Raw genomic sequence first — 230,686 nt, 5'->3', positions numbered from 1 at the left:
GCGTACTTTTTCCGCAGCCAGACGGCCCGACCAGCACCAGAAACTCGCCGTCAGCGATATCCAGCGACAGCGACGCCAGCGCCTGCATGTGCTCGAAGCGTTTACTGATATTGCGTAACTGAATCACGGCCATTAGGCATCCACCGGACAGCTGATACGCGGATCGTAGAGGTAAGACCTGGGGTACGACGCGATCGACTGGCTGTAGCTCACCAGCCCGGTTACCGGCACATAGCGGTGCATGACTACGCTGGCAGGTTCCAGGTTGTAGTACGAGGTGTCGTCATAGTAGAAATACGGCACCTGATGGACGGTACCCGGCACCGTGGCAATAATCGCCTGCCGATGCTGCGTCATAATCAGGCGGTGCGTATGGCCGCAGAAGATCCGCGTAAGCTGCGGGAAACGTTCGATCAGCGTCAGCAGTTCGTGCCCGTTTTCGCAGGCGATCCGATCCATGTGCGCCGATCCCAGCGGGAGCGGTGGGTGGTGCATGAAGATCGCCGTTTCGCGCGTTGAGTGATCCTGCAATTGCTGTTCCAGCCAACCCAGCGTGGACGGCGTCAGCCAACCTTTCGCCTGTCCAGCCAGACTGGTGTCGATAAACAGCAGACGCATCGGGAAGTCATCCACCGCATAGCGGATATTCTCTGGATCATCGCCCAATTGCGGGCAAAGCGGGCGCATCGCGTTGAGAAAATGCTGCTTGTCATCATGATTGCCCGGAATCACATACATCGGGTAATCCAGCATCTGCAACACGCGCTGTGCCACCTGATACTCCTGCGGGCTTCCGCAGTTGACGATGTCGCCACTAATCACCACCGCGTCCGGCCGCTCGCTCAGCGCGTTTAGCTGGTTAACGACCTTGGCGTTTTCTCCGTTAATATCAATAAATTCATAGAGCTTGCGACCCTCGCTGCGAAAATGCAGATCGGAAATCTGTGCCAGCAACATAATAACCACCTCTATCGTTATTTCGCCCGTTGGCGAACGCCGATCGTTTAAGGATCGAGATATACGGAGCGTGTCGCTCCTAATAAATAGAATTAAGTCACCCGCATGGCCTAATGCCGATCGCTTAAGCATCGAGATACACGGGGCGACCACAGGGGTGAGGCATCCCTGCGGGAACCTCCCCCTGTGTTTCCCCTAACAACGGGCTCAAGTAACCGGTATTGCCCGCATTAACCCATCAGCGATTTACTTAATGCCCGAGAAGCCGAAGCTGCTCAGGAACTGCTTCTGGAACACCACAAAGGCCACCATCAGCGGCAGGCACACCAGTAGCGTACCCGCGCAGATCAATCCCCATTGCCCGCCGGACTCCGCGCCCATGGCAAACGACACCAGCCCGATGGTCAGCACCTGTTTGTCCGGGTCGTTGAGCACCATCAGCGGCCAGAGATATTCGTTCCAGTGGTAGGTAATGCTGACCGTGGCAAAGGCCAGAATCGACGGCCAGGTCATCGGAATCAGGACGTGAAACACCACCTGCCACCAGCGGCAGCCTTCCATCAAGGCGGCTTCTTCGATCTCTTTGGCGATATTGAGAAACGCCTGACGCATCAGAAACACGCCAAACGCCGAGGCGAAATACGGCATCATCACGCCGGTCAGCGTATTGAGCAGGCCAAGCTGTTTGAGCGTCATCATGTTCGGCACCATCATGACGACGGGCATGATCATCATTTGAATCAGCAGCAGGTAGAACAGCAGCGTTTTGCCACGGAACTCGTGATAGGCAAAGATGTAGCCCGCTGTGGTGATCGTCACCAGCTGTACCAGAAACGTGCCGACCGCAAAGATCAGCGTATTGGTGTAAAGCCGTAGCCAGTCGGCGCTGTCCCACGCATCGCGGAAGTTATCGAATGTCAGCGGGAGACGCGGCAGCAGCGAGGCCATGTCTACGCCAAAGCTGCTGGTGCTGACGGAAGCAGACAGCATCCAGATAAACGGGCTGACCCACAGTAATGCGGCGCAAATCAGCAACAGCGGCAGCGTGAATCGCGTCGTGATACGCAGCGGATGGCGATTGGCAACGCGGCGGTTTGCAACATGCCGAACGTCAACGTTTAAGTTCTCAACATTCGGGTGATCAACGCTCGGATTTTCAACGTTCATAATGCGCCCCTTTCTCCAGCACTTTCAGATTCATAATGGAAAAGGCGAGCAGCATCGCCAGCGTCAGGAAGGTGGCCGCAGAGGCCTTGCCCAGATCGTGCGTGTCATTCGCCAGATCCTGGATGTAATAGAGCAGCACGGTCGTCGCGTTATTCGGCCCGCCGCGCGTCATCACGGCAACGTGGTCGATCTGGGTAATCGCATAGATAAAAGCGATGGTGACCACAAAGGCGATAGTTGGCCGCAGCAGCGGCAGCGTGACGTAGAAAAACACCTGACGCCGCGAAGCCCCTTCCATCAGCGCCGCCTCGCGTGCGGAGGCAGAAACGGCTTGCAGACCGGCGAGAAAAAACAGCATGTAATAACCAGCAAATTTCCAGATACCAATGACGCTCACCGCCACCAGCGCGCTGTCACTCATGCCGAGATAGTTGTTGTTCATCGGGCCGAACACTTTCGCCAGATAGTAATCCAGCAGCCCCAGCCCCGGCATAAAGATGAACAACCACAGCGTCGCGGCGCTCACCAGCGGAATAATCATCGGAAAGAAGAAAGCAGTACGCAGCCAGCGGTTAACACGCGTGTTTTCCCACAGCAGCACCGCCAACAACAGCGCCAGCAGGACGCCGGGCACCACCGTCATCAGGATATACAGCACGTTATTCAGCAGGGCTTGCCAGAACACCGCGTCCTGAACCAGGCGCAAAAAATTATCCATACCGACGAACAGCGGCGTATCAGCATTCAGCCGAGTGTCATACAGGCTGTCGATGACCGAACGCAGTAGGGGGAAATAAGTGAAGGCAAGCAAAAAAACCAGCGTCGGTAACAGCACAAAATAGGGAAAGCATTTTGCACGCATAACTCAAAGGTCACTCAGTGTGAAACACAGAGGCCTTACCCTAGAACGCGAGCGTGTCAGTGGGGCGTCAGTTTAATGACATTTTGTTTTCGCACTGGGAAAATATGCCTGCGAATGATTTCGCAGGCCCAGAATGAATGCCGCCAGCGCTGTTAAGAGCAGTATGGCGGTGCCGATCGTTCGTCATCAGGAGCGGCAGAGATTTTATATTAATAATTTGAAAAACAATGAGTTTATCTACAGATTGGCAACACCACCGTCGACCAACAATTCCGTTCCAACCACAAAACGGGACTCGTCAGAGGCAAGAAAAACCGCCGCTTTCGCCAGTTCCCAAGGGGTTCCCATACGGCCAATCGGCACCAGTTGTCGAATTTGTTCCTGCATGGCGGACTGCTGTTCAGGAGAGAGACCTAGCTTATCAAGCGCAGGCGTTTCAGTCGGGCCCGGACTCAAGCCGTTAACCCGAATGCCGCGCGTCACCAACTCCGCCGACAGCGTGCGCGCCAGCGAGAGTAATCCCGCTTTACTCGCGGCGTAAGCACTGCTTTGCGGTAGGCCAATATGGGCACTGGTCGATCCACACAGAATCACCGATGCCGGGTTGTTCAGCAGCGGCAGTAGTGCCTGAACCAGAAAGAATGGCCCTTTAAGGTTAGTCGCCATAAGCCGATCCCAGGCCGACTCGTCCCAGTCTTCTAAAAGACGATGGGTGACATCGCCTGCATTGGCATACAACACGTCCAGACGCGGCCATTGCTGTGTCAGCGTCTGAGCCAGCTCATGCTGGGCACGGATATCTCCAGCATCGCAACGGATCGCCAGCGTGGAATGGCCTAACTCAGCCTGCGCACGTGCCAGCGCTTTCTCATCGCGCCCAGTGATGGCGACCGTCGCTCCTTCTGCCAGAAACTGACGTGCGGTTTCTATCCCAATACCGCTGGTGCCCCCAGTGATCAAAGCAAACTTATCTTGCAGCCGTTTCATCATGATGTGTCCTGTCATGTTGCTTGAAAAACGGCAGTATTTCATCAATAGTATACTTTTGTAAGTAGGCACCAATTGGATACTAAAGAGGGTATTGGAACCTTATGCCTGTTCACGGCCCAGTAGAAAATACGTCCCCTTCCTCACCATCTGACATTGCGGAACCGTGCCCAATGGTGAATTTCGTCAACCTCATCGCGGGCAAATGGGCGATTCCCATACTGTACCGCCTGATCGTGATCGGCGACCCCGTACGTTTTAGCGCATTACAACGCGCTATCGCCCCCATCACTCAGAAGGAACTGACACGACAGCTGCGCCTGTTCGAACAGCGAAAACTGGTGAAGCGTAAGGTGTATGCCGAAGTGCCACCGCGCGTGGAGTACCAAATCACCCCACTGGGTAAATCGCTCCAGCCAACGCTGGATTCACTGGCAGATTGGATGAGAACACATGGTAAAACATTGGCTGATGATGACTAAATTCGATGTGCCTCAGCGCAGCAGGTTCTTAGAGACGAGTAATGAAAAAGCAAGAATAAAATCAGTAAATTAAGCCTCCCCTGAGTAGGAGAGGCTGGAAAAAATAATGAACCACCAAGCCGCTGATTCAACGGCCAGCGCGATTAACTACGCATAGTCGCTCATCGGCACACACGAGCAGAACAGGTTACGGTCGCCGTAAACGTCGTCCAGACGCTTCACGCTCGGCCAGTATTTATGTTCGCTGCCAGCAGGGAATACCGCCAGCTCGCGGCTGTACGGATGTGCCCAGTCGGCCACCAGCTCTGCCTGCGTGTGTGGCGCGTTAACCAACGGGTTGTCATCCAGCGGCCATTCGCCCTGCGCGACGCGGTTGATTTCGTTACGGATCGCCAGCATCGCGTCAATAAAGCGATCGATCTCTACCTGACTCTCCGATTCCGTTGGCTCCACCATCAGCGTACCCGCTACCGGGAACGACATGGTCGGTGCATGGAAACCGTAGTCAATCAGACGCTTGGCGATATCCATTTCGCTAATGCCTGTGCTCTCTTTAAGCGGACGAATATCCAGAATGCACTCATGCGCCACGCGACCGTCACGACCGGTGTAAAGCACCGGATAGGCATGCTGCAAGCGCGTCGCGATGTAGTTGGCGTTCAGAATCGCCATCTGGCTAGCCTGTTTCAGCCCTTCTGCCCCCATCATACGAATGTACATCCAGCTAATCGGCAGAATAGAAGCGCTGCCAAACGGTGCCGCAGAGACTGCGCGCTGCTCCGTCAGTACCCCCTCAATTTTTACCACCTGATGACCCGGCACGAACGGTGCCAGATGCGCTTTCACGCCAATCGGCCCCATGCCAGGCCCGCCGCCACCGTGCGGAATACAGAAGGTTTTATGCAGGTTCAAATGCGAGACGTCTGCGCCGATATAGCCCGGCGTGGTGATGCCAACCTGCGCGTTCATGTTCGCGCCATCCAGATACACCTGACCGCCGTATTGATGCACGATCTGGCACACTTCGCGGATCGTCTCTTCATAGACGCCGTGGGTGGATGGATAGGTCACCATAATGCAGGAAAGCTGTTCGCCCGCCGCCTGCGCTTTCTCACGCAGATCGTGCAGATCGATATTGCCCTGTTTGTCACAGGCGACCACCACCACGTCCATCCCCGCCATCTGCGCTGATGCTGGGTTAGTACCGTGGGCGGAGCTAGGAATCAGACAGAGATGACGGCCAGCCTCATTGCGGCTTTCATGATAGCGACGAATCGCCAGCAGCCCCGCGTATTCACCCTGCGCACCCGAATTGGGCTGCATGCAAATCGCGTCATAGCCCGTCAGTTGCACCAGCCAGCCTGAGAGCTGTTCGATCATCTGGCGATAGCCCAGCGCCTGTTCCGGCGGGCAGAATGGATGCAGTTCGGCAAATTCCGGCCAGGTAATCGGCAGCATTTCCGCCGCCGCGTTGAGCTTCATGGTGCAGGAACCGAGCGGGATCATCGCCTGATTCAGCGCCAGATCCTTACGTGCCAGACGGTGCAGGTAGCGCATCATCTCGGTTTCGCTGTGATAGCGGTTGAAAACCGGATGCGACAGGATCGCGTCGTGGCGCACCAGTCCGGCCGGGATCGTTGCAGATTTCTGACTAATGGCCGCATCAAGCGCGTCGATATCTAACCCGTGATCGTCACCTAGCAGAACCGAGAACAGCGCCAGCACGTCTTCACGCGTGGTTGCTTCATCCAGCGTAATACCTAGGGCACTCGCTAAATCGCTGCGCAGGTTGATGCCAAAACTTAATGCCCGGCTCAGTACCGCGTCTTTGTCGGCGACTTCAATGGTCAACGTGTCGAACCAGCTGCGATGACGCAGCAACAACCCGCCCTGCGTTAATCCTGCCGCCAGAATATCAGTCAGACGATGGATGCGCCCTGCAATACGTTTGAGCCCCTCCGGCCCGTGGAACACCGCATACATCCCCGCAATATTGGCCAGCAACACCTGCGAGGTACAAATATTGGAGTTCGCCTTCTCGCGGCGAATGTGCTGCTCGCGCGTCTGCATCGCCATACGCAGCGCAGTATTGCCCGCTGCATCGCGCGACACGCCGATGATACGGCCCGGCATGGCACGTTTATGTTCATCACGACAGGCGAAGAATGCCGCGTGTGGCCCACCGTAGCCCATCGGCACGCCAAAGCGCTGTGCAGAGCCGAAGACGATATCCGCGCCCTGCTTGCCCGGCGCGGTCAGCAGTACCAGCGCCATGATATCCGACGCGACGCAGGTGACGACCTTACGTGCTTTCAGTGCCGCCATCAGGTCACTGTAATCGTGCAGTTCACCCGTCGTCCCTGCCTGTTGCAGCAACACGCCAAACACCGCATCGTCTTTCAGCGCTTCTTCCGCTTTACCGACAACAATTTCAAAACCGAAAGTTTCCGCACGGGTACGCACCACGTCCAGCGTTTGCGGGTGCACGTCGTCAGCAACGAAGAAACGTTCAGCCTGTTTGAGTTTGCTGATGCGCTTCGCCATTGCCATTGCTTCCGCCGCGGCGGTTGCTTCATCCAGCAACGATGCAGAGGCCAAATCCAGACCGGTTAAATCCTGTGTGACCTGCTGGAAATTCAGCAGCGCCTCAAGACGCCCCTGAGAAACTTCCGGCTGATACGGCGTATAGGCGGTGTACCAGCCAGGGTTTTCCAGCACGTTACGTAAAATTACTGGCGGCATCAGCACCGCGCTGTAGCCCATGCCGATGTAGCTTTTGTAACGTTGATTGCGTCCTGCAATGGCCTTCAGCTCAGCTAACGCTTCATGTTCCGTCACCGCCTCTCCCACCGCTGGCGGGCTGGGCAATTGAATGTCCACTGGGACAATCTGGCGGATCAGCGCATCCAGCGACGTAGCCCCCACCACCGACAGCATGTGCTGCTGTTGGCTGACGGAAGGACCGATATGGCGCTCAATAAATGCGCCGTCATGTTCGAGTTGACTGAGTGTCTGAGTCATTACAGTAATTTCCTGCATTAATCGTGCTGGCTGCCGCGCTGAAATACGACGCGGGCGAACAAAATAAAACGCCCCTGATTTGACAAAATCGGGGGCGCGATAACTACTCGTCTTCTTCTAACAATCCCTGATAGCCTTCAGCATCAAGCAATTCGTCCAAATCAGACTCATCAGAAATTCTGATGCGGAACAGCCAGCCGTCGGTATAAGGTGCGCTGTTGACCAGCTCAGGGGAACCTTCCAGATCGTCGTTAACTTCTACGATCTCACCGCTGATGGGCGCATAAATATCCGACGCCGCTTTTACCGACTCCGCCACCGCGCAGTCATCACCTGCGTCGACAACCGTGCCCACTTCCGGTAAATCGATAAAGACCATGTCACCCAGAAGTTCCTGCGCGTGTTCGGTAATGCCCACGCTGTAGATACCGTCGCCCTCATGCAGCACCCATTCGTGCGACGTGGTGTATTTTAATTCTGTTGGTACGTTGCTCATTGCATCCCCTTTCCTAAAGTCGTTAATCCTGCGCGCTACCCGTCATAATTCAAGCTGCATGTGCGTTGGCAATACTCGGCTCATCGCAGAGCCTCGCCCTGACGGGCCGCCGCAAGCGGCGTTCAAATTGGCTAAGCCAATTTGTCCTCGCTCACCCCAGTCACTTACTCGTGTAAGCTCCTGGGGATTCACTGCGTCGCCGCCTTCCTGCAACCCGAATTATTTAGGGTATTACATAAGAAGTTATTCAATACTGAGCGATGGCTTTTCCAGCACGGACAAAGCCGGGTTTGGTCACGTGGACAGGCAGTTCGCGGTTACGAATCTGCACTATCGCTTGTTCACCAATCCCTACCGGAACACGCGCTAGCGCGATGCTCACGCCAAGCGTCGGCGAGAACGATCCACTAGTGATCACCCCTTCACGCACCACGCCATCACTATCAGTAAAGCGCACAGGTAAATCATTGCGCAATACGCCTTTTTCCGTCAGCACTAAACCAACCAGTTGATCGGTCCCTTTTTCACGCTGATGCGTTAATGCTTCACGCCCGATAAACTCGCGATCCTCCGGCTGCCAGGCGATTGTCCAGCCCATATTGGCCGCCAGCGGCGAAATGCCCTCACCCATATCCTGACCATACAGGTTCATCCCCGCTTCCAGCCGCAGCGTATCGCGTGCGCCCAGCCCGCATGGCTTCACACCAACCGCCAGCAGTTGTTGCCAGAAATCGACCACCTGCTCATTTGGCAGCGCGATTTCATAACCCGCTTCACCCGTATAACCCGTCGTGGCGACGAAGAAGTCGCCCGCCTGCTTGCCAAAAAACGGCTTCATGCTGGCAACCGCTGCCACGTCGGCATCACTCAGGCCTTTTGCCTTCAAGATTTCTTGAACTTTTTCCTGCGCCTGCGGACCTTGCACCGCAACCAGCGCCAGATCGTCGCGCTCGCGGATTTCAACCCCAAACGGTGCAGCGTGCTGCCCGATCCAGGCGAGATCTTTTTCACGGGTCGCGGAGTTCACGACCAGTCGGAAATTGTCTTCCGTGAGAAAATAAACGATCAGATCGTCGATGACGCCGCCGGAGGCATTCAGCATGCCGGTATACAGGGCTTTGCCCGGCTGTGTGAGTTTGGCGACATCATTCGCCAGCAGATAACGCAGGAATTCACGCGTTCTCGCGCCGTGCAAATCGACGATAGTCATGTGGGAGACATCAAAAATGCCGGCCTCCCGACGCACAATATGGTGTTCGTCCAGTTGGGAGCCGTAGTGCAGTGGCATCATCCAACCATGAAAATCCACCATTTTGGCACCATCGGCCAGATGTTGTTGGTACAACGGGGTCTGCTTTGCCATTCCTCATCCCTCTTCAGCGCATGGCGTTCAGGCGATAAAACACACTACGCAAACGATATCTTATGACTGAACTTACCACCGAAGCGCAGGCTAAACCACTCTCTCAGACATAAGATAAACTATATAGAAGACAAAGAAAGTCGAGCCGCCCACAAAAAACAAAGCAGCGTAATATGCTTATTAATTGACGAAATTAAGCACGTAAATTATTTAAATCAGCGTAAAACACAAATTAATGACATTAAAAATGGATAAATCAGGCAATGACACCCAGATAAGAAAAACATTCGAATTAGATAATCTAATGATAAAAACAGACCTAGATTAGATTTTTTCAATCAAAAACCAACAACGACTCGCATCCTGACTTCCTCCTCTACACTGTCATCATCACAGTTCTGTGAACCGCTCCTCAGGCGTCTTTCCTATGTGGCAGCACGCGCCAAAGGCTCAAATTCGTCTGAAACGAATTTGAGCAGCCAACGCACAGGCAACTTGAAGTATGACGAGGATTAAGGTGTAAAAAAGATCGTCACGCAGCATTACATTAATAATTACATGACAAATTAATATTAATTAAAATGACGCTCGTGATAATAGATCGGATTGTAAAATTAAACTGCTATTTATTATCAAACCAATAAAATACAGTTAATAAAATCTGACTGCTAATTGCATAAACTCAGATGCTCATCTAGATTTTAAATGTGTCCCCCCCTGTTAAAATCATATAGGATAAAAGCTATGCAAAAAAACATTAATACATTATTGCAACGTTCTATTGCTGCATCAGCATTTCTATTTTTGACGTTTACTGCCGACAATGCGTTCGCGGCGGATGTCAAAGGAACGCTGAAAAACTACCAAAATAGTGGGATTGATTTTACTTATGCAGAGCAAAAATATGGTACTAACCGTGGAATTCGTATCATGGCGGGTACACGTGATCAAACCTACAAATTCAGCCCCAACCCGCATGATGACCCCTGGTATAATAAAAACCAAGAAAAGTTTTACCGAACTGCGGCTGAAGCGTTAGCTGATAGTTATTTAGCCTCTCCACAGAAAATTTTTCCACGATATGGATTCCAATCGACAATTAACAAAATTGAGTACACTTACGGAGAAAGGTAGCACGTTATTTAATAACTATTGAATGAGCTTGTTTTCATAAAATACAGAAAAATGTTAGTCCTTAACATGAATACTTTCCTGGATGTTACACTTTACTGTCTGCCCAGATTCCTCTGGGCAGACAGTGTAAGTCTGCATTAATAAAAAACCAAATTCATTCCATACAGTTTGAAAAATTTATCGTTTTTTCCTTTTTAAGGATGTTGGTAAGCTCGCTCCATGTTGTACCCTCTATTTTTTGGAAAAAAGATAAAATAATGGTTTCAAACCGTTAGCTTACCTTGTCTGATTACAATATTAATAGATACCTGCATGCGGGCGCGATCCTGATATGTCAGATCAGCACGCTAATATTCAGATTCTCCATCAACCAATGGTTATCGGAATAATCAACGGGGATGGCAATTACCGCAGGGCCGTCGACGTCCATTGCCTGACGGAGTTTGCTGACCAGTTCATCCGCAGATTCAACGGCAAACCCTTTCGCGCCAAATGCTTCCGCATACGCTTTGAAGTCAATCGGCCCAAACGACACACCCGCCGGACGATGGTATTTGTGCAACTGCTGGATCTCCACCATGTTGTAGCCGTTATCCACCCAGATAATATGCAGAAGATTGCTTTTCAGACGCACCGCCGTTTCCAGCTCCATACTGGACTGCATAAACCCGCCGTCACCGGAAACGGACACCACTTTTTTGCCGGGCTGCACCAGCGATGCGGCGATTGCCCACGGGAGCGCCACGCCCATCGTCTGTTGTCCGTTGGTCATCAGAATCTGTCGAGCACGGAAGCTATACAAATAACGCGCCAGCCAGATATGGAAACTCCCCATATCCACACACAGTGTGACATCCTCATTCACGATATCCTGCATCGCCCGCACCAGCCGCAAAGGGTGGATCGCAAATCCCGTCATGTTGATGGCACGCGTACTAAGATCGCGGCGCTGACGTTGGCGATCCTGTAACACAGCCTGCGTGCCGGAAGACAAGATAAACGGTTCGCTGATGCACGCATTCAGCGTGTCCACTGTCATTGCGATATTACCGAGCAGCTCGATATCGGGACGATAAGCGCTGTCGATTTCCGCTCGCAGCACATCAATGTGGATCAGCGTCGCCTTGCCGCTGTTCCATAACACCGGATCGTACTCAATCGGACTGTAGCCCACGGTAACGATCACATCCGCCTGTTGCAGCAGCTTATCACCAGCCTGATTGTTGAATAATCCGACACGTCCAGCAAAGTGATCGAACTGCTGCTGATCGATCACACCAGCAGCCTGATATGTGCTGGTCACGGGCAGTTTGCTATGGTGAAGGAAACGACGCAATGCCTGCGCATTCTCCTGTTGGCTGGCCATTAACCCAAGCAGCAGTACCGGGTTTTTAGCCTGCCGCAGCCGTTTGGCCGCTTCAGCAATGTCGCTATGCGGCGCGCCGTTTAATAGCGGCAAGTTCGGACAGGCTAATACCGGGCTAATCACCGGCTCATTGACGATATCCTGCGGCAGGCTGACAAACGCCGCCCCGGGACGCCCACTTTCCGCCGCCCGGAAAGCATTCGCTAACACTTCCGATATGGCGGAGGAAGCCGTGACCTCCGCACTAAATTTACTGACCGGCTGAAACAGACTGACAGTGTCCAGACTCTGGTGCGTCAACTTAAGCTTATCGGCTCGTTTAACCGCCCCGCCTAACGCCACGACCGCATCTCCCTCTGAGGTTGCCGTCGCCAGCCCGGTAACCAGGTTGGAACAGCCGGGGCCGGATGTTACCAGCGTCACGCCGGCTTTCCCCGTGAGACGTCCTATCGCCGCCGCCATAAACGCCCCGTTTGCCTCATGGCGTACTGGGATCATTTGAATCGTCGAGTCTTCCAGCTCATCAAACACGCGATCGATTTTTGCGCCGGGAATACCAAAAATATGCTTCACGCCCTGCGCTTCCAGGTGTTTTACAATCAGCTCGGCTCCGCTACTCCAGCTTTGCTGTTCGGTGGACTTTTCCATGACATGACTCCGATGAAATGACTAGCTCTCTACTGACTGGATTACGCTATTGAGGTTTTCTGATGACAGATCGGCATTGAGAAATTCCCGATCCTGAGGCAGGTCGATAATCAATTTGGCAATCACACCAAATGTCAGCGTGCCATTTTCAACGTCATAATTCAGAATATGGCCGCCGCCTTGGCGATCGTCAGTAATGAAATGTTCGTGGTAACCCGCGACATTAATTCCCTGGGTATAAGCTGGGCTGCGAAACCCAATAACACTGCCGTTACAGTGTTCAAAATGAAACGTCGGCTGTCCTTCAACAGCTTCCTGCATCGGTTTATAAGGCCGACACTGTCGGGGGACGGTACGCGTTTCAACACAGCGAAAATTCCCATCAATCCGTAACGCACAGAACAAATTATCTGTTCCCACAATCTCATCGATCTGACGGTGCACTTCTTCACGCGAGGTCCAGCGATCAAAACGGATCGTTTCCGTCGGGCGAAAGAACGTCATTACCGCAAACGGCGTTTTTTGATCCGGCTTCGCCGCTCGTGCGCTACCGTCGGATAACAGTTGGAAAATCTGGCTATTCAGCGCAATCAGTTCCCCATCCAAACTATTAAAAGTTCCTAATCCAAAATCGCCATGCTCCAGCAATTCAGCCATCGTTCGACGGCCTTCATAGACGCCATTTATTAGCCCACTCATTAATGAGGTCTGATAAATAACGCTGTCTGCATGCTGTTTATGGAAATCATAAGCATACTTAACAAAGGCTTCTTCACAGGATTCCTCACCAATACTCGTTTTCATACATTCCTTCTTCCTGCGCCAATTACTTAAACGTTACTAATATTTAGATAAAGATTGACGCAGAAGAGAACAAAATTCCAATATGCAATAAAGGTCATTTCAAGATCGTAAACATATGGAGTCACGTAAATGGAACTACGTTATCTGCGCTATTTTGTCGCCGTTGCACAAGCTAAGCATTTCACGCGTGCGGCGGAAAATCTGGGGATGTCACAGCCACCTCTCAGCCAGCAGATCAAGAAATTCGAGCAGGAAATCGGCACACCGCTGTTCAAGCGACTGACGCGCGGTGTAGAAATGACAGACGCAGGACAAGCGCTGTATGAAGATGCACGTCAGATTTTGCAGCTTGCCGATTCGGCCATCGCGCGGACAAGGAGCATTGCGCGAGGTGAGAAAGGTAGCTTGAACGTAGGGTTTTCGCCGTCGGCCATGTTTCACCCGACCGTGCTTGCGCTACTGCATCGTTACTGTCAGCAGTATCCGCACGTTCAGCCGCTGCCAAAGGAGGAAAATCCGGCAGCGCTCATTACTGCACTGCAAGAACGCAATATCGACATCGCATTTCTACGCTTACCCTGCGATCTTAGCGATGATATTGACGGGGAAATTTTGGCTGAAGAGCCGATGAAATTGGTGTTACCCGCAGAGCATGCGCTGAGCCATAAAGCGCAGATCTCACTTAGCGAGCTGCGTCAGGAACCGCTGATTATTTTCCCGCGCGGGGTGTGTCCAGGGCTGCACGACATGATAATCCGCACTTGCTATCTGTCAGGCTATGGCCCCAAACCTAGCCCATTTGCCCCACAGCTACCCGCCACCATCGGGATGGTCGCCGCAGGCTTCGGCATCACCCTTGTACCGGAGTCGCTCGCCTGTATTAAGGTGGATAATGTGACCTATCATGATATCGGCATGCCCGAAGCCCATACAAAAATTGCGGCTATCTGGCGCAAACATGAACGATCGGCCACGATCGTGAATATGATCCATCTGATACGCCAGCATCTGAGCAGCCAACATCCCAATTAATGCCTTGATGAAGAAAATTCCACCAATCTGCTCGTCAAAAAACTAGTAATTGATATAAATTCTTATATGATATTAGTTATCATTATCATTTTTGACGGGTGAAAAAATGCTGACAGCAATGATCACAGCCTGTGGGCTATGGAGCGTGAGTTGGTGTATGGGGAAGCATTTGTCGAGCGCCTGGGGCGTGCTGTTGCCTTGTGCCATCATGCCGTTATTAGCACTGCTCGATCTGAACCTGACGCATCTGAAAGTCATTATCGCCATTGCGCTGCTGGCGACGCTTGTCATGCTGTTTCATCAACGTTTGCGCCACTATTTATTGCTGCCATCCTGCATTGCGCTGGCTGGCGGTTTGGCGGCGCTGTCCGTCACGTTTAATCTAACAACCCTGTAAAGGTACGTGGATGTATATAAGTAAACGAGAAAGAGTACACAACCCAGAATGGTAAATAATCGCGAAAAAGCGGCATAGCTAGAAACGGGATAAAAGAGAATAAACAGGAAAGAAAATCAGGAAGATACAGAGGGAATCTGTGGTGCGAAGAGAGGGACTTGAACCCTCACGTCCGTAAGGACACTAACACCTGAAGCTAGCGCGTCTACCAATTCCGCCACCTTCGCACTGAGAACGTTGTTTGTCTTATACAGTAAATTTATCACGACATGGTGCGAAGAGAGGGACTTGAACCCTCACGTCCGTAAGAACACTAACACCTGAAGCTAGCGCGTCTACCAATTCCGCCACCTTCGCAACTCTGTCATGCAATAACTATGTCATGTAACACTGATTTACTGCTTCGGTTCGACAAACGAGAACCGTGTAGTGATGTTGGTGCGAAGAGAGGGACTTGAACCCTCACGTCCGTAAGAACACTAACACCTGAAGCTAGCGCGTCTACCAATTCCGCCACCTTCGCAACACTGCTTTACGCAATATCACTACGGGGGCGAATTCTAGAGGTTTTCACGTTCACGTCAATGATTATTTCCTCTGGAATGCGGGGTTTGCTGCAAAAAACATCATCTCGCTGCGGCGTGACGCGTAAAGAGCTCATCGAGCCATTCAATGAACACACGAATCCGTGGCGCGAGAAAACGACCGGGCGCATACATCACATAAAGCGGCATCGCGGGCGGCGGCATTTCCGGCAAGATTTCCACCAGTTCTCCACTTTCAAGAAACGGGCGCAGACCACGACGCGGTGCCTGAATAATCCCCAATCCGGCACGCGCGCTGGCGATGTAGGCATCGGTGCCATTAACCTGCAACACACCGGGCAGCATACGCGTAATGCACTCATCTCCCGACATGAATTCCAGCGGATAACGGTGTTCGGTACGCAAAGAGAAATACCCGACCATCTGATGCCCCGACAGCTCATCAAGCGAACGCGGCACACCGTATCGCGCCAGATAGTCGGCCGACGCACAGGTCACCTGCGGCATTGACGGCAAATGGCGGGTGGCCAGCGTTTCGTCGTCCGTCTGCCAGGCGCGCAGCACACAGTCGACACCTTCACGCAGCACATTAATCGCCGCATCGTTGGCGCTCAGCATTAGCGTTACCTGCGGATAACGCGCGTAGAATTCGCCCAGCGCCGGAACGACGATTTCCCGCGCCAGCGAGTGCGGCATATCCACCCGCACTTTACCCACGGGTTGCTGCTTTTGCTGCGTGAACAGCGTGTCGATCTCTTCTATTTCCGCAAGCAATTGCAGACAGCGTTCATAGTAAACGCGCCCTTCATCGGTGATCTGCACCTGACGAGTCGTACGTTGCAGCAAACGAACTCCAAGCCGTGCTTCAAGCTGTTTGATGGTGTTGCTCACCGTCGCGCGTGGCAGCATCAGTCGCTCCGCCGCGCGGCTAAAGCTGCCCAGTTCGACAATACGCACAAAAACCCGCATCGCCTGAATGTGATCCATCGCCGCCACCATTGTTGGTTATTTTTGAATAGTGTTGCATAAAAAGCGGCATTTATCTTTGTTGGATAAACAACCAGACTACTTTCACTGCCAACGACATGAGGAAGATGACAATGCAACAGCGCAAATTAGGTGCGAACGGCCCGCAGGTTTCGGCTATTGGGCTAGGCTGCATGGGAATGAGTGATTTCTACTCCACCGCGCAGGATGAAAAAGAATCCATCGCCACGTTGCATCGCGCACTGGAACTGGGCGTTACGCTGCTGGATACCGCCGATATGTATGGCCCTCATACCAATGAGCTGCTGCTCGGCAAAGCCATAAAAGGCAAGCGTGAGCAGGTCTTTCTGGCGACCAAATTCGGTATCATGCGCGATCCAGCAAACCCCAACGCACGCGGCGTCTGCGGTAAACCGGACTACATCCGCCGTGCGGTGGAAGGCAGTCTGACGCGCCTCGGGACGGACGTTATCGATCTTTACTATCAGCACCGCATCGACCCAACCGTTCCCATTGAAGAGACAGTCGGCACGCTGGCAGAGCTGGTTCAGGAAGGTAAGATTCGCTACATCGGCCTGAGTGAAGCCTCCGCCACCACGCTAGAACGTGCGCACCGCGTGCACCCCATTACAGCGTTACAGAGCGAATACTCACTGTGGACGCGCGATATGGAAGCCGAGATTCTGCCCACTTGTGAGCGTCTGGGTATCGGGTTTGTGCCTTACAGCCCACTCGGCCGTGGTTTCCTGACTGGCGCGATTCGCAGCCCAGACGACCTGGCTGCCGACGATTTCCGTCGTACCAATCCACGCTTCTCGGGGGAAAATTTCGGCAAAAACCTGCAACTGGTAGAGAAAATTAACCAACTGGCGCAGGAAAAACAGGTGACGCCATCACAGCTGGCGCTGGCATGGGTACTGGCGCAGGGTGAACATATTGTGCCGATTCCGGGCACCAAACGCCGTCGTTATCTGGAAGAGAACGTTGCAGCGCTGGATGTCACGCTGACGAAAGAGGAACTGGCCGCCATTGATGCTATTTTCCCACCCGATGCCGCAGCAGGCGAACGCTACGGCAAGGAGAGTATGGCGGCACTGAATCAATAGAAGAAGTATCAGTAAAGGCAATATCAGTAATAAGGATTACCGACGACGACCTTTGCTTCCTGTGCGCGGCGGACGACCGACGGTGGCCTGATACACCTTGAAGCGTCCAGTCTGCGCCAGCACTTCATGGCTACCAAAGGCGGCATCTAACAGCGCCGGATAAGGCAGGAAGGCGTTAGCGACGATGCGTAACTGCCCGCCAATCGGCAGATGGGTCACTGCACCACGAATCAGCATTTCCGCGGCTTGCAGACTGGTCTGTAAGCCGTCATGGAACGGCGGATTAGACACGATCATATCGAAGCGACCGTCGATGTCGGAGTAAACATTACTCGCAATCACGCTGCCTTCTAACGCATTCGCCGCCAGCGTTGCCTTGCTGGATTCGACAGCGGCTGCACTGACATCGCTCAACGTCAGGCGAATTTTCGGCGACTGTTTCGCCAGTACCGATGCCAGTACGCCCGCACCGCAGGCGATATCCAGCACTTTGCCTTTCATGTGCGGCTCAAACGTAGACAGCAGCAGTCGGCTACCCGGATCCAGGTCATCACGACTGAAGACACCCGGAAGCGTTTTGACGGTCACGCCGTCCGTCACATATTCGTCCCACCACTCATCCAGCGTGAAGCTGGCCTGCTTGTCAATCCGACCGTGGTAAAGCCCGCAGCGACGTGCGCTGTCAATTTTTGCCAGCTCAACGAAGTCAGACAGCACAATTTCAGCACTACGCACGCCGCTGCGGTTTTCCCCAACAACGAAGATTTCCGTACCGACCGGCATCAGAGACAGCAGGTTACGCAGTTGGAATTCCGCTTCCTGTTTGCTCTTCGGCCAGTAATAAATCAGCGTGTCGCTATCCGCCACCAGCGCCGCATCCGCGACCAGACCATATTGAGCGTTATCCCCAAGTGGCTTTGCCATCTGTTGCCAGTGGTGGTATTGGTTGCAATGGACACGCACTGACGCCGCCTCAAATTGCGCGGGCAGGGTATCCTGCAAATCACCGGCAAACAGAACTCGGCGTGAAAGAAATTCGTCACTATGGCGCAGTATGACTTCACTGGCGGGGGTTAATGCGGACATCAGGGTACGGCTCCTTAATCATTGAGCGGGGGATTATATACGCTTCGTCCCCGAAGTTGCAGAGCGGAGAGGAAATAACCGCACCGACGTTGGCGCAGTCTGACGGGGTTTGTTAGCATAGGCACGGATCATTTTCTCGCACGCCAGACAGGATAACGCATGGAATCAAGACGTGACAGGCTGCTACAGCAACTGGGGATTACGCAGTGGACGCTGCGTCGCCCGACGGTGCTGCAAGGCGAAATCGCCGTCAGTCTGCCCGAACAGGTGCGTCTGGTGATTGTCTCCGCCGAGCCGCTGGCCGATGATGAACCGCTGCTGACCGACGTTCTGCACAGTCTGGCGCTCACTCCCGCGCAAGCCTATCGCCTGACGCCGCAGCAGATCGAGATGTTGCCCGCCGACGCGCACTGCCATAGCTGGCGGTTGGGCATCGCGGAACCCATTGCGCTACAGGGTGTTCAGCTTTCCAGCCCTCTGCTTTCCGAACTTTATCAAAATGCCGACGCCAAACGGGCGCTGTGGCAACAGATCTGTGAACATGAACACGATATCTTCTCTGACGCCAGCCGATCTGGCACAAGCCTTTAAAATTGAACAAGTCAGCCACGCCTTTCCCTGGTCGGAAAAGACGTTTGTCAGCAATCAAGGTGAGCGTTATTTCAACATCAAACTGGAGCATGACGGGCAGCTTGCCGCTTACGCCATTACACAGGTCGTGCTGGATGAAGCGACGTTGTTCAATATCGCGGTGCACCCCGACCACCAGCGTCAGGGGTTGGGTCGCCAACTATTGGAACATCTGATCGACGAAATGGAACGGCGCGGAATTCTGACGCTGTGGCTGGAAGTACGCGAGTCAAACGCGCGAGCCATCGCACTTTATGAAAGCCTGGGATTTAACGAAGTCTCCGTGCGCCGGGATTATTACCCTACGGCCCAGGGTCGGGAAGACGCCATTCTCATGGCGCTGCCGCTCGGCTAACCTCTTTATCTATACTCCAAATAATTCGAGTTTCAGGAAGGCGGCAAGAGAAGGCATCCCGATGAGCTTACTCAAGTAAGTGATTCGGGTGACTGAACGCTGCCAACGCACATGCAACTTGAAGTATTACGAGTATACGGCGGGTGCCGTAATGTGCGCCCCATCCCGCTCTGCCTTTTTTCCTGATAGAAAAATCCCCGCAACGTGATCGCTATAAATAAAACCTCGTTTCTTTTTTATCACAATGAGATTCCATTTCATGTTTCTGGTTTACAGGCATGTATGGTTTATCCGTTATCTACGAGGAATAATATGAAAAAATACACTCTGGCTACGACGCTCCTGTGCAGTTTATTCTCTCTTTCCGCTTACGCGGTACAAGTAACGGCGGTGACAGCTTCCGCTTATGATTCAGACAAGGGCCACAAACCTGCCAACATTGCCGATGGCGACGTAAAAACGCGCTGGGCGGCAAATGGTGAGAGTTGGGTTCAGGTAGAACTGGATAAGGAACAGTCGGTTGAAAACTTTGTTCTGGTTCCTTTCAAAGCGGACGAGCGCAAACTGAAGTTCTCCGTTTCCTACTCCACCGACGGTAAAACCTGGCAAAAACTGGCTGACAATCTGGTCACCTCCAACAACGCCAAAGACGGTGAAAAATTCACCTTCCCTGCCGTGAAAGCGAAATTCTTCAAGCTGGATACGTTCGGCACCGATGTGAACAAATGGAGTGCCATCAACGAGATCAGCTTTAACAGTGCCGCACAGGTTCCGGCTCAGGCCATCAAGTAACGTGTTGGAATCGTCTGGCGCTTAGGTCAGTCGATTCCGCTGTCGCTGAAGCACCACGCCCGATACGGCTATCGAGTGTGGTGCATTCCAACCTTTCGCCCCCTGCGTGCTTACCGCTCCCTCACCTCCCCCTCCGACACTGTTACCCACATTTTCCTTAGCATTGAAATAAAAATCATTCTCAATTAATATGCGCCTGAAATTTGACCTCCTATCGCTCCGTTTCAGGCACCAGACATGTCATCAGCCAATATTGATACCTCAGCAGATCTGCATCAGCTCTATTGTCAGCATCATGGCTGGTTACAGGGGCTATTGCGCAAACGGCTGGGGAATCTGTGCGATGCGGCCGATCTGGCGCAGGATGTATTTTTACGGCTCTTACTGAAACCGCGTCAGTTCGACAGCCACGCGGGGGCGCGGGCTTATATGAGCGTGATGGCGCAAGGCATGTGCGTCGATCTGTGGCGCAAACGGGAAATTGAACGCGCCTGGCTCACCTCGCTGGCCGAACAGCCAGAACCGGTTGCACTGTCGGCGGAAGACAGCAACATCATTCTCGAAACCCTGTATCAGGTCGATGCCATGCTGCGAGCGCTGCCAGAGAAGGTACGCGCGGCCTTTATCATGGCGCAGGTACAGGGATTACCCTATCGGGACATTGCCGAGACGCTGGGTGTTTCCGAACGCATGGTGAAAAAATACATGGCACAGGCCATGCTGCATTGTGTGCTGTTGGAAGCGGAGATAGACGCGGACGGTCAGGCCGTTGATTCATGAATAAGCCCAGCTTTATCGCCTTGCAGCAGGCATCGCAATGGTACGCCCAACTGTGCGATCGGGAACCTGACGATGAACACTACCACCACTGGCAGCGTTGGATGGACGAAAGCGAGGAACACCGTCAGGCCTGGGAATACGTGCAAACAGTCAGCCAGCGCTTCCAACCGCTGCGTGGCGACGGCCAGCAGCCCGCGCTGAATACGCTACTGCACCAGCCTGCACCGATGACACGCCGCCGTGCGCTCAAGCTCGCCGCGCTACTCAGCACCGGTTCACTGCTTTCCTGGCTGACGTACCGCCATACGCCGCTAAAAAACTCGCTGCTGGCGATGACGGCCGATCATCACAGCGCGGTTGGAGAAATCAAACCGCTCACCTTACCGGACAACACCCGACTGTGGCTGAACACTGCTAGCGCGATTGATATCCGCTACAGCGACCAGCGTCGGGAAATTACCCTGCTGGCGGGGGATATTCTGATTGAGACCGCCGCCGACGCTCGCCCCTTCTTCGTCACCACCGCGCAAGGGCGTATGCAGGCGCTGGGCACGCGCTTCAGCGTCGCGCAGGAACCGGACGCTACCACGCTCACCGTTTACCAACACGCGGTTGAGATCAGCGCCACATCCGCCTCCGCCACACGTCGGGTTAATGCGGGCTATCACCTGCGCTTTAACGCCGATGGTCAGGGTAACATCGTGCCCAACCAGCAGAATGATGCCGACTGGTCACACGGCGTGCTCCAGGCGGACAACATGCCGCTGGGAGAGGTCGTGGCACAGTTGTCCCGCTATCGCCACGGCTATCTGGCGTGCCAACCTGCCATTGCCAATTTACGCGTGATGGGCACCTTCCCCTTAACCGATACCGATATGGCACTGAACATGCTGGCGCAGGCCTTCCCGGTCCGCATCCAGCGGCGTTTTCCGTGGTGGGTGACCGTCGAGCCACGCTGATCTCGCCGTCTTTTTTGGATACCGCTTTTTGGGGATGCAGACAAAAAATTTTCTCTTTTGAGTTCCCCTTTCTCCGCTGTCGTTCGATTCACAGTAAAACCACCAATTTTTACTCTGGGTCAGAAGGCGAATTTTCATGGCATTGATTCCATTTTTCTCTACACAGCGCACTCCTTCCAAACTGGCAATTGCCGTTCACCTGCTGCTGTGCGGCGCACCGCTGCTCGCACATTCCACTGCAATCGCAGCAGAAACGACAGCCACAGCAGCCACCAAAACCTACGCGATTTCTGCCGGGCCACTTAACCAGCAACTGAACCAGTTTGCTGCCCAGTCGGGCGTTTATCTGGTCGGCGATGCACAGCTGACAACAGGCAAAGCAGGGAAATCCCTGCAAGGGAACTACAGCGTGGAGGACGGATTTGCGGCGCTGCTGGCAGGAAGCGGGCTTCAGGTGATTCCGCAGCCTAATAGCGTCTGGCGCTTACAGAGAATACCGCAGGGGGATGAGATGCTGGTCGTGGCGGGCATCAACCGCAACGGCGTGACCGAAGGCACTCAGTCCTACACCACGCGCAGCATGAATACCGCGACACAGCTGAATCTGTCACCGCGAGAAACACCGCAGTCGGTGAGCGTTATGACGCGCCAGCGCATGGACGATCAGAATATGACCTCGCTGGATGAGGCCATGAAACAAACCACCGGCATTAACGTGGTCAATCAGAATAGCTATCAGGTGAAATACGAATCGCGTGCTTTCGTGATGGATAATATCAAGGAAGACGGCGTTAACTTTTCCAGCCAGAACAGCGTGTCCAACATGGGGGCGGTTCAGTCCTCCAGCGAATCACCCGATCTGGCGATTTATGACCGCGTCGAAATCCTGCGCGGTGCGTCCGGCCTGTCACAAGGCAATGGAGAACCCGGCGGCACCGTTAATCTGGTGCGCAAGCAGCCTACTCACAATTTTCAGGCATCCGGCAGCGTTGGCACGGGCAGTTGGGATAACTACCGCAGCGAGCTCGATGTTTCTGGGCCGCTAAACGACGATGCCAGCTTACGCGGCCGTCTCGTTGGCGTTTATCAGGATAAGCAAAGCTTTAAAGATTACGAGCACAGTGAAAGAAAAGTGCTGTTCGGCACGCTGGCCTACGATCTGACGCCATCCACCACGGTCACTGGCGGCATCAACTGGCAAAAGACCCGGGGCGTGCCTGATGTGTATGGCATCCCGTTCGCCACCAATAAAAGCAGCCTGAACCTGCCGCGATCCACCTATCTGGGCGCCAGTTGGAACCGCATTGAGTTTGAAAAAATTAACCCGTTTGTCGAACTGGAACACCACTTCGACAACGACTGGACGCTGAAAACCGCGCTGAACTATATCCACTCCCGTGCAGCAAGCAGCTATATCGGTATCATGAACGGCACCAGCGGCGTCAATCCGGCAACGGGGACGTCATCGCTAAACAATAATCTGCGCTACGACAATAAGGCCGAACAGTGGGGTTACAACCTGAGCCTGAACGGTCCGTTCGAGCTATTGGGGCGTAATCATGAACTGGTGGTGGGAGGTGATTATCAGAAAGAGAATTTCGATAACAACCACATCCGCATCAACAACACCAGCAGCGTGAATATTTTCAACTGGCAGCCGAATTCGTTGGCAGAACCAGACTGGTCAAATACGAGTCTCTACAACAATCACTATAACGACCGCTTTAATCTGTATCAGCGCGGCGCGTTCGCCACGGCCAGATTCGAACTGGCGGATGACTGGAAGCTGATTCTGGGCGGCCGTTACAGCGCCTACAGCTATGACGAGTATTTCACTAACCATCTCCGCAATACGTCCTCACTCAGCAGCCTGCATGCCAGCAATGAGTTTGTGCCTTACGGCGGCCTGCTGTGGGACTTTGCTGACAACTACACCTGGTATCTGAGCTACGCCGAGATCTACAAGCCACAGAGCGAAAAAGATCGCAACGGTAAGCTGCTGCCCGCCATTACCGGCACCAACTATGAAACCGGTGTGAAGGGCGAGTTCTTTGATGGCGATCTGAATACCTCGCTGGCGCTGTTCCGCATCATTCAGGCGAACCGCGCGATGGCTGTCGCGGATAGTTCGGTTTGCCTGATCGGGACAAGCTGCTCGCAAGCTCAAGGCGAAGTACGCAGCCAGGGTGTGGAGTTGGATGTCACGGGCAAACTGGCCGAAGGCTGGCAGATTCAGGCAGGTTATACCCTGACCAACAGTAAATATCTTGAAGGTAGCGCGAGCGAAAGAGCGGCACAGTTCAGCCCGCGTACGCCGAAACATATGTTCAAACTCTACACCTCATACAATCTGCCGGGTGAGTTGAACCAATGGACGATTGGCGCAGGTATGACGGCACAGACCGAGACACAAACCTACCCTAATCGGGTTTATGGTCTGCACCAGGGCGGTTACACCCTGTTTAACGCCAATGTCCGCTATCAGTACAGCAAAAACCTGAGCTTCAATCTGGTGGGCAATAATCTGACGGATAAAACCTACTACTTAAACCTGAACAACCGCCATCTTAGCGGCAACAACTATTACGGCGACCCACGTAATTTCATGCTAACCGCGAAGTGGAATTTCTAAGCGAACACGCCTGCCAGCCTATGCTGGCAGGCCATCGCCCAACCCATTATGCAAACGCTTAAACGCTTTTATGCGCTGGTCGCGCCTTTCTGGCTGACCACGCGGGCCACTCTGCTGTGGTTATTGCTGCTGCTGATTATGAGCCTGACGCTCTCCGTCGTGTGGATCAGCGTGCAGTACAACAACTGGAGCCGGGATTTTTACGACGCGCTGGCCGACTACTTTCAGCACGCGTCAATCTACGACATGGCCGTGCGCTATCTAGCCTATACGCTGCTGTTCGTGCTGGTGATCATCTGTGGCAACTGGCTCAAGAAACAGCTGATTATCCGCTGGCGCGATATCATGACGCATCAATATGAGCAGGATTGGCTGCGTAATCACGCCCACTACCAGCTCAGCGCCAGGCTGGATAACCCCGATCAGCGCATCGCGGAAGATATCCGTCTGCTGATTGAACAGAGTCTCGAACTCCTGCTTTCGCTGCTGAAAAATACCGCCCGTTTTTTCTCTTTCATCGCCATTCTCTGGCAGCTTTCCGGCGTCCATACCTTCACGCTAGCCGGCTACACCATCACGGTACACGGCTATCTGGTGTGGATCGCACTGGTTTACGCCGCAGTAGCCAGCGTGGTGACGCACCTGCTGGGGCATCGTCTGCACAAGCTAAATATTGAACGTCAGCGGGCAGAAGCCGACTATCGCGCCACGCTGCTGCGAGTTCGAGATAACAGCGAGCAAATCGCGTTTTACCAAGGGAGCGAGGCCGAGCAGCAGCGGATGCGGCAACACTTCCTGCCTATTGTGCAAAATTGGCAGCGTTTAATGACGCGAGAATTCCGGCTGGAGAGCTTTACGACCAGCTATTTCCGTTTCAGCCTGATTATTCCGGTTTTCGCTACCCTGCCACTGTTTCTCGCCCGTCAGGTTAGCCTCGGGGCGATTATGCAGGCGCGATCCGCTTTCGGCTATGTGCTGGATGCCTTTGGCTGGTTTATCGATGCCTATCGCCAGTTGGTTCAGTGGTCTTCTACGATTGAACGGCTGTGGGAATTCCAGCACCGCTTACAGCAATTACCGATGCCAGAGGAACCTCGCCATGAAGGCTATGCTCTGCACATCAACGCGCTGTCCGTCTCGCGCCCGGAGGGTTCACCGTACTTTGCCCCGCTGACACTCACGCTTCAGGCTGGTGAATGGGCGGTGCTCAGCGCAGTCAGCGGCAGTGGAAAAACCACGCTGCTGCGGGCGCTGGCGGGGCTGTGGCCGGCCTCACAAGGAGAGAGGCATTTCCCTGCGGGTCGCGCGCTGTTTTTACCGCAAAAGGCCTATTTACCGCAGGACACGCTGCGTCAGGTACTGTGTTATCCGCAGGCGCAGTTAGCGGATACCGCACAGCTGACCGCAGTGCTAGAACAAACTGGGCTGGCCGCGCTGATTCCCCGTCTGGACGACAAAGCGAACTGGAGTCGAGAACTATCAGGCGGTGAACAACAGCGCCTGTCGCTCGCGCGTGCGTTACTGCTGCACCCGACGCTACTTTGTCTGGATGAAGCCACCAGCCAGCTCGACGACGCAGCGGCGCTTCAACTGCTAGAGCAAATCAGATTAACATTGCCGCAAACCATTGTGCTGGCCGTAAGCCATCAGCCTGCGGTGCTGGCATGCTTCAAACATCAGGTACGGTTAACGCCACTTGAACCAGAGAAGAAAGAGGAAACAGATAACTGCACGGTCGATCATTTGGTTACGCCGCCAGAAGCGGACATACCGCAGGTTGCTTACGGAAGGATTTGAAAGGCACCGTTTGAAGGAAACGATGTGAAGGAAACAGCAGGAAAATGGAGCCCGGAGCAGATGTCCGGGCTGTCGTGATGTTACTCGTTATCGCCCAGCAGAACGGATTCCAGCGCGATTTCGATCATCTCGTTGAACGTGTTTTGACGCTCTTCTGACGTGGTTTGTGCACCGGTACGAATGTGGTCAGAAACGGTACAGATGGCCAGCGCTTTCGCACCGAACTCTGCCGCGACGCCATAGATACCGGCCGCTTCCATTTCCACACCCAGAATGCCGTATTTTTCCATCACGTCGAACATCTGCGGATCTGGCGTGTAGAACAGATCGGCGGAGAAGATGTTACCAACGCGGACAGAAACATCGCGAGCTTTAGCAGCATCAACGGCATTACGCACCATATCGAAATCGGCAATCGCCGCGTAGTCGTGATCTTTGAAACGCAGTCGGTTCACTTTAGAATCCGTACAGGCACCCATGCCGATCACCACGTCGCGCAGCTTAACATCTTCACGTACCGCACCGCAGGAACCCACACGGATGATCTTCTTCACGCCGAATTCGGTGATCAGTTCTTTCGCATAAATTGAGCAGGATGGGATACCCATACCGTGACCCATGACCGAAATTTTACGGCCTTTGTAAGTCCCCGTGAACCCTAACATGCCACGCACGTTGTTCACTTCGCGGGCATCATCCAGAAAGGTTTCTGCAATGTACTTAGCGCGCAGCGGGTCGCCCGGCATCAGTACAACGTCCGCGAAATCACCCATTTCTGCATTAATATGTGGCGTAGCCATGCGTTTATTCCTTAATTAATCAAGTTTCACGTAAAAAACGGTGTGTTTTACAGTATCGATTTGCCGTAGTCCATAGGCGACAGGCCAAAGTAGGCCGCGACCGTCTGCCCGATATCGGCGAAGGTTTCACGGTGGCCATATGACCCTGGCTTCACGTTCGGGCCATAGATCAACACTGGGACGTTCTCACGAGTGTGATCGGTGCCATGCCAGCTAGGATCACAGCCGTGGTCAGCCGTCAGAATCAGGATGTCGTCACCCTTCACGCGGGACAGCATTTCTGGCAGGCGACGGTCAAACAGCTCCAGCGCGGCAGCGTAGCCCGGAATATCACGGCGGTGGCCGTAGGCAGAGTCGAAATCAACAAAGTTGGTAAACACGATAGTGTTGTCGCCCGCGCTATCCATTTCTTTCAGCGTGGCGTCAAACAGCGCATCGATGCCGGTGGCTTTCACTTTCTTGGTAATGCCGACCTGCGCGTAGATATCCGCAATTTTACCGACGGAAACCACTTCACCGCCTTTTTCATCCACCATTTTTTTCAGGATAGTTGGCGCAGGCGGTTCAACAGCCAGATCGTGACGGTTGCCAGTACGCTCGAAGTTCCCGGGTTTGTCGCCGATAAACGGACGTGCGATCACGCGCCCGATGTTGTAATTCCCTTCGGTCAGCTCCTCACGGGCGATTTCACACAGCTCGTACAGCTTATCCAGACCGAACGTTTCTTCATGGCAGGCAATCTGGAACACCGAATCCGCAGAGGTGTAGAAAATTGGCTTGCCAGTTTTCATGTGTTCTTCAGCCAGTTGATCCAGAATCACCGTACCGGAAGAGTGGCAGTTGCCCAGATAGCCGGGCAGATTGGCGCGCTTCACCAGTTTATCCAGCAGCTCCTGCGGAAAACTGTTTTTTTCATCTTTAAAATAGCCCCAGTCAAATAGGACAGGCACACCGGCAATTTCCCAGTGACCAGACGGGGTATCTTTACCCGAGGAGATTTCGCTGGCGTGCGCGTAAGCACCGATGATATCTGCGTTTTCATCCAGCCCTTGCGGGAACGTCCCCGTTGAGGCCTCAGCAGCTTTACCCAGCCCCAGACGGCTCAGGTTAGGCAAATGCAGCTTGCCGCTGCGCCCTTTATCCGCCGTCCCTGCTGCACACGCCTGAGCGATATGACCCAGCGTATCCGAACCGACATCGCCAAAACGTTCTGCATCAGCACTGCTGCCGATCCCAAACGAGTCGAGAACCATAATATATGCACGTTTCATTCTTTTTCTCCTGCGCAGCTATGCGCTAACGCCCTGCCGACAGGCAGGGGAAAATCAATTCAAGACGACCACTAACCGGCCCTGTGCGATCACGCTTCTGCGCTCACTCGACGATAGACCATCGGGGTCTTTTCTGGTGCCGTGTCGCCCAGTTGGATCGCGGCACGGACTTCATTCGCAGCCTGCTGCCACTGCGCTTCCGTATTGGCGTGGATCACTGCCAGCGGGCGCTGCGCATCAACGCGCTCACCCAGACTGATCATGCTATCCAGACCGACGCTGTAATCGATCGTATCCGTGGCCTGACGGCGTCCACCGCCCAGCGAGACGACGGCCATGCCCAGCGCGCGGGTATCCATCCCAGTCACGATGCCTTCACGCGTCGCAAAAACCGGCTTACTTAGTGTCGCCACCGGCAGGTAACGATCGTAGTGTTCGACAAAATCGCTCGGACCACGCTGTGCAGCGACCATGCGACCAAAGACTTCGGCAGCTTTGCCGTTATCCAATACGGCTTGCAGACGTGAATGCGCGTCGTCCGCCGAGCTTGCCAGCCCGCCCGCCAGCAGCATCTCACCACATAGCGCCATAGTAACATCATACAGGCGTGGATTGCGGCTCTCCCCCGTCAGGAAACGCACGGCTTCCCGCACTTCCAGCGCGTTACCTGCGCTAGAGGCCAGCACCTGATTCATGTCAGTCAGCAATGCGCTGGTGCGACATCCCGCGTTATTCGCTACGCCGACAATCGCCTGCGCCAGCTGTTCGGACAGTTCATAGGTCGGCATAAACGCCCCCGACCCCACTTTGACGTCCATCACCAGCGCATCCAACCCTTCCGCTAGCTTCTTCGCCAGAATCGACGCAGTGATCAGCGGGATTGAATCAACCGTAGCGGTAATGTCACGCGTGGCGTAAAAGCGTTTATCCGCCGGAGCCAGCGATGAGGTCTGCCCAATGATCGCGACACCAACCTGCTGGATGATGCGACGAAAATCTTCATCGTTCGGGAAAATATCCAGTCCCGGAATCGCTTCAAGCTTATCTAATGTGCCGCCAGTATGCCCTAAGCCGCGCCCGGAGATCATCGGGACGTAGCCCCCACAGGCGGCAACCATCGGCCCCAGCATCAGCGAGGTGACATCCCCGACGCCACCAGTAGAGTGTTTGTCCACCAGCGGGCCGTTCAGGTTCAGACTCCTCCAGTCCAATACCGTGCCAGAGTCACGCATCGCCAGCGTCAGCGCCACGCGCTCATCCATCGACATGTCGTGAAAATAAATGGTCATTGCCAGCGCCGCAATCTGGCCTTCCGAAACGGTATTGTCACGAATACCATTGATAAAGAAGCGGATTTCTTCTTCGCTCAGCGCTTTTCCATCACGTTTCTTACGAATAATTTCTTGAATCAGAAACAAGGTCTGTACTCCTGATGAATTCTGATGTGGCTCAGCAGCCTGTCGCTGCGAGCACATTTGCTGTGGTGAGCCAACGCCGCCATGAATACAAATGCTTTATAAACAACATGTTGTAAAGAATAGTGTTGTCACGAATAGCGTTGTCACAAATAAAATAGTGCGCCTGTGCGCGTGATTAGTAGCTACCTTTCGGAGCCGCTGTCACGTGGCCAAGCGTTGTCAGCAGGCTCGCCAGCAGACTGGATGCGCCAAAGCGAAAATGCTGCGCAATCGCCCATTCAGCGCCCATGATATCGTCCGCCAGTTGCAGGTAGATGGCGGCATCTTCCGCGTTACGCACGCCGCCAGCCGCTTTAAAGCCAACGCGCTCGCCCACGCCTTTATCGCGTATCGCCTTCAGCATGATCGCCGCACTTTCTGGCGTCGCGTTCACCGGCACTTTACCAGTCGAGGTTTTAATGAAATCGGCCCCCGCATCGATGGCAATCTCGCTCGCCTGACGGATCAGCGCTTCTTGCTTTAGCTCACCCGTTTCGATGATCACCTTCAGCAGCACATGGGCATCCTGACACACGGCTTTACATGCCTGCACCAGCTCAAAACCGATTTGAGCGTTGCCAGCTATCAGTGCGCGGTAAGGGAATACGACATCCACTTCATCAGCGCCGTAGGCTATCGCTGCCTTGGTTTCTGCAACAGCAATGCCCACATCATCATTGCCGTGAGGGAAGTTGGTCACCGTCGCGATGCAGATATCCGGCGTACCCTGCTCACGCAGGATTTTTTTCGCCAGAGGGATAAAACGTGGATAGATACAGATAGCAGCAGTTTTCCCTGCTGGGCTGTTGGCCTGACGGCAGAGTGCCGTCACTTTTTCATCCGTATCATCCCCATTCAGCGAGGTTAAATCCATCAGCGCCAGCGCGCGTTGCGCGGCCGTGGTCAGCTTGGTCATACAACACTCCAACTCGTCAGCCGGTCTAACCGGCCCTGAACATTAACTGGTGTCAACCAGCACGTTTGGCGAGCGGACTTGGTTCCTTGAAGATAGCGCTCAGGAGAAACAACCTGTAGCGGCACCGAGATCCTTCTCACCGCAGTCAGCCTTCCTCTACCCTTCATTCTGTGATGATTTCAACACCGAAAGAACGACATCGAAAGAAACTATTTATTCATCAAACAATTATTCATCAAACAAAAAATTATTCATCAGACAACAAACGATTCATCAGACATTTGAACACGCCATGCCGGACTATTTTGTGCATCCAATCACACTTGATGTAAGAGAAATGCAATAGATAGTGATTATATGTGATTTTTATCACACATACTTCTCCAGATAAGGTGCGTTCGATGAATTAACAGTGACAACCTTGTCGGCCAGATGATCCCTCTATATCAGGAAAAAGAGGGCGTCAACCACGGGCAACACGCGGGATAGAAACCGACGGCTGTGGGTTGATGTCATGTAATAAGCATAGCGGCTTCTCCCTAAACACAGGGAGAAACCGCTGGCAGAGCAGGAAATTATTTCCCTGCGAAAAGGTGGCAATCCGCAAAACAACAGCAACATGCTACTTCACGCAGCAGGACAAGCGCCCTAAACTAACCATCAACACGACTGTTTCCGAGAAGCCGCAGATAACGCAATGACTGAACACGCCGAAGACTCTCACTGGTATCTGTACATACTGCGCACGGTCGCTGGGGCGTTGTACACGGGTATCACGACGGATGTCAGCCGCCGCCTGAATCAGCATCAAACGGGAAAAGGGGCAAAAGCGCTGCGGGGAAAGGGAGAATTAACGCTGGTGTTTCACTGTCTGGTGGGCGATCGCTCAGACGCACTTAAACTGGAATATCGCATTAAGCAATTGAGCAAAAACCAAAAAGAAAGGCTGGTACAAGACCAGCCCAAGACACTTTGTATTTCAAACAATTTGTATTGATGCGCTATCGGCTAACGAATCACGCTAGAGAAAGCGGTTAAACGGTTCGGCGTATTCAACCAGCCCGCTCGCGCTTTCAAATCCGCTTTCGCCCTCAGGACGACCTTCATCAACAACATGGTTATCCGCCAGCGGATAGACCTGAAAAGCCGATTCACTGTCCGGCCAGCGGCAGTGCAACTGATGCTCTGTGGCCGGAACAAAGCCAAAACGAGAGTAGTACGTTGGCTCACCCAACACGACGACGGCGGTGTAGCTAAATTCATTCAGCGCATCCAGTCCTTCGTAGACCAGCTTCTCCCCCACGCCCTGTCGGCGCAGGCTTTCGTCTACCGCCAACGGCGCAAGCGCCACCCACTGGCGATCCTCACCGTCGATCAGCACTGGGCTGAATGCCGCGTAGCCCACCACGCCACCTTCATCGTCAGTCGCCACAACGCCGAGCGTCAATAAGCCATCTTCACGCAGTTGATGAACCAGATCCGCTTCCGCGCCCGTTGGAAAAGCACGGCGCAATAAGTTGTCGATCCCTGCGGCATCAACGGGAATTTCCACCCGAACTAGCATGATACTGGCGTGTGATTCGCTGGTTGCACTACGCCCTCCTGTAAGCCGGCTTCAACAAAGTTCGCCAGTTGCAGCAGGCCAATGCGCAGCGGCGCAGGCATAGATTCCAGCTCAATGGCGTCCATCAGGTTCTTCACATACAACCCTAACTCGGTATCGCCCTCAATGCGCAGACGACGCTGGAAAAAGAGCGTATCAGGATCTTCTTTACGCGCGGCGATCAAAATCAGATCGTTCGCATCTGCGCTGAAGCTGACATCCGGCGTCTCAGCATGGCTCACGACCAGACGCCCGTCGCGTAGCGTCATAAACCACTGCAAGCCAACGTCACGCACCTCAATTTTCAGCCAGCGGCTTTCGAGAAATGCCAGATCGCCCTCTTCCAGCGCCTGACGGAACTGCCAGCCCAACATCTGTTCCAAAACCTGACGCTGTAGCGCAAAGGGGGTGAACTTGAGTGGCTTACCGAATAAGCTCGGCCCCTGACGCACAATCTGCGCTCGTAGTTTTTCCAACACTGGCGTACTCCTCTTAAAGCAATCTGACTGTTCAGATAATCTGCAAACATTTTGCCACATCCACCGCACGCGGCAGAGGTCTATGTCAATAATTTAGTCGGTTATCCGATTATGCCCAACAGATTTTGTCCTTGCGCGACGATTAGCACCATAAACTGCCTTAAATCAAAGTCCTTACCGATTTGGTTAATTAAGATTCCCAATCGTTAACAACATTCACCGACTGATAAAAAATCGCTTACGGCGAGGTAGGCAGAGCGCCCGTCATAAACGTGAGTCAGTCTGAACATCATTGATCGTACCGAGCCGCTACGGCCCCGAAGGGATTAATGAAGGATTGTGTATGGAACTGCTTTGCCCCGCTGGCAACCTGCCGGCACTGAAAGCTGCCATCGATAATGGCGCAGATGCGGTCTATATCGGCCTGAAAGATGACACCAACGCACGTCATTTTGCTGGGCTGAATTTTACCGATAAGAAGCTACAGGAAGCGCGCGAGTATGTGCACCGCCACCGGCGTAAGCTGCACATCGCCATCAATACGTTTGCTCACCCGGACGGCTATCAGCGCTGGCAGCGCGCCGTGGACATGGCCGCACAGATCGGTGCCGACGTGCTGATCCTCGCCGATCTCGCGATGCTCGAATATGCCGCCGAGCGCTATCCCAACATCGAGCGTCACGTGTCGGTGCAGGCTTCCGCGACGAACACCGAAGCGATCCGTTTCTATCATCGCCATTTCGATGTCGCACGCATCGTACTGCCGCGCGTGCTGTCCATTCACCAAGTGAAGCAAATCGCTCGTACCAGCCCCGTGCCGCTCGAAGTGTTCGCCTTCGGCAGCCTGTGCATCATGGCGGAAGGCCGCTGCTATCTCTCTTCTTATCTGACCGGTGAATCACCGAATACCGTGGGTGCCTGCTCGCCAGCGCGATTTGTACGCTGGCAACAGACCGAAAACGGTATGGAATCACGCCTGAACAATATCCTGATCGATCGCTATCAGGACGATGAAAACGCTGGTTACCCCACGTTGTGTAAAGGCCGTTATGTAGTCGATGGGCAGCGCTACCATGCGCTGGAAGAGCCAACCAGCCTGAACACGCTGGAACTGCTGCCTGAATTGATGGCTGCCAATATTGCCTCAGTGAAAATAGAGGGCCGCCAGCGCAGCCCGGCCTACGTCAGCCAGATTACGCAGGTATGGCGACAGGCTATCGATCGCTGCCGTACCAATCCTGACACATTCATGCCAACACAGGCATGGATGGACGCATTAGGTGCCGTGGCAGAAGGTACGCAGACCACGCTTGGCGCTTATCACCGTAAATGGCAGTAGCGAGAGAACACATGAAATACGCATTGGGGAATATCCTCTACTATTGGCCAAAAGAAGATGTCGAGGCGTTTTATCAGGCCGCGATGAACAGCAGCGCCGATATCGTTTATCTCGGGGAAACAGTGTGCAGTAAGCGCCGTCTGATGAAGGTGGCGGACTGGTTCAACGTTGCCCGTGAGGTCGCCAGCAGCGGAAAACAGGTGGTGATTTCTACGCTGGCTCTGTTACAAGCGCCGTCGGAACTGACGGAACTCAGGCGCTATGTAGAGAACGGCGAATTTTTACTGGAAGCCAACGATCTGGGTGCGGTCAACATCGCCGCCGAACGTAACCTGCCGTTTGTCGCCGGGCACGCACTCAATTGCTACAACGCGTACACCCTACGAGTCCTGCACAAACAAGGTATGGTGCGCTGGTGTATGCCGGTCGAGCTGTCCAGAGACTGGCTGCAAAACCTGCTGAATCAGTGTGACGAGCTTGGTTTTCGCCATCAGTTTGAAGTGGAAGTGCTCAGCTATGGCCATTTGCCATTAGCCTATTCTGCCCGCTGCTTCACCGCCCGTTCAGAGGATCGGCCGAAAGATGAATGCGAAACCTGCTGCCTTAGCTACCCGCAAGGCAGAAAAATGCTGTCGCAGGAGAACCAGCAGGTGTTTATCCTCAACGGCATTCAGACGCAAAGCGGCTATTGCTACAACCTCAGCAACGAACTGGCATCAATGCAGGATCTGGTCGATATTGTCCGGCTATCCCCGAACGATATCAGCACCCCAGCGATGCTGGATAAATTCCGCGCTAACGAACAAGGCAATGCGCCATTAACGCTGGAAAATCAAGCAGATTGCAACGGCTACTGGCGTCGCGTCGCCGGCCTGGAGCTTGTTCAATAACTCAAATCCTGTCAGGGCGGCCAGCCGCCCTTTCCCCTATTCTAAATAATTCGAGTTTCAGGACAAAACGCTAGCGTTTTGAACAGCGCTTGCGCTGACCCCGAAGGGGTGAGGCCATAAGGCCGAATAACGCGGCAAGCGAAGGCATCCCGATGAGCTTACTTAAGTAAGTGATTCGGGTGACTAAACGTAGCCAACGCACATGCAACTTGAAGTATGACGAATATAAACGCACCTTTTGAATTACATAGCACTGCAACATTCCCGCATACTGCTCTGACTTTCATCATTGACTGACGGCGTTAGCATCCACCGAATGAGTGGAGTCAGTGAACAACAAAGTGAGCCATATTATGTCCACACCTTCTCAATCCACCGTGTTTTCCGTCCTCGATCTTGCGCCTATTCCGCAAGGTGCAACAGCGCGTGACGCCTTTCATCGCTCGCTGGATCTGGCACAACAGACAGAAAAATGGGGCTATCACCGCTATTGGCTGGCGGAACATCACAGTATGACGGGTATCGCCAGCGCGGCGACGTCGGTGCTGCTCGGCTATCTTGCCTCGGGTACACAACGCATCCGTCTCGGCTCCGGCGGCGTGATGCTACCGAACCACTCACCGCTCGTCATCGCCGAGCAGTTCGGTACGCTGGAATCGCTGTACCCCGGCCGTATCGATTTGGGATTAGGCCGTGCGCCCGGCACCGACCAACGCACCATGATGGCGCTGCGCCGTCACCTCAATGCCGATATCGAAGATTTCCCACGTGATGTGCAGGAATTACAACGCTATTTTGCCGATACACAGCCGGGTCAGGCAGTGCAGGCCGTCCCCGGACAAGGTCTACACGTTCCGATCTGGCTATTGGGATCGAGCCTGTACAGCGCACAGTTGGCCGCGAGACTGGGTTTACCCTTCGCCTTTGCCGCCCATTTCGCACCCGATATGTTACTGGAAGCCTTCCGCCTCTACCGCGAGAACTTTGTCCCTTCCGCTACCCACGCCAAACCCTACGCGATGGTTTGCGTCAATGTAGTGGCAGCCGATAGCGATCGGGATGCGCGCTTCCTCTTCACCTCAATGCAGCAACAGTTCATTAATCTGCGCCGTGGTACACCGGGCCCGCTGCCCGCGCCGGTAGAAAACATCGACACGGTCGGATCGCCTGCCGAGCAATTCGGTGCAGATCAAGCATTACGGCTGTCGATTGTTGGCGATAGCGTGAAAGTCCGTCATGGATTGCAGAGCCTTTTGCGTGAAACGCAGGCGGATGAAGTGATGATCAATGGTCAAATTTTTGACCATCAGGCGCGACTACGATCGTTTGAAATCGCGATGGATGTACGGCAGACGCTGTAATATCGAACGAGTGAGTTTGTTCTGACCAAAAAAAACGACCCGATCAGGGTCGTTTTGTATTGTAGTAAATTCTAAAGAAATCGTAGCTTACGCGTCAGCAGGGCGACGACGTGGAGCTCGTGGAGCGCCGTCACGGCTATCACGATTGAAAGAACGTTCGCGACGCTCACCGCCGTTACCGTTACCTTCACGGCGTTCACCACCGCCGAAAGAGCGACGTGGCGCAGCGCCATCACGACGTTCGCCACCAGGACGACCACCGCCACGACGTTCTGGCTGTGCAACTGCATCACCCATCAACTGCATATTCATTGGTTTGTTCAGAATACGCGTACGAGTGAAATGTGATAACAGGTCGCCCGGCATACCTTTCGGCAATTCAATCGTCGAGTGAGACGCGAACAGCTTGATGTTACCGATATAACGGCTGCTGATATCACCTTCGTTGGCGATGGCGCCAACAATGTGACGCACTTCAACGCCGTCATCACGACCCACTTCAATACGATACAGTTCCATCTCACCAGCATCACGACGTTCGCGACGCTGCGGACGATCGCCATCACGAGGTTCACGGGAATCGCGAGCATCGCGAGGCTCACGACGACGATCGCCACGTGAATCACTGCGAGACTCATCACGATCGCGGAATTCACGACGAGGACGGAATACCGGATCGGGTGGCAGAATCAGAGGACGTTCGCCCTGCGCCATTTTCAGCAGCGCAGCAGCCAGCGTTTCAACATCCAGCTCTTCCTGCGGCTGCAGTTTTGTCAGCAATGCACGGTACATGTCCAGATCGCTGCTTTCCAGCTGTTGCTGTACTTTAGCGGCAAACTTAGCCAGACGACGTTGACCCAGCAATTCTGCATTTGGCAATTCCACTTCAGGAATGGTCAGCTTCATTGTGCGCTCAACGTTGCGCAGCAGGCGACGCTCACGGTTTTCGACGAACAACAGAGCACGGCCCGCACGACCTGCACGACCGGTACGGCCAATACGGTGAACGTAAGACTCGGAATCCATAGGGATATCGTAGTTCACTACCAGGCTGATACGTTCAACGTCCAGACCACGCGCCGCAACGTCGGTTGCGATCAGGATATCCAGACGACCATCTTTCAGACGCTCCAGCGTTTGCTCACGCAGCGCCTGATTCATGTCACCGTTCAGCGCGGCGCTGTTGTAACCGCTACGCTCCAGGGCTTCGGCCACTTCCAACGTCGCATTCTTGGTACGAACGAAAATAATCGCCGCATCAAAATCTTCCGCTTCCAGGAAACGTACCAGCGCTTCATTTTTACGCATGCCCTGCACCGTCCAGTAGCTCTGGCTGATGTCTGGACGCGTAGTAATGCTTGATTGAATGCGAACTTCTTGCGGATCTTTCATGAAACGGCGCGTAATGCGGCGAATCGCTTCCGGCATGGTCGCAGAGAACAGCGCAGTCTGATGTTGAGCAGGGATCTGAGCCATGATGTTTTCAACATCTTCGATGAAGCCCATACGCAGCATTTCATCAGCTTCGTCCAGCACCAGGCCACTCAGGTTGGACAGATCCAGCGTACCGCGTTTCAGGTGATCCAGCAGACGGCCCGGCGTACCCACAACGATCTGTGCTCCGCCACGCAAAGCGCGCAGTTGCACGTCATAACGCTGGCCGCCGTACAGTGCAACGACGTTCACGCCGTGCATATGTTTGGAGAAATCATTGCAGGCCTCTGCTACCTGCACCGCCAGTTCGCGGGTCGGTGCCAGCACCAAAATTTGTGGTGCTTTAAGTTCAGGTTTCAGGTTGTTCAGTAATGGCAGAGAGAACGCTGCTGTTTTACCGCTACCGGTCTGTGCCATACCCAGCACATCGCGACCGTTCAGCAGGTGAGGAATACATTCCGCCTGAATCGGAGACGGTTTTTCATAGCCCAAATCAGTCAGGGCATTAAGGATAGAGGTGTTCAGCCCCAAATCGGCAAAAGAAGTTACTAAATCAGTCATGTACACGTGCCTCATTAAACATGGCGGCCAGTCTACATAACTCGTCGTGAAAATTTTCAGTCATTTTCATTGAAAAGTGTGAACCGGCTCAAATTGGATTAAAAAGCGAACAAAAAAGCCCTCACCCGTGAAGGTGATAACCGAAGTTTTTCAGGCTGATTAAGTGTTCGTCAGCTATTGCTGGTCCGATCCTGATAGGTCGTCTTGCTCTTGGCCTAATAGCGCCAATTCCAACAATGCATAGCGGTGCTCAACAAAGTTATGAACGTTGTTGGCAACCGTCAGCTTGAACAGCGCCAAAGCGGTGTTCTTGTCCCCCAGACTTAGGTAGTGCTTACCTAAATAGAAGTCAGTTTCACTGAGATGCTCAGCGAGCGAAGTGTTATCCGTAGCTTCTACCTGTAAACGCTGCATCAGTGTTTTTTCACTGATACTGCCCAGATAGAATTCGACAATATTCCATCCCCAAGGCCCTTTCTTGGCGTCGTCATAGCGTTTCTTCAACGCAATTTTGGCCGTCTCTGGATTAATTTCTCGCTCCACGAGATACAGCCACAACGAACGGAAAGGATCATTCGGATCGTCTCGATAAAACGCCAGCAGATCATCCTGCGCTAACAGATAGCGACCGCCATAATACAAAGCGATGCCTCGGTTTAAACGCGCATAATTGTAAGTTGGATCAAGCTCTAGTACAGAATCAAACGCTTCATAGGCAGCATCAAAATTGCCTGCCTGCGTTAAATAAATACCCAGATAGTTAAAAACTTCTGGAATATCAGGGCGGATAGTCAGCGCTTGTGAAAAATCATTCCGCGCCAATGCCCGTAACCCGAGACTATCATACAGCACTCCGCGCTCATATAATAGCTGTGCTCGCTCATCATCGGTTAATGCCCGGCTTGCAAGGATTTGTTCCATGCGTGCCAAGATCACTTCCTGCTGTAAAGTAGGCTGTAACGGAATCGCCAATACTGCGTCTTTACGCCAATCCGTGTTGCTGCATCCTGCCAGCATGAGTGCTGTTGCAACATAACACCAGCGCAAGAAAGGCTTCATTTCCCACTCCCGAAGACAAACATTGGATGAACATCCTGTCCCGGACCGCTCAACGCAAGGACATCCATTCCCTTACGATACACGCAGCACCTTGCCATGATAGTCAGGCAAGGTGCCATAAGACCGTTATCTAACAGTCGTTATTCCTCAGAAGACGGAGCTGCCGCTTCCTGAGTTTGCGCATTTGCTTCTTTGATGCTTAAGCGCACGCGGCCCTGGCGATCAACTTCCAGAACCTTGACCGGCACTTCCTGACCCATTTGCAGGTAGTCAGTCACTTTCTCTACGCGCTTGTCGGCGATCTGAGAAATATGCACCAAGCCTTCTTTGCCGCCGCCAATAGCGACGAAAGCACCAAAATCAACGATGCGGGTAACTTTACCCTGATACACGCGGCCGACTTCGATTTCGGCAGTAATCTCTTCAATACGACGAATCGCGTGTTTCGCTTTTTCGCCGTCGGTTGACGCGATCTTCACAGTACCATCGTCTTCGATTTCAATCGTCGTGCCTGTTTCTTCCGTCAGCGCACGAATCACAGAACCACCTTTACCGATTACGTCTTTGATCTTATCGGTACTGATTTTGATAGTGTGAATACGTGGTGCGAATTCAGAGATATCGCCACGTGGCGTGCTGATCGCCTGCTCCATCACGCCCAGAATGTGCAAACGTGCACCTTTGGCCTGATTCAAAGCAACCTGCATGATCTCACGGGTAATCCCTTCGATCTTGATATCCATCTGCAGCGCGGTGATACCTTCACGGCTACCGGCAACTTTAAAGTCCATATCGCCCAGATGGTCTTCGTCACCCAGAATGTCGGACAGAACAACGAAGTTGTCGCCTTCTTTCACCAGACCCATCGCGATACCCGCAACAGCTGACTTGATCGGCACACCCGCATCCATCAGTGCCAGAGAAGCACCGCAGACAGACGCCATGGAAGAAGAACCGTTGGATTCTGTGATTTCAGACACCACACGCACGGTGTACGGGAATTCGTTCGCCTTCGGCATAACTGCCAACACGCCACGCTTAGCCAGACGACCGTGACCGATTTCGCGACGCTTAGGTGAACCGACCATACCGGTTTCACCGACAGAGTACGGAGGGAAGTTGTAGTGCAGCAGGAAGCGATCGGTACGTTCACCGGTCAGTTCATCGATATTCTGCGCATCACGCTCAGTCCCCAACGTAGCGGTTACCAACGCCTGCGTTTCACCACGGGTGAACAGTGCAGAACCGTGGGTACGCGGCAGTACGCCAGTACGCACATCCAGACCACGAATCATGTCTTTTTCACGGCCATCGATACGCGGTTCGCCAGCCAGCACGCGGCTACGTACGACATTTTTCTCAACGTTACCCAGAATTTCCTGGATATCGCCCGCATTCAGCGTTTCGTCTTCGGCTTGCAGAGCGGCAACAACATCCGCTTTGATGACGTCAACTTGTGCATAACGTTCTTGTTTTTCAGTGATGCGGTAAGCGTCACCCAGACGTGCTTCAGACAAAGCCTGTACACGCTGCTCTAAAGAAACGTTAACTTCTGGTGCATGCCATTCCCACTTCGGTTTACCTGCTTCAGCAACCAGTGAGTTGATGTTCTGGATAACGATCTGCTGTTGCTCGTGACCAAACACCACAGCACCCAGCATCTGATCTTCGCTCAGCAGCTCAGCTTCGGATTCCACCATCAGAACCGCGCCTTCTGTACCTGCAACCACCAGATCCAGACGGCTTTCTTTCAGCTCATCCATCGTTGGGTTCAGGACATATTGATCGTTCAGGTAACCGACGCGTGCAACACCAATAGGGCCGTTGAACGGAATACCAGACAGGCTCAGCGCCGCAGAGGCACCGATCATGGCAACGATGTCAGGGCTAACCTGTGGGTTAACAGAAACGACGGTCGCAATCACCTGAACTTCATTCAGGAAACCTTCTGGGAACAGAGGGCGAATCGGGCGGTCAATCAGACGAGAGGTCAGCGTTTCACCTTCGCTTGGACGGCCTTCACGGCGGAAGAAACCACCAGGGAAACGTCCAGCAGCGTAAGTACGCTCCTGATAGTTAACCGTTAATGGGAAGAAACTTTGACCAGGTTTAGCACTTTTAGCGCCGACAACGGTAACGAATACCGCAGTGTCATCCATGCTTACCATCACAGCGGCGGTAGCCTGGCGTGCCATCATACCGGTCTCTAACGTGACGGTATGCTGACCATATTGGAACTTACGAACGATCGGATTCAGCAAAATAATATCCTTAGCTGGGGCGCGCTACACGTATTCAAGATAAACGCGCCAGTGAACTCCCGACCTTTGCACTACATTCTCACGACTAATGACAACCCTTATCTTGCTTATGCAGATAAAGCCTCTCATTAGCCGCGCGAACCTCTGTAATGAAAGATCATATTAACAACAATACACTACTCTGTTTTGCTAACGCTTCCTAGAAGAAAGGGGCCAAAAGAGGCCCCTTTCCACTGAAACTCAGAAGACTTAGCGACGCAGACCCAGACGCTCGATCAGACTGGTGTAACGTGCTACATCTTTACGCTTCAGGTAGTCCAGCAGCTTACGACGCTGAGAAACCATACGCAGCAGACCACGACGGCTGTGGTGATCTTTTTTATGCTCAGAAAAGTGGCCTTGCAGATGGTTGATCTGCGCGGTCAGCAAAGCAACCTGAACTTCAGTAGAACCACTATCGTTAGTGCCACGACCGAAGTCTGCTACGATTTTAGCTTTAGCTTCAACACTTAGAGACATTGTAATACTCCAAACATTATAGATAAAAAAAACAGGCGCCGATCTCTAATTCAGCCACCCAATAGTCAAGCCGCGCTATTCTACCCTCAGCGTTCTGCGATAGCAAGGCAGCAACAGGCGGGTTTACTCCGGAAACTCAACAACCAGACGACGTGGCGCAACGCGGCCATCGCTGTCGATTTCGCCCATTCCGATAAATTTGTGTTCGTCACCTTCGGTGATTCTCACCATGCCGTTCGAGGGCACATTCGCTGCCTGAACCGCTTGCCCCAGCTTCAAATAACCCGCGACAACCAGCGTCAAGTTCACCTCAGGAAAATCAATGACTGGGCTTTCCATCGGCATGAGCAGCGGATCGAGGCTCTGTGAAAGTGGGTGCTCTTGTGTTTGAGCCTGCTCGGCCAAAGCTGCTAGCTGCTCCAGCGTCACCATTCTTTCGGTAGGATACGTAGCAACCTGTAAACGACGCAGGTAAATCACATGCGCGCCACAGCCCAGCTTTTCGCCCAGATCGTCAATAATGGTTCGAATATACGTACCTTTCGAGCAGTGAATCTCCAGCTCCAGTTCATCCCCTTCCCAGCGAATGAACTGCAGTTCGTACACGGTGATTTCACGTGCTTCACGCGGAACCGTCAGCCCCTGACGCGCATACTCATACAGCTTACGCCCCTGATACTTCAGCGCCGAGTACATGGACGGCACTTGCTGCGTGGTCCCGCGAAAGCCCTCCAGCGCCTGCTCCAGATCGGTCGCAGAAAAGCCAATCGCACGTTCTTCAATCACGTTGCCGTCGGCATCAGAAGTGTCGGTCCGTTGCCCAAGGCGAGCAATAACACGGTAGCGTTTATCAGAATCGAGCAAATACTGGGAAAATTTCGTCGCTTCCCCAAGGCAAATCGGCAGCATGCCGGTGGCTAATGGATCCAACGCCCCCGTATGGCCCGCTCTGTTGGCGTTAAAAATCCGTTTTACCTTCTGCAAAACATCATTAGACGACACGCCCTGCGGCTTATCTAATAGCAATACGCCGTGTATATCACGGCCACGGCGACGAGGACGACTCATTAATCCTCCTGATCTTCGCCCGTAACAGAACGACGTTCCGTATCGTTTCTGACCACATTGGTCACCAGATTGGACATTCTCATCCCTTCAACCAACGAGTTGTCGTAGGAGAATGTCAGTGCTGGGACAACACGCAGGCGCATTGCTTTACCAACCAAGGTACGGATAAAACCAGACGCATCCTGCAGTGCTTTTATTGCCGTTTGAACTTGCTCTGGTTCGTTATCATTCAGGAAGGTCACAAATACTTTGGCATACGCCAAGTCACGAGACACTTCAACACCGGAGACGGTCGCCATACCGATGCGCGGATCTTTCACTTCACGTTGAATGATAATGGCGATTTCTTTTTGCATTTCCTGCGCAACGCGCTGGGTGCGGCTGAATTCTTTTGCCATGATAAATCCTCAAGTAAAAATCGGGGGGCACTAGGCCCCCCTTACGAATCACTTACGTCGTCGCTGAAAACGGATTACGCGATCGTACGTTTGATCTCAATCGTTTCAAAGACTTCGATCATATCGCCAGGACGAACGTCGTTGTAGTTCTTCACAGCGATACCACATTCCATGCCGTTACGGACTTCGCCAACGTCATCTTTGAAGCGGCGCAGAGATTCCAGCTCGCCTTCATAGATCACCACGTTGTCACGCAGTACACGGATCTTGTTGTGACGTTTAACGATACCTTCCGTCACCATACAACCCGCGACGGCACCAAATTTCGGTGATTTAAAGACGTCACGTACTTCAGCCAGACCGATGATCTCTTGCTTATATTCCGGCGCCAGCATACCGCTCATCGCCTGTTTCACTTCGTCGATCAAATCATAAATGACGGAGTAATAACGCAGATCCAAACTTTCCGCTTCGACTACGCGGCGAGCTGATGCATCTGCACGAACGTTAAAGCCAAGGATAATCGCATTCGATGCTGCTGCCAGCGTAGCGTCCGTTTCTGTGATACCGCCCACACCGGAGCCGACAATCTTCACTTTCACTTCATCAGTAGACAGTTTCTGCAGTGAATCGGAAATCGCTTCACAAGAACCCTGAACGTCAGATTTCAGCACGATGTTCAGTTCAGAAACTTCACCTTCCGTCATGTTGGCAAACATGTTTTCCAGTTTAGATTTCTGCTGACGAGCCAGTTTAACTTCACGGAATTTACCCTGACGATACAAGGCCACTTCGCGTGCTTTCTTCTCGTCACGAACAACCGTTGCTTCGTCACCTGCGGCAGGTACACCGGACATACCGAGAATTTCTACAGGAATAGAAGGACCTGCGGACGTGATTTCACGACCCAATTCATCACGCATCGCACGGACACGGCCATATTCAAAGCCGCACAGAACGATATCGCCTTTATTCAGCGTACCTTCACGTACCAGTACGGTTGCAACTGGGCCACGACCTTTATCCAGGAAGGACTCGATCACGACACCGTTCGCCATGCCGCTACGGACTGCTTTCAGTTCCAGAACTTCGGCCTGCAACAGAATCGCATCCAGCAATTCGTCGATACCGGTACCCGCTTTAGCAGATACGTGGACAAACTGAGATTCGCCGCCCCACTCTTCCGGCATAATGCCGTACTGAGACAGTTCAGTTTTCACACGGTCTGGATCAGAGTCAGGCTTATCGATTTTGTTTACTGCAACAACAACCGGAACCTGAGCCGCTTTCGCGTGCTGGATCGCTTCGATGGTCTGAGGCATCACGCCATCATCTGCCGCAACAACCAGTACCACGATATCCGTTGCCTGAGCACCACGAGCACGCATTGCGGTAAACGCGGCGTGTCCCGGTGTATCCAGGAACGTGATCATACCGTTGTCAGTTTCAACGTGGTAAGCACCGATGTGCTGGGTAATACCACCCGCTTCACCTGCTGCTACCTTGGTTGAACGAATATAGTCAAGCAGTGAGGTTTTACCGTGGTCAACGTGACCCATGATGGTCACAACTGGCGCGCGGGATTCCGCTGCAACACCCGTATCACGGTCGCTCATTACCGCTTCTTCCAGCTCGTTCTCACGACGCAGGATGACTTTATGGCCCATCTCTTCCGCTACGAGTTGCGCGGTTTCCTGGTCGATGACCTGGTTGATGGTTGCCATTGCGCCCAGTTTCATCATCGTTTTGATGACCTGAGAGCCTTTAACGGCCATTTTGTTAGCCAGTTCCGCAACAGTAACCGTTTCACCGATGATAACATCACGGTTAACGGCCTGAGCTGGCTTATTGAAGCTCTGCTGCAGTGTACTTGGCTTACGTTTACCTTTACCGCCACGGGTAACAGCACGCGCTTCTTCACGGTCAGCCTTGGACTCAGACTGGCGATTACCTTTCTTCTGCTTGGTTACTTTGGCAGCGCGAGTACGGGTACGGCGCTCACCTTCAACCTGACGGTCGTTTTCATCTTCCGCTTCGCGGGCATGATGAGACGTCGTCACATGATAATCGGCAGATTCTTCAGGTTTAGCGCTTTCCGCTTCCCAACGCCCGGCATTTTCTTCAGCCATACGGCGAGCTTCTTCAGCAATACGACGAGCTTCTTCTTCAACCTTAAGGCGTGCAGTTTCTTCTGCTTTACGCTTAAGTTCGGCAGCTTCCGCTTCACGTTTCGCTTTCTCAGACTGAGCCGGCTTGGTCATATTTTCGTTTTGTTGGTTCGTCACTTTTTCTTTTTCCGCTACATCACGCTTAGCTTTTTCAGCGGCCTCACGTTTGGCTTGCTCGTCGGCAGCACGCTTCGCTTTCTCAGCAGCTTCGCGCAGATCGGCCTCGCGTTTAGCCTGCTCTTCAGCGGCACGTTGTGCCTGTTCTTCCGCTTCACGCCGTGCCTGCTCTTCCTCTTCAGCCTGTTGGGCATCAATCGGATCGCGTTTTACATAAGTACGTGTCTTGCGGACTTCGATCTGCACCGACTTACTTTTTCCGCCGGTGCTAGGGACATTTAACGTGCTGCGCGTTTTGCGTTGCAGCGTCAATTTACTCGGCGCATTACCGCGATCGCGGTTCAAATGCGCCAATAATGTTTCTTTTTCATGCTGGGTCACAGAGTCCGATGCAGACTTGGTCATTCCCGCATCAGCAAACTGCTGTATCAGGCGGTCAACCGGCGTCTGAATCTCTGTGGCCAGCGATTTTACGGTTACATCTGTCATGCTGTTCCTTTCCTGCTACAGTTCGTTATTCGTTGTCGTCGCCAAACCAACAGATATTACGTGCGGCCATAATCAATTCGCCCGCTTGCTCATCATTGAGCTCTTCAATATCTGTCAGGTCGTCAACACCCTGTTCAGCAAGATCTTCCAGCGTACAAACACCGATCGCAGCAAGCTTGAACGCCAACTCACGCGACAGCCCAGGCAAGCCAAGCAAGTCTTCAGCAGGTTGACCGTCACCGAGGCTTTCTTCATGCGCCAGTGCCAACGTTGTTAATGCGGCTTTCGCACGCTCACGCAATGCTTCAACGGTTTCTTCATCAAGGCCTTCGATGGCCAACAGCTCCTTGATTGGCACGTAAGCCAGTTCTTCAAGTGAGGAGAAACCTTCTTCAACCAGCACGGTGGCAAACTCTTCATCAATATCAAGATGCTTGGTAAAGACGTCGATTGCAGCATGTGCTTCAGCCTGATGCTTGGCTTGAAGATCTTCCACTGTCATCACGTTCAGTTCCCAACGATCGTCTGAACGATGCTGTTTCAACAGTTGGGAAGCCAAACGTACGTTCTGCCCGTTTCGACCAATCGCCTGGGCCAGATTGCTCGACTCGACAGCGATATCCATCGTGCAGGTATCTTCATCCACCACGATCGATACCACATCGGCAGGTGCCATGGCATTGATGACAAACTGTGCAGGATTATCATCCCACAGAATGATATCAATACGCTCGCCGCCCAGCTCGCTGGAAACAGCCTGAACACGTGCACCGCGCATACCAACACAAGCACCGACAGGATCGATACGTTTGTCGTTCGTCTTCACTGCAATTTTCGCACGTGAACCCGGATCGCGGGCTGCAGCCTTAATCTCGATAACTTCTTCACCGATTTCTGGCACTTCAATGCGGAAGAGTTCAACCAGCATTTCCGGACGGGAACGGCTGACAAACAGTTGAGCACCGCGAGCTTCAGGGCGAACTGAGTACAGCACGCCACGAATACGGTCGCCAGGGCGGAAATTTTCACGAGGCAGCATGTCTTCGCGGCCAATTACCGCTTCTGCACTGGTGTTAGAGCCATCGATTGGTCTGACTTCAAGCGAAATATTATCACGGTTCACCTTTTTAACGACACCAGTGATAATCTCGCCTTCTTGCTCACGGAACTGATCAACAACCATCGCACGTTCTGCTTCACGAACTTTCTGTACGATAACCTGTTTTGCCGTTTGCGTCGTAATGCGGTCAAAAGTTACGGATTCGATTTGATCTTCAACGTAACCGCCGACATCAAGAGCAGGATCGTCGAACTGCGCCGCTTCAAGCGTAATTTCGCGGGTTGGCTGAGTGACTTCATTCACCACTAACCAACGACGGAAGGTATCAAAATCGCCCGTTTTGCGATCGATACTGACGCGGACATCAATTTCCTGCTCATATTTTTTCTTGGTCGCTGTCGCCAGTGCGGTTTCCAGCGCTTCAAAAATCTTCTCGCGCGGAAGGGCTTTCTCATTGGAAACTGCTTCAACAACAGCCAGAATCTCTTTGTTCATCCTAGTTGCCTCATCCAAACTTTAAAAGTGGGGTACAAGATTCGCTTTCTGAATGTTGCTCAGCGCGAATACTTCATCTTTGCCTTCCACTGTTATGGTGATCATTTCGCCGTCAACAGCTTTGATCACACCCAACCATTTACGGCGATTCTGGACTGCCATACGCAGCACCACTGTGACCTCTTCACCGACAAAATGCAGGTAATGTGCTGCCGTGAATAAGGGACGCTCAAGCCCTGGAGACGAAACCTCCAGGTTATAGGCGACAGTGATTGGATCTTCTACGTCCAATACCGCACTGACCTGGTGGCTGACATCAGCACAATCATCAACAGTGATCCCATCTTCACTATCAATATAGATACGCAGCGTCGATTGACGACTACGGATGAACTCAATCCCAACCAATTCGTAGCCTAGTGCGGCAACGGGTGCTGAAATCATCTCTGTTAATTTTTGCTCTAATGTGGACAAGTCCACCCCCAAGACATAAAAAAAGGGCCTAATAGCCCAGTTGTTTGTTGCCAAATAACAAAAAACCCCGAAAAATCGGGGCTTTATGCAACTGGACCCTAATACCGCGAACCAGCGCGGCATAACTTTCGGTGAAGGATTTTTTCAAAAATCACTGCAAAAAGAGATAGAAATTGAGTGAAGAACGTATTTGAAAAAACACTTTACTGGAAGTTAAGTGGTTGCGGGGGCCGGATTTGAACCGACGACCTTCGGGTTATGAGCCCGACGAGCTACCAAGCTGCTCCACCCCGCGTCCGAAATCGTGGCAAATACTACGCTGACAACTGCACAAATGCAAGTCATCCATAGGATTGGTTCGAAGGCAATTCTTATACGTGGAATACGTTCTTTTGTCAAGAATTATAGGGTGCATAGAGGTGACCATCGCGTGATGACATCCCTCCTGTTGGAGGCCGATCTTGTATCGTCACGCTAGCCACAAAGCGAATCAGCCGTTGCAAAAAGGCACGGACGCCAAAAATAGCTGGAAGAGGTGATGCTGTGGGGATTCCCTGATGCGTAAATAAAACAATAACTAAATAATATAATAGAACTTATTTTCGTTCTTCTTCTAATAGTACGATCGCAGCCTGTGTTCTGTTACGCACATTAAGCCGCCTGAAAATCGACTCCAGGTGTGACTTCACGGTTCCTGCACTGATGTTTAATGTTCGACTGATTTGTTTATTAGAAGCCCCTGACGCAATCAGTTGCAGAACCTCATGCTGCCTTTCACTGAGTTTGCCTTTTACACTGTTATCGACACTCCACCCCTCATAGATCACCCCATCATCCGGTAAACAGACCATACCCATCGACACCGTTTTTAATGCCTGAGCAATAGAATCAACCGGCGATGTTTTAAGAATGACTCCCATAACATGGTGTTTAAGATAGTTATTCAAAATGTGTCTCTCAATAGTATCAACCATAATAATCACACTGACGCCAATGTATTTCTCATGCAGCGTCTCAAGGAAAATACTGTATTCTCCACTTTCTTGATTACAATTTAGCAAAATAAAAACCTGACTCATTTCGTCAAGGCAAGACCACACTTCATCTATGTCATTCACGCCAATAACATTGACATCGTGCATAAAATCATTCAACCCAATGGATAACCCCTGAATGAATACAGGGGATTTATCAATAACAACAACATTCACAGTGCAATCTCCATTTACCTTTATTTCAAAATGTCATATTCGAAAGTATCCTCTAAGAATTTTTAGCCTATATTGAAAGATTCATGTCACGCCATTTGGCATATGCCGTTTACCTTATAGACATAGTGTGATTGATTCACACATACTGACATGATGCTTTAAGATAAGATTAAAAAAGAGGCATATGAGTAGTAATAAATAATTATCTCAGAAAAATCATCACGTGGAAATAATTTAACAAGCAAATATAAAAACCAACGCAATAACGTTTAAAATTAGAAAAAAATGGCCTATAACATATTAAAAAACCACCATAATGACTAACGCAGCATTACTTTATTAACCTTTAATATTTCATTGACTTATCAATTACCTTCCGTTTTTTTATTTTTGTCGACCTTAGAATAAGGTAAGGAAAAAACATGTCATTAAAAAATTGGATTACATGGGGAAATAAAAAACCAGATAATATTGATGACACCCAAAAGGAAAATCCTCACACTACGTTAAACGATCACGTTACACCATCAAAGGCAATGACATTAGCAGACATTGCCCGAGGCATGCAGCATGCTGCCACCGCCGCCAATCAATTTATCGCTCATCAATATCAACAGACTCTCGAGCCTTTTTTTGAGCGTAACGCTGATGGCGTGTTAACCCCAAAGACGGTTGCAATTCAACTCGATCCCCGGCATCACGTCGAACTGCCACTGGTTGTGCTTTCTACCCCAAGGGGGTTGATGCTGGAAAAAATGAAAGTGCAAATGACAGTGAGAACCGATGCGGTCAGCCAGGACGAAATCACTTCATCTTTAGACGATCATAACATCACTAATTTTCACGTCAGCATGTCGCCTTCAGGCAAAAACAAAAAAGGCAGAAATAGTCAGCACGTCGATATAGAAATGCAATTCACTGCGCTGGATCCTCCAGAAAGTATCATGCGGTTAATTGATGAATACACCCATCTCGTTCTCCCCAGAATAACGCAAGAGGAAAAAAACAATGGCTAATATTCCAGACACGATCAATGAAGCAGGTCTCTCGCTGATTAAGAGTTTTGAAGGTCTGAAATTAACAAAGTATCGTGACACAGCAGGTAAATGGACGATTGGATATGGACATTTAATACTGCCGAATGAAAATTTTGATAACGGAATCACCCTCCAGGAAGCGGACTTATTGTTACGGCAGGACTTAAAAACGGCGGAAACCGGTGTTCAGCATTATGTGAGCGTTGATCTCAACGGAAATCAATTTGGTGCATTAACGTCATTTACCTACAACCTGGGTGTCAATAGCCTGAAGACGTCGACATTATTACGCCTGCTTAACCAAGGTGACTATACTGGCGCAGCCAATCAATTTCCACGCTGGGACAAAGATGGTGAGCAAGTCGTGAAGGGACTCCTTCGCCGTAGAGAAGCAGAGAAAGCACTTTTCCTAAAACCCATCAAACCAAATTAACACTCAAAAAAAGTTAAAAAACTCTATTTCGTAGAAAATATCAGGATGAATATATTATGGATACCTCAGTACTCCCTATCATTTATGACATTCTGATAAGTGATACTATTGCATCTATTTCAGGATTGTTCGGTGGCCTGAATATTTCTTTCTTTTGGCGACCACGAAAACTAAATGATTATAGCAATACAACTTCTGCATTAATCATTATCATCATCAGTGCTTCATCTGCATTCTCACTAGTAGGTATTATCGCAGGTATTCTACACATTAATACCAGTGAAATAGAGAATGCTATAGGGTTAGGCTATTTAATTGGCGCTATTGCCGTAGGTTTGGTTACGCTGCTGGCAAATTTCTTCAGCTATCGAGAGAATAACGATATTCTGGATGTCGCATCGGAAATAAAGCAGGCAAGAAAAGGCACTCATTCAATTAGTGGCAATCAAGAAAAAAAGCATTATGACAATGATTCACCAGATCGTTAATTCTCTATTAGCAACTGTAAATTGTACACATGACTTAGAGACTATTCATTACCCCCCCTAACTTAACCAATAAAATAAATTACTTACCGCATACCAAAAGGACTATGTCAGAATACGAAACCCCTTAAGTCTATTGACTGATACTCATCCCCCTTCCTTTTGCTATTTTTATTAACAGTGTACCACACCCTACCCACAGATAATTGGAGGCTCAAATGGATTCACAATTTATCGGTTCTGTTATTAATGCATTGCCGCTAGAAAATATGATTAGTGGGCCATTACAAGCAATGATTAACGCACAAGTTCAAGCCAGCAAGGCCTATACGGATTTTCTATTATCCGTATGTATTCAGAACAATAAAGCCGTCGCTATCCAATTTGATTATGATGAAACGCTCATTGATGAAAGCGGAGTAGCAAAGGGCGTAGTGACAAAAACGATGCGCTTACCGCTAATTGCCGCGATTACCCATCCGATTATTTCTATTGAAGAAGGGACAATCGATTTCGAACTTGAGGTAACACAGAGTGAGTCTTTATCCAATGACGTTGGAGAAGACGGCAACCTGGCAGCTTCACTAGGCTGGGGGGCTTTCAAGGTCAAAATGGCCGGTCGGGTATCACACAAGTCGACGCAGACCCGATCTACAGACACACGAGCCAAATACAGTATTCACACACAGGTAAAACGTCAGCCCGCACCAGAAGCACTTATGCGCGTCATCGATTTTCTGACCGATGCCGCAACCAAGCCCAGTATTCCTAGTAAGGAAAATACATCACGGATAACGGAAAACTCAGCGCCAATGGAACAACAAGAAGAGTCATCATAATCAAAGAACATTATTCACGTACACCACACCTTCACAGCGCATAGAAGGATGCCTGGATTGTCCCTAGGCATCCCAGAGGGTCAGCTCATAGCATCGCCAAGACTGATCCATAGCTAATTTGGACAACGTTAGCATAGAACCAAGATAGGCTGAATTATTCAGCAATGACAACGGCAAGGGTTCTTCGGATGCGACATCATGGTCACCGCTCATACTCCATATAATCATTTGATATAAATTTTAAAATTGGCATCCTTCACGCCTTTTAGCTGATATATCCGATGCGCTCAAGCCTCATATAATTTATGCATCATGAATAAAATGCTTATCTAGTCGACCTATTATTCCCCCGTCAGCAATTCAATATGCCGTACAAATAGATAGCTGTGGCTCCACTGGTAATGTTGGAGATAGCTTTGCTGCAGTTGTTCATAGGGTAAACAAGTCACGCCATATAATGGGTCCGCAAGCCAGACTTGATCCTGGTCATCAACACCATAAATAACGACCAGATGCCAACCGATGAAATATCTCATCGCAGCTAATAACGGATGGCCTGACTGTAAATGCGACTTGAGCTGTATTAAGGGCAGTACGCCTTCCCACTCTTGATATTCTAGGTGCATGTGTCGCATCGCCTCCAGCGGTGGACATACCTGATTACAATTAGCCCCCAAGACCAGACGAGCAAACTCCTGTTGCGTTGGGACAAACTGTCGTTGATAAAAGCGACCCAATGAGATAGCTATCGCAGCCCAGCATTGCAAGTGTCCCTGCTGGGCTTCAAGCGTGAAAGGTAACACCGTATTCATTAGTGTACCTGTATCAGGCGTTGTTCAGTCAATTGATACAACTGACGCAAGCATTCTTCTGGAGCTATTTGCAGAAATTGGCACAGTTGATCCAGACTTCGCTCTTCCTGCACATAGCGCAATAAAACTTGCTGTCGTGAAGACAGTTTTAAGGTTGGACGATAGCGTTTAAACACAACTTGCCACCCCTGTGGTCCATTTTGTACATAGCTGATGGCTTTACTGTGCACCACACGAAAACTATTGAACAGTGCACTGTGGCTAAGCTGATGTTGGCTTGATGTTATTGCTGTAGCGCTTTTGTCTTCCAGAGGAACATCATAACGCTGGCCAGCAAAAATCAGTTCCGGCACCTGCCATTTCAGACATGACCATAACGTTTCTCTGGCTGTAGCAGGCAATTCAACACCATATTGCTGATCGGTTAACACACTGCGGATGCCATCAAGCTCAAGCTGCGGCAGCAGCAGTTGTAATAGCCCCAATACCCATTGATTCAGTTGCCGGCAGGCATCCCCATCAAACGGAAGTGGCGCGGAATACTCTCTACTGATTAATAGGCTGAGTCCCGGTAGTCCAATGCATTGCTGTGCCTGCCCCGTGTCACTGATGCGGCCAAAGGCAATACAGTGATCAGCACTATGTACCTCTAAACCTAATTGCTGGCAGCATTGTCGTAGGCTTTGCAAAAGACTGGCAGAAATCTGTTCTGGCGAGGACTCTTTGTTCGACAGTGGTCGGTTCAAAATTGCCTGAACCACCCGGGGAGCCAATGCTTCTGGCAGAGGATTTGACAGCCAATGCAGGGTTGTTCGGAGCCAGTAAAATAAGGCTTGCTGATGTCGTTCTTGTAAGGCCTCTAGCTGGGCCAGACAAAAATTCATATAGAGCAAATCACTTTCATTACGCAGTTGCTCGTTCACTGAAAAGCCTTGGCGATAATAGTGTTCAGCTTTTGAGAAGTGTCGCTGTTTTTTATAAATGCGAGCAAGATTAAGACAATTAATATACGTCAGATGCCAATCCGGCGTTGGTAATAGGGCCAATTGCTGCTCAATGGATTTTTCGATCGCCAACGCCGCCTCCGAATCCCCAAGCCGCAACTGATTCAGCGCCGAAATATTCAGTAAATAAAGATACAAACGAGGGTCGTACTGAGGATCTAACAACTGACGGGCTTTGGCAAAATACGGCTCGGCTTGAGCAGGCTGGCCGGTCATGACCAGCCCCCAGGCTTTGCTCTGATAAAGTGAAGCCTGCACTTCGTCAGGCAGGCTTGTATCAGGTAAAGCCCCAGCCGCAGCTCGTGGAAAATCCATTAAAGCGATAGCAATCTTCTGTTTTTGTGTTTCTATTAAAGCCTTCTGTAAAACAGATAACGATGATTGTTCAATCTGTTCGAGAATGAAATAAGCCAGCTCGTATCCGCCCTCTGCAAATCGAATCCCAGCCTGCTGTTGTAAAAACTCAACATCCTGTGGCTGTTGCTGCAACGCAAACACAACGTTGAGTTCATCAGGCAATGATGATACGTCGCTAGGTACCAACGGTTTTGGTGGGCGTAAATTAGGCGATAAAAGCATACTGCCGTCAGCAAGTCGTAAAATCTCTGAGGGCAGTTCGAGATCGGATCGTAGCCAGTTTGCCGACAATATGCCAGGAATGGAAAACTCCGCGTATTTTAACGAAGCGCTATCCTCCTGATTAAGCGGTGATGCCGGTTTATTATTAATTTCGAATCGAAAGTCTTCTAATTCCGGCAGGCTTGCATCCGAGCGTAATAACAGGCCAAGCCGGAAACCATGGGATGGTGCAGCCGTTGCCAACAGCCGGAGTAATTGCAGATTTTCACGCCCCCATAGCTGGTGATCGACAGGAGCCACAACAAGGATGAACCGTCGTTGCTGTTGCTTGAATGCGGCAATCAGGCTGCGGGCGAATTGATACGCTGTTATAAAATTTTGATCGCCTTCACTTTCGTTATCAATAAGCAGTCGAATAGTTTCAGCATCCTCTCCTTGCAAAGAGGCACTGCTGTACAACTCAGGCTGTACTTTGGTCGGTGAAGGTATATCCATCTGAGCCGCCAACTGATGCGCCAGCCAATGTCCACGCCAGCTCCCTAAGCTCAGATCGGCAAACAGGCACTCCTTGCTGGCATCCTGCCAGCCAATTTGGGCTTGTAAATCACAAAGGTGGTGCCAGTACCATACATCGAGTATGGGTGGCGTTATTTGACGGGTTATTACCGGCAATTCAGTGGGCATCAGGTTCATCGTTCCCCCCAGCACATAAGCCATTCATATAAAGTATGGAATGGTTTAGACCGTCTATCTCCAGTAAGTCATCTATTTTACGGTCATAAAAACCACCAATATTGATCACACCAAGCTGTAATGCGGTGGCAGCAAGATTAATATTCTGCGCAACATGCCCGGCCTCCAGCAGGCAGAAGCGATATCCTTTATTACGGTATTTAAAAATCGAACGTTGAAACAGCCCAGTGATAAAGATGACCACAGATAACTGTTCTGCCAGATGGCTCTGGAACTCAACTAAAGCTTGTGCCAGCTCTGAATTAAAATTGCCGGGTTTGATAAAATGCAGCGCATTAAACGTTGGTGAGTAGTGGTAAATCCCAGCAGCCAAACCTTCAATCTGCCCAGAATGGTAAAAATAGAGTTCCAAAGGGTATAGGGCACCGCCAGAAGGTACAGTCCGAAAGGGACGATGGATGTCAGGATTACTTTTGTTGTCTCTGGTCTCACCATAAGCGAAATGCAGAATAGTACGTAGCTGCGTCAATGTGAGTGGCACAGCATTAACTTTAGCTGGCGTTTGCCTTGTCTGGATAACTGTGGCGAAATCAGTATTGATGGGTGACAGCGTTTCAGGTAATAGAATGGGTTCAAAATTTTTATACGGCAGGCTGGTATATAGGTTATTCATTTCGGCAACAATCTGCTCATTTGGCAGTGCTGCACCATAACGACTGGTTTTGGAACTTTCATGGAATTGCTCCCAAGCCATATCAGCGGAGTCAGATTCCAGTTCAGTTTTTTTCCATAAAGAATTCAGCATAGATGTCCCTTTGCAGCAGCGATCATGGGAATGGGTGGGGAAATGGGTTTCCGTTAGAGTCTGGTGCTAAGCCAGGAAAACCAAGCAACTGTGGTACTTTCCACAAACGTTTACCGCCTAAAGGCCTGTTGTGATGTCCCATAAACAGTGGCTGATAGCCGGGGACCATCGCTCTAACGACCCAGAAACCAAGTTCACGGACGTCTGATGTTGTAATGTCGCAGATCAACGCCTGATAACCAGTCTGGTCCAACTTATCAACCAGATTTTGTAAGCTGATAGCGTGATTCCGACCAGTAAAATCAGGCATGTCTTGATAATCACGGAAATGGGGTGATGCATGCAGAAAGTCGGCATGTCGAGCATTGGCCGGATCTAGCCAGAAATTGACATGATCAACCTGCCCTTTAATGTTGTCGTATTCAGAATCGCTTTCTAAGCGTGGAAGCTCGCCTTTAATCTGAAAAGCATATCGTTCCGTATGTGCTAATTCTTCCAGTGCCTTACGGATAGCTTCCTCAGCACTCAATGCAACAGATGCAGCTACGACCAACGGCACGTAGTCGGTATTGTGACGAGCAATAGCCATAACTGCCGGAATCTTGCTTTCATTGCTAATATCCATCAGATACACCTGATATCCGACAGCAGTAAAGCGTTGTATTAAATCGCGGTTGGTATCAGACAGATTATCTTGCCTGATTTGTTCGCGACTCAATCTTGCTTGCCATGTGATCATGAAGCAATCCCGTTCAATGACCTCGCACAAGCCGCCAATAGCCGCTTCTTCATAACTACAATGGCAGGACAGTCCGGTAGAAATGGGCTGAGCGATTGGCGTTTCCTCACCATTCTTGTAGAAAAAGTAAGGCACGTAAACCATTGACGCCGGCACATGAACGGGCCTGTTACGTTTTAAATCAACTACCGGTACCCAGCGGACAGGCGATGAGGGCAGAAACGGATCAAATATGAAGTCGCTGTGGCTGTGTTGTACGGATGAATACAGTACAAACTGCTCAGGATGTACGCAGGAAAACGCCGCCTGCTCATAACTGCTCAGTGGCATTTCGGATTTATCATAAATTGCCGCACAATAACGCTCAATGGCTTCACCAATAGTTTTGGCCAATGCCATCTCACGACTAATAGCTGCACCGCTACCGACTGCGAAATTACGATATTCACCGAAAGCCGTAGTATCTGCTGCAATACAGATATAACGGAAAAACCTCGGTGAATCGGCTTCTACAGGATGCTCCTGTACCTGCCCAATAATGCCAATACGGCTGTCTAAAAGGTAGGGTAGCGCATCCACCATACGGGACAATGGGCTTTGTAACTCAATTTTCATAGTCACCTACCGTTTGCCTAATCTCTTGCCATTCTTCATCAGAAGTAAGTTGTTTATGGAGGTTAGTCGGAGGGATACCATGCAAACCGCTACAAATAGGACAGCGTGGGACTTTCAACAATTTGCGCTTGGCCATACTGCCAGCAAGCAGATCAATTTCACATAGCGTACCGACCTCCCACTGAATATTGCTAATAAACTTCACCAGATCGAACTGTGCAACGGCCGCGAGAGTTTGCAACATCGACTCGTGGTAAGCGGCAACCTTCTGCCCAGCAAAAGCGTACTGTTCCGTGATGCGGCGTTCCGCAAATCCGTTACTATGCGAATTTTGTCGCGACTTTAGACAAGTCAAACAAGCGCTTTCATGTGGAATAACTAAAGGTCCCGCATAACCAACCATGTTTTGCAGCAATACAGGATAGAAAGGCAGTTCTCGTCTCACCGCATATTCATTCCAACGCTCAAGCAAAAAGAAACTACCGAACTCTGAAGCGGCAACCACAAAACCTATTTTATCCTTGTGCTCCTCAGAAAATAGCTGTTCTTCACTGAAGACATGATCCACTTGTTGCTTCCAGAAGGAAGATGACAATTGGTGATTATCATCAAAGAAGTCAATATTTCTCAGCATCGGGTCATCAATAATCAGGTAATTTTTCAATCCCTCTCGCTGCATAGACTGAATTAAAAGCATATTAATTTTATTAATACCAACAAATAACCAATGTTTCTGATTGAGTGTACTAGCTACCTGTTGCTGGTGTTGATTAAAATGCCAGTAAAATACTTCCTGAACTGGCTCAACAGATAACTGTTGACTAGCAGGATGTTTATCTTCTTGTAATTGATCTATTTGTAATTGCAAAAAACGTTTTTCTAAAAGTTTTTTCAGTAGCTCTTCGACCAACGGTTGCACTGGAGCAGCAAACAGAGATTTCAATTCAGTAACTGAATAGGGCTGTAGTAACAGTGCTTTTTGAACAACTCGGATAATTAGTAGCACATTCGGGTCTGGAATTAATAACTGTGCCAGACCTCTTTTAAGGATGACAGAGTCTTCCATCTCAATGATCTGTATTGGTAACAGAATTAATTTTTCACTCATGGATTTCCCTTCTAGACTCGGTTAATGACGGAACAACGAGAGCTGCACTCCCCTCACTACCTCAGCGAGGGGAGTGCAGTCATTCAGATTAAGCTGCTTGCACAACAGCTACAGCTGTACAACAGCATGGAGCGGTACAGCAACAACAGCTTCCACCAACAACAGGGGCATCCGATGAGCCATAAAGGCTATGCTTACTAAATGCTTCTTCGATTGAATTAATATCGCGAACAGTCAGTTTCTCCGTACGCACAGTGTGATTCTTCCATGACAATGCAATCAAATCGCCTTCTAGCAACTGGCGTGCATCCTCAGTTAAGATAGAAGCACCATTACCTTCGAGTAAGGAGGTAATTGGATTATTAAAATCCGGATAATCTTTAATAGAAACCATATAGAATCTCTCCATTATAAGCATGTAATAGATACATATCGTCAATAAACCCACGATATTACATGAAGTGAAAAATCAGGTAATAACAGTGAGAGAAATAGGCCTTATTAGCCTAGAAAAAGCATAGTTCAATTTTTTTAAAAACAGATAATCTTGTTGACCTATTTTTGCGAGACTTATGCCATTGGCCGATTGGCCTAATCCGACCTCAGTCTTACAGTGAATATTTAAAAAGATCTTATAAAGACATATTTTAATAGAGACATGCTCACACGATCTCTTTTTCCGTAATAAAAAAGGTACTTAGGAGGGAGTTTTGGTGCAGACTCATTAAAATCATCGGAAGAAAAATTCGCATACCGACTCACTTACAGAATAGATAATATTTGGCGTGGAATTATGCTCCCCCTTTTGTTTATAAAAACTTACCTACTCTCAAAAATCATTTTCTGAAAAACATAGTTACTTATAAATCTCATAGTCTCCATGTTCTAAAAAATGTAGAGAAATGTGAGGATTTCACCATACCTATACGTTTCAATACCTCCCACAGAGAAAGTAATATTTCATACGTCATATCATTAAGTTCATCATTTTTTGCTACACCCTAAATAATTCGAGTTTCATCTGGCGGCAAGGGAAGAAGCCCCGACGAGCTTACTCAGGTAAGTGATTCGGGTGAATGAACTCAGCCAACGCACATGTAGCTTGAAGTATGACGGGTATAACAACACTATCGAAACCTTCGGGGGGTTGTTTATTGTCAGAAATGACAGAGGGATGGTAACGGGTGAAATAACGACCTTAATCGTACCAGTAACTATAGCTGGTGCCGTCGTATAGCTCATCAATGCATTCACCCGTTGTAACGCCGTAGTAGACGAGACCTTTACATGATAACCACATCAGCTTCCTAACTCAGCTAGTCTTGCAGATAATATAGTCATCTTAAGCTTGGCTGATACGCACACTCTCAGTTAGGACCATCATCAATATCCTGCGATGAGGGCTGAGTATATAATCACCCATAACGCCAAAGTATATACTCACAAATCTGTTGATATGAGTTGAGTCAGGTTGACGCTAAGAAAGAAGAAATAGAAGGGAAAGCAGTAAATTCGTAGGATTGAGACAAAAAAAATAGACGTCAATCGACGTCTATTTTTTATGTTGGTACCGAGGACGGGACTTGAACCCGTAAGCCCAATCGGGCACTACCACCTCAAGGTAGCGTGTCTACCAATTCCACCACCACGGCATCACAATTACTGCTTTAAAACGCTTACTTCGGAATGTCACTCGCCGGCGTTGAAGGCGCAGCAGGCGTTGTCGTCTGCTCGGTTTTTTCTGGCTGGCTCAGGTTATCCCATGCACCGCCTTTTTTCTGCAGCGAACTTAAGTTGCCCAGAATGAGACTGATGATGAAGAACAGGGTCGCCAGTATCGCCGTCATGCGGGTCATGAAATTACCAGAGCCGCTCGAACCGAACAAAGTGGCAGAAGCACCTGCTCCGAACGACGCTCCCATATCAGCACCTTTACCCTGCTGAAGCATGATCAAGGCAACAAGCCCGATCGATACTAACAGGAAAATTACTAATAGAGCTTCGTACATAGTCGTACCCGTTAACCGTTTTCCCCATGATTCATGGAGATGCTATATTCTGGCGGTAAACCGCGTGTCATTCCGCTAAGCAGGATGCAGAACATCCCTTATCAAGCGGGTCTGAATACTAACCAAAGGATGTAGCGTACGCAAGGGTAATTTGGTCACCACAGGCTGATTGCAGAAAAAAGCAGCGGCTTTCGACACAAGATACCTATCGAAAGCCTTATCTACCTGATTGGCGAATCAAAAAAGCCCTCAACCGACGGCTTTCACCGCATCGGCAATACGGTTCGCCAACGCGATGACCGTCTCTTCGTGTTCACCCTCAACCATGACGCGGATGAGTGGCTCAGTGCCGGATTTACGCAGCAATACTCGCCCGCGTCCGGCCAATTCTTTTTCCACATCCTGCGTAATCTGCTGCACGTTTTTATCTTCCAACGGATCGTGTTCACCCGTAAACCGCACGTTAACCAGAATCTGTGGAAACAGCTTCATACCGCTGCATAAATCATGCAGGCTCATATGGTTTTTCACTATCGCGGTAAGGACTTGCAAACCGGCAATCACACCGTCGCCCGTCGTGGTTTTATCCAGCAGAATCACATGACCGGAGTTTTCTGCCCCGATGCGCCACCCTTTTGCCTGCATCATTTCTAATACATAGCGGTCACCGACTTTGGCACGAGCAAACGGGATACCCAGTTGCTTTAACGCAACCTCAAGCCCCATGTTACTCATCAGCGTGCCCACCGCGCCACCGCGCAGTTGCCCTTGGCGTAAACCTTCACGCGCGATGATATACAGAATCTGATCGCCATCGACTTTGTTGCCTAAATGGTCGACCATGATGAGCCGATCGCCATCACCGTCAAACGCCAGCCCAACGTCCGCTTTTTCAGCCAGTACGCGCGCCTGTAGCTGTCTGACGTCCGTCGCCCCACACTCTTCATTGATGTTCATCCCATCCGGCTCACAGCCAATCGCGATGACTTTAGCGCCAAGCTCCCGCAATACGCTGGGAGCGATATGATAGGTAGCGCCATTGGCGCAATCGACGACAATCTTTAAGCCATTAAGGCTCAGTTCGCTTGGGAACGTCCCCTTACAAAATTCGATGTAGCGTCCTGCAGCGTCAACAATACGACTGGCTTTACCTAATTCAGCCGACTCAACACACGTCAGCGGTTTTTCCAGTTCAGCCTCGATCGCTTCTTCTACATCATCCGGCAGCTTGGTGCCGTCAATTGAGAAGAATTTAATACCGTTGTCATAATACGGATTGTGAGAAGCAGAAATCACGATGCCCGCTTCAGCACGGAACGTACGGGTCAGATAAGCAACCGCAGGCGTAGGCATCGGGCCAGTAAAAGAAGCCGACAAACCGGCAGCAGCCAGTCCTGCTTCCAGAGCAGACTCCAGCATATAGCCAGAAATACGGGTATCTTTGCCGATAATAATCTTACGGGAACCATGTCGCGCGAGAACTTTCCCAGCAGCCCAGCCCAGTTTAAGCACAAAATCAGGGGTAATCGGCGTATCGCCAACCTTGCCGCGTACGCCATCGGTACCAAAATATTTGCGGTTACTCATTTCGTTTTTATTCCTTCGCAGAAAGGGTAGCTTCAACAATACGCATGGCATCAGCCGTTTCTTTAACATCGTGAACGCGAATAATCTGTGCTCCCTGCATCGCTGCGATCACTGCGCAAGCGACGCTACCATGAACACGCTGTGCAGGCGGTACATTGAGGAGCTGCCCAATCATGGATTTCCTCGACATGCCAACCAGAAGAGGCAATTCAAAACGATGTAACTCACTCAGACGAGCCAGAAGCGCATAATTATGGGCAAGATTCTTACCGAATCCGAACCCCGGATCCAGTAATAGCTTACTTTTCGGAATATTGGCGTTCACACAGCGTTCAATCTGCTGTTGCAAGAAATCGCCGATGTCCTGCATCAGATCATCATAATGGGGCTTGTGCTGCATGGTTCTCGGCATACCCTGCATATGCATCAGACACACTGGCAAGCCTGTTGCCGCCGCCGCCTCAAGAGCTCCCGGCTCTTGCAAAGCGCGAATATCATTAATTAGGTGCACACCCGCCTGCGCCGACGCCATCATCACTTCCGGCTTTGAGGTATCGACTGAGATCCATACGTCAAAGCGTTTAGCAATGGCTTCCACCACAGGCACCACACGGTTCAGCTCTTCCTCCGTGCTCACGTCAGCGGCTCCGGGGCGCGTTGATTCGCCACCAATATCGATCAGGGTCGCACCAGCGGTAATCATCTCCTGAACATGCAGTAATGCAGTATCGAGTTTGTTGTGTTTGCCGCCATCGGAAAAAGAGTCCGGCGTGACGTTAAGAATGCCCATGATGTGTGGGCAGGAAAGATCCAGCGTTGAGTCTCTGGCAACCAGTTGCATGATTTACCTCCGCATTCTGGTGTATGTAGTTAGCGTGAAATGCGATTCGAAGAACATTCCCAGTAAAAAACCCCAGCCTGAGCTGGGGTTTCGTAAGTTACAGATGTCAATCGCAGGCGAATTACTTGTCGTCCACTTGCTCAGACAGGGTGTTACCTGGATTAGTATTACTGGGATTAGGCGTCTGTGGCTCATCTACTGGCGTAGGGGCTTTAGGTGTACCGCCACCGTTACCAGAATCGTTGTCAGAGCGGGACTCTTCCCAACCCGCAGGCGGGCGAACGTCCTTCTTACGTCCCATCAGATCGTCGATCTGCGGCGCATCAATGGTTTCATACTTCATCAACGCATCTTTCATTGAGTGAAGGATATCCATGTTTGCCATCAACAGTTCGCGAGCACGCACATAGTTACGTTCAACCAGAGATTTTACTTCCTGATCGATAATACGCGCGGTTTCATCTGACATGTGCTTAGCTTTTGCTACGGAGCGACCGAGGAATACCTCGCCTTCTTCTTCAGCATAAAGCAAAGGACCCAGTTTTTCAGAGAAGCCCCACTGCGTTACCATGTTACGAGCAATCGACGTGGCCACTTTGATGTCATTGGACGCGCCTGTCGAAACATGTTCCACGCCGTAAATGATTTCTTCGGCCAGTCGACCACCGTACAGCGTAGAGATCTGGCTTTCCAGCTTCTGACGGCTGGCGCTGATCGCATCGCCTTCAGGCAGGAAGAACGTCACGCCAAGTGCACGCCCACGCGGAATGATCGTCACTTTATGGACCGGATCGTGCTCTGGCACCAGACGACCGATGATGGCGTGTCCTGCTTCATGATACGCCGTCGATTCTTTCTGCTTTTCCGTCATTACCATGGAACGGCGCTCTGCACCCATCATGATTTTGTCTTTCGCTTTCTCGAATTCGACCATCGACACAACGCGTTTGTTGCCACGCGCGGAGAACAATGCGGCTTCGTTAACCAGGTTAGCCAAATCCGCACCAGAGAAACCTGGTGTGCCACGAGCAATTACTGACGCATCGATATCTGGAGACAGCGGTACGCGACGCATGTGAACTTTCAGAATCTGTTCACGACCGCGAACATCCGGCAGGCCAACCACAACCTGACGGTCAAAACGACCTGGACGCAGTAACGCGGGGTCAAGCACATCAGGGCGGTTAGTTGCCGCGATGACAATAATGCCCTCGTTACCTTCGAAGCCGTCCATCTCAACCAGCATTTGGTTCAGCGTTTGTTCACGTTCATCGTGACCACCGCCCAAACCTGCACCACGCTGACGGCCAACGGCGTCGATTTCATCGATAAAGATGATACAAGGCGCGGCTTTCTTCGCTTGTTCGAACATGTCACGAACACGAGAAGCACCAACACCCACAAACATTTCAACGAAGTCAGAACCGGAAATCGTAAAGAAAGGCACTTTCGCTTCACCAGCAATCGCTTTTGCCAGCAGCGTTTTACCGGTTCCCGGCGGGCCGACCATCAGAATGCCTTTCGGAATTTTACCGCCCAGTTTCTGGAAACGGCTAGGCTCGCGCAGGTACTCGACCAGTTCGCTAACCTCTTCCTTCGCTTCGTCACAACCAGCTACATCAGCAAACGTCGTCTTGATCTGATCTTCAGTCAGCATACGCGCTTTGCTCTTGCCGAAGGACATGGCACCTTTACCGCCGCCGCCTTGCATTTGACGCATGAAGAAGATCCAGACGCCAATCAGTAACAGCATCGGGAACCAGGAAATAAAGATAGAAGCCAGCAGGCTCGGCTCTTCCGGTGGCTCACCAACAACTTTCACGTTCTTCGTTAGCAGGTTATCCAGTAGCTTGGGGTCATTGACAGGAATGTAAGTCGTGTATCTGTTGCTGTCTTTTTTGATAACACTGATCTCACGCCCGTTAATACGTGCTTCACGGACCTGATCCTGATTCACTTCAGTCAAGAAGGTTGAATAATCCACCCTACGGCCATTCGACTCGCTGGGCCCAAAGCTCTGGAAAACAGACATCAGCACAACTGCGATGACTAACCAGAGAATTAGGTTTTTCGCCATGTCACTCAAGGGATTAACCTCATATTACAACTGTGTTAAAAAACAGCGTTAGGGTACTACAGTTTGCGCCCTGTCGCTACAATATACACTTCACGAGACCGGGCACGTGAGGCGTCTGGTTTACGAATTTTCACCTTCGTAAACAGGGAGCGAATTTCCCGCAGGTATTCATCAAAACCTTCTCCCTGAAACACTTTCACCAGGAAACTTCCGCCTGGCGCTAATACATCCCGACACATACCAAGTGCTAATTCAACCAGATACATCGACTTCGGAATATCAACGGCTGGTGTACCACTCATGTTAGGGGCCATGTCAGACATCACCACCTGAACTTTGCTATCGCCAACCCTTTCGAGCAAGGCTTTGAGGACCAGTTCATCACGAAAGTCCCCTTGCAGGAAATCGACGCCAACAATCGGATCCATCGGTAAAATATCACACGCGATAATTCGACCATTTCCACCAATTTGCGTGACCACATATTGTGACCAGCCACCCGGTGCCGCACCTAAATCCACAACTGTCATACCGGGTTTAAACAGTTTGTCGCCTTGCTGTATTTCGTCAAGTTTAAACCAAGCACGTGAGCGCAGCCCTTTTTTCTGGGCTTGCTGCACATATTTATCGCTAAAGTGTTCCTGCAACCAGCGACTGGAGCTTGCAGAACGCTTTTTATTCGCCATCGATTTTCCAACTATTCTCAGTAACACGCTCGTGGTGGGGAGAAACTTCTCACATATTACCAATCAGAACAGTCAAATTGGTTATAATCATGAGATGGCGGTAGAATGAACCGTTTTCAATCCCAACCTAAGTAAAAAAGACAATGAACCTAAGTAATAAACAAAAACAACACCTGAAAGGCTTGGCACATCCGCTAAAACCGGTTGTCATGCTGGGCAATAACGGTCTCACCGAAGGTGTTCTGGCTGAGATCGAACAAGCATTAGCGCATCACGAACTGATCAAGATAAAAGTAGCGACAGAAGACCGCGAAACCAAAGCCTTGATTGTTGAAGCGATTGTTCGTGAAACGGGTGCCGCTAACGTCCAGGTCATCGGCCATACGCTGGTGCTCTACCGTCCTGCGAAAGAACGTAAAATTGTGTTACCACGATAACACTTTTTATTTCAGGATACTCGGTTTTAACGGAAAGGTGCCATGCCTCTCGGTTAGAGAAAAGGCCGCAAGCGGCCTTTTTCTTTTCTTTACAATTTTTGCTGTTTTAATCAACAATACGGCAAAATTTATAGATATTCGACCTTCAGGATCTCATATTCCACGTCGCCACCCGGCGTACGGATAACCACGACGTCATCTTGCTCTTTACCGATCAGGCCACGCGCGATAGGGGAATTCACAGAGATCAGATTCTGTTTAAAATCCGCTTCGTCATCGCCAACAATCCGGTAGGTTTGCTCTTCTTCGTTATCCAGATTCATCACCGTCACGGTCGCACCAAAAATGACGCGCCCATTGTTCGCCGCCATTTTCGTGACATCGATAACCTGTGCGTTAGACAGTTTTGCCTCGATATCTTGGATACGCCCTTCACAGAAGCCCTGCTGCTCACGTGCAGCATGGTATTCTGCGTTTTCTTTCAGATCGCCGTGCTCACGTGCTTCGGCAATCGCCGCAATAATTTCGGGTCGACGCACAGATTTCAGGTGGTCAAGCTCTTCGCGCAATTTTTCAGCGCCACGCAATGTCATCGGAAATTGTTTCATATTGTCTATACCTCTAAAAAAGTCCGTAAGACTCAAATAATCGTCATCCTGACGCGCTAAAAATCAAAGGCGACGGAGTCTCTGCAACGTGCAAGTCCTCACTGGACATAAAACAAAAGCAACCAGTCCCAGAACAAAATTTCCAGGCTAGCAGCGGTTTTGCATTTTGATACGTATTTTACCCCAGAGTTCAATGAGGGTCATCGTTTACTTTAGCCCTTGTTGCGCCGTAGTATGACCACACGTTGCCCCGTTATTAGCTGAGATTATGCGTTTTTCATCGATTGTTACCGGACTTGCCTGCGCTTTTGTTCTGCATACCAATGCAGCTTCTGTTGAGGATCATCGCCAATATTTACCAGATGGTGCCAATTTGGCGCTATTGGTACAAAAAGTTGGCGCAACAACACCCAGTATGGCCTTCAATAGCCAGCAAATGGCGCTTCCGGCCAGTACGCAAAAGGTGATAACTGCATTAGCAGCATTACTGCAATTAGGTCCAGATTATCGATTCATCACCACGATGGAAAGCCACGGGCCTGTCACCAGCGGTATTCTGAACGGTAACCTTATCGTACGGTTTAGCGGCGATCCTACGCTTAAGCGCCAGCAAATACGGAATATGGTGCAAGAATTAAGAAAACGCGGGATACAGGAAATCGCAGGGGATGTGCTAATCGACACCTCAGTGTTCGCCAGCCACGATAAAGCGCCTGGCTGGCCCTGGAACGACATGACACAATGCTTCAGCGCCCCGCCGGGTGCCGCGATTGTCGATCGTAACTGCTTCTCCGTCTCCCTCTACAGTGCGCCTAAAGCGGGTGATAATGCGTTTATCCGCGTTGCATCCTATTATCCGGTGCAAATGTTCAGCGAGGTCCGCACGCTGGCTAAAGGCTCCGCCGATGCCCAATACTGCGAGCTGGATGTGGTTCCTGGGGAATTGAATCGCTTTACGCTTACGGGCTGTCTGACCCAGCGCACAGAACCGCTTCCGCTGGCGTTCGCGATTCAGGATGGAGCCAGCTATGCTGGTGCTATCGTTAAAGATGAGCTACAGCAGGCAGATATCCGTATTAAAGGCAGCCTTCGTCGCCAGACGCAGCCAGGTCCTGCAGGAAGCGTACTGGCTCAAACACAATCGCCTCCGATGCGCGACCTGCTCACTATCATGCTGAAAAAATCAGACAATATGATAGCCGATACGGTTTTTCGTACCATTGGACACGAGCGTTTTAGCGTGCCTGGGACGTGGCGCGCTGGCGCTGATGCCGTGCGACAAATCCTGCGTCAGAAAGCGGGTGTAGATTTAGGAAATAGCATTGTTGTAGATGGTTCAGGCCTGTCACGACACAATCTGATTTCACCGGAAACGATGATGCAGGTATTGCAGTACATTGCACAGCACGATAATGAACTGAATTACATCACGATGCTTCCGCTTTCCGGCTATGACGGCACGCTGCGTTATCGTGGTGGCCTGCATGAAGCTGGCGTTGATGGCAAAGTTTCGGCTAAAACAGGGGCATTGCAGGGCGTATACAATCTGGCAGGCTTCATTACTACCGCAAGCGGCCAACGTATGGCATTCGTCCAGTTCCTATCCGGCTATGCTGTGCCGCCAGAAGACCAGCGCGCACGTCGCGTTCCTCTTGTGAGATTTGAAAGCCGTCTCTACAAAGATATTTATCAGAGCAACTAATATTATATACTCTAAATAATTCGAGTTGCGTGAAGGCGGCAACCGCACTAATCCTCAGGAGCTTACACGAGTAAGTGACTGGGGTGAGTAAGGGAAGTCAACGCGCAAGCAGCTTGAAGTATGACGAGTATAACAACGCGGCCTTACTTTGAGGGTAAGGCCGCGTTGGCGAGATCTGACTAGCAGGAGAACGAATTACTTTTGATAGATGATCTCAACACCTTCATCATCTTCATCGTCCCAGTCATCATCCCACTCTTCTTCAGCTTCTTTTTCTATTTCAGCCAGCTGTTCGCGGTGATAATCATCCCACATGAATTCCACTTTTTCCGGTGCGCTTTCGGCAATCGCCGTCACTTTCGGATTAGCTTTCAGGAAGTTCATCACGTCCCAGCAAAGTGGGTTGATGCCTTCACGGTTCGCTGCAGAAATTAGATAATATTTATCATCCCAACCAAGCGCAGCCGCAATATCTTTGGCACGTTTTTCCGCTTCAGCTTTATCGATCAAATCAACCTTGTTGAAAACCAACCAACGCGGTTTTTCTGCCAAACCCGCGCCATACTGCTCTAGCTCATTGATAATGATTTTGGCATTTTCAATCGGATCTGACTCATCAATCGGTGCTAAATCAACCAGATGCAACAGTACGCGGCAGCGTTCAAGGTGTTTCAGGAAGCGAATGCCTAACCCAGCGCCTTCGGATGCACCTTCAATCAAACCTGGGATATCCGCCACAACAAAGCTCTGTTCGCTATCCATACGGACAACACCAAGGCTCGGCACCAGCGTAGTAAACGGATAATCAGCCACTTTCGGCTTCGCTGCCGATACCGCACGGATAAAGGTCGATTTACCTGCGTTAGGCAGGCCAAGCATGCCCACGTCAGCCAGCAACAGCAGTTCCAACGTCAGCTCACGCTCTTCGCCTTTCGTACCGCTGGTCTTCTGACGAGGAGCACGGTTGACAGACGACTTAAAACGCGTGTTACCTAAACCATGCCAGCCGCCTTTCGCCACCATCAGACTCTGCTGATGACGCGTCATATCGCCCAGCACTTCGCCGGTTCCCTGATCCAGAACACGGGTACCAACAGGAACTTTAATCGTAATGTCTTTGCCGCGTTTACCCGTACAGTCACGACTTTGCCCGTTTTGTCCACGCTCAGCGCGGAAGGATTTCTCAAAACGATAGTCAATCAGCGTGTTCAGGTTTTCGTCTGCCAGCAGATAAACGTCACCACCATCGCCGCCGTCACCACCGTCCGGACCGCCATTGGGAATATATTTTTCACGGCGAAAGCTGACACAACCGTTACCGCCATCGCCTGCCACAACGAGAATTGTGGCTTCATCTACAAACTTCATTGATTCTCTCCGCAAAAAACCAATAGAGAATATCTACGTGTTTTAGGCTTGTTATTGGTTCTTCTTGGCGTAACTTTTTGATTTTACGGTATGTAGCGTGTTTCTACTCACCATTAAAAAACCGACGCACCAGAACGCATTCCAGCAAAGGAGCGGATTGTACCTGCCTGCTCCAATAATTTCATCTGTATTAAAAATAAACAACACATGCAGGCTGTCAAAAGATGGCAGTGACCGCTGCAATACGCTTTCTCTTAAGCTACTTTTTCGCTACCAATGGCAGCACAGGCTCTTTCTTTCCAGGAAGGAAGCGATGTCCAATAGCGGAAAACATGGCGCCAGCAACAACCACAAACGCACCAACATAGCCAACCCAGTTCAGTACGGGCGCAGCAAAGAAAGTCGGCCACCCTAACGCCAGCAGATCGGAAAACAGCAGTGTAAACAACGGTGTCAGCGTAATGACCGCACTAACCTGCGACGCCTGCCAGCGAGCCATTGCCTCCGCCAGCGCGCCATATCCAATCAACGTATTCGCACCGCAGAATAGCAAGCAAATAAGCTGCCAGTTGCTCAGTTGGAAAATAACCTCAAGCTTGGCAAAAGGTGTGATAAAGACGACGCACAGCACATATAACAAAAACAGAATCTGCTGTGATGTCAGACGTCGCAATAGAACTTTCTGCGCTACACCATAGGATACCCATACCGCCGAGGCGCAAACACCCAGCAGTACGCCCAACGTGTAGTCCGTCAGCCGAGTAAAAATCTCAATCAGGCTGGTATTAAAGAACAGGATCAGACCACAGATCAGCATGATCGCGCCGATAACCTGCGTACCGCGCATCTTTTCTTTTAGGATAAGTACGCTGGCGAACATCATGCCTACGGGAGAAAGCTGCCCGATAACCTGAGACGCCGTCGGGCTCAGATATTGCAGAGATGAGCTAAAGAAAACAAAGTTACCCAGTAGTCCAGCCGTCGCAATCAGTAGCAGAACCCACCAACGCCGATGCCGGAAAACCCGCATTGGCGGCAACGTCTTACGGGATGACAGAATAATGCCGAGCCCAATCGAAGCGATAAAAAAACGATACCAAACAATCGTATAAGGTTCCATCACCACCAGAACCTGTTTCATGGCTATCGGTAACGCACCCCAACAAACAGCCGTAGTCAGCGCTAGACAAAGACCGATGCCCGTCTGTTGTTTAGTATTCATACTTATCCAGATGGTTTACTCAGAATCAGAATGTAAAAAGCCCCGCAAAGAATTGCGGGGCTTAAATCCGTAAGACCTAACGCGAAAAATTATTCAGCAACGATGCTGATAAATTTACGGTTTTTCGGGCCTTTAACTTCAAACTGAACTTTACCATCAGTCAAAGCAAACAGAGTATGGTCTTTCCCGCAGCCAACATTAGTTCCTGCGTGGAATTTAGTACCACGTTGACGAACGATGATATTGCCAGCCAGTACACTTTCGCCGCCAAAACGTTTTACGCCCAGACGTTGTGCGTTAGAGTCACGACCGTTACGGGTTGAACCGCCAGCTTTCTTGTGTGCCATTTAATCCGCTCTCCTAATCTTAAGCGCTGATGCCGGTAATTTTCACGTCAGTGAACCACTGACGGTGGCCTGCTTGCTTACGGTAGTGTTTACGGCGACGGAACTTAACGATCTTCACCTTTTCGCCACGACCATGAGCAACAACTTCAGCTTTGATTTTACCGCCATCGACAAAAGGAACGCCGATTTTGATTTCTTCACCATTGGCAACCATCAGAACTTGGTCAAACTCAACGGCTTCACCAGTTGCGATGTCCAGCTTTTCCAAGCGAACGGTTTGACCTTCGCTTACTCGGTGTTGTTTACCACCACTTTGGAAAACTGCGTACATATAAAACTCCGCTTTCCGCGCACCCGTTAATAGGTTTCAGAGCGCGCTATAAATATTCATAATAGGGCGCGAATTCTACGCAAAAATACTGAGGATGACAAGTGCATAATCAACGGATGTGAAGAAAAAGAATACAACGTATCAACTGCCGTTTATCTCTCTCATTTTTCAAGTACAATCGGCGCAATAAGTTCCGTCTTGCCGATATGCAACAGCAATCTTACGGCAGTGTTGAAGACATACGTTGGCACAAACCATGAATCTAGAACAAATTACAACATTAACTGCGCAGGATATGGCGGCTGTTAATAACGTCATTCTTGAACAGCTGAATTCCGACGTCGTTTTGATAAACCAGCTTGGACATTACATCATCAGCGGTGGTGGAAAGCGTATACGCCCGATGATTGCTGTACTTGCCGCCAGAGCCCTCGACTATAACGGTGATAAGCATGTCACTGTCGCGGCACTGATCGAATTTATCCATACCGCAACGCTGCTGCATGATGATGTGGTAGACGAGTCTGACATGCGCCGGGGTAAAGCCACAGCAAATGCCGCCTTTGGCAACGCAGCGAGCGTGTTGGTTGGGGATTTCATCTATACCCGCGCTTTCCAGATGATGACCAACCTCGAATCGTTACGCGTGCTGGCGCTGATGTCAGAAGCAGTAAACGTAATTGCTGAAGGTGAAGTCTTGCAGCTAATGAACTGCAACGACCCGGATATCACTGAAGAAAGCTATATGCGCGTCATTTACAGCAAAACGGCGCGTTTATTTGAAGCCGCAGCGCAATCTTCATCCATACTTGCCGGCGCAACGCCAGAGCAAGAAAAGGCGCTTCAGGACTATGGCCGCTACTTGGGGACCGCATTCCAGTTAATTGATGACCTGCTCGACTACAGCGCAGACGGCAAAACGTTGGGTAAAAACACGGGCGATGATCTCAATGAAGGCAAGCCAACGCTGCCGTTACTGCACGCGATGCGTAATGGAAATGCAGAACAGAGCTCGCTGATTCGCAAGGCGATTGAAGAAGGAAACGGGCGCCATCTGCTGGAACCGGTTCTTGCAGCCATGCAGCAATGCGGTTCGCTTGATTATACGCGCCAGCGCGCCGAAGAAGAGGCAGATAAGGCAATTAGCGCACTACAGCTGCTGCCGGAAACGCCGCACCGTATGGCGCTCGAAGGCCTCGCCCACTTAGCTGTACAGCGTGATTTCTAACGTAGTGTAAGGTTCTTACCAGATAAGATCGTTGATTCATAAGTAGCGCTGCTTTGCAGCGCTACTCGTTCGCCAGACTTAGGCAGTCTGATCGATAGCGACATCATCCAGCCGAGACAGCATCGCTATTGTCCCTTCACGCAAGATGAAATTAATCAGCCGGGTTCGTTCATCAACGGAAAGTTGATGGAAAATATGCACCCACGATGACAGCAAGGTCGGCTCATTATCGATACGATAATATTCGGTTGGCGGATTCTCTTTCACTAACAGAGAATTCCTGACCTCATTCGGCAAACTGCGAATAGAGTATTCGACGCCACGCCCTTGAACCCCTTTCCGCCTGCGCTTTTCCCAACCGTCGTCACGCGCCCGTTTGTTCAGCCCTTGCGGTGATTTAGGCAATCCACCCACGCCAACCAGCTCACTTGTTGCAAACCATTCTTTGTCCATACTCGTCACTCCCTTGTTTGTTTTGAACAGGCATTACGTCAACTAGCCCAAAAGTTTCCATATAATAGACTATAATTACCTAAACCGCTAACTTTTACACGTTACCGACACGCCTAAGTAATAAAAGAAATGATGAAATCTAGCGCGATGACCAAGCATCGCGGCCAGAAAAAGTGCTACAAAGCGACAGAAAATACAGGTTCCTTTTCGTCACTGAGATTAACGTTCGAAAAGATCGCCAGTAGCGAATCAGTCAATCTCCATTGACGAGATAGGCTCCTCATCCGACGGTGTAATCCCCAACTGGCTCAGCGTGGAGGATACCCCGACTCGCAGAATATAAGCGATTAACTCATCTCTTTCTTTTTCAGATAGCTGCTGATAAATCTGCATCCATACGGCCAGTACCGCAGGCTGTTTCGCCGAGTAGGCGGAAGGCTCGATTTCGAGTAATAGGGATTTCTTTACCGTATCCGGCAAGCTGTGAATTGAGTACTCCACTCCTCTTCCCTGGACGCCTTTACGGCGACGCTTCTCCCATCCATCCTCGCGGGCGCGCTTATTTAATCCTTGTCTTGATTTCGGAAGGCCGCCGACTCCAACCAATTCGCTGGTAGCAAACCACTCTTTTTTCATTGCCTTTCATCCTGATAGTGCCATCCCTAACAAAAACGCGCTTATTTGGAAATTAATTGAGAATTTTAAGGAAAATTAATGCTATATTATTTCCAAATAATAATGTCATGTTAGTTCGGCATATAACTAACATCCGTTATTTATACCACTAATCGACAGTCGTCTTATAGCAAATAAGGGAAGGATTATGATTTTAAGGAAACAAGACTGGCATCCCGCTGATATCATTGCTGCACTGCGCAAGAAAAACACAACGCTGGCGGCGGTATCGCGAGCGGCCGGATTAAGCTCATCTACGTTAGCTAATGCGCTCTCGCGCCCTTGGCCCAAAGGGGAATGGCTTATTGCCGATGCGCTGAATATTCACCCCTCAGAGATTTGGCCCAGCCGGTACTACAATCCGGAAACCAATGAGCTTATCGACAGAAAAAAACTCATCCGTCCCGATTAAAAAAAGAAAAGCCGGAGATCGACATCTCCGGCTTTTTACTCTGCATATTATTAACGCTCAACCATACCCTAAATAATTCGAGTTGCAGGCAGGCGGCGACACAGTTAATCCCCAGAAGCTTACATAAGTAAGTGACTGGGGTGAACGAGGAAAGCCAACGCACAGGCAGCTTGAAGTATGACGGGTAATCAGTTCTTGATGAACGTCTCGCCCAGCTCAATATCCTGCTTCAGCGTATCCAGCATGCTGTTAAGCGCGTTTTGCTCAAAAGCGCTTAATGTGCCGATGTCTTTACGCTCGGCGACGCCGTCTTTGCCTAACAGAATCGGTTGAGCGAAGAAGCGAGCATGTTTGCCATCACTTTCAACGTATGCACATTCCACCACACCGCTTTCGCCTTGCAGCGCACGAACCAGAGACAGACCAAAGCGTGCCGCAGCCTGACCCATAGACAGCGTTGCCGATCCGCCACCAGCTTTAGCTTCAACAACCTCGGTACCCGCATTCTGGATACGCTTGGTCAGATCGGCCACTTCCTGATCGCTGAAGCTGATACCAGAAACCTGAGACAGCAGAGGCAGAATCGTCACACCAGAGTGTCCGCCAATAACCGGCACATTAATATCCTGCGGTTGTTTGCCTTTCAGCTCAGCAACGAACGTGTTGGAACGGATGATATCCAGCGTTGTTACGCCGAACAGTTTGTTTTTGTCATATACGCCAGCTTTTTTCAGCACTTCTGCTGCAATCGCAACAGTCGTGTTCACTGGGTTGGTAATGATACCGATACAGGCTTTCGGGCAGGTAACCGCAATTTGCTCAACCAGATTACGCACAATGCCAGCATTGACGTTAAACAAATCGGAACGATCCATACCAGGTTTGCGTGCCACACCCGCGGAGATCAGCACGATATCTGCACCAACAAGCGCTGGTTTAGCATCTTCACCGCTATAGCCTTTGATCTTCACTGCTGTAGGAATATGGCTCAGATCAACGGCAACACCCGGCGTGACCGGAGCGATATCGTAAAGGGATAGTTCTGAACCTGAAGGAAGCTGGGTTTTGAGGAGGAGTGCGAGTGCCTGACCGATACCACCTGCTGCTCCGAGAACTGCAACTTTCATCCTAAACTCCTTATTATCATAAAATAAAAAAGTGCCGTGAATTCATTTGGTTATAAACAGAATATAAAAATGGGGATAAGAGTAATCTACTTATCTTTCTACAAATGACATGAGAGACAAAAAATACGCTATGTCTCTAATAATAAATCAAAAACAACCATTCGTTTGAAAGGTAAGTAAAGTTAATAAGCTATTGAGCTATAACGCGGTGTTCATTCACTGGCGGTTAACCTATGGGCTACATTACACTGATCAATGGCGTCCAAACAACATCATTCTGATAACATTTGATTTACTTTTATGTGACGCAGGACGCATTTTTCGGACTACCCAGAGGCTGAATTTTTTTGAAAACAGCGACTAACGCATATCTGGTGAAATGGATTGGAATTATACGCAATTTAATTGCATAAAAATTCACACAACTGCATAATGGGAAGATTAACCATAACAATTAATCCGGTGCAGAATGCGAAATTCGACAAAACAAGAAGACCTCGTTAAAGCGTTCAAAGCGCTGTTAAAGGAAGAGAAGTTCAGTTCTCAAAGTGAAATTGTTCAGGCATTGCAAGACGAAGGATTTGAAAACATCAACCAATCCAAGGTGTCACGCATGCTAACGAAATTTGGTGCCGTGCGCACGCGCAATGCCAAAATGGAGATGGTGTATTGTCTCCCAGCCGAGCTTGGCGTCCCGACTACGTCCAGCCCGCTGAAGAACCTTGTGCTGGACGTGGACTACAACGACGCGGTTGTCGTGATCCATACCAGCCCAGGAGCCGCACAGCTTATTGCTCGCCTGCTAGACTCACTTGGGAAGTCAGAAGGTATTCTCGGCACCATCGCGGGTGATGACACCATCTTTACCACCCCTGCAAGAGGCTTCAGCGTCAAACAGCTTTACGAAGCTATTCTGGTGCTATTCGAACAAGAGCTGTAATTCGCTCGTACGCTGCCGTTTTTGTTACTCGTTCTTTGCTACGTGTAGACCCGCTACACGTAGCGACTATTGCGTTTGAAATCTCACACCGCAGGCAATTCGGCCAACGGCCAACGTGGCCGAACGGATACGCCCAGCGTCTGGCTCGCACCATGAACCAAACGTACGCTACCCGCATAGGCAATCATCGCGCCATTATCTGTGCAGAATTCGGGGCGTGCATAAAACACTTCACCGCCGCGTTTAACCATCACTTCACCTAAGCGCTGGCGTAACGTCCGGTTTGCGCTCACGCCCCCCGCCATGACCAGTCGTTTAAAGCCCGTCTCATCCAGCGCACGACGACATTTTATCGCCAGCGTATCTACAACGGCATCTTCAAACGCACGAGCGATGTCAGCACGCGTTTGATCGTCATCACCGTTGCTACGAATCGTATTAGCCGCAAACGTTTTTAGCCCAGAAAAGCTGAAATCCAGCCCCGGCCGGTCAGTCATCGGGCGCGGAAACGTGAAACGTTGGGAATTCCCTACCTGCGCCATTTTCGACAGCATTGGGCCACCGGGATAATCTAATCCCAGTAATTTCGCTGTTTTATCAAACGCTTCACCCGCAGCATCATCAATCGACTCACCCAGCAAACGGTACTCACCAATGCCCGTCACGCTGATGAGCTGCGTATGACCACCAGAGACCAGCAGCGCCACGAAAGGAAACGCCGGCGGGTTATCTTCCAGCATCGGCGCCAGCAAATGCCCTTCCATATGGTGCACAGGAATCGCCGGTACCCCCCATGCAAATGCCAACGATCTACCGATCGTCGCGCCCACTAATAGCGCGCCGACCAAACCAGGGCCAGCGGTGTAAGCCACGCCATTGATATCGTCAGCCTGTAGCCCAGCTTCACGCAGCGCCGCCTGAATCAACGGAACCGTTTTACGCACGTGATCGCGTGAGGCGAGCTCTGGCACTACACCGCCGTAATCAGCATGTAATTTGACCTGACTGTATAGCTGATTGGCGAGTAAACCAGCTTCCGTGTCATAAATAGCTACTCCGGTTTCATCACAGGATGTTTCGATACCCAGTACGCGCATTGCAGTTCCTACTTTGATGACGATAGAGGCATTCGTTAAATGCCACTTGCTTCAAACTGCGGATAGTCTACCATAAGCGACCTGATTTCTGCGCTGGCAGCGGTTGGGTGTTTTATGATCACCGCAATGCTTTACAAAGGCGTCACGTTTGCAGTAGAATTCCGCACCATTTTGAAAAGGCTGGCACAAGGCCAGCGGCAAACCGAATTTATTGAGGTGAGAGGCACATGCCGGTAATTAAAGTACGTGAAAACGAGCCGTTCGACGTAGCTCTGCGTCGCTTCAAACGTTCCTGTGAAAAAGCAGGCGTTCTGGCTGAAGTTCGTCGTCGTGAGTTTTATGAAAAACCAACGACTGAACGCAAGCGCGCTAAAGCTTCTGCAGTGAAACGTCACGCGAAGAAATTGGCTCGAGAAAACGCACGCCGCACTCGTCTGTATTAATTTTCAGGAGGGTTTCCCTCCAACGCGTGATTAATCCGCAGACTTAGCAGTTGCATACGTAAGGCCGTGCTTTCCGAAAGGAAGCGCGGCTTGTTGTCGTTTATAAGCTATATCCAATGTAACCATCTTACAGAAGGGTATACTCTAGGGGCTTATGGCTGGACGAATCCCACGCGTATTTATTAATGACCTGCTAGCTCGCACCGACATCGTCGATCTCATTGACGCGCGCGTCAAACTGAAAAAGCAGGGCAAAAACTACCATGCGTGCTGTCCGTTCCATCACGAAAAAACCCCCTCATTCACCGTAAACGGTGACAAACAGTTCTATCACTGTTTTGGCTGTGGCGCACACGGCACCGCCATAGACTTTTTAATGAATTACGATCGTCTCGAATTCGTTGAAACTATTGAAGAACTGGCTACGATGCATGGCCTGGAAGTGCCTTATGAAACTGGCACAGGCCCAACTAAGCAAGAAATTCACCAACGACATAATCAGTATGAACTGATGGGACACATCAGCTCGTTTTATCAGCAAGCACTGCGACATTCCGTCGGAGTTCCTGCGTTGCAGTATCTGCAACAGCGTGGTTTAAGTGCAGAGGTGATCAGCCATTTTGCAATTGGCTTCGCCCCATCTGGCTGGGATAACGTTCTCAAGCGGTTTGGTGAAGGTAGCGATCGCAACGTATTGAACGATGTCGGTATGCTGGTGACTAACGATCAGGGCAGAATGTACGACCGCTTTCGCGAGCGAGTGATGTTCCCCATCCGCGACAAACGGGGAAGAGTGATTGCCTTCGGCGGACGCGTGTTAGGTAACGATACGCCGAAGTATCTGAACTCACCAGAAACGGGCATTTTCCATAAAGGTCGCCAGCTGTACGGCCTGTATGAAGCACAGCAAAGCCATAAAGATCTCAAACGACTCTTGGTTGTTGAAGGTTATATGGATGTGGTAGCGCTGGCGCAGTTTGGTATTGATTATGCGGTGGCATCGCTGGGTACGTCCACCACTGCCGAACACATTCAGTTACTCTTTCGCGCCACAGACCAGGTGGTGTGTTGTTACGACGGGGACCGGGCAGGACGCGAAGCGGCATGGCGCGCGCTGGAAACTGCGCTACCCTATTTGAACGATGGCCGCCAGCTACGTTTTATGTTCCTGCCGGACGGTGAAGATCCCGACACGCTGGTGCGTAAAGAAGGCAAAGCCGCCTTTGAGCTGCGTATGGTACAAGCGTTGCCGCTGTCGCAGTTTCTGTTTGAGACGCTGCAACAGCAGGTGGATATGAGTTCTGCTGATGGTCGAACCAAACTGGGTATTCTCGCTATGCCATTGATTGGTCAAGTGCCGGGAGAAACACAACGGCTTTACTTACGCCAACAACTTGGCAACAAGCTAGGTATTTTGGACGACAGCCAGCTGGATCGGCTGCTGCCCAAAGCCGCAGAGCTGGAGCAGTCTTACCAGACGCCGCAACTAAAAGTCACAACTATGCGTATACTTATAGGACTCTTAGTGCAAAACCCGAGGCTAGCGACTGAAGTTCCTGACCTCGCGTTGGAAGGTATTGAGCAAGACAAAGTCCCAGGTTTATCGTTGTTTCAGGACTTGGTGAAAACCTGTAACGCCAGCCCGGGAATGAGTATGGCTCTACTGTTAGAACAATATCGCGACAGCAAATACTATAAACAGCTTGAAACCATAGCGGTATGGAACCATATGATCGTAGAGGAAGAGCTCGACGAGAAGTTCAGAATCAGTCTGGCAGAACTCTACGATCAGCTGTTGAAACAGCGACAAGAAGCATTGATTGCCCGTGACAGAACGCATGGGCTCAACGCCAAAGAAAAAAAAGAGCTTTGGTCGTTGCAACTGGCGTTGACCAGAAAACACTGATACAGAGGCTTAATTGCCGATAAATAGCAGGGTTGAGCCCTGCAAAGAGCCGCTACAGGGGCCGCGGCGATAAGAAAAATACCCCTAATGCTATTGTTAGCGAACTACGCTGACCGACACCAACCCAAATACTCTGAAGTGTGGATACCGTCTTATGGAGCAAAACCCGCAGTCACAGCTGAAGCTGCTTGTCACCCGTGGTAAGGAGCAAGGCTACCTGACCTATGCTGAGGTCAATGACCATCTGCCGGAAGATATCATCGACTCAGATCAGATCGAAGATATCATCCAGATGATTAACGACATGGGCATCCAGGTGATGGAAGAAGCACCGGATGCAGACGATCTGTTGCTGGCCGAAAACACCAATGATGCCGATGAAGATGCGGCAGAGGCTGCTGCGCAGGTTCTATCCAGTGTTGAATCGGAAATTGGTCGCACCACCGATCCGGTTCGCATGTACATGCGTGAAATGGGTACCGTTGAGCTGTTGACGCGTGAGGGCGAGATCGATATCGCCAAGCGTATTGAAGACGGTATCAACCAGGTTCAGTGCTCTGTTGCTGAGTATCCTGAAGCCATTACTTACCTGCTGGAACAGTATGACCGCGTCGAAGCGGGCGAAAGCCGCCTGTCCGATCTGATCACTGGTTTCGTCGATCCTAATGCGGAAGAGGATATTGCCCCTACCGCGACTCACGTTGGCTCCGAGCTTTCGACCGAAGAAATGGACGATGACGACGAGGAAGAAGACGACGAGGAAGAAGAAGACGACAACAGTATCGACCCTGAACTGGCGCGTGAGAAGTTCACCGAGCTGCGTGTGCAATATGAAACGACCCGTCAGGTTATCAAAGCTCACGGTCGTAGCCATGCATTAGCAGCACAGGAAATCCTGAATCTGTCCGAAGTCTTCAAACAGTTCCGTCTGGTGCCGAAACAGTTTGATTTCCTGGTTAACAGCATGCGTTCCATGATGGATCGCGTTCGTACTCAGGAACGTTTGATCATTAAGTTGTGTGTTGAACAGTGCAAAATGCCGAAGAAAAACTTCGTCACGATGTTCACTGGCAATGAAACCAACAACACTTGGTTTGCCGCAGCAGTCGCAATGGGCAAGCCATGGTCTGAAAAGCTGAATGATGTTGAAGAAGACGTCACCCGCAGCCTGCAAAAACTGCAGCAGATCGAAGAAGAAACCGGCCTGACGATCGAGCAAGTTAAAGACATCAACCGTCGTATGTCGATTGGTGAAGCGAAAGCGCGTCGCGCCAAGAAAGAGATGGTGGAAGCCAACTTGCGTCTGGTTATTTCTATCGCGAAGAAATACACCAACCGCGGTTTGCAGTTCCTCGACCTGATTCAGGAAGGCAACATCGGTTTGATGAAAGCGGTAGATAAGTTCGAATATCGCCGTGGTTACAAATTCTCGACCTATGCAACTTGGTGGATCCGTCAGGCGATCACCCGTTCTATCGCCGATCAGGCGCGTACCATCCGTATTCCGGTACACATGATTGAGACGATCAACAAACTGAACCGTATCTCTCGTCAGATGTTGCAGGAAATGGGTCGCGAGCCGACGCCGGAAGAGCTGGCTGAGCGTATGCTGATGCCAGAAGACAAGATCCGTAAAGTGCTGAAAATCGCGAAAGAGCCGATTTCAATGGAAACCCCGATTGGTGATGATGAAGATTCACATTTGGGCGACTTCATCGAAGATACGACGCTGGAGCTGCCGCTGGATTCCGCCACATCGGAAAGCCTGCGTTCTGCGACACACGACGTACTAGCTGGCCTGACCGCACGTGAAGCGAAAGTACTGCGCATGCGTTTCGGTATCGATATGAACACCGACCATACGTTGGAAGAAGTGGGCAAACAGTTTGACGTTACGCGTGAACGTATTCGTCAGATCGAAGCGAAAGCACTGCGTAAACTGCGTCACCCAAGCCGTTCCGAAGTGCTGCGTAGCTTCCTGGATGATTAATTTGTTCCTCAGCTAATCCACACACTAAATATCCCTACGATAAATAACCCCGGTTCGCTGGGGTTATTTTTTGCCCGTCAGAACATTCAGCCCTGATTTACAGGTCATCCTGCAACGCCCGATGCAGTTCCTGATACGACGCCACCAGCGACTCCAGCGTCGAACGATTCAGCCCACTAGGGTTCGGAGCACCCAAACCTGCGTCTCGCCAATACGCAGCTCCTGGCGCCCCCACGAAACCTTCTTAATGCCAAATGCCTGACTGAACGCCTGCTTCCCTAACACCGCCAGCGCACGCGGCTGATAGTGCGTCATCTTCTCAACAATCGTATTCCCACCTTGCAGCAGCTCATCTCGCCCCAGCTCGGTGGCTTCAACTGTGGGGCGATCCACCAACATGGTGATGCCGCATCCAGTGTCCAACAGATGCTGTTCTTCCGCGGGTGTCAGCAAGCGTTCAGTAAAGCCTGCCTGATGAATCACTTTCCAGAAGCGGTTACTGGGATTCGCGAAGTGGTAACCGTGATGGGCCGTCGACAGCCCGGGGTTAATGCCGCAGAAAACCACCTGAAGATTCATGGCCAGAATATCGGTAATCATGTCTTTCCCTACTTCCGTTGACTACAAGCTATCGTAAATTCTGATAAGAATAACAACAAGCTATCTTGAGTATAAAACCACCACCCAGCAGATAGGCTATAGACCTCCCCCTGCACATTACCGTATAATCATCGCCCATTCGGCCCCTTAGCTCAGTGGTTAGAGCAGGCGACTCATAATCGCTTGGTCGCTGGTTCAAGTCCAGCAGGGGCCACCAGATATATCAAGGAGTTACGTTAATCACGTGACTCCTTTTTTTTGGGGCGTCTGTTTAGGAAGAAGCGGGATGGAATAGAAAACCAAGACGGCCTGCTGAGTTCTGGCAGCAGTCAGCGCGTTAGCTGTCTACGATTATTACCTCAGACATAACGGCACGTCCTGCCTGGAAGTGACGTATGAGCCAAGCTATTGACTATGTTAAGCACGATCTCCTGACACACCGCATTCCCCGCTGGGCTAAATTCAAACCTCAACACCGCGACACCGGTGATTGTTTTTGACAAAGCAGCCTCACCCACGTTATCCGCCCCAGAGATTTACCTCCTAGCATTCACCGTCTCCGGCCCACAGAAAACACACTCGCTGTTTGCCATGTACGAATGCAAAACAGGCTCAGTTAAGTATGCCTCGGAAGACTGACAGACGTCATTCACGTCTTAATAACTTGCGAACACACGTCGATAAACGCGCGTAATTTGGGTTGATTCCTCGCAGCTCTGGAGAAATAAAGAAAGAGGCCGTCGTTGCCCGGCGAGAGATCGAGTAACGCCGCTTCTAGGGTGCCATTTGCCAGTTCGCGTGAGGTATGGAAGGTGGATGAGTAAATAAGCCCAACGCCTCTGACCGCGAGGCTACGCATTAACTCACCATCGTTCACGGTAATTGTACCAGTCGGCTCAACTCTTACACTTTCCTTATTTTCGACAAACTCCCACCGATAAATATCCCCCTTTTCAGGGCGGCGAAAGCGAATGCATTCGTGATGCACCAGATCGCGCGTCGCTTTAGGCTTACCGTTCGCTTTAAAATAGTCTGCCGAACCAAATACCGCCCACTTAAATGGCGGGGAGAGTCGTACTGCAATCATATCCTGTTCGATGTATGAACCGATCATGATGCCAGCATCGTAGCCTTCGGAGACGAAATTATCGTGACGATTACTCACCGTGATATCGATATTCAAATTCGGCCACGCCTGACGAAATGCAGGAATGAGGGGCTCGATAACATGGGGCAATGCCAAACGTTCTACGATCAGCTTCAACGTCCCCGAGGGCTTTTTTGCCGATTGAGCCACATCTTCAAAACCTGTTGCGATAACGTGTGCTGCGGGCCCAATTTTCAGCAGCAGGCCTTCTCCTGCTTCCGTCAATGCCATTTTGCGTGTCGTGCGATGGAAAAGTAGCACGCCGAGGCGATGCTCCAGTTTCTGGAGCGACAGACTCACCGAGCCCGGCGTCTTACCCAGATCGAGCGCGGCTTTGCGAATGCTCAATCGTTTCGCTATCGCCAGAAATTCTGCCAGTCCATCAAAGCTATCAGATTGCCCCATCAGGGTTCCTCATCGTCATGCGATACCAGGATCATTCAACGCACTTTACGACAGTTTCTCACGCCAATACAAAGTTATTACATCGATTTATTAAACAATGCATCCCATTATTACCCACTATTTTCAACCAGTTATCACAGATATAGTCGGCAGACATCACCTGCTGAAAGGAGTTTTTTATGTCAATAATAAAGCGCTGTGCTGGTCTTATCGCCGCGATAGCTGTGTTTGCCGCAGCCTCCCCTGTTTTCGCTCAGGCCAATCTGAAAGAAGAGAAGATACTGATCGTCGTCTCCAGTCTGGATAAAAAGACGCCGGAGCTGGTTGGCGGGTTCTGGTTTCCAGAACTGACCCACCCGGTTGAAGCCTTCGACAAAGCCAAGCTGGACTACGATATTGCCAGCCCAAAAGGAGGGTTGCCTCCGTTCGACGGGTTCGATCTCAAAGATCGGGCAAGTCTGGATTTCTGGACTAGCCCAGAACACCGCAACAAATTGGCCAATTCCATCCCGCTGGCAAAGGTTGATCCTGCTAAATACACCGCGATCCTGCTCGTCGGCGGACATGGGCCAATGTGGGATTTCGTCAACAATCCTGAGCTGATTAACATCGTACGTACAACGTATGAGAAAAACGGCATTGTCAGCGCGGTCTGCCACGGTCCTGCGGGTCTGCTGAATGTGAAACTCAGCAATGGAGAACTGTTGATCAAAGGTCGTCGCCTTACTGGATTTACCGCGGAAGAAGAGGCTTCCCGGCAGTACGACAAGATTGTGCCGTTTGAACTTGAAGCGGCGCTGAAAAAGGATGGCGCAATATTCGAAGAAGCCCCGATATTCGAAAATAAAGTCGTCGTTGACGGTCGGTTGATCACCGGCCAGAACCCAGCATCCGCTCAAGCGCTTGGCGAAGCCGTCGTCAAGGCGCTGCAAGCGAAAGCGAAGTAACGTCATGAAGCCACGGCGTTAGGTGGTAAAACGCCTAACGTCTGGCAACCTGCACCAGCAGAGATGTCGTGACCGAAGTCACATAACCAGACGGGGGCATTGCCGCAGAGATTCAGGATTGTATAGTGTACTAACAAGACGTTACCGCCAATGGCGGGCGAGACTTGGGCAGAGGTGAGTAGCACTACTCTCTTCTGCCCAAGTTTTTTTTTGCCTGTTATCTGGCAGTCCCCTGCGCGACAGCGCGGAGCCGCCGTTCAGCGCAGCGTAATGATGTAGAAAACGATGAGGAGAAATACCATGAAAGCATTCCCCGACGGATTTTTATGGGGCGGTTCAGTCGCAGCAAACCAGGTCGAAGGCGCATGGAATGAAGACGGTAAAGGCGTATCCACCTCCGATCTTCAGCTAAAGGGCGTACATGGTCCGGTGACGGAGCGCGATGAGAGCATTAGCTGCATCAAAGATCGGGCAATCGATTTTTATCATCAATACCCGCAGGATATTCAGCTGTTCGCCGAAATGGGGTTCAAGGTGTTGCGCACCTCCATCGCCTGGACGCGCATTTATCCCGAGGGCAACGAAGTAGAACCCTGTGAAGCCGGTTTGGCCTTCTACGATCGCCTGTTCGATGAAATGGCAAAGCATCAGATCCAGCCGCTGATTACGCTGTCGCACTATGAAATGCCGTACGGCCTGGTGAAAAAACTGGGAGGCTGGGGCAACCGTGCCGTCATCGACCATTTTGAGAAATACGCGCGTACCGTTTTCAGCCGCTACAAAGACAAAGTGAAGCACTGGCTGACCTTCAATGAAATCAACATGGCGCTGCACTCACCTTTTACGGGCATCGGGCTGAGCGGCGAGCCTACGAAGCAAGAGATTTATCAGGCTATCCACCACCAGTTGGTTGCCAGCGCACGCGCGGTAAAAGCCTGCCACGACATCATCCCCGATGCCAAAATTGGCAATATGCTGTTGGGCGCGGTGCGCTACCCCATGACCTGCCATCCGAAAGATGTGCTGGAAGCGCAGAGCAAGAACCGTGAATGGCTGTTCTTCGGTGATGTTCAGGTGCGCGGCGCCTATCCGGCTTGGATTCAGCGCTATTTCCGGGAAAATGGCGTCGAACTCACCGTTACCGCGCAGGATAAAGACGATCTGAGCCACACCGTGGACTTTGTCTCCTTCAGCTATTACATGAGCGGCTGTGCGACCTTCGAGCCGGAAAAATATCAATCTTCACGCGGTAATATCATCCGCCTGATTCCTAACCCGCACCTTGAAGCGTCCGAATGGGGCTGGCAGATCGACCCCGAAGGCCTGCGTTTCCTGCTGAATGAGCTGTATGACCGCTATCAGAAACCGCTGTTCATCGTGGAAAACGGGTTGGGTGCACGCGACGTTGTAGAAGACGATGGCAGCATTCACGACAGCTACCGCATTGATTACCTGCGTCGCCATCTGATTCAGGTGCGTGAAGCCATTGACGATGGCGTTGAGCTGCTGGGCTACACCAGTTGGGGGCCGATCGATCTGGTCAGTGCGGGTACGGCACAGATGTCAAAACGCTACGGCTTTATTCATGTCGATCGCGATGATGAAGGCAAAGGCACGCTGGAACGTCGGCGTAAAGATAGCTTCTACTGGTATCAAGATGTGATTAACAGCAACGGGAAGTCGTTGTAATCAGGTAGACAGCCAGACGACGTATGCGCACGTCGTCTGGTTTAATGAATGGTTACACCCAAAACCTCTGTTAGCAGCATTGAGCGGTCTCCCACGATAGTACCGTGATACAGAATTCTGAAATCTCTCCGTAATGCCAGCCCCCTTGTCATTTATGCAAATGAAACTATTTCAATACTAACCAATTGATTAAACTGATTTTAGCTCTTTCTTCGTACTATTGGGCATCACTTCGCTTGCTATCATTTATCCGCTATTTTTTAACAGGATTCGCGTCAAGGATATTACAGGGAACGTTTCCATTATTCTGCCTACCATCCCAATCCTGCTATCCGTTTATTCGCTCCTGCGTGAACACACACATCACTGAAGAGGGTCGTCATCAGACGGGCACGATAGCGACCCAGAAAGCGATAAGGACATTGAACCAGTAAGAACAAAAGGAACGAACATGAGCATTGCAAACGGTTTGGCGAGAGCAGTCTCGGGGCTGATCACGGCGATATGGCAGATCTTGCCGCGCTGGGGGCGGTGGCTGGCAAGCATTCTGTTGGTGCTCTGGCTAGGCTGGACGTTCCTGATACAGGAACGGCATGGCGGGGCGTCATTGGTTGTCCATTCGGTGCTCGATCGCCCCATTAGCTACGTTTATGTCAACGGTAATATGGGGGGGAATACCGACGCATTTGATGGCCTTAATACGGGAGGCAGTTCTGCGGGCCCCTATCGGATAGATGGAGATACAGTTAAGATCAAATGGGAACTGGCGATGACACGCCGACAATATGACGAATTGGGCTATCGCCCTGAGATTCATACTGTTGTTTTACCAATGCCTAAGAGGGAAAAAGGACAAGATAGTTTCTACGTGCTGTTTCTGCCGGATAATCAAGTGATGGTGCGCTGGGTTGGATGGGGTATTCCTGGTATGAAAGATGTGATTGATACTTATCGGACAAGGAAATAGCAATGGTGGATTGGGATGAGTTGGAATGCCGCGTTGCGCGTGAAGAGAGTCGTCATCAGGCGGGCACGATAGCGACCCAACGTGTGGCAAAGGAATTGAACCAGCAAGAACAAAGGGAACAAGCATGAGCGCGGCAAACGGTTTAACGAGGGTGATTTCAGGGCTTATCACGGCGATATGGCAGATCTTGCCGCGCTGGGGGCGGTGGGTGGCGAGTATTCTGCTGGTGCTCTGGCTGGTCTGGACGTTCCTGATTCAGGAACGGCATGGCGGGGCGTCATTGGTTGTGATGTCAGTCATGGATCGACCTATTAGCTATGCCTATGTCAACGGCAATATGGGGGGAAACACAGATGCATTTGACGGACGGAATGCGGGAGGGAAAACCGCAGGTCCCTATCGGATAGCTGGGGATACGGTCAATATTAAATGGCTATTGAGTACAACCCTAAAGCAACAAGAAGAAAAGGGACTTCGTCCAGAGAAAAATAGCATCATCCTGCCGATGCCGAAGCGTGAGAAGGGACAAGATGATTTTTGTGTACTGTTCTTGCCAGATAACAAGCCGATGATACGTTGGGCCTATCGCTGTCACCTTGATATGCAGGATGTAATAAACACTTATCGGACAAGGAAATTGTGATGGTGGATTGGGATGATCTGGAATGTCGCGTTGCGCGTGAAGAGAGCCGTTATCAGGCGGGGATAGGCACTTGCTCACTGGCGTTACAGATAGGCTTCTTCTTTGATGGTCTGAAACGAAATATCAATGTGGATGAAGAAAGCGGGCGTTTGACTAATGTCGGTCGTTTGTTTCGTGCTCATCCAGAAAGAAGAACATCAGAGATCGGTTCGTCATATGTTTATTCTGCGGTCTACGTTCCAGGATTAGGTACCACGCTTGATGATACAGCCACTGAGCGCTTACATAGCATTATGGACGCCAGACAGAAGGCGATGCCAGAGGATTATGCCGATGCGCTGGTTGAACAGGGTAAAGAAGCGGCGGTTGATACCGTTAAGGGGGCTTTTAAGGGAGACTGGAGTCAGGTGCTTTCCAATAAACTGGACGACCTGCGCACCATGAAGAGTGGCCTCGACGCTGCCGCGTCCGCTGCCAAAAAGGCGGCGACCCGTGCTCTGCTCGAAGCTGCCGAACCTATTCGTGATAATCCGATCGTGGCTGAGTTGCTCATGACCGGCGTCGATGCGCGGGTGGATTCAGCAAAGAACCAATTCAAGCTAAACGTGGCTGATGTAAAAAAAATTAATCAACTGCCCATCAAATTGATCCAGATTTCGGTGTTCGGTGCCGATCTGGGAGCCGCGTTGGCCCGGCGTTTTATCGACGAGTTATTGGAGTCGGTCTGCACCAAAGTAGGGAACGAGTATCGCTACGAAGACAGCAAGGTAGAGGTCATTTTTGCTGGCCTGTTCGACTGCACGCGCCGCAGCTCGCTGGACATGGGGGATACCGTGGCAACCGTCTCTGATGGGGCCGGACTGGTTGCCCGGCACCCTGTTGTTGGCATGATCACCACGGCTTTTGGCGCGAAAGTGATTGCGTTTGATAAACCCCTTCATCCGGCGGTAAAAAGTGCCTTGCACCTGATAGCGGCACATGAACGACGAGAATCCCGTCCTCTGTTACCTCTGGGGCCGCTCAAATCAGGCTGGCGTGAAGTGCTTTGCCCCGGCATCAGTGAAGACGTGACGGGCGGGCTGCTACCCAACGAACAGCGCCCCAGCGCCGAGCTGTGTCGGGTGCCGTTGCGACAGATGTTCGAAACGGCGCGCAGGGCGCAGGTGCCTTTTCCCAACTTTAAAACGCTTAATCAGAAAGACCCCTACGTGGCAAGCTACTTCATCATGCAGGACAGCCGGCTGGGCTACTCGGCGAAGGCATACAGTGAGTTCTACAGCAAATGGGTGGGGCAAATGAACCCGACCCCGGAAGCGTTTGAACTGCACATGATCCACTATTGTGTTTGGCTGGGGGAAAAACTGCATGATTACAAGATACTTTTCAAAAACGCGACAGGAAGTGAACGGGATAAACTCAACGCGCAGTGGGGCTGGCTGAAGCAGGTCGAGTACGATGCAGATAATGTTCGGAGAAGCCGGGGGCTACGCCGGCAGATGTACCAAGGGGCCGATTTGGTGAAGTTCTTTAATGAAACTAAACGAGTGCCGCATGAGGCAGATATTTTCTTCAATTATTTTATGCACGACTTCGCATCAGAGGAACTCAAGTTCGCTACGCTGAACGATCAGGCGGGTACGATGTTGAGGAACAATAATTTCTTCGTCCCACGTGGAATCGAGGCAGTCGCTGCCGATGACGACGCTGCCGCATGATCGTTGCAACAAGCTTGCCGAGAGTAATAGCGGCGCTGGGGACGGCCGCTGGAGAACATTTTGTTGGCACTCCAACTGGGATGGGCGTTTTTTGATCCATTTCCAGATTTTTACACAGCCACTGGATCGGTCAACCGATCCTTAACTGATCAGCATTACAGCAACCAGCGGTGTTTTTTCATCATTTATGCTTCCTCAAACGTTCTGACTTGATTCCTCAGGAAAACCCGTTCATCACGGGTTTCCATTCGTAGTTACCGCGTCAATCGTTAACGCATCGTGGATGCTGAACAGAGCAAGCGGCCGCTCTTCACCTTATCGCGGCAGCGCCCTGCTCTCCACGCCCTACGCCAGCGCAACGATCGTCTCTCCAGCCTGCTGCTGACGTGCCGCGCCAAGGCTGAATACGCGATATTCTTCCGCATTCGTAATAACCATTGGCGTCACGGTATCGTAGCCCGCCTTCTGGATTGCTTCCAAATCAAACTCCAGCAGCAGTTGGCCTTTTTGCACCTTGTCGCCTTCTGCAACGTGCATCTGATAATGCTGGCCTTCCAGTTGTACCGTGTTGATGCCGACATGGATCAGAATCTCCGCACCGCCCTGCGAAAGAATGCCGACGGCATGGCCGCTAGCGAATGTGCTGGCAATCACGCCATCCACAGGAGAATAGATGCGCCCTTCCTGCGGCAGAATGGCGACACCCTGCCCGACGACGCCAGAAGAGAACACCTTGTCATTTACCTCTTCCAGCGAGATCAGTTCACCTTTTGCTGGCGATCCCAGCTGTTCAGCCGTCTCCGGTGCATCTTTCAGCGGCAGAGGCACAGCATTCGCGTGCTGACGTGATGCCGGCGCAGCAGATGTCTCTGCTGGAGAGTGCGTTGGCACTGGCGCTTTTTCAGCAGGCGGTACGGGCTCGTCAAAACCAACAATAATGGTCAGTACAAAACTCACCGCGAAGGCGATAGCGCAACCGATGAGGAACCCAACAAAACCTTCGCCGTAGAAAATCGGCAGCGTCAGCAAGCCGGGCATCCCCATAGAGACCGCAGAGCTTTTCGCATAGCCGACGATAGCGCCCCCGATTGCAGCGGCGATCACCGCGCAGATAAACGGTTTTTTCAGCTTCAGCGTCACGCCATAAACACCGGGTTCCGTGATGCCAAACAGCGACGCGATAAACGTACTACCCGCCAGCGCTTTGAGCTTTTTATCTTTGGTACGCACCATGACGCCCAGCAGTGCGCCGGACTGGGCAAAGACCGACGGGCTGGAGGCTGCTTTAAGGTAGCTGTGCCCCATGACAGAGAGATCGTTGATGAACACGGTCACAAATCCCCAGTGAACGCCAAAGATCACCAAGATCTGCCATGACGCCGCCATCAACGCCCCGGCAAGAATAGGATTGAACTCATAAATACTGACGAACACCGACGCAATGAGCTTACTGGCTGAAATACCAATCGGCCCGATGGTCATCAGCGTGAGTGGCACCATCAGCACCAGCAGGAAGAACGGCGTCAGGATATTGCGCACGCTTTCGTGAATATGGCGATTCAGGAAACGCTCGATATATGACATCAGCCACACGCTGAAGATAATCGGGATCACCGAGGAGGTGTACTTCATCATCACAACGGGCAGACCGAAGAACGTCACGGGCTGACCGGCGTCGAACAACCCCTGAATCGTGGGATAAACCAGTGCGCCAGCAACCGACACGGCCACAAAAATGTTGGTTTCGAATTTACGCGCAGCGGTAATCGCCAACAACATCGGCAGGAAGTAGAACAGGCTGTCAGACGCCGCGTGCAGGATGACATAGGTACTTTCTTTGGTATTCAGCCACCCGAGCGCAATCACAATAGACAACGCCCCTTTCAGCACCCCCGCTGCCGCCATCGCCCCCAGCAATGGGGTAAAGATCCCAGCAACCAGATCGATCAGCCGTCCCATCGCAGACGTTGATGCCTCACTTTCCGCCGTCTGGCGTTTCCCGTCGCCGTCCTCCAGCAACCTGGAGATCGAACCAAAAGCGCGGTACACCTCCGGCACCCGGTTCCCGATCACCACCTGCAATTGCCCTGAAGCATTGATGACCGTAATAACGCCATCCAGCGCCTCAAGCGCAGCCACATCCACTTTACCGTGATCCACAATCTTAAAGCGCAAGCGTGTTGCACAATGCACCAGAGTAGAAACGTTGGTTTCCCCTCCGACTAACTCCAGAATATTTTCAGCGAGCACTTTGCTATTCATAATGACTTCCCGTTTCGTCAATGGCTGCAACTGCCTGATACACGTCATCCCGCTTGTTGTCCGCTGGCCAGCTGGAAAATAAGCAAAAAAAAAACCTGGATAAAGCAGCGTGCTATACGCTGCTTTATCCAGGTCTCGCCCAGAAGATTCTGGTGACGTCCTTTCCTGTTTTCTAACAAGTTAACGCGGAGAAAGCTATCTCCACGTTTTATTCTGTGAAAACAGTCACTAAATTTTTACCAATCAGGCAAAGCTGCCCAATCCACGGCGTGATAAAAGCAAAATGACGCCTCTCAGAAGAAGCGCCATCGGAAAATTGACTATTTGCCCTGTTTCTTCAGCCAGGCTTCCATTTGGTCGATCTCTGGCTGTTGAGCTTTAATAATCTCTTCCGCCAGCTTGCGCAATTCCGGATCTTTGCCGTATTGCAGTTCCGTCTTCGCCATATCAATCGCGCCACGGTGGTGGGCAATCATCCCTTTGGCGAAGGCAATATCAGGGTCGCTGGACTGCATCCCTTCCATCATCTCGCTATGCATCGCATCCATCCCTTTCTTATACGCCTGCTGGGAGGACGACGCATCGTTTGCAGAACCATGGCCGCTATGCGCGCTGTCGGCCGCAAACGAGAGAAACGGAACCAGCAACGCTGCCGTTAATAACAAATGGACTTTCTTCATCACAACCCCTCAATCAGTCATAGTACATTTTGAGGGTAGACGTTCCAGTAAGGGGAAGGTCAAGGGGAAGATTCAAGCCTCCTCGACCAGACGTACGCAGACACGATTACGCCCCTGCGCCTTCGCTTTATACAGTTGCTCGTCCGCCAGCCCGATCAGATCGTAAATATTACCGCCCTCATACTGGGCAAACACGGCAACACCAATACTGGTCGTAAAATGGATTTCCCGCCCATCGGACAGCGTAAGCGCCGTGGATTCCGTAAGATGCCGCAGCGCTTCGGCCATCGCCTCAGATTGCTCAGCCGTCAGGTCATAAGCCGCAATGACAAACTCTTCCCCACCCCAGCGGCAAAGAATGTCGCTCGGCCGAATAGTGGTGCTCAGCATACGGGCAAAGCTGGCGATCAGTTCATCACCGCAGGCATGGCCGTAGGTATCGTTGACCTGCTTAAAATAATCGATATCCAGAAAGAGCAGCGTTAATTGGCGCTTTTTCTTATACCCCGGCGCACTCTGCTTCCCATTCAACATACTGAGAAACGCCCGACGATTGAAAGTATTGGTGAGCGCATCCTTCCGGCTGCCGCTTTCAATGATTTTAATCAGTCGCCGGTTCATCGAGACAAAATGAGAGACGCTTAACATCGCCATAATTAGCATCGCGATATTCAGCCGCGCCGTGGTCAGAAACGAATTAATGTACGCTTCGGAATTAGAATCGATGAGTATACCGACCTGATTAATATAGAGATAATTCAGTATTACGCCGGTAATCGCACAGAGCAGCGACATGATCGGGAAAGAGTAATTGAACGCACACAGCGTGAGTGGAATAACGGACAGCGTAATCAGGCTGGCATCGAGAAAAAGCAGGCTCACTAATAAGAAAATGATGAAGACCAGAAAGGGAAAGATATTTTCTCTGATGTTCTTAGGGCACAGCGGAATATTCCGTAGCGCGCGCAGGATGTCTTTACCGCGCAGGAAAAAGAACGCGAGGATAATACCGGTTCCCAGTTGCTCGCTGAACCAGTCCATAAACTCGGCATAGCGGTTCCCCGTATCATAGACATACGCATAAAACCCATACGCCACGCCGGATAAGAACGCGCCGACAAACGTCGAAGCGAAAATAATATAGACGTAATATTTGCTGAATTTCTCAAAGGTCGACCACTTTCCGGTAAACCGACACAGCAGGCAAAAGGCACACCAGGCCGTCACCACAAAGACTATATTGCACAAACATAACAACACCTTGGTTTTTAACGGTGAGTTATTGTCCATCAGTAACGCAGCCGACAGCATCGCGGCATAACCCACCAAAAAACCGATACAGATAGAGAGCGTTTTACCTTTTATCGTCCCTTTTCTGGCTCTGAAACTAATCATGAGGCAAAAAACCAGAATGTTGGCGGGCCAAAACAGCGATAGCTCATCCAACACCCGAAACCGAAATCCCAGACAACTCACTATCAGGGTGGTCAGAAACAGAAACGGCATGAATTTTATCGTTTTCAACGTCAAATCGTGATTCATCTGTCCTTTACCGCCCACTGTCCAATCATTTCATCTGCTCTCTCCGCGTGAGAATAGCATTAATCATTTCCCTACTCACAGTGTGATGGGAGAGGGAAAATAAATAAAAAAACCACCGGACCGAAGCATTACCCGTGAGGTAATACGTCAATCCGGTGGTCTACTGACTTGGGTATTTTAGCTATCGCGCCGATTCATGAAATAACGTGTTATTCCGCAGGAACGGGCTTGCCGTCAGGTTTTTGCGGTTGAGTCAGTCGCTTTTCAAAGTTGTCGTTGTACTGCTTCTTCTGTTCTGGCGTCAGAACGTTGTAAATTTTGTTTTTGGTTTCCAGTCCGTTAAGCATTCTGGCCTTGTGCGCGGCGTCGGCTTTATCCAACTGTGCCTGGGCTTTTGCGGCATCAAACGTATCGGAGGCGACCAGGCTATGCATATCGCGGCGGTCATCCTGCATCGCTTTGTGCATTTTCTCGCGGGAATCTTTCATGATGTCTTTAATTTGCTGTTTCTGCGCTTCCGTCAAATTCAGCTCCTTAAACATCGCATCCGGCCCCATCATGCCACGATGCTCCCGACCCTCTTTCATCATCATCTTGTGTTCCGGGCCAGGACCTTTCGGGGCATCATTAGCATGCGCGATACCTGCCGCGCCCAATGCTAAAGAAGAAGCAACCAGCATTGCAGTAAGTTTACGCATATTCTATTCCTCTCTCTGAATTGACTTATCGACGGCGAGTGCCGTGCTACGAGAGAAAGTATAGGCCCGACACCTTCAGTTAATTAGAGCAAGGGTAAATCTCTGCAAGTGTCGGCTCCACATTTGCGGCAATTATGGAGAATGAGGAGGAATTGTGTAAGGAAGCGGAAGCATTACGTTAACGAAATAGGGCGTTAACGAAATAGAGTATTAACGACGCATCATAGTAATACTGCGGCGCGATTACCGCAGTGAACGTCTAAAGGCGCTAGCGTCTTGTGCCAACCCATCAAGGTGGGCATGAATGATCTTCATTTTCTGAATCAGCGGATTGCGCTCCGGCGAACTATCCATCACGCTCAACTGCGCAGAGAGCCGTTCAATCTGCGCACAAAGGTAAGCATCACGCTCTTTCACCTGAAGTAACTGCTGCTGGAGGGACTGATGTTCCTGCCGCCACATCTGCTGCTGACGCTGAACGCTTTGCTCTAACGCCTGAAGCGCGCTATCCAGTCGATATTCCAACTCTTCCACCCGCATAACGATACCTTTGCCTAATAAACTCGCGGATTATAATGTCACACGCCCCCGACAACAAACACTCCAGCGCACGATCCCTTGTCTGCACACGCTTATCCCTATGGTCAGCAATGACATCAATCACAATAAATAAACATAAATTTCACAACTCCCTCAATTACCGCTAGATTGAACACCATGACTCATCAGACCAGTTAACTTCACCGGAGAGTGCAATGACTGCCTACCCCACTCTGCTTTCCCCACTCGATCTTGGCTTCACGACGTTAAAGAACCGCGTAGTGATGGGATCCATGCATACCGGTCTGGAAGAACACCCGGACGGCACCGAAAGGCTGGCGGCATTTTACCGCGAACGGGCGCAGGGCGGCGTTGGCCTGATTGTTACTGGCGGCATTGCGCCAAACGCCAAAGGGGCTGTCGCCAAGGATGGCGCAACCCTGCATGACGAGGCGCAGCTGGCACATCATCAGGTACTGACGCAGGCGGTACACGACGCAGGCGGGAAAATCGCGCTGCAAATTCTCCACGCCGGACGCTACAGCTATCAGCCCGATCCAGTCGCGCCATCGGCTATTCAGGCACCGATTAACCGCTTTGCGCCACGAGAAATGAGTACGCAGGATATTGTGCAAACCATCAACGACTTTGCCCGTTGCGCCGCGCTGGCGCAGCAGGCCGGTTACGATGGCGTGGAAATCATGGGGTCGGAAGGCTACCTGATTAATCAGTTTCTGGTAACGCACACCAACCATCGCGATGACGAATGGGGCGGCGATTTTCAGCGCCGCAGCCGCTTCGCGCTTGAGATTGTTCGCGCCGTGCGGGAGCAAACAGGGCCGAACTTCATTCTGATTTATCGTTTATCCATGCTCGACCTGATAGAAGAAGGCTCAAGCTGGCAAGAAATTGTGCAACTGGCGCAAGCGATTGAACAGGCAGGTGCGACGCTCATCAATACGGGTATCGGCTGGCATGAAGCGCGCATTCCAACTATCGCCACGCTGGTGCCGCGTGGTGCCTTCGGCTGGGTGACGAAGAAGCTGATGGGAAAAGTTCGCATCCCGCTGATTACCACCAACCGCATCAACGATCCCGGCGTGGCCGAGCAACTGCTGGCCGAAGGCTGTGCCGACATGGTGTCGATGGCTCGCCCTTTTCTCGCCGATGCGGAACTGGTGGCAAAAGCGCAATCGGGACGTGCCGATGAAATCAATACCTGCATCGGCTGCAATCAGGCCTGCCTCGATCAGATTTTCGCTGGCAAGATCACGTCCTGTCTGGTCAACCCACGCGCCTGCCACGAAACCGAACTGCCTATCCAACCCGCCAGAGTCGGTAAACGCTTTGCGGTAGTCGGCGCGGGGCCTGCTGGCATGGCTTTTGCCGTCAACGCCGCCGCACGCGGCCATCAGGTCACGCTGTTTGAATCGTCTTCCTATATCGGCGGACAGTTCAATATTGCCAAACAGATACCCGGCAAAGCGGAATTTTATGAAACACTGCGCTACTACCGTCGGCAGCTAGGATTGCTCGGCGTCACGCTTCGCCTGAGCACGCAGGCAACCGCCGCCGATTTACTCGGTTTTGATGATGTGATTCTGGCCTGTGGCATCGTGCCGCGTACTCCCGCGATTACAGGCATCGATCACCCTAGCGTGCTGAGCTATCTGGACGTGCTGCGTGACAAAAAACCTGTCGGCAAGCGGGTAGCCATTATCGGCGCAGGCGGCATCGGTTTTGATACCGCGCACTATCTTTTGAGCAAGAATGATCTTTTGAACAAGAATAATCACCTTAATCCCCAGTCTTCTCAGGCTGGGCATGGCGACTTTTATACGGAATGGGGAATCGATAAACAACTACAGCACCGGGGTGGCCTGCTGCCTCATCAACCTAACGAGCTTCCCCATCAGCGGGACATTACGTTATTACAGCGAAAATCCGGCAAACCCGGTGAAAATCTGGGGAAAACGACAGGCTGGATACACCGCACCACGCTGCTGCGCCACGGCGTCACGCTGCTGGGCGGCGTGGAATATCACCATATTGATGATGAGGGACTGCACATTATCCACGACCAGCAACCACGCTGTTTGCCAGTGGATAACATCATTATCTGTGCCGGTCAGGAACCCAACCGTAAGCTGTATGACCCTTTACTGGCTGCTGGATGTCACGTTCATCTGATTGGCGGTGCCGATGTGGCGCAGGAGTTGGACGCTCGCCGGGCGATCGATCAGGCCACCCGGCTGGCGTTAACACTGTAGTTTAGGCAAGCTTAGCGGGACGACCCCGTTTTAACCGCACGCAGTACAGCGAACTTCGTGTTGCTGGCGAGGGTTTCACAGTTACCGAATAGACGCTTCAACTTGTGGAAATAATCCAGATGGCGATTTCCCACGATGCGCAGTTCTCCACCAACCTGAAGGCAGCGGCGGGCATCCATAAACATCTGCCAGGCAATTTCATCGGTCACTGCCTGCTGTTGATGGAAAGGCGGATTACACAGCACCGCCTGCAACGTATCGCGCCTCACGCGAGCCAATCCGTGGTTCACCACAAAGCTACAGCGCTCAATATCCTGCGGGCGGTTGACTTCAACGTTGATCTGGCTTGATGCCACTGCCATGTAGGATTCATCAAAGAAGCCGACGGTGGCCTCTGGGTTGGCTTCCAGCGCCGCCAGCCCAATAACGCCGTTACCGCAGCCGAGATCGATGATCTTACCGTCTATCTGTTCCGGCAAATGCTGCATAAAGAAACGGGCGCCGATATCCAACCCATTACGCGAATACACGTTAGCATGGTTTTGAATGCGATAGCCGTACCCATCCAGCTCCCACTCAGTAGTAAGTGACTGCTCACTGACTTTTAGTTCCGCCCAATTACAGTGAACCAGACGCGCCTTTTTCCAGGCCAGCGAGGTTTTCGTCGGCCCCATCACGCGTTCAAACAGTTGCAGCGTAGAAGTATGAATATCCCGTGCTTTCGCCCCGGCGATAATACGCGTTTGTGGCGTAACAACCTTGCGCAACATTCTCAACTGGTGTTCCAGCAGCGCGATCGTTTTGGGGATTTTTATCACCACCAGCGCGGGCGCAGCGGGTAGTTCCGCCATGCTATCCAACAGCGTTACCGCATCGGCATCATAACCGTTCAATTCCAGATTATGTCGCGTCGCCAGTTGGCTGAGATAAGAGTCGCTGATACTGACGGGCGATTGCGCCTGTAAACCGCAGGCCAGCGCACCAAACGTATCATTGAAAATCAGGCGTGGGCCCGGCGCGATTTCCATCGTAGCGAGTTCACGCAGCAGGTATTCATCTGCGGCATCCCACGCCTGTAGCGCCGAGTTTTCAGCGACCTGAGGGTAACGCACCAACGTCAGGTTGCACGTTTCCAATTCGAGTTGGCTCATTAGCCTCTCCTGCATCATAAAATTTGCGCTGTTTATCCCTTAAAATAGCCCGTCAGTAAATGCTTTTCTCTGCTGGAATGGGAAATGATTGACGTTGCCTTGTCATTTCACCGTGATAATCTGCATAGTCATGCATGAATGCTTTCAGGATACCAAACGCTCATGATTCGCTTCGCTATTGTAGGAACCAGTTGGATCACCCGTCAGTTTGTTGATGCCGCCCATGAAACCGGTAAGCTGAAGCTCACCGCCATCTATTCCCGAACGGCAGAAAAAGCGCAGCCGTTTCAAGCCGATTACATGGTGGATACGCTATTTGATTCTCTGGAAGCCATGGCGAAATCCGACCTTATCGACGCGGTGTATCTGGCCAGCCCGAATTCCCTGCATTGCGAACAGGCGCTGCTTTTCCTGAGCCACGGCAAGCACGTCATCTGTGAAAAACCGCTGGCTTCCAACCGCTATGAAGTCGAACAAATGATAGCCTGCGCCAGAGAAAATCAGGTCGTACTCTTTGAAGCGTTCAAAACCGCCAGCCTGCCCAACTTTAGCGTGGTACAGCAGGCACTGCCGAAAGTCGGCAGGTTGCGTAAAGTGGTGCTGAGCTACTGCCAGTATTCCTCACGCTACCCGCTCTATCTGGCAGGTGAAAACCCCAACACGTTCAATCCGGCGTTCTCCAACGGTTCCATCATGGATATCGGCTACTACTGTCTGGCCTTCGCCGTAGCGCTGTGGGGCGAACCGTGCACCACGCAGGCCAGCGCGACACTGCTGGAAAGCGGCGTAGACGCACATGGCAGCATCATCCTGAATTACGGCGATTTCGATGTGACCATCGTCCACTCCAAAGTCAGCCACTCCGCTATTCCCAGCGAAATTCAAGGGGAAGACGGTTCGCTGGTGATTGAAAAAGTGTCCGAATGCCATAATGTGAAATTCATCCCGCGTGAAGGCAAGCAGGTGGACCTCACCCAACCGCAGCATATCAACAGCATGCTGTACGAAGCTGACGTCTTTGCCACGCTAGTGAACAATAACGACATTAACCATGCGGAACTGGCGCGCTCACGCACCGTCGCAGGGCTGCTGACGGAAATTCGCCGCCAAACCGGGGTCGTGTTTCCTGCCGATGCCGCCACGCCAGGAAATACGGAGTAAGACAGCGATAATTATTTGACCAGGATCATCTTTTCACCTATCTTCTGTCAGGCAAAGGGGAGTAACTTTTCCGCCGGTCAATCGTCATTACGATGCTTTACGCATCCGGTTACCGGGCAACCTTGATGAAACAGCTTCATTAACGTTGTAAGTGAGACCTTGCCGGAAGGCGAGGTGCATTTGCAGCTTTAATAACAAGCGGCCAGCGTCCTTCCGATGTTGGCCGTTTTTGTTTCTATTTAAGGATCTTGCTATGCACACCATCGGCACGCCATGGTTATGGGGCAGCTTCGCTGCCATTGTTATAGTGATGCTGGCCATCGACCTGCTCTATCAAGGGCGCAAAGGCTCGACGGTAATGACGTTCAAACAGGCTGCCGTCTGGTCTATCATCTGGGTCACGCTCTCTCTGCTGTTCAACGCCGGTTTCTGGTGGTATCTGGATGGCACGATGGGTCGCGAGGTTGCCAACGCCCAGTCGCTAGCCTTCCTGACCGGCTATTTGATCGAGAAAGCGCTTGCCGTCGATAACGTCTTCGTCTGGCTGATGCTATTCGGCTACTTCGCCGTTCCTCCGCAATACCAACGTCGCGTGCTGATTTACGGCGTGTTGGGTGCCATCGTTCTCAGAACGCTGATGGTGTTTGGCGGCAGTTGGCTCGTCACGCAGTTCCAGTGGCTGCTCTACGTGTTCGGCGCATTCCTGCTGTTCACCGGCCTCAAAATGGCGCTGGCGAAAGAAGATGGCGGAGCGATCGGCGACAAGCCGCTGGTACGATGGCTGCGTAGCCGTCTGCGCATGACGGATAGCATCGAGAATGAAAAATTCTTCGTCCGTCGTAACGGCATCCTGTATGCAACGCCGCTGTTTCTGGTACTGATTATGGTTGAAATCAGCGACGTGATTTTCGCCGTAGACAGTATCCCGGCTATTTTCGCCGTCACGACCGATCCCTTTATCGTACTGACGTCAAACCTGTTCGCTATTCTGGGCCTGCGTGCGATGTACTTCCTGCTGGCTGGCGTGGCTGAACGCTTCTCACTGTTGAAATATGGCCTGGCCGTCATCCTGATCTTCATTGGTACCAAGATGATGCTTATCGACATTTTCCATATTCCGGTGGCGATTTCTCTGGGCGTCGTTGCCAGCATTCTGGTCATCACCATGCTGATCAACGTCTGGGTGAACAAACGCGCTGAGCGTTAATCCTTTCCCCTTCTCGCCGCACGGTTTCTCCCGTGCGGTGTTCACTTTCCTCATTCCATCGTTTCCGTTCCTACACATGCGCGACGTAACGGCCCGCAGGGTGACGGACAAGGATGTCCGTCATAAAAAAACGTCGGGAGCGTTTTTCAACGTTGCATAGCAACGGCCCGTAGGGTGACGGACAAGGATGTCCGTCATAAAAAAACGTCGGGAGCGTTTTTCAACGTTGCATAGCAACGGCCCGCAGGGTGACGGACAAGGATGTCCGTCATAAAAAACTACATCGCCGCTTTTCTCAAAAACAAATTTTCATATACTGATTCACGCAAACACATTTCGTTACGGAAAGAAAAAGCCACCCGGCGCAGGCCAGAGGTGTCAAATCCGTACAGACAACCACTTAGCGGAACGGCTACGCCGTCAATATTATGAACACTCAACAATCTCGTTTCTTGCAGTACATTGCTCATGGCAGTCTGGTTAAACAGATTCTTTTAGGCCTGTGTCTCGGTGTCATTGTCGCTTCACTCTCCACGCCCGCCGCCTTAGCTGTTGGCTTGTTAGGTACACTGTTTGTTGGTGCATTGAAAGCCGTTGCCCCTGTGCTGGTGCTCATGTTAGTCATGTCATCCATTGCTAATCATCAACAGGGGCAAAAAACCAACATCCGCCCGATTCTGTTTCTCTATCTCATCGGCACCTTCTCTGCAGCACTGATTGCCGTGGTGCTAAGCGTTCTTTTCCCTTCCACGCTGGCGCTCAACGCGCAGGCAACTGACATCACACCGCCGTCGGGCATTGTCGAAGTGCTGAAAGGGCTGTTGATGAGCATCATCGCTAACCCGATTCACGCACTACTGAATGCGAACTATATCGGTATTCTGGTCTGGGCCGTGGGGCTGGGCATTGCGTTCCGTCACGGTTCGGACAGCACCAAGAGCATGATTACTGACGCCTCCAACGCGGTCACCATTATTGTGCGTGTCGTGATTCGTTTCGCGCCGCTGGGGATTTTCGGTCTGGTCGCCTCAACGCTGGCGGAAACCGGCTTCGGTGCACTGTGGGGCTATGCCCATCTGCTGATGGTGCTGATTGGCGGTATGCTGTTAGTTGCGCTGGTGATCAACCCGCTGATCGTTTACTGGAAGATTCGCAGCAACCCTTATCCTCTGGTCCTGCGCTGCCTGCGCGAGAGCGGCGTGACGGCGTTTTTCACCCGCAGCTCCGCCGCCAACATTCCGGTGAATATGGAGCTGTGCCGTAAGCTGAATTTGGATGAAGACACCTACTCTGTCGCCATCCCGCTGGGTGCCACCATCAATATGGCAGGCGCAGCGATTACCATTACGGTACTGACGTTGGCCGCTGCACATACGCTGGGTATTCAGATTGATATACCGACCGCACTGCTGCTTAGCGTCGTGGCATCGCTGTGTGCCTGCGGTGCATCAGGCGTAGCCGGTGGCTCACTGTTGCTGATTCCGCTGGCGTGCAGCATGTTTGGTATCTCCAACGATATCGCCATGCAGGTGGTTGCGGTTGGCTTCATCATCGGCGTCTTGCAGGACTCGGCAGAAACCGCGGTGAATTCCTCGACGGACGTGATGTTCATCGCCGCTGTGTGCCATGCAGAAGACGCCAAACTGGCGGAAAAAGATCGTTTGAATTTACTGTGATTGATTAGGATTGATTATCAGGCCGCTCGCTTAACAACGAGCGGCGTTAACGTGATGAGAAACCTTCGAAATTACGCTTTGTTCTCTACGCTAAAAGGATCGATACCGCGCTGTTGCATGCGCCAGAAGCGGATGATGTTAAAGCCGTTCATCAGTAGGAAACTGCCTTCGATCAGCGACCCACCAATCGAGCCCAACCAGATATTATGCGCAACCCAGCAGGCGGTTGAGCACCACATCACGCAGCGCGTCGTCAGCCCAGAAGTACGGAACAGCGCCCAGGTACTGGCGACGGTACCCGCGATCGGCAGCAATTCCATCGCATGGTTCATGCCCGACAAACCAAAGAGCAGCGTCAGTGAGATAAAGACAAACATCACAAGGATGTTGTGTGTTTTCAGTGAAATAAGCGTACGTGCCGAGTTCAACAATGCGCTGGCACCTGCCGCATTTGCCCCCATCAGGAAGAAATGTAGACCAATGACGGCGCTGTATGCCGAGAGCTGTATTTTGAATTTTTGATCGTTACGGTTGAAGAACATGGTGATACCGACCAGAAATGCCAGTACACCAACAGACTGGGCAATCCAATACTGTGTCATGATCCCTGCCTCTAAAAAGTTGTGGCGAAAAAAAACGGCGCCATTATAAAAATGAAACGCCGTTTTATTTTAATTGGAATGAATGTAATTTACAACGTCACGCCGCTCTTAAATATCGCTAATTCGCGGAAGTCGTTCACCTCATTCTTCGTACGCTTGCCGTCAGCAATCTCAACAATCAGCTCCACGAACTGGCTCAACAGTTCATCCATCGGCATGTCGTGGATCAGACGTCCCGCATCGAAATCAATCCAATGTGGTTTCTTCTTCGCCAGTTCGCTGTTGGTCGCCAGTTTTACGGTAGGCACGAATCCACCGTAAGGCGTACCGCGCCCGGTACTGAACAGCACCATATGGCAACCGGCCCCCGCCAGCGCACTGGTTGCGACGGCATCATTCCCCGGTGCACTGAGCAGGTTGAGCCCTGGGGTATGTAAGCGCTCACCATACTTCAGTACGTCCACCACCTTGCTCTGTCCGGCTTTTTGCGTACAGCCCAGTGATTTCTCTTCCAGCGTGGTGATCCCCCCCGCTTTGTTACCCGGCGATGGGTTCTCGTAAATCGGCTGGTTGTGCGCAATGAAGTACTGTTTGAAGTCGTTCACCATGTGCACAGTTTTCTCAAACGTGGCTTCATCACGGCAACGGCTCATCAGAATACGTTCCGCACCGAACATTTCCGGCACTTCGGTCAGCACGGTGGTGCCACCGTTCTCAATCAGATAGTCAGAGAAACGGCCTAACAGCGGGTTGGCAGTAATACCAGACAGCCCATCAGAGCCACCGCATTCCAGACCAAACTTCAGCTCGCTCAGCTTACCCGGCTCACGTTTGTCATGGCGCATCGCCTCATACAGCGTATGCAGACGCTCCAAACCGGCTTCGACTTCGTCGTCCTGCTGCTGACACACCATGAACGTCACGCGATCGGAATCAAAATCGCCCAGCGTCGTGCGGAAGGCGTCAACCTGATTGTTCTCACAGCCCAGACCGATCACCAGTACGGCACCCGCATTCGGGTGACGCACCATGTTTTGCAGCATCGTACGGGTGTTTTCGTGATCCTGACCAAGCTGTGAGCAGCCGAAGGTATGGCTGAACAGGTAAACGCCGTCGATCCCTTCCGCATCGTTAGTTTCTTTCAGGAAACGCTGCTGAATCTGTCGGGCAATCCCGTTCACGCAGCCGACGGTAGGCAGGATCCACAGCTCATTACGGATACCGACATCGCCATTTTGGCGGCGATAGAGCTGTACATCCCGATCGCCCATCTGCGGCGGCAATTCGAGAAATTCTGGTTCATACTGATATTCATCCAGATCGCTCAGATTGGTTTTCGCATTCTGGGAATGGATGTGTTCTCCAGGAGCAATAGACACCAACGCATGGCCGATCGGCAGGCCATACTTGGTAATCATTTCTCCCGGTGCGATGGTTTCCAGCGCGAACTTATGTCCGCGCACGACAGGTTGCTGAAGTGTCACCGTATGGCTATCCACCGACACCGTTTCGCCTTGCTCGACATCACGCAGGGCGACAGCCACATTGTCCAGAGAATGAATTTTTATAATACTTTGCATGGATAACCCTTCTTACTGATTAGCAATAACCTTCCACGGCTGCGCGCATGCCGCGCTCAACGATGGTTTGCAACTGTTCAGTCACCTGCGCAGCCAAGCCAGGAACCTGTGTTAAATCCTGTTCCCAGTGATCGGCATCACGCAGTACGACATTCACCAGCTCAGCCAGGCTGACGGTGTTTTCTTTTACGCCCGCCCACAGCGTGGAATAACGTTCCAGCCAGTGTGCATCGTCCTGCAATGGATAGGTTTGTAACGCCTCGCCTTCACCACCGCGCTCGCCGCGATAGAATGCAATCAGGGCTGCCAGCGCAAACGTCAAGCGTGCAGGCAGTTCACCGTGACGCTCACGATAGGTCAGCAACTGCGGCAGAATTCGGGTGCGGAATTTGGTCATGCCATTCAGCGAGATAGATAACAGCTGATGCTGAATGAACGGGTTACGGAAGCGGCTTAGTACAGCCTGAGCAAACGACGTCAGTTCGTCATGAGGCAGATCCAGTACCGGCACAATCTCTTCGGCAATGGTCTTTTCTACGAATTTGCCAATCAGGGCATCATTCATCGATTCGCCAACGGTATCCAGACCTGCGAGGAATGCCACCGGCACCAGCGCAGTATGAGCACCGTTGAGAATCGCCACTTTACGTTCTTTGTACGGCTTGATGTCATCAACGATACGAACGTTCAGATCCAGCTTGTTCAGACGTAATTCTTCCGCCAGCCACTGTGGCCCCTGAATCACGAACAGGTAGAAGTGTTCCGCCGTATCCCAGAAGGTATCCTTGTAGCCCATCTCCTGCTCTAGCGCTTCCACTTCGGCACGCGGATAACCCGTGACAATACGGTCCACCAGCGTTGAGCAGAAGGTATTGTGATCGTTCAGCCAGGCGGTAAACGTTGGCGTCAGTTTCCACTGTGCGGCATAGCGCAGCACCAGCTCTTTCAGCGCCACACCGTTGTAATCAATCAGCTCGCACGGCAGCAGCACCCAGCCTTTATCCGCTGCGCCGTCAAAATGACAGAAGCGCTCATACAGCAGACGGGTTAATTTCGCCGGGAAGCTGACAGGCGGTGCGTCGTTCAGGCGGTCATCGGCGTGATAGCTGATACCCGCTTCGGTGGTATTGGAGAACACGAAGCGGATATTCGGATCGTGCGCCAGCGCCAGATACTCATCGAACTGACGGTACACGTTAATTTCACGGTTTACCGAACGGATCAGACGGGGTTCACGCACCGCCTCGCCCTGCTCGTTCAGACCACGGATAATGGTGGTGTACAGCCCATCCTGAGTGTCCAGCGCGGGTGGGAAATCGGAATCAATCGGGCGAACAACGACAATGCCCGCATCCAGATCGGTGTGCTCATTCAGCAAATCCAACTGCCAGTCGACGAAAGCACGCAGGAAGTTGCCTTCACCAAACTGGATAACACGATCGGGGTGTTGACGACCGGGGAAGTTACGACGATTTAACGTTTGCATTAACAGGCTACCTTAAGACAAAAAACCGAGACATAGAGAGCCGCGGCGTAAGCCCCTTTGGGAATCTTACTGCCGCGTCCTCGCGCAATTCACACCTTACGACGGCGTGGAATTACAGCTCGATGGCAAAATAGTTTTTAGCGTTATCGAAACTGATGTTTTTCACCATTTCGCCCAGCAAAGGCAGATCGGCTGGCGCTTCGCCATCTTCCACCCAGCGGCCAATCATCTGGCACAGGATGCGGCGGAAATATTCATGACGGGTATAAGACAGGAAGCTGCGGCTATCGGTCAGCATGCCAACGAAGCGGCTCAGCAGACCAAGCTGTGCTAATTGGGTCATCTGACGTTGCATGCCGTCCTTCTGATCGTTGAACCACCAGCCGGAACCGAACTGCATCTTGCCCGGCATCCCTTCGCCCTGGAAGTTGCCGATCATGGTACCGAGCACTTCGTTATCCCGCGGGTTCAGGCAGTAAAGGATGGTTTTCGGCAGCAGGTTTTCTTCATTCTGTTTGCTGAGCAGACGAGACAGTTCCTGAGCCAGCGGACGGTCATTGATGGAGTCGAAGCCCACATCCGGCCCCAGCAGCTTGAACTGGCGCAGGTTGTTGTTGCGCAGAGCACCAATGTGATACTGCTGAACCCAGCCACGACGGGCATATTCCGCACCCAGCCAGACCAGAACACCGGTCTTGAACTGTGCCACTTCATGTTCACTCAGCGTTTCGCCCGCAAGACGACGCGCCAGAACTTTATCCAGCGTTGCCTCATCCGCCTCGGCAAACATCACCACATCCAGCGCGTGGTCAGACACTTTACAGCCGTGCGCGGCGAAGTGATCCAGACGCTTGGTCAGCGCCGTTTGCAGATCGCTGAAACGACGAATGTCGGTGTCAGAGACTTCACCCAGTTTCGCCATATAGTCGTTGAAGGTTGCCAGTTCAATGTTGAACGCTTTATCTGGACGCCAGCTCGGCAACACTTTGATAGAGAAGCTTGAATCCTGAGCAACGGTTTTATGGTGGCGCAGATCGTCAATCGGATCGTCTGTCGTACCGACCATTTTCACGTTCATCTGCTGCATGATGCCGCGCGCGGTAAAGTCATCGCGCTCCAGCATGGCATTACAACGATCCCAAATGTCTTTTGCCGTGCTCGGTGACAGCAGCGTGCCAGTTACACCAAACGGACGACGCAGTTCCAGGTGTGTCCAGTGGTAAAGCGGGTTGCCGATGGTGTGCGGCACGGTAGCGGCCCAGGCTTCAAATTTTTCCCAATCGCTGGCATCACCCGTACACAAACGCTCAGGCACGCCGTTGGTGCGCATCGCGCGCCACTTGTAGTGATCGCCTTTCAGCCAGATGTCATACAAATTTTTGAAGCGATAGTTTTCCGCGATCTGCTCAGGCGGCAAATGGCAGTGATAGTCAAATATCGGTTGGTCGACGGCATACTCATGATAAAGACGACGGGCAAATTCACTGTCTAACAGAAAATCTTCACTCAGAAACTGGGGCATGTTTTCTTCCTTACCGTGCTTCTTGTGCACCAAATTAGTTGACCGTTAAAAGATATCACACCAATTATGCGCGATATCTCACAGTATTTGTGAGGTCATGATCGCAAAAATGTAACAAACAGTACAATAACTCAGCATTTATCGCCGCAAACGGCGTGTTTATCTCGGTTCAAACGAGGAATCCGCTATTCCATATAAAAATAATGGTTTTGTGATATCACTCAACTTTTAAAGTTGTATGACAAATTATTGTAGCGCTGCCTTAAGCAGGGATTCAATCGCTATCTCACAAAGAGAAGGGGTTTCCTGTTCAGTACAACAACAAAACGTGTCGCACGACATCACAAGACACATCACACCCTGATGCCACTCAAGAGCCATTACGGTGTTTTTTATTGACTCGGAGAGAAAGTAAATGCGTAAAATCAAAGGATTACGCTGGTATATGATCGGCCTGGTGACCATTGGCACCGTGCTGGGATATCTGACGCGTAATGCAATGTCTGTTGCCGCACCGACGCTACAAGATCAGTTGCACATCACGACACAACAGTATTCTTACATCGTTGCTGCCTACTCAGCTTGTTATACCATTATGCAGCCCATCGCTGGCTATGTACTGGATTTGCTTGGCACAAAAATCGGCTATGCCATGTTCGCCATTCTGTGGGCCATCTGCTGTATGGGCACCGCGCTGGCAAACAGCTGGGGGGGGTTAGCGATCGCCCGCGGCGCGGTGGGTATGGCAGAAGCGGCCATGATCCCTGCGGGCCTGAAAGCCAGTAGCGAATGGTTTCCGGCAAAAGAGCGCTCTGTTGCGGTGGGTTACTTCAACGTGGGATCATCCATCGGCGCAATGATCGCGCCACCGCTGGTCGTGTGGGCGATTGTGGCACACAGTTGGGAAATGGCCTTCATCATTACCGGTGTGCTGAGCCTGATCTGGGCCCTCTGCTGGCTCGTTTTCTATAAGCACCCGAAAGATCAGAAAAAACTCAGCGACGAAGAGCGCGACTACATTCTTAGCGGGCAGGAAGCACAGCACCAAACCAATAACGCGAAAAAAATGTCCGCCTTGCAGATCCTGCGTAACCGTCAATTCTGGGGTATCGCACTGCCGCGTTTTCTGGCTGAACCCGCCTGGGGGACTTTCAATGCATGGATCCCGCTGTTCATGTTTAAAGCCTACGGCTTTAACCTGAAAGAAATCGCCATGTTCGCCTGGATGCCGATGCTGTTCGCCGATATCGGCTGCATTCTGGGTGGCTACCTGCCGATGCTGTTCCAAAAACATTTCAAAGTGAATTTGATCGTTTCCCGCAAAATGGTCGTCACGATGGGTGCGGTACTGATGATTGCACCGGGCATGATCGGGCTGTTCTCCAGCCCTTATGTCGCCATCGCCCTGCTATGCGTCGGTGGTTTTGCGCATCAGTCGCTGTCCGGCGCACTGATTACCCTGTCATCCGACGTATTTGGTCGTAATGAAGTGGCGACCGCGAACGGTTTGACCGGTATGGCAGCCTGGATGGCAAGTACCCTGTTTGCACTGGTTGTGGGCGCGCTGGCCGATACACTGGGCTTCAGCCCGCTGTTTGCTGCACTGGCCGTCTTCGATCTGCTAGGTGCTGTCGTCATCTGGACGGTGTTGAAAAACCAACCCGCATCAGAAGTCGCTGCCGCGGCTGAAACATTGAAAGAAGCCAACCAGCACTGATAATCCCTGCATTATCCTGGCTCATCCGGTATGATCTGCGACTGGGTGAGCCACCTCCCTCCGATAACACACCGCGATAACTGTGACCACAACATTGGTTGCTGCTATGATTAAGTGGTATAACAAATCATCCCTGAAAGATTAACGAGATAGACACTCAGGCCCTGACGTGGCACATGGACCGTCATCTATCGAGAGTAGACATCATCATGGCACTCACTGAACCCCGACGGCTATACCAGCAGTTAGCCGCAGAATTCAAACAGCGCATTGAAAGCGGTATGTATCAGGTCGGTGAAAAATTACCGGCAGAGCGTTATATTTCTGAAGAAATGAACGTCAGCCGCACCGTGGTGCGCGAAGCCATCATCATGCTGGAAGTCGAAGGGTACGTTGAAGTACGCAAAGGTTCAGGCATTCACGTTATTTCCAACCAGCAGAAGAATTCGTTCATTAATAGCGGCGATATTGAATTCGTCGCGGCAGGCCCCTTTGAGCTGCTTCAGGCTCGCCAACTCATTGAAAGCAACATTGCTGAATTTGCGGCCACGCAAGTGACCCGTCAGGATATCATCCAACTGATGGAAATTCAGGAATATGCGCGTCAGGAAGATCGCTTCCGTGATTCTCAGTGGGATCTCAAATTCCATGTTCAGGTCGCGCTGGCAACACAGAACTCCGCGATGGCGACTATCGTTGAGAAAATGTGGAGCCAACGGATCCACAATCCCTACTGGCGCAAACTGCATGAGCACATTGACGACAAGTCGATTGAAAGCTGGTGCGAAGAGCATGATCGTATCCTTAAGGCACTGATTCGCAAAGATCCTTACGCGGCCAAATTGGCGATGTGGCAACATCTGGAAAATACCAAACAGATGCTGTTTCGCGCCACAACGGATGATTTCGAATTTAACGTCGACCGCTATATGTTCGCCGAAAATCCAGTCGTCCACCTCGACCAAATACACACTGACAAGTCCTAAATGTGCATCCTCCCCCTTCGTTTTACGCGAAGGGGAAAATTTTGAACCAGAGGGAAAAAGTCAGAAAACGTTGATTTCTGTCAGCGAGTGTAAAATATCGCAGAAACCCCCACTCTTCTTCGAAAAATCCCCCTAAACTGCGCCAGTTGTCGTAATATTTTTCTGTCTCAGTAACACCTATTTTGTTACAGTTAGCGCGTCTTTCTTACGCTTAATCCGTCGCTTTGGATGCAAAGTCTGCCAAGACCAAACAATCCCCAAGCAGCCTGTTTATCGGGTTCGCAGCGAAAAGCGAGCATCAAGTCAGACGCCAGCTCCACTATCGGGCAGAAAAAACAGAGATCATCAAAAAATCATAATCCTGTGCCCTGATATACCCTAAATAATTCGAGTTTCAGGCAACTGAAGTATGACGGGATTAACACTGTATTCACTCTTATCATGTCCAGAAGCGTGCGTGATTGTCGCCAAGGCTAAAATGCAACAGCAGTATTAGGAATACCGGATGGAATTAATCAAAGAACTGTTAAACGCACTCTGGCATCAGGATTTCGATATTTTAGCCGACCCGAAACTGGTATGGACCATCTACATATTACTGTTTCTGATTATCTTTCTGGAAAATGGCCTGCTCCCCGCCGCTTTCCTGCCCGGCGATAGCCTGCTCATTTTGGTCGGCGTCCTCGTCGCCAAGGGCACAATGAATTACCCTTTTACGATATTTCTCCTGACGACGGCCGCCAGCCTCGGCTGTTGGGCAAGCTATATCCAAGGGAAATGGCTTGGCAATACGGGAGTGGTTCAGGGTTGGCTATCACATTTGCCCGCGCACTATCACCAACGCGCCCACCAGCTTTTCCATCGTCATGGTCTGTCCGCGCTGTTAGTGGGCCGCTTTCTGGCTTTTGTCAGAACGTTACTCCCAACCATCGCAGGCTTGTCTGGCCTGAATAACGCACGCTTTCAGTTCTTTAACTGGATGAGCGGGTTCCTGTGGGTATTTATTCTGGTTACGCTGGGCTACGCCTTAGGGAAAACAACGGTCTTCCTGAAATATGAAGACGAGCTGATGCTCTGCCTGATGATACTACCGCTGGCCCTGCTGTTTATCGGCCTGTTTGGCTCGCTTTTTGTCCTGTGGCGTAAAAAACGTGACGCTAAAGCAGATAATGCAGAAAAAGGGAGCTAACCGTGTCAATTAGCGGGTTATTCTCTAAGCTCTTCTCCAGAAAAACAGCTCGCATACTGCTATTGCTTGCGCTGCCGATGATTGCATTGACGCAGTCCCAGTCACTACGCAGCTCCCAAGACGATGCTATGCTACACATCAGGCCTTATGACGGCGCCGCATTGCCAGATGGCTTTTACGTGTATCAGCGTCTCAATGAAAAAGGGATTGCGATCAAAAGCATTACGCCAGAGCAAGATAGCCTGATCGTCCGTCTGGCCTCGCCAGAACAAAGTATCGCTGCCAGAGATGTCCTGCGTTTGTCTCTGCCTAAAGTCACGATTACCGCGCAGCAAGTGACAACCCCGACACCGTTCTGGCAGCAGAAACTGACACAGAAACAATCCAAACTGGGGTGACGACTATGACATTATTTCCATCGAAACTATCTCCATCCATTATTGCTTTATCCGTCCTACTTTCCAGTCATGCGTTGGCCAATACCGCCAATCAGGTAGAAACCTGTCAGCAGAAAGCGCAGGATATTCAGCGCCAAATCGATGAAGCGCGTAAGCACGGCAATCAGAACCGCATCAGTGGCTTAGAGAAGGCATTGGACGGCGTGAAAACCCACTGCACAGATGCTGGGTTAGCAGAGAAACGTCAGGAAACCATCGCGGAAAAGCGCAAAGACGTCGCTGAACGGCAGCAAGAACTGAATGAAAGCCGCCAGAAAGGGGATGACGCTGAAAAAATCCTCAAGCGCGAAAGAAAGCTGGCTGAAGCGGAGCAGGAATTACGCGCCGTGGAACGTGCCGCATCGCAATAACCCATCAATAGATTGCCCTGATAAAACACACAGCAACTGTTCATTTTGTATTCAAAAACCAAATCGCTAAAATTTACAGCGAGTTATCAGAATTGTCCGTACCCATTTGGGGCGGCATAAATTTCAGCTTCAGCTATAGTTAACGTTCAGGTTTATAACATGAAGGGTTATTAACATGGCTAAAGATCAAAATTCTGAGTACCTACGCGCCGAATTGAAATCACTGGCGGACACGCTGGAAGAAGTATTAAGCACCTCCAGCGATAAATCTAAAGCGGAACTCGACAAGCTGCGCAATAAAGCAGAAAGCGCGCTGAAAGAAACCCGCAGTCGCCTGAGCGATACGGGTGAGCGCATCGCTTCCCAAACCAAAGAAGCAGTTGAATCTGCGGACGATTATGTACGCCAGAACCCGTGGACTGGTGTCGGCATTGGCGCAGCAGTCGGTGTCGTGCTTGGCGTCCTGCTGTCTCGTCGCTAATTAGCGGATTGCTATGACGGATAAATCACTACAAGGCCCCGCAAGCGGGGTCATAGCTTCTGCTCAGCGTATCATCTCCATTATTGTCAGCATGGTAGAAAGCCGTGTTCGACTGGCCGTCATTGAATTAGAGGAAGAGAAAGCCAATCTGATTCAGTTGCTGATTATGGTCGGCCTGACGCTGCTTTTTGCCGCTTTTGGCATTATGAGCCTGATTGCGCTGATCATCTGGGGTATCGATCCGCAATATCGTCTCTTTGCGCTGGGGTGTATTACCGCCACATTGCTTGGACTGGCGCTGATAGGCGGCATATGGACGCTCCTGAAGGTACGTCGTTCCACCTTGCTCAAAGCGACGCGTAAAGAGCTGGCGACCGACAGATCGCTGCTGGAGGAAGATCCCAAGTGAACCAGCGTCAGCAGCGAGACAGAGAAAAAGCCCAGCTACTGCGGCAGATACAGCAGCAGCGGCTGGATTTATCGGCAGGTAAAAAACACTGGCTGGATACTACCGCCCGTTACGATCGCGGCTGGCAAAGCCTGATGCAGTGGCGTAAATACTGGATCGTGGGCTCCAGCCTCGTGGCGCTCTATGGCGTGCGCCATCCTAGCCGCATGATCCGCTGGGGACGCCGCCTCGTCGGGCTGTGGGGCACATTCAGGCTCGTCCGAAAAACGTTTGATCAACGCTCGTAGCCCCCCATCGCATTGGTTATCTGCCTTTCCTATAAGCTACTCTTCATCCCACTCCAGCCTAACGCGCTCACATCACTGCGGCGCGTTTTTGCACATTTAATTGAACATCAATTTTTCTGAAATAAAACAACAATTATACTCGCTGGCAGCGCAAATCATCTCTCTATACTATCTGCCCATAACCTGATGGCGGGCCAAGTTTTCAGACCACACCTGCTACAACAAACAAAACAGGGCAACATAGCCCACAACAAAATTAATTGGAGAGATGATGAAAAATTTAGAAAGCACTGCACTGCTGGTTGCACGTATCTTAATGCCAATTCTGTTTATCGTTGCAGGTTACGGTAAGCTGGGTGATGCCTATGCAGGCACACAACAATACATGCAGGCGATGGGCGTGCCGACCTTCCTGCTGCCGCTGACCATTCTGCTGGAGCTGGGTGGTGGTCTGGCGGTTCTGTTCGGCCTGCTGACACGTACCGTCGCGCTGTTCACTGCCGGCTTTACACTGCTGACTGCACTGATTTTCCACTCTAACTTTGCGGAAGGCATGAACCAACTGATGTTCATGAAAAACCTGACCATCGCTGGCGGCTACCTCCTGCTGGCTGTAACGGGCCCAGGCGCATTCAGTATCGACCGCCTGCTGGGCAAAAAGTGGTAAGACGAGCCTTTTCCGGCCTGTACTACACTTAATAGTCGAATAACGAATGAGACGGCAAGCACACAAGGCTTGCCGTTGTTTGATCATCACTCACTCACGGAGGATTTATGGGACAATTGGTGGACGGCGTATGGCACGATACCTGGTATGAAACCAAATCTACCGGCGGCCATTTCAAACGTTCAGAATCCGTATTCCGCAACTGGGTAACGCCTGATGGCGCCCCCGGTCTCACCGGCACAGGTGGCTTTCCTGCCCAGTCCGGCCGTTATCATCTCTATGTTTCGCTCGCCTGCCCGTGGGCACACCGCACGTTGCTCATGCGACAGTTGAAAGGGTTAGTCGATCACATCGCCGTTTCGGTGGTTCATCCGCTCATGCTCGATCATGGCTGGACGTTTGGCACCGATTTTGAAGCTGCGACGGGTGACTCACTCTATCAGCACGAATTCCTCTACCAGCTCTACCTGCACGCCATGCCAGACTACAGCGGTCGGGTAACCGTGCCTGTTCTGTGGGATACCGAGCAGCACACCATCGTCAGTAACGAATCCGCCGATATCATCCGCATGCTGAACAGCGCGTTTGATGGCGTAGGAGCAACGGCGGGAGATTATTACCCAGAAGCGCTACGTGCTCAGATTGACGAATTGAACGGCTGGATTTACGACAAGGTCAACAACGGTGTTTACAAAGCCGGTTTTGCGACAAGCCAATCAGCCTATGATGAATCCGCCACGACCGTTTTCGCTGCGCTATCCGATCTGGAAAGCATTCTGGCAAAACAGCGCTATCTGACGGGTGAGCAGTTAACAGAAGCCGACCTGCGGCTGTGGACGACGTTGATCCGTTTCGATCCGGTCTATCACACGCATTTTAAATGCGATAAATATCGCCTGAGCGATTATCCAAATCTGTTCGGTTTTCTGCGTGATATTTATCAGATGCCCGGCATCGCCGATACCGTCGATATGGCGCACATTCGTCACCACTACTACCGTAGCCACGGCACGATTAATCCGCATGGCGTGATTTCGCTGGGTCCAGAGCAAGATCTGAACCAGCCTCACCGCCGTGATAAGACGTTTGTCGATTTATACTAAGGCTTTGTCGATTTGCGCTAAACAGTCGTGAAATACAGAGGCAAGGTGTGGCCCACACCTTGCCGCAGAAAATGCAGAATTTAGGGCTGGTTTAGCAGTTTTGGAATTTCACGCAGGAACCAGGATTTCGCCTCGCCCATGCTGTCTCGCCGCCACGCCATAATAATCTGGCTTTCCATCTGATGCTCTGGCCCAACAACCAGTAAACGGCCTTCGGCAATATCTTGCGCAACCATCTGATACGGCATGGTCGCGACGCCTAACCCAGCCAACAGCGCACGCCGTTTATCATCCAGCGAACTCACCGTCAGACGCTGCTGTTTATCCAACAGTTGTACGGTCAGCACTGGTCGTTCACGCGCGGTATCCGCCATCGCAATACCACGATATTTCACCCGGGTTGCATCCGACAACGGTTCAGGCTCCTGATGAATCGGATGCTCCGGGCTGGCGACATAAACGTTATTCATCGTGTACAGCTTGCGGGTATTCATTTCAGAAGACGCGCGAAAATGCATGTCCGGCGCAATCACGATATCGGCGCGCCCTTGCTCAAGGCGCTCCCACGCCCCCGCCAGTACTTCCGTCAGAATCGATACCTGAGTATTGGCTTTAAGCGCCAGTTTATCGATTAATGGGAAAATCCGCTGAGTCGGAATCAGCGCTTCTGTCACAATCGTCAGATGCGTTTCCCAGCCGCGTGCCAGCGCCTCTGCATCCGTCGTGAGTTTATCCGCAGCCTCCAGCAGGATACGTCCGCGTTCCAGCAGCATCCGTCCGACATTCGTGAATTTAGTACGATGTCCAGAACGATCGAACAGCACAACATCTAACTCTTCTTCCAGTTTCTGCATGGTATAGCTCAGTGCCGAAGGCACCCTACCCAGCTCATCTGCCGCAGCGGCAAAGCTGCCACGGCGATCGATCGCATCCATCACCCTCAACGCTTCCAGCGTCAATGCTCGTTCTTTCGCCATCTTCGTACTCATTCAGGAATTTTGAACATACCCACCAGATTAACTAGCTAACAATCCAACGTCCACACAATTACTATCGGTTTAATAAATAATTCTCTGGGGGATAAAAATCATGATCACACGAAGAGCAGCGGGGCAATGTGGCCAGGCCGACTATGGCTGGTTGCAGGCGCGCTATACCTTTTCTTTTGGTCACTATTTTGACCCACAGTTGCTGGGCTACGCGTCTCTGCGCGTGCTCAATCAGGAAGTATTGGCACCGGGAGCATCATTCCAGCCGCGAAACCTACCCACGGGTTGATATTCTGAACATTATTCTTCAGGGCGAAGCGGAATACCGCGACAGCAACGGTTGCCACATTCAGGCGAAAGCCGGAGATGTGCTGCTGCTCGCGACTCAGCCAAATGTCAGCTATAGCGAACATAATACCAGTGCCAACAAACCGCTGACGCGTCTGCAATTATGGTTGAATGCCTGCCAGACCCGAGAGAACAGCCCGTTACAGCGCATGGGCTTGAATTCAGCCAACCATACGCTGCTTGCCTCACCAGAAGGTGAACACCATAGCCTGCAACTGCGCCAGCAGGTTTGGGTTCATCATGTCGATCTCCAGCAGAATGAGCAAAGCACAATCGCGCTACAGGGAAATCAGGCATACCTCCAACTGATCCACGGTTCAATGGCGGTAAAAGGCAATCAGAACAGTGAAACACTACACTGCGGCGACGGCGCCTTCATTAAGGAAGAAACAGCGTTGGCACTACAGGCAGAGTCGCCGTTGCGGGCGCTGCTCATCGATCTGGTCGTGTAGCGCTTCTGTCCGTTGTTTTTGCAGAGAATTGTTTTCGTAGGAAAACGCCGCCAGTTCGGCGTTTTTATTCAGTCGTGGTAAGATATCCGCCTTGTTCCTCAATGCGTCAGGGTGATATGACAATGGATTCAACCAAACAGGACAAACTTCTTGCCCAGGCTGAACAGATTTGTCAGCAGCGCGCTGTGCGTCTCACACCACAGCGGTTAGAGGTTTTACGCCTTATGGCACAGCAGTCCGGTGCTATCAGCGCTTATGATCTGTTGGATCTGCTGCGCGTTTCCGAGCCTCAGGCCAAACCGCCGACCGTCTATCGCGCGCTGGATTTTCTACTGGAACAAGGCTTCATTCATCGCGTCGAATCAAATAACAGCTACGTGCTGTGTCACCATATCGAAGACCATAGCCATACATCTGCCCTTTTCATCTGCGATCGCTGCGGACAGGTCACGGAACGTCAAACCGAAGGTGTGGAAGAGACGCTGCGCAACCTGGCACAGCAATCGGGATTTACACTGCGCCACAGCGTTGTGGAAGCACACGGATTGTGTGGCAGCTGTCAGGAAGTCGCCTCATGCAAGCAGCCGGACCATTGCGACCACGACCATACGGTTCCCATTAAAAAACGATAGCCCTGAGGGCTATCGTCTCTTTCAGCGAAGAAGCATCACGTTTGCTACCAGTGATATTTGTGGTGCTCTTCCCAGTGTTTCACTTCTTTTTCTGCCGCTTCTTTTGCGTACCCGTAACGCTCCTGGATTCTCCCCACCAGTTGGTCACGTTTACCTTCGATGACCGTCAGATCGTCATCCGTTAATTTGCCCCATTGCTCTTTCGCTTTACCTTTAAACTGTTTCCAGTTACCGCTGGCTTGGTCTTTATTCATAAGAATCTCCGTACCTTAGGTGAATTGTGCATAAAAAAATCGTGGCTAACGACTTATGCGTCAGTTTCAGATAAATAGATTTATTCAGTAAGCAGCATCATAGCTATGTGAACCATGACGGTGCTCTTCGCCACTGTCTCCCTTGACTACCGAGCTATCTGCATGTGATGGCTAATGATCAATCGATAAACGATCAATCAAGATAAAAATGCTTACCTTGATAGAAATTATAGTCGAATATTTCAATTAATATGGAAAGTCAGAAATCTGTGACTAGAGCGAACGTTGAGAAAGAGAAAACCACCGCAAAAAGCAGTGAAAAAACAGAGGGTAATGGGGATCGTAGAAAATGCGCGCGAAATGTAACTAAATATATGCGACGAGCAGATTGACACGCTAAACGATGAATACAGAACATGATGCACTGACCCAGACAGACGAGCAGTGCATCTCTGCGAACGGTTAGCTCCAATCGCTGTTACGAATCACGCCAACCGCTAGGCCTTCTATCGAAAAGCTTTGCTGACGCAGGTCGACAACAATAGGGGCAAACTCTTCATTTTCAGCGAGGAGGTGCACCGTATTGCCCTGCTTTTTCAGGCGCTTCACTGTCACTTCATCGTCAATACGCGCGACGACAATCTGACCGTTGCGCACATCTTCTGTTTTATGCACGGCCAGCAAATCGCCATCCATAATACCGATATTTTTCATCGACATGCCGCTCACCCGCAGCAAAAAATCAGCGCTGGGTTTGAACATCGCAGGGTCAACCTGATAGTGACATTCGATATGTTCCTGTGCCAGTAGCGGTTCACCTGCGGCCACGCGACCAACCAGAGGAATACCCGTCTCTTCTTCCATCAGCAGACGAATACCACGAGAAGCGCCCGATACAATTTCAATCACACCTTTACGCGCCAGCGCTTTCAGATGCTCTTCAGCTGCATTGGGAGAGCGAAACCCCAGTTGTTGAGCAATTTCTGCGCGCGTTGGCGGCATTCCGGTTTGCGCAATATGATCGCGGATCAGGTCATAAACCTGCTGCTGCCTTGCTGTTAATACTTTCATTCCGCCCCCTGGTTGTTTATACAGTCTTGCTGTGAGTATATACAGGTAAGGCACAATTGGGAATGACGATATCGGCAAAGCCCCTGACTTTTACTCATTTATGCGCGCCGTCAGGCAAAATGTTGCCAGAGAATACAGCCCCACACGACAGCGGCTAACAAGATGGCAACAAAGACAGCGGCCGACCCGATATCTTTCGCCCGACCGGATAATTCGTGATGCTCAGGCCCAATGCGATCGACCACAGCTTCAATGGCGCTATTCGCCAGCTCAAACAGCATAATCAGTACCACAGACCCGATCAGCAGCAGTTTTTCGACCAGCGTAACTGGCAGTAAACACGCGATAATGACGCCGACAAGGGTCAGTATTGTCTCCTGACGAAATGCCGCCTCATGCTGCCACGCCTGCTTCAGCCCCTTAAAGGAATAACCGGTCGCCTTAATAATCCGGGTTATCCCCGTTGCTTTATTCATTTATTCTCCATTATTTATACGCTAAATAATTCGCATTTTAACGCACCTACGTTGTCTCATCACCACAGATCTCCGGCGCAGTTTCTGGTATCCTTGCGGCGCATTGCTAACAAGAGGCTCCACGTTGTTATGTCAGGTTGGCGTAAAATTTACTATAAATTATTGAATCTCCCACTGAAATTGCTGGTGAAAAGCAAAGTCATTCCCGCAGATCCCGTGGTCGAGTTGGGGTTAGATCCCTCACGTCCTATACTCTATGTTCTGCCTTATAACTCTCAGGCGGATCTCTTGACGCTACGTGCGAAATGCTTGGCATTGGGGCTACCCGATCCTTCGCTACCGTTCGAGTTCAATGGCGTCGAACTTCCTAGCCACGTCTTTATTCATGACGGGCCGCGCGTCTTCCGCTATTACGTTCCCAAGCAGAAATCCGTCAAGCTGTTCCACGACTATCTGGATCTGCATCGTGCCAATCCAGATTTAGACGTACAGATGGTGCCGGTTTCCGTGATGTTTGGGCGCTCTCCGGGCCGGGAAGGCCACTCTCAGGCTGCACCACACCTGCGATTGCTCAACGGTATCGAGAAATTCTTCGCCGTCCTGTGGCTAGGCCGCGACAGCTTTGTCCGCTTCTCCAGCCCAGTGTCGCTACGCTATATGGCGACCGAGCACGGCACTGACAAAACCATAGCCCACAAACTGGCACGTGTCGCACGTATGCATTTCTCCCGCCAGCGTTTGGCGGCAGTTGGACCGCGCTTGCCGGTGCGCCAGGAGCTGTTTAACAAGCTGCTGGATTCCAAAGCGATCAAGAAAGCCGTCGACGATGAGGCGCGCAGTAAGAAGATTTCTTATGAGAGAGCGCAGCAGAATGCGATTGCGCTGATGGAAGAAATCGCCGCCGATTTCTCCTACGAGGCTGTGCGTCTGTCGGATCGCGTATTAAGCTGGACGTGGAACCGCCTTTATCAGGGGATTAACGTCCACAACGCCGAACGTGTTCGCCAACTGGCACAGGATGGTCACGGCATTGTCTATGTGCCCTGCCACCGCAGCCACATGGATTATCTGCTGCTGTCCTACGTCCTGTACCATCAGGGTTTAGTGCCGCCACACATCGCCGCAGGCATCAACCTTAATTTCTGGCCAGCAGGGCCAATCTTCCGCCGTCTTGGCGCGTTCTTTATTCGCCGTACCTTCAAAGGTAACAAGCTGTATTCCACGATTTTCCGTGAATATCTGGGTGAGCTGTTTGCCCGCGGTTATTCGGTTGAATACTTCATGGAAGGCGGACGTTCACGCACGGGCCGCCTGCTAGAGCCGAAAACCGGTACGCTGGCGATGACCATCCAAGCCATGCTCAGAGGCGGTACGCGCCCTATCACGCTGGTACCGATTTATGTCGGCTATGAACATGTGATGGAAGTCGGCACCTATGCGAAAGAGCTGCGCGGTGCGGTGAAGGAAAAAGAAGGTTTTATGCAGATGGTGCGCGGTTTGCGCAAGCTGCGTAATTTGGGTCAGGGTTATGTGAACTTCGGCGAACCACTCCCGCTGACAACCTATCTGAATCAGCATGTTCCGCAATGGCGTGATGCAATCGATCCCATCGAAGCACAGCGTCCAAGCTGGCTAACGCCGACGGTGCAGGATATCTCTATGGATATCATGGTGCGCATCAATAATTCTGCGGCAGCAAACGCGATGAACTTGTGCTCTACGGCCTTGTTAGCATCGCGCCAGCGCTCACTGACGCGCGAACAAATGCACGAACAGCTGGATTGCTATCTGCAGTTGCTGCGTCAGGTTCCTTATCATAAAGATATTACGGCACCGAAGAAGACAGCAGATGAACTGCTGGAACACGCGCTGGGCATGAACAAGTTTGAAGTAGAGAAGGATAGCATTGGCGATATCATCATTCTGCCGCGCGAGCAGGCGGTACTGATGACGTACTATCGCAATAATATCCAGCATCTTTTAGTCTTGCCGTCACTGATCGCCAGCATCGTCATCCATCATCGCCGGATTACGCTTGACGAAGTCGTGCGACAGATCACGCTGGTCTATCCGCTGCTGCAAGCCGAGCTGTTCCTGCACTATTCCAAAGAGCAATTGCCAGGCGTGCTGGAAACGTTGGCTAACGAACTGATTCGACAAGAGCTGCTATGTAGCCGTGACGGTCAATTAGCTATCAATCCGCCACGCATCCGTACGCTGCAACTGCTGTCAGCAGGCGTGCGTGAAACGCTGCAACGCTATGCGATCACGCTGTCCTTGCTGTGCGCAAACCCAGCAATCAACCGTGGAACGTTGGAGAAAGAAAGCCGGAACATGGCGCAGCGCCTGTCCGTTCTACACGGCATTAATGCGCCGGAATTCTTTGATAAAGCGGTGTTCTCAACGCTGGTCGCAACCTTACGTACAGAAGGATATATCACCGACAGTGCGGAAACGGCGCAAGGCGATATCGTGGCAATCTACAATATCCTCGGCGATCTGATCACCCCGGAAGTTCGGTTAACTATCGAAAGCGCCAGCTCATCTGCTGAAATGGAAGCCAACAATCAGTTGGGAACCGACGGTCAGATAGAAACCAATGAACCAGCAGTAGAAAACGTGGAAGAGACAAAGCAGGCGTAGCCGGACAGGAGTCACGGGAAAATGGCGGATAACACGCCGCCATCAAGCCGTAGATGCGTTTGGCATGACAAGCATCTCAGAGCATTCCACCATAAAAAAAGCAGCGAGAAATCGCTGCTTTTTTGTCTCTATCGGTTCGACCTACAGGCCAAACAGCACGCCAATAAAGATCGCCATACCCGCATATTTATTATTATGGAATGCCTTAAAACAGGCATCGCGTTCGCGCCCGGAAGTCAGCATTTGCTGATAAACAAACATCCCCGCAGCCACCAGCAGCGAAATATAGTATGGCATTCCTAATCCGGTGATGATTCCCAAAACCAGTAGCAACGCCAGCATACTAAATTGCAGTAACCCGATGATGATATTGTCAAAACGGCCAAACAGGATCGCAGTGGATTTCACGCCGATCTTCAGGTCGTCATCACGATCCACCATCGCATATTGGGTATCGTAGGCGACCGTCCAGCAAATATACGCTAAAAACATCATCCAGCAGCTCGCTGGCAGGCTTTCACTCACCGCCGCATAAGCCATAGGAATCGACCAGCCAAACGCCGCGCCCAACACAAACTGAGGAAGATGGCTGACCCGTTTCATAAACGGATAGACCCATGCCAGAACCAACCCCGCAACGGACAGCCAGATCGTCATCTTATTCAGCGTCAGCACCAGACCAAACGCCAGCAAGACCAGCACGACAAATAGTACTTTGGCCGCTCGCTCGCTCACCTCACCGCTGGGCAAGGGGCGAGAAGCTGTACGTTTTACATGGCCGTCAAAATGACGATCGGCATAATCATTGATGACGCAGCCCGCCGCACGCATCAAGAAAACACCAGCGACAAAAACAAGCAGCGTCCACGGTGCAGGCGCTCTCCCACCTGCCAGCCACAGCGCCCATAGAGTTGGCCACAGCAGCAACAGAGAACCTATCGGTTTATCAATCCGCATCAAGCGACAATAAGCCAGCCATTTCCCTGCTGTAACACTTCTTTCCAAGGATTTATCTCCTCAAATTACCTGCCAACCTTCATCACCGGCTGAAATAAATCGGTGATTCCGGTAAGAAAAGCTCAGTCAACAGTAACGGATGACCAGAGACACACAGGCGGGAACGCCGCGCCCATAAGCCTTCACTGCATCCGGTATGGATATAGTCACGCGTCAGCGCCTTTTGCCCAAACAGATAGCGGCCTAGCGGCTGATTGCCTATTTTCGTCAGGGCTGAATCCGTGCCGTCGAGCGTTTGTTGTGGAACAAGGGTACGGCCAAAAAGCCAGGGACGATCGTCACCATACAGCACCACTTCACGCAGCCAGTAGCGCTCACTGTACGGCAGTTGCTCACGGTCTTCGCCCAGCGCCTGTGGCGTAATGAATTTCTCACTGCACAGTATGGTCTTCAGTTGGGCACAATATTTTTCCAGTCGCCGCGTCATGGAGCCGGTTTCCATCAGCCAGTCACCAATGTGCTCAGGTAATACCGAAGGGGGCTCAGTAAACCAGGAAATAGAGCGCAGAAGCGTAGACGCATCGTCAGACATTGTCCCTACTCCGAACAGGGTTGTTTTGAATAAAAGGGTATTCGTAAATAAAGTAACGCCGCCATTGTAGCGCAGAATGCCTTCCCCGATAACACGCGATAAACGCATTCATCAACGATACGGCAACATTTCAGCAATGCAGCGCATAAAAAAAGCACCACCCAGTCTCGCGACCAGATAGTGCTCTTTGAAGGACAGAAAGACGAACTTCTGTAACCTGACTCCCTGTCACCGGAAAATGGCTTCCGGCGACAATGGCGTCCTATTACATCATGCCGCCCATACCACCCATGCCGCCCATACCACCAGCGCCACCTAAGTCAGGTGCATCGCCTTTAGGCAGGTCGGTTACCATACATTCGGTAGTGATCATCAGACCAGCAACAGAAGCCGCGAACTGCAGAGCAGAACGGGTGACTTTGGTTGGGTCCAAAATACCGAAATCGATCATGTTGCCGTATTCTTCAGTTGCTGCGTTGTAACCGTAGTTACCTTCGCCTGCTTTAACGCTGTTCGCAACCACAGATGGCTCTTCGCCAGCGTTGGAAACGATCTGACGCAGTGGAGCTTCCATCGCGCGCAGCGCAACTTTGATACCCACGTTCTGGTCTTCGTTTTGAGCAGTCAGAGAAGCCAGTTTAGCCGCAACGCGAACCAGCGCCACACCACCACCAGCAACCACGCCTTCTTCTACCGCGGCGCGAGTCGCAGCCAAGGCATCTTCAACGCGTGCTTTCTTCTCTTTCATTTCAACTTCAGTTGCTGCGCCAACTTTGATAACGGCTACGCCGCCAGCCAGTTTAGCGACACGCTCTTGCAGTTTTTCTTTGTCGTAATCTGAGGTTGCTTCTTCAACCTGCTGACGGATCTGAGCAACACGGCCCTGGATCGCAGCTTCTTCACCCGTACCATCGATGATGGTCGTGGTGTCTTTGTTGATCACAACGCGTTTTGCCTGACCCAGATCTTCCAGCGTCGCTTTTTCCAGCTCCAGACCGATCTCTTCAGAGATAACAGTACCGCCAGTCAGCGTCGCGATGTCTTGCAGCATAGCTTTACGACGGTCGCCGAAGCCCGGTGCTTTCACCGCAGCCACTTTCACGATGCCACGCATGGTGTTAACCACCAGCGTTGCCAGCGCTTCGCCTTCAACATCTTCAGCAACGATAACCAGCGGTTTGCCCGCTTTCGCTACGGCTTCCAGTACTGGCAGCATTTCGCGGATGTTGGAGATTTTTTTGTCAGCCAGCAGGATGAACGGGCTTTCCAGTTCTACAGCACCGGTTTCCGGCTTGTTGATGAAGTACGGAGACAGGTAGCCACGGTCGAACTGCATACCTTCAACCACGTCCAGCTCATCTTGCAGACCGGTACCTTCTTCAACGGTGATAACACCTTCTTTGCCGACTTTGTCCATTGCTTCGGCAATCATTTTGCCTACGGTTTCGTCGGAGTTAGCAGAGATGGTACCAACCTGAGCGATAGCTTTAGAGTCAGAGCACGGTACAGACAGTGCTTTCAGCTCTTCAACAGCGGCGATAACGGCTTTATCGATACCGCGCTTCAGATCCATCGGGTTCATGCCCGCAGCAACAGCTTTCAGGCCTTCAGTGATGATAGCCTGCGCCAATACGGTTGCGGTCGTGGTGCCGTCGCCTGCTGCGTCATTCGCTTTAGAGGCAACTTCTTTCACCATCTGTGCGCCCATGTTCTCAAACTTGTCTTCCAGCTCGATTTCACGTGCAACAGATACGCCGTCTTTAGTAATAGTCGGTGCACCGAAGGATTTATCCAACACGACATTACGGCCTTTCGGGCCCAGGGTAACCTTCACTGCATCAGCCAGTACATTTACGCCGCGCAGCATTTTTACGCGAGCGTCATTACCGAATTTTACGTCTTTAGCTGCCATGGTGTATTTCCCTTAAATTCGTTCAGTTCAGATGATTACGCGCAATTACGCTTCAACAATTGCCAGAATGTCGCTTTCAGACATGATCAACACTTCTTCGTTATCGATCTTCTCTGCCTTCACGCCATAGCCATCATTGAAAATAACGATGTCGCCAACTTTCACATCCAGCGGCTTCACTTCGCCATTTTCCAGGATACGTCCGTGACCTACGGCCAGAACTTCACCGCGGGTAGATTTACCAGCAGCGGAACCAGTCAGTACGATACCGCCAGCAGATTTTGACTCGACTTCTTTGCGCTTGACGATCACGCGGTCATGCAATGGACGAATATTCATTGATAGCTCTCCTTTGAGAAAGTCCATATCGGTTTAGGATAAACGCCGACTATGTTTCATAACGACTATGCTTTTCATAATCGGCCTTGTGGTGTTCTAAATGGGGGCGTTTCACCGCCCTTCAAGGGAAAAAAATTCATTTTTTTTGCGTTAGGCGCCTGCTTGTCGCTGACTCCTGATAAAAAATAAGGATTATCAATATGATAATCCTTATCTGCTTTTCAATTCGTCTTGACGTTAACGGTCATCACGATCGTCATGGTGTTCAATATTTCCGCGCCCGCCATCCTTGCGCTGGTATTCACCTTCAAAAGTGTTACCGCCGGAAGATGACGCGCCTGAGCCAGAACCAGAACGCCAGACATGTAGGTGAGGCAACAGTTTGAGTGTCAGCCTTTTCTGCACAGGCGGCAGCAGCAACAGCAGCCCCAGAAAGTCAGTCAGAAAGCCCGGAATCAGGAGCAGGAAACCCGCCAGCACCAGTGAAACACTTTTTACCATCTCGGCCGCTGGGCTTTCACCTGCTGCCATTTTCTGCTGCATCTGCACCAGCGTTTTCATCCCCTGATTACGCACCAGCGAGACGCCCACGCAGGAGGTGAAGACGACCAGCAGCAGGGTCATGGCGACGCCAAGCACCTCAGCCACCTGAATAAACAGCGATATCTCGATGTAAGCCAAAAGAAAAATAAGTAATAACGGTAACCAGCGCACCCGGTACTCCTGTGTTTTTTACGCGTACTGTTTTTAATAAAAACGTCTGTTAATAAAAACGTGTTAAGCCATCGCTATTGAAAATCCAGTACGCTTTACTACCAATGGATTAGGTAAAACGCGCGCCTGCTCTGCGATCCGGCACATCATGGTTTACTGAAGTGGGTACGACTTTCCGCATTTTCAAGCCGCCGCCCTACGATTATTGTCCTAAAATAGTGACTCGTGACTACAGTCACAGTTCATTTACCATAGTGGTAGAGAACGCCAGTATAGTGATCTAAACACCTATTTTTCGCTGTCGTAACGACATATCCTCACGGCAATGAATACTTGGTTGGTTAAACATCCCGAGACTATTGCTGAGATTAGACGGTTTATCCGAGATAACAGATAACGCCGCCCGACACACCAGCCCACAACGTCTAGTTGCATCACTAGTCGCACAACAGGATAAGCACTCTCATGTCAGAAAACATCCGTATTGAAGAAGACCTGTTAGGCACCCGAGAAGTTCCCGCAGACGCGTATTATGGCGTTCACACGCTGCGCGCCGTCGAAAACTTCTATATCAGCACCAATAAAATCAGTGACATTCCTGAGTTCGTGCGCGGCATGGTGATGGTCAAGAAAGCCACAGCGCTGGCGAACAAAGAGCTGCAAACTATCCCGAAAAAAATCGCCGACGTCATCATCCGCGCCTGCGATGAAGTGCTGAATAACGGCAAATGCATGGACCAATTCCCGGTAGATGTCTATCAGGGCGGCGCAGGCACCTCGGTCAACATGAATACCAACGAAGTATTAGCCAATATTGGTCTGGAGTTGATGGGCCACCAGAAAGGCGAATACCAGTATCTGAACCCCAACGATCACCTGAATAAATGCCAATCCACCAATGATGCCTACCCCACCGGATTTCGTATCGCGGTCTATGCAGCCGTACTGAAGCTGACGGAGGCGATAGCGAAGTTGAGTGAGGGTTTTGAGCGTAAAGCCAAAGAATTTGAAGACGTACTGAAAATGGGCCGCACCCAGTTGCAGGACGCCGTACCGATGACGCTCGGCCAGGAATTTCATGCGTTTAACGTGCTGTTGCAGGAGGAAATCAAAAACCTGCTGCGCACGTCGGAACTGCTGCTTGAAGTCAATCTGGGCGCGACCGCAATCGGTACGCGTCTGAATACGCCGGATGGCTATCAGCAACTGGCGGTGCAGCGTCTGGCGGAAGTCAGCGGCCTGCCGTGTGTGCCCGCAGAAGATTTGATTGAAGCCACGTCAGACTGCGGTGCCTATGTGATGGTGCACAGTTCGCTGAAGCGGCTGGCCGTGAAGCTGTCGAAGATCTGTAATGACCTGCGTCTGCTGTCTTCCGGCCCGCGCGCTGGCCTGAATGAAATCAACCTGCCAGAGTTGCAGGCAGGTTCTTCAATCATGCCAGCCAAGGTTAACCCAGTGGTACCGGAAGTCGTCAATCAGGTGTGTTTCAAGGTCATCGGTAACGATACCTGCGTCACAATGGCGTCAGAGGCTGGGCAATTACAGTTAAACGTAATGGAGCCAGTCATCGGTCAGGCGATGTTTGAATCGACCCACATTTTGACCAATGCCTGCTACAACCTGCTGGAAAAATGCGTCAACGGCATCACCGCCAATAAGAGCGTGTGCGAAGCCTATGTCTTCAACTCTATCGGGATTGTGACGTACCTGAACCCGTTCATCGGCCACCACAACGGCGATATCGTCGGTAGAATCTGTGCCGAAACAGGGAAAAGCGTGCGTGAAGTGGTACTGGAGCGCGGCCTGCTAACGGAAACCGAGCTGGATGACATTTTCTCCATCCAGAACCTGATGCATCCGGCGTACAAAGCCAAACGCTACACCGATGAAAACGAGCTTCCCTAACACCAACACCTAATACCCACAGGCACGTCCGTTCACAAAGAACAGCGTGCCTTTATTTTTTGCCGTCTACGGCCATAAGAATAAGTTATGTACTCTAAATAATTCGAGTTGCGTGACAAAACGTGAGCGTTTTGAACAACGCTCTGCGTTGGTCCTTTAGGACAAGGCCGCATGGCCTTGTAACGCGGCAACCGCATGAAAAATTCGTCGGGAACGGGTTTGACCAGCCAACGGCTGGCCTCCGGTCAGAGACAGGATGTCTCTCATCCCCAGGAGCTTACACAAGTAAGTGACTGGGGTGAGTAAGGACAAATCGTCCAAGGCGATTTGAACGCCGCTTGCGGTGGCCCTTCAGGGCGAGGCTGAGAGATGAGCCGAGTATTGCCAACGCACAAGCAGCTGGAAGTATGACGAGTAGACTGAATTTTTTATTAATTAAGGAGCATAGTCATGCTTGGTCTTGAGTTACTGATCGTTCTGCTCGCCATCTATTTGGGGGCACGACTGGGAGGCATCGGCATTGGTTTCGCCGGTGGCCTTGGGGTGCTTGTTCTTACGCTGGGGTTTCAGATAAAGCCCGGCGTCATCCCTTTTGATGTCATTGAAATCATCATGGCCGTTATCGCCGCCATTGCCGCCATGCAGGTGGCGGGCGGAATGGATTATCTGGTCAGTCTGGCGGAGAAACTGCTGCGTAAGCACCCGAAATACGTCACCTTTCTCGCGCCGCTGGTCACTTACTTCATGACGATTCTGGCCGGGACCGGACACACCGCGTTCTCCACCCTGCCGGTTATCGCCGAAGTTGCCAAAGAGCAGGGTATTCGCCCTTCTCGCCCGCTCTCTATCGCCGTTGTCGCCTCGCAAATCGCCATTACTGCCTCGCCGATCTCGGCGGCTGTGGTGTTTGTCGCCGGTATTCTTGAGCCGCACGGGGTTAGCTATCTGCTGCTGTTAGGCATCTGTATTCCTACCACGCTGGCAGCGATCATGCTGACGGCGATTGTGACGAATTTCCTGGGTAAGGAGCTGAAAGACGATCCGATTTATCAGGAACGTCTGAAAAAAGGCGAAACCACGCTTCGCGGTAATAGCCAGCATGAAATCAAACCGGGTGCCAAGCTTTCCGTGATGCTGTTTCTGATCGGCATCGTCGCTGTCGTTCTGTATGCCACGGCAATCAGCGGCACCGTTGGGCTGATTCAGAATCCGGTTCTGCCACGTAACGAAGCTATCGTGGTCTTTATGCTGACCATCGCTACGCTGATTTGCATCACCTGCAAAATCGACACCGCGCGCATCCTCTCCGCCAGCACGTTTAAGTCCGGCATGAGCGCCTGTATCTGCGTGATGGGCGTGGCCTGGCTGGGCGATACCTTTGTTAAAGCACACATTTCCGATATTCAGGATACCGCTGGCGCGCTGCTGCAAAGCTACCCATGGATGCTGGCCGTCGTGCTGTTCTTCGCCGCGACGCTGCTTTACTCGCAGGCGGCAACAGCGAAAGCACTGATGCCTGCCGCGCTGTTGCTTGGCGTGTCTCCGGTCACGGCCGTGGCGTCTTTTGCTGCCGTTTCCGCCCTGTTCGTTCTGCCGACCTACCCGACTCTGTTGGCCGCCGTGGAGATGGACGACACCGGCTCAACGCGCATCGGCAAGTTTGTGTTTAACCACTCCTTCCTGATTCCGGGTGTGATGGCGATTACGCTGTCGGTGATATTTGGCTTTATCCTCGGCAGCATCCTGATCTAAAGATTGCCTTTCAGACAGTTCCTCGCGGATCGGCTTAACTCGTCGATCCGCCTCATTCCCTTCAAACAACAAAGCAAGGTATAGTGTGGTTCTGGTTGTCTGGAATTTGTTCATCTGACACGGAGGATGTGATGTCTGACCGCCCGCTCTGCGATGCTGTCGTCATATTATGTACCGCGCCTGACGATGCCTGCGCGCAACGGCTTGCCGATTCGCTGCTGGAAACGCGGCTTGCCGCCTGCGTCACCCTGCTGCCCGGCGCACGTTCGCGCTATTACTGGGAAGGCAAGCTCGAACAGCAATCAGAAGTACAAATGCTGATAAAAAGCGATACCTCACATCAGCAAGCGCTGCTGACTCACCTGAAACAACAACACCCTTATGATACGCCGGAGCTGTTAGTCCTGCCGGTATCCGGGGGCAATAGCGATTATCTGACATGGCTCAACGCATCTTTACGCTGATTTTCCTGTTATGGACGGCTTTCAGCACACCCAGTGTGGCCGCCTCTTCTTTCGGCCAGAAACTGTTTGGCAACAGCACAACATCACGCTTTCTGCCGGTCGATGGGGCTTTCGCCTTTGAGTTTCAACAGCAGGATAACCAGCTCAATCTGCGCTGGGATATCCATCCCGATTACTACCTGTACCGCGCACAAATCAAGATCGAAGGGAACGGTGCTACGCTTGGCAAGGTGGAGCTGCCGCAGGGCGAAAGCCATAATGACGAGTTCTTCGGTCAGGTCTTTATCCTGCGGGATCGGCTGGCGCTAACGGTTCCCATTGAACGGGCCGAGAGCAGCGCGACGGTTAAAGTCACCTATCAAGGCTGCGCCGATGCGGGTTTCTGCTATCCGCCGGAAACGCGCGTCGTTCCTCTCAGTCAGGTGCTGGCTAACGCAGGCACGGATGCACCGCCTAATACAGCGTCAGAGACCGCACCGCCGCAGACCACTCCGATGCCGTTCTCGCCGTGGTGGGCACTATTGATTGGTATCGGCGTCGCCTTCACACCTTGCGTCCTGCCGATGTACCCGCTGATTGCCAGTCTGGTGCTGGGTAGAAAAGAACAGCTGACGCCGCGCCGCACGCTGCTGCTGTCGATGACCTATGTGCAGGGCATGGCGCTGACCTACACGCTGCTTGGGCTGGTTGTCGCCGCGGCCGGATTACGCTTTCAGGCGGCGCTCCAGCATCCGTACCTTCTGATTGGCCTGTCGGTGATGTTTGCTGCGCTGGCGCTGTCCATGTTTGGTCTGTATACGCTCCAGCTCCCGTCATCGGTACAAACCCGACTGACAGAGTGGAGCAACCGCCAGCAAGGCGGCTCCGTCACTGGCGTATTCTGTATGGGCGCATTGGCGGGGCTCATTTGCTCCCCCTGCACCACCGCCCCGCTCAGCGCCATCCTGCTTTATATCGCCCAGAGCGGCAACATGCTGGCAGGTGGCGGCACGCTCTATCTCTACGCGCTCGGAATGGGTTTACCGCTCATTCTGGTCACGCTGTTTGGCAACAAACTGCTGCCGCGCAGCGGCCCGTGGATGCAGTACGTTAAGGAAGCGTTTGGCTTCATTATTCTGGCACTGCCCGTCTTCCTGCTGGAACGTATTCTGGGCGAAACGTGGGGGATGCGCCTGTGGAGCGCGCTCGGCATCACCTTCTTCGGCTGGGCGCTCATGCTGACGTTGCGTAACAGCAAAGGCTGGATGCGTGGCGTACAGTTGCTGCTGCTAGCAGGCGTAGTGATCAGCGCTAAACCGCTGCAAGACTGGGTATTCCCCCCAACTGGCGTGGCGCAAACCCACACCTCGGCACTGAACTTCGCCCCTGTCGCCAACATTGCCGATCTCAACAGCGCGCTGGCAAAGAGCGCTCAGCCTGTTATGCTCGATCTTTACGCTGACTGGTGCGTGGCCTGCAAAGAGTTCGAGAAATACACGTTCAGCGACCCGGCGGTGCAAAACCATCTGTCGCACATCACGCTGCTACAGGCGGACGTCACCGCTAACCGCGAAGAACAAAACGCGCTGCTGAAAAAGCTACAGGTTTTAGGGCTGCCGACCATCGTCTTTTTTGACGCTCAGGGGAAAGAGATTCCCGGCTCGCGCGTCACCGGTTTTATGAACGCTGAACAATTTCAGACACATTTGCAGAGATTCAGCCCATAAACGACGATATATACCCTAAATAATTCGGGTTTCAGGAAGGCGGCAAGGGAAGGCATCCCGATGAGCTTACTGAAGTAAGTGATTCGGGTGACAAATCTGCCGGGAGCAGATTTGAACGCTGCTCGCAGCGGCCCCGACGGGGCGAGGCTCATGGATGAGCCGAGTAACGAGCGAAGCCAACGCACATGCAACTTGAAGTATGACGGGTATACCTATATGTGCTTCTGGAGGAGACCTAATGCAACGGGAAGACGTTCTTGAACATGCGCTTACTCTGCTGGAGCAGCACGGATTTGCCATGACGACGCTGGATATGCTGGCGGAGAAACTGGGGGTTCCGGTAGAGGAACTGACGCCATTCTGGCCGGATCGGGAGGCGCTGCTGTACGACGGCCTGCGCCACCATAGCCAGCAGGTCGATACCTGGCGGCGTCAGCTTCTCTTAGACGACGAGAAAACCATCGAGCAGAAGCTGCTGGCGCGCTATCAGGTGCTGCATGAATCGGTGAACAAACAGCGTTATCCGGGCTGCTTGTTTATTGCCGCGTGCAGCTTCTTCCCTGATATCAACCACCCTATTCACCAGATTGCGGAACAGCAGAAGCTAGCGTCTTACCAATACACCCGCGATTTGCTGGAAGAGCTGGAAACGGACGATCCCGAAATGGTGGCACAGCAGATGGAGTTGATTCTGGAAGGCTGCCTGAGCAACCTGCTGGTCAAGCATCAGGCCGCCAGCATCGCCACCGCCCAGCGGCTGGCTGAAGATGTTTTACGCTTTGCGCTGTGCCGCAAAAATGGTGCGTTGACCTAAGCGAGCATGCCTGCCCAGGCAGAAACGAACAGACACAGCGCCATCAGGCGCTGAAAACGCACCATTGCAACGGTGGTGCGAAACACCCTGTTCACCGCTTTCCCCAGCCCTGCCCAGCACACCAGACAGGCCATCGAGATAATCAAAAACCACAGCGCCATGATCGATACCTCCCGCAATGCATGCTCCCCCTCGGGGGCGAACAAGCTCACGACGGCCAATGCCATCATCCACGTTTTCGGGTTGATCACCTGTAACAGCGCCGCTGCGCGAGCCGTAAAACGGTGGTGCGGTTCGCCAGAGAGAGTAGCCGCAGGTGCCCAGAATAACTGCCAGCTCATCCAGCTTAGCCACAGCACACCCGCCCAATTCATCACCTGACGAACCACCGGATACTGACGCAGCATTTCCCCCGCACCAGCACCGGAAATCAGGACGATAGCGCTTGCCGCCACGCAGGCACCGACCACTGCGGGTAGCGTGTTCCTCACGCCATAGCGCTGGCTGTTGGTTAAAATCAGGATATTCGTTGGCCCCGGCGTTATCGAGGCAACAAAGACAAACAGCAGAAACGGCATCAAACTCACAGGTCACTCCTTTTTTAAGAGCCCTGACTGTGCCGCTATTTTCTGGAAACGTCTGGAAGGTTTGTGCACAACCGACGGTAATGGGCTGGAGAGATCCGATAGGCCCGCTGAAACCACCGGCCAAGATGGCTTTGATCGGAGAAACCCAAGGCCGCAGCTACGTCGGCAGGCTGTTCGCCGCACGCCAGTCGCTGCCGTGCTTTCGCCAAACGAAGCTGGATAAGCCAGGCGTGCGGAGCCAGATGAAATTCACGTTTAAAGCAACGTGTCAGCGTGAAGCGATCGGTGCCCGTCTCCCGCGCGAGGTCAGACAGACCGATATTTTCGCCCAGATGCGCATAAAGATAATCGCGTGCGCGATGGGCCACCGCCGTGCTTTGCAGCTGTGAGGGCAACCTTTTTCGCCAGTGACAATGTGCGGTAATCTGCGAAAGCAGGTTATCCATGGCGCTCTGCTGTACGATTTTCATTTCATCGTTATGAAGCGTGGCGAACGTGTCGCCAATCGAACGGACCAGCTGTGGATCACGCGTGAGTGTTTGCGCAAAATGAAGCGAGTAACTTCCTGGCGTGGAGGCATATAAGCCGTGCAGCGCATGAGTCAGCCACTGCTCATCGAGATAAAACGTCAGATAGGTAAACCCGCCGTCTACTGGCGCGTCACCGTCGTGGATTTCACCCGGTTCCAGCAAGAAGGCATCACCGGGACGACTACGATGTCGTTCACGGCGGCAGTGAAACTGCTGCGTACCGGAAAGCGTCACCCCCACGAGGTAGCTGTCGTGCCAGTGTGGATCGTAGGCGTGCCCTTCAAAATGCGCCTTGATCGTTTCAATCCCCGTATCTGCATGCTGACGTAGCTCAAGCCAGTCGTTCTCCATCTCGCCCCCCTCTTTTCGCTATCAGCATTACTCCTTCATACGCATCTATCTGGAAGATTTGTGCAAAATCGACGCCTACCCGATCAGATTGCCGTAAAGTTAATCAGTTGAACAGCTTTTCCCTAAATAGGGTTGACGATAATACGGGATTAAGGTTTAATGCGCCCCGTTGCCCGGATAGCTCAGTCGGTAGAGCAGAGGATTGAAAATCCTCGTGTCCTTGGTTCGATTCCGAGTCCGGGCACCACTAATTCAGAGACCCCGCCCAAAAGGCGGGTTTTTGCTTTTGGGGGATTCGGACTCTCCATCGAACACCGTTCGATTATTCGCCGCAAGCGGCTCACCCTTTCAGGGCCAGCGCGACAAGCGCGCTGTTCAACGCCTCCGGCGTTTGTCCGAGTCTGGGCACCACTTATTTAAAGAAACCAGCCTAACGGCTGGTTTTTTGCTTTTGGGGATTGGGTTCTGAACTGGGTTCGGTTCACTGCGAGAACGTTATCCCGCCTCCCCTTCCCCACGATTCTGGCTCATACCTTGATAGCGAGACGGCCAGATCTCTTCCGGCTGCTTTCCCAATGCACAAGCAATTAACCTTTCGCTTTTCGGCCAATGTCTTGTCAACGCATTAGCAAGTGTTGAAGACGCTAATCCAGATGCTCTTGAAACCGCCGCCAGCGTTGTGCCTTTCTTCCTCAAGCCAGCAATAATGTCTGCCGGATGCCAATCGTAATTATCCATTTATCGACTTCTCCCTATGATGAATTCATTAAATTATCCCATTTTGGGATAAAAAATTCACATCAACGGCGAAGACTATCGGCTGATGACCATTGAACTATCGAGCGTTCCCGGTGAAGCCATGGGTGAAGCTATCGCGGATCTCGGCAAGTATGCAGATGAGATTAGGAATGCGATTAATCTTATGTTTTAGAGGGTTTGAGAGGTATCAATAGCATTCAGCGAATCGAGTCTTAAATATAGCGCCCTCCACAGTACCAGAATGCTGAAAAGTTTCTAAGAGTGAATGGTCTGGTTTGCCAGGATGCTTACAGGAAACCAACAAGACGATTATCAACTACAAAAGTTGTGTGGTATTAGCGTAGGTTCCACTGCCGCAAACTGTGGTGTAGTAACCACCACTATCAACATCAGGAGAAACTTAATGAAATTCAATTTCATAACTTTTCGTATTAGAGCATCACTCTATAGATAAAAAAAACAAACTATTTATTAATTCGTTACCCATCTATTTACTCACGAAAAAAATCAATGTAAAAAAACTTAAATAATTACCAATGAAATGATTTAAAAAATAACTATTTTTAGTTCAATAAAATAACATTAAAAATAAAATGGAAAAAATAAATTAATAACCTACACTACAAATCACATATCTTTAATTATGGTTAAAAACCTTTCAAATAATTTAAAATTCAAGAAAATATATAATTAAATTATTCAAAGCTAATTATAAGCAAGAGAAGTATGTAGTTTGAAATGTATCATCAAAAATATGTAAACCACCACAATAGGAGTGATTATGTTAAATGAAAAAGCAATTCAAGATGTGGATCTGTATTTTCAAAATATTCACGGCCCTGAGGGTAGACTTGCATCCAATGAAACATTTGATATCGTCCCTGGGCTCTCAAAAGATGGGGCTGTTCAATATCAAACTTACCAATTCAACGAAGCACCGAAACACCTACAAAAACAAGTAAAAGCCGGTCGAATACTCATGGAGCGTTTTGTTGCTGTTGCGAGTGCTGCTGTCAACAAGAAAGCACCAAGCAATAAGGAAAAGTACCATTACGATATCTGGAAGGAAGTCTCTAATCAATTAATTCCGGCATTCTTCACCGACCCTATAAAAGGTGAGCAAAATTTAAACACAACAGTAAAAGGCGTTGAAGTAGCCAAAAGTGTAATTCAATTTGCAGGAAATGTTATCGCTGGAAACGTAACTGGGTTTGCAACATTCCTTCAAAATTTCGGTAATGGTTTAAGTGCCGAAATGAATAAAACCCAAGCAAATTACAATTACCTTTATGCGTATTCAACACATGATCTATTTCAAGATACTAGTGGCAATGTATTCTACAAACCAAGATTTTTAATTTATGGTACCCATTTCAAACAGGAGCAAAAGAAGATCGCTACCTCTTGTGCTTCATATCAAGAAGTAAATCTTGAATTTGGAGTGGATACGGTTGGGGGTACATTCAGGATTGAAGAATACTTTAGCAATGAAACATTCAAGAAAAAAGTTGACAACTTCTTAGACAAATACGAAGGAAAAGCAATTGATGATGCTGATTCTTATTTCGATGACATATTTAACGATGTGAAGCCAAATAAAAATTATGTATATTAAATATTCATAAAATATAGTCAAGGTGAACGCCATGGCGTTCACCCTATTAATATTAACCAACCACATTCACAGATATTTTTTAATATATGCCATAAATAATTCGAGTTTCATGCTGGTTGGACTCCGATAAGAGACAGGATGTCCCATTATTTCATCACGATGAGCTTGCTGAAGTAAGTGATTCGGATAAGTAAACGTAGCCAACGTACATGTAATGTGAAGTACGACGAATATACCTCAGCCATCAACCGATGGCACGATGTCCAACAAAATCACAACCGGCAATAAAAAATTGGGTTATACGGTAGCTGGCCAAGACAATGCAGCATATATACCTCAAGCATAATTAGCTGCATAACCCCTTATGAAGTTCAGGTAGTTCCTACTGCTGAGGGATTTTATTCGATCATTACGCAACCTCATTTTCTTGTTCGAAGATAGCCTCTGTCAGAAAAGTGTAGAGTAATGCCCCCGAATCCCCCATCCCTACAACCCCAACATCAACCCGTCATACGCAGCATGAACGTTCTGAGGCAGCAGCGTTTGTGTTTGGAACCAGCGATCCAGTTCGTGGCCGATTTGGGTCAGGTACAGTTGTTTGGGATTCAGTTGGGTGAAGATCGCCAGCGCACCGGGATGACGGCTGGGTCTATCGCTGATGTGATGGATCACGCCGTTGCGCACTTCCAGTGAACCATGAATAATTTCCCGTGAGAGCACCATGTTGACGTTATTAATGATCATTTGCGGTCTCCTGAGCGTTGGAAGCTATCGGCATCGTGTTCATCGACATGGCGTTCACTGACATCGTGTAAAGGCGATCGGCGACTTCCTGCCGCACTTCGTCATCGTGAAAGATGCCGACGATGGCACACCCTTTGTCCTTCGCATTGTTGATGAGCTGTGTGACAGCCAGTCGGTTTTTGGCATCCAGCGAAGCCGTCGGTTCGTCTAGCAGCAGAATCGGGTAGTCGCCGATAAACCCGCGGGCAATATTGATGCGCTGCTGTTCACCGCCGGAAAAGGTGGTTGGCAAATTGTCCAGACGGTTTTCGGGCAGCTCGACGTTTTCCATCCACTGCGCCGCTTTGCGGCGAATATCGCCATAGTGTCGATTGCAGATTGCCATGAGCCGTTCGCTGATGTCATAGATCGAGAGCGCCTGCTGCTCGGCGTCGCAGAAGCCTTTTTCCGGCGCATACAGGTATGTGAGGTGCCGTTCCCGTCCCCATTTACACCGTTTTAAACGGTTATTTACATTTATGTAAATATCTATGTCTGAGCACCGATTTGTTGGTATAACTGTAATCATTATCAAGTAGATACAACACGGTAACCCCCGAAATCCTGCCTGCACATGCTGCTGATAAAGCACCGTGTGTCGGCGTGATGACTCAACAACAGGCTAAAAATTTACGCTATGACATTAATTTCTGAATCACTCACCGCATTGGTTAACCGTCGTGCGCAGCTGCGCGAGATGTTCGCGACGCATCAATTCGATGCACTCGATACCCTGCTGGAGCAAGAACACCAGATTTGGCTGGATGGCCCTAACCTGCCTTATACCTATCTCTGGCACGTTAATTCGCTCTTTGACCCAGCGGTATCTGATGCCGATACCCTGCCACACTTGCAGGCATGGGTTGCCGCATGTCCAGAGAGCTATCACGCCACTTATCTGACAGGGCAATATTGGGAGAACGCCGCTGCGCGGATTCGTACCTCAAACGGCGGGCAATATGTAGAAGACGATCGCTGGATGGGCGCGGAACTGGCTCGCGATCTGGGCGTCTCGGCCTACCTACGCGCCAGTGCTTTACATCAACGGCCTGCGCTGGCCTTTTCCCGCCTGTTTCGTTTGACCTGCTATTTAGGGGAACCGCAATGGCTGGGCGTATTACTACAAGGTGGTGAACCACTGACCTACGCACAGCGTCAGGCGCAGGTGGAACCCGAGTTGTGGGAAGCGGGTCTACAGCACCTGCGTAATGAAGGCGCACACACGCTTGTTGAACTTCCTGTTGCTCTGCCCGCATCACTGCCGGCCAGAGAGGAATACGAATGGGAAGAGCCCATGCACTACTGGCTGCGTGTCACCTTGGCCGTTCGTCCACAGGACGTAGAAGTACGTAAAGAGTGCGTTTACTTCTTGTACCCACGCTGGGGCGGCAGCCATGAGGTCATGACGCAATTTATTGATGGGCCACTGTGTGAAACACTGGCAGAGCAGGAACGTAACAGCCTGCGTGTGACGCAGTGTTGGGACTACCTTGGCTATGCCGCACTCATTCCAGACGCAGACGATACCGAAAGCATCACATACTGTCGGGAAACGTTCGACTGGTTGCTGGGTCTGGAGCTCTTTCCAGAAACCCGTGCTCGTGTTTTGCGCCAATACGCCTGGTTCCTCGGCCACTATGCACGTATTGAGGATGAAAACGACATCCACTGGAATAAAGCGGATATGCAACTGGCCTACGACCTGATGGTTGAAGCGTGGCAGGTTGATTCCCCAGAATCCGATCCCGAAAGCGATGCATTCGCCACGTTAATCAGCTGTCTGGATTTCGCCCACATCGAAGACAGTTTTGACCTACTGCCAAAATGGCTGGAACGCTGCCAATACTGGGGCGATGCGCACTATGAAACCACCATCGCGGCGCTCGCCAGTAAATTTGGCTTCTACGGTATCTCAAAAGGCCAATTTGATAGCGATGCGCTGCTTGCCCGTTGCCGCGTAATGAAATCAGACACAAATTTTGGTCAAGCGGCCACAAACCTGTTCGAGTACGTTTCTGAAGAAGCGGGCGTATTCCTGCTGCACGAAGCCGCCGACTGGGGAGAAGCCTCCTCAATGGCAGCGCTCTCCGATTTATATTCTGGGCATTTGTCCCGTCGTAACGGGCGCGATCCTTCTTCTTATGAAGATCAAGAAAAAGCGAAATACTGGCAGGAAAAAGCCGCAGACGCAGGCAATGAATTTTGCCAGTACAATATTGCCTATGGCCTGGTAAGAGATAATGAGACGCTGACGCCAGAGCAATACCAGCGCGTGCGTGAGCTGATGCTCGGTGTCCTGCACCGCCCTAACGTGGGAAGAACGGTCTGGACACGTGCAGCAAGGGAATTAAGTTCACTGTTATTGTTTAGCGATATTGCGGAAGACCAGAAATTCTGTCTGGATGTGGTCCTGCCTGAATTATGGAACGACGAGGATGATGCCAACCGCGACTATGCGGCGGGTTACTATGCCCATGCTTTCCGTACTGGCGCGGGCGTCGCCCAAAATAGCTATCTGGCCAAAGTGTGGATCGACCGCGCGCTGGAAATCAGCCCTGATAGCCAGTACAACCACGATCGGGCGAACGAAATCTATCAACGGAGCGGCATGCTGAGCGGCGTTCGCGCCAAAATGGGCTTTAGCCGCGATAAAGCGCAAATGGATGCGCGTGGACGCGCCATCACGTTTGGTGATGACGCCCATCAGGAACACCAGTAAGCCACAACTGCACGCACATTTCCTCTTCTCCTCGAGGTAGGCAATCACCGCATCGTATTATAGGGGCAGCAGCGCTGCCCCTATTATTTTCAGGTGTTAATATCTATCGAGCTTCAAATCGCACAAGCATGGGCTAAAACGACAAACTGAGACCAGAACAGCCCTCTATTGCAGTTGCCAATTCAGCGCATTTTGTACCATTATATTCCCCAAAATAAGCACCGCTAATAAGTGAAAATTCAGAAAGTCCCTTTATCTTTTCTGACGTGGCACACACCTCAACAAATAAGGCAGGTCAGTGTGGATGGTTTCAGTAACGTAATATTTCGCCACGCTTTTCAATTGCTGGCACTTTCCTTATTCGCGTTTGCGGCCCATGCGCAAACAAGCGACCCACTCTTGGCAATGCCCTCTCATGACACACCATCCCTCACGCCTGCTGACAATCAGGCTCGCGGTATTCTGATAGCGGTGGAACAAGCCACCCTGTCCAGCGAATTGGCCGGACGTATTGTGGAAATACCGTTTAGAGAAGGGGAATCCTTCAAGAAAGGCGATCTGTTGGTGCGGTTTGACTGTTCCATTTACCAAGCTCAATTGGCTGCGGCTTCTGCTGCCACACGAGCCGCAGAAGCGGAACTAAGCCAAAATCAGCAGTTGGCACAGATGAAATCAGTGGGGAGACACGCGGTATCGCTATCAGCCGCGCACTTTGCACAAGCTCAGGCAGAAAGTCAGGTTTACCAAATTCAGGTCAATCGTTGTCGCATCACCGCCCCCTTCGACGGTCAGGTGGTAAAACGCCGTGTGCAAGCCTTTGAGAGTGTGGCGCAAGGTGCTCCACTGCTGGACGTGGTGAATAACCGCCATCTAGAGATCAACTTGCTAGTCCCATCACGACTTCTGTCGGTGCTCAAACCCGGATTAGTCTTCACCTTCACGCCGGATGAAACCGGAAAACCGTTACAAGCCAAGGTCACACGGCTTGGCGCACGTATTGATGAGAGCAGTCAAACCCTGAGCCTGATTGGTACGCTGGCCCACGCGGACAATGCCTTGATGGCCGGTATGAGCGGAACGGCACAGTTTTCGGAGGCGCGGTGAGTACTACGCCAACATCTGTCAGCACCGCTACGTTTGCCCGCTTCCTTGACCTCGAGCGGCAAGCGCGGGCGGCCAACAGCACAGAAGAGCTAGCTTACTGCATCGTCAACGACAGCCAGCCGCTATTCAGTTTTCGCCATGCCGCCCTTGTGATTAACGGTAAGGTGCGCGCCGTAACCGGCGTCACTCAACCAGCGCCCCATGCCCCCTTTATCGCCTTTGTTGAACGTGCCTGTACGCAGTTATCATCCGTCGATGAGAAAGCATTGGCTCAATGCAGAGTGATTCAAGCCTCACAGCTTGATGAACAAAGCCGTAAAGATTGGCAGGCGCTGTCTGCCCCCGAGGCGCTATGGTCCCCCCTCAACGATCGTCAGGGGAACCCCTTTGGTGCTATTTGGTACGCAAGAGAACAACCATGGCAGAGTACCGATCAGGTACTGGCGGAGCAACTCAGCGGGGCTTTTAGCCACGCCTGGCTGGCTCTCGAACCGAAAACGACCCGTTGGCGTCGTCGGGCTCGGTGGAAAATCGTCGTACCTGCGCTGCTACTGCTCGCTTGCCTGTTCATTCCGGTGCGCCAATCCGTGTTGGCACCCGCCGAGGTTATTCCTCATCAAGGCCGTGTCGTCGCCGCACCACTGGACGGCGTGATCCAATCCTTTACCGTGTTACCGAACCAGAGTGTACGTCAAGGAGACGTGTTGGTTCGCTTTGACAGTACAACGTTGAAAGCCCAAGCAGATGTGGCCGAACGTGCATTGAATGTCGCCGAAGCGGAGCATCGTGCGAGTTCTCAACGTGCGTTTCAGGATGCGGACTCCAAAGCCAGGCTCGACTTTCTCGCCGCTCAGGTGGCACAAAAACGGGCGGAACGCGATTACGCTAATGCCTTGCTGAGTCGCGCAGAAATCCGCGCCGAACGGGATGGCATTGCGGTATTTGCCGATGCAACGCGCTGGATGGGGAAGCCGGTACGCACCGGCGAACGTTTGATGGAACTGGCAGACCCCGCTCTCACCGCGTTACGCATCGAGTTGGACGTGGGCGACGCCATCCAGTTGCAGCAAGAGGCACCCATTACACTGTTTCTGGACAGCGATCCACTGACGCCACACGCCGCATTGTTAGAACGTATCGCCTATGAGTCGGAACAGACACCAGCCGGCAATCTAGCCTACCGTCTGGATGCACGTTTCACTGACACACCGCCACGTATCGGCCTGCGCGGCACGGCAAAAATTTCCGGCGACTATGTTCCACTTGCCGTTTATTTGTTCCGTCGCCCGCTAGCAGTGATCCGTCAGGCGATTGGACTATGAATCCGCATCTGCCTCCCCTGCGCGCCGATCTTCAATTGGTAGAATCGGCTCCTGGCATCAACGGAGCCCCGCAGTGGGTGCTGTCCGATCCTATAGCAGGGCGTTATTTTACCCTGACTCCCTCGGCTATCCGCCTGCTGCGGCATTGGCCATTGCGCCAGCCGCAGCAAATATTGGCCGCCGCCAACAGTGAGCCTGGCCTGCCGCTGAGAGTGAAAGAGTTGGAGCAACTACTGCAGTTCCTGCGCCAGCACGATTTAGTCGCGGCTAGTGATGTGGAACAACGTCAGCGCTATCTGGGCAAAGCTCAGGCGATGCGCACCAGTTTGTGGAAAAGTGTGTTGCACCAGTATCTTTTTTTCCGTATTCCTCTGTGGCGACCCGATCCAGTACTTAACCGCTGTTGGCCGTGGCTACAGCGCTATGGCGCGCCCTTTCTGATTTGGGTCTTTCCATTCGTCCTGCTGCTGGGTTTATTTTTGGTCAGTCGAGACTGGGTACGTTACACCCATTCGTTTCCACACCTCTTCAGCCTGTCTGGCATGGCCGTGTTCGGCGTCTCTCTGGTATTCGCCAAATTTATCCATGAGCTAGGCCATGCCTTCATGGCCAAACGGGCGGGCTGCCGTGTGCAAAGCATGGGCGTTGCCTTTATCGTGTTATTTCCCTTGTTTTACACTGACACTACCGACGCCTGGAAACTGAAGGATCGTCAAGCACGTTTGCTGATCGGCGCGGGCGGTATTCTGGCAGAACTGATGTTGGCGGTCATTGCGCTATTGGCTTGGGCATTACTGCCAGATGGCCCGGCACGAACGGCAGCTTTTATGCTTTCCAGCGCGACGTGGCTGACCACGTTAGTCGTAAACCTTAACCCTTTGATGCGCTTCGATGGCTACTTTTTACTTAGCGATTTCTGGCGCGTAGAGAATCTGCAAGAACGCGCCTATGCGCTCTGCCGCTGGCGGTTGCGGGAAAGTCTGTTCGGTCATGGTCACCCTGCACCGGAAAACCTCTCCCCCTCCCTGCAACGCAAACTGCTGGTGTGGGGCTATGCCTCTTGGATATGGCGCTTTTTCCTGTTCTTTGGCATCGCGCTGGTGGTTTACCACTTTTTTATCAAGGTGATCGGCATTGGTTTAATGCTGGTTGAAATCGTCTGGTTTATCGCGCTACCGATAGCCAAAGAAGCCTATGCCTGGTGGTCAATGCGCAAATCAATACACCCTATCGCTTTTTTGCGCAGCGCACTGCTGTGCTCGACCCTCTTGTTGATCTTGCTCTATCCATGGGGTGGCAGCATCCACATTCCTGCTGTATTGGAAGCCGAGAAGGTCAGCACCCTCTACAGTCCGGTACCGGCGCAGGTTAACCGGCTACACGTTACAGATGGTCAGCGGGTAGATGCCGGAGACATTCTGCTGGAGCTCACATCAGTCGATCTGGATTATCGTCTCGACATTGAGCGTCAGCGTATCACCCAGTTACAGCAGCAGCGACAGCGTGGAGCGGCACGACAGGAAACGGCGAGTGAAATTCAGGTTATGGATCGGCAGTTAGCTGAGGTGCTGGCACGCTATCGTGGGTTGGTAGCACAGCGTCAACGCTTAACGATTCGAGCACCGCAAGCAGGTGTAGTACGCGATCTGGCTCGTGATATGACAGCAGGACGCTGGCTAACGGCGGATACGCCATTACTACGCGTGGTGGAACCCGCGCAGGGACGGGTGATTGGCTATATACCCGAAGAATCGCTCATGCGTACTCAAGAGAGCATGCAGGGCATCTTCCTTGCCGACGATCCCGCTTTCCCACGTCTTGACGTCACGCTTCATGACATTGCTCCCACGGGCAGTGCTTACCTGCAACAAGAAATGCTCGCTTCCGATCGCCACGGCCCGATTGCCGTACGACGCGACCGCGACCACAATCCTCAACCAGTGCAGGCGCAGTACCGCGTTCGTTTCATAATACAGGAAGAGCAATTCCTGCCGCTGCAACAGCCTCTACGGGGCAGCGTCATTCTGGAAGGAGAAAAGGAATCTATTCTTGGTACAGTGTGGCGTCGGGTAGCGGCATTGGGTATCAGGGAAAGTGGTTTTTAGCGGGTTGGTTACCCTCAACATATACACCTACCTCCGTGGGTATCTGGAGCAGAACATGCTCCAGATTTTGTAGAAAAGCGTTATACCTTTTCTGATTTCATCAGTTAATAAGATTACCTAACGTTTTCACGTACCTATTGCGTCGAACATACACTACATTTTATTAACAAATAAATTTCTCTCTGGTTTTGTATTACGTTGACAACGTACACATATCGCAAGCAATTTCAGCACATTCCCCCTTTAAAAATCCAAGTTAATATCAATTAAAATCAATAGCTTAAAAAAACAAATCTTTTTCTTATCCGCCTACGTAAAAGGCTATTGCTAGTTTCGCTTTTTATATGTAATTTTGTTTTTATTGTTTACATAAAATTACATGTTACTTAGCAAGTGAAGTTAGGCATCACAAGACCAAGCATCAAAATCATCAGATATATTTCACCCAGCGTGGAACTGCCCCCATTCCAAGGAGAGATGTTTATGAAATGCGTTCAGCGTCTGTTTGCCAAAACTGCGATCGCGACTGTGTTAGCTGTAGGCCTATCGCAATCAGCTACCGCATCTGCATGCAGTACTGAGCCTTACATTGGCTCTATTTGTTATATGGTCACCAGTTATTGCCCAGAGGGATATCTTCCTGCAAATGGACAAACGGTGACTATCAATCAATATCAGGCGCTTTATGCCTTGATCGGAAATATTTGGGGAGGCTCTCTACAGCAAGGTAACTTTGCGCTCCCCGACATGCGTGGGCGCGTACCGGTAGGGGTTGGACAAGGGCCAGGGTTAGCCAATGTCACTCGTGCACAAGTCTTTGGGGCAGAGAATGTCGCATTGACGACAGGTAATGTTGCCCCACACATACATCCGGCTACCATTACCGCTTCAGGAAGCGTTAATGGTACGGCTTCTATCGCTATTCCTGTGGTAAACGGTGCGGCAACGACTAACGTACCAGACAACACGACATCATTGGCGACAACGTCTCCTTCGTTTGATTTAAGCTCGCTTGGGGGAGCTGATTCACCAGCGAAAATTTATAGTAATGCCTCACCCACCACCACGTTGAAGCCATTTTCCGCCCCGTTTAGTGCGACTAGCCTAACAGGTATAACCATTTCCCCTAATATTGGCGGCACACCTTTCAGTGTTCGTAACCCCAGTGTGGGGCTAACGGCGTGCATAGCGGCTATAGGCATTTTTCCTGTAAACCCAAACTAATAACCACGCGCTTCCCTCATTTTCAGGGGAGCGCAACATTTGTAAGATTTTGAAATTAAAAGCGTAATATGTAATCTAATGATGGGCATAGGAGTGGTCTGTTTGTACGCACGATGGCAAGCGTACCGATAGTCCGTATTTAGTGATGACTTCCCGCTATTAGCTGTAGAAAAATTATACGTACTAACACCACTCTGGAGTATGTCTTATGCTGTGGCGCCAATTATTCAGTAAGAAAAGTGACCATCCAACTGACCACATTGAGCAGGATTATTCCACTCCTCTTGGTTGTGTCCTTGAATCCCGCGTCTTATTTGATGGCGCAATAGCCGCAACGGCTACTCAGGCCGAAACCGGTAATTCGAGTGACGCCACAGCCTCTTCTCATCCTGCACAGACTGCAAACCATTCTGCTGAGGCCGCATCGGAGAACAGCACATCATCCGATCAGAATAGTGCTACTCATGACATCACGACTGACGTCGTTGTACAGGCGGTTGCAGGCGAAACAACACGCAAAGAAGCCGTGTTTATTGATACGGCGCTGACGGATTACCAAACACTGGTCAATAGTGTCCCCACTGGGGTTGACGTATTTTTATTGGATAGCAGTAAAGACGGCCTGACTCAGATGGCGGCATGGGCTGAAACCCATACTGGTTACGATGCGATCCATATATTGAGCCATGGCAATGAAGGACAGGTTCGCCTTGGTAATCTGACGCTTGATAGCGCTACGGCAGAGGCTCGTTCGGCCGACCTAGCTAAACTCGGCACAGCGTTAACACAGGATGGCGATCTGCTGCTCTATGGCTGTGATATTGCACAGGACACAGGAAAAAGTTTTGTCTCTTTACTCTCACAGCTCACTCAGGCAGATATTGCAGCCTCGGATGATTTGACTGGCGCAACGGCCAAAGGGGGAGACTGGCAACTGGAAACAACGGTCGGCAAGATAGAGACAACCGACGCGGCACTGGGGACCATCGCGCAAGAATACAATAGCTTGTTGGCTTCCCCAACGTATGGCACTAACGATTTCTCACAGTTCTCAGGCACGACGTCATTTGTCAACGTCCAACCGGGTCTCCAAACTTATGACGACCCCAACAACGGTTTTACCTACGTTGCTAACAGTACTGGCAATGTAACAATTCAAACTGTTTCACTTAGCGGTAATCAGGTTCTGAATACGATTGTTACTCCTGGGGGAAATCTTAACTATTTTGCGTTTAAATCGACGGATGGCAGCGAGTTCAAACTATCGAGTATTGATCTTAGAGGGCTAGGTAATTACGCATCAACGTTCACCATCACTGGCTATAAAGACGGTAGCGCGGTGGCAGGTGTAACGCAAACCATCACCCTCACGACAACATTCCAGACGGCGACACTCTCCAATGCATTTCAAAATATTGACGAGGTGAGATTAACAACAACAGCAACCGGTAACGGTACTGTTACATGGGATAATATCGTCACCGCACCTCTCGCTGCGTCCACCGATAACGTTCCCAGCGTCACAGCCACTGGGACCAACCCCACCTATACCGAGAACGGCACGGCTGTCGGCCTGTTTACTGGTGTCAGCGTCGATACCCAAGATACCGGCCAGACTTTCACCAGTGCGGCATTCACCGTTAGCAACGTTGCGGGCAGCACCGAATACCTGACCCTTCACGGCATCAATGTCGCGCTCAGCAACGGTAACAGCGTCTCGCTCGGCAGCGGCTTTGGCACCGCCAGTGTCAGCCTGAGCGGCAGTATCGCCACCGTCAGCATCACCGGTGCCACGCTAAGCAACAGCGACATGGGCAGCCTGCTGTCCGGCATGACCTACGGCAACAGCAGCGACAACCCCGGCAATGCCACACGCACGGTCACGCTGACGCAACTGACCGATTCCGGCACCAGCAACAATACCGTTGCGCCGAATATCAGCAGCGCCATCACCGTGGTGCCGGTGAACGATGCACCGACCGATATTACGCTCTCTGCCACCACCTTTGCGCAATCGCTCGGCAGCAACGGCACTGTTGCCACCCTGACGGCGACCGATGTGGATTCCTCGGTGTTTACCTACAGTCTGGTGAGTGGCAGCGGCAGTACCGATAACGCGCTCTTCACCATTAGCGGCAACACCCTAAAAGCAGTCAACGCCACTGGCATGGCAGCGGGAACCTACTCGGTACGCCTACAGGTATCTGACGGTGCCGCTACCTATGACAAAGTGGTGTCATTGGTGGTGGTAGATGATATCGCCCCCACGTTTGACCAGTCACCCAGCGTGTCCAACGCCACCGCGGGCGGTTTTAACCTGAGCGGCAGCCTCACTGAAACTGGCAATGTGTATTATGTGGTGGTGGCTGACGGTGCCAGTGCCCCAACCGCGACGCAAGTGATCGCCGGGCAAACCGCCACAGGCAGCAGCGCCACCGCCTCCGGCAGCCAGGTGCTGGGTTCTTCGCCATTCAACTTTAGCTTTACCTTGGCCGGCCTTGCCGCCAGCACTGCGTATGATGTGTATGTGGTGGCGAGGGACAGTGCAGGTAATAATACGGTCAGTGTAGTTAAGGTTGATGCCACCACGACCAGCGCGGGCACAGCGCCGACACTCAGCGCCACTGGCAGCAACCCGGTATTTATCGGCGGTATGGCGGGTTCGATTGATCTGTTCAGCGGTGTCAGCGCCAATACCAACGACAGCGGCCAGACCTTTAGTTCGCTAACGTTGACGGTTTCCAATGCCACCGACAGCGGCGAATTTATCAACGTTGGCGGCAATAACATCAGCCTGAGCGCCAACAATTCCGGCACCCTGACCGGTATCGGCAGCTACAGCGTGACACGCTCCGGTAACACCGTCACCCTGCAATTGAGCGGCATGAGCGCCAGTAACAGTGAGATCGCCGGACTGGTGGATGGCTTGCGCTATGGTAATACCAGCGCCAGCGCCACCGCGGCTACGCGCGCTGTCACCCTGAGCGCGGTCAGCGACAACGGCAGCAGTAACAACAGCACAGCACTCAACCTGACCTCAAGCGTCAACGTGCTTACCAGCAACAGCGCCTTGTTTGTCACCGCCGGGGATGATATCGGCGACAATGCAACTTTCGGCAGTTCGGTGCAAGAGGATGCCAATGACGGCGGCGGGCTCAGTCTGCGTGAAGCCCTGTATTGGGCAAATAACACGGCGGGTATTGACCGTATTGTGTTCCAAACCGACGTGACGCTGGCCAGTTCGCTGCTATCGCCGACCGACAGCGTACTGATTGACGGCCAGAGTTTCACCCTGAACGGTGGCGGCTATTCCGGTTTTCAAATCGTTACCGGGTCGATCACCCTGGCCATCCAAAACCTGACACTGACCAATTTCACCACCGATTACAGTACCGACACCGGCGGCGTGTTTGGGATCAGCTACAGTGCCAGCGATGTCAACTTCCGGCTGTACAACGTGGATATTTCAGGCAACCGTGACACCATGTTCGGCAATGGCGTCTTCGACCTGTTTAACATTGCCCCCGGCAGCTACAACTTCGATTTTGACCGGGTGAATATTCACGACAACCTGATGATTGGCAATTTGAATGAAGGGGTGATCAGACTGTTTGTGTCCAGTACCCAGCAAACAGTGTCCCTGTCGATCACCAATTCCGCCATCACCAACAATACCGGTATTAACCCGGCAGGCAGCACCTTCGGTATCAGTGGGTTGTGGTTAACCGGGAATCAGGGTAACCCCACCAGCACCCACATCAGCCTGATCAACACCACCATTACCGGGCAGGACAACGGCATCGTCTTCGAATTTATCAATAATGCCCTCAATTGGGTCGCCAGCGTGCGCAATTCCATCATCACCGGCACCAGTCAGGATATTGTCGCCTACACCCCAACGGGACAACCCGCCGGCGGCAGCTACACCTTGTACGGTGGCAACAACATCCTGAGTGGCAGCGTGAATCAGGTGTCGTCATCCGATCCGCGACTGGCCGCCACGGCCAGCAATGCGATTAATCAAGGCAACCGTTTCTATGTTACGGGTGAGACAGATGTACGCGGCTTGGATAGGGTACGGCAAGGCGCCATTGATATTGGCGCTTATGAATCGCAGTTTGCTGCTGGTACCGCCCCGCAGGTCGATTTGAATGGCAGCACCACAGGCAATAATTACTCCACGACGGTACCCGCCGCTTCCGCCGCTACGGGCATTTCTGTGACGGATGCCTTAGCAACCCTGAGTCAAACCGACGGGGATTCCCGCCTCTGGACGCTGACGCTCAATTTGGCAGGAACGACAGACGGTAGCAGTGAGTCCTTATCCCTTTCACGGCAGGCATTGCTCGCTGCCCATGCTGCCGGCATCAACGTAACCGGCAATGGTAGCCAGACGCTGACGCTGACAGGCGGTGCGACGCAGGAAGCCTTCCAGATCGCGCTACGTGCCATTGTGTATGCCAACGTAGCCGCTACGCCAACGGCAGGAAATCGGACCGTATCGGTAACGGCCAATGATGATGCCAGTAGCACCGCAACCTCTACCTTGACATTGACTGCGAGTAACAATGCGTCTCCGGTAGTGTCCGGCACGATTGCCGCGCAGAGCATTGCACAAGGGGACACTCTGAATGTCACCTTACCCGCCGGCACCTTTACCGATCCGGATGGCGATACCCTGACGCTCAGTGCCACGCTGGCGGACGGCACCCCGCTGCCATCCTGGCTGTCGTTTAACCCGGCCACCGGCACCTTCACTGGCACACCAGACAATGGGGATGTGGGCAGCCTGACCATCAAGGTCACCGCCACCGACGGCAGCAATGCTTCGGTCAGCACCACCTTTGGCCTGACCGTCACCAACGTCAACGATGCCCCAGTGGTCTCCGGCACCGTTCCGCCACAGAGTGTTGCGCAGGACAGCGGCCTGAACTTCACGCTCCCGTCGGGACTTTTTACCGATGTGGACGCGGGCGATACCCTGACGCTCAGTGCCACGCTGGCGGACGGCACCGCGTTGCCAGCCTGGCTGTCGTTTAACCCAGCTACCGGCACCTTCACTGGCACACCAGACAATGGGGATGTAGGCAGCCTGACCATCAAAGTCACTGCCACCGACGGCAGCAACGCCTCGGTCAGCACCACCTTTGGCTTGACCGTTACCAATGTGAATGATGCTCCGGTGGTCTCAGGCACCGTTCCGCCACAGAGTGTTGCGCAGGACAGCGGCCTGAACTTCACGCTCCCGTCGGGACTCTTTACCGATGCGGACGCGGGCGATACCCTGACACTCAGTGCCACGCTGGCGGACGGCACCCCGCTGCCAGCCTGGCTGTCGTTTAACCCAGCTACCGGCACCTTCTCCGGCACACCGGCAAATGGGGATGTGGGCAGCCTGACCATCAAGGTCACCGCCACCGACGGCAGCAACGCTTCAGTCAGCACCACCTTTGGCCTGACCGTCACCAACGTTAATGAAGCCCCTGTCGTCTCCGGCACCGTTCCGCCACAGAGTGTGGCGCAGGACAGCGGCCTGAACTTCACGCTCCCGTCGGGACTCTTTACCGATGCGGACGCGGGCGATACCCTGACACTCAGTGCCACGCTGGCGGACGGCACCGCGTTGCCATCCTGGCTGTCGTTTAACCCAGCTACCGGCACCTTCTCCGGCACACCGGCCAATGGGGATGTGGGCAGCCTGACCATCAAAGTCACCGCCACCGACGGCAGCAACGCCTCGGTCAGCACCACCTTTGGCTTGACCGTTACCAATGTGAACGATGCTCCGGTGGTCTCCGGCACCGTTCCGCCACAGAGTGTTGCGCAGGACAGCAGCCTGAACTTCACGCTCCCGTCGGGACTCTTTACCGATGCGGACGCGGGCGATACCCTGACGCTCAGTGCCACGCTGGCGGACGGCACCGCGCTGCCATCCTGGCTGTCGTTTAACCCAGCCACGGGCACCTTCTCTGGCACTCCCGCCAGTGGTGATATTGGCAACCTGACCATCAAAGTCACCGCCACCGACGGCAGCAGCGCCTCGGTCAGCACCACCTTTAGTTTGACGGTCACCAACGTTAATGAAGCCCCGGTGGTCTCCGGCACGATTGCCGCGCAGAGCATTGCACAAGGTGGCAACCTGAATGTCACCGTTCCCGCAGGCACCTTTACTGACCCTGACGGCGATACGCTGACGCTCAGTGCCACGCTGGCGGACGGCACCGCGTTGCCAGCCTGGCTGTCGTTTAACCCAGCTACCGGCACCTTCTCCGGCACACCGGCCAATGGGGATGTGGGCAGCCTGACCATCAAGGTCACCGCCACCGACGGCAGCAACGCCTCGGTCAGCACCACCTTTGGCCTGACCGTTACCAACGTTAACGATGCCCCAGTGGTCTCCGGCACGATTGCCGCGCAGAGCATTGCACAAGGTGGCAACCTGAATGTCACCGTTCCCGCAGGCACCTTTACTGACCCTGACGGCGATACGCTGACGCTCAGTGCCACGCTGGCGGACGGCACCGCGTTGCCATCCTGGCTGTCGTTTAACCCCGCTACCGGCACCTTCTCCGGCACACCGGCCAATGGGGATGTGGGTAGCCTGACCATCAAGGTCACCGCCACCGACGGCAGCAACGCCTCGGTCAGCACCACCTTTGGCCTGACCGTTACCAACGTTAACGATGCCCCAGTGGTCTCCACGCCAATCCCGCCGCAAAACGTGGCTCAGGGGGGTGGCTTCAACTTTACCGTGCCTGACGGCACCTTTAGCGATCCCGATGGTGACACGCTGACGCTGAGCGCCACCCTCGCCAACGGGTCGCCGCTGCCAAACTGGTTACGCTTCGATCCTGCTATCGGCACCTTCTCCGGCACACCGGGCAATGCAGATGTCGGTACCTTGGTGATCAGGGTCACGGCCACCGACGGCAGTAATACGTCCATCAGCACCAGCTTTGGTCTGACGGTGACTAACGTTAACGATGCCCCGGTGGTCGCCACGCCAATCCCGCCGCAAAGCGTGGATCAGGGCGGTGGCTTCAACTTTACCGTGCCTGACGGCACCTTTAGCGATCCCGATGGTGACACGCTGACGCTGAGCGCCACCCTCGCCAACGGATCACCGCTGCCGAGCTGGCTGCGCTTCGATCCGACCATCGGCACCTTCTCCGGCACGCCGGGCAATGCAGATGTCGGCACCTTGGTAATCCGGGTCACGGCCACCGACGGCAGTAATACGTCCATCAGCACCAGCTTTGGCCTGACGGTGACTAACGTTAACGATGCCCCAGTGGTCGCAACGCCAATCCCGCCGCAAAGCGTGGCTCAGGGTGGTGGCTTCAACTTTACCGTGCCTGACGGCACCTTTAGCGATCCCGATGGTGACACGCTGACGCTGAGCGCCACCCTCGCCAACGGATCACCGCTGCCGAGCTGGCTGCGCTTCGATCCGACCATCGGCACCTTCTCCGGCACGCCGGGCAATACAGATGTCGGCACCTTGGTAATCCGGGTCACGGCCACCGACGGCAGTAATACGTCCATCAGCACCAGCTTTGGCCTGACGGTGACTAACGTTAACGATGCCCCGGTGGTCGCCACGCCAATCCCGCCGCAAAGCGTGGATCAGGGCGGTGGCTTCAACTTTACCGTGCCTGACGGCACCTTTAGCGATCCTGATGGTGACACGCTGACGCTGAGCGCCACCCTCGCCAACGGATCACCGCTGCCGAGCTGGCTGCGCTTCGATCCGACCATCGGCACCTTCTCCGGCACGCCGGGCAATGCAGATGTCGGTACCTTGGTAATCCGGGTCACGGCCACCGACGGCAGTAATACGTCCATCAGCACCAGCTTTGGCCTGACGGTGACGAGCAGTTTTGTAAGCGGCGATCCTCAGTTCAAAGCCAACGACGGTCTTGGCCGGACGCCGTCAGTCAGCGATACACGCCCGTTGTTTACGCAAGATGCCACGATAGCACTGCCGGCATTGGATGGTCTGATTGCCAATCCATCGCTCGGCAGTTTCACCGTGGGTAACGACGGCGTACCGAAGTCAGTGATGTCTGCCATTTTTGCTACCGGACGCCAGAACACCGACGGAGGCCCCCTCCCAACGAGTCAGATGGCGGGCACTTTCGGACGTGGAGCCGCCAGCGGCATTGGCATTAACTTCGACAGCACACTAGGTTCCTTCCCCAGCTTCAGCAAAGATCCCGCTTTAGGCGGCACCTCATCGCTGGCTAGCACGTTCTCAGGGATCTATCTGCCTTCACTGACGCCAATGGAGGTCTTCTCCGGCGGCAGTTGGAAGGATATTCCGCTCGATGGGGCGAATAACGCAATGAATAACACTGATGACGGCACTGGGCGCTCGGTGGCATTTACGCCCTCGCTGCATCAGCAATTACAACAGATAGGTGATTCGAAACAGCAACGTCTTGCGGCCATTGAGCAAGCATTGCAGGAAAGTGGTCAGCAGCAGGGATAACCCTGCGCGGCAGCGCAGCAACGGCGATACGCAAGACGATCGCAAGAACAACCAGAACCATCACAAAAATAACATTGGTAATGATGATAATGACGAGGAGCGGAATCGTGTTAAAGGGTCGGAAACTATTTAGCCTTAGCGCCATCGTGCTAGCCGCCAGCGGCTGTGCCGTGACCACCCAGCCGATCAGCAAGGTCGAAAGCGGACAACGCAGCCAGCAAGACCGAGTCGCCATGTTCAGCCAGCAGGAGCCCGTCACGGCACCGATCACGCTGTATGATGCCATGGCACGTGCGCTGAAATATAACCTCGAATCACGCTTAAAAGTGATGGAATATGCGCTGAGCCAGCAGCAGGTGGAGCTAGCACGCTACGATATGTTGCCGAAACTGGCGGCATCAGCGGGCTACGTGGGGCGTAATAATATGAGTGCCTCCAGTAGCCGCAGCGTGGAAACAGGACGTACTTCTCTGGAACCTTCCACCTCACAGGACCGCGACCGAGATGTAGCCGATCTGACTATGGTGTGGAACGTGCTCGACTTTGGCGTCAGCTACGTGACCGCCCAGCAAAAATCAGATCAGCGCTGGATTGCCGAAGAGCGTAAACGCAAAGTCGTGCACACCATCCAGCAAGACGTACGCTCCGCCTACTGGCGCGCCGTGGCAGCTGAACGCTTATTGGGACAGATTGATGGCCTGATCGTCCGTGTCAACGCTGCGCGTGACGCGAGCGAACACATGTCGTCACAGCAGATTGGCGACCCCATTGAAGTCCTTAGCTACCAACGCGCCCTGATCGACGCCACACGCCAATTGGAGGAACAGCGTCGCGCACTGTCGCTAGCCAAGACTGAGCTGGCAACCTTGATGAACCTGCCATTGGATACGGCCTACAAGCTTGCGTTGCCACAAAGCGGTGACGAAACCGTACCGCAGCTGAATGTCGATGTGAAGGTGCTGGAAGAAGCGGCGCTGGTCAGTCGCCCAGAACTACGCGAGCAGGATTATCAGGTGCGAATTCATGCCGCTGAAACCCGTAAAGCGCTGCTGCGTATGCTACCCGGCGTGGAAATCAGCGCAGGTGGCCACTATGACAGCAACTCTTTTCTGGTCAACAACAGCTGGGCTGACGTCGGCGTGAAAGCCACCTGGAACCTGTTCAATCTGCTGTCCGGCCCAGCCGCGCGTAAAGCCGCTCAGGCTAACGAGTCCGTGTCGGAAATGCAGCGCCAGGCGATGTCACTGGCAATTATGGCACAGTTATACATCGCCCGAGCCAACTTCAATGAGGCGCAGCGACAATATAAAACCAGTTCAGAATTGCGCAATCTTGACACTAAAATCGTCGAACAGCTGAGAAACCGCTATAAGGCTAACAGCATCGGTGAACTACAGTTGATTCAAGGTGAGCTGAACGCACTCAACGCCAGTTTGCGTCAAGATCTGGCCTATGCAGAACTACGCAATAGCTACGGCCAGATATTCTCAACGATCGGACTGGATTTGCTACCGAAAACCCTCCCGTCCAACAGCCTTGCAGATATCAGTCAGGCACTGCGTCAATCTGACACCAACTGGCAACAGGGCAAAATCAGTACATTGCAATCGTTCTGATACGCACTATTGTCGTGCCCGAAATACCATGTTTTACGCGATTAGGAGGGGCAGCAGCGCTGCCCCTCCTACTGTCAGACGTCAGTCAGGCGCTTGCGATCGACCTTGCCGCTGCCGGTTTTCGGCAGCTTGTCGAGCACCACAATGCGCCCTGGCACCATGTAAGCTGGTAAGAACTGATGCAGCTGTTTGCGCAGCGCCAGTTTGGTCATCTCTGAGCCGGGTTTATACTCAACGTAGCCGACCAGTACCGCCTCATCCCCTTCCCCCTGAAGCTTGACGGCCGCATCCTGCACTTGTTCGATCCGTTTCAATTGCGCTTCGATCTCTCCTAATTCGATGCGAAATCCCCGTAATTTTACTTGATCGTCGAAGCGACCAAGATACTGATAACGATCGTCCGCCAGCAGCCGGACTTTATCGCCAGTGCGATACATTCGCTGCCCGGATTCCACCTGCTGAATAAAACGATCCTGCGTCAGATCGTCACGCAACCAGTATCCGCTACTCAGCGCTTCACCGAGAATGCACAGTTCGCCGACCATCCCTTCTTCTAACGGATGGCGATCGTCATCGATCACCAAATGCTGATAGCCCGCCAGCGTATTGCCCAAAGCAACCGTGTGCTGGTTTTCCAACGCGGCACCGTCGATCTGCGCCATCTGCGACCAAATTGTCGCTTCGGTTGGCCCATAGCAATTCCACAGCGTCCTGCAACGACTAACCAGACGCTGTGCCAGTCGCAGATCCAGCGCTTCACCGCCGCACAGCGCGACCAGATCGGATTTACCCTGCCAGCCCGCTTTGAACATCATGCGCCAGAAAGCGGGTGTGGCCTGCAATACGTTGATGTCCGGCCGAGCCTGCAAATACGCCGCGACCGCCTGCGGATCTTTGTATTCTTCATGCGTGGTCAGGTGCTGCACGCCACCGACCCACAGCGGCGCAAACACTTCCAACATGGAGATATCAAACGCCAGCGTGGTAATCAGCAGCCAGTTGGCTTTATCCGTTAACGCCAGCCGCTCTACACTGGCATGAATAAAGGTTTGCAGCGCCCGCTGACCAATCACAACGCCTTTTGGTTTCCCCGTCGAACCGGAGGTAAACATCATGTAGGCCGCCGTTTCCGGCCCACCGGCCCGCGCCAGCTGTACGCTCGCCGTGGAATCACTGGCCGCATACGGTAAATCGCAGAGGTTCAGTATCGGGCAGTCAAACGCCAGCGAACCGCCGGTATAGCCGTCCTGCAAGACCGCTGCCAACGCCGCCTCCTGCTGAATCGCCTGTAGACGCTCCCCCGGAAAATCCGGCTCCAGCGGCACAAACGTTACCTGAGAAAACAGGCAGGCCAGCAGCGCCGCGATGGTGTCAGGCTGGCGACTGAGATGCAGCCCCACACGCTGACCCGCAGCCACCCCCTGTGTAGCCAGTGCCTGTTGAATCAGCGCCACGCGTTGCAGCAGTTCCCGATAGCGAATTTCGCGATCCTGAAAGGCGATCGCCACGCAATCCTGACGCGCTTCCTGAGTCAGGCGCGCCAGCAGTTCATCGTGCAGCGCATGCGTCGTCGCCCGGTGCGGTAACATTGCCACCCGCGGACTGAGGCGGATCTGCGCCAGCCGTTCCCAGCGTGGTGCCAGTAGGCCATCAAGTAGCTGCGTGAGATGGCGAGCAATACGCTGTAGCTGCCGATTATCGAACTGCCCGTCAGGTGCGGTCAGAATGACCCGATCGTTTTGAACTTGTACGATCAGCGCAACATTTTGCGCCGCTTTTTGTACTACCACAGATAACGATGCCATCTCCCCCACGATCAGCAGGCTGCTAAACAGCGCGTGTTGGATGTCTGCTGCCAGAAGCTCTGACGCAGACTGAGGATCGCACGACGATCCCACGGCGGCGATCCACTCGCTGACGAGACGATCGCGCTGTTGAAAATGCACGATCAGCGGCCTTACGTTATCAGGACGATCGGCCGTGACGAGCGCGGCACACACCTGCTCTTCACCGCTGTATTTGTACAGTAGCCAGCTCCACGCCGCACTCACCAGCGGCGCGGGATAGTGCTGAATCAGCTCACTGCTGTGCCGCTGTTCACCATGCGCGGCACCCACCCGCTGCCCGAAGGCCGTGGGCTGTTGGATATCTGCCAGCGGGTTCTCCACTGCTTCATCGTTCCCTGTCATGACAGCGTTTCCTCATTGGCGGTAACCCTCGACTGTGCCAGATACCCGCTCAGCGCCTGCGGTGACGGGTAGCGTTGTAATAACGCCACGCTCACTGGTTGCGCTAACGCACGGCTCAATGCCTGTGCCAGCGCAATACGCTGGAGCGAATCGACACCGCTTTCACACAGCGTCTGTGACCAGAGGCCGGATTCACTGAGGCTAGGTTCACTGAGTTTCAGCGCCTGCGCCCACACGCGCAGCAGCGACTGGGCAGACGGCGTATCAGGCGAGCCAGCGCGGCTATCCGGCGTGACAGCCTGTTTCATCGCCGCATCTTCCACCTTATTATGTCCAACGATCTCGGCTGGCTGCTGCGGTGAGCTATTCACCAGCGCCACCACTTCGTCATGCCAGCGCATCAGCACCCGACGCGCCTGCGCACTGTCCAGCACATCGGCGTCAAACTCGAAGCGCAGCAGCATGCAGCCCGCCTGCTCACGCACCACCAGATTCAGCGGCATTTCGACTTTTTCATAGGCGGCGGAGAATTCGGGGGATAACCGATGCGGATCGTCAGCACGTTGGCCCTGCTCCGCTTTCGCGCCAGGATAATTTTCATAAATAAACAGGCTGTTGAACAGACGCGAACGTCCAGCCGTCAGTGCAATCAACGACTGCGTAGCATGCTGATTCATCGCCATCAGCTCATTCTGCAACTGCACCAGATGCTGTTGCAGCGATACCGGTTGCTGCCAGCTCAACGCCAGCGGCAGGCTGTTGATGTACAGACCTACGCTACTCGCCACGTCCTCCACCGGACTTTCCCTGCCCGACAGCACGTTGCCGACAATACTGACCGCATCGCCAGTCGAGCGCGCCAGCAGCCGGTGCCAGGCATATTGCGCAATAATGCTGTGCGTGACGCCCACCTCACGGGCAAAAGCGGTTAGCGTCGCCTGAGCCTGCTCGTTCAGGCTCACACCGGTGACCTGCGGTTCAACCTGCGTCAGATGCTGGCTGAGATCGGCGCGTTTCCCCGTCGCCGCAAACAGCATCGCCACATCGTTCGTCTGCACCAGAAGCGCTTGCCGCTGCTGCCAGAAAGCCTCAACGCCAGGCTGCTGCGCCACGGCGTGCAGCGCATGATCCACATAGGCGCGATCCACCTGAATCGCGGGTGTTTCGCCGTGCATGAATGTCTGGCCGTTCATCAGTAGCCGATAATCGCGGTGTACCGCACCCAGCAGCTGTGGCCCGCTCCAGCCATCAATCACGCTATGGTGACAGCTCAGGAGCACCCGGTAGTCCTGTTCGCCCAAACGGAAACAGGCAATGCGCAACAGCGGCGGCTGCGACAAGTCAAATCCTGAACGTAAATCCTGCTGGCGATAGCGCTCGATGACCGCCAGTGGATCGGCGTCCTGCGCCACATCCTGATAGTAGAAAGGCAGGTCTGCCCGCTTCACAATCACCTGCACGCTGGCATATTCGCTTTCCAGTGCGGCACGCAGCGCTGGGAAACGCTGAATCTGACGCTGCCAGGCCTGACGATAACCTTCCACATCCAGCGCCTGCGCATAGCGAATCGGCGTTTGAAGATGATAAGCATCATCCTGCGGACAGCGCAGGCGGTGATACAACATCGACTGCTGGAGCGATGACAGCGGCAACAAGGTGTCGATGTCATAACGCTGCGACAGGCTATCGAGTTGCGTCTGGCTCAGCACAACCGCCGGGAAATCACTGGGGGTAAAGGCCGTGCCGTGGTGCAACTGGGCCAGACAAGCTGCCGTCAGCGCCCGCAGATTCTCCGTCAGTCGCACCATCAGACGTTCGCTGTCGCGCTGATTGAGGCAGCCGACCTGACGCAGCGTTAACTGCCCGCCAGCAATACCGCCGTGAAGACTGATAACCTCCGCCGGTTTATTCTCTGGAGACACACAGCAGCCCGGCGCGACGTCAACCGGACGCCATGTGCCAGCAGCCTGAACCGACAGCCCGAGGTAGTTGAACACAATCGGCGACAGTGTCAGCGCATTGCCCTGCGGATGGTAGTAGCGTAACGGGTTAAACCCAACGCCTTTATCCGGCACCTGACGCAGCTGTTCCTTGCTGGATTTAATCAGGGAAGCCCAATCAGGCTTATCTTGCAGGCACACCGGATAGGTGCTGGTAAGCCACCCCACCGTGCGGCTGACATCCAGCGTCGGATCAATCGCTTCGCGGCCGTGCCCTTCCAGCATGATGCGCGCGTTGTCGCCCCAGCCGAGATCGTTTAGCGTGCGGGTTAGTGCCGCCAGTAGCAAATCGCTAACTTCGGTATTAAAGGCACGATTGGCCTCACTCGCCAGTTGGCCTGTGGTTTCAGCATCCAGCGTCAGAATCGCGGCGCTGGCCTGGCCCTGCGGATCTTTCGCCGCCAGCAGCGCTGCCTGATCCACGCCGTCTTCCTGCGCCTGCCAGTACGTTAACTGATCCGCATGCTGTGTAGCGTAGTTATGCAGCGCTGTCCCCCACTGGCGATAGCTCGACGTTTTCGGCGCCAGCGCTTCACCGAGGTACAGCCGCTCCAGATCGTCAACCAGAATGCGCCAGGATACAGCGTCAATCACCAGATGGTGGAAAGCGAGGAACACCGCCGTGTCCGCCTGCGGATGGTGTCGCACCAGCGCACACCCCATCGTTCTTCCCTGCGCGGGATCGAATTCACTCTGCAACGCGGTAAACGCCTGTTGCAGGCCGTCATCGCCAAGCTGGCGATAATCCAGCGTCGACACAACAGGGCAAGGCACCTCCGTCAGATAACGTTGCCCGTCGGCATCACAAGCCAGACGCAGCGCGTCATGCTGCGCCATCAGCGCCTGCAACAGCGTGGTAAGTCGTTCGGTATCCACGTCCGGCAGTTGGATCATCGCCGCCTGATTCCAGTGTTCTGGACGTGCCAGCGGCTGCTCCATAAACCAGCGCTGAATCGGCAGCAGCGCGAATTCGCCTTCCAGCGTGCCCTGCTCCGCGACAATGCCTGTGTCACGGTTATTCTGCGCCAGCACGCGGCACAGACGCCGCACGCTCTTCGCTTCGAAAACGTCCTTCACCGTGCAGACATAGCCCGCACTGCGCAGGCGGGTGGTCAGTTGGATACTGAGAATGGAATCACCGCCTAAGCGGAAGAAATCGTCTTCAACGCCCAACGGCGTATTCAGCACGCTGCGCCAAATCGCCAGCACATCGGCTTCCAGCGGATTATCGGCTTCGCCGTCGCCCTCGCTGGTTTCCAGCACCGGCGGCAGCTGTTTCGTATCGAGCTTGCCGTTCGGCGTCAGCGGCATGTCTTCTAGCAGAATCAGTCGGAACGGCACCATGTATTCTGGCAGATGCTTTGCGACATCAATCAGCACGGCGGCGGGTTCCGGCGTGCTGCTGCCCGCTTTCACCGTGCCATAGGCAACCAACGCCGGACGGTTTCCCACCTGTGCCACGATGACTTTAACCTGTTTCAGAGACGGGCATACTGCCGCCAACTGTGCCTCGATTTCACCCGGTTCAATGCGGTAGCCGCGCAGCTTGATCTGCTCATCAATACGGCCACAGTATTCATAGTCGCCGTTGTTCAGCAGTCTGGCCTTGTCGCCCGTGCGATAAATGCGCAGCGTCGCCGTGCCGTGTTCGACATTATTCACGTCATTCAACGTGATGTGTTCAAAGCGGCTGGCCGTCATTTGTGGCTGGTTGAGGTAGCCACGCGCCAGCCCAAGCCCCGCAAGACACAGCTCTCCCGGTACGCCTGCCGGACACAGTTGCCCGGCCGCATCCAGAATCAGCGCCTGAATATGAGTAAGCGGTTTACCGATAGTGACAGGCTGGCCTTTGCGCAGACGGGTGCTCAACGCCGTGACGGTACACTCCGTCGGCCCGTACATGTTGTACAGCGCCACCTTATCAGCCCAGTTTTCCACCACTGCGTTCGGGCAGGCTTCTCCGCCCATGCCAATCGCCTGAATGCCCTTAACCTGCTGTGGATCGAGAATCGACATCAGCGCCGTCGGCAGGATCAGATGTGTCGCGCCCGCCTGTTCGGCCTGCATAATCGCCCGATCGTTGGGTTCGCCAAACGCCAGCGTGCCACCGCTGCTCAGCGGCAGCAGCGTCGTCATGTTACCGGCGTCAAACGAGAGCGACATGCAGTTGAACATGGTGCTTTGCGGCGTGAACGCGATGCGATCGCGATGATCGTCCAGTAGATTGATCAGCGAACCGTGTTCGATCATGACGCCCTTCGGCAAACCGGTCGATCCCGAGGTGTAGATCACCTGTGCCAGTTGCTGTGCATGGCGCGGAATAGCTGGCGGTTCATCGCCCGGCAGATCGTGCCACTGCGCGACAACCGTAGGATCGGTCAGATCGATGCACTGTTCGGCAGACCACTGCGCCAGTTGCTGCCCATCGCCGCCGAGAATGACGGCAAGATTGGCATCGGTAATGATGTGGCGCAGCCGCTCCGGCGGATAGTCGGGATCCAGCGGCACATAGGCAGCACCCGCTTTCCAGATAGCCAGCAGCGCAATGACAAAATAGCGATCGCGTTTCGCCAGCACGCCAACCAGCGACTGTTCGCCCAGCCCCTGACGGTGCAGCCAATGCGCCAGCTGATTCGCCTGCCTGTTCAGTTCGGCATACGTCAGCGTATCCGTGCGCTGTTCACCATCAAAAGCAATCGCCAGCTGCTGTGGAGCGCACTGTGCCATCGCTTCAATCACATCGGTTACCGTCAACTGTGGCTGCGGATAGCTACGCGGCAGTTGCTGACTTTCCGCCAGCACGGCAGCAAACCGCTCCGCTTCCATCAGCGGCAGGTGCCAGACATCGGTTTCGGGGGCCTCAACGACGGCTTCAATCAGCCGGATAAAGCGGTCGGCGTAATACTGGATCGTCTGGCGCTCAAACAGCGCAGTAGCAAACAGCCAGTCCAGCCGCACCTCGCCCATCAGCTCCGTCACCTTGACCGAAATATCGGTCTTGGCAGGCAGCACGGGCGAGGTTTCTTCCGCCGCATCACAACCGGGGATCAGATCGTTGAAATCTACTTTGGCCTGATAAACCAGCATCACCTGGAAGATCGGGTTGATCGCAGTGGTGCGATCGGAACCGATCGCCTCGCTTAATGCTTCAAAACGGTAGAGTTGATGATCGAAAGCCGACAGATCCTGCTCGCGGCAGTATTGCAGGTAATCCACGAAACTCTGGCTGTCCTGCAACTGGGTGCGCAGCACGATGGTGTTAACGAAAAAGCCGACGACATCTTCGATATCCGGCCGCTCGCGGTAGGCCAGTGGTGAACCAATCACGATATCTTTCTCGCCGCTGATGCGCGCCAGCATCAAGGAAAACACTGCATGCAGACCAATGAAATTAGACGTGTTATAACGCTGGCACAGGCGCTTGAATTTATCCCACAGATCGTTGTTGATCGCGGAGAAGATCACCTCCCCACCGCTGTTCTGATGCGCCGGACGCGGTTTATCCAGCGGCAGACTGTGCACTTCGGGGATCCCCGTCAGACGCTCAACCCAGAACGGTTTGAATTCGTTGTGGTAATCCAGAAACGAGGCGGAATTAAACCAGTGCGCGTAATCGATATAGTTAAGTTGGGTCGGTTCGACGGGATGAGGCTGGCGATTTTGACAAGCAAGAAAAGCCGGTTTGAAGTCCGCGAACATATTCTTCACCGACCAACCATCGGAAATAATATGGTGCTGGGTGATCAGCAGAATGTGCACCCGTTCGCTCATCTTCACCAGCCGCACGCGGGTAAGATCGCCCGCCGTGAGATCGAACGGACGGCTGATTTCTGCTTTCACCTGCTGCTGCAAACGCCCTTCCCGTTCGGCTTCCGGCAACCGTGAGAAGTCATCATGCTGTATCACAAACGGTTGATACGCATCGATACGCTGTTCACCCTTGCCTTGTTCATTGACCACAAAACGGGTGCGCAAGCTGGCATGGCGCTGCGCCAGCGCGTCAAAGGCAAACTCCAGCGCCGCCACATCCAGCGTGCCGGTCAGCCGAAAATAGACCGGCATATTGTAGAGGTGTGATTGCTCTTCGTACTGTTCGATAAACCACAGCCCGCTCTGTGATGACGACAGCGGGCCAGACGTCGCATTCTGCGGCGTGATGGGGCGCTCAAACGCCTGCTGCGCCGTCAGACAACGCACAATGGCGTCTTTGTTTTCCTTAATCGTGCGCCCAATCTCTGCCGTGATCGCGTCTTTGTTGGACTGCGAAATCAGCTGCCCCTGTGCATTCAACGCCAGACGAACGCCCTGCCGTTCCAACTGTTTTAACAGCGTTACGATATCTTTCATGACTTATCACTCTCTCAGCAAATCAGGCCGTCAGCGTTGCCCCGCCATCCACCACCACATCCTGCATGGTGATGTGGCTGGCCAGATCGGAAGCCAGAAAAACCACGGTATTGGCGATCTCTTCCGGCTGAGCGATCTTGCCCAGAGGAATTCCCAGTTTGTACTGGTCAGGAAAGCCCGCGATAGTGCGCTGCTCAGCATCCGCACTGTGCCACATGCCGCGCTGCATCGGCGTATCCGTCGATCCCGGCGACACCAGATTGCAGCGCACGCCGTAAGGCGCTAACTCCAGACCCGCACAGTGAGACAGGCTGGTGAGCGCCGCTTTTGACGCGCAGTACGCCGCCATTTGCATACGGGGAACATGAGCGGCATTGGAGCCGACGCAGACAATCGCGCCACGGCGCTGCTGCTTGAAATGCGGAACCAGTGCGTTCAGCAGGTAAAACGCACCAGAGGCGTTAACGTTAATACACTGGTGCCAGTCGTCCACGCTCAGCGCGTCGATATCACCGAGACGCAGAATCCCAGCGGCATTGACCAGAACGTCTAGCCCAGTTTCCGCCAACTGCTGGCGACACACCGCCGCCACGCTGTCCGGCTCGCTGATATCCAGCGTCACACAGCTAAACGGATGATCGTCATGTCGGAATGCGCGATCGAAGCCGATCACGTTCGCGCCCAGCGCGACAAACTGGCGGGCAATGCTTTCGCCAATGCCGCTCGCCGCCCCGGTTACCCAGACGGTCTTGCCGCTGAAATCAAACTGAAGAGGTTGTGCCTTGTTCATCATTTTCCCTACCACACCATTTCCACGCTGTTTTCATCCTGTGACAGCCTGTCGTCCAGATAGCGGCAGAAGTCGCTGAGCTGGGGATGATCGAACACATCAGACACCTTGATGCTGACGGAAAATTCGGCAGCCAGACGATTAACGATCTGGATGGTCTGCAATGACTGTCCGCCCAGTTCGAAGAAGTTATCTCGCGATTGGATCCCCGACACGCCGAGGATCTGCTGCCAGATGGCGCTGACCCGGTTCTCGGTTTCGCTGGCTAACGCCTGCGCAGGTGCCTCGTCGCGGTATTCCGCCAACAGACGTTTGCGATCGACCTTGTTAGAGCCGGTTTTTGGCAACTGACGGAAGGCGCGGTAATCGGTCGGGATCATCGCTGGCGGCAGCACGCTGCTCAGGCGCTGCTTCAGCGCACGTGCATCGATCTCGCCCGCTTTCGTGGCGACAAACGCCACCAGACGCCGCACGCCGTTAGGGTAAACAATGCCCTGTACGCAGGCTTCATCAACGTCCGGCTGCGCCAGCAGATGGGCTTCAACTTCCCCCGGCTGGATCCTGTAGCCGCTGATTTTAAATTCGTTATCCATACGCCCGAGGTACAGCAGCTGTCCTTTTTCCAGCCGCACTCTGTCGCCAGTGCGGTAAGCCGGAAGACCCTGATCGCCCACCGCTATTTGCGTAAACGCCGTGTGTTCTGTACCGATATAACCCGCCGCCAGCGTTGGCCCCAGCAGCACCAGTTCTCCTTCCGCCGCAGGGCGATCGCCCGCTGCCAAAATCAGCGCGTTGACGCCCGCCAACGGCAGACCAATAGGAAGCTGCGCCACGTCGGCAGACTGCGTTTGCAGATCGCAACTGGTCGCGACTACCGTGGTTTCGGTGGGGCCATAGGTATTGATTAAGCGCAGCGTATTCGGTGCATGACGCTGCCACTGCGCCAGCTGTTCGGGGTACACCGCTTCACCGCCGATGATGATGGCACGCAGTGCGGAAGGCATGGCCAGCGTGCCGGTTTTCAGCCCCACTACCCATTCATTCCAGAATGCCGTTGGCAGATCGAGCAGCGTAATCGCCTGCTCTTCGACCTGTTCGACAAAGGTCGGAATCGATTCCAGCATCTCATCGGTGCGCAGCACCAGCGTCGCCCCGCTGGTCAGCGTCGCAAAAATTTCTTCGATGCTGGCATCAAAATTGAACGGGGCAAATTGCAGCACGCGATCCGCCGCACGCAGGCCGTAGCGCTGACGTGCCGCCGCCGTGAAGTGATCCAACGCGCTGGCGCCGATCTCCACACCTTTCGGCAATCCGGTCGATCCCGATGTGAACATAACATAGGCAATCTGCCCGTCTCTCGCTTCCACAGGCGGTAGCGCGGCGGCCTGTGCGTTGGATGACAGAAGATGCCCCGCCAGAACGATCTCGCCGGAAAAGACCGACGCCAGCCGATGCTGGTAGTCCGCCTGCGTCACAATTGTACTCAGCCCAGCAATCTGGATGATGTGCTGCTGACGTTCACGCGGCTGTTCAGGATCGAGCGGCACATACACCGCACCGCACTGCATCACGGCCAGCAGGCAAATGATGGTTTCAGGACTACGGTTCAGCATAATGCCGATGCGTTCGCCGGGCTGAATGCCGCGCTCATGCAGTGCCGCAGCAGCCTGATCGCTCAGATCCAGCAATTGCTGGTAGCTGTACTGTCGATCGCGCTGCGTCAGCGCCGGATGGTTCGGGTTTTTACGCGCCTGTTTGGCGATCGCCGTCAGAACCGGTTCGGCAAATGGCTCAGGCTCGCGGCTGGTGATCAGCGACAGTTCGCGTTCTTCACGCAACCAACGTCCCAGCAGTTCGCCACTGGTCTGCTGCGGCTGTGCCAGCCAGCGTTGAAGCAGCGTGAACAGGGTTTCTTGCAGACTGGCAAGCGCTTCCGCGCTGTAACAAGCTGGGTTAGCATCAAAATCCAGCACCGGTGTGCCATCCGGTTTGAAATGGATCTCGATCGTCAGATCTTCTACTGGCCCGGCACTGAGATTCAGAGTGCTGGATGACAGCGATCCGTAATTGAGCGGATGATCGAACGGCATGATATTGATCAGCGGACCGAAGAGGCGCTGTTCGCCGCCGACGCGGTTCAGATCGCGCCGTAAGTGCTCATAGCGATAATGCTGATGACGACGCAGCGTGCGCTTGGTACGGGCAACCTGCTGCGCCAGTGTGACAAAGTCCGCCTGCTCATCCACCTGAATGCACAGCGGCACGATATTCATCTGCATGCTCGGCACCGTCAGCGAGGCGGAACCGATACGGTTCATCACCATCATGCCGAACGTCAGCCTGTCGCTGCCGGACACCAGCTTGAGGTGCGTCGCCAGCATCGCCAAAAACAAATCCGGCCAGCTAATTTTGTTGCCTTCACACAGCGCCGTCAGCGGCTGCCAGATATCCGCCGGCAACACGCTGCTTTGGCGTAAAAAACGCGCCGCGATCGGGGCTTTCTTCTCGCTGAAGCTGGCCGGTTCCGGCATTGCGTTCAGCGTTTCTAGCCAGAAATCACGCGCCTGCACCGTCTGCCCGCTGGCATCACGCAGTTGCTCTTCTTCCAGTACCTCGCTGAACGGGCCGAACTCCGCCATCGCCACGGGTTGCCCCGCCGTCAGCGCGGTATAGATCTGGGCGATGCGTTGAAACAGCATCGTGGTGCCAAAGCCGTCCAGCGCAATGTGGTGAACGCAGCTATAGAGAAAATCACGCTTTTCACCACACAGCAGCGCAAAGCGACAGGGTAACCCGTTCAGCAGATCCAGCGGCTGGGCGATTTCCTCACGCGCCCAGTGGCGTATCGTCTGCTCTTCATCCGTCATCGGCGCAGGTAACAGTTCAATAATCGGCAGCACGTCGATCGGCACCGGCAGTTGTGAAGCCACAAAGCCGATTTCCGGCTGGTCGGTATGTTCACCCGCAATTTCAACAAACTGGCAATACAGGCACTCGCACTCCATGACTGCCTGACGGATCGCGCTCAGCATGGCTTCACTATCGACCTTGCCATCAAACGCGATGCACTCCGCCGTGTTGAACGTCGCTTTATCATCGTTCAGGGCATGACCCAGCCACAGCCCGCGCTGCGCAACGCTCAAGGGCTTCATGATGTGGCTCCCTGCTGTTTTTCGATCAGCGCCCACCAGGCATTCAGGCTAGGGTTACGCGCCAGATCGACAAAGCTCAGCGTGATGCCCTGATTGCGCCATTCGGTTAGCAGCGCCATCATGCGTACCGAATCCAAACCGTAGTCAATCAGGTTCTCATCTTCATCGAACTGATCTTCTTCTTCGTCGATCAAGGTCAGCAGGTGCGCTCTCAGTCCTTGTTTCGTCAGTGCCTGTGCCATTTTTGCTCCTGTGAGTTCTGCCGTGCTAACCACCCGTCCGGCGCGCGTCGCCACATATTTCAGCGCCATCTGGTGTTCCTGAAGTGAGAAATCCGCCACCGCATCGCCGACCATGAACGGCTTGATGTCGCGCATGAAGGCATCCGTTGCGGTAATCATGCATCCGATATGTCCGTAAACGCCGCAGATAATCAGCTGATCTTTGCCCATCTCTTTCATCATCGGTTCCAGCGGCGAACGGTGGAAGGCGCTGTAGCGCCACTTCACCAGCACCGTGTCGTGCTCATCCGGTGCCAGCGCGCTCACGACACGCTGTTTTTCAGGATGATTATTCAGCCCTGCGCCCCACATGTCGTTCAGCAGCGCCCGGTCAGCCGCACTTTGTGCATTCGGCTGCGCGGTATACACCACCGGAATCCCCTGTGCTTTGCAGTAGGTTCGCAACGCCACAATGTTCTCAATCAGTTGCTGCGCCAGCGGGCTGTCCGCGCCATAGAAATTCACGAAATAGTCCTGCATGTCGTGAATCAGCAGCACCGCGCGTTCAGGCTCAAACGCCCAGGAAACCTTGTTCTCAGGGAAATCCTGTGCGCGCGGCAGGGGATAAGAAGCAATAGAAGGGATTGCCATCACAAAATCCTTATTTATTTTGAACACCAAGTTGGGTTTTGAGTGCTAAGTTGGGTCTGGATGCGCTGACGGAGTGATTTCTTATCAATCTTGCCGACTGGCGTAACGGGTAAGGTGTCGATCATCTCGAAGCGGTCCGGCAATTTGAATTCAGCAATACCCTGATTACGCAGATATTTTCTTAACGTGATGGCTTTCAGCGAGGGATCGTTGACCACCAGAAAAGCGCAGCTCTTTTCACCCATAACCGGATCGGGCATGGACACCAGCGCGGCATGGAGAATGCCATCATGCTTGAGCAGCAGGTTTTCGATCTCTTCAGCGGCAATCTTTTCACCGCCGCGGTTAATCTGATCTTTTTCCCGCCCGACCACGCGCAAATAGCCATCTTCGGTCATCTGCACCACATCGCCCGAGTGGTAAAAACCGTCACTATCAAAAGCGCGGGCATTGTGTTCCGGGCTGCGGTAATAACCGCGGAAGGTATACGGACCGCGCGTTGCCAGTAGCCCCGCTTCGCCTCTCGGCACCGGATTACCGTCGATATCCAACACCTTCACTTCATCGTCTGGGCTCATCGGATAGCCCTGCGTGGTGAAAGTGTGCTCGTCGCTGTCGTCCAGTCGGGTGTAGTTCACCAGCCCTTCCGCCATGCCGAGCACCTGCTGTAGCTGACAGCCCAGCACCGCCGGAATACGACGGGCGACGGTTTCACTCAGCTTCGCGCCGCCTACCTGCAAGATCTTCAGGCTACGCAGCGCGCCACCAAACTGTTCGGCTGCCTGGATCCACAGCGCGGCAGCGGGCGGCACCAGCGAGGTAATATCGATCTGATGGCGTTCGATCAGCGGAAAACAGGTCATCGCCCCCGGATCCGGTGCCAGCACGACACGTCCACCGGCGTAGAACACACCGAGCGAACCGGGCGAACTTAACGGGAAGTTATGTGGCGCAGGCAACGCGCACAGATAGCGGGTGTGTGGCGTCAGCTCGCAAATTTCCACGCTGCGGCGCACGCTGTAGTAATAATCATCATGGGTACGGGGAATCAGCTTTGGCGTGCCGGTACTGCCGCCAGAAAGCTGGAAGAAAGCCACCTGCCCCGACGCAGAAGGCTGATACTGGCTGGTCGACGCGTACGGTTGCAGCCAGTCCGTCAGACTGTGCCCCAGCGGGCTGTCGCCGAGCATCACCACCGTTTGCAGGCGGGGAACCTGCGTCTGTAGCCGATCCAGAAATTCACCGTTGCCAAACAGCGAATGTTCGGCCGAGGCGATCAGTAGGCGTGGTTCGATCTGCGTGGCATACGACAGCAGCTCCAGCTTGTTATGGCTGAACAGTGCGTTAACCGGTGCGACGCCCATTTTCAGCAACGCAAAAAAGGTCAGGTAGAACTCTGCCACGTTCGGCAACTGCACCAGCGCGGTGTCGCCACAGCGCAGGCCGCTTTCAGTCAGGCGCGATGCCAGTGCGGAAGACTGTCGATCCAGCTCCCGATAGCTCCACTGCCGCTCGCCGCACACTACCGCAACGGCGTCAGGTTGCGTCGCCAGATGACGTTCCCAGGCATCCGTGAGCGGCAGGCCAACCCAGTACCCCTTGTCGCGATAACGCTGTGCCAGTTCCTCTGGCCAGGGCGTAAATTCAATGCTCATAGTCCATCCACACCTGAGTTAAGCCCAAACGCATTCAGCATCGTGTTTAATTTGGCGGCGGTTTCAGCCCATTCGTCCTCGGGGACGGACGCCTCAACAATGCCCGCACCGGCAAACAGGCGGACTTTGTTGTGTTTGATGGTGCCGCAGCGAATCGCTATCGCCCATTCACCATCGCCGTTGGCATCACACCAGCCGACGATGCCGCTGAATACGCCACGATCGTGCGGTTCCAGCTCGGCGATCAACTGACGCGCTTCCTGCGTGGGAAAGCCGCACAGTGCGGGAGTAGGATGGAGCTGGCAGGCAACCTGAAGTGCCGTCATCTCTGGGTTCGTCAGTTCACCGCGGATAGCGGTAGACAAATGCCACATAGAAGCGGTGCTCATTAGCGAAGGGGTTGAAGGAATGGTTAACGACGAGCACAGTGGCATCAGGCGTTGGCGGATGTCATCCACCACCAGCTTATGCTCGTGCTTGTCTTTACCCGATTTCAGCAGGCGCTGGCTGTTCAGGTAATCCAGATGTTCATCGTTCATCCGTCGCGCCGATCCCGCCAGCGGATTAGAAACAATGACGTTCCCCTGCTTGCGCACCAGCAGTTCCGGGCTCGCGCCCAGCAATACCGAACCATCCGGCAGCGGCAGTGAGAAGTGGTATCCACCCGCGTTCTGCACCATCAGGGTATTGAGGATCGTTTGCGCCTTAACGGGGCTCGTCAGCTCAATGTCCAAAACGCGTGACAGCACCGCTTTGCTCAGTTCACCACGGCGGAACCGCTCAACCGCCTCTGCCACGATGGACTTGAACTGACATTCGTCCGGGACGCTGTTTAACGTTAGTGCGGTAGGGCCCGCAGCTGTGTGCTTACGGGCGCGGCTGACGAGTTCAGATTTCGTCGTAACGGCATAACTATCAGGGATATAGAGACAAGATGGTTGCGTGGTATCAAAGGGAATCGCCCCCACAACAATAGGCAGCGACTGCCCTGCCTGACGCGCTCGCTGGAATGCCTGCGCGATTGCAGGGCTAAGCCTGTCATCGTGCGAGCCAGGAACACAAACAGGGGACGAAATACGTTCAAATAAGCCTGAAGTAGACAGGCTTCGGTGTTCCGATGCATATAAAAAAGCGGTCTGTTCCGAATAGGTTAGCCCGCTAAATGCTTCAGTTTTTGTAATCAGTGTATCCACAAGACAGCTCCTGCGCTCGCAAATCAAATACCAATGATTATTAAAATCATTATCATTTATATTAAGCGCAGTTAAATTACACTGAAGTAACGTGTTCGGTCAATCCTTCCACAAAATGGTTATTCACGCCTATTAATTAGGGGTTATATTGATGTTAATCAATTTTTTTGTTCATGTTTCATAATGGGTAATGGTTAGCAACAAGAATGTATTGATTATAAAACCCACATCACAGGTGATAATGAAAATACTTATCATTTATTGTCAGAGAAATTAAGCTGCGCTAGACTGCGCAAATATTTTACTATTTATGTCTAAATGTGAGCCTGTCATGGATGAAAGCATGTACCGCCCGCACACCCGATCCGTTGTGCATCTGGCGCTGCTCATTAATATGCTTTCCCTCGGTAGCTTGATGATGGTGATGCCGCTAGGCCCCGATTTCGTTAGCGCACTGTCTATGGATGCTAAGAACATCGGCTACATTAGCGGCGGTGCAACGTTTGCCTCCGCCATCGTCGGCTTCCTCGCCGCTCCCTATCTGGACAGATTTAACCGTAAACATGCTCTGATCGTGCTGCTAACGCTGCGCTTTGGCCTGACGGCAGCCTGCATGTTTGCCACCAGCCAAACCGATCTTTTGCTGCTGTTTATTCTGGCGGGCTGTGTTGCTGGGCCGGCATCCGGTGTCTTGATGGCTGCGGTTGTCGATATTGTGCCGGCCAACGAACGCGGAAAGCAGCTGGCCTATGTCGGCATGAGTTTTTCGCTCGCGGCGATTGTCATCATGCCGCTGTCGCTGGAACTGGCGCACCGAATTAACTGGCAAGCGCCGTTTTATATTTTCGGCCTCGGCGGTCTGCTACTGGCGCTGTTAGTGCTGTGGTTTTTTCCTTCCATGCCGCCGACGCACCGGGTTCAGCAAGGTTCGTCACCCGCGACAGCGAACGCTTCGGTATTACATGACCTGCTGGCATCGCCTCTTTTCCTGTTGGGGTTGACGATCATGTCGCTGCAAATGTTCGGTCATTTCCTGCTGATTCCCCACTTTTCCAACTACTTTCAGTTCAATCTGGCCTTCCCGCGGGATGATATTTCCCTGCTCTATCTCTGCGGCGGGCTGGCCAGCATGGTGACCATGCAGCTGTGCGGCAATCTGTTGGATCGAGGATATGCCAGCCGGACGATTGTCGTCACGACGCTGCTGCTGGCCGTTGTGATTCTCTGCGGTTTCGTTCTGCCTTTTTCACTTTCCCTGTATCTGGTGTTCACCCTGTTCATGGCGCTCAGCGCAGCCCGCTCCAGCAGCACGCTGGCAATTACCGCCGGTATTCCGCTACCGCATCAGCGCGCCGCGTTCATGTCCTATCAGGGAACCGCTGCCAACGTGGCATCTGGGCTTGCCAGCGTCGCTTCTGCCGCTTATCTGAGCACCTCTGCCGAGGGAAAAATTGACGGATTCTCGCAGCTCGCTATCGCCAGCACCGTATTTGCGCTGGCCGCCATGCTGCTGACCCTGCGCTTAATTCCGCAGTTGGCTGAACGCAGCCGAAAGATGGCCGCACGCCAGCCTGCACAGGCTACAGGGCAATAAACCGATCGATTCACGTAACAATACACGTAATACAACACGCTATTTATAGGGATGTTTTTTCCACTCTTTGATGGGGTCTTTGACATGCAGCTAAAACCGGAAAGTCGTTTTTCACATCATCATTTCCCACACAGCAAGATGTATCGCGCCCTGCTGGTGACCGGGTTACTAACGTTACCTGCGCTTGCACAGGCAGAAAACGCGGCAGATGAAAAAATCGTCGTGACAGCAACACAGACGAAACATACCACGCTAAGCGCTCCCGCCAGCGTTTCTGTCATCACCCGCGCCGAGCTGGAAAAGATGTCGGTGAATAACGTTACCGATGCGGTGAAAAAGCTGCCGGGGATTAATATCAACCCGTCGACTACCTATGGCCGTAACGAGATCAAGATCCGTGGTATGCGGGCAGACTACACGCTGCTGCTGGTGAATGGTCGCCGTATCAACGCCCAAGAATCACTCGCAACTGATATGGGGAATGATTTCGATCTTAGCTCCATTCCTATGTCGGCGATTGAACGTATCGAAGTGATTCGTGGCCCAATGTCTTCGCTGTACGGTGCTGACGCGCTGGGCGGTGTGGTAAACGTGATTCTGCGCCAGCCGGGGGAGAAAGTGGCTGGTGAACTCGGCTATAACTTTCAGGCACCGACCGAAGGTTCCGGCGGTGACAACAATCGCCTGAATGGCTACGTTAGCGGCCCACTGATAGAGAATACGCTGCTGGGTAGCTTGATTGTTGATGGTGGCAAGCGCGATGCGTGGCGTACCGAACAATCCAAGAATCGTAACTCAGATGCCTTGGAAAAACGCGATAACTACAGCGTGCTGGGTAACCTGACGTGGTTGATCGATTCCCAGCAGAGTCTGGATTTTGATGCGACTTATACCAAAGATGACCGTTTCGTCGACTGGAATAACTTTGGTACCACTGCTCATAATACACAAAAAATCGATCGCCTCGCTCTGGGACTCACGCATAACGGTAGCTGGGACAATGTTGATACGCGGCTACGTTATTACTACGAAAACATCGACTTGATGGACAACTCTCAGCTTAATGAGAGTATAGCCGATATTACCCAGAATAATCAGACAGTTGATGGACAAATCTCCGGTTACTTGGGCGACCATCTGCTAACTGGCGGCGGCGAATACCGCATCACATCACTGGAACACAGCATGAACATGAAAGGCGGTAAAGTAGACGTCAACCAGAGTGCTCTTTTCCTACAAGATGAGTTCAAACTCGCGGATTTAGCCCTCACGTTTGGTGGCCGTGTCGACCACCATGAAGTCTATGGAACAGAATTCAGCCCACGCGCCTACGCCACGTATAGTTTAACCGACAACTGGGTGATCAAAGGCGGCGTGAATAAGGCCTTTAAAGCGCCTACGCTAGCTCAGTTCACCAAAGGCTATTCCAAAGCGGACTGCCGCATATTCTGCCGACGCATAGGCAATCCAGACCTCAAAGCAGAAACCTCTATCAGTTATGAAATCGGTACTGCCTATGAAGCTGAACGCTTCGGTGGAGGCGTTACCTTATTTAATAATGATATCAAGGATATGATCCAAGCTGAGGCTTGGAATGGTGTCAGGTCTACGCCTCCAGTCAATCTTACTTATTACAACGTGAGTAAAGCACGTATTCAGGGGATTGAAACCTCATTCTGGGTCGATCTGACTGATGATCTGAACTGGACCACCAACTGGACGGTTGTCGATGCTGAAGATCGCACCACCAGAAAGCGCCTGAAGCAAACCCCGAAAAATACGGTTAACACGCAGTTGAACTGGCAGGCACTGGATAATCTCTCAACTTATGTGTCCTATCAGTACACAGGAAACCAATATTTGCGTGATAAGGAAGTCCTTAAAACCAGAGGCTTCAACACCGTGGATATTGGCGCGACCTATACTCCGATTAAAAACGTGGATCTGAAATTGGGCGTCACTAACCTGACCAACGAAAAACGCGACTATATTGCCACTGACAATGACTACTTCCTGTCTGGACGTACGGTGTACGGCGGCGTGAGCTATAAGTTCTGATACCGATGACTCTAGCCCGCTAACGCGGGCTTCAGACCGTTGACAAATCTGTTTATCGAACGAGAACGGGAGCAACGGAATAGAAGAGTAAAGCGTTTGCGCCAGGGATGGCGCAAGCCGAGCTTACATGGACGTACTTGCAGCGTCTTTACGATCTATCCGTTACTCCCGCTCGACGGACTTTGTCAGCAACCCCAGCCCGCTAACGCGGGCTTTTTTAGCAGCAGAGAAACGTGGTGACGTCGTACTCTCTTAACAGATACGCGCCTTTAAAACGGCGTCCGGCATAAAACGTTGGCGTCAGATCGGTCAGCAGTTCCAGCTCGAACTCGCGTTTGGTGATATCCAGCGCCACCAGCCGAGCATCCAGAAAATCGAAATAGTGCCGGACCTGCGGGTAAAGCGCCTTGAACAGACTCTCTTTCGCCGAAAAGCTGATCGTCAGCAAGCAGCTAAATGCCTCATCTCGCTCCTGAAACCACTGGAACTCTTCATCGCCAATGATGCCGGGCCACAGCGACTGCGCACGCTCGTCGGACATAAATCCTTCGATATCCACACCCACGCACGATAGCGCATCGCTACGTAAATGGGCGGCGCAGAGTACGCTGTCTTTGTTATGGCTCAGCGAACCAGCAATATTTCCTGGCCACTGCGGCGAGCGGTCTTCTCCGCTATGCAGAACAAAATTAGGGTGATCCAGCTTGTTCAACACATATTTGGCAACACAACGCCCAGCCAAAAATTCGGCGCGTCGTTTCGGTACGGCGCGCTCTAACGCATCGGAAAAAGGAATGTTTGCCTCGGCAAAAAGTGCGTCGTCGTAGGCAGACAAATGGAAATGGCAGCGTGCAGTAATACCTGGGTAGGTGGCACCGTCCGTTGCCCGTGGAAAAGAAATCCATTCAACATCATCAATAAAAGCAGAAAGCATGTTGCTCCACTCAGGCAAGCATATCGCACCCGCATTCGGTAAATGCTGCGCAAGCCACGTTTAAACCATGAAAAATGTAGGGGATTAAACGAACAATGGGCGACTTCCGCCGCCCATCATCTCGCTACTGCAAGAATGCCTGGTTACATTTACAGGGCCAGGAAGAACCCTGCGATGCAGGCGCTCATCAGGTTAGAAAGCGTACCTGCCGCAACCGCTTTCAAACCCAAGCGGGCAATATCCTGACGCCGAGTCGGTGCCATACTGCCCAAACCTCCAATAAGGATAGCAATAGACGAAAGGTTAGCAAAGCCGCACAGCGCGAACGAAATCACAGCTTTGGTATGATCCGACAGAACCTGCAAACCCGCAGCCTGCACCACCTCATCCGCTTTCAGATATTCACTGAAATTCAGGTAAGCAACGAACTCGTTGACGATCAGTTTCTGCCCAATGAACGAGCCCGCCACGGTTGCCTCACTCCACGGAATACCAATCAGGAACGCAACAGGCGCAAAGCACCAGCCCAGAATCAGTTCCAGTGACAGCTGCGGGTAGTCAAACCAGCCGCCAATGCCGCCCAGAATACCGTTTAACACGGCGATCAAGGCGATAAACGCCAGCAGCATCGCACCCACATTCAGCGCCAGTTGCATACCAGACGCCGCACCGCTTGCCGCCGCATCGATGACGTTAGCCGGGCGATCGTCTTCATCGACAAAGCCAACCATCTCATCATGGTCGTGCGTTTTTTCCGTTTCCGGCACCATCAGTTTGGCGAACAGTAACCCGCCTGGGGCAGCCATGAAGGACGCTGCAATCAGGTATTCCAACGGCACGCCCATCTGGGCATAGCCTGCCATCACCGCTCCGGCAATTGAGGCCAACCCACCACACATCACGGCAAACAGTTCTGACTGCGTCATGTTGGCAATATACGGACGGACCACCAGCGGCGCTTCCGTTTGACCGACAAAGATATTGGCCGTCGCAGAGAGCGATTCAGTACGGGAGGTGCCTAGCAGTTTCTGCAATCCGCCACCGAGTACCTTGATAACCAACTGCATAATGCCCATGTAGTACAACACGGCAATAAGAGAAGAGAAAAAGACGATAATCGGCAAGACGCGGAGTGCGAAAACAAAGCCCCCCCCGCCAAATACTTCGAACATTTTATCGGAGACCAGACCGCCAAACATGAACGAAACGCCTTGATTTCCGTAGGCGATAACGTTTGCTACACCGCCCGTCAAACCTTCAAGAATCTTGCGGCCTACTGGTACATACAGTACCAGTGCACCAATACCGATCTGAAGAATGAAAGCACCGGCTACGGTGCGCAATCTGATAGCTTTACGGTTATTGGACAGCATAACCGCAAACAAAATCAGAACAGTCATGCCGATGAGACTCATAACGAGTTGCATGTGTAGTTCCCTATAACGCGTGAAAAAGTGAGAGCATAATAAAAATCGGGTCACCAGAACGGTAAACATGCGCTGGCGAACTAATCCCATACTCTAAATAATTCAAGTTTCAGGCAGGCGGCAAGCGAAGGCATCCCGATGAGCTTACTCAGGTAAGTGATTCGGGTAACTGAACGCGGCCAACGCACATGTAACTTGAAGTATGACGAGTATAAAGACAGGCCCGTGAAGGTCGCTAATTTATGTCACAAATACATACAACATCGAACAGCCCAAAGTACAGAAAAGTGATCTTCATCACAATTCTATGGTTGGCATATGAAATTGAAATGGCTGTTCTGCCTGTTGCCGCACAGAAATAAGCGAAATCAGAAGCTGCAGCACATCTTTCAGCTTCGGGGGAATAATCGTCGTGTAACCGCGTTAGGCCTGCGTAAGTCGGCCAAACAGCCTGAGCGAATTCTGCAACAGCGCCTCGGCAATGTCTTCAGGCGGTTCTGTACGTATCTCACACAGTGTTTGAAATGCATACGAAATACGCTCTGGTCGGTTTGGCTGCCCCTGATAGCCACTCATCGGCATGTCGGGCGCGTCGGTTTCCAGCAGCAGCCGATCTAACGGCAGTTGAGCGATTGCCCGACGCGTTTTATTCGCTCTGTCATAGGTTATGGTTCCCCCTACGCCGATGTAATAGCCGAGCCGGATAAAGGCCTGCGCCTGTGCCAGGCTGCCCGCAAACCCGTGAACCACGCCGGTACGTGGCACGTCGATACGGCGCAGTAATTGCGCCAACCTGTCGTGGCTGCGTCGCGAGTGCAGGATCGTCGGGAGATCGTATTTTTTCGCCAGCCGAAGCTGAACCTCAAGGAAGGTAAGCTGCCGCTCAAACTGCGGTTCCGACATATAGAGATCCAACCCAATTTCCCCCACCGCCACCAGTTTGGCGGGTAACTGGCGCAGTTCGTCTTCCAGACGGAGCAAATCGCTCTCCTGATGCTCGGCGATATAAAGCGGGTGAAGGCCCAGTGCGGCGTAGAGCGGTGAGTAAGTGCGAGAGAGCGTCAAGACGCGCTCAAAATGCTGAGAAGCCACGGCAGGAATGATGATGCGCTCAACCCCAGCGTCTTGTGCCAGACGCAAGCTTTCCGGTGCGTCATCATAGAATAAGGGGAAGTCAAAATGGCAGTGGGTATCGATAAAACGGTATCGTTCAGCGGACACGTCGTTTATCTCCGTCAAAATTAGGTCCGTCAAGATGAGGCGACCTAATCTACGCCCAAGAACTATTCTGCCAAAGCCTCATGGCAGAATCGGACTTGTCGTTGCGGTGAGACCTCAGTGTAACGTGGTTTTCTCTGAGGATACCTCTTCGTGTGCTTTTCCGTAACCCTCTTGCAAGACGCCGGACAGGTAATCGTTACTCCCTTCCAGCCAGGCGCAGTCGCTGTCAAACCAATCGGCCCACAGCGCGAGGAAATTCCCTTTCCACTGTTTCCATTTGCCAACAACGATATCGCTATTCATCATAAACCTCCTGATAAACTGTCGAAATGCAGCAAATACGTGAACAGTGTGCCGGTAAAATATGACAGCCGCGTGGCGCGGCTGTGTGCTCTGTATGACATTTCTTTCTATAGAGAAAGAATGAAAGAATGCGCTGTGCTACGGCCGTTTCCGCCCCGTGAACAAGCTAACCAGAAACAGAATAATACCGACCACAAAGACGATTTTCGCCGCGCCAGCTGCTGTACCGGCCAATCCGCCGAAACCCAGTGCTGCCGCGATCAGTGCGATAACTAAAAAGATAATACCCCAACGAAACATACGCTCTCCTTACCAGACAAAATGAAAAATCATGGTGGTCATCCTGACGCCATTCGTGCGTCCTGACTGCGTATCCACAGGTGGTGTTTTATTATGCGGATTAGGTAGGGTTATCCGCCATTAAGGATAACCCTGTATCAAAGGGTTATTTAACTGTCAGGTCGTTCTTGACGCTTTTCACACCGTCGACGGCCTTCGCAATACTCTCAGCACGGTCGGACTGCGCTTTGTTATCCACCCCGCCGCTCAGTTGCACGACGCCAGCCTGCGTTTCGACTTTCACTTTACGGGACGGAACAATGTCATCCGCCAGCAGTTTGGCCTTAATGGTGCTGGTAATCACGGCATCATCGGCATACGCGCCAACCGATTGTGATTGATTATCTTTCACCTGCAGTTTATCGCTGACAGACTGGACGCCCTCAACCTGCGTAGTGATTTCTACCGCACGGGAGCTCAATTCCTGACTACCAACAAAGCCGCTCAGCGTGACGACGCCATTTGATGTTTCAACGGAAATATCGCTGCTGGTGATCGATTTGTCTTCCAACAACGCACTCTTCACTTTTGCTGTGATAGCGCTGTCACTGACGTAGCCAGAAGCTTTATTGGCGGAGCTATCGATTTTTGCACCAGTTGTGTCCGCGATACGCTCTACTTTCTGCCCTAACGTTTCTTCAGCCATGGCACCGCCAGCCAGAATCGAACCCAGAGCAACTACGATCAGCGATTGTGTCAATTTGGTCTTTTTCATCGATGTCTTCCTTCTTATGCTCTTCTATAAACCCGAAAAACCGATTTGGGTCACGTTAACGGCTGCACCGTCATCAGCAAATCAAGGTGATAATGACGTTATCAATACTCCGATGATTCCCTCTACTTGCATAAAAAATCAGAGTATTGAATTGCAAATACGAAACAAATCAAAATAATGAACCAATTTAAATTGCACTAACAGTTGAACAAGCTAAATCAGTTAACACGCTGTTAACTATAGCCTACAGAATGGAAAATCACAGGGGAACAAGGGAATATGCGCAGCAATTCAGATTTGTCTGTTGCACCGAAGCGAGAAATAACAGCAGGAAGAAAAAAAGACTAATACTTTGTTTTTTAATACATTTAAAAATAAAAACACTCGGCACTTTTGGCCTAAAGCCAAGCATAACCGAGTGATGATTATTTTAACAAGATGGTCACTATTTAAACGCCACAGCCACGATGATTTTCATGAAACCGTGGCGCCACCGATCAAAATTAATGCTCGCGCGTTTGGTGGAACGCCACTTCTGGATAACGTTCCCGCGTCAGGTTCAAGTTCACCATCGTCGGTGCGATATAGGCCAGATTATCACCGCCATCCAGCGCCAGATGCAGCTCGTTCTTACGCTTGAACTCTTCGAACTTCTTCACATCGCCGCACTCAACCCAGCGCGCAGTAGAAACGTTCACCGACTCGTAAATCGCCTCAACGTTGTATTCCGTTTTCAGACGGGCAACGACCACATCGAACTGCAGCACGCCGACGGCACCCACGATAAGGTCGTTGTTGGTCAATGGACGAAAGACCTGCACTGCACCTTCCTCGGACAGTTGTACCAGCCCTTTAAGCAGCTGTTTCTGCTTGAGCGGGTCACGCAGACGGATACGACGGAACAGTTCCGGCGCAAAGTTGGGGATACCGGTGAATTTCATATCTTCACCTTGGGTAAACGTATCGCCAATCTGGATAGTACCGTGGTTGTGTAACCCGATGATATCGCCCGGGTAGGCTTCTTCAATGTGGGAACGGTCGCCCGCCATAAAGGTCAGCGCGTCTGAAATCACCACGTCTTTACCCGTACGCACCTGACGCAGCTTCATACTCTTTTCATATCTTCCGGACACCACGCGCATAAACGCCACGCGGTCACGGTGTTTCGGGTCCATATTGGCCTGAATCTTGAACACAAAGCCGGTGAATTTCTCTTCCGCCGCCGTCACTTCACGGGTATCCGTTTTACGCGGCATCGGCGCAGGTGCCCAGGCGACTAACCCATCCAGCATGTGGTCAACGCCGAAGTTCCCCAGCGCCGTACCAAAGAAGACCGGCGTCAGTTCCCCTGCCAGAAACGCGTCCAGTTCAAATTCGTGCGATGCCCCTTGTACCAGTTCCAGCTCTTCACGCAGTTGTGCCGCCAGCTCTTCGCCAACGGCAGTGTCCAGTTCCGGATTATCCAGCCCTTTAACGATGCGCACTTCCTGAATCGTATGGCCTTTACCGGTCTGATACAGATAGGTTTCATCTTTATAAAGGTGATACACGCCTTTGAACAATTTGCCGCAGCCAATCGGCCAGGTAATTGGCGCACAGGCGATCTTAAGCTCGCTCTCGACTTCATCCAGCACTTCCATCGGATCGCGGATGTCACGGTCAAGCTTGTTCATGAACGTCAGAATCGGGGTGTCGCGCAGGCGAGTGACTTCCATCAGCTTACGCGTACGATCTTCGACCCCTTTTGCGGCGTCGATCACCATCAGGCAGCAGTCCACCGCCGTCAGCGTACGATAGGTATCTTCGGAGAAGTCTTCGTGTCCTGGGGTATCCAGCAGGTTAACCAGACATTCGCGGTAGGGAAACTGCATCACGGACGTGGTGATAGAGATACCACGCTGCTTTTCCATCTCCATCCAGTCGGATTTCGCATGTTGGTTTGAACCACGCCCTTTTACCGTACCGGCAGTCTGGATCGCCTGTCCGAACAGCAGGACCTTTTCGGTAATCGTGGTTTTACCGGCATCGGGGTGAGAAATGATAGCGAACGTTCTTCTTTTGGAGACTTCGCGGGCGTATTCACTTGGAGACATGATTTTCAGGTTTCTTTTGTTAGCCACCCGGCGTCAGCATCAAGTCAACAACACACCGATGTCAGATCGTCAGGCAAAGCGGAAATAAACTGTAGCCGAGCATTTTCCCTGATTTAACGTGCAGACACAATCGGTGATGGCATAAACAGCAAAGCAGGTCGCTATCACCTGCTTTGCTGTTTATTTAGTACGCCTGGCCACCAACGTATCAGAGACTTTTCTCTTCCCCGTCTTTTTTCACTACCGCGCCGCTGTCCGGCTGCGTGTCGCTTTCTACCTCATCCCCTTCTTCTTTCACTGGCGTACTGGCCGTGAGAAGGTAGGGCGACTGCTGCCAGCGAGTTCGACGATTCTGCAAGAGCGTACGGGTCAGAATGATGCCGATAGCCAGTGAAAGCAAAATCATCAGACGCAGAATATTGGTGGTGTTATCCACCTGTCTGGCTTCGGTCGCCAGCACATGGGTATCTAAAGTAATACGCAGGAAACCGATAGGCCCTTCTTTTCCCTCAATCGGCTGTACCAGTTGATGGTTAAAGTAGCTACCGACCCGATTGCCGTCCAGTGCCAGCCGGTCTCTCAGTTGCACTTGCTCACCGATATGCGCCACCAGCGAGCCGTCCTGTTGATACACGCCAGCATCCAGAATACGACTGTGATCGGTAAGCTGTTTGAGGATGGTATTAATTTTTTGACTATTATCATCCACGCTACCCATCAGCGGAGAAAGGCTGTAAGCCACCTGTCTGGAGAGCGTACGCGCCAGATCTTCAACCTGTTCAGATCGCGCCATCTGGTGGCTCAAACTGAAATAGGACGCACCTTGCATTAATACCACTAGCAGAGCGAGGCAAATCAGCACAATTGCCGTGCGGTGTAGACGAAATTTCAACCGAGCGCGAACCATGATAATCCTTACACGATTTGGATACTTTCATGTTGCCAGAAGCGCCGACGATAGGATAGCTTGTTGCCCAGTTTTTGGAGGGATATGTTTGGTCGACGCCACATCCCTCTTTATCGCACGACTTTATCGCACTACTGCCAGCAGAGGATTTACCCCATGTCGAATAGTCTGACCTATCGTGACCTCTCTGATGAGATCAACTGTTGGCCGGGACTGCCATTATCACTGAGCGGTGACGAAGTGATGCCGCTTGATTACCGCGCTGGAGACACCGGCTGGCTGATTTACAGCGATGTCCTCGATAAGAACCTGATTTCCCGCTACCAGCGTAAGCTGGGGAGCGCGATGGTGATCGTGAGCGCCTGGAACGTGGGCGATTATCAGGTCGTGCGTTTGGCAGGCACGCTGACGCCACGCGCAACCAAGCTGGCTCACGAACTGGGTATCGATGTCGCGGCCATGCGTAATGCGCCAACGCTGCGTTCGCCGGGTTTGCTGGTGATGGACATGGATTCCACCGCGATTCAGATCGAATGTATTGATGAAATCGCCAAACTGGCGGGCACAGGCGAACTGGTCGCTGAAGTCACCGAACGCGCGATGCGCGGCGAGCTGGATTTCGCTGACAGCCTGCGCCAGCGCGTAGGGACATTAAAAGGTGCCGACGCCAATATCTTACAGACGGTGCTCAAAAACCTGCCGCTAATGCCGGGCCTGCGTAATATGGTTAGTCAGCTTCAGGAAGCAGGCTGGCACGTCGCGATTGCGTCGGGCGGATTTACCTACTTTGCTGATTATTTACGTGATGAGTTAGGTCTGGTAGCCGCTGTTGCCAACGAGTTAGGCATGCAAGACGGCAAGCTGACCGGCGACGTCATCGGCACGATTGTCGATGCAAAATATAAAGCGACCACGCTGCAACAGCTGGCGGAAAAGCTGGAAATCCCAATGCATCAGACCGTTGCGATTGGCGACGGCGCAAACGATCTGCCGATGATCAAGGCAGCCAGCTTAGGCATTGCCTATCACGCCAAACCGAAGGTCAATGAGCAATCTGCGGTGACCATCCGTCATGCCGACCTGACTGGTGTACTATGCATACTCAGCGGCAGCATGAGACACGAAAAGCGTTAATCAGTAGGAGGTGAGACGTGGCAAAAGCCGTCAAACGGGCGTTTGTATGTAATGAATGCGGGGCTGACTACCCGCGCTGGCAAGGGCAATGTAGCGCCTGCCATGCCTGGAATACCATTACCGAAGTCCGCCTGGCCTCGGCGTCCGTGTCACGTTCTGACCGTCTCACTGGCTATGCAGGCGAAAGCGCTGGCGTCAGCCGGGTACAGAAGCTCTCGGAAATCAGTCTTGAAGCACTGCCTCGCTTTTCTACCGGCTTTCAGGAGTTTGACCGCGTTCTGGGCGGCGGTGTTGTTCCGGGCAGCGCCATTCTGATCGGCGGTAACCCCGGCGCAGGTAAAAGTACCCTGCTGCTGCAAACGCTCTGCAAGCTGTCAGAGAACATGAAAACCCTGTACGTCACCGGTGAAGAATCACTACAGCAGGTGGCAATGCGGGCACACCGCCTCAATCTGCCGGCTCAGAACCTCAACATGCTGTCGGAAACCAGCATCGAACAGATTTGCCTGATTGCCGAGCAGGAACAGCCGAAACTGATGGTGATCGACTCCATTCAGGTCATGCATCTCGCCGATATTCAATCGTCTCCCGGCAGCGTGGCGCAGGTGCGTGAAACCGCCGCCTACCTGACGCGCTTCGCCAAAACGCGTGGCGTTGCTATCGTCATGGTCGGCCATGTCACCAAAGACGGTTCGCTCGCCGGGCCGAAAGTCTTGGAACACTGCATCGACTGCTCCGTGCTGCTGGATGGCGATGCCGATTCCCGCTTCCGCACGCTGCGCAGCCATAAAAACCGTTTCGGCGCCGTTAACGAGCTGGGCGTGTTCGCGATGACGGAACAAGGTCTACGCGAGATCAGCAATCCGTCGGCGATTTTCCTCAGCCGCGGGGACGAAATCACGTCCGGCAGTTCGGTCATGGTGGTGTGGGAAGGCACACGTCCGCTGCTGGTCGAGATTCAGGCGCTGGTGGATCAATCGATGATGGCCAACCCGCGTCGCGTGGCGGTCGGGCTGGAGCAAAACCGATTAGCCATCCTGCTGGCGGTGCTGCATCGCCACGGCGGCTTGCAGATGTCGGATCAGGATGTGTTCGTGAATGTCGTCGGCGGCGTGAAAGTCACCGAAACCAGTGCCGACCTGGCGCTGCTGCTATCGCTGGTCTCCAGCTTCCGCGACCGCCCGCTGCCACAAGATCTAGTCATCTTCGGTGAAGTCGGTCTGGCGGGCGAAATCCGCCCGGTTCCCAGCGGACAAGAGCGGATTACCGAAGCCGCCAAACACGGTTTCAAACGCGCCATCGTTCCTCATGCCAATATGCCGAAGAAAATCCCTGCCAGCATGCAGGTGTTCGGCGTGAAAAAGCTAGCCGACGCGCTAGCGATCCTCGACGATCTCTAAACGGACCGCAGAAGGCCATCCGCCCCTTCCATCCTGAGCTAAACAGGGGAAAGAGTAGCGGATGTTGCCCTGTTCTGTGGTATTTTGTTTAGTAAACTAAACAAGAGTACTGCACCATGTCATCATTTGATTACCTGAAATCCGCCATCCGGCAGAAGGGTTGCACCCTACAGCAGGTTGCCGACGCGACCGATATGACCAAAGGCTATCTCAGTCAATTACTTAATGCCAAAATAAAAAGCCCTAGCGCCCAGAAACTGGAAGCGCTGCATCGCTTTCTTGAACTGGAATTCCCGCGCTACGAAAAGAGCATTGGTGTCGTCTTCGGCAAGTTCTATCCGCTACACACTGGCCACATTTATCTTATTCAGCGTGCCTGTAGCCAGGTCGATGAACTGCATGTGATTTTAGGTTACGACGAACCGCGTGACCGCCTGCTGTTTGAGAACAGCTCGATGTCACAGCAGCCCACCGTCAGCGACCGCCTGCGCTGGCTATTGCAGACCTTTAAGTATCAGAAAAACATTCATATTCACGCCTTCAATGAGCAAGGAATGGAGCCTTACCCGCACGGCTGGGATGTGTGGAGCAAAGGGATTCAGGCGTTCATGCAGGAAAAAAGCATCACGCCGAATTTCGTCTACACCAGCGAAGAACAGGATGCCGCGCAATACCGCGAGCAACTGGGCATTGAATCCGTCCTGATCGACCCGCAGCGCTCCTTTATGAACATCAGCGGTTCGCAGATTCGCCACGATCCCTTCCGCTACTGGGACTATATCCCGACCGAAGTGAAGCCGTTCTTTGTGCGTACCGTTGCCATTCTTGGCGGCGAATCCAGCGGTAAGTCCACGCTGGTGAACAAGTTGGCGAATATCTTCAATACCACCAGCGCCTGGGAGTATGGCCGCGATTACGTGTTCTCCCATTTGGGCGGTGACGAGATGGCGCTGCAATATTCCGACTACGATAAAATCGCGCTGGGTCAGGCACAGTACATTGATTTTGCAGTGAAATATGCCAATAAAGTGGCCTTCATCGATACCGATTTCGTCACCACGCAGGCGTTTTGCAAGAAATACGAGGGTCGTGAGCACCCGTTCGTTCAGGCGCTGATCGATGAATACCGTTTCGATCTGGTGATTTTGCTGGAAAACAACACGCCGTGGGTCGCCGATGGGTTGCGTAGCTTAGGCAGCACCACCGCCCGCTCGGAGTTTCAGGAGCTGCTGAAAACGATGCTGGCTAACAATAATATCCCGTACGTTTACATCAAAGAGTCGGACTACGATTCGCGCTTCCTGCACTGTGTGGAATTGGTACAGCAGATGTTGGGCCACGATCGGGTGCCCGAACCGATCAAAAGCTAGCGTGTTTTCCACTGCCAATGGCGGGAGGGGGTAATAATTTCTGGCAGCGGAATATCCCAACTTTCCACTGGCAGTGCATCAACCTGCTGACAATCGTGGGCCAGACCGATCGGGTAAGGCCCGCGAGACATCTGGTTGCGATACTGCAACGTACGGTCGTAAAACCCGCCCCCCATCCCCAGCCGCTGTCCCTGATGATCAAACGCCACCAGCGGCGTCAGCAGGACGTCCAACTGCGGTAACGGCAGCACATGGCGAATATCCAGACACGGCTCCATAATCTTCAGACGATTGCGTACCAGTTTGGTGTCCGGTGCATAGCGCAGGAACAACAGATACCCAGTACGAAACGGATGCAGAACCGGCAAATAAACGCGCTTCCCCTGCAGCCACAGCTGTTGAATCAGCGGGTGCGTATCCAGTTCGCCATCAAATGACAGAAATACCGCCACACTCTCTGCCTGTATGATTTTCGGGTGCGCCATGACGCGCTCACTCGCCTGCTGCGCAAAGCGCGACTGCTGCTCTGGCGTCAGTAAACGACGCTGCTGACGTACAGCCTGACGAATCTGCTGACGCGATGCTGCCGTAGAAGAAAGTAAAGTATCGGGAAGTGCCGATGAAGATGAATCAGAAGATGACATGGGCTGCATTCGCCACGGGTCAAAAATGATAAAAGAAAGGGAATCTCCGAGATGCCGCCGCAGGCTGTAACCCTTGAACCCTTGGTTCAAGGTGAACATAACGTCGCAGTCTTAAGGCTTCTCGGACGAACCGAGCGTGCTCACCAACCGCAGAGCATTACATTCTGTTGGTATGAAATATCGGCTCAGGGGACTGGCCCGCTGACAAACATCTCAGAGAAATTTTATTCGTTACTCGCGATAAACCTTAGCACGTCTTCTCGCGTAAAAACACCGTACTTTTGTCAAAATACGACGTTATTCAAATTGTGCACCCTGACGTTCAGTGATCTTGCCTTGCTCCAGCAACGCCTGTTCGATGGTTTGCTGCAACATACGAATACGTTGTTCCATATTCGACGCATAATCACGCGTCTTACCCCGCTCCTGCGCCAACTCATGGCACACATTCAGCGCGGCAATAAACACCAGTTGCTCAGTGTTTGTGACTCTAGTGCGAACTTTAAGATCTTGCAACCGCTGGTTAAGATCTTCCGCCGCCTGATTCAACGCATCCTGTTGTTCTGGCGGGCAATTTACTCTTAACGAACGGCCAAAAATTTGAATATCTACTGGTTGTGCAGACATACCACCTTCCTGCCTTTTGTCGTTCTTACGCCCGCGTGCCACATAGCATGAGCATTACCCGTTACATCGGGCTCGTTAAAGCGGGCGCAACTATATATAGCCGAGATCTAAGATACAAGCCCTTTCTGGAATCGAAAGGGAGCTTGGTGGTAGCATAGCACGAACCCATCCAGCCAACGATGACGAATCCGCATGTCTATAGAGAATACGTTTCCTGCCTATGAAGGCCTTGACCAACTGCTTCACCAACAGCAGGTCGCGCTGACCGCAGCAGAAATGCACGGTTTGATCAGTGGGATGCTGTGTGGTGGAAACCATGACGACAGTTGGAGAACGCTGGTTTTTGAACTGACTAACGAAGGCATGGCGTTTACCCAAACGCTGTCGCAGCCGCTTCAGGAGCTGTATCAGGCCACGCGTGAAGCGCTGGAAGATGATGGCTTTCTGTTCCAGCTTTTCCTGCCAGACGACTCGCAGGATGATGTAAGCGTTTTCGATCGCGCCGACGCGCTGGCAGGCTGGGTCAACCACTTCCTGCTCGGGCTGGGCGTGGCTCAGCCACAGTTGAACAAAGCCAAAGGCGAGCTGAAAGAAGCTATCGAAGATTTACGCAACATCGCACAACTGGGCTACGACGAAGATGAAGACCAGGAAGAACTAGAGCAATCACTGGAAGAAGTGATTGAGTATGTTCGCGTTTCTGCCATTTTGTGTCATACCGAATTTACCAGCCAACGCGTTGTGACTGCGCCCGAACAGCAGAAACCAACGCTGCACTAAATAACGTCGAAAGGCATGCCTCATTCAGAGCGGAAGGGAAAGGCAACCGCACGGACTATTTTCAGGAGCAGGTGATGAATCCACAAGAATTTCTTCGTCGTCGTCAGGGTCTGTTGGAAAAAATGGCACCGGGCAGCGCGGCGATTATTTTTGCCGCGCCGGAAGCACAGCGCAATGCCGACAGTGACTATCCTTATCGTCAAAATAGCGATTTCTGGTATTTCACGGGATTTAACGAACCAGAAGCCGTTCTGCTGCTGGTGAAAAGCGATGCCAAACATCATCACAGCGTGATCTTCAACCGCGTACGCGATCTGACAGCCGAAATCTGGTTTGGTCGTCGTCTCGGTCAGGAAGCAGCCCCCGCTAAACTCGGCGTTGACCGTGCGCTGCCGTTTGGCGAAATCGGCGCACAGCTGCATCTATTATTGAATGGGCTGGACGTGGTGTACCACGCGCAAGGGCAGTACGATTATGCCGACAAACTGGTCTTCGCTGCGCTGGACACCTTGCGCAACGGCTCCCGTCAGGGCTTTGCTGCCCCGGCTACGCTGACAGACTGGCGTCCGTGGGTGCATGAGATGCGCCTGTTCAAATCACCGGAAGAAATTAGCGTGATGCGCCGCGCCTGTGAAATTACCGCGCTGGCCCACACCCGCGCCATGCAAAAATGCCGTCCCGGCATGTATGAATATCAGCTTGAAGGCGAAATTCACCACGAATTTACCCGTCACGGTGCGCGTTATCCTTCTTACAACACCATCGTCGGCAGCGGTGATAACGCCTGCATCCTGCATTACACCGAAAATGAAACACAAATGCGCGACGGCGATCTGGTGCTGATTGACGCTGGCTGTGAATACAAAAGCTATGCTGGCGACATTACCCGCACCTTCCCCGTCAACGGCAAATTTACCGCGCCGCAGCGTGCCATTTACGACATCGTACTGCGCTCACAGCTGCGCGCACTGGAACTGTTTGGCCCAGGTCGTAGCATCCGTGAAGTGAACGAAGAAGTGGTACGCATCATGGTCAGCGGGCTTATCAAGCTCGGCGTGCTGAAAGGTGACGTGGAAGAGCTGATTGCCGAGCAGGCACATCGCCAGTTCTTCATGCACGGCCTCAGCCACTGGCTGGGTCTGGACGTGCACGACGTGGGTAACTACGGCACCACCGATCGGGGCCGTCCGCTTGAACCGGGTATGGTACTGACCATCGAGCCGGGTCTTTACATCGCACCTGATGCCAAAGTGCCGCAGCAGTACCGGGGAATCGGCGTACGTATCGAAGATAACATCGTGATCACCGAAAGCGGCAATGAAAACCTGACGGCGGGCGTAATCAAAGACGCTGATGCCATCGAAGCGCTCATGGCGCAGCAGCATGATAAGCAACGCTAAGCAGCGCTTTCAAAGGGCAACGACATAATTGCAAAGGACAACAGCATGGCGGTCATGATTGTCGGTGGCGGGATGGCAGGCGCAACGCTGGCGCTGGCGATATCGCGGCTTTCGCAAGGCGCAATCCCGGTCGATCTTATCGAGGCGCACTCGCCACTCGACAAGGAACATCCGGGTTTTGACGCACGCGCCCTCGCGCTGTCTGATGGCACTCGCCAGCAGCTAGCAGCGTTAGGCATCTGGCAAGCGCTGTCGGCTAACGCAACGGCGATAACCGACATTCATGTCAGCGAACGCGGGCACGCCAGCGTGGTGAATCTGAAGGCCTCGGACTATCACGTTCAGGCATTAGGCCATGTGGTTGAACTGCACGACGTCGGGCAACGCCTGTTTTCCCTGCTGCAACAGGCTCCGGGCGTGCGTCTGCATTGCCCGGCCAAAGTCGTTGCCGTCACGCGGACGCAGGATAATGCGACGCTAACGCTGGACGACGGCACCGAGCTAACAGGCCAACTGCTGGTCGCCGCCGACGGTTCGCGCTCCATGCTGTCGCAGTCCTGCGGCATTCAATGGCAGCAGCATGATTATGATCAGATTGCGACGATCGCCAATGTAACAACCGCAGAACCCCATCGCGGACGCGCGTTCGAGCGGTTTACTCCGCACGGCCCGCTGGCGCTCTTGCCGATGAGTAACGGTCGCAGTTCACTCGTCTGGTGCCATGATAAACACCGTCAACATGAGGTCGATGGCTGGAGCGAAGCCGACTTTCGCCAGCAGCTACAGCAGGCTTTTGGCTGGCGTCTGGGGCCGTTCACCCACATCGGCGAACGCCACAGCTATCCGCTGCGCTTACTCACGGCCAGCCAGCATATTAGCCATCGGCTGGCGCTGGTGGGTAACGCCGCGCAAACGTTGCACCCGATTGCCGGACAGGGCTTTAATCTGGGGATTCGCGATGTCATGTCGCTGGCGGAAACCCTCGTCGATGCAGCGAAAAAACAGCAGGATATAGGCCAGTACAGCGTGCTAAGCCGCTACCAACAGCGGCGCGAGCCCGACCAATACACCACGGTGGCGATCACCGATGGACTGGTCAGGCTATTCGCCAACCGCTATGCCGCACTGACCGTCAGCCGCAATCTGGGACTGATCGCCATGAATAACCTACCACTGATGCGCGACGCCTTTGCTCGTCGCACGCTGGGCTGGGTAGAACGTTAATTAAGCTCGCCAACAGGAAATACGGAAATGCAATCATTCGACGTGGTTATTGCCGGTGGCGGTATGGTCGGTCTGGCGCTAGCCTGCGGCTTACAGGGCAGCGGCCTGCGTATCGCCGTGCTGGAGAAACAGGCGGCCGAACCTCAGCCGCTTGGGAAAGACCATGCCCTGCGCGTCTCCGCCATTAATGCCGCCAGCGAATGCCTCCTGCGCCATATCGGCGTCTGGGAAAACCTCGTGACGCAACGCGTTAGTCCTTACAACGATATGCAGGTGTGGGACAAAGACAGCTTCGGTAAAATCAGCTTTAGCGGCGAAGAATTCGGCTTTTCCCATCTTGGGCATATCATTGAAAACCCGGTGATTCAGCAGGTACTGTGGCAACGCGCCTCTCAGTTAAGCGACATCACCCTGCTCTCCCCCGCATCGTTAAAACAGGTTGCCTGGGGCGAGAACGAAGCCTTCATTACGCTGCAGGATGACAGCATGCTGACCGCCCGGCTGGTCGTCGCTGCGGACGGCGCCCATTCGTGGCTGCGCCAGCATGCGGATATTCCGCTGACCTTTTGGGACTACGGCCATCACGCGTTGGTCGCCACTATTCGTACTGAACACCCCCATCAATCTGTCGCGCGTCAGACGTTTCACGGCGACGGTATTCTGGCGTTCCTGCCGCTGGACGAGCCTCACCTTTGTTCGATTGTCTGGTCGCTTTCACCGGAACAGGCTCAGGCGATGCAGAGCTTGTCTGCCGACGAGTTCAATCGTCAGGTCGCGATGGCGTTTGATATGCGTTTGGGGCTGTGTGAGCTGGAAAGCGAGCGCCAGACTTTCCCTTTGACCGGGCGCTACGCTCGCAGTTTTGCGGCACACCGGCTGGTGCTGGTCGGCGACGCGGCGCACACCATTCATCCGCTGGCAGGGCAAGGTGTCAATCTGGGCTTTATGGATGTCGCCGAACTGATTGCGGAAGTGAAGCGCTTACAGGCGCAGGGAAAAGACATCGGCCAACACCTTTATCTGCGACGCTATGAACGTCGCCGCAAACATAGTGCCGCGGTGATGCTCGCCAGCATGCAGGGGTTCCGTGAACTGTTTGACGGTGACAATCCGGCGAAAAAGCTGCTGCGTGATGTCGGTCTGGTTCTAGCGGATAAATTGCCCGGCATTAAACCCACGCTGGTACGTCAGGCAATGGGATTACACGATCTGCCAGACTGGCTTAGCGTCGGAAAATAATAAAACCAGAATAGATAATAAAGCTCGCCGCTTAAGCGGCGAGTTATCAATAACGCTTTCTTTTTAATTAAATCACTAACTTCGTCAACCATATTTCTTATTATTTTAGCCACTGCTCTTTTTTATTCACACAATAAACCATCACTCAAATATAATTAGCAGGATAATAAATAAATTTTATCCCACATAATCATTTACCATTAAAAACAATCCATTATAGAGTTTTGGAAAGAATATTTTTCTGACAGGAGTCATATTTATTATTAAATAGTCGAGTTCTTCTTTTGTTCAATAAAGATTTACGTTATAACGTTCCCAACAAGGATTTTTTAACAGGGAGTTACACGAATGGCTAATTCTATTTTCATGAAGATCACCGGAAAGATTCAGGGACTGATCTCTGAAGGGTGTTTAAGTATCGACTCCGTAGGAAATAAACATATATCTGGTCACGAGAAAGCCGTTTTCATCGTATGAAAACGATCTTAACCATCTTCATTTCATTATCTTCCCTGCTGTTTTTTTGGGGATGGCTTATCATCGTTCCTTATACCGTTTATACGGAAAAAGACATTTTTAAGTACTATACATTAACCTATAAAGAAATCAGGGACGTGCCGAGGCTGTCAAATAATTATTATTTTTCTTATGGGCCGAGTGATGAGGCAACCCCTCAGATAAGTACAATATATTTATGCGATCTAGATAACATTAATGAGGCTTACGATGAGCTACTCGATTATGTTAACAGTACTGGAATCCCATTAGTTGATGATTTTTCCTTAGGTAATTATCCATCATTCGATGAATATTTTCAGATCATTAAAACAAAAGAGAAAGATAGGGTAACGATGAAAAAAATCGAATGTCTAATGTTGGATTTATCCAAAGAGCAACGTTAATTAATACTATAATTGAGTGCATGGAATAATGGCTTAAAAATGATTACATTTGCGTTCTAGCTGCCTTTGGCTTAGAACCCTCGATCGCCCTCAGATGCTCAAACCTACACCTTGAGGTTTATTGGGTATAATAAAATTATCATTAAAATATAATTAGCTGGCTAATAAATAAACTTCATTCTGCATAGTATTTTATCAAAAAAAACAATTAATTATATTTTTTTTGGAAAGGATGTTTTTCTGACAGGAATCATATTTCTTATTAAATAGTCGCGTTCCTCTTTTGTTCAATAAAGATTTACGTTATAACGTTCCCAATAAGGATTTTTTAACAGGGAGTTACACAAATGGCTAATTCTATTTTCATGAAGATCACCGGAAAAATTCAGGGGCTGATCTCTGAAGGGTGTTTAAGTATCGACTCCGTAGGAAATAAACATATAGCTGGTCACGAGGATGAAATTTTTGTTTATGCAACGAATTATGACCTATCAAGAGATCGACACGTCAATCATCATCCCTTTTCCGTGACCAAAGTCGTTGATAAGTCTACACCGTTAGTCCTAACCAGCATCGCTAATAATGAACTGCTGGAAGTTGAGTTGAGATATTACCGCACCTCCGCCAGCGGGACGCAAGAGAACTACATGACAATCACATTAAGAGATGCCTCTATTGTCAACCTCTCTAATCAGAATCCCAATTCATTGACGCATAACGACATGCAACCGTTTGAAACCCTGAGCCTGCGTTATGAAAGCATTACCTGCCAGCACAATATCGCGGGTACATCGGGATACAGCATATTAACTGAAAATATGTACTGATAAACCATGAATAAACTCAATGAAATTATCAACGAATGCGACCTTAGCTTTTCCGATTGGGGAAAGAACTACCCACGCTGGTCACCTATTGACTTCGTTTGGTGGAAAACATTTGGCGGTGATGATTATTTAAATAAATACAAGGATAGTTATATTATTTTCCACAAAGAGAAAATAAAAGAGATTGCTCGACAATATAAAATACCAGCAACTCTCCTTGCCTTGGTTGCCCGTTCCGAAGCCGGAGGTATGGTTGATTATGTTAAATTCCCAGTTTTATTTTACAGGCAGTCTAAGCATACCTATAGTGACTGGGCAAACCAAGATACTGTTACGCCACCTCCAGAGAAAACATCAATAGGCATTATCGCGATGCAAATTAGAGTGGTTGCCGAAATTTTTGGCAAGAATCCCAGTGAATTGAAAAATGCTGAAGCAACGTACATCTCCATTTGTCTAAATAAAGATAATTTTAATCTTACGATGGTCGCACGCCACCTTTATGAGTTAATAAATTATGACTATCCCGGTACTGATACTTTGAACCTAACCGATGAGCAATTCATCCTTGCAGGTTCGCGCTACAACAGAGGTATTGAACGCAGCCGCAGTGATTTTATTCGATCGATAAATGCAGAAAAAAGTGCTAAGACAGAAAGGGATTGGACATCGTACGGTAGATCGATGCTAAGTCATCGTGAAAAAGTAACAAAACTGCTTTATAGCAATACGACTGTTATGCAAAGACCGTAGGATAAACATGCAGCCAGGAGAAATATCAATGTCACAAGCAAAAAAATTCCTCTATCATGTCTATTTTTATGCCTATTCTGCGTTATGCCTTTTTTTAATCAATGCTTTTTCTACCACTGAATATGAATGGATGATAGATGGCGACGCAGTTGCAAATTTCTGTGAAGTGCCGGAAGCCGATGCTGATGGTTTTTTCAGTATCATTATTGTTCCTTTATCTATCCCTTTTTTTCTTTTTAAAAGAAGCCTGCCTAGAATCATTACTTATCTTATCATCCTCGGGTATCATTCATACCGTTTTTATACACGAATCAGTCTTTGTCCAAATTAGACTATCTCTATGAAATAGACGGGTTGAATAAAGAAAAAAGACGACAACGAGGCTAATGTAAAAAATGAAAAAGATAAAACGATTGATATCTCATCCATTAAAAATGTAAATTCATTTACCATCAAAATTAAAAAAGGAATTTGAAAGCATGATTAGTAAAAATCACATATATAACATCTATTTTTATGCTTATTCTGTCCTATGTCTTTTTTTAATTCATGCTTTTTCATCAATCGAATATGAATGGTTATTTGGTGACAGCTCACTTAAAAATTTTTGTGAAAATCCGAGAAGCTATGCTGACAGTTTTTCAAATTTCATTATCATCCCTTTGTCTATCCCTTTTCTTTTGGTTAAACGAACACCACCAAGAATAATTACCTACCTTGTTATTCTCATGTATTACTCAGGCAGTTTCTATACACGCGTGACTATCTGCCCATACTGGTAACATACTCTGTCGAGTGCAAAACTCGCCGCCGCAGCGGCGAGTCTGGTGTATCAGGCATCTGGCCCGACTCTGACCACTAACTTACCGAAGTTTCGGCCGTGCAGCAGGCCGATAAAGGCCTCTGGGGCATTTTCCAACCCGTCGACGATCTCTTCCCGATATTTGATCTTACCTTCCTCCACCCACGGCGACACATCCTTCCAGAATTCATCGAAGCGATGACCATAATCATCAAAGATAATGAATCCCTGCATCCGAATACGTTTCTTCAGGATAGTCCCCATCAGCAGCGGTAGGCGATCTGGCCCATCCGGTAACCCTGTGGCATTGTAGCCAGAGACGAGTCCGCACACCGGAATACGCGCCGAGGTGTTCAGCAGCGGCAGCACGGCGTCAAAGACTTTTCCGCCAACGTTTTCAAAGTAGATATCGATTCCCTGCGGGCAGGCCTGTTTCAGCTGTTCTGCAAAATCATCCGCCCGGTGGTCGAGGCAAGCATCAAACCCCAGCACCTCAACCGCGTAGCGACATTTCTCTGCGCCACCCGCCACGCCAACCACCCGACAGCCTTTTAATTTACCGAGTTGCCCAACCGTCGCGCCGACTGGGCCAGTCGCGGCGGCCACCACCAGCGTTTCACCCGCTTTAGGCTGGCCGATATCCGTCAGGCCCATATAGGCGGTGAAGCCCGGCATACCCAGCACCCCCAACGCGTAGGAAGGATTTGTCGGCGACTGACCCAGATTCGTTAATCCTTTGCCGTCAGAAATCGAATAATCCTGCCAGCCGCTGAAGGACAGCACCCAATCGCCAGTCTGATAATCCGGGTGTTTTGACGCCACCACGCGGCTGATTGTCCCGCCGACCATCACGTCATTCAGTTCGACGGGTTTAGCATAAGAAGGGGCATCGCTCATGCGGCCACGCATATAAGGGTCAAGGGAAAGGAACACCGTACGCAGCAGGATATACCCTGAATCGACCTGTGGGACAGGTTGCTGTTCCAGACGGAAAGTCTCTTGTGTTGGCGCGCCGTGCGGGCGCTGAGCCAGAACAACACGGCGGTTAATTTGATCGGTTTGCGGCATAATATCCTCCGTTAAACAAAGCGTGTTGATAAAATCACTTCGTTAACAATAGGATCTGTTCTTTCATCTGGCTACGCAAACCGTGCGGCGTTCATTATGCCGTTTTGCTTTTTTCGTAACGCGACATGCGATCCAGATACCCCATGACAAGTGCAGACAGCACAAACGTCAAATGGATAATCACGTACCACATCAGCTTGTTATCCGGAATATTACGGGCATCCATGAACACACGCAGCAGATGGATCGACGAGATAGCGACAATCGAGGCGGCAACTTTATTTTTCAGCGAGCCGGAGTCCATCTTACCGAGCCAGTTCAGCTTTTCTCTGCCTTTGGAGATATCCAGCGCCGAGACAAAGTTCTCGTAACCGGACAGCATCACCATCACCAGTAATCCGCCGACCAGCGTCATATCGATCAGTGACAGCAGCACCAGCACCAAATCTGCTTCAGCGATATCCAGGATATTGGGCAGGACGTGGAACACTTCCTGGAAAAATTTGATCGCCAGCGCCAGCAAACCCAGCGATAGCCCGAGGTAAACAGGGGCAAGCAGCCAGCGCGATGAGTACATCAGATTCTCAATAAAACGTTCCATAACTCACTATATACAGGTGGAAAAGAAGGAAATAATAGCGAAAAGTCCTGCTGTGGTGTTAATCAATTCTTGAGCAGAATACACCATTTACAGAATGCTCTGCCCTGTCGTGCCCTCAGCGAGGATTTCCGCGTTTTGTGATCCGGCCTGCACTCACCTTCAAACCGATGCCGTCCTCCTGCCGCTCGTGGCGCACATCTGAAGGTTCACCCTTTTTCACCTTCCTATAGAGGTTAGCGTGGTGGATGAACAGGATGCGAATAGCGAAGAGATTTTAAAAAATCTGTATCTGTATGCCTTTTCAGATTTCCTGATGGTTTTTTCCGAAGGAAAGGCAAGCCTAGAAGCCGCAGAATCGTCGATTATTGATGTTTATGATTACATGGCGGCTCAACCCAATTTTTACTCAACGAGAAGGAAGGAAAAGCGGTCATTTTGAGTGATGATGACGAAGAAAAGATAAAAAATGATCCACTGTATGTGAACGAACTGACTGCTCTGAGAACAGACAGGGCTTTCGCTGAAAACATCGTTTTGTGGGACAACGCGGTGGCATTCCGATGAGGATATTATTTAAATAATGACGAGCGCGCACCCTAAAAAAATTGAAAATATTTATCGTTTAGACTCACAAGAAAGGTGTGATTACTTTATCCGTAAGATTACTGATTTTGAAATGGTCTGGGGATTATTTAATGAGGGATGGGCGGGATTCACAGCAAAAGCCATTGAGTTAAACGAATTCCTATCACACTGGCTCCCTGGAATGCAGAGCGACGGTAGAATATGTCAAATTTTCCCCACGCCAAGTGAACACGGCTTTTTCATTCCCCCAACAGCCTTACTGCATGCCATTAAAGAAGAACGTGAACAATATGAATGACCGTTCAGTTTACAATTTATCCCGAGAGACATTTATTTGAATCTTGTGGAAATGAGCAAAGGGAAATGAGGATGTCAGCGTTTTTTAACGAAATAGCCAGGCTTTCCCCAAGAGAGTTGCAACGCTATGCGTCTGCCTGTTTACAGGCCTATTGCAACGCAAAATTAATTCAACACCCATCGATCGATGCGTTGATAGCTCATCTTAATCGTTATCCAGAGAGTGGCAGTCTGGTTGAATGGGAAAGGAAAGGCGCGTTGCTGCCGCTAAATGGCCGGGGAGATGATATACCACAGAATCTGATCCTATCGATCTCACCACAGGATATTGAAACATTCTCTTATCTTGTTGATGTCGTAGTGGAGGTCGGAATCGTGGATATGTACGGGGCACCAACAACGCTTCCAACTGAGTTTGTTACGAAGATAGCCTTGATTCTGTCTAAAAATAACATCGACCTACCTGAGCGTTAGATGAAAAGAAATGCAGTGCTCAATATTAGAAAAACATTGAGATGTCGTTCGGATGAAGAGGTTGAAAACCAGTGAGCAGGTCAATCAAAACATGAGCTATGAGTACAAGTTAGTCTTTGATGATGCCTCGGCAGCCCAAGATGTCATCCGCGCTATTGAGCACAGTGAAACCTGCATTCGTGCCGAAAACGGTGATGTCTATTTGAAAGACAAATCCCTAAACAATCACACTGGATATGACCTCCGTCTGATCGATGAGGACGATGGCTCGCTGTGGCTTCAGGTTAACGTTAAATCTGTCGATATTTACGCGCTCGTGCGAGAAACCCTAAGCGGGAAACCTTTCAAATGCTTTGAAGATGGGGATGCGGAGAGTGAAGTCGAACTCAACGAGGTTTTTCGCCTCAATACGTTACTCAATCCGCTCTGACGTTGTCAGGAACGTGCCCCCAGCGTGATAAGCTCCAACAAAATGAATATGATAGGTCGGATACGGATGAAGGTGTCATCAGAATCGCCAAACGCAATGTTGATGAGAGATAAAGGTTAAGTTCTCATAGAGAAGACAGCAGGAGAAAACCATGAGCGTCAGATTTCCGGCAGCCTATTATAATGCGTCCTCTGAAGAGGGCATTTTGACGGTTGGATTCGCAGATAATGAAGATGACCCACAACATTTCCTCATTTTGCAACGGGCGGAAGAACCTGACGAGCAAGATGAAGAACTGGGCCAAGATACTTATTATGTTGAGATTGGCAATCCAGGCGTAGCTGGATATGGCGGTATTGATGCTGTTTTGGTTACGACAAACAAAATCATTTTTACGTGCTCAGGCACGACGAGCTGGCGCAAAGAAATAGAAACGATTGAGATAGAGATTTCGCCTCAGTTGGGAGCCATTGACAACATTGAATCCTCGCTTCGGAAAATATTTATCAATACGCCAACACGCGTCTCTCGGTCATAGCAACAGTCCTCAATGCATAAAACGGCGCGCGGAAAACAAGATAGAGAGCGTACGTTTTGGCTAACATCGAGCATCATTTTACTTCACTGACTCAGATAGTGGCAATCACTCACCTATGTTAGTTCATGTATACGTAGCAGATAACGATGGGCCAACCTTTGAAGTGCTGCCTGTCCGAGAAATCGAGAAGGACACTTACGAATTGCTGTCTTCTCCCAGCCTTGCGTTAAATTTAGCACGCGGGGATATCTTCCGAATTAACGATAAACATGCCCATCCTGAAGTGTTGCAAAGAGGCGGTAATTTTTGCATTCACATCTATGCCGATTACCTTCCCCCGAAGACATTACCCGTTTAGAGCATGATGTGGTTAGCCAATTAAATGGAACCTTAGCCGGTGTATATCAAGGAAACTTGACGTTGGCCGTTCCTGCCAGAAACGGGATGGATAAGATTGCCGACGTTTTCGATACCTTTCGCGAAAAAACAGGGGTTCAATGGTACTTCGCGAACATTTATAAGAATATTGATGACGATGAAGACGAAACGCTTTTAAATTGGTGGCTGGATAGTTAAGCGCCCATCGACTAGCCCTCAAGTGAAAACGTTCATGGTTAAGATCAGCGGCATTTTTCCAGGAAAGCAAAAACGCCCTGAGAGATCCTCAAGGCGTTCTGGAATGGGCTTCAATGTTTACGGCTAATTTTTTCACGATTCATTAATAGTGTGATACTGAAATAATAAGCATCCCAATATTTCACATTATCTAAAATAAAATCACAGCCTATCGTGAAGCATTCAAAGGGACTTCTGGATCAGGTTCGTGGGTCATACGATTACGTAAATCACGACGAATAATTTCAATAGACCAGAACCAAATGAGGTGACCTACGATTTCTGATACATGTTCATACCAAGGGAGAACAAACAGAGACGGCGTGAGGCCCATTAATGGGAATGAAATCATATGGACAAATAATTGAGCCAGCGCACCAGCCAACAGACCTTGCCATAATTTTATTTTAGGAAATACTTCTGCAACAACGCAGTAACCTAAAGCAAAAACAATAGAGAAAATAATGTGCGTTACACCAACCCAATTGAATACGTGGCCGGCAAAGGTATAAACCGCCGCATTAGGGTCAACAACCCCAAGCCAATCGCGTAAAAAGATGTAGGGAGGATTAAGAAAATTACGAGAGCAATCAATGTTTTCGGCCGCTCTAATCAGTGACTCAGGTGCACAAGCACCGCTAAACATATCAGTAGGGCTACGTGGAGGAAGCGGATTTTCTGCGCCCCATTTTACGAAAGATGAAACAATACCTGCAATCAAACCAATAAAAGCAGCTAATCCATAGCGTCTCCGAGAGGGAGGTGTTTGTTCAAAAAAGTTCATTTTTTTACCAATCTAACCATTAAAGGTTATAGTCTTACATAGACATCACGTACTTATAAAGAGGTTAATTGATATATCGAACAATCTCTCTAGTATATTTTGTTATTAGGAACGCAGTTTTAAATTTTATAAAAATAAAAATAAGAAATCATGCGTTTATTTTTTGTAAAATTTTTACTCAATAATTGAAAAACCAGATTCTATAACGTGTCCTAAATGTATATTTCCTCCGATAAAAACGAATAATAATCCTCCAATAAAAACATTTCGGTTATTTTTATGTAAAATACTAACAGTTAAATAACTCATAATTTCACGCTATACCATACTGATATTCAGCCTGCAACATGGATTGATGGGATGCAGGAATCCAGCAAACCTCACCCCAGACTCCCGTCTTACTCTTCCTTATTCTGCCGGAACCCATCTGAATGCTGATGTGCCTCACGCAAAATAAAATCATATAACCCGTTAATTTTCATTAAAAAAATCATCAAAAATGAACATAAAAGCGCCTCATCAACCGTTTTTGTCATATATATTTTTATGGAATTGAAAATCTATTTTTATTCTTTTACATGCATAAGGCAGCCCTCTAGAGTAGCGAAAAGACCGCCGTGTATGGCCTCATGTCATCGTAAAGGACACAGGGAATGGAAAAAAATCACCCGCAAGTTACGACCCTCGCAGCAGGATTACTCACGCTGCTTTTCGCACTCAATCCCGGTGCTTACGCTGCACAAAGCGGTGAAAAACCGGTATCCGGTGGTATTCTGAACGTAGGTCTGGGTAGCGATACGCCGATCATCGACCCGCACATTACGGCCTATGGCGTAACGGCGCTGATTGCTCGTAACGTGGTGGATTCACTGGTAGGACAGGCGGAAGATAACCGCTTTACGCCTTGGTTGGCGGAAAGCTGGAAAATTAACGACAACAACACCGAGTACACTTTCCACCTGCGCAAGGACGTGACGTTCAGCGACGGCACCAAGCTGGATGCGGAAGCGGTGAAATACAACATTGAGCGTATTCTCGATCCGAAAACCACCTCCAGCTACGCGAAATCGCTGTTAGGCCCTATCGATAAGATCTCAACGCCGGATGACTATACGATTGTGCTCCACTACAGCTCACCGTTTGCGGCGCTGTTACAGGGCCTGAGCCTGCCATATCTGGGCATTCAATCGCCGACGTACCTGAAGAAAACACCAAACACCAGCACCACCGTGGTGGGTTCCGGTCCGTTTATTCTTGATTCCTTTGTGAAAGGCAGCGGCAGCAAGCTGACGAAGCGCCCTGATTACAACTGGGGACCGGGTTATGCCAAGCACACTGGCCCAGCCTATCTGGATGGTCTGGTGTTCAAATACCTGCCAGAAGCGTCGGTTCGCCTTGGCGCACTGAGCAGCGGCCAGATTCAGGCCATTGACGCCGTGCCGCCTGCCAATTTCCCGACGGTGAAGCGCAATCCAAAGCTGGAAGTAATTACCTATGAGAACCCGGGCGTTAACCGCGTACTCTATCTCAACACCACCAAAGGCCCTTTCCAGGATGTCGCGGTGCGTAAGGCATTCCAGAGCGCGGTAGATACCAACGCGGCAGTGAAAGTTGCCTTCTTCGGTACGCTGAAAGCCGCCGATAACGTTCTCGGCCCCGCCACGCTGTACTACGATCCGAGCGTCGCGTCCCGCTGGGGCTTTGATGTGAAAAAAGCCAACGAACTGCTGGATAACGCAGGCTGGAAACAGAAAGACGGCGAAGGCTTCCGTACTAAAGATGGCAAGCGCCTAAGCGTCAGCTTCGTTTATGCTTCAACCAACGTTGAAGCCGCAGATGTCGCGCTGTTCCAGGCGGTGCAATATCAGGTGAAGCAGGCAGGCTTCGAAGTCAAACTGACGCCAGTTGATGCGGGTGAATTCACCACACGCACCAATGCCAACGAGTACGATATCGCCTCTAACTTCTTCGTGCGTGCAGAGCCGGATATTCTGCGTACCGTGTTCGATTCTGCCTATGCGCCACCGAACGGTAACGGCTTTACTCGCATCAGCGTGCTGGACGGTAAACTGAGAAAAGCCATTGGCGCGGGTGACGCGGAACGTAAACAGCTCTATAGCGAAATACAGCGTGAGGTCATCGATCAGGCGTATGTTGTTCCGCTGTATGTTCCAGCCTACCAACTCGGCCTGTCCAAACAGGTACAGGGCATAAGCTGGGCCACCAACGCAAAACCGAACTTCTATGATGTCTGGATTAAACGTTAATCTGTACGCGCTAGGTAAACGTCTACTCACCATTCTGGCTGTGCTCTGGGGCGCAGCCACATTGACGTTTATTGCCGTCAAACTGATCCCCGGCGATCCCGTTGCTATTCTCAGCGGCGGCGATAACGTGGTGGATGAAGCCTATCGCGCCGTACTCATCAAACAATTTGGGCTCGATCAGCCGCTGTGGGTGCAATATCTGCGCTACTGTGGACAGGCGTTACAGGGCGATTTTGGCGTCAGCTATCTCTACCGCCTGCCAGTCGGTGGCGTGATTAGCGATGCGATGCATGAAACCCTGCCGCTGGCGCTCGGTGGCCTGATTCTGGCTCTGCTCCTCGCGATTACCAGCGCGCTGCTCACCGCAGGTCGCTATGGTGCGCTGCGTACCAGCGTATCGTGGCTGGAACTGACGCTGCTTAGCACACCGGTCTACTGGATTGGTATCGTGCTATTAAGCCTGTTCAGTTTTCGCCTGCAATGGTTTCCGATCACTGGCAACGACGGTTTTATGTCGCTGGTGTTACCGGTTATCACCCTAGGCTTGCCGATTGCCGCCATTCTAAGCCAGGTACTGCGCGACGGTTTGGAAGAGGCGCTCTCCCAGCCGTTCTCGCTCACTGTACGCACGCGCGGCGTCAGCGAAATCCGGCTGCGTTTCCGTCACGGTTTGCGCCACGCGGCGCTGGCCGCCTCAACGCTGACCGGCACCTTGTTGGCAAGCGTACTCGGCGGCTCCGTGCTGACCGAAACTGTATTTGGCCGCGCGGGTATCGGACAGGTCACGCTGAGTGCGATTGAAAACCGCGACATGCCGCTGGTGCTCGGCGTCGTCATGCTGTCCGCGTTCCTGTTCGTCGTCATCAATCTGCTGGTGGATGCGCTGTATCTCCTCATCGATCCCCGCTTACGCAAGAAGGCGAGCGCCCATGAGTAGTGAACCAATGCCTTTCACGCCGACGCCATCAAGAAAAATCTATCGCAGTCCGTGGCTGAGCACGGCGACGCTGCTGCCTGCCGCTATCGTTTTCCTGCTGGCGCTGGCGGTCTTTTTCCCCTCGCTGTTTACCAGCCGCACCGCCGATGAAATGGATATGGGGGCGGTATTCCAGTCGCCGAATAGCACTTATTGGTTCGGCACCGATCAGCTAGGGCGCGACATTTTTTCCCGCATCGTTCACGGCACCTCGCTGTCGCTGGGTATTGGCGTCGGCGCGATGCTGATCGCCTGCTTCGGCGGCGTGCTGTTTGGTACGCTCTCGGTGCTCGCACCGCTGCGTATCCGTCAGATTCTGGTACGCCTGCTGGACATCATGCTGGCGTTTCCCGATCTGTTGCTGGCGCTGCTGGTGATCGCCGTACTAGGACGCGGCCCGGAAAACACCATGCTGGCCGTCGGTCTGGCGGGGATTGCGGGTTATGCGCGTTTGATCCGTTCTCAGGTGCTGCAAGTCAGGCTATCCGGCTACGTTGAGCATGCGATTGCGCTGGGCGAGCACCCGCTGTATATCGTTTTTCGCCATATCATTCCCAATACGCTGCGTCCGCTGTTGATTGTCGCCACCATTGGCGTCGGCCACGCGGTGCTGTCCGCCTCAGCGCTGAGCTTTCTGGGGCTGGGCGTCGTTCCGCCGACTGCTGAATGGGGCGCGCTACTGGCTGATGGACGTAACTTCCTTGATATCGCACCGTGGGTCAGCCTGCTGCCCGCCAGCGTCGTCGCGCTGTCGGTGATTTCTATCACGCTGCTGGGGCGTCGTTTACAGGCTATTTTGGCAAAAGGAGAGGCACGATGAGCCTGAACACACTCCCTCATTCATCTTCAGATGCACCGACGAAGACGCCGCTGCTACGTGTAGAGAACTTGAGTGTCACGTTTCCCAGCCCTTTCGGCCCTGTTCGTTCGGTTAAAAATCTTTCTTTTCAGGTGAATGCTGGAGAAATTCTGGCGCTGGTCGGCGAATCAGGTTCAGGAAAATCCGTCACCGCCCGCACGCTGGTAGGTTTATCCGGTGAAGGCGTTGACGTACAAGCAAACGCGATTGAACTCACGCGCCATGATGGTAGCCTGTGCGATTTGCGTTACCTGACCGAGCGCGATTGGCGGGCGATTCGCGGCCGTGAAGTTGGCTTTGTTTTGCAAGACGCGCTGGTGTCTCTCGACCCGCTGCGCAAGATCGGGCAGGAAGTCGCCGAGCCGATTCTGACCCATCGCCTGTTGCCCCGCGAGCAAATTCCCGCACGCGTCGCCGAACTCCTGAAAAAAGCAGGCATTCCCGATCCTGAGAATCGTGCGGCGCAGTATCCACACGAGCTGTCCGGCGGCCTGCGTCAACGCGCGCTTATTGCTTCCGCGCTGGCAGCCGGCCCACAGTTGCTGATTGCCGATGAACCCACCACCGCGCTAGATGCCACGGTGCAAAAGCAGGTGCTGAAAGTCTTCACCGCCTTGGCGCAGGCGGGGCACGGTGTTCTGTTGATTACTCACGATCTTGCCGTCGTTGCTGACGTCGCGGATCGCGTCATCGTCATGCAGCACGGCGCGCTGGTAGAAGGCGGTGAGGCACGGCAGATCCTGTCAGCGCCGACGCATCCCTACACTCGCAAGCTGCTAGCGGCGATCCCGACCGCGTCTACACGAGGAAAGTGGCTGGCCGGTGTCGATCCGTTACAGAGCGGTATTGCGCCATCAGCAGCGTCTCTGGCAGCGAATCACGCCAGCACCGACGCGGTAGCCCTGACGGCGGATCGCATTGCGGTGTCGTTCAAGCGCCCGGACGGCAGCCGGATGCAGGCCGTCAATCAGGTTTCTCTCCAGATCAAGCGCGGCGAAACGCTGGGTATCGTCGGGGAATCCGGCTCCGGTAAAACCACGCTGGGCAAAGTTATTTTGGCACTGCAAAAGCCGGACAGCGGGGAAGTCCGACTCGCGGACAATGCTTGGAGTACGTTAACGGAACGCGAGCGCCGCCCGCTACGCGCACGTATTCAGACGATCACGCAGGATCCGCTCAGTTCATTCGATCCGCAATTTACCGTCGCCCAGATTCTGCGTCAGCCACTGCGCTTGCGCCGTGATCTGAGTGACGATGAGAAACAGCGACGCATTTTGACGCTGCTGGAATATGTCGGGTTGACGCCCGACCTGCTGACCCGACGCCCTACGGCGCTGTCCGGCGGTCAACGCCAGCGCGTCTCCATCGCACAGGCGCTGGCCTCAGATCCTGAAATCCTGATCTGTGACGAGCCGGTATCGGCACTGGATGTCACTACACAGGCGCAGGTGTTGGATTTACTGGTGGCGTTGCAGCGCCAACTGGGCCTGACGATGCTGTTCATCTCCCACGATCTGGGCGTGGTACAGCACATGAGCCACCGCATCGCGGTCATGAAGGACGGGGATATCGTAGAAACCGGGCCGGTCAAACAGATCTTCAATCAGCCGCAGCACCCTTACACGCGCCTGTTGCTCTCGACGGTGGCGGAATAGGGATGTGAAGCGGGAATTCATGTTGAAGCAGGAGAGTCATGCCGAATTGTCGTCGCACGCTGAATGTGACTACCCGAACATATGGCTCCGCTGACCGATAAATCTCAGAGAGACAGCATTACAGGTTTTGATAACCGGCTTCTTTTTGATGTTTAACGGTCAGTATCACTACTCTGCCGGTCAGTTCATCGTGACGGTAAAGCATCACATACCCACTGCTGCCGAACTCGATCACCAGTTCCTGATATTCAAGGGGAAGATGTTCCACGGGTCGTCCGATATTCGGCAGCGCTTCTAACTGACGAATGCCCCGAATCAAAACTTCAGCGGCCTTTTTCGCGGCCAGCGCATTTTTGTTTTTTAGAAAATCCTGTAGACGCTGCAAATCACGCCTCGCGCGTTCTGAAACGATCACTTGTGGCATGCAGGCGCATCCTGTTCATGTCCAGAACCCCAGGATTCTAACCAAGTGACGGTCTCATCTGCGGTGATATGTTTGCCAGTGTCCTGATAGTCTTCCCACGCGGCCAACGCCTCTTTACGGTACTGACTGCGTTTTTCTTCCCGCTCAACGTATTCGGCAATCGCTTCCAACATTAGCGCATGGGCAGAGCTGTTGCGGTCATCGGCCAGCGTTTTCAGTCGTTCTTTAATGTCCTGATCGATGCGCAGCGTCGTGGTTTGACGTGTGGTATCAGCCATCATGTGCTCCGGTTAATATCATTGGTGTCACCAGTGATATTAACCCCGAACGATGCGGGTGTCACTCCACATTCAGGAAGCGCTGGCGATAAGCGCTGGGCGAAACGCCGAACGCCTGATGGAACACCACAGAGAAGTAGTTACTGTCCTCAAAGCCACACAGCGCGGCAACGTCGCCGATGGTTTGCAGATCATAACGCAGCAGCTCCATCGCCTTACAGAGCCGTAGCTGGCGCAGGTAGTGCGGCACGCTCATGCCGGTTTGTTCTTTAAAGCGCGAACGCAAACTGCGGGCGCTGAAATGGTGCTGTTCGCAGAAGGCTTCAAAGCGGAATGGTGCCGCAATGCTGGCACGCAGCGCATTCATCAACATATCCAACTGGTGCGCATCGGCCAGTTGCGGACTATCTGGCGTGTGACGATAGCGCGCCGCCAGCAGCGCAATCTGCAACAGCAGCGCTTCACTCAATTGCAGCGACAGCGCATCCGATTTCATGCACTCCTGCCTCAGCGCGTCCACCTTCTCGCGAAGGGTATCCATACCTTCCGAACCTAAACACCAGTGCCGCTGGCTTTGTGGAAGCTCCCCGCCCGGCAGTAACGCTTGCCAATCGGCAGATAACGTCAGGCGATTGCGAATATAGAGAATGTTGTCCAGCTCAAGCTCGTGGACGGATTCATAGCTGTGGCGATCGTTAGCAGAGACATAAAACATATCGCCGCGAGTAATGCGGTAAGGCACATCGTTCCAGAGGTGCAAACCATTGCCACGCCAGACGATGACGAGTTCATCAAAATCATGATGATGCAGCGGAAACACGGGCTGTGGGTGCCGTTCGGCAACCATCACGGCATTCTTGTCGGTGAGGAAATAGTCTTCAGTCTGTAATTTCAAACCCCGTATTGCTGTCGCCATTCCCTCACCCGCCGTTGCCGTTACCTACTCTTCACGAGAAAACGCCTGATGGCGCAGTGATTTAGGCGCCTGCGAGAATGCCTTGCGGAATTGCGTCGAGAAGTGATTGCTGTCGCTAAATCCACAGGCGTGCGCAATAGTGGTGATGGAATCATCACTCTGCTGCAACCGCCGACGAGCCTCCAGTAATCTTAACCGATTCAGATAGCGTTGTGGCGTCATACCAGTGTGTTGTTTGAGCTGACGGTGCAGCGTACGCAGCGGCAGCGAGAACCGATCGGCCAGACTGCCCCAGTTGACCTCTTCACTGTAGTTGTTTTGCAGCCAGCCCAGCAGCGCCTGTACCCCCTGACGCTCGGAGCCGTTGGCCTGCGTCTGAAAACAGTGCTGGCGCAGTTGCACCAGAATGTGCAGAAACAGACTCTCGCTGGCCGCGATCGCTTCCGGTGCATCGCTCTGCGCCAGTTCAGCCAGACTGTTCATCGACTGTTTCAACTGCTGCATTCCCGCCGCATTGACCTGCCACTGCCCTTGCCATTCGCCGTTCTGGCCATACGGCAAAAAGGCGGCGATATCGGAAAGGAAGCGGAACCCGCGCGGCGAGCGGTACAGCATGTTGGTCAGGCACAGCCCTTCGACGTCTTCAAACAGATGCCGATCGTTATCACGAACGAAGAATACCGAACCGCTGCACAGTGCATAGGGCTGATCGTTAAACACATGGACGCCGGCGCCCTGCTCCACCAGCACAATTTCCCAGAAATCATGATAATGCTCAGGAAACGCCGCTTGTGGGGTACGCGGCTCCACCGCAACCGTTACGGCACGCGAAGCAAAAAAATCATCACCACGAAGTAACGTCATTTCAGTTCTCCATTCAGCCTCTGGCAAAAATGCGGCCTTTGAAAAAGGGTAGCCAGAAGCGACAAAACCAGCCTTGAAATACCGTCACCCGCACGCCGTCTGGCTGCTCTTTTTTTAAGATCGCACCGCCTAATTGATTGAAGTGTGGTAAGGATCACACCGCCTTTTACCTGATTTTTTCGTGGTTATTCCCTAAATAATTTCCCAGATTGTGAGCCCTTTCACGGTCAGCTTTGTCATTTTGCCAGCCGCTTGTTGTTGATGGCACTCATAGGAAGGTGGCTTCTGTTACCGCTCCTTACACTGCAACACATCCAACAAGTAAGGAGTGCGGCTATGGCGGTGAAGAATATCGTGGCGGTGGATTTAGGTGCATCCAGTGGTCGGGTCATGCTGGCAACCTTGCACACCGCAACGCAGCATTTGACGCTGAAAGAAATTCACCGTTTCAGCAATACGCTGGTGTTTCAGGACAACCATCATCAGTGGGATCTGGCCGCGCTAGAAGGCAATATCCTCACCGGATTACACCAAATCGATGCCATGGGTATCGCCCCCGATAGCATCGGGATCGACAGTTGGGGCGTGGACTATGTGCTACTCGATAAGGACGGGCAGCGTGTTGGCCTGCCGTATTCCTATCGCGACCACCGCACCGACGGCGTAATGGCCGCGGTTACCGCAGAACTGGGGCGTGAAGCGATCTATCAGCGTACTGGCATTCAGTTCCTGCCGTTTAATACGCTGTACCAGCTTAAAGCGCTGGGCGATGCGCCCTCTGACGATCTGGATCAGGTAGCACACCTGCTGATGATCCCCGACTATTTTCACTATCGCCTCACGGGGAATGTCGTCTGCGAATACACCAACGCCAGCACGACCCAACTGCTTAATCTGGAAAAGAAAACCTGGGACAGTGAACTGCTGGACTATCTGAGCATCCCGCGCCGCTGGTTGAGCGATCCGGTACAGCCGGGGCACGCCGTCGGGAACTGGACAGCGCCAAGCGGACGACACATTCCCGTAACTGCTGTCGCCACGCACGATACCGCCAGCGCGGTAGTCGGCGCACCGTTGCTGAGCCGCGACAGCGCCTACCTCAGTTCCGGCACCTGGTCGCTAATGGGCATCGAGAGCGACACGCCGTTTAATAGCCCGCAGGCGCTGGCCGCCAATATCACCAACGAAGGTGGCATAGACGGCACCTATCGGGTGCTGAAAAACATCATGGGTCTGTGGCTGCTACAGCGCGTTTGTCAGGAGCGTGACATCAAGGTCTTAGGTGCGCTGATTCAGTCCGCCGCCGCTCTACCCGCTTTTGTCAGTTTGATTAACCCCAATGACGATCGCTTTATCAATCCGCCGTCCATGCATCAGGCGATCCGTGACTATTGCCGTGAGCACGACCAGCCTGTGCCCCACAGCGATGCCGAACTGGCACGCTGTATCTTCGACAGCCTCGCGCTGCTCTATCGGCAGGTGGTACTGGAACTCGGCGAACTGCGCCACGCGCCAATCCGCCAGTTGCATATTGTCGGCGGTGGCAGCCAGAACGCCTTCCTGAACCAACTGTGCGCCGATGTGTGCCAGATTCCGGTTCTGGCCGGGCCGGTCGAGGCCTCGACGCTTGGCAATATCGGCTGCCAACTGATGGCGCTGGGCGCCGTTGCCGACCTTGCCGCCTTCCGGCACATGCTGACTCATAACTTCCCTCTGCATCGCTATACCCCGCGTGCGGAGAGTGATTTTGCCGGGCACTGGCGTCGTTTTCAGGCGCTCAGCCAGCCAGAAACCGCCCCACAGGGCAAAAAGGAGACAACGCAATGAGCACACCAATTGAAACTGCCTGGCAGCTGGCAAAAACGCGTTACGCCAGCCTGAATATTGACGTAGAGGCTGCGCTGGAACAGCTCGATCAGATTCCGGTGTCAATGCACTGCTGGCAGGGCGACGATGTAGCCGGATTCGAGAACACCGGTGGACCGTTAACCGGCGGTATTCAGGCCACCGGCAACTACCCCGGTAAAGCAAGCACGCCAGATGAACTGCGTGCCGATCTGGAACAAGCATTTGCGCTGATCCCCGGCCCCAAGCGGCTGAACCTGCACGCCATTTATCTGGAATCCGCCCAGCCCGTCGCCCGTAACGAGATTGCCCCTGAGCATTTCAGCACCTGGGTTGAATGGGCCAAGCACCACAAGCTCGGGCTGGATTTTAACCCGACCTGCTTTTCTCACCCGCTGAGCGCAGACGGTTTTACCCTGTCGCACCCGGACGAAAAAGTCCGCCGCTTCTGGATTGAACACTGTCAGGCCAGCCGCCGGATTTCCGCCTACTTTGGGCGCGAACTCGGCACGCCGTCCGTCATGAACATCTGGGTGCCGGACGGCATGAAAGATTTGACCATCGATCGTCTGGCATTCCGCCAGCGGCTGCTCAGCGCGTTAGACGAGGTTATCGCCGAGCCGCTCGATCAGGCACACCATATCGACGCGGTGGAAAGTAAGCTGTTCGGGATCGGCGCAGAAAGCTTTACCGTCGGCTCCAGCGAATTCTGCCTCGGCTACGCGACCAGCCGCGGCACCGCGCTCTGTCTGGATGCTGGACACTTCCACCCAACCGAAGTGATTTCCGACAAGATTTCCAGCGCGATTCTGTACGTTCCACGCCTGCTGCTGCACGTTAGCCGCCCCGTACGCTGGGACAGCGACCATGTGGTGCTGCTGGACGACGAAACGCAGGCCATCGCCCACGAAATCGTGCGCCATAAGCTGCTTAACCGCGTGCATATCGGGCTCGATTTCTTTGATGCGTCGATCAACCGCATCGCGGCCTGGGTCATCGGCACCCGCAACATGAAGAAAGCCCTGCTGCGCGCGCTGCTGGAACCGACAGAAACGCTGCGCACACTGGAGCAAAACGGCGATTACACCGCGCGTCTGGCCCTGCTGGAAGAGCAAAAATCGCTGCCGTGGCAGGCCGTGTGGGAACACTACTGCCAGCGTCATGACGTCATCCCGGGCAGCGAATGGCTGCAACAGGTGCGTCAGTATGAAGAAACCATCCTCACTCAACGTCAAGGGTAAGACTATGCAAGCAATTCTCTCTTCCTGGTTTGTACAGGGAATGATTAAAGCCACCAGCGACATGTGGCTCAAAGGCTGGGACGAACGTAACGGCGGTAACGTCAGCCTGCGCCTGACGGCTGAGGATGTGACGCCTTATGAAAGCGATTTTTACCCACAGCCGCGCCATGAGGCGTTATCACAGCCGATGCCTGCGCTGGCAGACTGCTGGTTTATCGTCACCGGTTCCGGCAAATTTTTCCGCAACGTGCAGTTGGATCCGGCTGATTCACTGGTGGTGTTGCAGGTCGATAGCGACGGCAAAGGCTATCGCATTTTCTGGGGGCTCACCAACGGCGGCCTACCAACGTCTGAACTGGCCTCGCATTTCCAGTCGCACATTGTGCGTATGGGCGTGACCCACGGGCGCGACCGCGTCATCATGCACTGCCACGCGACCAATCTGATCGCCCTGAGCTATGTGCTGGAGCTGGATACCGCTACGTTCACGCGTGAACTGTGGGAAGGCAGCACGGAGTGTCTGGTCGTTTTCCCAGACGGCGTGGGGATTGTGCCGTGGATGGTGCCGGGCACCGATGCCATTGGCGATGCCACCTCCGAACAAATGAAGCGTCATTCGCTGGTGCTGTGGCCCTTCCACGGCATTTTCGGCACCGGCCCGACGCTGGATGAAGCCTTCGGCCTGATCGATACCGCAGAGAAATCCGCCGAAGTGATGGTGAAAGTGAGATCGATGGGTGGTAAGAAGCAGACGATCTCGACCGAAGAGCTGATCGCGCTGGGTAAACGTTTCGGCGTCACGCCACTGGAAGCCGCGCTGCGCGTGTAGGTCGTGTAACGCATGCCATGCGTGTAATGCGTATAGCATTAGCTTCAGCCTCAACTCGCCACGGCATCACCGCCGTGGCGTTCTGCCAATGACTACGGGGGATTCATCCATGTTGCGTAAGGCTTTTGTGATGTCGGTTTTTCCTGACTGCCACGATGAATATCAGCGTCGCCACAATCCTATCTGGCCGGAACTGGCCGAGGTGCTAAAGAACCACGGTGCGCACCACTACAGCATTTTTCTGGATAAACAGCGCAATCTGCTGTTTGGCTATGTCGAGGTCGAGTCCGAAGCACGCTGGGAAGCGATTGCACAAACGGATGTCTGCCAGCGCTGGTGGAAATACATGGGCGATATCATGCCCTCCAACCCTGATAACAGCCCGGTCAGCGATGCGCTGGAATCGGTGTTCTATCTGGACTAAGAATAATCATACGGCCGATAATATAATGAACATATTACTGCCGTAATAGTATTCCTGAAGACAGTGAAAATAAATATTTTGTCATTTAATTAGCGCCTCGTTACATATAATCATTAGTTTTATTGAATTAATAAAAACTTATTGATTATTGATGGCAATCACGTTTTATTTTCTTTATTTGTGAATGTTATATTTTCACATTATGAATAAAAACACTTATTAAAATAATATTTAACAACCCTGGAATATTAAAACAATCCACTGCAATCTTTAAATTAATCAGCATTTAATCTCGACATAAAGTGATAAACGGAGAGTGAACGTCATTTCTTCTCCAACACGTCTTTATCGTATTACACATTATAAAGATCTTATTTTATCTGCCGTTATCACTACTACCTTCTCTCTATAATCAATAAGAATAGCGATGAAATTTTCCCAACTCACAGTGTTTTCTAAGTTATTACTCGGTTTTTCCGTCCTGATAGCCATGATGTTGTTATTAGGTGTGGTTTCACTACTCCAGCTTAGCGTTAATAATGGCCGTATTGATGAATTAAGCGGCAGCAGCCTGCCCGGCGTGCGCTATAGTCTGGAAATGCGCGGCGCGTTGTCTGAAACGCGTTTGCAGCAAATTCAGTATATCGATTCCAAAACCCCCGAAGAGCGCGAAAGCCACCGCAAAGAATTGCTGCAAAACGCCGATGCTTTCCTTGCCGCGTTTAAGAACTACCAAACCGTTGCTAACAGCGAGGATAAAAAAGCGCTGATTAAGGTGATTGGCGAAAATTTCTCCGGCTTTAACTCGGTCAACACCGCGCTGGTTGATACCGTCAATCGGGGCGATCTGGCAGAAGCCAGCAAAATCAGCGGCGCAAGCTCTTCCAAGTACCGTAGTCAGCTAATGAAAGATCTGGCCAAGCTAGTGGAGATGGAAGTGGCGACGGCAAAAGATATCGTCGACGGTGCCAATTCGATGTATCGGACATCACAGTACTATGTCTGGGGATTGCTGCTACTCGCTCTGCTGACGACCGCCGTTATCGCCACCCTTATCTCACGTAATATTTCGCGCCAGCTCGGCGGCGACCCGCATTACGCGCAAGAAATCATGGCTGAGATTGCCTCCGGTAATTTGACGGCGCAAATCCAGCTACGTCAGGGGGACAACAGCAGCCTGCTGGCCTCCATCAACCACATGAATCGGCAGTTGGTGAACACCGTACACACCATCATGAACGGCAGCGAATCCATCACGCTGGCGTCCAGTGAGATTGCTCAGGGTAACAGCGACCTGTCACAGCGTACCGAAGAGCAGGCGGCTTCGCTGATTCAAGCATCGGCCAATATGCAGCAGTTGACGCACACCGTGCGCCAGAATGCGGATAACGCCAAAGAAGCGAGCCAATTGGCGCAGCAAACCTCGGAAACCGCTTCTCAGGGTGGATTTATCGTGGACGACATGCTTAAACGTATGCATGAGATCTCCGACAGTTCACAGAAGATCGTTGACATTATCGCCGTGATCGAAGGCATTGCCTTCCAAACCAATATCCTTGCGCTGAACGCCGCAGTAGAAGCGGCCAGAGCAGGCAGCGAAGGGAAAGGCTTTGCCGTCGTAGCGGGCGAAGTACGGACGCTGGCACAGAAGAGCGCCAACGCGGCTAAAGAGATCAAAACGCTGATCGAAGGCACCGTCGAGAAGATTACTGACGGCTCGGCACGGGCAGACAAAGCCAGCCAGGCGATGTCGGAAATTGTGCTGTCGGTGAAAAAGGTGACGGATATCGTGGCGGAGATTTCTCAGGCCTCCAACGAGCAGCATATCGGCATCAAAGAGATCAGCGTGGCGATAGAACAGATGGATCGGGTCACCCAGCAGAACGCCGCACTGGTTGAAGAATCCGCCACGGCGGCGCACGCCATGACAGAAAAGGGCGAACAGCTACGCGATGCCGTTCGTTTCTTCAAAGTTAACCAAGACCACATGCTAAGAATTCATTAATTCCCCTCTGCCCCGTCGACCACTCGACGGGGCAACAAACGGCTTCTTAGCACCTCTCACCCACTGCATAGCAATACGCCGTTGACGTCCGGTTTAGGTAAACAGGGTTATGATTACATCACTAAACTACGTACTTAGTTTCTGTGTAGCCAGTTTCTACGTATATTTCGTCAGCCGACGACTATTTTTATTTTACATCTCGCCATACGGCGATAAGGAGACAACATGGACGAGCACCCTCGATGGCCCGGTAAACCGCATCCGTTAGAATAAGGACTGTCTTCTTCTTCGACCTCTCTGTTCTCTCCACCTGCGCTGTTTACCTCCCTTAATACCTTCATTTTTTCCGCTTGACGTCCCTTTATCCGAGATGCGCGCCCGTGCGCGGCGGACAGGCAACATTAAGAGAGCAGCATCATGACCGATATGAGCACGCAAACGGGGTATCGCCGCGCCCGTAAGACACCCGCGGCCACCTTTGCGATTGCCCGCGAGGCGCAAAACAGCCTCGACCAAACACTGGCTAATCTGAATACTCATCTGCACGGCTTAAGCCATGATGACATCATTGAGCGTCAGCAAACCTATGGAGAAAACCGCGTCGCCCACGAAAAAGCACCCCATGCACTGGTGCAATTGGCTGTCGCGTTTAATAACCCGTTTATTTACGTACTGATGGCGCTGGCCGCTATCAGCTTTTTCACCGACTACTGGCTACCGCTGCGCGATAACGAAGAGACATCGCTTACTGGCGTTATTATCATTCTGGTGATGGTTAGCCTGAGCGGCCTGCTGCGCTTTTGGCAGGAGTTTCGGACCAATAAAGCCGCAGAAGCGCTGAAATCGATGGTGCGGACAACAGCCACCGTGCTGCGTCGTCCTCACGCCAACGCCACCGCCGTCTTGCAGGAGATTCCGCTTCAACAGTTGGTTCCCGGCGATATCCTGACGCTCTCCGCTGGCGATATGGTACCAGCGGATGTCCGGCTGGTGGAGTCACGCGATCTGTTCGTTAGCCAGGCGGTGCTGACCGGTGAATCGCTGCCGATCGAAAAATACGACGTATTCAGCGATATCAGCGCCAAAGGCTGTCAGCCCACAAACTGCGGCGGCGAGAGCGATCTGCTGGCGCTCTCCAACATTTGTCTGATGGGCACCAACATTTCCAGCGGCACAGCTACGGCGATTGTCGTGGCGACCGGCAGCCACACCTACTTCGGCTCGCTGGCAAAATCCATCGTCGGCACGCGTTCTCAAACCGCCTTCGATCGCGGCGTTAACAGCGTAAGCTGGTTACTGATCCGTTTCATGATCGTGATGGTACCGGTCGTGCTGCTGATTAACGGCTTCACCAAAGGCGACTGGATGGAGGCCAGCCTGTTTGCGCTGGCGGTGGCGGTCGGCCTGACACCAGAAATGCTGCCGATGATTGTCTCGTCCAATCTGGCAAAAGGCGCGATTGCCATGGCGCGGCGCAAAGTGGTGGTCAAACGGCTGAACGCGATTCAGAACTTTGGCGCGATGGACGTCCTGTGCACCGATAAAACCGGCACGCTAACGCAGGATCGCATCATCCTTGAACATCACCTGAATACGCAGGGTCAGGTCGATACAAGTGTACTCCAGCTCGCCTGGCTCAACAGCACGCACCAGAGCGGCATGAAAAACCTGATGGATCAGGCCATCATGCATTTTGGCCGTCATAATCCCGCCATCGCCGCGCTGGGTCGCTATCGCAAAATCGATGAGTTGCCGTTTGATTTTATTCGCCGCCGTCTGTCCATCATCGTTGCCGATGAACACAACCAGCAACGTCTGATTTGCAAAGGCGCAGTAGAAGAAATGCTGGCGGTTGCCACGCATGTCAGTGAGAACGGACAGCAGCATGAACTGGACGACGCGCGCCGCAATGCGCTGAAAACGCTGGCAGAAAGCTACAACCAGCAAGGGTTCCGCGTGCTGATGATTGGCACCCGGGAACTGAGCACAGTAGGCAGCACACTGCCGCTCAGCGCCGAGGATGAACGTGACCTGACAATTTGCGGTCTGCTGACGTTCCTCGATCCACCGAAAGAAAGCGCCTCTGCCGCCATTCGCGCCCTGCATGAAAACGGTGTGACGGTTAAAGTTCTGACTGGTGATAACGCGATTATCACCAGTAAGATCTGCCGCGATGTCGGGCTGGAGCCGGGTGAGGTGCTGGAAGGCAACGCTATCGATGCGCTCAGCGATGAACAGCTCGGCGTACTGGTAGAACAGCGCACCATTTTTGCCCGACTGACGCCGCTACAAAAATCCCGCGTGCTGAAAGCGCTGCAGGGGAATAACCATACGGTCGGCTTTTTGGGCGACGGTATCAACGATGCCCCCGCCCTGCGCGATGCCGATATCGGGATTTCTGTCGATACAGGCACGGATATCGCCAAAGAATCGGCCGATATCATTCTGCTGGAAAAGAACCTGATGGTGCTGGAAGAAGGTGTCATCAAAGGGCGCGAGACGTTCGGGAATATCATCAAATACCTGAACATGACCGCCAGCTCCAATTTCGGCAACGTGTTTTCCGTGCTGGTCGCCAGCGCCTTTATTCCGTTCCTGCCAATGCTGGCGATCCATCTGCTGATTCAGAACCTGATGTACGACATCTCTCAGCTGTCGCTGCCGTGGGACAAAATGGATAAGGAGTTCCTGCGTAAACCGCGTAAATGGGATGCCAAAAATATCGGTCGCTTCATGCTGTGTATCGGACCGACGTCATCGATTTTTGACATCACCACCTACGCGCTGATGTGGTTCGTGTTTGCCGCTAACAGCGTAGAGCATCAGGCTCTGTTTCAGTCAGGCTGGTTCGTTGAGGGGTTGCTGTCACAAACGCTGGTAGTTCACATGCTGCGTACCCAGAAGATCCCGTTCATTCAGAGTACGGCAGCACTGCCAGTGATGCTGATGACTGGGCTGGTGATGGCGCTGGGCATTTATCTACCGTTCTCACCGCTGGGGCCGCTGGTCGGTTTACAGCCGCTGCCGTGGGAATATTTCCCGTGGTTGGCCGCCACGCTGATTGGCTACTGCACCGTCGCTCAACTGGTCAAACGCGCCTATATCCGCCGCTTCGGCCAATGGTTCTGATCCCTTCTCTACCTCTTCACAGCGGGTGCACTGTCGCCCGCCGAATCAGGATCCCCTATGAAATCTTCTCGCTACGCATTCAAGATCGTTGTCTTCTTTCTTACCCTGATTTCACTGATTAACATTACGATGCTGCTCACCGTCACCTAAACTGTAAAAATACCAATACAGTGGCAAAAATACATACCACCTTGGATGTAGTATAAGTTAACGATCTCGTTGTAAAAAAAGAGAGAAAAAAGATATAAACAATTAAATAATAAGCAATATATTATTATTTACAGGGTGGTAAACAAAATAGACATGGTTTTTTTAAGGAAATCATGGGGTCAGCGCTAAACCATTCCCTTATTAGGCCGAAACTAAAATAAATACCTGTCTATTTTTGCAAACTGCACATGTCAGGAACGGACTACTTGCAGGCTATGGAGCATACCTATGAAATCCCTTCACCACATCTCGATCCGTAGTAAGTTCATTCTTGCCCTTCTCCCGCCTATCCTTGCCCTCCTCTGGTTCAGTTTTTCCGGCGTAATGGAACGCCGCAGCACAGAAAATGAAATGGTCCGTATGGAGAAGCTCATCACGCTGGCGCGCGATGCAGGCGAGTACACTCACCAGCTACAGCGTGAACGTGGCTTGAGCGCGGGCTATTTTGGTAGTCAGGGGAAAAATTTTGGCCCAGAGCTCACCACGCAGCGGCAAGCCACCGATCGGGCACAGCAGGTGCTTGAGCAAACCGCCGCAAACCTGAGCCGCGCCGAGCTTGGCGATGCCGTCAGCGAAGAACTCGGTCGCGTCACACAGAAAACACAGCAGCTTGCGGAACATCGCCGCAGCGTCGATAGCATAGCGATCCCTGTTGCCCAAGCCATAGGCTACTATTCCGATTCGGTCAGCAACCTCCTGAATATCGTCGGAGATATGGCCCATCTGGTCAGCGACGGCGGTATCGCCCAGCGGCTGGCGGCCTATTACAACCTGTTGAACGTCAAAGAACAGGCTGGGCTTGAACGCGCCGTGCTCTCCAACGCGTTCTCTGCTAATAGTTTTGCTACCGGTATGTTCGAACGTCTGAACCAGATGGTTGGCCGGGGAGATGCCTACACCACGGCCTACAACATGTTCGCCAATACCGAGCTGCGCAGGGCTTTTGAACAGGCCCTCAGCAATCCTTCTGCACAGAGCGCACTTCAGATGCGTAATAAGGCCATCACCTCTCCTGGCGGCAATTTTGATATCGATGCCAGCCAGTGGTTTAACCAACAAACGGCAAAAATCGATGAGTTGAAAAAGGTTGAACAGCTCGCCACCAACGATCTAACGGCACAAGTGAATACCTTAGCCGCCAAGGCTCGCCAGTCATGGATTAGCTATCTGGCCGGTGCGTTGGTTTCTCTGCTCATGGCGCTCGGTCTTGCTTCCATGGTCATGCGCAGCATCAACGAGCAACTGCAACAAACGCTGACGACCATTCGCGAGATGGGCGGGGATCTTACACGGCGCCTGCGTGTGCCGGGAACCGACGAACTGTCACAACTGAATCAGGCGTATAACGTCTCACTGGAAAACATCGCCGACATGGTGGTGAGTATTAAGCGCAGCTCGCAGACGATCGGACAAGCCAGTAGCGAGATCGCCAACGGCAACCAGGATCTGGCGCAGCGTACCGAAGAGCAATCCGCTTCGCTGGTACAAACCGCCAGCAGCATGGAAGAAATTACCGTTACGGTAAAACAAACCGCAGATTTTGCCGGACAGGCGCGTCAATTGACGACGGAGGTGGACGATCAGGCGCACCGCGTCGGCACCATTACCGAGTCGGCTAGCGGTGCGATGGAAAAAATTCAGGATGCCAGCCAGCGCGTGAATGCGGTGGTTTCCGCCATTGATGCCATTGCCTTTCAGACCAACCTGCTGGCGCTGAATGCCGCAGTTGAGGCTGCACGGGCAGGGCAACATGGTCGCGGATTCTCTGTCGTCGCAGCGGAAGTACGTCAGCTATCGCAGCGCAGTGCAGATGAAGCGGGAAAAATCCGCGCGCTCATCGCCGACAGTATTGCCAGCGTCAGCGAAGGAACGAAGCTGGTGAATCAATCAAATCGTGGAATTAATGACATCGTCGCCGGCACCCGTAAAGTGCGCGATTTGGTCAATGAAATCGCGGTCGCCGCCGATGAGCAATCGCTGGGCATCGCGCAAATTAACGAAGCGCTCAGTCAGTTAGAGATGGTCACGCAGCAAAATGCGACGCTGGTTTCTCAGGCTTCCGTTGCCAGCCAGTTACTGGATGAACAGGCGATTGAAATGGAATCGCTGGTCAGCCGTTTCAAGGTTGACGACAGCGCACCACAGCAACCTTTACAGCAAGCGCTGTTAGCAAGGTAGAGCATAAAGACATGCGGGCTTAAGTGGCCGACAGCAGATATCTTCTGTTCTCTTAGCCGGGCGATATAGCCCGGCTCCCTCTCATTATTTAGACGATATATCCCTCATCACTTCCCCCTCTATATCTCTTTTATTTATTTCCACACTTTATATTGGGTTAAATTAGATAAAATCTATTTTATATTTCCAAACATAATTATAATTGGTACCCTCGTCGCTTTAATTAACTAATTAAAGTGGATGTCGATAACACATTACTTTATATAAAAAGGCGCAGTAATAAAGATATAAATTGCAATATCAATGCAACATTGAATAGCTTTACGCAAAGGAGGTTAAGTAAAATAGTTTTTTCTTATCATAAAGAAATAAATCACAATTTATTGTTTTTAAAGGATTTAAATAAAACCGAGCTTATATAAAAAACAAATAAAAATATAAGAAAAATCTCAATAAGCATCACTATTTAGAAAACACCAGAACTAAATTTAATTATGCCTAACTTAATTAAGCGAAGGCTAATAATTAATGACTCCGTTTTCCTTCCCAACTGGGCGGAAAATATCCCTGTGTTTTCTAAAGAGAGAATTTAATTTGACGACATTAAAACCCCTATTAGCCAAAAATCGCAGTTGGGCTACGTTGCGTCGCCAACGTCATCCCCACTACTTCAGAAAGCACACGCAGGGCCAGACGCCCCATTCACTCTGGATCGGCTGTTCAGACAGCCGAGTGCCTGCCGAAGTGCTGACGGGTTCTGCGCCCGGCGAGCTTTTTGTTCACCGCAACATCGCGAATATGGTGGTGGCAGACGACGATAACTTCATGAGCGTGCTGCAATATGCCCTCGAATACCTGCATGTTTCCCGCATCGTGCTCTGCGGCCACTATGGCTGTGGCGGTGTTCAGGCGGCGGTTAACCTGCCCGAAATGGTGCTCGCTCAGGAGGACTCCGCTCTTTCCCGTCGCATCATGGATCTGCGTCAAGCGCTTTCGCCGCATATTGCTGCCTCGCAAGATAGCGATGCCGATGAAAGCACGCGCCAGAATCAGCTGGTGGAAGCCAACGTGCTGGCACAGTTCGCCCACCTGATCGCCTGTGAACCGGTGCAGAAAGCCTGGCGCAATGGCGTTGAGCTTGATGTTTTCGGCTGTGTCTACGACCTGCATAGCGGCCATCTGAAAGAACTCATCCACCGTCACGCCCAGAAACAGGAGGCATCCCCATGAACCTGAGTACACTCCGACATGATATCCCCGCGGGGCTCGTCGTCTTCCTTGTTGCCCTCCCGCTGAGCCTCGGTATCGCGCAGGCCAGTGGTCTTCCTCCTTTTGTCGGTCTATTGACCGGCGTCGTCGGCGGTATCGTCGTCACCCTGTTCAGCCCCTCTCGCTATGCCGTCAGCGGCCCTGCCGCTGGTCTGGTTACTATCGTCTCCGGCTCTATCGCCAGCCTGGGATCGTTTTCAGCCTTGCTATTGGCGATCATGCTCGCAGGGGTGCTGCAATGCATTATGGGCCTGCTGCGCGCCGGACGTTTTATTACGCTTATCCCCGGCACCGTGATTAAAGGCATGCTGTCTGCTATCGGCATCCTGCTGATTATTCAGCAAATTCCGCTTGCCTTCGGCTCGGACGGTGAGGACGATCTAAAATCGCTCTTCGACGCTTCCGAACCTGGATTTTCCGCCAGCGCGCTGACTGTCTGTCTGGTCGGGTTGGCGATTCTCTGGCTTTGGACCACCAAGCCCGTGCAGAAAATCAGCGCATTTAGCTGGCTTCCCGGCCCGCTGGTCGCTGTGCTCTTTGGCGGATTATTTACCGTCTACGGCGATCGCCTGTCCTCCGAAATGGTCGATAACCTGCCGCGTATTGTCCTGCCGGAATTTGGCAGTCTGGAACAGCTGATGGGGGAGATGACCCGCCCAGACTGGCAGGCATGGAAGAACCCGGCGGTTTATGTGGTCGCGGTGACATTAGCGCTGGTGGCGAGTCTGGAAACGTTGTTAAGTCAGGAAGCGTTGAAGAAAATTCGCCCGCAGCACCCTGCGCCCTCGCCGGATAAAGAGATGCGTGCGCAAGGTATCGGGAACATGCTCAGCGGTTTTCTGGGCGGATTGCCGATTACTGCCGTGATCGTACGCAGCTCCGTCAACGTCAACGCCGGTGCGCGTACCAAGTTCTCCATCCTGCTGCACGGCGTGCTGCTGCTGCTTTGCGGCCTGTTCATGACCGATTTGCTCAACGTCATCCCGCTTGCCAGTCTGGCAGCCGTGTTGCTGTATACCGGCTATAAGCTGGCTTCTCCGCAACAATTCCTGCTGCTGTGGCGTCAGGGTTTACAACAGTTCGTACCTTTCGCGGCGACCGTTATCGGAATCATCGTGTTTGGGATGCTGGCAGGAATCGGGATTGGCATCGCAACTCAACTGGCCTTCAGCATTTATAAAAGCCACCGCAACGCGATGCAGCTCACACGCTACGGCGATCACTTTGTCCTGAGTTTTCAGCAGAACCTGACGTTTGTGCACAACCCGCGTCTGCAAGGCCTGCTTAACAAAATCCCCGCCAACAGCGTTGTGATTGTAGAACACGACAATGCCGACTATATCGATCCTGATGTCCGCACGATGCTGGAAGATTTCCGCGAGAATGCGCAAGAACGCGGCATCAAACTCAGCCAATGGCCGGTTTGATGCACTAATCGCCATACATGACAGCAACGCCCTTGGTGGAGGGTGTTGCCTATTTAGCTCTTGCCAAACACCGCTGGCGACGCTCATCAACGCGATTGGCAAACCACGCCGTGGTGAGTTTACGGGTGATCTTCGGGCTTTCCAGCGTGATTCCCGGGAGGATGGCGCGTGGAGCCTTCGTGCCCGATTTATCCGCCAGCGCAAAGACACGCTCATACAAGCTGGTGTCTTCAAAATCGAGGCTATTGCCCTTCCCCAGCGCACGACGGATTGCGCTATCACTCATGTCCAATCGTTTCCCCAATGCGCGCACCGCCAGTTCCGTAGCGCTGGCTTTATCCGAACCGTAGTTGATTAAGTCACCGTCCAACGCCAGTTGGACCCCGGTCAGGCGGCTGACGGCACGCTGGAACGCCGCATTCCGGCTGGCATACCAGCCTGCATTGAAATCGGCGAATCGATAAATGGACTGTGGATAATTCGCCGGATAACCCAGCAAATGCTTGATACCAAAATACATCCCGCCGCGACGACTGAAGACTTCACGGCGAAGGGAACCGTCTACAGTGTACGGATAGCCCTTAGCGTTAGCTTCAGCAAAGGCGATGCTCACCTGCATCGGCCCTCCAGTACGTACCGGATTCAGCCGACCGAACAGCGTCTGCCCCATCGGCACCATGTCGATGAAATCATTAAAGATCGCGCTGAGCTCTTTTTCCGTGCGTACCTTATCGAGCCGCTCGCTATAGTTTTTTCCGTTAGGAGATTTGATGAGTAGCGCGGTGCGCACCAGAAAAGACGGAGCATGGACTTGCTCCGCACGACGGTCGATCTCCTGCCAGGCGATTTTCGACAGATTCGGCACCTGTGGATCGGCATTAAACGTCGATTCCTGTTCAGTCACCGCGAGCACCGAGCACAGATTTTCATTGCTGGGATCGAGCCCCTGCGTGGTAAATGCGGTGGCGATATCGGTCGCCCAGCCCTGACGATCTTTCACGTTGTCCGGCAACAGCTTGAGTAGCTGAGCACGAACATCCGCAGGCCGCGATTCCGGTGTCGTCGCGGTCTTGCTGGCACAGCCCGCCAGCACCAGCAGAACCAACGCACACAGGGGACGAAATAAAGGAATAGAAGAACGGGACATAGTCTCTCGGCATCATGATAGGAAGGCTGTCAGAACGTTAGCGCAGCCCGCACCAATTATCCAGCCACAGGCAAGCACATGCATTTTACGCACTGACCTGGCATAGTTAACGCTATCACTAACCGAATGCGCTAACGAACGGACGACACACGCATGGCTGCCACCCACCATTGGACGCGAGATCAGCTACTGATCGCTTTCACCCTGTACAGTCAGCTACCATTTAGCAAATTCGATAAGCAGAATAAAACCATCATTCGCTACGCCGAGTTGATTAACCGCACGCCTTCCGCACTGGCAATGAAACTGTCTAATTTTGCCAGTCTCGATCCGGTTATTATCGATTCTGGCCGAAAAGGCCTGAGTGGAGCCTCCAACGCTGACCGCGCGCTGTGGCAGGAGATGGACAATAATCCCGAGCTATTTGAACAGCAGTGCCAACAGGCGATAGTATCGCTCGAAGCAGGAGCGGCGGAAGCGACAACAGCGCCATCACCGTTTCAGGCCAACGAGAGCGAAATCTCTGATTATCACGGCGGCGAGCGCCTTACACAGGTAAGAACGCGTATTGGTCAGCAGCTATTCCGTAAACACGTACTCAGCAACTACGGCGAACGCTGCTGCGTGACCGGGCTGGAAGAACCCGCGCTGCTGGTCGCCAGCCACATTTGCCCATGGAAAACAGCGGCAGAACACCGCCTCAACCCCAGCAATGGCCTCTGTCTGTCCAACCTGCACGACAAAGCCTTTGATATGGGGCTCATCAGCTTCAATGATTCGCTGGAAATGCTGCTTTCTCCACGCATCAAAAAGCTGAAAAGCGCCACCAGCGACGTCAATTTCGCCCAGTACGAAGGCAGGCAAATCCACCTGCCAGACGCCTACCCGCCCGACTTGTCGCAAATGGCGTACCATCGTGAGCATATTTTTCTGGGGCGGGGGTAAAAAGCGACAAATCAGCGATACAAAAACAGGGCGATATAGGAGCTGTCGCGCGAGATGACGTGCGGATGTTCATCAAGCAGCGTCCGCAAACGCGCCTGCTGCCGCGCATTCGGTAGAATGCCTGAACGGTTGAACCGCTGTATCCAGTACGCCACGCCAGCCTGCGTTAGTGCAGTATTCTCTGGCTTAGCATTATCCAGCAGGAACACCAGCCAATCCCATTTATTCAGCTTGTGCGCTAGAAAGTAGTACACCTCAACGTGCTCTCTGGAAGACGCACTGTCCAGACAACATTGAAGCTCAGGCAGCGACAGATAAATTTTCTGCTGGTAAAACAGCTTCCGCGCGACCTTCACAATAGCCAGCGAGGGGTGCCGCAGAGAGAGCAGCAGTTGCTCACGCGCGTCGTCACCGGTGCGCAGAATAAGAATGCGCAGAGCGCTGTAGTAAAGGCTGGGATAGCACTCGTCCAGATTACGCTCCGCCAGCGCCACAATGCCGTCATAGCGATGCTCATCTAGCCCCCAGAGCGTGATTTTGCGCACGGTGACGGTACTCGCCCGATCCAGTGCCGCAAGATAATGCGCAGCCGGATCGTCGTTTCGTTCGCGCAGTAGCGCTGAGGCTCGTTGACGCACCAATGCATTCTTATCAAACAGTAAGGCAACCCGTTGAGGCTCAGACACGGGGAACGCATTGTCTATCACGTATTGCAACGCCACCTGCTTGATGGGTGCGAACGAGTCTTTCAACAGAATGGTCAACACGTCGTGATCGACGTCCTTGTCCGCATTTAGCAGATACCGCGCCGCGTTCGCTCTGACTAACGGATCGCGATGCAACATCGCCTGGCTAAAGATCTGCCTCAGCGGAAATAACTTACGTTCAACCAGAATATCCAGTGACAGCCTGGCGACGGTTTTGTCCTCCGCAGACAACCCCGCCAGTAGCGACGGCGCGTGCGCCTCCTCGGTCAGAAAGCTGACGATCTCATCCACCAGTGGCTGATGATCTTCCCGCTGGCACTGCAACAGCCAGAAAATGGCAGGCAAATTGGCGACAAAAGACGCGGTGTTATTCGGCGTTAACAGCAGCCGCACACTCTGCTTGGCCGCGCGGCGCACCGGTTCAGCCCAATCGTTTACTCGTTCAATCAGCGCGGGTAATGCCGAAACCTCGTCCATGAAGCCCAAACACAGCACCGCACGCTGCCGAATATGCCCGTTATAGTGACGCGTGAGTGTTATCAGGTGTGACGCTGAACCCAGTGCATCACCCTGCGCAGGCTGATAATAGTTATCTGGCGAAGCCACCAGCTTTTCTAACTGGTGTAGTAGTAAGTCGTATGATGCCATAGTCCCTGCCCTCTTCTTTTTCCGTTGATCGACAGACGCCTTACGCCATCACCACCCGATACAGCAGCGTATCCAGCATCGTGTCGTCAGCGGCTTTACTGTCTGGCAACATTGCTGGGCTATCGGCATCGCTCAACATCTGCGTGATGAACGCGTGGATCACCTCCCGACGCGGGCCGTATTCCGCTTCACCCGAGCGTTGCTTGATCTCAAGTAGTTGATGGATTTCAGCCAACAGGCGCGGATCGTCCACCGTTCCTGCAAGCAACTGCGAGAAACGCATGGGCGGCATACCTTTGCCTGCCTCTATCCAGCGCACCGCAAGCAGTGGGCGCAGGACGTAGAAA

Annotated in this window: 201 protein-coding genes, 7 tRNA genes, 1 other RNA gene and 3 pseudogenes (2 of these 212 running past the window's edge); 105 read left to right on the top strand and 107 right to left on the bottom strand. The window is 52.2% G+C overall.

From position 1 onward, the window contains the following. The 5 genes from EO763_RS03375 to EO763_RS03355 form a co-directional block, all read right to left on the bottom strand. Window positions 1-133, bottom strand: partial view of an ABC transporter ATP-binding protein gene (locus EO763_RS03375; protein WP_161528088.1) — the 5' portion only. It extends 956 nt beyond the left edge of the window; only the first 133 of its 1,089 coding nucleotides appear in the window; it begins with the start codon at window positions 131-133; its stop codon lies off the left edge, out of view. Further along, window positions 133-957: a phosphodiesterase gene (locus EO763_RS03370; RefSeq protein WP_161528087.1), complete on the bottom strand. Its 825-nt coding sequence runs from the start codon at window positions 955-957 to the stop codon at window positions 133-135. The genes EO763_RS03375 and EO763_RS03370 overlap by 1 nt, the downstream gene beginning before the upstream one ends. 246 nt (window positions 958-1,203) lie before the next feature. Continuing rightward, window positions 1,204-2,124: a carbohydrate ABC transporter permease gene (locus tag EO763_RS03365; protein WP_161528086.1), complete on the bottom strand. Its 921-nt coding sequence runs from the start codon at window positions 2,122-2,124 to the stop codon at window positions 1,204-1,206. After that, window positions 2,114-2,986, bottom strand: coding sequence for a carbohydrate ABC transporter permease (locus tag EO763_RS03360; protein ID WP_161528085.1), 873 nt, complete (start codon window positions 2,984-2,986; stop codon window positions 2,114-2,116). The genes EO763_RS03365 and EO763_RS03360 overlap by 11 nt, the downstream gene beginning before the upstream one ends. 237 nt (window positions 2,987-3,223) lie before the next feature. Continuing rightward, entirely contained in the window at window positions 3,224-3,973 is a 750-nt protein-coding gene (locus EO763_RS03355; RefSeq protein WP_103161977.1) for an SDR family oxidoreductase, read from the bottom strand. A gap of 104 nt (window positions 3,974-4,077) precedes the next feature. Between EO763_RS03355 and EO763_RS03350 the strand changes: the two genes are divergently transcribed. Next, complete coding sequence (locus tag EO763_RS03350) at window positions 4,078-4,455, top strand: winged helix-turn-helix transcriptional regulator (RefSeq protein WP_072014045.1); 378 nt, start codon at window positions 4,078-4,080, stop codon at window positions 4,453-4,455. Window positions 4,456-4,602: 147 nt separating this feature from the next. On the opposite strand, the gene gcvP is transcribed toward EO763_RS03350, so the two are convergent. From gcvP to gcvT, 3 genes are all read right to left on the bottom strand, one after another. Further along, on the bottom strand, window positions 4,603-7,476 hold the full coding sequence (gene gcvP / locus EO763_RS03345; RefSeq protein WP_161528084.1) for an aminomethyl-transferring glycine dehydrogenase: 2,874 nt from the start codon (window positions 7,474-7,476) through the stop codon (window positions 4,603-4,605). Window positions 7,477-7,579: 103 nt separating this feature from the next. Then, on the bottom strand, window positions 7,580-7,972 hold the full coding sequence (gene gcvH / locus EO763_RS03340; protein ID WP_161528083.1) for a glycine cleavage system protein GcvH: 393 nt from the start codon (window positions 7,970-7,972) through the stop codon (window positions 7,580-7,582). 247 nt (window positions 7,973-8,219) lie between these two features. Further along, entirely contained in the window at window positions 8,220-9,335 is a 1,116-nt protein-coding gene (gene gcvT / locus EO763_RS03335) for a glycine cleavage system aminomethyltransferase GcvT (RefSeq protein ID WP_161528082.1), read from the bottom strand. A 744-nt stretch (window positions 9,336-10,079) separates the two neighbouring features. Between gcvT and EO763_RS03330 the strand changes: the two genes are divergently transcribed. Further along, window positions 10,080-10,469 (top strand): hypothetical protein, encoded by a 390-nt coding sequence (locus EO763_RS03330; protein WP_161528081.1) that lies wholly within the window; start codon window positions 10,080-10,082, stop codon window positions 10,467-10,469. Between the two features lie 334 nt (window positions 10,470-10,803). Here the strand turns inward: EO763_RS03330 and alsS are convergent, their stop codons facing one another. Together alsS and budA are read right to left on the bottom strand one after the other, a co-directional pair. Then, entirely contained in the window at window positions 10,804-12,483 is a 1,680-nt protein-coding gene (gene alsS, locus EO763_RS03325; protein ID WP_039491189.1) for an acetolactate synthase AlsS, read from the bottom strand. Between the two features lie 21 nt (window positions 12,484-12,504). Further along, window positions 12,505-13,287, bottom strand: coding sequence for an acetolactate decarboxylase (gene budA / locus EO763_RS03320; RefSeq protein ID WP_161528080.1), 783 nt, complete (start codon window positions 13,285-13,287; stop codon window positions 12,505-12,507). A 129-nt stretch (window positions 13,288-13,416) separates the two neighbouring features. Here budA and EO763_RS03315 point away from each other — a divergent pair, with 129 nt between their 5' ends. Together EO763_RS03315 and EO763_RS03310 are read left to right on the top strand one after the other, a co-directional pair. Further along, complete coding sequence (locus tag EO763_RS03315; protein WP_161528079.1) at window positions 13,417-14,319, top strand: LysR family transcriptional regulator; 903 nt, start codon at window positions 13,417-13,419, stop codon at window positions 14,317-14,319. A 106-nt stretch (window positions 14,320-14,425) separates the two neighbouring features. Beyond that, window positions 14,426-14,716 carry a DUF1435 domain-containing protein gene (locus EO763_RS03310; protein WP_161528078.1) on the top strand — a complete coding sequence of 97 codons (291 nt, stop codon included), beginning with the start codon at window positions 14,426-14,428 and terminating at the stop codon, window positions 14,714-14,716. A 140-nt stretch (window positions 14,717-14,856) separates the two neighbouring features. On the opposite strand, the gene EO763_RS03305 is transcribed toward EO763_RS03310, so the two are convergent. The 4 genes from EO763_RS03305 to EO763_RS03290 form a co-directional block, all read right to left on the bottom strand. Beyond that, window positions 14,857-14,943: transfer RNA gene (locus EO763_RS03305), tRNA-Leu, on the bottom strand. A gap of 43 nt (window positions 14,944-14,986) precedes the next feature. Then, window positions 14,987-15,073, bottom strand: a tRNA-Leu gene (locus tag EO763_RS03300). Between the two features lie 79 nt (window positions 15,074-15,152). After that, a tRNA-Leu gene (locus tag EO763_RS03295) sits at window positions 15,153-15,239 on the bottom strand. 103 nt (window positions 15,240-15,342) lie between these two features. Continuing rightward, window positions 15,343-16,248 (bottom strand): LysR family transcriptional regulator, encoded by a 906-nt coding sequence (locus tag EO763_RS03290; protein WP_161528077.1) that lies wholly within the window; start codon window positions 16,246-16,248, stop codon window positions 15,343-15,345. Between the two features lie 113 nt (window positions 16,249-16,361). On the opposite strand from EO763_RS03290, the gene EO763_RS03285 reads away from it, so the two are divergent. Next, window positions 16,362-17,354, top strand: a complete 993-nt coding sequence (locus EO763_RS03285) for an aldo/keto reductase (protein WP_161528076.1) — start codon at window positions 16,362-16,364, stop codon at window positions 17,352-17,354. 36 nt (window positions 17,355-17,390) lie between these two features. Here EO763_RS03285 and rsmC read toward each other — a convergent pair whose 3' ends face one another. After that, window positions 17,391-18,440 carry a 16S rRNA (guanine(1207)-N(2))-methyltransferase RsmC gene (gene rsmC, locus EO763_RS03280; RefSeq protein WP_039491195.1) on the bottom strand — a complete coding sequence of 350 codons (1,050 nt, stop codon included), beginning with the start codon at window positions 18,438-18,440 and terminating at the stop codon, window positions 17,391-17,393. Window positions 18,441-18,599: 159 nt separating this feature from the next. Between rsmC and EO763_RS03275 the strand changes: the two genes are divergently transcribed. The 7 genes from EO763_RS03275 (at window position 18,600) to EO763_RS03245 (ending at window position 26,385) form a co-directional block, all read left to right on the top strand. Further along, on the top strand, window positions 18,600-19,031 hold the full coding sequence (locus EO763_RS03275) for a DNA polymerase III subunit psi (protein ID WP_010309329.1): 432 nt from the start codon (window positions 18,600-18,602) through the stop codon (window positions 19,029-19,031). Further along, entirely contained in the window at window positions 18,982-19,425 is a 444-nt protein-coding gene (rimI, locus tag EO763_RS03270; protein ID WP_039470760.1) for a ribosomal protein S18-alanine N-acetyltransferase, read from the top strand. The genes EO763_RS03275 and rimI overlap by 50 nt, the downstream gene beginning before the upstream one ends. Before the next feature lie 312 nt (window positions 19,426-19,737). Beyond that, a complete protein-coding gene (locus tag EO763_RS03265; RefSeq protein WP_161528075.1) occupies window positions 19,738-20,217 on the top strand; it encodes a discoidin domain-containing protein in 480 nt (159 codons plus the stop codon). 237 nt (window positions 20,218-20,454) lie between these two features. Next, entirely contained in the window at window positions 20,455-20,997 is a 543-nt protein-coding gene (locus EO763_RS03260) for a sigma-70 family RNA polymerase sigma factor (RefSeq protein ID WP_161528074.1), read from the top strand. After that, window positions 20,994-21,956, top strand: coding sequence for a FecR domain-containing protein (locus EO763_RS03255; RefSeq protein WP_161528073.1), 963 nt, complete (start codon window positions 20,994-20,996; stop codon window positions 21,954-21,956). The genes EO763_RS03260 and EO763_RS03255 overlap by 4 nt, the downstream gene beginning before the upstream one ends. Before the next feature lie 136 nt (window positions 21,957-22,092). Next, window positions 22,093-24,588, top strand: coding sequence for a TonB-dependent siderophore receptor (locus EO763_RS03250; RefSeq protein ID WP_161528072.1), 2,496 nt, complete (start codon window positions 22,093-22,095; stop codon window positions 24,586-24,588). Between the two features lie 48 nt (window positions 24,589-24,636). Further along, complete coding sequence (locus tag EO763_RS03245; protein WP_161528071.1) at window positions 24,637-26,385, top strand: ABC transporter ATP-binding protein/permease; 1,749 nt, start codon at window positions 24,637-24,639, stop codon at window positions 26,383-26,385. Window positions 26,386-26,465: 80 nt separating this feature from the next. Here the strand turns inward: EO763_RS03245 and deoD are convergent, their stop codons facing one another. From deoD to deoC, 4 genes are all read right to left on the bottom strand, one after another. Further along, window positions 26,466-27,185 carry a purine-nucleoside phosphorylase gene (gene deoD / locus EO763_RS03240; protein WP_044203954.1) on the bottom strand — a complete coding sequence of 240 codons (720 nt, stop codon included), beginning with the start codon at window positions 27,183-27,185 and terminating at the stop codon, window positions 26,466-26,468. A 47-nt stretch (window positions 27,186-27,232) separates the two neighbouring features. Continuing rightward, window positions 27,233-28,456 (bottom strand): phosphopentomutase, encoded by a 1,224-nt coding sequence (gene deoB, locus EO763_RS03235; RefSeq protein ID WP_161528070.1) that lies wholly within the window; start codon window positions 28,454-28,456, stop codon window positions 27,233-27,235. Window positions 28,457-28,545: 89 nt separating this feature from the next. Then, on the bottom strand, window positions 28,546-29,874 hold the full coding sequence (gene deoA, locus EO763_RS03230; RefSeq protein ID WP_161528069.1) for a thymidine phosphorylase: 1,329 nt from the start codon (window positions 29,872-29,874) through the stop codon (window positions 28,546-28,548). Between the two features lie 175 nt (window positions 29,875-30,049). Then, complete coding sequence (gene deoC / locus EO763_RS03225; RefSeq protein ID WP_161528068.1) at window positions 30,050-30,829, bottom strand: deoxyribose-phosphate aldolase; 780 nt, start codon at window positions 30,827-30,829, stop codon at window positions 30,050-30,052. A 49-nt stretch (window positions 30,830-30,878) separates the two neighbouring features. Here deoC and EO763_RS03220 point away from each other — a divergent pair, with 49 nt between their 5' ends. Then, a complete protein-coding gene (locus EO763_RS03220; RefSeq protein ID WP_161528067.1) occupies window positions 30,879-31,175 on the top strand; it encodes a hypothetical protein in 297 nt (98 codons plus the stop codon). A 351-nt stretch (window positions 31,176-31,526) separates the two neighbouring features. Further along, the gene (locus EO763_RS03215) at window positions 31,527-31,826 is read left to right on the top strand and encodes a GIY-YIG nuclease family protein (protein ID WP_102118059.1); all 300 of its coding nucleotides are present in this window, start codon (window positions 31,527-31,529) and stop codon (window positions 31,824-31,826) included. Between the two features lie 24 nt (window positions 31,827-31,850). On the opposite strand, the gene EO763_RS03210 is transcribed toward EO763_RS03215, so the two are convergent. Both EO763_RS03210 and ubiT read right to left on the bottom strand, forming a co-directional pair. Continuing rightward, entirely contained in the window at window positions 31,851-32,393 is a 543-nt protein-coding gene (locus EO763_RS03210; RefSeq protein ID WP_161528066.1) for a GNAT family N-acetyltransferase, read from the bottom strand. After that, window positions 32,387-32,911: a ubiquinone anaerobic biosynthesis accessory factor UbiT gene (ubiT, locus tag EO763_RS03205; protein WP_161528065.1), complete on the bottom strand. Its 525-nt coding sequence runs from the start codon at window positions 32,909-32,911 to the stop codon at window positions 32,387-32,389. Before ubiT ends, EO763_RS03210 begins: the two co-directional genes overlap by 7 nt. A gap of 343 nt (window positions 32,912-33,254) precedes the next feature. On the opposite strand from ubiT, the gene ubiU reads away from it, so the two are divergent. The 3 genes from ubiU to EO763_RS03190 all read left to right on the top strand — a co-directional run bounded on the left by ubiU (window position 33,255) and on the right by EO763_RS03190 (window position 36,501). Further along, the gene (ubiU, locus tag EO763_RS03200) at window positions 33,255-34,250 is read left to right on the top strand and encodes a ubiquinone anaerobic biosynthesis protein UbiU (protein ID WP_103161943.1); all 996 of its coding nucleotides are present in this window, start codon (window positions 33,255-33,257) and stop codon (window positions 34,248-34,250) included. A gap of 11 nt (window positions 34,251-34,261) precedes the next feature. Next, window positions 34,262-35,140: a U32 family peptidase gene (locus EO763_RS03195; RefSeq protein WP_161528064.1), complete on the top strand. Its 879-nt coding sequence runs from the start codon at window positions 34,262-34,264 to the stop codon at window positions 35,138-35,140. 353 nt (window positions 35,141-35,493) lie between these two features. Then, complete coding sequence (locus EO763_RS03190; RefSeq protein WP_161528063.1) at window positions 35,494-36,501, top strand: luciferase-like monooxygenase; 1,008 nt, start codon at window positions 35,494-35,496, stop codon at window positions 36,499-36,501. A gap of 87 nt (window positions 36,502-36,588) precedes the next feature. On the opposite strand, the gene EO763_RS03185 is transcribed toward EO763_RS03190, so the two are convergent. The 12 genes from EO763_RS03185 to EO763_RS03130 form a co-directional block, all read right to left on the bottom strand. Further along, window positions 36,589-38,496: a DEAD/DEAH family ATP-dependent RNA helicase gene (locus tag EO763_RS03185; RefSeq protein WP_161528062.1), complete on the bottom strand. Its 1,908-nt coding sequence runs from the start codon at window positions 38,494-38,496 to the stop codon at window positions 36,589-36,591. After that, window positions 38,489-38,560 (bottom strand): protein YrbN, encoded by a 72-nt coding sequence (gene yrbN, locus EO763_RS23845; protein ID WP_223193433.1) that lies wholly within the window; start codon window positions 38,558-38,560, stop codon window positions 38,489-38,491. Before yrbN ends, EO763_RS03185 begins: the two co-directional genes overlap by 8 nt. 110 nt (window positions 38,561-38,670) lie before the next feature. Then, window positions 38,671-39,555 (bottom strand): lipoprotein NlpI, encoded by an 885-nt coding sequence (nlpI, locus tag EO763_RS03175; RefSeq protein WP_010279700.1) that lies wholly within the window; start codon window positions 39,553-39,555, stop codon window positions 38,671-38,673. 140 nt (window positions 39,556-39,695) lie between these two features. Beyond that, window positions 39,696-41,816 (bottom strand): polyribonucleotide nucleotidyltransferase, encoded by a 2,121-nt coding sequence (gene pnp, locus EO763_RS03170; RefSeq protein ID WP_039491229.1) that lies wholly within the window; start codon window positions 41,814-41,816, stop codon window positions 39,696-39,698. A gap of 249 nt (window positions 41,817-42,065) precedes the next feature. Beyond that, window positions 42,066-42,335, bottom strand: a complete 270-nt coding sequence (gene rpsO / locus EO763_RS03165; RefSeq protein ID WP_010279698.1) for a 30S ribosomal protein S15 — start codon at window positions 42,333-42,335, stop codon at window positions 42,066-42,068. A 123-nt stretch (window positions 42,336-42,458) separates the two neighbouring features. Beyond that, window positions 42,459-43,403, bottom strand: a complete 945-nt coding sequence (gene truB / locus EO763_RS03160; RefSeq protein WP_161528061.1) for a tRNA pseudouridine(55) synthase TruB — start codon at window positions 43,401-43,403, stop codon at window positions 42,459-42,461. After that, window positions 43,403-43,801: a 30S ribosome-binding factor RbfA gene (rbfA, locus tag EO763_RS03155; RefSeq protein WP_039491232.1), complete on the bottom strand. Its 399-nt coding sequence runs from the start codon at window positions 43,799-43,801 to the stop codon at window positions 43,403-43,405. Before rbfA ends, truB begins: the two co-directional genes overlap by 1 nt. A 74-nt stretch (window positions 43,802-43,875) precedes the next feature. Continuing rightward, window positions 43,876-46,575, bottom strand: coding sequence for a translation initiation factor IF-2 (gene infB, locus EO763_RS03150; protein WP_161528060.1), 2,700 nt, complete (start codon window positions 46,573-46,575; stop codon window positions 43,876-43,878). Between the two features lie 25 nt (window positions 46,576-46,600). Next, window positions 46,601-48,130, bottom strand: a complete 1,530-nt coding sequence (gene nusA, locus EO763_RS03145; protein WP_039491236.1) for a transcription termination factor NusA — start codon at window positions 48,128-48,130, stop codon at window positions 46,601-46,603. A gap of 21 nt (window positions 48,131-48,151) precedes the next feature. Then, complete coding sequence (gene rimP, locus EO763_RS03140; protein WP_010279686.1) at window positions 48,152-48,604, bottom strand: ribosome maturation factor RimP; 453 nt, start codon at window positions 48,602-48,604, stop codon at window positions 48,152-48,154. A gap of 218 nt (window positions 48,605-48,822) precedes the next feature. Further along, window positions 48,823-48,899: transfer RNA gene (locus EO763_RS03135), tRNA-Met, on the bottom strand. Between the two features lie 301 nt (window positions 48,900-49,200). Next, window positions 49,201-49,815 carry a response regulator transcription factor gene (locus EO763_RS03130; protein WP_161528059.1) on the bottom strand — a complete coding sequence of 205 codons (615 nt, stop codon included), beginning with the start codon at window positions 49,813-49,815 and terminating at the stop codon, window positions 49,201-49,203. Between the two features lie 422 nt (window positions 49,816-50,237). On the opposite strand from EO763_RS03130, the gene EO763_RS03125 reads away from it, so the two are divergent. The 4 genes from EO763_RS03125 to EO763_RS03110 all read left to right on the top strand — a co-directional run bounded on the left by EO763_RS03125 (window position 50,238) and on the right by EO763_RS03110 (window position 52,609). After that, on the top strand, window positions 50,238-50,831 hold the full coding sequence (locus EO763_RS03125; protein ID WP_161528058.1) for a DUF2589 domain-containing protein: 594 nt from the start codon (window positions 50,238-50,240) through the stop codon (window positions 50,829-50,831). Beyond that, complete coding sequence (locus EO763_RS03120) at window positions 50,824-51,285, top strand: lysozyme (RefSeq protein ID WP_161528057.1); 462 nt, start codon at window positions 50,824-50,826, stop codon at window positions 51,283-51,285. The genes EO763_RS03125 and EO763_RS03120 overlap by 8 nt, the downstream gene beginning before the upstream one ends. 56 nt (window positions 51,286-51,341) lie before the next feature. Next, the gene (locus tag EO763_RS03115; protein WP_161528056.1) at window positions 51,342-51,773 is read left to right on the top strand and encodes a hypothetical protein; all 432 of its coding nucleotides are present in this window, start codon (window positions 51,342-51,344) and stop codon (window positions 51,771-51,773) included. Between the two features lie 215 nt (window positions 51,774-51,988). Continuing rightward, a complete protein-coding gene (locus EO763_RS03110; protein ID WP_161528055.1) occupies window positions 51,989-52,609 on the top strand; it encodes a DUF2589 domain-containing protein in 621 nt (206 codons plus the stop codon). 341 nt (window positions 52,610-52,950) lie between these two features. On the opposite strand, the gene EO763_RS03105 is transcribed toward EO763_RS03110, so the two are convergent. The 5 genes from EO763_RS03105 to EO763_RS03085 are packed head-to-tail and all read right to left on the bottom strand — an operon-like array spanning window position 52,951 to window position 58,964. Next, a complete protein-coding gene (locus tag EO763_RS03105) occupies window positions 52,951-53,421 on the bottom strand; it encodes a papain-like cysteine protease family protein (protein WP_103157446.1) in 471 nt (156 codons plus the stop codon). Continuing rightward, complete coding sequence (locus EO763_RS03100; protein ID WP_103157447.1) at window positions 53,421-55,697, bottom strand: tetratricopeptide repeat protein; 2,277 nt, start codon at window positions 55,695-55,697, stop codon at window positions 53,421-53,423. Before EO763_RS03100 ends, EO763_RS03105 begins: the two co-directional genes overlap by 1 nt. Then, window positions 55,678-56,502, bottom strand: coding sequence for a SagB family peptide dehydrogenase (locus EO763_RS03095; RefSeq protein ID WP_103157448.1), 825 nt, complete (start codon window positions 56,500-56,502; stop codon window positions 55,678-55,680). Before EO763_RS03095 ends, EO763_RS03100 begins: the two co-directional genes overlap by 20 nt. A 22-nt stretch (window positions 56,503-56,524) precedes the next feature. Further along, window positions 56,525-57,856 carry a YcaO-like family protein gene (locus EO763_RS03090; RefSeq protein ID WP_103157449.1) on the bottom strand — a complete coding sequence of 444 codons (1,332 nt, stop codon included), beginning with the start codon at window positions 57,854-57,856 and terminating at the stop codon, window positions 56,525-56,527. Continuing rightward, a complete protein-coding gene (locus tag EO763_RS03085; protein WP_161528054.1) occupies window positions 57,846-58,964 on the bottom strand; it encodes a TOMM precursor leader peptide-binding protein in 1,119 nt (372 codons plus the stop codon). Before EO763_RS03085 ends, EO763_RS03090 begins: the two co-directional genes overlap by 11 nt. A 24-nt stretch (window positions 58,965-58,988) precedes the next feature. On the opposite strand from EO763_RS03085, the gene EO763_RS03080 reads away from it, so the two are divergent. Further along, a complete protein-coding gene (locus EO763_RS03080) occupies window positions 58,989-59,165 on the top strand; it encodes a hypothetical protein (RefSeq protein ID WP_161528053.1) in 177 nt (58 codons plus the stop codon). Window positions 59,166-60,529: 1,364 nt separating this feature from the next. Here the strand turns inward: EO763_RS03080 and EO763_RS03075 are convergent. The 6 genes from EO763_RS03075 to rlmE form a co-directional block, all read right to left on the bottom strand. Further along, window positions 60,530-60,616 (bottom strand) — tRNA-Leu (locus EO763_RS03075). A gap of 24 nt (window positions 60,617-60,640) precedes the next feature. After that, window positions 60,641-60,973 carry a preprotein translocase subunit SecG gene (secG, locus tag EO763_RS03070; RefSeq protein WP_161528052.1) on the bottom strand — a complete coding sequence of 111 codons (333 nt, stop codon included), beginning with the start codon at window positions 60,971-60,973 and terminating at the stop codon, window positions 60,641-60,643. Window positions 60,974-61,222: 249 nt separating this feature from the next. After that, window positions 61,223-62,560: a phosphoglucosamine mutase gene (glmM, locus tag EO763_RS03065; protein WP_039274136.1), complete on the bottom strand. Its 1,338-nt coding sequence runs from the start codon at window positions 62,558-62,560 to the stop codon at window positions 61,223-61,225. Window positions 62,561-62,567: 7 nt separating this feature from the next. After that, window positions 62,568-63,401, bottom strand: a complete 834-nt coding sequence (gene folP / locus EO763_RS03060; RefSeq protein WP_161528051.1) for a dihydropteroate synthase — start codon at window positions 63,399-63,401, stop codon at window positions 62,568-62,570. A 121-nt stretch (window positions 63,402-63,522) separates the two neighbouring features. Continuing rightward, entirely contained in the window at window positions 63,523-65,487 is a 1,965-nt protein-coding gene (gene ftsH, locus EO763_RS03055) for an ATP-dependent zinc metalloprotease FtsH (protein ID WP_072014042.1), read from the bottom strand. A 47-nt stretch (window positions 65,488-65,534) separates the two neighbouring features. Continuing rightward, window positions 65,535-66,164, bottom strand: a complete 630-nt coding sequence (rlmE, locus tag EO763_RS03050; RefSeq protein WP_005971510.1) for a 23S rRNA (uridine(2552)-2'-O)-methyltransferase RlmE — start codon at window positions 66,162-66,164, stop codon at window positions 65,535-65,537. 143 nt (window positions 66,165-66,307) lie between these two features. Between rlmE and yhbY the strand changes: the two genes are divergently transcribed. Then, window positions 66,308-66,601, top strand: a complete 294-nt coding sequence (gene yhbY, locus EO763_RS03045; RefSeq protein ID WP_010283039.1) for a ribosome assembly RNA-binding protein YhbY — start codon at window positions 66,308-66,310, stop codon at window positions 66,599-66,601. A gap of 128 nt (window positions 66,602-66,729) precedes the next feature. On the opposite strand, the gene greA is transcribed toward yhbY, so the two are convergent. Beyond that, window positions 66,730-67,209 carry a transcription elongation factor GreA gene (greA, locus tag EO763_RS03040; protein WP_039491262.1) on the bottom strand — a complete coding sequence of 160 codons (480 nt, stop codon included), beginning with the start codon at window positions 67,207-67,209 and terminating at the stop codon, window positions 66,730-66,732. A 268-nt stretch (window positions 67,210-67,477) separates the two neighbouring features. Between greA and dacB the strand changes: the two genes are divergently transcribed. After that, a complete protein-coding gene (dacB, locus tag EO763_RS03035) occupies window positions 67,478-68,911 on the top strand; it encodes a serine-type D-Ala-D-Ala carboxypeptidase (protein WP_161528050.1) in 1,434 nt (477 codons plus the stop codon). A 195-nt stretch (window positions 68,912-69,106) separates the two neighbouring features. Here the strand turns inward: dacB and cgtA are convergent, their stop codons facing one another. The 4 genes from cgtA to rplU form a co-directional block, all read right to left on the bottom strand. Beyond that, complete coding sequence (gene cgtA, locus EO763_RS03030) at window positions 69,107-70,279, bottom strand: Obg family GTPase CgtA (RefSeq protein ID WP_161528049.1); 1,173 nt, start codon at window positions 70,277-70,279, stop codon at window positions 69,107-69,109. A 259-nt stretch (window positions 70,280-70,538) separates the two neighbouring features. After that, window positions 70,539-71,501 (bottom strand): DMT family transporter, encoded by a 963-nt coding sequence (locus EO763_RS03025; RefSeq protein ID WP_010302546.1) that lies wholly within the window; start codon window positions 71,499-71,501, stop codon window positions 70,539-70,541. Between the two features lie 89 nt (window positions 71,502-71,590). Continuing rightward, window positions 71,591-71,848: a 50S ribosomal protein L27 gene (gene rpmA / locus EO763_RS03020; protein ID WP_005971498.1), complete on the bottom strand. Its 258-nt coding sequence runs from the start codon at window positions 71,846-71,848 to the stop codon at window positions 71,591-71,593. A gap of 19 nt (window positions 71,849-71,867) precedes the next feature. Continuing rightward, a complete protein-coding gene (gene rplU / locus EO763_RS03015) occupies window positions 71,868-72,179 on the bottom strand; it encodes a 50S ribosomal protein L21 (RefSeq protein WP_010283026.1) in 312 nt (103 codons plus the stop codon). A gap of 256 nt (window positions 72,180-72,435) precedes the next feature. Between rplU and ispB the strand changes: the two genes are divergently transcribed. Further along, window positions 72,436-73,407: an octaprenyl diphosphate synthase gene (gene ispB / locus EO763_RS03010; protein ID WP_161528048.1), complete on the top strand. Its 972-nt coding sequence runs from the start codon at window positions 72,436-72,438 to the stop codon at window positions 73,405-73,407. A 78-nt stretch (window positions 73,408-73,485) separates the two neighbouring features. Here ispB and EO763_RS03005 read toward each other — a convergent pair whose 3' ends face one another. Then, window positions 73,486-73,860: a DNA-binding protein gene (locus EO763_RS03005; protein ID WP_010302539.1), complete on the bottom strand. Its 375-nt coding sequence runs from the start codon at window positions 73,858-73,860 to the stop codon at window positions 73,486-73,488. Between the two features lie 249 nt (window positions 73,861-74,109). After that, window positions 74,110-74,496 (bottom strand): DNA-binding protein, encoded by a 387-nt coding sequence (locus tag EO763_RS03000; RefSeq protein ID WP_039491266.1) that lies wholly within the window; start codon window positions 74,494-74,496, stop codon window positions 74,110-74,112. 187 nt (window positions 74,497-74,683) lie between these two features. Between EO763_RS03000 and EO763_RS02995 the strand changes: the two genes are divergently transcribed. After that, a complete protein-coding gene (locus EO763_RS02995) occupies window positions 74,684-74,947 on the top strand; it encodes a helix-turn-helix domain-containing protein (protein WP_039303153.1) in 264 nt (87 codons plus the stop codon). A gap of 188 nt (window positions 74,948-75,135) precedes the next feature. On the opposite strand, the gene mdh is transcribed toward EO763_RS02995, so the two are convergent. Continuing rightward, complete coding sequence (gene mdh, locus EO763_RS02990; RefSeq protein ID WP_039491268.1) at window positions 75,136-76,074, bottom strand: malate dehydrogenase; 939 nt, start codon at window positions 76,072-76,074, stop codon at window positions 75,136-75,138. 469 nt (window positions 76,075-76,543) lie between these two features. Here mdh and argR point away from each other — a divergent pair, with 469 nt between their 5' ends. Further along, window positions 76,544-77,014 carry a transcriptional regulator ArgR gene (argR, locus tag EO763_RS02985; protein WP_010283010.1) on the top strand — a complete coding sequence of 157 codons (471 nt, stop codon included), beginning with the start codon at window positions 76,544-76,546 and terminating at the stop codon, window positions 77,012-77,014. Between the two features lie 83 nt (window positions 77,015-77,097). Here the strand turns inward: argR and tsaD are convergent, their stop codons facing one another. After that, window positions 77,098-78,111, bottom strand: coding sequence for a tRNA (adenosine(37)-N6)-threonylcarbamoyltransferase complex transferase subunit TsaD (tsaD, locus tag EO763_RS02980; RefSeq protein WP_161528047.1), 1,014 nt, complete (start codon window positions 78,109-78,111; stop codon window positions 77,098-77,100). A gap of 227 nt (window positions 78,112-78,338) precedes the next feature. Between tsaD and rpsU the strand changes: the two genes are divergently transcribed. The 3 genes from rpsU to rpoD all read left to right on the top strand — a co-directional run bounded on the left by rpsU (window position 78,339) and on the right by rpoD (window position 82,450). Beyond that, window positions 78,339-78,554: a 30S ribosomal protein S21 gene (gene rpsU / locus EO763_RS02975; protein WP_001144069.1), complete on the top strand. Its 216-nt coding sequence runs from the start codon at window positions 78,339-78,341 to the stop codon at window positions 78,552-78,554. Window positions 78,555-78,708: 154 nt separating this feature from the next. After that, window positions 78,709-80,460, top strand: coding sequence for a DNA primase (gene dnaG, locus EO763_RS02970; protein WP_044203900.1), 1,752 nt, complete (start codon window positions 78,709-78,711; stop codon window positions 80,458-80,460). Window positions 80,461-80,614: 154 nt separating this feature from the next. Beyond that, window positions 80,615-82,450, top strand: a complete 1,836-nt coding sequence (rpoD, locus tag EO763_RS02965; protein WP_161528046.1) for an RNA polymerase sigma factor RpoD — start codon at window positions 80,615-80,617, stop codon at window positions 82,448-82,450. 97 nt (window positions 82,451-82,547) lie between these two features. Here rpoD and mug read toward each other — a convergent pair. After that, window positions 82,548-83,050, bottom strand: a pseudogene (mug, locus tag EO763_RS02960) (G/U mismatch-specific DNA glycosylase). 141 nt (window positions 83,051-83,191) lie between these two features. On the opposite strand from mug, the gene EO763_RS02955 reads away from it, so the two are divergent. After that, window positions 83,192-83,267: transfer RNA gene (locus EO763_RS02955), tRNA-Ile, on the top strand. Between the two features lie 178 nt (window positions 83,268-83,445). Continuing rightward, on the top strand, window positions 83,446-83,550 hold the full coding sequence (locus tag EO763_RS23500; protein WP_244322046.1) for a protein YebF: 105 nt from the start codon (window positions 83,446-83,448) through the stop codon (window positions 83,548-83,550). 149 nt (window positions 83,551-83,699) lie between these two features. On the opposite strand, the gene EO763_RS02950 is transcribed toward EO763_RS23500, so the two are convergent. Next, complete coding sequence (locus EO763_RS02950; protein WP_161528045.1) at window positions 83,700-84,602, bottom strand: LysR family transcriptional regulator; 903 nt, start codon at window positions 84,600-84,602, stop codon at window positions 83,700-83,702. A 179-nt stretch (window positions 84,603-84,781) separates the two neighbouring features. On the opposite strand from EO763_RS02950, the gene EO763_RS02945 reads away from it, so the two are divergent. From EO763_RS02945 to EO763_RS02925, 6 genes are all read left to right on the top strand, one after another. Beyond that, complete coding sequence (locus tag EO763_RS02945) at window positions 84,782-85,549, top strand: type 1 glutamine amidotransferase domain-containing protein (protein WP_161528044.1); 768 nt, start codon at window positions 84,782-84,784, stop codon at window positions 85,547-85,549. Window positions 85,550-85,849: 300 nt separating this feature from the next. Next, on the top strand, window positions 85,850-87,238 hold the full coding sequence (locus EO763_RS02940) for a glycoside hydrolase family 1 protein (RefSeq protein ID WP_161528043.1): 1,389 nt from the start codon (window positions 85,850-85,852) through the stop codon (window positions 87,236-87,238). Between the two features lie 451 nt (window positions 87,239-87,689). Next, entirely contained in the window at window positions 87,690-88,205 is a 516-nt protein-coding gene (locus EO763_RS02935) for a DUF3304 domain-containing protein (RefSeq protein WP_161528042.1), read from the top strand. A 2-nt stretch (window positions 88,206-88,207) separates the two neighbouring features. Continuing rightward, window positions 88,208-88,333: a hypothetical protein gene (locus EO763_RS23730; protein ID WP_280117249.1), complete on the top strand. Its 126-nt coding sequence runs from the start codon at window positions 88,208-88,210 to the stop codon at window positions 88,331-88,333. Further along, complete coding sequence (locus EO763_RS02930) at window positions 88,330-88,848, top strand: hypothetical protein (RefSeq protein WP_161528041.1); 519 nt, start codon at window positions 88,330-88,332, stop codon at window positions 88,846-88,848. The genes EO763_RS23730 and EO763_RS02930 overlap by 4 nt, the downstream gene beginning before the upstream one ends. Next, window positions 88,848-90,563 (top strand): DUF2235 domain-containing protein, encoded by a 1,716-nt coding sequence (locus EO763_RS02925; RefSeq protein ID WP_161528040.1) that lies wholly within the window; start codon window positions 88,848-88,850, stop codon window positions 90,561-90,563. Before EO763_RS02930 ends, EO763_RS02925 begins: the two co-directional genes overlap by 1 nt. A gap of 345 nt (window positions 90,564-90,908) precedes the next feature. Here the strand turns inward: EO763_RS02925 and EO763_RS02920 are convergent, their stop codons facing one another. The 5 genes from EO763_RS02920 to EO763_RS02900 all read right to left on the bottom strand — a co-directional run bounded on the left by EO763_RS02920 (window position 90,909) and on the right by EO763_RS02900 (window position 96,285). After that, window positions 90,909-92,825, bottom strand: coding sequence for a beta-glucoside-specific PTS transporter subunit IIABC (locus tag EO763_RS02920; RefSeq protein ID WP_161528039.1), 1,917 nt, complete (start codon window positions 92,823-92,825; stop codon window positions 90,909-90,911). 320 nt (window positions 92,826-93,145) lie between these two features. Continuing rightward, window positions 93,146-93,505 (bottom strand): CopM family metallochaperone, encoded by a 360-nt coding sequence (copM, locus tag EO763_RS02915; protein WP_010298889.1) that lies wholly within the window; start codon window positions 93,503-93,505, stop codon window positions 93,146-93,148. 72 nt (window positions 93,506-93,577) lie between these two features. After that, the gene (locus tag EO763_RS02910; protein ID WP_161528038.1) at window positions 93,578-95,047 is read right to left on the bottom strand and encodes a GGDEF domain-containing protein; all 1,470 of its coding nucleotides are present in this window, start codon (window positions 95,045-95,047) and stop codon (window positions 93,578-93,580) included. A gap of 209 nt (window positions 95,048-95,256) precedes the next feature. Then, the gene (gene spy, locus EO763_RS02905) at window positions 95,257-95,745 is read right to left on the bottom strand and encodes an ATP-independent periplasmic protein-refolding chaperone Spy (RefSeq protein WP_010298884.1); all 489 of its coding nucleotides are present in this window, start codon (window positions 95,743-95,745) and stop codon (window positions 95,257-95,259) included. 243 nt (window positions 95,746-95,988) lie between these two features. Next, complete coding sequence (locus EO763_RS02900) at window positions 95,989-96,285, bottom strand: hypothetical protein (RefSeq protein ID WP_161528037.1); 297 nt, start codon at window positions 96,283-96,285, stop codon at window positions 95,989-95,991. Between the two features lie 215 nt (window positions 96,286-96,500). Here EO763_RS02900 and EO763_RS02895 point away from each other — a divergent pair, with 215 nt between their 5' ends. Then, window positions 96,501-98,555, top strand: a complete 2,055-nt coding sequence (locus tag EO763_RS02895; RefSeq protein ID WP_161528036.1) for an NADPH-dependent 2,4-dienoyl-CoA reductase — start codon at window positions 96,501-96,503, stop codon at window positions 98,553-98,555. Between the two features lie 11 nt (window positions 98,556-98,566). On the opposite strand, the gene rlmG is transcribed toward EO763_RS02895, so the two are convergent. Continuing rightward, the gene (gene rlmG, locus EO763_RS02890) at window positions 98,567-99,706 is read right to left on the bottom strand and encodes a 23S rRNA (guanine(1835)-N(2))-methyltransferase RlmG (RefSeq protein ID WP_161528035.1); all 1,140 of its coding nucleotides are present in this window, start codon (window positions 99,704-99,706) and stop codon (window positions 98,567-98,569) included. 162 nt (window positions 99,707-99,868) lie between these two features. Between rlmG and EO763_RS02885 the strand changes: the two genes are divergently transcribed. The 3 genes from EO763_RS02885 (at window position 99,869) to sstT (ending at window position 103,750) form a co-directional block, all read left to right on the top strand. Then, window positions 99,869-100,867, top strand: a complete 999-nt coding sequence (locus tag EO763_RS02885) for a Gfo/Idh/MocA family protein (RefSeq protein WP_161528034.1) — start codon at window positions 99,869-99,871, stop codon at window positions 100,865-100,867. 253 nt (window positions 100,868-101,120) lie between these two features. Further along, entirely contained in the window at window positions 101,121-102,074 is a 954-nt protein-coding gene (locus EO763_RS02880) for a TerC family protein (protein WP_010282967.1), read from the top strand. A 428-nt stretch (window positions 102,075-102,502) separates the two neighbouring features. Continuing rightward, window positions 102,503-103,750 carry a serine/threonine transporter SstT gene (gene sstT, locus EO763_RS02875; protein ID WP_161528033.1) on the top strand — a complete coding sequence of 416 codons (1,248 nt, stop codon included), beginning with the start codon at window positions 102,503-102,505 and terminating at the stop codon, window positions 103,748-103,750. A gap of 71 nt (window positions 103,751-103,821) precedes the next feature. Here the strand turns inward: sstT and EO763_RS02870 are convergent, their stop codons facing one another. The 4 genes from EO763_RS02870 to uxaC form a co-directional block, all read right to left on the bottom strand. After that, complete coding sequence (locus tag EO763_RS02870) at window positions 103,822-104,352, bottom strand: YgjV family protein (protein ID WP_102117251.1); 531 nt, start codon at window positions 104,350-104,352, stop codon at window positions 103,822-103,824. Between the two features lie 89 nt (window positions 104,353-104,441). Continuing rightward, on the bottom strand, window positions 104,442-105,932 hold the full coding sequence (locus EO763_RS02865; protein WP_103861470.1) for a UxaA family hydrolase: 1,491 nt from the start codon (window positions 105,930-105,932) through the stop codon (window positions 104,442-104,444). A 19-nt stretch (window positions 105,933-105,951) separates the two neighbouring features. After that, entirely contained in the window at window positions 105,952-107,418 is a 1,467-nt protein-coding gene (locus EO763_RS02860; RefSeq protein ID WP_161528032.1) for a tagaturonate reductase, read from the bottom strand. Window positions 107,419-107,530: 112 nt separating this feature from the next. Further along, on the bottom strand, window positions 107,531-108,940 hold the full coding sequence (uxaC, locus tag EO763_RS02855; RefSeq protein ID WP_161528031.1) for a glucuronate isomerase: 1,410 nt from the start codon (window positions 108,938-108,940) through the stop codon (window positions 107,531-107,533). 415 nt (window positions 108,941-109,355) lie between these two features. Between uxaC and EO763_RS02850 the strand changes: the two genes are divergently transcribed. The 10 genes from EO763_RS02850 (at window position 109,356) to EO763_RS02805 (ending at window position 116,587) form a co-directional block, all read left to right on the top strand. Continuing rightward, the gene (locus tag EO763_RS02850; protein WP_039491364.1) at window positions 109,356-110,657 is read left to right on the top strand and encodes an MFS transporter; all 1,302 of its coding nucleotides are present in this window, start codon (window positions 109,356-109,358) and stop codon (window positions 110,655-110,657) included. A 209-nt stretch (window positions 110,658-110,866) separates the two neighbouring features. Next, window positions 110,867-111,643 (top strand): transcriptional regulator ExuR, encoded by a 777-nt coding sequence (exuR, locus tag EO763_RS02845; RefSeq protein ID WP_039491365.1) that lies wholly within the window; start codon window positions 110,867-110,869, stop codon window positions 111,641-111,643. Between the two features lie 505 nt (window positions 111,644-112,148). Beyond that, window positions 112,149-112,832: a DedA family protein gene (locus tag EO763_RS02840; RefSeq protein WP_161528030.1), complete on the top strand. Its 684-nt coding sequence runs from the start codon at window positions 112,149-112,151 to the stop codon at window positions 112,830-112,832. Between the two features lie 2 nt (window positions 112,833-112,834). Continuing rightward, a complete protein-coding gene (gene mzrA, locus EO763_RS02835; protein WP_161528029.1) occupies window positions 112,835-113,230 on the top strand; it encodes an EnvZ/OmpR regulon moderator MzrA in 396 nt (131 codons plus the stop codon). 5 nt (window positions 113,231-113,235) lie between these two features. Next, entirely contained in the window at window positions 113,236-113,640 is a 405-nt protein-coding gene (locus EO763_RS02830) for a DUF1090 domain-containing protein (protein ID WP_044203875.1), read from the top strand. A gap of 175 nt (window positions 113,641-113,815) precedes the next feature. Next, window positions 113,816-114,121 carry an ElaB/YgaM/YqjD family protein gene (locus tag EO763_RS02825; RefSeq protein ID WP_005971326.1) on the top strand — a complete coding sequence of 102 codons (306 nt, stop codon included), beginning with the start codon at window positions 113,816-113,818 and terminating at the stop codon, window positions 114,119-114,121. Window positions 114,122-114,134: 13 nt separating this feature from the next. Continuing rightward, entirely contained in the window at window positions 114,135-114,530 is a 396-nt protein-coding gene (locus EO763_RS02820) for a phage holin family protein (RefSeq protein ID WP_161528028.1), read from the top strand. Beyond that, complete coding sequence (locus EO763_RS02815) at window positions 114,527-114,817, top strand: YqjK-like family protein (protein ID WP_161528027.1); 291 nt, start codon at window positions 114,527-114,529, stop codon at window positions 114,815-114,817. The genes EO763_RS02820 and EO763_RS02815 overlap by 4 nt, the downstream gene beginning before the upstream one ends. Before the next feature lie 271 nt (window positions 114,818-115,088). Continuing rightward, window positions 115,089-115,484 (top strand): DoxX family protein, encoded by a 396-nt coding sequence (locus tag EO763_RS02810; RefSeq protein WP_010298854.1) that lies wholly within the window; start codon window positions 115,089-115,091, stop codon window positions 115,482-115,484. Window positions 115,485-115,591: 107 nt separating this feature from the next. After that, a complete protein-coding gene (locus EO763_RS02805; RefSeq protein WP_161528026.1) occupies window positions 115,592-116,587 on the top strand; it encodes a glutathione S-transferase family protein in 996 nt (331 codons plus the stop codon). Between the two features lie 80 nt (window positions 116,588-116,667). On the opposite strand, the gene EO763_RS02800 is transcribed toward EO763_RS02805, so the two are convergent. Continuing rightward, complete coding sequence (locus EO763_RS02800) at window positions 116,668-117,564, bottom strand: LysR family transcriptional regulator (RefSeq protein ID WP_039491376.1); 897 nt, start codon at window positions 117,562-117,564, stop codon at window positions 116,668-116,670. Window positions 117,565-117,676: 112 nt separating this feature from the next. Here EO763_RS02800 and EO763_RS02795 point away from each other — a divergent pair. Then, window positions 117,677-118,376, top strand: a pseudogene (locus EO763_RS02795) (pirin family protein). Between the two features lie 122 nt (window positions 118,377-118,498). Continuing rightward, window positions 118,499-119,008 (top strand): zinc uptake transcriptional repressor Zur, encoded by a 510-nt coding sequence (gene zur / locus EO763_RS02790; RefSeq protein ID WP_039491380.1) that lies wholly within the window; start codon window positions 118,499-118,501, stop codon window positions 119,006-119,008. Between the two features lie 44 nt (window positions 119,009-119,052). Here the strand turns inward: zur and EO763_RS02785 are convergent, their stop codons facing one another. From EO763_RS02785 to EO763_RS02775, 3 genes are all read right to left on the bottom strand, one after another. Further along, on the bottom strand, window positions 119,053-119,262 hold the full coding sequence (locus tag EO763_RS02785) for a CsbD family protein (RefSeq protein WP_010298839.1): 210 nt from the start codon (window positions 119,260-119,262) through the stop codon (window positions 119,053-119,055). Window positions 119,263-119,724: 462 nt separating this feature from the next. Further along, window positions 119,725-120,333, bottom strand: coding sequence for a transcriptional repressor LexA (gene lexA, locus EO763_RS02780; protein WP_039491382.1), 609 nt, complete (start codon window positions 120,331-120,333; stop codon window positions 119,725-119,727). A gap of 110 nt (window positions 120,334-120,443) precedes the next feature. Then, window positions 120,444-120,809, bottom strand: coding sequence for a diacylglycerol kinase (locus EO763_RS02775; protein WP_161528025.1), 366 nt, complete (start codon window positions 120,807-120,809; stop codon window positions 120,444-120,446). Window positions 120,810-120,938: 129 nt separating this feature from the next. Here EO763_RS02775 and plsB point away from each other — a divergent pair, with 129 nt between their 5' ends. Then, window positions 120,939-123,452: a glycerol-3-phosphate 1-O-acyltransferase PlsB gene (gene plsB, locus EO763_RS02770; RefSeq protein WP_161528024.1), complete on the top strand. Its 2,514-nt coding sequence runs from the start codon at window positions 120,939-120,941 to the stop codon at window positions 123,450-123,452. A gap of 141 nt (window positions 123,453-123,593) precedes the next feature. Here the strand turns inward: plsB and ubiA are convergent, their stop codons facing one another. The 5 genes from ubiA to EO763_RS02745 form a co-directional block, all read right to left on the bottom strand. Further along, a complete protein-coding gene (gene ubiA, locus EO763_RS02765; protein WP_161528023.1) occupies window positions 123,594-124,457 on the bottom strand; it encodes a 4-hydroxybenzoate octaprenyltransferase in 864 nt (287 codons plus the stop codon). Between the two features lie 34 nt (window positions 124,458-124,491). Then, a complete protein-coding gene (gene ubiC, locus EO763_RS02760) occupies window positions 124,492-125,001 on the bottom strand; it encodes a chorismate lyase (RefSeq protein ID WP_161528022.1) in 510 nt (169 codons plus the stop codon). A 265-nt stretch (window positions 125,002-125,266) separates the two neighbouring features. Continuing rightward, the gene (gene groL, locus EO763_RS02755; RefSeq protein ID WP_161528021.1) at window positions 125,267-126,913 is read right to left on the bottom strand and encodes a chaperonin GroEL; all 1,647 of its coding nucleotides are present in this window, start codon (window positions 126,911-126,913) and stop codon (window positions 125,267-125,269) included. Window positions 126,914-126,958: 45 nt separating this feature from the next. Then, complete coding sequence (locus EO763_RS02750; protein WP_005971295.1) at window positions 126,959-127,252, bottom strand: co-chaperone GroES; 294 nt, start codon at window positions 127,250-127,252, stop codon at window positions 126,959-126,961. 237 nt (window positions 127,253-127,489) lie between these two features. Further along, a complete protein-coding gene (locus EO763_RS02745) occupies window positions 127,490-127,966 on the bottom strand; it encodes an FxsA family protein (RefSeq protein WP_161528020.1) in 477 nt (158 codons plus the stop codon). Between the two features lie 465 nt (window positions 127,967-128,431). On the opposite strand from EO763_RS02745, the gene aspA reads away from it, so the two are divergent. From aspA to EO763_RS02720, 5 genes are all read left to right on the top strand, one after another. After that, entirely contained in the window at window positions 128,432-129,871 is a 1,440-nt protein-coding gene (aspA, locus tag EO763_RS02740) for an aspartate ammonia-lyase (RefSeq protein ID WP_161528019.1), read from the top strand. A gap of 450 nt (window positions 129,872-130,321) precedes the next feature. Then, window positions 130,322-131,623 carry an anaerobic C4-dicarboxylate transporter gene (locus EO763_RS02735; RefSeq protein ID WP_039491400.1) on the top strand — a complete coding sequence of 434 codons (1,302 nt, stop codon included), beginning with the start codon at window positions 130,322-130,324 and terminating at the stop codon, window positions 131,621-131,623. Window positions 131,624-131,754: 131 nt separating this feature from the next. Next, entirely contained in the window at window positions 131,755-132,087 is a 333-nt protein-coding gene (gene cutA, locus EO763_RS02730) for a divalent cation tolerance protein CutA (protein ID WP_039491402.1), read from the top strand. Beyond that, on the top strand, window positions 132,063-133,793 hold the full coding sequence (locus EO763_RS02725) for a protein-disulfide reductase DsbD (protein WP_161528018.1): 1,731 nt from the start codon (window positions 132,063-132,065) through the stop codon (window positions 133,791-133,793). Before cutA ends, EO763_RS02725 begins: the two co-directional genes overlap by 25 nt. Window positions 133,794-134,031: 238 nt before the next feature. Next, on the top strand, window positions 134,032-134,607 hold the full coding sequence (locus EO763_RS02720; RefSeq protein WP_039491406.1) for a transcriptional regulator: 576 nt from the start codon (window positions 134,032-134,034) through the stop codon (window positions 134,605-134,607). Here EO763_RS02720 and EO763_RS02715 read toward each other — a convergent pair. Together EO763_RS02715 and EO763_RS02710 are read right to left on the bottom strand one after the other, a co-directional pair. Then, window positions 134,604-135,194: a LysE family translocator gene (locus EO763_RS02715; protein ID WP_161528017.1), complete on the bottom strand. Its 591-nt coding sequence runs from the start codon at window positions 135,192-135,194 to the stop codon at window positions 134,604-134,606. The two genes, EO763_RS02720 and EO763_RS02715, sit on opposite strands and share 4 nt — an antisense overlap. Window positions 135,195-135,229: 35 nt before the next feature. Further along, the gene (locus tag EO763_RS02710; protein WP_161528016.1) at window positions 135,230-136,075 is read right to left on the bottom strand and encodes an AraC family transcriptional regulator; all 846 of its coding nucleotides are present in this window, start codon (window positions 136,073-136,075) and stop codon (window positions 135,230-135,232) included. A 171-nt stretch (window positions 136,076-136,246) separates the two neighbouring features. Here EO763_RS02710 and EO763_RS02705 point away from each other — a divergent pair. Continuing rightward, a tRNA-Phe gene (locus tag EO763_RS02705) sits at window positions 136,247-136,322 on the top strand. 248 nt (window positions 136,323-136,570) lie between these two features. Here EO763_RS02705 and EO763_RS02700 read toward each other — a convergent pair. Continuing rightward, window positions 136,571-136,813, bottom strand: coding sequence for a helix-turn-helix domain-containing protein (locus EO763_RS02700; RefSeq protein WP_161528015.1), 243 nt, complete (start codon window positions 136,811-136,813; stop codon window positions 136,571-136,573). Window positions 136,814-136,898: 85 nt separating this feature from the next. On the opposite strand from EO763_RS02700, the gene EO763_RS02695 reads away from it, so the two are divergent. Next, window positions 136,899-137,006, top strand: coding sequence for a hypothetical protein (locus EO763_RS02695; RefSeq protein ID WP_161528014.1), 108 nt, complete (start codon window positions 136,899-136,901; stop codon window positions 137,004-137,006). A 609-nt stretch (window positions 137,007-137,615) separates the two neighbouring features. Continuing rightward, a complete protein-coding gene (locus tag EO763_RS02690; RefSeq protein ID WP_161528013.1) occupies window positions 137,616-138,449 on the top strand; it encodes a hypothetical protein in 834 nt (277 codons plus the stop codon). 486 nt (window positions 138,450-138,935) lie between these two features. Here the strand turns inward: EO763_RS02690 and EO763_RS23495 are convergent, their stop codons facing one another. Together EO763_RS23495 and EO763_RS02680 are read right to left on the bottom strand one after the other, a co-directional pair. Next, window positions 138,936-139,193, bottom strand: a complete 258-nt coding sequence (locus EO763_RS23495) for a hypothetical protein (RefSeq protein WP_161528012.1) — start codon at window positions 139,191-139,193, stop codon at window positions 138,936-138,938. Beyond that, a pseudogene (locus EO763_RS02680) lies at window positions 139,183-139,539 on the bottom strand (ATP-binding cassette domain-containing protein); the annotation flags it as partial. The pseudogene EO763_RS02680 and the gene EO763_RS23495, both read right to left, overlap by 11 nt. Before the next feature lie 330 nt (window positions 139,540-139,869). On the opposite strand from EO763_RS02680, the gene EO763_RS02675 reads away from it, so the two are divergent. From EO763_RS02675 to EO763_RS02645, 7 genes are all read left to right on the top strand, one after another. Then, window positions 139,870-141,951: a DUF4034 domain-containing protein gene (locus EO763_RS02675; protein WP_161528010.1), complete on the top strand. Its 2,082-nt coding sequence runs from the start codon at window positions 139,870-139,872 to the stop codon at window positions 141,949-141,951. Window positions 141,952-142,251: 300 nt separating this feature from the next. Further along, window positions 142,252-143,055: an efflux RND transporter periplasmic adaptor subunit gene (locus EO763_RS02670; protein ID WP_161528009.1), complete on the top strand. Its 804-nt coding sequence runs from the start codon at window positions 142,252-142,254 to the stop codon at window positions 143,053-143,055. Further along, entirely contained in the window at window positions 143,052-144,377 is a 1,326-nt protein-coding gene (locus tag EO763_RS02665) for an efflux RND transporter periplasmic adaptor subunit (protein WP_161528008.1), read from the top strand. The genes EO763_RS02670 and EO763_RS02665 overlap by 4 nt, the downstream gene beginning before the upstream one ends. Further along, the gene (locus EO763_RS02660; protein WP_161528007.1) at window positions 144,374-146,482 is read left to right on the top strand and encodes a site-2 protease family protein; all 2,109 of its coding nucleotides are present in this window, start codon (window positions 144,374-144,376) and stop codon (window positions 146,480-146,482) included. The genes EO763_RS02665 and EO763_RS02660 overlap by 4 nt, the downstream gene beginning before the upstream one ends. A gap of 483 nt (window positions 146,483-146,965) precedes the next feature. After that, window positions 146,966-147,706: a phage tail protein gene (locus EO763_RS02655; protein ID WP_103161892.1), complete on the top strand. Its 741-nt coding sequence runs from the start codon at window positions 146,966-146,968 to the stop codon at window positions 147,704-147,706. Between the two features lie 208 nt (window positions 147,707-147,914). Continuing rightward, on the top strand, window positions 147,915-156,197 hold the full coding sequence (locus EO763_RS02650; RefSeq protein ID WP_161528006.1) for a putative Ig domain-containing protein: 8,283 nt from the start codon (window positions 147,915-147,917) through the stop codon (window positions 156,195-156,197). Between the two features lie 107 nt (window positions 156,198-156,304). Continuing rightward, window positions 156,305-157,813, top strand: coding sequence for a TolC family protein (locus tag EO763_RS02645; protein WP_039493826.1), 1,509 nt, complete (start codon window positions 156,305-156,307; stop codon window positions 157,811-157,813). Window positions 157,814-157,887: 74 nt separating this feature from the next. Here EO763_RS02645 and EO763_RS02640 read toward each other — a convergent pair whose 3' ends face one another. From EO763_RS02640 to EO763_RS02610, 7 genes are read right to left on the bottom strand one after another with little or no spacing between them, the layout of a single operon-like run. Beyond that, a complete protein-coding gene (locus EO763_RS02640; protein ID WP_161528005.1) occupies window positions 157,888-160,002 on the bottom strand; it encodes an amino acid adenylation domain-containing protein in 2,115 nt (704 codons plus the stop codon). Next, window positions 159,999-166,349 carry a non-ribosomal peptide synthetase gene (locus tag EO763_RS02635; protein WP_161528004.1) on the bottom strand — a complete coding sequence of 2,117 codons (6,351 nt, stop codon included), beginning with the start codon at window positions 166,347-166,349 and terminating at the stop codon, window positions 159,999-160,001. Before EO763_RS02635 ends, EO763_RS02640 begins: the two co-directional genes overlap by 4 nt. A 22-nt stretch (window positions 166,350-166,371) precedes the next feature. Then, window positions 166,372-167,142: a 2,3-dihydro-2,3-dihydroxybenzoate dehydrogenase gene (dhbA, locus tag EO763_RS02630; RefSeq protein ID WP_010303090.1), complete on the bottom strand. Its 771-nt coding sequence runs from the start codon at window positions 167,140-167,142 to the stop codon at window positions 166,372-166,374. Window positions 167,143-167,147: 5 nt separating this feature from the next. Beyond that, a complete protein-coding gene (locus EO763_RS02625; protein ID WP_161528003.1) occupies window positions 167,148-170,291 on the bottom strand; it encodes a non-ribosomal peptide synthetase in 3,144 nt (1,047 codons plus the stop codon). Then, on the bottom strand, window positions 170,288-171,163 hold the full coding sequence (locus tag EO763_RS02620) for an isochorismatase (RefSeq protein ID WP_161528002.1): 876 nt from the start codon (window positions 171,161-171,163) through the stop codon (window positions 170,288-170,290). Before EO763_RS02620 ends, EO763_RS02625 begins: the two co-directional genes overlap by 4 nt. Before the next feature lie 14 nt (window positions 171,164-171,177). Beyond that, window positions 171,178-172,818: a (2,3-dihydroxybenzoyl)adenylate synthase gene (locus EO763_RS02615; protein ID WP_161528001.1), complete on the bottom strand. Its 1,641-nt coding sequence runs from the start codon at window positions 172,816-172,818 to the stop codon at window positions 171,178-171,180. Next, the gene (locus EO763_RS02610; RefSeq protein WP_161528000.1) at window positions 172,815-174,011 is read right to left on the bottom strand and encodes an isochorismate synthase; all 1,197 of its coding nucleotides are present in this window, start codon (window positions 174,009-174,011) and stop codon (window positions 172,815-172,817) included. Before EO763_RS02610 ends, EO763_RS02615 begins: the two co-directional genes overlap by 4 nt. 343 nt (window positions 174,012-174,354) lie before the next feature. Here EO763_RS02610 and EO763_RS02605 point away from each other — a divergent pair, with 343 nt between their 5' ends. Continuing rightward, the gene (locus EO763_RS02605; protein ID WP_161527999.1) at window positions 174,355-175,605 is read left to right on the top strand and encodes an MFS transporter; all 1,251 of its coding nucleotides are present in this window, start codon (window positions 174,355-174,357) and stop codon (window positions 175,603-175,605) included. 84 nt (window positions 175,606-175,689) lie between these two features. Continuing rightward, window positions 175,690-177,663: a TonB-dependent receptor domain-containing protein gene (locus tag EO763_RS02600; protein WP_161527998.1), complete on the top strand. Its 1,974-nt coding sequence runs from the start codon at window positions 175,690-175,692 to the stop codon at window positions 177,661-177,663. A gap of 217 nt (window positions 177,664-177,880) precedes the next feature. On the opposite strand, the gene EO763_RS02595 is transcribed toward EO763_RS02600, so the two are convergent. From EO763_RS02595 to EO763_RS02560, 8 genes are all read right to left on the bottom strand, one after another. After that, a complete protein-coding gene (locus EO763_RS02595; protein WP_161527997.1) occupies window positions 177,881-178,597 on the bottom strand; it encodes a 4'-phosphopantetheinyl transferase family protein in 717 nt (238 codons plus the stop codon). Window positions 178,598-178,746: 149 nt separating this feature from the next. Next, window positions 178,747-180,024: a NupC/NupG family nucleoside CNT transporter gene (locus EO763_RS02590; RefSeq protein ID WP_161527996.1), complete on the bottom strand. Its 1,278-nt coding sequence runs from the start codon at window positions 180,022-180,024 to the stop codon at window positions 178,747-178,749. A 423-nt stretch (window positions 180,025-180,447) separates the two neighbouring features. Continuing rightward, the gene (locus EO763_RS02585) at window positions 180,448-181,245 is read right to left on the bottom strand and encodes a TatD family hydrolase (protein ID WP_161527995.1); all 798 of its coding nucleotides are present in this window, start codon (window positions 181,243-181,245) and stop codon (window positions 180,448-180,450) included. A gap of 114 nt (window positions 181,246-181,359) precedes the next feature. Beyond that, entirely contained in the window at window positions 181,360-181,548 is a 189-nt protein-coding gene (locus EO763_RS02580) for a CsbD family protein (RefSeq protein WP_010284712.1), read from the bottom strand. A 138-nt stretch (window positions 181,549-181,686) separates the two neighbouring features. Continuing rightward, entirely contained in the window at window positions 181,687-181,848 is a 162-nt protein-coding gene (locus tag EO763_RS02575) for a DUF1328 domain-containing protein (RefSeq protein WP_003019081.1), read from the bottom strand. A gap of 145 nt (window positions 181,849-181,993) precedes the next feature. Next, the gene (gene osmY / locus EO763_RS02570; protein WP_010296295.1) at window positions 181,994-182,602 is read right to left on the bottom strand and encodes a molecular chaperone OsmY; all 609 of its coding nucleotides are present in this window, start codon (window positions 182,600-182,602) and stop codon (window positions 181,994-181,996) included. A 503-nt stretch (window positions 182,603-183,105) separates the two neighbouring features. Then, on the bottom strand, window positions 183,106-184,695 hold the full coding sequence (prfC, locus tag EO763_RS02565; RefSeq protein ID WP_039493854.1) for a peptide chain release factor 3: 1,590 nt from the start codon (window positions 184,693-184,695) through the stop codon (window positions 183,106-183,108). Window positions 184,696-184,903: 208 nt separating this feature from the next. After that, entirely contained in the window at window positions 184,904-185,602 is a 699-nt protein-coding gene (locus tag EO763_RS02560) for a YtjB family periplasmic protein (protein ID WP_161527994.1), read from the bottom strand. 156 nt (window positions 185,603-185,758) lie between these two features. Between EO763_RS02560 and serB the strand changes: the two genes are divergently transcribed. From serB to nadR, 3 genes are all read left to right on the top strand, one after another. Further along, complete coding sequence (gene serB, locus EO763_RS02555) at window positions 185,759-186,736, top strand: phosphoserine phosphatase (protein ID WP_039493862.1); 978 nt, start codon at window positions 185,759-185,761, stop codon at window positions 186,734-186,736. A gap of 17 nt (window positions 186,737-186,753) precedes the next feature. Next, window positions 186,754-188,136, top strand: a complete 1,383-nt coding sequence (radA, locus tag EO763_RS02550) for a DNA repair protein RadA (protein ID WP_161527993.1) — start codon at window positions 186,754-186,756, stop codon at window positions 188,134-188,136. A gap of 116 nt (window positions 188,137-188,252) precedes the next feature. Beyond that, the gene (gene nadR / locus EO763_RS02545; protein ID WP_161527992.1) at window positions 188,253-189,506 is read left to right on the top strand and encodes a multifunctional transcriptional regulator/nicotinamide-nucleotide adenylyltransferase/ribosylnicotinamide kinase NadR; all 1,254 of its coding nucleotides are present in this window, start codon (window positions 188,253-188,255) and stop codon (window positions 189,504-189,506) included. Here nadR and EO763_RS02540 read toward each other — a convergent pair. The 3 genes from EO763_RS02540 to zapA form a co-directional block, all read right to left on the bottom strand. Continuing rightward, window positions 189,503-190,150, bottom strand: coding sequence for a 5-formyltetrahydrofolate cyclo-ligase (locus tag EO763_RS02540; protein ID WP_161527991.1), 648 nt, complete (start codon window positions 190,148-190,150; stop codon window positions 189,503-189,505). The genes nadR and EO763_RS02540 overlap by 4 nt on opposite strands. A 39-nt stretch (window positions 190,151-190,189) precedes the next feature. Continuing rightward, a non-coding RNA gene (gene ssrS / locus EO763_RS02535) (6S RNA) lies at window positions 190,190-190,373 on the bottom strand. 74 nt (window positions 190,374-190,447) lie between these two features. Then, complete coding sequence (zapA, locus tag EO763_RS02530; RefSeq protein ID WP_010284667.1) at window positions 190,448-190,777, bottom strand: cell division protein ZapA; 330 nt, start codon at window positions 190,775-190,777, stop codon at window positions 190,448-190,450. A gap of 192 nt (window positions 190,778-190,969) precedes the next feature. On the opposite strand from zapA, the gene EO763_RS02525 reads away from it, so the two are divergent. The 9 genes from EO763_RS02525 to EO763_RS02485 all read left to right on the top strand — a co-directional run bounded on the left by EO763_RS02525 (window position 190,970) and on the right by EO763_RS02485 (window position 198,684). Then, window positions 190,970-191,557 carry a YecA/YgfB family protein gene (locus EO763_RS02525; RefSeq protein ID WP_010296270.1) on the top strand — a complete coding sequence of 196 codons (588 nt, stop codon included), beginning with the start codon at window positions 190,970-190,972 and terminating at the stop codon, window positions 191,555-191,557. 74 nt (window positions 191,558-191,631) lie between these two features. Continuing rightward, window positions 191,632-192,957 carry a Xaa-Pro aminopeptidase gene (gene pepP / locus EO763_RS02520; RefSeq protein ID WP_161527990.1) on the top strand — a complete coding sequence of 442 codons (1,326 nt, stop codon included), beginning with the start codon at window positions 191,632-191,634 and terminating at the stop codon, window positions 192,955-192,957. 45 nt (window positions 192,958-193,002) lie between these two features. Further along, window positions 193,003-194,181 carry a 2-octaprenyl-6-methoxyphenyl hydroxylase gene (ubiH, locus tag EO763_RS02515; RefSeq protein ID WP_161527989.1) on the top strand — a complete coding sequence of 393 codons (1,179 nt, stop codon included), beginning with the start codon at window positions 193,003-193,005 and terminating at the stop codon, window positions 194,179-194,181. A gap of 27 nt (window positions 194,182-194,208) precedes the next feature. Next, window positions 194,209-195,420 (top strand): FAD-dependent 2-octaprenylphenol hydroxylase, encoded by a 1,212-nt coding sequence (ubiI, locus tag EO763_RS02510; protein ID WP_161527988.1) that lies wholly within the window; start codon window positions 194,209-194,211, stop codon window positions 195,418-195,420. A gap of 473 nt (window positions 195,421-195,893) precedes the next feature. After that, complete coding sequence (locus tag EO763_RS02505; RefSeq protein WP_161527987.1) at window positions 195,894-196,322, top strand: hypothetical protein; 429 nt, start codon at window positions 195,894-195,896, stop codon at window positions 196,320-196,322. Between the two features lie 347 nt (window positions 196,323-196,669). Further along, entirely contained in the window at window positions 196,670-197,149 is a 480-nt protein-coding gene (locus EO763_RS02500) for an Hcp family type VI secretion system effector (RefSeq protein WP_161527986.1), read from the top strand. Window positions 197,150-197,155: 6 nt separating this feature from the next. After that, window positions 197,156-197,902: a hypothetical protein gene (locus EO763_RS02495; RefSeq protein ID WP_161527985.1), complete on the top strand. Its 747-nt coding sequence runs from the start codon at window positions 197,156-197,158 to the stop codon at window positions 197,900-197,902. A 28-nt stretch (window positions 197,903-197,930) separates the two neighbouring features. Continuing rightward, window positions 197,931-198,233, top strand: a complete 303-nt coding sequence (locus tag EO763_RS02490) for a DUF2645 family protein (RefSeq protein WP_161527984.1) — start codon at window positions 197,931-197,933, stop codon at window positions 198,231-198,233. 148 nt (window positions 198,234-198,381) lie between these two features. Continuing rightward, window positions 198,382-198,684, top strand: a complete 303-nt coding sequence (locus tag EO763_RS02485) for a DUF2645 family protein (RefSeq protein ID WP_161527983.1) — start codon at window positions 198,382-198,384, stop codon at window positions 198,682-198,684. A 50-nt stretch (window positions 198,685-198,734) separates the two neighbouring features. Here EO763_RS02485 and EO763_RS02480 read toward each other — a convergent pair whose 3' ends face one another. Together EO763_RS02480 and EO763_RS02475 are read right to left on the bottom strand one after the other, a co-directional pair. Beyond that, complete coding sequence (locus EO763_RS02480; RefSeq protein ID WP_161527982.1) at window positions 198,735-199,772, bottom strand: NADP-dependent oxidoreductase; 1,038 nt, start codon at window positions 199,770-199,772, stop codon at window positions 198,735-198,737. 94 nt (window positions 199,773-199,866) lie between these two features. After that, window positions 199,867-200,373 carry a TIGR00645 family protein gene (locus EO763_RS02475; protein ID WP_010285299.1) on the bottom strand — a complete coding sequence of 169 codons (507 nt, stop codon included), beginning with the start codon at window positions 200,371-200,373 and terminating at the stop codon, window positions 199,867-199,869. A 238-nt stretch (window positions 200,374-200,611) separates the two neighbouring features. Here EO763_RS02475 and EO763_RS02470 point away from each other — a divergent pair, with 238 nt between their 5' ends. The 7 genes from EO763_RS02470 to EO763_RS23485 all read left to right on the top strand — a co-directional run bounded on the left by EO763_RS02470 (window position 200,612) and on the right by EO763_RS23485 (window position 203,273). Further along, complete coding sequence (locus EO763_RS02470; protein ID WP_161527981.1) at window positions 200,612-200,812, top strand: hypothetical protein; 201 nt, start codon at window positions 200,612-200,614, stop codon at window positions 200,810-200,812. 141 nt (window positions 200,813-200,953) lie between these two features. Beyond that, window positions 200,954-201,256, top strand: a complete 303-nt coding sequence (locus EO763_RS02465; RefSeq protein ID WP_161527980.1) for a DUF2750 domain-containing protein — start codon at window positions 200,954-200,956, stop codon at window positions 201,254-201,256. A 71-nt stretch (window positions 201,257-201,327) separates the two neighbouring features. Next, entirely contained in the window at window positions 201,328-201,729 is a 402-nt protein-coding gene (locus EO763_RS02460) for a hypothetical protein (protein ID WP_244322045.1), read from the top strand. A gap of 52 nt (window positions 201,730-201,781) precedes the next feature. Further along, complete coding sequence (locus EO763_RS02455) at window positions 201,782-202,159, top strand: hypothetical protein (RefSeq protein WP_161527978.1); 378 nt, start codon at window positions 201,782-201,784, stop codon at window positions 202,157-202,159. 151 nt (window positions 202,160-202,310) lie between these two features. After that, the gene (locus tag EO763_RS02450) at window positions 202,311-202,697 is read left to right on the top strand and encodes an Imm10 family immunity protein (protein ID WP_161527977.1); all 387 of its coding nucleotides are present in this window, start codon (window positions 202,311-202,313) and stop codon (window positions 202,695-202,697) included. Between the two features lie 115 nt (window positions 202,698-202,812). Beyond that, complete coding sequence (locus EO763_RS23490) at window positions 202,813-203,055, top strand: DUF4265 domain-containing protein (protein WP_244322044.1); 243 nt, start codon at window positions 202,813-202,815, stop codon at window positions 203,053-203,055. Continuing rightward, window positions 203,004-203,273, top strand: coding sequence for a hypothetical protein (locus EO763_RS23485; RefSeq protein WP_244322105.1), 270 nt, complete (start codon window positions 203,004-203,006; stop codon window positions 203,271-203,273). The genes EO763_RS23490 and EO763_RS23485 overlap by 52 nt, the downstream gene beginning before the upstream one ends. A gap of 208 nt (window positions 203,274-203,481) precedes the next feature. On the opposite strand, the gene EO763_RS02440 is transcribed toward EO763_RS23485, so the two are convergent. Continuing rightward, window positions 203,482-204,096 carry a YagU family protein gene (locus EO763_RS02440; protein WP_161527976.1) on the bottom strand — a complete coding sequence of 205 codons (615 nt, stop codon included), beginning with the start codon at window positions 204,094-204,096 and terminating at the stop codon, window positions 203,482-203,484. 653 nt (window positions 204,097-204,749) lie between these two features. On the opposite strand from EO763_RS02440, the gene EO763_RS02435 reads away from it, so the two are divergent. The 4 genes from EO763_RS02435 to EO763_RS02420 are packed head-to-tail and all read left to right on the top strand — an operon-like array spanning window position 204,750 to window position 209,853. Continuing rightward, window positions 204,750-206,363, top strand: coding sequence for an ABC transporter substrate-binding protein (locus tag EO763_RS02435; protein WP_039493884.1), 1,614 nt, complete (start codon window positions 204,750-204,752; stop codon window positions 206,361-206,363). Further along, entirely contained in the window at window positions 206,341-207,300 is a 960-nt protein-coding gene (locus EO763_RS02430) for an ABC transporter permease (protein ID WP_161527975.1), read from the top strand. Before EO763_RS02435 ends, EO763_RS02430 begins: the two co-directional genes overlap by 23 nt. After that, window positions 207,293-208,159, top strand: a complete 867-nt coding sequence (locus tag EO763_RS02425) for an ABC transporter permease (protein WP_161527974.1) — start codon at window positions 207,293-207,295, stop codon at window positions 208,157-208,159. Before EO763_RS02430 ends, EO763_RS02425 begins: the two co-directional genes overlap by 8 nt. Next, a complete protein-coding gene (locus tag EO763_RS02420; RefSeq protein ID WP_161527973.1) occupies window positions 208,156-209,853 on the top strand; it encodes a dipeptide ABC transporter ATP-binding protein in 1,698 nt (565 codons plus the stop codon). Before EO763_RS02425 ends, EO763_RS02420 begins: the two co-directional genes overlap by 4 nt. 118 nt (window positions 209,854-209,971) lie before the next feature. On the opposite strand, the gene EO763_RS02415 is transcribed toward EO763_RS02420, so the two are convergent. From EO763_RS02415 to rhaS, 4 genes are read right to left on the bottom strand one after another with little or no spacing between them, the layout of a single operon-like run. Then, complete coding sequence (locus EO763_RS02415; RefSeq protein ID WP_161527972.1) at window positions 209,972-210,277, bottom strand: type II toxin-antitoxin system RelE/ParE family toxin; 306 nt, start codon at window positions 210,275-210,277, stop codon at window positions 209,972-209,974. Continuing rightward, window positions 210,265-210,558 carry a CopG family ribbon-helix-helix protein gene (locus EO763_RS02410; protein WP_425281353.1) on the bottom strand — a complete coding sequence of 98 codons (294 nt, stop codon included), beginning with the start codon at window positions 210,556-210,558 and terminating at the stop codon, window positions 210,265-210,267. Before EO763_RS02410 ends, EO763_RS02415 begins: the two co-directional genes overlap by 13 nt. A 58-nt stretch (window positions 210,559-210,616) precedes the next feature. After that, the gene (locus EO763_RS02405; RefSeq protein WP_040031929.1) at window positions 210,617-211,471 is read right to left on the bottom strand and encodes a helix-turn-helix domain-containing protein; all 855 of its coding nucleotides are present in this window, start codon (window positions 211,469-211,471) and stop codon (window positions 210,617-210,619) included. 24 nt (window positions 211,472-211,495) lie between these two features. Next, complete coding sequence (gene rhaS / locus EO763_RS02400; protein WP_044203767.1) at window positions 211,496-212,335, bottom strand: HTH-type transcriptional activator RhaS; 840 nt, start codon at window positions 212,333-212,335, stop codon at window positions 211,496-211,498. Window positions 212,336-212,671: 336 nt separating this feature from the next. On the opposite strand from rhaS, the gene rhaB reads away from it, so the two are divergent. From rhaB to EO763_RS02355, 9 genes are all read left to right on the top strand, one after another. Further along, window positions 212,672-214,162: a rhamnulokinase gene (gene rhaB / locus EO763_RS02395; protein WP_161527971.1), complete on the top strand. Its 1,491-nt coding sequence runs from the start codon at window positions 212,672-212,674 to the stop codon at window positions 214,160-214,162. Beyond that, window positions 214,159-215,421 carry an L-rhamnose isomerase gene (locus EO763_RS02390; RefSeq protein ID WP_161527970.1) on the top strand — a complete coding sequence of 421 codons (1,263 nt, stop codon included), beginning with the start codon at window positions 214,159-214,161 and terminating at the stop codon, window positions 215,419-215,421. Before rhaB ends, EO763_RS02390 begins: the two co-directional genes overlap by 4 nt. 4 nt (window positions 215,422-215,425) lie before the next feature. Then, window positions 215,426-216,250, top strand: a complete 825-nt coding sequence (rhaD, locus tag EO763_RS02385; RefSeq protein WP_039354992.1) for a rhamnulose-1-phosphate aldolase — start codon at window positions 215,426-215,428, stop codon at window positions 216,248-216,250. A gap of 109 nt (window positions 216,251-216,359) precedes the next feature. Beyond that, window positions 216,360-216,674, top strand: a complete 315-nt coding sequence (gene rhaM / locus EO763_RS02380; RefSeq protein WP_161527969.1) for an L-rhamnose mutarotase — start codon at window positions 216,360-216,362, stop codon at window positions 216,672-216,674. A gap of 427 nt (window positions 216,675-217,101) precedes the next feature. Further along, the gene (locus EO763_RS02375) at window positions 217,102-218,679 is read left to right on the top strand and encodes a methyl-accepting chemotaxis protein (RefSeq protein WP_161527968.1); all 1,578 of its coding nucleotides are present in this window, start codon (window positions 217,102-217,104) and stop codon (window positions 218,677-218,679) included. 417 nt (window positions 218,680-219,096) lie between these two features. Then, entirely contained in the window at window positions 219,097-221,808 is a 2,712-nt protein-coding gene (mgtA, locus tag EO763_RS02370) for a magnesium-translocating P-type ATPase (protein WP_161527967.1), read from the top strand. Between the two features lie 438 nt (window positions 221,809-222,246). Continuing rightward, entirely contained in the window at window positions 222,247-224,196 is a 1,950-nt protein-coding gene (locus EO763_RS02365) for a methyl-accepting chemotaxis protein (RefSeq protein ID WP_161527966.1), read from the top strand. Between the two features lie 561 nt (window positions 224,197-224,757). Next, window positions 224,758-225,426: a carbonic anhydrase gene (locus EO763_RS02360; protein ID WP_161530325.1), complete on the top strand. Its 669-nt coding sequence runs from the start codon at window positions 224,758-224,760 to the stop codon at window positions 225,424-225,426. Continuing rightward, the gene (locus EO763_RS02355; protein ID WP_103183074.1) at window positions 225,423-226,892 is read left to right on the top strand and encodes a SulP family inorganic anion transporter; all 1,470 of its coding nucleotides are present in this window, start codon (window positions 225,423-225,425) and stop codon (window positions 226,890-226,892) included. Before EO763_RS02360 ends, EO763_RS02355 begins: the two co-directional genes overlap by 4 nt. A gap of 49 nt (window positions 226,893-226,941) precedes the next feature. On the opposite strand, the gene EO763_RS02350 is transcribed toward EO763_RS02355, so the two are convergent. Beyond that, window positions 226,942-228,039 carry a DUF1615 domain-containing protein gene (locus EO763_RS02350; RefSeq protein WP_161527965.1) on the bottom strand — a complete coding sequence of 366 codons (1,098 nt, stop codon included), beginning with the start codon at window positions 228,037-228,039 and terminating at the stop codon, window positions 226,942-226,944. Window positions 228,040-228,192: 153 nt separating this feature from the next. Between EO763_RS02350 and EO763_RS02345 the strand changes: the two genes are divergently transcribed. Then, window positions 228,193-228,984, top strand: coding sequence for an HNH endonuclease (locus EO763_RS02345; RefSeq protein ID WP_161527964.1), 792 nt, complete (start codon window positions 228,193-228,195; stop codon window positions 228,982-228,984). An 11-nt stretch (window positions 228,985-228,995) separates the two neighbouring features. Here the strand turns inward: EO763_RS02345 and EO763_RS02340 are convergent, their stop codons facing one another. Together EO763_RS02340 and EO763_RS02335 are read right to left on the bottom strand one after the other, a co-directional pair. Then, complete coding sequence (locus tag EO763_RS02340) at window positions 228,996-230,339, bottom strand: HEAT repeat domain-containing protein (RefSeq protein WP_161527963.1); 1,344 nt, start codon at window positions 230,337-230,339, stop codon at window positions 228,996-228,998. 40 nt (window positions 230,340-230,379) lie between these two features. Continuing rightward, on the bottom strand, window positions 230,380-230,686 hold the final stretch of the coding sequence (locus EO763_RS02335) for a nucleotidyltransferase domain-containing protein (RefSeq protein ID WP_161527962.1). It continues 485 nt past the right edge of the window; 307 of the gene's 792 nt are visible here — the last part of the coding sequence; the start codon falls outside the window, past its right edge — the gene reads right to left on this strand; it ends in the stop codon at window positions 230,380-230,382.

This window comes from Pectobacterium odoriferum, assembly GCF_009931295.1.
Classification (GTDB): Bacteria; Pseudomonadota; Gammaproteobacteria; order Enterobacterales; family Enterobacteriaceae; genus Pectobacterium; species Pectobacterium odoriferum.
Note: the sequence above shows the minus strand (reverse complement) of the source record. Positions and strands in the feature narration are given on the sequence as shown.

Excerpts from the sequence above, each read along its gene's own strand:
- EO763_RS02405 (WP_040031929.1), bottom strand. The coding sequence starts at position 211,471 with ATGGCGACAGCAATACGGGGTTTGAAATTACAGACTGAAGACTATTTC.
- pepP (WP_161527990.1), top strand. The coding sequence starts at position 191,632 with ATGAATCCACAAGAATTTCTTCGTCGTCGTCAGGGTCTGTTGGAAAAA.
- EO763_RS03285 (WP_161528076.1), top strand. The coding sequence starts at position 16,362 with ATGCAACAGCGCAAATTAGGTGCGAACGGCCCGCAGGTTTCGGCTATT.
- lexA (WP_039491382.1), bottom strand. The coding sequence starts at position 120,333 with ATGAAAGTATTAACAGCAAGGCAGCAGCAGGTTTATGACCTGATCCGC.
- copM (WP_010298889.1), bottom strand. The coding sequence starts at position 93,505 with ATGAAGAAAGTCCATTTGTTATTAACGGCAGCGTTGCTGGTTCCGTTT.
- EO763_RS02580 (WP_010284712.1), bottom strand. The coding sequence starts at position 181,548 with ATGAATAGCGATATCGTTGTTGGCAAATGGAAACAGTGGAAAGGGAAT.
- EO763_RS02785 (WP_010298839.1), bottom strand. The coding sequence starts at position 119,262 with ATGAATAAAGACCAAGCCAGCGGTAACTGGAAACAGTTTAAAGGTAAA.
- plsB (WP_161528024.1), top strand. The coding sequence starts at position 120,939 with ATGTCAGGTTGGCGTAAAATTTACTATAAATTATTGAATCTCCCACTG.
- EO763_RS03120 (WP_161528057.1), top strand. The coding sequence starts at position 50,824 with ATGGCTAATATTCCAGACACGATCAATGAAGCAGGTCTCTCGCTGATT.
- EO763_RS03115 (WP_161528056.1), top strand. The coding sequence starts at position 51,342 with ATGGATACCTCAGTACTCCCTATCATTTATGACATTCTGATAAGTGAT.
- EO763_RS03210 (WP_161528066.1), bottom strand. The coding sequence starts at position 32,393 with ATGCTAGTTCGGGTGGAAATTCCCGTTGATGCCGCAGGGATCGACAAC.
- EO763_RS02850 (WP_039491364.1), top strand. The coding sequence starts at position 109,356 with ATGCGTAAAATCAAAGGATTACGCTGGTATATGATCGGCCTGGTGACC.
- folP (WP_161528051.1), bottom strand. The coding sequence starts at position 63,401 with ATGCAACTGGTTGCCAGAGACTCAACGCTGGATCTTTCCTGCCCACAC.
- rhaS (WP_044203767.1), bottom strand. The coding sequence starts at position 212,335 with ATGACGTTACTTCGTGGTGATGATTTTTTTGCTTCGCGTGCCGTAACG.
- rsmC (WP_039491195.1), bottom strand. The coding sequence starts at position 18,440 with ATGTCCGCATTAACCCCCGCCAGTGAAGTCATACTGCGCCATAGTGAC.
- EO763_RS02410 (WP_425281353.1), bottom strand. The coding sequence starts at position 210,558 with ATGATGGCTGATACCACACGTCAAACCACGACGCTGCGCATCGATCAG.
- EO763_RS03215 (WP_102118059.1), top strand. The coding sequence starts at position 31,527 with ATGACTGAACACGCCGAAGACTCTCACTGGTATCTGTACATACTGCGC.
- EO763_RS03290 (WP_161528077.1), bottom strand. The coding sequence starts at position 16,248 with ATGGATCACATTCAGGCGATGCGGGTTTTTGTGCGTATTGTCGAACTG.
- EO763_RS02365 (WP_161527966.1), top strand. The coding sequence starts at position 222,247 with ATGAAATCCCTTCACCACATCTCGATCCGTAGTAAGTTCATTCTTGCC.
- EO763_RS03080 (WP_161528053.1), top strand. The coding sequence starts at position 58,989 with ATGACGGAACAACGAGAGCTGCACTCCCCTCACTACCTCAGCGAGGGG.
- EO763_RS02465 (WP_161527980.1), top strand. The coding sequence starts at position 200,954 with ATGACGAGCGCGCACCCTAAAAAAATTGAAAATATTTATCGTTTAGAC.
- EO763_RS02820 (WP_161528028.1), top strand. The coding sequence starts at position 114,135 with ATGACGGATAAATCACTACAAGGCCCCGCAAGCGGGGTCATAGCTTCT.
- EO763_RS02460 (WP_244322045.1), top strand. The coding sequence starts at position 201,328 with ATGTCAGCGTTTTTTAACGAAATAGCCAGGCTTTCCCCAAGAGAGTTG.
- EO763_RS03330 (WP_161528081.1), top strand. The coding sequence starts at position 10,080 with ATGCAAAAAAACATTAATACATTATTGCAACGTTCTATTGCTGCATCA.
- EO763_RS03185 (WP_161528062.1), bottom strand. The coding sequence starts at position 38,496 with ATGACTGATTTAGTAACTTCTTTTGCCGATTTGGGGCTGAACACCTCT.
- EO763_RS03000 (WP_039491266.1), bottom strand. The coding sequence starts at position 74,496 with ATGAAAAAAGAGTGGTTTGCTACCAGCGAATTGGTTGGAGTCGGCGGC.
- ubiI (WP_161527988.1), top strand. The coding sequence starts at position 194,209 with ATGCAATCATTCGACGTGGTTATTGCCGGTGGCGGTATGGTCGGTCTG.
- dacB (WP_161528050.1), top strand. The coding sequence starts at position 67,478 with ATGCGTTTTTCATCGATTGTTACCGGACTTGCCTGCGCTTTTGTTCTG.
- EO763_RS23730 (WP_280117249.1), top strand. The coding sequence starts at position 88,208 with ATGGTGGATTGGGATGAGTTGGAATGCCGCGTTGCGCGTGAAGAGAGT.
- EO763_RS02805 (WP_161528026.1), top strand. The coding sequence starts at position 115,592 with ATGGGACAATTGGTGGACGGCGTATGGCACGATACCTGGTATGAAACC.
- rpoD (WP_161528046.1), top strand. The coding sequence starts at position 80,615 with ATGGAGCAAAACCCGCAGTCACAGCTGAAGCTGCTTGTCACCCGTGGT.
- EO763_RS02600 (WP_161527998.1), top strand. The coding sequence starts at position 175,690 with ATGCAGCTAAAACCGGAAAGTCGTTTTTCACATCATCATTTCCCACAC.
- sstT (WP_161528033.1), top strand. The coding sequence starts at position 102,503 with ATGAACACTCAACAATCTCGTTTCTTGCAGTACATTGCTCATGGCAGT.
- EO763_RS02435 (WP_039493884.1), top strand. The coding sequence starts at position 204,750 with ATGGAAAAAAATCACCCGCAAGTTACGACCCTCGCAGCAGGATTACTC.
- rplU (WP_010283026.1), bottom strand. The coding sequence starts at position 72,179 with ATGTACGCAGTTTTCCAAAGTGGTGGTAAACAACACCGAGTAAGCGAA.
- rpsO (WP_010279698.1), bottom strand. The coding sequence starts at position 42,335 with ATGTCTCTAAGTGTTGAAGCTAAAGCTAAAATCGTAGCAGACTTCGGT.
- EO763_RS02720 (WP_039491406.1), top strand. The coding sequence starts at position 134,032 with ATGCAACGGGAAGACGTTCTTGAACATGCGCTTACTCTGCTGGAGCAG.
- EO763_RS23495 (WP_161528012.1), bottom strand. The coding sequence starts at position 139,193 with ATGATCATTAATAACGTCAACATGGTGCTCTCACGGGAAATTATTCAT.
- EO763_RS03370 (WP_161528087.1), bottom strand. The coding sequence starts at position 957 with ATGTTGCTGGCACAGATTTCCGATCTGCATTTTCGCAGCGAGGGTCGC.
- EO763_RS02695 (WP_161528014.1), top strand. The coding sequence starts at position 136,899 with ATGACCATTGAACTATCGAGCGTTCCCGGTGAAGCCATGGGTGAAGCT.
- EO763_RS03275 (WP_010309329.1), top strand. The coding sequence starts at position 18,600 with ATGGAATCAAGACGTGACAGGCTGCTACAGCAACTGGGGATTACGCAG.
- deoC (WP_161528068.1), bottom strand. The coding sequence starts at position 30,829 with ATGACCAAGCTGACCACGGCCGCGCAACGCGCGCTGGCGCTGATGGAT.
- EO763_RS02355 (WP_103183074.1), top strand. The coding sequence starts at position 225,423 with ATGAACCTGAGTACACTCCGACATGATATCCCCGCGGGGCTCGTCGTC.
- EO763_RS02710 (WP_161528016.1), bottom strand. The coding sequence starts at position 136,075 with ATGGAGAACGACTGGCTTGAGCTACGTCAGCATGCAGATACGGGGATT.
- EO763_RS02425 (WP_161527974.1), top strand. The coding sequence starts at position 207,293 with ATGAGTAGTGAACCAATGCCTTTCACGCCGACGCCATCAAGAAAAATC.
- EO763_RS03095 (WP_103157448.1), bottom strand. The coding sequence starts at position 56,502 with ATGCTGAATTCTTTATGGAAAAAAACTGAACTGGAATCTGACTCCGCT.
- EO763_RS02625 (WP_161528003.1), bottom strand. The coding sequence starts at position 170,291 with ATGAAGCCCTTGAGCGTTGCGCAGCGCGGGCTGTGGCTGGGTCATGCC.
- EO763_RS02885 (WP_161528034.1), top strand. The coding sequence starts at position 99,869 with ATGATTCGCTTCGCTATTGTAGGAACCAGTTGGATCACCCGTCAGTTT.
- truB (WP_161528061.1), bottom strand. The coding sequence starts at position 43,403 with ATGAGTCGTCCTCGTCGCCGTGGCCGTGATATACACGGCGTATTGCTA.
- EO763_RS03025 (WP_010302546.1), bottom strand. The coding sequence starts at position 71,501 with ATGAATACTAAACAACAGACGGGCATCGGTCTTTGTCTAGCGCTGACT.
- EO763_RS02900 (WP_161528037.1), bottom strand. The coding sequence starts at position 96,285 with ATGCGGGTGGAAGAGTTGGAATATCGACTGGATAGCGCGCTTCAGGCG.
- rlmG (WP_161528035.1), bottom strand. The coding sequence starts at position 99,706 with ATGAGCCAACTCGAATTGGAAACGTGCAACCTGACGTTGGTGCGTTAC.
- EO763_RS02450 (WP_161527977.1), top strand. The coding sequence starts at position 202,311 with ATGAGCGTCAGATTTCCGGCAGCCTATTATAATGCGTCCTCTGAAGAG.
- EO763_RS02800 (WP_039491376.1), bottom strand. The coding sequence starts at position 117,564 with ATGGCGAAAGAACGAGCATTGACGCTGGAAGCGTTGAGGGTGATGGAT.
- uxaC (WP_161528031.1), bottom strand. The coding sequence starts at position 108,940 with ATGCCCCAGTTTCTGAGTGAAGATTTTCTGTTAGACAGTGAATTTGCC.
- rhaB (WP_161527971.1), top strand. The coding sequence starts at position 212,672 with ATGGCGGTGAAGAATATCGTGGCGGTGGATTTAGGTGCATCCAGTGGT.
- EO763_RS02525 (WP_010296270.1), top strand. The coding sequence starts at position 190,970 with ATGTCTATAGAGAATACGTTTCCTGCCTATGAAGGCCTTGACCAACTG.
- EO763_RS03085 (WP_161528054.1), bottom strand. The coding sequence starts at position 58,964 with ATGAGTGAAAAATTAATTCTGTTACCAATACAGATCATTGAGATGGAA.
- gcvP (WP_161528084.1), bottom strand. The coding sequence starts at position 7,476 with ATGACTCAGACACTCAGTCAACTCGAACATGACGGCGCATTTATTGAG.
- alsS (WP_039491189.1), bottom strand. The coding sequence starts at position 12,483 with ATGGAAAAGTCCACCGAACAGCAAAGCTGGAGTAGCGGAGCCGAGCTG.
- EO763_RS03005 (WP_010302539.1), bottom strand. The coding sequence starts at position 73,860 with ATGGACAAAGAATGGTTTGCAACAAGTGAGCTGGTTGGCGTGGGTGGA.
- zur (WP_039491380.1), top strand. The coding sequence starts at position 118,499 with ATGGATTCAACCAAACAGGACAAACTTCTTGCCCAGGCTGAACAGATT.
- nlpI (WP_010279700.1), bottom strand. The coding sequence starts at position 39,555 with ATGAAGCCTTTCTTGCGCTGGTGTTATGTTGCAACAGCACTCATGCTG.
- EO763_RS02950 (WP_161528045.1), bottom strand. The coding sequence starts at position 84,602 with ATGGGGCAATCTGATAGCTTTGATGGACTGGCAGAATTTCTGGCGATA.
- EO763_RS02350 (WP_161527965.1), bottom strand. The coding sequence starts at position 228,039 with ATGTCCCGTTCTTCTATTCCTTTATTTCGTCCCCTGTGTGCGTTGGTT.
- nadR (WP_161527992.1), top strand. The coding sequence starts at position 188,253 with ATGTCATCATTTGATTACCTGAAATCCGCCATCCGGCAGAAGGGTTGC.
- EO763_RS02840 (WP_161528030.1), top strand. The coding sequence starts at position 112,149 with ATGGAATTAATCAAAGAACTGTTAAACGCACTCTGGCATCAGGATTTC.
- EO763_RS02660 (WP_161528007.1), top strand. The coding sequence starts at position 144,374 with ATGAATCCGCATCTGCCTCCCCTGCGCGCCGATCTTCAATTGGTAGAA.
- EO763_RS03190 (WP_161528063.1), top strand. The coding sequence starts at position 35,494 with ATGTCCACACCTTCTCAATCCACCGTGTTTTCCGTCCTCGATCTTGCG.
- ubiU (WP_103161943.1), top strand. The coding sequence starts at position 33,255 with ATGGAACTGCTTTGCCCCGCTGGCAACCTGCCGGCACTGAAAGCTGCC.
- EO763_RS02935 (WP_161528042.1), top strand. The coding sequence starts at position 87,690 with ATGAGCATTGCAAACGGTTTGGCGAGAGCAGTCTCGGGGCTGATCACG.
- EO763_RS02415 (WP_161527972.1), bottom strand. The coding sequence starts at position 210,277 with ATGCCACAAGTGATCGTTTCAGAACGCGCGAGGCGTGATTTGCAGCGT.
- prfC (WP_039493854.1), bottom strand. The coding sequence starts at position 184,695 with ATGTCTCCAAGTGAATACGCCCGCGAAGTCTCCAAAAGAAGAACGTTC.
- EO763_RS02650 (WP_161528006.1), top strand. The coding sequence starts at position 147,915 with ATGCTGTGGCGCCAATTATTCAGTAAGAAAAGTGACCATCCAACTGAC.
- budA (WP_161528080.1), bottom strand. The coding sequence starts at position 13,287 with ATGAAAACGAGTATTGGTGAGGAATCCTGTGAAGAAGCCTTTGTTAAG.
- EO763_RS02675 (WP_161528010.1), top strand. The coding sequence starts at position 139,870 with ATGACATTAATTTCTGAATCACTCACCGCATTGGTTAACCGTCGTGCG.
- secG (WP_161528052.1), bottom strand. The coding sequence starts at position 60,973 with ATGTACGAAGCTCTATTAGTAATTTTCCTGTTAGTATCGATCGGGCTT.
- EO763_RS02945 (WP_161528044.1), top strand. The coding sequence starts at position 84,782 with ATGTCAATAATAAAGCGCTGTGCTGGTCTTATCGCCGCGATAGCTGTG.
- spy (WP_010298884.1), bottom strand. The coding sequence starts at position 95,745 with ATGCGTAAACTTACTGCAATGCTGGTTGCTTCTTCTTTAGCATTGGGC.
- EO763_RS03250 (WP_161528072.1), top strand. The coding sequence starts at position 22,093 with ATGGCATTGATTCCATTTTTCTCTACACAGCGCACTCCTTCCAAACTG.
- EO763_RS02940 (WP_161528043.1), top strand. The coding sequence starts at position 85,850 with ATGAAAGCATTCCCCGACGGATTTTTATGGGGCGGTTCAGTCGCAGCA.
- EO763_RS02595 (WP_161527997.1), bottom strand. The coding sequence starts at position 178,597 with ATGCTTTCTGCTTTTATTGATGATGTTGAATGGATTTCTTTTCCACGG.
- EO763_RS02640 (WP_161528005.1), bottom strand. The coding sequence starts at position 160,002 with ATGACAGGGAACGATGAAGCAGTGGAGAACCCGCTGGCAGATATCCAA.
- EO763_RS02810 (WP_010298854.1), top strand. The coding sequence starts at position 115,089 with ATGAAAAATTTAGAAAGCACTGCACTGCTGGTTGCACGTATCTTAATG.
- EO763_RS02750 (WP_005971295.1), bottom strand. The coding sequence starts at position 127,252 with ATGAATATTCGTCCATTGCATGACCGCGTGATCGTCAAGCGCAAAGAA.
- ispB (WP_161528048.1), top strand. The coding sequence starts at position 72,436 with ATGAATCTAGAACAAATTACAACATTAACTGCGCAGGATATGGCGGCT.
- EO763_RS02865 (WP_103861470.1), bottom strand. The coding sequence starts at position 105,932 with ATGCAAAGTATTATAAAAATTCATTCTCTGGACAATGTGGCTGTCGCC.
- rpmA (WP_005971498.1), bottom strand. The coding sequence starts at position 71,848 with ATGGCACACAAGAAAGCTGGCGGTTCAACCCGTAACGGTCGTGACTCT.
- EO763_RS02420 (WP_161527973.1), top strand. The coding sequence starts at position 208,156 with ATGAGCCTGAACACACTCCCTCATTCATCTTCAGATGCACCGACGAAG.
- EO763_RS02725 (WP_161528018.1), top strand. The coding sequence starts at position 132,063 with ATGGCTCAACGCATCTTTACGCTGATTTTCCTGTTATGGACGGCTTTC.
- rhaM (WP_161527969.1), top strand. The coding sequence starts at position 216,360 with ATGTTGCGTAAGGCTTTTGTGATGTCGGTTTTTCCTGACTGCCACGAT.
- argR (WP_010283010.1), top strand. The coding sequence starts at position 76,544 with ATGCGAAATTCGACAAAACAAGAAGACCTCGTTAAAGCGTTCAAAGCG.
- gcvH (WP_161528083.1), bottom strand. The coding sequence starts at position 7,972 with ATGAGCAACGTACCAACAGAATTAAAATACACCACGTCGCACGAATGG.
- EO763_RS02775 (WP_161528025.1), bottom strand. The coding sequence starts at position 120,809 with ATGAATAAAGCAACGGGGATAACCCGGATTATTAAGGCGACCGGTTAT.
- EO763_RS03315 (WP_161528079.1), top strand. The coding sequence starts at position 13,417 with ATGGAACTACGTTATCTGCGCTATTTTGTCGCCGTTGCACAAGCTAAG.
- EO763_RS02540 (WP_161527991.1), bottom strand. The coding sequence starts at position 190,150 with ATGTCATCTTCTGATTCATCTTCATCGGCACTTCCCGATACTTTACTT.
- EO763_RS23500 (WP_244322046.1), top strand. The coding sequence starts at position 83,446 with ATGAGCCAAGCTATTGACTATGTTAAGCACGATCTCCTGACACACCGC.
- EO763_RS23490 (WP_244322044.1), top strand. The coding sequence starts at position 202,813 with ATGTTAGTTCATGTATACGTAGCAGATAACGATGGGCCAACCTTTGAA.
- EO763_RS02895 (WP_161528036.1), top strand. The coding sequence starts at position 96,501 with ATGACTGCCTACCCCACTCTGCTTTCCCCACTCGATCTTGGCTTCACG.
- EO763_RS03350 (WP_072014045.1), top strand. The coding sequence starts at position 4,078 with ATGCCTGTTCACGGCCCAGTAGAAAATACGTCCCCTTCCTCACCATCT.
- EO763_RS02560 (WP_161527994.1), bottom strand. The coding sequence starts at position 185,602 with ATGGTTCGCGCTCGGTTGAAATTTCGTCTACACCGCACGGCAATTGTG.
- EO763_RS02995 (WP_039303153.1), top strand. The coding sequence starts at position 74,684 with ATGATTTTAAGGAAACAAGACTGGCATCCCGCTGATATCATTGCTGCA.
- EO763_RS02495 (WP_161527985.1), top strand. The coding sequence starts at position 197,156 with ATGAATAAACTCAATGAAATTATCAACGAATGCGACCTTAGCTTTTCC.
- cgtA (WP_161528049.1), bottom strand. The coding sequence starts at position 70,279 with ATGAAGTTTGTAGATGAAGCCACAATTCTCGTTGTGGCAGGCGATGGC.
- serB (WP_039493862.1), top strand. The coding sequence starts at position 185,759 with ATGTCGAATAGTCTGACCTATCGTGACCTCTCTGATGAGATCAACTGT.
- deoB (WP_161528070.1), bottom strand. The coding sequence starts at position 28,456 with ATGAAACGTGCATATATTATGGTTCTCGACTCGTTTGGGATCGGCAGC.
- EO763_RS02880 (WP_010282967.1), top strand. The coding sequence starts at position 101,121 with ATGCACACCATCGGCACGCCATGGTTATGGGGCAGCTTCGCTGCCATT.
- rlmE (WP_005971510.1), bottom strand. The coding sequence starts at position 66,164 with ATGGCGAATAAAAAGCGTTCTGCAAGCTCCAGTCGCTGGTTGCAGGAA.
- EO763_RS02635 (WP_161528004.1), bottom strand. The coding sequence starts at position 166,349 with ATGAAAGATATCGTAACGCTGTTAAAACAGTTGGAACGGCAGGGCGTT.
- EO763_RS02605 (WP_161527999.1), top strand. The coding sequence starts at position 174,355 with ATGTACCGCCCGCACACCCGATCCGTTGTGCATCTGGCGCTGCTCATT.
- EO763_RS02655 (WP_103161892.1), top strand. The coding sequence starts at position 146,966 with ATGAAATGCGTTCAGCGTCTGTTTGCCAAAACTGCGATCGCGACTGTG.
- EO763_RS03265 (WP_161528075.1), top strand. The coding sequence starts at position 19,738 with ATGAAAAAATACACTCTGGCTACGACGCTCCTGTGCAGTTTATTCTCT.
- EO763_RS02340 (WP_161527963.1), bottom strand. The coding sequence starts at position 230,339 with ATGGCATCATACGACTTACTACTACACCAGTTAGAAAAGCTGGTGGCT.
- EO763_RS03360 (WP_161528085.1), bottom strand. The coding sequence starts at position 2,986 with ATGCGTGCAAAATGCTTTCCCTATTTTGTGCTGTTACCGACGCTGGTT.
- EO763_RS02860 (WP_161528032.1), bottom strand. The coding sequence starts at position 107,418 with ATGCAAACGTTAAATCGTCGTAACTTCCCCGGTCGTCAACACCCCGAT.
- EO763_RS03365 (WP_161528086.1), bottom strand. The coding sequence starts at position 2,124 with ATGAACGTTGAAAATCCGAGCGTTGATCACCCGAATGTTGAGAACTTA.
- EO763_RS03105 (WP_103157446.1), bottom strand. The coding sequence starts at position 53,421 with ATGAATACGGTGTTACCTTTCACGCTTGAAGCCCAGCAGGGACACTTG.
- ubiH (WP_161527989.1), top strand. The coding sequence starts at position 193,003 with ATGGCGGTCATGATTGTCGGTGGCGGGATGGCAGGCGCAACGCTGGCG.
- tsaD (WP_161528047.1), bottom strand. The coding sequence starts at position 78,111 with ATGCGCGTACTGGGTATCGAAACATCCTGTGATGAAACCGGAGTAGCT.
- EO763_RS02455 (WP_161527978.1), top strand. The coding sequence starts at position 201,782 with ATGAAGAGGTTGAAAACCAGTGAGCAGGTCAATCAAAACATGAGCTAT.
- EO763_RS02390 (WP_161527970.1), top strand. The coding sequence starts at position 214,159 with ATGAGCACACCAATTGAAACTGCCTGGCAGCTGGCAAAAACGCGTTAC.
- EO763_RS02910 (WP_161528038.1), bottom strand. The coding sequence starts at position 95,047 with ATGAATCACGATTTGACGTTGAAAACGATAAAATTCATGCCGTTTCTG.
- ubiC (WP_161528022.1), bottom strand. The coding sequence starts at position 125,001 with ATGTCTGACGATGCGTCTACGCTTCTGCGCTCTATTTCCTGGTTTACT.
- EO763_RS02590 (WP_161527996.1), bottom strand. The coding sequence starts at position 180,024 with ATGCAACTCGTTATGAGTCTCATCGGCATGACTGTTCTGATTTTGTTT.
- EO763_RS02700 (WP_161528015.1), bottom strand. The coding sequence starts at position 136,813 with ATGGATAATTACGATTGGCATCCGGCAGACATTATTGCTGGCTTGAGG.
- EO763_RS03245 (WP_161528071.1), top strand. The coding sequence starts at position 24,637 with ATGCAAACGCTTAAACGCTTTTATGCGCTGGTCGCGCCTTTCTGGCTG.
- EO763_RS03255 (WP_161528073.1), top strand. The coding sequence starts at position 20,994 with ATGAATAAGCCCAGCTTTATCGCCTTGCAGCAGGCATCGCAATGGTAC.
- EO763_RS02490 (WP_161527984.1), top strand. The coding sequence starts at position 197,931 with ATGTCACAAGCAAAAAAATTCCTCTATCATGTCTATTTTTATGCCTAT.
- rpsU (WP_001144069.1), top strand. The coding sequence starts at position 78,339 with ATGCCGGTAATTAAAGTACGTGAAAACGAGCCGTTCGACGTAGCTCTG.
- EO763_RS02500 (WP_161527986.1), top strand. The coding sequence starts at position 196,670 with ATGGCTAATTCTATTTTCATGAAGATCACCGGAAAAATTCAGGGGCTG.
- dhbA (WP_010303090.1), bottom strand. The coding sequence starts at position 167,142 with ATGATGAACAAGGCACAACCTCTTCAGTTTGATTTCAGCGGCAAGACC.
- EO763_RS02480 (WP_161527982.1), bottom strand. The coding sequence starts at position 199,772 with ATGCCGCAAACCGATCAAATTAACCGCCGTGTTGTTCTGGCTCAGCGC.
- EO763_RS02430 (WP_161527975.1), top strand. The coding sequence starts at position 206,341 with ATGATGTCTGGATTAAACGTTAATCTGTACGCGCTAGGTAAACGTCTA.
- EO763_RS02830 (WP_044203875.1), top strand. The coding sequence starts at position 113,236 with ATGACATTATTTCCATCGAAACTATCTCCATCCATTATTGCTTTATCC.
- EO763_RS02615 (WP_161528001.1), bottom strand. The coding sequence starts at position 172,818 with ATGAGCATTGAATTTACGCCCTGGCCAGAGGAACTGGCACAGCGTTAT.
- aspA (WP_161528019.1), top strand. The coding sequence starts at position 128,432 with ATGTCAGAAAACATCCGTATTGAAGAAGACCTGTTAGGCACCCGAGAA.
- cutA (WP_039491402.1), top strand. The coding sequence starts at position 131,755 with ATGTCTGACCGCCCGCTCTGCGATGCTGTCGTCATATTATGTACCGCG.
- mdh (WP_039491268.1), bottom strand. The coding sequence starts at position 76,074 with ATGAAAGTTGCAGTTCTCGGAGCAGCAGGTGGTATCGGTCAGGCACTC.
- exuR (WP_039491365.1), top strand. The coding sequence starts at position 110,867 with ATGGCACTCACTGAACCCCGACGGCTATACCAGCAGTTAGCCGCAGAA.
- EO763_RS03260 (WP_161528074.1), top strand. The coding sequence starts at position 20,455 with ATGTCATCAGCCAATATTGATACCTCAGCAGATCTGCATCAGCTCTAT.
- EO763_RS03090 (WP_103157449.1), bottom strand. The coding sequence starts at position 57,856 with ATGAAAATTGAGTTACAAAGCCCATTGTCCCGTATGGTGGATGCGCTA.
- gcvT (WP_161528082.1), bottom strand. The coding sequence starts at position 9,335 with ATGGCAAAGCAGACCCCGTTGTACCAACAACATCTGGCCGATGGTGCC.
- EO763_RS02920 (WP_161528039.1), bottom strand. The coding sequence starts at position 92,825 with ATGAATAGCAAAGTGCTCGCTGAAAATATTCTGGAGTTAGTCGGAGGG.
- rimI (WP_039470760.1), top strand. The coding sequence starts at position 18,982 with ATGAACACGATATCTTCTCTGACGCCAGCCGATCTGGCACAAGCCTTT.
- EO763_RS02505 (WP_161527987.1), top strand. The coding sequence starts at position 195,894 with ATGAAAACGATCTTAACCATCTTCATTTCATTATCTTCCCTGCTGTTT.
- EO763_RS03310 (WP_161528078.1), top strand. The coding sequence starts at position 14,426 with ATGCTGACAGCAATGATCACAGCCTGTGGGCTATGGAGCGTGAGTTGG.
- rhaD (WP_039354992.1), top strand. The coding sequence starts at position 215,426 with ATGCAAGCAATTCTCTCTTCCTGGTTTGTACAGGGAATGATTAAAGCC.
- yhbY (WP_010283039.1), top strand. The coding sequence starts at position 66,308 with ATGAACCTAAGTAATAAACAAAAACAACACCTGAAAGGCTTGGCACAT.
- EO763_RS02485 (WP_161527983.1), top strand. The coding sequence starts at position 198,382 with ATGATTAGTAAAAATCACATATATAACATCTATTTTTATGCTTATTCT.
- groL (WP_161528021.1), bottom strand. The coding sequence starts at position 126,913 with ATGGCAGCTAAAGACGTAAAATTCGGTAATGACGCTCGCGTAAAAATG.
- EO763_RS02575 (WP_003019081.1), bottom strand. The coding sequence starts at position 181,848 with ATGTTTCGTTGGGGTATTATCTTTTTAGTTATCGCACTGATCGCGGCA.
- EO763_RS02925 (WP_161528040.1), top strand. The coding sequence starts at position 88,848 with ATGGTGGATTGGGATGATCTGGAATGTCGCGTTGCGCGTGAAGAGAGC.
- rbfA (WP_039491232.1), bottom strand. The coding sequence starts at position 43,801 with ATGGCAAAAGAATTCAGCCGCACCCAGCGCGTTGCGCAGGAAATGCAA.
- EO763_RS02475 (WP_010285299.1), bottom strand. The coding sequence starts at position 200,373 with ATGGAACGTTTTATTGAGAATCTGATGTACTCATCGCGCTGGCTGCTT.
- greA (WP_039491262.1), bottom strand. The coding sequence starts at position 67,209 with ATGAAACAATTTCCGATGACATTGCGTGGCGCTGAAAAATTGCGCGAA.
- glmM (WP_039274136.1), bottom strand. The coding sequence starts at position 62,560 with ATGAGTAACCGCAAATATTTTGGTACCGATGGCGTACGCGGCAAGGTT.
- EO763_RS02930 (WP_161528041.1), top strand. The coding sequence starts at position 88,330 with ATGAGCGCGGCAAACGGTTTAACGAGGGTGATTTCAGGGCTTATCACG.
- EO763_RS02440 (WP_161527976.1), bottom strand. The coding sequence starts at position 204,096 with ATGAACTTTTTTGAACAAACACCTCCCTCTCGGAGACGCTATGGATTA.
- EO763_RS02620 (WP_161528002.1), bottom strand. The coding sequence starts at position 171,163 with ATGGCAATCCCTTCTATTGCTTCTTATCCCCTGCCGCGCGCACAGGAT.
- EO763_RS03195 (WP_161528064.1), top strand. The coding sequence starts at position 34,262 with ATGAAATACGCATTGGGGAATATCCTCTACTATTGGCCAAAAGAAGAT.
- EO763_RS02870 (WP_102117251.1), bottom strand. The coding sequence starts at position 104,352 with ATGACACAGTATTGGATTGCCCAGTCTGTTGGTGTACTGGCATTTCTG.
- EO763_RS02690 (WP_161528013.1), top strand. The coding sequence starts at position 137,616 with ATGTTAAATGAAAAAGCAATTCAAGATGTGGATCTGTATTTTCAAAAT.
- EO763_RS03125 (WP_161528058.1), top strand. The coding sequence starts at position 50,238 with ATGTCATTAAAAAATTGGATTACATGGGGAAATAAAAAACCAGATAAT.
- mgtA (WP_161527967.1), top strand. The coding sequence starts at position 219,097 with ATGACCGATATGAGCACGCAAACGGGGTATCGCCGCGCCCGTAAGACA.
- osmY (WP_010296295.1), bottom strand. The coding sequence starts at position 182,602 with ATGAAAAAGACCAAATTGACACAATCGCTGATCGTAGTTGCTCTGGGT.
- EO763_RS03110 (WP_161528055.1), top strand. The coding sequence starts at position 51,989 with ATGGATTCACAATTTATCGGTTCTGTTATTAATGCATTGCCGCTAGAA.
- EO763_RS02345 (WP_161527964.1), top strand. The coding sequence starts at position 228,193 with ATGGCTGCCACCCACCATTGGACGCGAGATCAGCTACTGATCGCTTTC.
- zapA (WP_010284667.1), bottom strand. The coding sequence starts at position 190,777 with ATGTCTGCACAACCAGTAGATATTCAAATTTTTGGCCGTTCGTTAAGA.
- EO763_RS03100 (WP_103157447.1), bottom strand. The coding sequence starts at position 55,697 with ATGAACCTGATGCCCACTGAATTGCCGGTAATAACCCGTCAAATAACG.
- EO763_RS03355 (WP_103161977.1), bottom strand. The coding sequence starts at position 3,973 with ATGAAACGGCTGCAAGATAAGTTTGCTTTGATCACTGGGGGCACCAGC.
- EO763_RS02825 (WP_005971326.1), top strand. The coding sequence starts at position 113,816 with ATGGCTAAAGATCAAAATTCTGAGTACCTACGCGCCGAATTGAAATCA.
- deoD (WP_044203954.1), bottom strand. The coding sequence starts at position 27,185 with ATGGCTACGCCACATATTAATGCAGAAATGGGTGATTTCGCGGACGTT.
- infB (WP_161528060.1), bottom strand. The coding sequence starts at position 46,575 with ATGACAGATGTAACCGTAAAATCGCTGGCCACAGAGATTCAGACGCCG.
- dnaG (WP_044203900.1), top strand. The coding sequence starts at position 78,709 with ATGGCTGGACGAATCCCACGCGTATTTATTAATGACCTGCTAGCTCGC.
- nusA (WP_039491236.1), bottom strand. The coding sequence starts at position 48,130 with ATGAACAAAGAGATTCTGGCTGTTGTTGAAGCAGTTTCCAATGAGAAA.
- EO763_RS02375 (WP_161527968.1), top strand. The coding sequence starts at position 217,102 with ATGAAATTTTCCCAACTCACAGTGTTTTCTAAGTTATTACTCGGTTTT.
- EO763_RS02735 (WP_039491400.1), top strand. The coding sequence starts at position 130,322 with ATGCTTGGTCTTGAGTTACTGATCGTTCTGCTCGCCATCTATTTGGGG.